199 protein-coding genes and 6 tRNA genes (2 of these 205 only partly in view) are annotated in these 230,686 nt (G+C 73.8%); 87 read left to right on the top strand and 118 right to left on the bottom strand.

What is annotated here, in order from left to right:
• The 5 genes from TK50_RS11100 to TK50_RS11080 form a co-directional block, all read left to right on the top strand.
• Positions 1-750: the 3' portion of a carbohydrate ABC transporter permease gene (locus tag TK50_RS11100; protein ID WP_043962662.1), read on the top strand. Its footprint begins 93 nt before the window's first position; only the last 750 of its 843 coding nucleotides appear in the window; the start codon falls outside the window, past its left edge; the stop codon is at positions 748-750.
• Positions 751-782: 32 nt separating this feature from the next.
• Positions 783-1,646, top strand: coding sequence for a ketose-bisphosphate aldolase (locus TK50_RS11095; protein ID WP_043962661.1), 864 nt, complete (start codon positions 783-785; stop codon positions 1,644-1,646).
• Position 1,647: 1 nt separating this feature from the next.
• Positions 1,648-2,853, top strand: coding sequence for an ADP-dependent glucokinase/phosphofructokinase (locus tag TK50_RS11090; RefSeq protein WP_043962660.1), 1,206 nt, complete (start codon positions 1,648-1,650; stop codon positions 2,851-2,853).
• On the top strand, positions 2,850-3,815 hold the full coding sequence (locus tag TK50_RS11085; protein WP_043962659.1) for a class I mannose-6-phosphate isomerase: 966 nt from the start codon (positions 2,850-2,852) through the stop codon (positions 3,813-3,815). The genes TK50_RS11090 and TK50_RS11085 overlap by 4 nt, the downstream gene beginning before the upstream one ends.
• Positions 3,816-4,206: 391 nt before the next feature.
• Positions 4,207-5,757, top strand: coding sequence for a TROVE domain-containing protein (locus tag TK50_RS11080; RefSeq protein ID WP_043962658.1), 1,551 nt, complete (start codon positions 4,207-4,209; stop codon positions 5,755-5,757).
• Between the two features lie 73 nt (positions 5,758-5,830).
• On the opposite strand, the gene katG is transcribed toward TK50_RS11080, so the two are convergent.
• The 13 genes from katG to TK50_RS11020 all read right to left on the bottom strand — a co-directional run bounded on the left by katG (position 5,831) and on the right by TK50_RS11020 (position 25,250).
• On the bottom strand, positions 5,831-8,107 hold the full coding sequence (gene katG / locus TK50_RS11075) for a catalase/peroxidase HPI (protein ID WP_043962657.1): 2,277 nt from the start codon (positions 8,105-8,107) through the stop codon (positions 5,831-5,833).
• A gap of 23 nt (positions 8,108-8,130) precedes the next feature.
• On the bottom strand, positions 8,131-8,580 hold the full coding sequence (locus tag TK50_RS11070) for a Fur family transcriptional regulator (RefSeq protein ID WP_043962656.1): 450 nt from the start codon (positions 8,578-8,580) through the stop codon (positions 8,131-8,133).
• Between the two features lie 163 nt (positions 8,581-8,743).
• Positions 8,744-9,031 (bottom strand): YkvA family protein, encoded by a 288-nt coding sequence (locus tag TK50_RS11065; protein ID WP_144082590.1) that lies wholly within the window; start codon positions 9,029-9,031, stop codon positions 8,744-8,746.
• Positions 9,032-9,213: 182 nt separating this feature from the next.
• Positions 9,214-12,621, bottom strand: coding sequence for a CHAT domain-containing protein (locus TK50_RS35405; protein ID WP_052503687.1), 3,408 nt, complete (start codon positions 12,619-12,621; stop codon positions 9,214-9,216).
• Positions 12,618-12,770, bottom strand: coding sequence for a hypothetical protein (locus TK50_RS34125; RefSeq protein ID WP_158499163.1), 153 nt, complete (start codon positions 12,768-12,770; stop codon positions 12,618-12,620). Before TK50_RS34125 ends, TK50_RS35405 begins: the two co-directional genes overlap by 4 nt.
• A gap of 66 nt (positions 12,771-12,836) precedes the next feature.
• Positions 12,837-14,456, bottom strand: coding sequence for a TRAFAC clade GTPase domain-containing protein (locus tag TK50_RS11055; protein ID WP_043962654.1), 1,620 nt, complete (start codon positions 14,454-14,456; stop codon positions 12,837-12,839).
• Between the two features lie 3 nt (positions 14,457-14,459).
• Positions 14,460-16,904 carry a GTPase-associated protein 1-related protein gene (locus TK50_RS32115; protein ID WP_052503686.1) on the bottom strand — a complete coding sequence of 815 codons (2,445 nt, stop codon included), beginning with the start codon at positions 16,902-16,904 and terminating at the stop codon, positions 14,460-14,462.
• Positions 16,901-18,121, bottom strand: a complete 1,221-nt coding sequence (locus TK50_RS11045; protein ID WP_043964285.1) for a hypothetical protein — start codon at positions 18,119-18,121, stop codon at positions 16,901-16,903. The genes TK50_RS32115 and TK50_RS11045 overlap by 4 nt, the downstream gene beginning before the upstream one ends.
• Before the next feature lie 4 nt (positions 18,122-18,125).
• Positions 18,126-20,822 carry a SaeA-related protein gene (locus TK50_RS11040; protein WP_043962653.1) on the bottom strand — a complete coding sequence of 899 codons (2,697 nt, stop codon included), beginning with the start codon at positions 20,820-20,822 and terminating at the stop codon, positions 18,126-18,128.
• Between the two features lie 4 nt (positions 20,823-20,826).
• Entirely contained in the window at positions 20,827-22,500 is a 1,674-nt protein-coding gene (locus TK50_RS11035; RefSeq protein ID WP_043962652.1) for an Hsp70 family protein, read from the bottom strand.
• A 52-nt stretch (positions 22,501-22,552) separates the two neighbouring features.
• Positions 22,553-23,239 carry a nucleotide exchange factor GrpE gene (gene grpE, locus TK50_RS11030; RefSeq protein ID WP_052503685.1) on the bottom strand — a complete coding sequence of 229 codons (687 nt, stop codon included), beginning with the start codon at positions 23,237-23,239 and terminating at the stop codon, positions 22,553-22,555.
• A gap of 60 nt (positions 23,240-23,299) precedes the next feature.
• On the bottom strand, positions 23,300-24,874 hold the full coding sequence (locus TK50_RS11025; protein ID WP_043962651.1) for a CATRA conflict system CASPASE/TPR repeat-associated protein: 1,575 nt from the start codon (positions 24,872-24,874) through the stop codon (positions 23,300-23,302).
• The gene (locus TK50_RS11020; protein WP_043962650.1) at positions 24,852-25,250 is read right to left on the bottom strand and encodes a CATRA system-associated protein; all 399 of its coding nucleotides are present in this window, start codon (positions 25,248-25,250) and stop codon (positions 24,852-24,854) included. The genes TK50_RS11025 and TK50_RS11020 overlap by 23 nt, the downstream gene beginning before the upstream one ends.
• Positions 25,251-25,385: 135 nt before the next feature.
• On the opposite strand from TK50_RS11020, the gene TK50_RS11015 reads away from it, so the two are divergent.
• Complete coding sequence (locus TK50_RS11015) at positions 25,386-26,696, top strand: AfsR/SARP family transcriptional regulator (RefSeq protein ID WP_043962649.1); 1,311 nt, start codon at positions 25,386-25,388, stop codon at positions 26,694-26,696.
• 85 nt (positions 26,697-26,781) lie between these two features.
• Here TK50_RS11015 and TK50_RS32110 read toward each other — a convergent pair whose 3' ends face one another.
• The 5 genes from TK50_RS32110 to TK50_RS10995 all read right to left on the bottom strand — a co-directional run bounded on the left by TK50_RS32110 (position 26,782) and on the right by TK50_RS10995 (position 32,706).
• A complete protein-coding gene (locus TK50_RS32110; protein WP_052503684.1) occupies positions 26,782-28,641 on the bottom strand; it encodes a CATRA conflict system CASPASE/TPR repeat-associated protein in 1,860 nt (619 codons plus the stop codon).
• Positions 28,619-28,981 (bottom strand): CATRA system-associated protein, encoded by a 363-nt coding sequence (locus tag TK50_RS33640; RefSeq protein WP_144420210.1) that lies wholly within the window; start codon positions 28,979-28,981, stop codon positions 28,619-28,621. The genes TK50_RS32110 and TK50_RS33640 overlap by 23 nt, the downstream gene beginning before the upstream one ends.
• Before the next feature lie 203 nt (positions 28,982-29,184).
• Positions 29,185-30,300: a ricin-type beta-trefoil lectin domain protein gene (locus TK50_RS11005; RefSeq protein WP_043962648.1), complete on the bottom strand. Its 1,116-nt coding sequence runs from the start codon at positions 30,298-30,300 to the stop codon at positions 29,185-29,187.
• A gap of 80 nt (positions 30,301-30,380) precedes the next feature.
• Positions 30,381-31,661, bottom strand: coding sequence for a poly(ethylene terephthalate) hydrolase family protein (locus tag TK50_RS11000; protein ID WP_043964279.1), 1,281 nt, complete (start codon positions 31,659-31,661; stop codon positions 30,381-30,383).
• A gap of 178 nt (positions 31,662-31,839) precedes the next feature.
• Entirely contained in the window at positions 31,840-32,706 is an 867-nt protein-coding gene (locus tag TK50_RS10995) for a helix-turn-helix transcriptional regulator (protein WP_043962647.1), read from the bottom strand.
• Between the two features lie 124 nt (positions 32,707-32,830).
• Between TK50_RS10995 and TK50_RS10990 the strand changes: the two genes are divergently transcribed.
• Positions 32,831-33,742 (top strand): oxidoreductase, encoded by a 912-nt coding sequence (locus TK50_RS10990; RefSeq protein WP_043962646.1) that lies wholly within the window; start codon positions 32,831-32,833, stop codon positions 33,740-33,742.
• Here the strand turns inward: TK50_RS10990 and TK50_RS10985 are convergent.
• Entirely contained in the window at positions 33,723-34,424 is a 702-nt protein-coding gene (locus TK50_RS10985; protein ID WP_241773970.1) for a TetR/AcrR family transcriptional regulator C-terminal domain-containing protein, read from the bottom strand. The two genes, TK50_RS10990 and TK50_RS10985, sit on opposite strands and share 20 nt — an antisense overlap.
• A gap of 51 nt (positions 34,425-34,475) precedes the next feature.
• On the opposite strand from TK50_RS10985, the gene TK50_RS10980 reads away from it, so the two are divergent.
• Positions 34,476-35,600 carry an FAD-dependent oxidoreductase gene (locus TK50_RS10980; protein WP_043962643.1) on the top strand — a complete coding sequence of 375 codons (1,125 nt, stop codon included), beginning with the start codon at positions 34,476-34,478 and terminating at the stop codon, positions 35,598-35,600.
• A 157-nt stretch (positions 35,601-35,757) separates the two neighbouring features.
• On the opposite strand, the gene TK50_RS32105 is transcribed toward TK50_RS10980, so the two are convergent.
• A complete protein-coding gene (locus TK50_RS32105; RefSeq protein WP_052503683.1) occupies positions 35,758-36,405 on the bottom strand; it encodes a ferredoxin--NADP reductase in 648 nt (215 codons plus the stop codon).
• 150 nt (positions 36,406-36,555) lie between these two features.
• On the opposite strand from TK50_RS32105, the gene TK50_RS10970 reads away from it, so the two are divergent.
• The 6 genes from TK50_RS10970 to TK50_RS10945 all read left to right on the top strand — a co-directional run bounded on the left by TK50_RS10970 (position 36,556) and on the right by TK50_RS10945 (position 41,221).
• Positions 36,556-36,981 (top strand): MarR family winged helix-turn-helix transcriptional regulator, encoded by a 426-nt coding sequence (locus tag TK50_RS10970; RefSeq protein ID WP_052503682.1) that lies wholly within the window; start codon positions 36,556-36,558, stop codon positions 36,979-36,981.
• Between the two features lie 75 nt (positions 36,982-37,056).
• Positions 37,057-37,653, top strand: a complete 597-nt coding sequence (locus tag TK50_RS10965; protein WP_043962641.1) for a TetR family transcriptional regulator — start codon at positions 37,057-37,059, stop codon at positions 37,651-37,653.
• A 32-nt stretch (positions 37,654-37,685) separates the two neighbouring features.
• A complete protein-coding gene (locus tag TK50_RS10960) occupies positions 37,686-39,296 on the top strand; it encodes an MDR family MFS transporter (protein ID WP_082106249.1) in 1,611 nt (536 codons plus the stop codon).
• A 43-nt stretch (positions 39,297-39,339) separates the two neighbouring features.
• Positions 39,340-39,843, top strand: coding sequence for a MarR family winged helix-turn-helix transcriptional regulator (locus TK50_RS10955; RefSeq protein ID WP_043962640.1), 504 nt, complete (start codon positions 39,340-39,342; stop codon positions 39,841-39,843).
• A 108-nt stretch (positions 39,844-39,951) separates the two neighbouring features.
• Positions 39,952-40,818, top strand: coding sequence for a pirin family protein (locus tag TK50_RS10950; protein ID WP_082106248.1), 867 nt, complete (start codon positions 39,952-39,954; stop codon positions 40,816-40,818).
• A 10-nt stretch (positions 40,819-40,828) separates the two neighbouring features.
• Positions 40,829-41,221: a nuclear transport factor 2 family protein gene (locus tag TK50_RS10945; RefSeq protein WP_043962639.1), complete on the top strand. Its 393-nt coding sequence runs from the start codon at positions 40,829-40,831 to the stop codon at positions 41,219-41,221.
• 18 nt (positions 41,222-41,239) lie between these two features.
• Here TK50_RS10945 and TK50_RS10940 read toward each other — a convergent pair whose 3' ends face one another.
• Positions 41,240-42,109, bottom strand: coding sequence for an NAD(P)H-binding protein (locus TK50_RS10940; RefSeq protein ID WP_241773969.1), 870 nt, complete (start codon positions 42,107-42,109; stop codon positions 41,240-41,242).
• An 80-nt stretch (positions 42,110-42,189) separates the two neighbouring features.
• On the opposite strand from TK50_RS10940, the gene TK50_RS10935 reads away from it, so the two are divergent.
• On the top strand, positions 42,190-42,804 hold the full coding sequence (locus TK50_RS10935; RefSeq protein ID WP_043962637.1) for a TetR/AcrR family transcriptional regulator: 615 nt from the start codon (positions 42,190-42,192) through the stop codon (positions 42,802-42,804).
• A gap of 71 nt (positions 42,805-42,875) precedes the next feature.
• Here TK50_RS10935 and TK50_RS10930 read toward each other — a convergent pair whose 3' ends face one another.
• The 7 genes from TK50_RS10930 to TK50_RS10905 all read right to left on the bottom strand — a co-directional run bounded on the left by TK50_RS10930 (position 42,876) and on the right by TK50_RS10905 (position 48,229).
• On the bottom strand, positions 42,876-43,715 hold the full coding sequence (locus TK50_RS10930) for an SDR family NAD(P)-dependent oxidoreductase (protein WP_043962636.1): 840 nt from the start codon (positions 43,713-43,715) through the stop codon (positions 42,876-42,878).
• 145 nt (positions 43,716-43,860) lie between these two features.
• Positions 43,861-44,673 carry a MerR family transcriptional regulator gene (locus TK50_RS10925; protein WP_043964274.1) on the bottom strand — a complete coding sequence of 271 codons (813 nt, stop codon included), beginning with the start codon at positions 44,671-44,673 and terminating at the stop codon, positions 43,861-43,863.
• Positions 44,674-44,754: 81 nt separating this feature from the next.
• Positions 44,755-45,120, bottom strand: coding sequence for a hypothetical protein (locus TK50_RS10920; protein ID WP_043962635.1), 366 nt, complete (start codon positions 45,118-45,120; stop codon positions 44,755-44,757).
• 74 nt (positions 45,121-45,194) lie between these two features.
• Entirely contained in the window at positions 45,195-45,434 is a 240-nt protein-coding gene (locus TK50_RS10915) for a hypothetical protein (protein WP_043962634.1), read from the bottom strand.
• A 2-nt stretch (positions 45,435-45,436) separates the two neighbouring features.
• The gene (locus tag TK50_RS10910; protein WP_043962633.1) at positions 45,437-46,639 is read right to left on the bottom strand and encodes a helix-turn-helix domain-containing protein; all 1,203 of its coding nucleotides are present in this window, start codon (positions 46,637-46,639) and stop codon (positions 45,437-45,439) included.
• Entirely contained in the window at positions 46,626-46,796 is a 171-nt protein-coding gene (locus tag TK50_RS34370) for a hypothetical protein (protein ID WP_199485996.1), read from the bottom strand. Before TK50_RS34370 ends, TK50_RS10910 begins: the two co-directional genes overlap by 14 nt.
• Positions 46,797-46,990: 194 nt before the next feature.
• Positions 46,991-48,229 (bottom strand): helix-turn-helix domain-containing protein, encoded by a 1,239-nt coding sequence (locus TK50_RS10905; RefSeq protein WP_043962632.1) that lies wholly within the window; start codon positions 48,227-48,229, stop codon positions 46,991-46,993.
• Between the two features lie 332 nt (positions 48,230-48,561).
• Here TK50_RS10905 and TK50_RS10900 point away from each other — a divergent pair, with 332 nt between their 5' ends.
• The gene (locus TK50_RS10900; RefSeq protein ID WP_043962631.1) at positions 48,562-48,777 is read left to right on the top strand and encodes a winged helix-turn-helix domain-containing protein; all 216 of its coding nucleotides are present in this window, start codon (positions 48,562-48,564) and stop codon (positions 48,775-48,777) included.
• A gap of 276 nt (positions 48,778-49,053) precedes the next feature.
• Here TK50_RS10900 and TK50_RS10895 read toward each other — a convergent pair whose 3' ends face one another.
• The 4 genes from TK50_RS10895 to TK50_RS10885 all read right to left on the bottom strand — a co-directional run bounded on the left by TK50_RS10895 (position 49,054) and on the right by TK50_RS10885 (position 53,415).
• The gene (locus TK50_RS10895) at positions 49,054-50,220 is read right to left on the bottom strand and encodes a helix-turn-helix domain-containing protein (RefSeq protein ID WP_422119923.1); all 1,167 of its coding nucleotides are present in this window, start codon (positions 50,218-50,220) and stop codon (positions 49,054-49,056) included.
• Positions 50,221-50,450: 230 nt separating this feature from the next.
• Positions 50,451-51,974 (bottom strand): hypothetical protein, encoded by a 1,524-nt coding sequence (locus TK50_RS33625; RefSeq protein ID WP_144420208.1) that lies wholly within the window; start codon positions 51,972-51,974, stop codon positions 50,451-50,453.
• A 761-nt stretch (positions 51,975-52,735) separates the two neighbouring features.
• Positions 52,736-52,810 (bottom strand) — tRNA-Val (locus tag TK50_RS10890).
• Positions 52,811-52,860: 50 nt separating this feature from the next.
• The gene (locus tag TK50_RS10885; protein WP_043962629.1) at positions 52,861-53,415 is read right to left on the bottom strand and encodes a TIGR02611 family protein; all 555 of its coding nucleotides are present in this window, start codon (positions 53,413-53,415) and stop codon (positions 52,861-52,863) included.
• 296 nt (positions 53,416-53,711) lie between these two features.
• On the opposite strand from TK50_RS10885, the gene TK50_RS10880 reads away from it, so the two are divergent.
• The gene (locus tag TK50_RS10880) at positions 53,712-54,143 is read left to right on the top strand and encodes an SsgA family sporulation/cell division regulator (RefSeq protein WP_007075525.1); all 432 of its coding nucleotides are present in this window, start codon (positions 53,712-53,714) and stop codon (positions 54,141-54,143) included.
• A gap of 83 nt (positions 54,144-54,226) precedes the next feature.
• On the opposite strand, the gene TK50_RS10875 is transcribed toward TK50_RS10880, so the two are convergent.
• Positions 54,227-55,003, bottom strand: coding sequence for a RhlG family 3-oxoacyl-ACP reductase (locus tag TK50_RS10875; protein ID WP_043962628.1), 777 nt, complete (start codon positions 55,001-55,003; stop codon positions 54,227-54,229).
• A 151-nt stretch (positions 55,004-55,154) separates the two neighbouring features.
• Between TK50_RS10875 and TK50_RS10870 the strand changes: the two genes are divergently transcribed.
• The gene (locus tag TK50_RS10870) at positions 55,155-56,057 is read left to right on the top strand and encodes a helix-turn-helix transcriptional regulator (protein ID WP_043962627.1); all 903 of its coding nucleotides are present in this window, start codon (positions 55,155-55,157) and stop codon (positions 56,055-56,057) included.
• Positions 56,058-56,078: 21 nt separating this feature from the next.
• Complete coding sequence (locus TK50_RS10865) at positions 56,079-56,534, top strand: RrF2 family transcriptional regulator (RefSeq protein WP_043962626.1); 456 nt, start codon at positions 56,079-56,081, stop codon at positions 56,532-56,534.
• A 64-nt stretch (positions 56,535-56,598) separates the two neighbouring features.
• On the opposite strand, the gene TK50_RS10860 is transcribed toward TK50_RS10865, so the two are convergent.
• A complete protein-coding gene (locus TK50_RS10860; RefSeq protein ID WP_043962625.1) occupies positions 56,599-57,126 on the bottom strand; it encodes a flavin reductase family protein in 528 nt (175 codons plus the stop codon).
• Positions 57,127-57,444: 318 nt separating this feature from the next.
• Here TK50_RS10860 and TK50_RS10855 point away from each other — a divergent pair, with 318 nt between their 5' ends.
• Together TK50_RS10855 and TK50_RS10850 are read left to right on the top strand one after the other, a co-directional pair.
• The gene (locus TK50_RS10855; protein ID WP_007075522.1) at positions 57,445-57,624 is read left to right on the top strand and encodes a DUF4236 domain-containing protein; all 180 of its coding nucleotides are present in this window, start codon (positions 57,445-57,447) and stop codon (positions 57,622-57,624) included.
• A gap of 201 nt (positions 57,625-57,825) precedes the next feature.
• The gene (locus tag TK50_RS10850; protein ID WP_241773968.1) at positions 57,826-58,311 is read left to right on the top strand and encodes a potassium channel family protein; all 486 of its coding nucleotides are present in this window, start codon (positions 57,826-57,828) and stop codon (positions 58,309-58,311) included.
• On the opposite strand, the gene TK50_RS10845 is transcribed toward TK50_RS10850, so the two are convergent.
• Together TK50_RS10845 and TK50_RS10840 are read right to left on the bottom strand one after the other, a co-directional pair.
• Positions 58,277-59,197, bottom strand: coding sequence for a hypothetical protein (locus TK50_RS10845; RefSeq protein WP_043962623.1), 921 nt, complete (start codon positions 59,195-59,197; stop codon positions 58,277-58,279). The genes TK50_RS10850 and TK50_RS10845 overlap by 35 nt on opposite strands.
• Positions 59,198-59,258: 61 nt before the next feature.
• Positions 59,259-59,780, bottom strand: coding sequence for a VOC family protein (locus TK50_RS10840; RefSeq protein WP_043962622.1), 522 nt, complete (start codon positions 59,778-59,780; stop codon positions 59,259-59,261).
• Between the two features lie 49 nt (positions 59,781-59,829).
• Here TK50_RS10840 and TK50_RS10835 point away from each other — a divergent pair, with 49 nt between their 5' ends.
• Both TK50_RS10835 and TK50_RS10830 read left to right on the top strand, forming a co-directional pair.
• Positions 59,830-60,291, top strand: coding sequence for a MarR family winged helix-turn-helix transcriptional regulator (locus TK50_RS10835; protein ID WP_043964272.1), 462 nt, complete (start codon positions 59,830-59,832; stop codon positions 60,289-60,291).
• A gap of 57 nt (positions 60,292-60,348) precedes the next feature.
• Positions 60,349-62,172 carry a tetratricopeptide repeat protein gene (locus TK50_RS10830; protein WP_043962621.1) on the top strand — a complete coding sequence of 608 codons (1,824 nt, stop codon included), beginning with the start codon at positions 60,349-60,351 and terminating at the stop codon, positions 62,170-62,172.
• A gap of 46 nt (positions 62,173-62,218) precedes the next feature.
• On the opposite strand, the gene TK50_RS10825 is transcribed toward TK50_RS10830, so the two are convergent.
• Positions 62,219-62,845, bottom strand: a complete 627-nt coding sequence (locus TK50_RS10825) for an SGNH/GDSL hydrolase family protein (RefSeq protein ID WP_043962620.1) — start codon at positions 62,843-62,845, stop codon at positions 62,219-62,221.
• A gap of 262 nt (positions 62,846-63,107) precedes the next feature.
• Between TK50_RS10825 and TK50_RS10820 the strand changes: the two genes are divergently transcribed.
• On the top strand, positions 63,108-65,324 hold the full coding sequence (locus tag TK50_RS10820; protein WP_144420295.1) for a HelD family protein: 2,217 nt from the start codon (positions 63,108-63,110) through the stop codon (positions 65,322-65,324).
• Positions 65,325-65,407: 83 nt separating this feature from the next.
• Here the strand turns inward: TK50_RS10820 and TK50_RS10815 are convergent, their stop codons facing one another.
• A complete protein-coding gene (locus TK50_RS10815; RefSeq protein WP_043964269.1) occupies positions 65,408-65,815 on the bottom strand; it encodes a hypothetical protein in 408 nt (135 codons plus the stop codon).
• A gap of 249 nt (positions 65,816-66,064) precedes the next feature.
• Between TK50_RS10815 and TK50_RS10810 the strand changes: the two genes are divergently transcribed.
• Entirely contained in the window at positions 66,065-66,460 is a 396-nt protein-coding gene (locus TK50_RS10810; protein WP_043962619.1) for a hypothetical protein, read from the top strand.
• 82 nt (positions 66,461-66,542) lie between these two features.
• Here the strand turns inward: TK50_RS10810 and TK50_RS10805 are convergent, their stop codons facing one another.
• The 3 genes from TK50_RS10805 to TK50_RS10795 form a co-directional block, all read right to left on the bottom strand.
• The gene (locus tag TK50_RS10805; RefSeq protein ID WP_043964267.1) at positions 66,543-67,556 is read right to left on the bottom strand and encodes a sporulation protein; all 1,014 of its coding nucleotides are present in this window, start codon (positions 67,554-67,556) and stop codon (positions 66,543-66,545) included.
• Between the two features lie 101 nt (positions 67,557-67,657).
• Positions 67,658-68,431 (bottom strand): DeoR/GlpR family DNA-binding transcription regulator, encoded by a 774-nt coding sequence (locus TK50_RS10800; protein ID WP_043962618.1) that lies wholly within the window; start codon positions 68,429-68,431, stop codon positions 67,658-67,660.
• The gene (locus TK50_RS10795; protein ID WP_043962617.1) at positions 68,397-70,433 is read right to left on the bottom strand and encodes a beta-galactosidase; all 2,037 of its coding nucleotides are present in this window, start codon (positions 70,431-70,433) and stop codon (positions 68,397-68,399) included. Before TK50_RS10795 ends, TK50_RS10800 begins: the two co-directional genes overlap by 35 nt.
• A 286-nt stretch (positions 70,434-70,719) precedes the next feature.
• Here TK50_RS10795 and TK50_RS10790 point away from each other — a divergent pair, with 286 nt between their 5' ends.
• From TK50_RS10790 to TK50_RS10770, 5 genes are all read left to right on the top strand, one after another.
• Positions 70,720-72,051: an ABC transporter substrate-binding protein gene (locus tag TK50_RS10790; protein WP_043962616.1), complete on the top strand. Its 1,332-nt coding sequence runs from the start codon at positions 70,720-70,722 to the stop codon at positions 72,049-72,051.
• A 22-nt stretch (positions 72,052-72,073) separates the two neighbouring features.
• Positions 72,074-73,030 (top strand): carbohydrate ABC transporter permease, encoded by a 957-nt coding sequence (locus TK50_RS10785; RefSeq protein ID WP_043962615.1) that lies wholly within the window; start codon positions 72,074-72,076, stop codon positions 73,028-73,030.
• Entirely contained in the window at positions 73,027-73,938 is a 912-nt protein-coding gene (locus TK50_RS10780; protein ID WP_043962614.1) for a carbohydrate ABC transporter permease, read from the top strand. The genes TK50_RS10785 and TK50_RS10780 overlap by 4 nt, the downstream gene beginning before the upstream one ends.
• Positions 73,935-76,067 (top strand): alpha-galactosidase, encoded by a 2,133-nt coding sequence (locus TK50_RS10775; protein WP_043962613.1) that lies wholly within the window; start codon positions 73,935-73,937, stop codon positions 76,065-76,067. The genes TK50_RS10780 and TK50_RS10775 overlap by 4 nt, the downstream gene beginning before the upstream one ends.
• Before the next feature lie 82 nt (positions 76,068-76,149).
• The gene (locus TK50_RS10770) at positions 76,150-77,211 is read left to right on the top strand and encodes a MerR family transcriptional regulator (protein ID WP_043962612.1); all 1,062 of its coding nucleotides are present in this window, start codon (positions 76,150-76,152) and stop codon (positions 77,209-77,211) included.
• A 60-nt stretch (positions 77,212-77,271) separates the two neighbouring features.
• Here the strand turns inward: TK50_RS10770 and TK50_RS10765 are convergent, their stop codons facing one another.
• Positions 77,272-78,657: a cellulase family glycosylhydrolase gene (locus TK50_RS10765; protein WP_043962611.1), complete on the bottom strand. Its 1,386-nt coding sequence runs from the start codon at positions 78,655-78,657 to the stop codon at positions 77,272-77,274.
• Positions 78,658-79,028: 371 nt separating this feature from the next.
• Here TK50_RS10765 and TK50_RS10760 point away from each other — a divergent pair, with 371 nt between their 5' ends.
• On the top strand, positions 79,029-79,991 hold the full coding sequence (locus tag TK50_RS10760) for a TIGR03557 family F420-dependent LLM class oxidoreductase (protein WP_043962610.1): 963 nt from the start codon (positions 79,029-79,031) through the stop codon (positions 79,989-79,991).
• Between the two features lie 515 nt (positions 79,992-80,506).
• Here the strand turns inward: TK50_RS10760 and TK50_RS10755 are convergent.
• From TK50_RS10755 to TK50_RS10725, 7 genes are all read right to left on the bottom strand, one after another.
• A complete protein-coding gene (locus TK50_RS10755; protein WP_052503680.1) occupies positions 80,507-81,193 on the bottom strand; it encodes a hypothetical protein in 687 nt (228 codons plus the stop codon).
• Between the two features lie 93 nt (positions 81,194-81,286).
• Positions 81,287-82,093, bottom strand: a complete 807-nt coding sequence (locus tag TK50_RS10750; protein WP_422119922.1) for an endonuclease/exonuclease/phosphatase family protein — start codon at positions 82,091-82,093, stop codon at positions 81,287-81,289.
• A gap of 16 nt (positions 82,094-82,109) precedes the next feature.
• Complete coding sequence (locus TK50_RS10745; protein ID WP_043962607.1) at positions 82,110-83,600, bottom strand: phosphatase PAP2 family protein; 1,491 nt, start codon at positions 83,598-83,600, stop codon at positions 82,110-82,112.
• Positions 83,601-83,694: 94 nt separating this feature from the next.
• Positions 83,695-84,696, bottom strand: a complete 1,002-nt coding sequence (locus TK50_RS10740) for a YihY/virulence factor BrkB family protein (RefSeq protein ID WP_043962606.1) — start codon at positions 84,694-84,696, stop codon at positions 83,695-83,697.
• On the bottom strand, positions 84,689-85,648 hold the full coding sequence (locus TK50_RS10735) for a diacylglycerol/lipid kinase family protein (RefSeq protein ID WP_043964263.1): 960 nt from the start codon (positions 85,646-85,648) through the stop codon (positions 84,689-84,691). The genes TK50_RS10740 and TK50_RS10735 overlap by 8 nt, the downstream gene beginning before the upstream one ends.
• 682 nt (positions 85,649-86,330) lie before the next feature.
• Entirely contained in the window at positions 86,331-86,915 is a 585-nt protein-coding gene (locus TK50_RS10730) for a Clp protease N-terminal domain-containing protein (RefSeq protein ID WP_043962605.1), read from the bottom strand.
• On the bottom strand, positions 86,915-87,151 hold the full coding sequence (locus TK50_RS10725) for an HTH domain-containing protein (RefSeq protein WP_043962604.1): 237 nt from the start codon (positions 87,149-87,151) through the stop codon (positions 86,915-86,917). Before TK50_RS10725 ends, TK50_RS10730 begins: the two co-directional genes overlap by 1 nt.
• Before the next feature lie 158 nt (positions 87,152-87,309).
• On the opposite strand from TK50_RS10725, the gene TK50_RS10720 reads away from it, so the two are divergent.
• From TK50_RS10720 to TK50_RS10710, 3 genes are all read left to right on the top strand, one after another.
• Complete coding sequence (locus tag TK50_RS10720; RefSeq protein ID WP_043962603.1) at positions 87,310-88,155, top strand: universal stress protein; 846 nt, start codon at positions 87,310-87,312, stop codon at positions 88,153-88,155.
• Positions 88,156-88,279: 124 nt separating this feature from the next.
• Positions 88,280-90,682, top strand: a complete 2,403-nt coding sequence (locus tag TK50_RS10715) for a phosphoketolase family protein (protein ID WP_043962602.1) — start codon at positions 88,280-88,282, stop codon at positions 90,680-90,682.
• Complete coding sequence (locus TK50_RS10710) at positions 90,679-91,539, top strand: universal stress protein (protein WP_043962601.1); 861 nt, start codon at positions 90,679-90,681, stop codon at positions 91,537-91,539. Before TK50_RS10715 ends, TK50_RS10710 begins: the two co-directional genes overlap by 4 nt.
• Before the next feature lie 10 nt (positions 91,540-91,549).
• Here TK50_RS10710 and TK50_RS10705 read toward each other — a convergent pair whose 3' ends face one another.
• Complete coding sequence (locus tag TK50_RS10705; protein ID WP_043962600.1) at positions 91,550-93,871, bottom strand: heavy metal translocating P-type ATPase; 2,322 nt, start codon at positions 93,869-93,871, stop codon at positions 91,550-91,552.
• A 210-nt stretch (positions 93,872-94,081) separates the two neighbouring features.
• Here TK50_RS10705 and TK50_RS10700 point away from each other — a divergent pair, with 210 nt between their 5' ends.
• Positions 94,082-95,104, top strand: coding sequence for an Acg family FMN-binding oxidoreductase (locus TK50_RS10700; protein ID WP_043962599.1), 1,023 nt, complete (start codon positions 94,082-94,084; stop codon positions 95,102-95,104).
• A gap of 44 nt (positions 95,105-95,148) precedes the next feature.
• The gene (locus tag TK50_RS10695; RefSeq protein ID WP_043962598.1) at positions 95,149-96,855 is read left to right on the top strand and encodes a sensor histidine kinase; all 1,707 of its coding nucleotides are present in this window, start codon (positions 95,149-95,151) and stop codon (positions 96,853-96,855) included.
• A gap of 97 nt (positions 96,856-96,952) precedes the next feature.
• Here TK50_RS10695 and TK50_RS10690 read toward each other — a convergent pair whose 3' ends face one another.
• On the bottom strand, positions 96,953-97,591 hold the full coding sequence (locus TK50_RS10690) for a response regulator (protein WP_043962597.1): 639 nt from the start codon (positions 97,589-97,591) through the stop codon (positions 96,953-96,955).
• Between the two features lie 186 nt (positions 97,592-97,777).
• Between TK50_RS10690 and TK50_RS10685 the strand changes: the two genes are divergently transcribed.
• From TK50_RS10685 to TK50_RS10675, 3 genes are all read left to right on the top strand, one after another.
• On the top strand, positions 97,778-98,752 hold the full coding sequence (locus tag TK50_RS10685) for an Acg family FMN-binding oxidoreductase (protein WP_043964261.1): 975 nt from the start codon (positions 97,778-97,780) through the stop codon (positions 98,750-98,752).
• Between the two features lie 79 nt (positions 98,753-98,831).
• Positions 98,832-101,765 carry an AfsR/SARP family transcriptional regulator gene (locus TK50_RS10680; RefSeq protein WP_052503679.1) on the top strand — a complete coding sequence of 978 codons (2,934 nt, stop codon included), beginning with the start codon at positions 98,832-98,834 and terminating at the stop codon, positions 101,763-101,765.
• 133 nt (positions 101,766-101,898) lie between these two features.
• The gene (locus TK50_RS10675; protein WP_043962596.1) at positions 101,899-102,897 is read left to right on the top strand and encodes a twin-arginine translocation signal domain-containing protein; all 999 of its coding nucleotides are present in this window, start codon (positions 101,899-101,901) and stop codon (positions 102,895-102,897) included.
• A gap of 622 nt (positions 102,898-103,519) precedes the next feature.
• On the opposite strand, the gene TK50_RS10665 is transcribed toward TK50_RS10675, so the two are convergent.
• From TK50_RS10665 to TK50_RS10655, 3 genes are all read right to left on the bottom strand, one after another.
• On the bottom strand, positions 103,520-104,017 hold the full coding sequence (locus TK50_RS10665; protein ID WP_043962595.1) for a DinB family protein: 498 nt from the start codon (positions 104,015-104,017) through the stop codon (positions 103,520-103,522).
• Positions 104,018-104,084: 67 nt separating this feature from the next.
• Positions 104,085-104,432 (bottom strand): hypothetical protein, encoded by a 348-nt coding sequence (locus TK50_RS10660; RefSeq protein WP_043962594.1) that lies wholly within the window; start codon positions 104,430-104,432, stop codon positions 104,085-104,087.
• Between the two features lie 70 nt (positions 104,433-104,502).
• Positions 104,503-105,315, bottom strand: coding sequence for a helix-turn-helix domain-containing protein (locus tag TK50_RS10655; protein WP_043964255.1), 813 nt, complete (start codon positions 105,313-105,315; stop codon positions 104,503-104,505).
• Between the two features lie 86 nt (positions 105,316-105,401).
• On the opposite strand from TK50_RS10655, the gene TK50_RS10650 reads away from it, so the two are divergent.
• Positions 105,402-105,806, top strand: coding sequence for a nuclear transport factor 2 family protein (locus TK50_RS10650; protein WP_043964253.1), 405 nt, complete (start codon positions 105,402-105,404; stop codon positions 105,804-105,806).
• Between the two features lie 61 nt (positions 105,807-105,867).
• On the opposite strand, the gene TK50_RS10645 is transcribed toward TK50_RS10650, so the two are convergent.
• Both TK50_RS10645 and TK50_RS10640 read right to left on the bottom strand, forming a co-directional pair.
• A complete protein-coding gene (locus tag TK50_RS10645; protein ID WP_043962593.1) occupies positions 105,868-106,866 on the bottom strand; it encodes an NAD-dependent epimerase/dehydratase family protein in 999 nt (332 codons plus the stop codon).
• 88 nt (positions 106,867-106,954) lie between these two features.
• A complete protein-coding gene (locus tag TK50_RS10640; protein ID WP_043962592.1) occupies positions 106,955-107,878 on the bottom strand; it encodes an NmrA/HSCARG family protein in 924 nt (307 codons plus the stop codon).
• A 99-nt stretch (positions 107,879-107,977) separates the two neighbouring features.
• Here TK50_RS10640 and TK50_RS10635 point away from each other — a divergent pair, with 99 nt between their 5' ends.
• Positions 107,978-108,568 carry a TetR/AcrR family transcriptional regulator gene (locus TK50_RS10635; protein WP_043962591.1) on the top strand — a complete coding sequence of 197 codons (591 nt, stop codon included), beginning with the start codon at positions 107,978-107,980 and terminating at the stop codon, positions 108,566-108,568.
• A 45-nt stretch (positions 108,569-108,613) separates the two neighbouring features.
• On the opposite strand, the gene recQ is transcribed toward TK50_RS10635, so the two are convergent.
• The 6 genes from recQ to TK50_RS10605 form a co-directional block, all read right to left on the bottom strand.
• Complete coding sequence (recQ, locus tag TK50_RS10630) at positions 108,614-110,452, bottom strand: DNA helicase RecQ (RefSeq protein ID WP_043962590.1); 1,839 nt, start codon at positions 110,450-110,452, stop codon at positions 108,614-108,616.
• A 189-nt stretch (positions 110,453-110,641) separates the two neighbouring features.
• Positions 110,642-113,956 (bottom strand): glycoside hydrolase family 3 C-terminal domain-containing protein, encoded by a 3,315-nt coding sequence (locus TK50_RS10625; protein WP_158499162.1) that lies wholly within the window; start codon positions 113,954-113,956, stop codon positions 110,642-110,644.
• A gap of 294 nt (positions 113,957-114,250) precedes the next feature.
• Complete coding sequence (locus TK50_RS10620; RefSeq protein ID WP_199485994.1) at positions 114,251-115,297, bottom strand: LacI family DNA-binding transcriptional regulator; 1,047 nt, start codon at positions 115,295-115,297, stop codon at positions 114,251-114,253.
• Between the two features lie 117 nt (positions 115,298-115,414).
• Entirely contained in the window at positions 115,415-117,895 is a 2,481-nt protein-coding gene (locus TK50_RS10615) for an alpha/beta hydrolase-fold protein (protein WP_158499161.1), read from the bottom strand.
• Positions 117,896-118,809: 914 nt separating this feature from the next.
• A tRNA-Val gene (locus TK50_RS10610) sits at positions 118,810-118,884 on the bottom strand.
• A gap of 64 nt (positions 118,885-118,948) precedes the next feature.
• A tRNA-Gly gene (locus tag TK50_RS10605) sits at positions 118,949-119,021 on the bottom strand.
• Between the two features lie 161 nt (positions 119,022-119,182).
• Between TK50_RS10605 and TK50_RS10600 the strand changes: the two genes are divergently transcribed.
• Positions 119,183-119,422 (top strand): DUF6458 family protein, encoded by a 240-nt coding sequence (locus TK50_RS10600; protein WP_043962588.1) that lies wholly within the window; start codon positions 119,183-119,185, stop codon positions 119,420-119,422.
• A 90-nt stretch (positions 119,423-119,512) separates the two neighbouring features.
• Here the strand turns inward: TK50_RS10600 and TK50_RS10595 are convergent.
• The 3 genes from TK50_RS10595 to TK50_RS10585 form a co-directional block, all read right to left on the bottom strand.
• Positions 119,513-119,587: transfer RNA gene (locus TK50_RS10595), tRNA-Val, on the bottom strand.
• Between the two features lie 13 nt (positions 119,588-119,600).
• Positions 119,601-119,671: transfer RNA gene (locus tag TK50_RS10590), tRNA-Cys, on the bottom strand.
• 34 nt (positions 119,672-119,705) lie between these two features.
• A tRNA-Gly gene (locus tag TK50_RS10585) sits at positions 119,706-119,778 on the bottom strand.
• A 466-nt stretch (positions 119,779-120,244) separates the two neighbouring features.
• Here TK50_RS10585 and TK50_RS10580 point away from each other — a divergent pair.
• On the top strand, positions 120,245-120,916 hold the full coding sequence (locus TK50_RS10580; RefSeq protein WP_043962587.1) for a TetR/AcrR family transcriptional regulator: 672 nt from the start codon (positions 120,245-120,247) through the stop codon (positions 120,914-120,916).
• Positions 120,917-121,041: 125 nt separating this feature from the next.
• Here TK50_RS10580 and TK50_RS10575 read toward each other — a convergent pair whose 3' ends face one another.
• Together TK50_RS10575 and TK50_RS10570 are read right to left on the bottom strand one after the other, a co-directional pair.
• Positions 121,042-122,202 (bottom strand): alkane 1-monooxygenase, encoded by a 1,161-nt coding sequence (locus tag TK50_RS10575; protein WP_043962586.1) that lies wholly within the window; start codon positions 122,200-122,202, stop codon positions 121,042-121,044.
• A 96-nt stretch (positions 122,203-122,298) separates the two neighbouring features.
• Positions 122,299-123,156 carry a hypothetical protein gene (locus TK50_RS10570; protein ID WP_229404226.1) on the bottom strand — a complete coding sequence of 286 codons (858 nt, stop codon included), beginning with the start codon at positions 123,154-123,156 and terminating at the stop codon, positions 122,299-122,301.
• 180 nt (positions 123,157-123,336) lie between these two features.
• Here TK50_RS10570 and TK50_RS10565 point away from each other — a divergent pair, with 180 nt between their 5' ends.
• Positions 123,337-124,005 (top strand): class I SAM-dependent methyltransferase, encoded by a 669-nt coding sequence (locus tag TK50_RS10565; protein ID WP_043962585.1) that lies wholly within the window; start codon positions 123,337-123,339, stop codon positions 124,003-124,005.
• A gap of 9 nt (positions 124,006-124,014) precedes the next feature.
• The gene (locus TK50_RS10560) at positions 124,015-125,178 is read left to right on the top strand and encodes a cytochrome P450 (RefSeq protein WP_043962584.1); all 1,164 of its coding nucleotides are present in this window, start codon (positions 124,015-124,017) and stop codon (positions 125,176-125,178) included.
• 53 nt (positions 125,179-125,231) lie between these two features.
• Here TK50_RS10560 and bioD read toward each other — a convergent pair whose 3' ends face one another.
• Positions 125,232-125,936, bottom strand: coding sequence for a dethiobiotin synthase (gene bioD / locus TK50_RS10555; RefSeq protein WP_043964245.1), 705 nt, complete (start codon positions 125,934-125,936; stop codon positions 125,232-125,234).
• 61 nt (positions 125,937-125,997) lie between these two features.
• Positions 125,998-127,134 (bottom strand): 8-amino-7-oxononanoate synthase, encoded by a 1,137-nt coding sequence (locus tag TK50_RS10550; protein ID WP_043964242.1) that lies wholly within the window; start codon positions 127,132-127,134, stop codon positions 125,998-126,000.
• A gap of 229 nt (positions 127,135-127,363) precedes the next feature.
• On the opposite strand from TK50_RS10550, the gene bioB reads away from it, so the two are divergent.
• The 3 genes from bioB to TK50_RS10535 are packed head-to-tail and all read left to right on the top strand — an operon-like array spanning position 127,364 to position 129,074.
• Complete coding sequence (gene bioB / locus TK50_RS10545) at positions 127,364-128,359, top strand: biotin synthase BioB (protein ID WP_043962583.1); 996 nt, start codon at positions 127,364-127,366, stop codon at positions 128,357-128,359.
• A 14-nt stretch (positions 128,360-128,373) separates the two neighbouring features.
• Positions 128,374-128,556, top strand: a complete 183-nt coding sequence (gene bsaP / locus TK50_RS10540) for a biotin synthase auxiliary protein BsaP (RefSeq protein WP_043962582.1) — start codon at positions 128,374-128,376, stop codon at positions 128,554-128,556.
• 11 nt (positions 128,557-128,567) lie between these two features.
• A complete protein-coding gene (locus tag TK50_RS10535) occupies positions 128,568-129,074 on the top strand; it encodes a GNAT family N-acetyltransferase (RefSeq protein ID WP_043964240.1) in 507 nt (168 codons plus the stop codon).
• 112 nt (positions 129,075-129,186) lie between these two features.
• Here the strand turns inward: TK50_RS10535 and TK50_RS10530 are convergent, their stop codons facing one another.
• Together TK50_RS10530 and TK50_RS10525 are read right to left on the bottom strand one after the other, a co-directional pair.
• A complete protein-coding gene (locus TK50_RS10530) occupies positions 129,187-131,658 on the bottom strand; it encodes a non-reducing end alpha-L-arabinofuranosidase family hydrolase (RefSeq protein WP_043964238.1) in 2,472 nt (823 codons plus the stop codon).
• 208 nt (positions 131,659-131,866) lie between these two features.
• A complete protein-coding gene (locus TK50_RS10525) occupies positions 131,867-134,797 on the bottom strand; it encodes a glycoside hydrolase family 9 protein (RefSeq protein WP_043962581.1) in 2,931 nt (976 codons plus the stop codon).
• 430 nt (positions 134,798-135,227) lie between these two features.
• Between TK50_RS10525 and TK50_RS10520 the strand changes: the two genes are divergently transcribed.
• Complete coding sequence (locus TK50_RS10520; protein ID WP_043962580.1) at positions 135,228-136,025, top strand: LPXTG cell wall anchor domain-containing protein; 798 nt, start codon at positions 135,228-135,230, stop codon at positions 136,023-136,025.
• A 231-nt stretch (positions 136,026-136,256) separates the two neighbouring features.
• Here TK50_RS10520 and TK50_RS10515 read toward each other — a convergent pair whose 3' ends face one another.
• Together TK50_RS10515 and TK50_RS10510 are read right to left on the bottom strand one after the other, a co-directional pair.
• On the bottom strand, positions 136,257-137,321 hold the full coding sequence (locus TK50_RS10515; protein WP_043962579.1) for a GNAT family N-acetyltransferase: 1,065 nt from the start codon (positions 137,319-137,321) through the stop codon (positions 136,257-136,259).
• Between the two features lie 300 nt (positions 137,322-137,621).
• On the bottom strand, positions 137,622-138,329 hold the full coding sequence (locus tag TK50_RS10510) for an ACT domain-containing protein (RefSeq protein ID WP_043962578.1): 708 nt from the start codon (positions 138,327-138,329) through the stop codon (positions 137,622-137,624).
• A 149-nt stretch (positions 138,330-138,478) separates the two neighbouring features.
• Between TK50_RS10510 and TK50_RS10505 the strand changes: the two genes are divergently transcribed.
• Together TK50_RS10505 and TK50_RS10500 are read left to right on the top strand one after the other, a co-directional pair.
• Entirely contained in the window at positions 138,479-139,615 is a 1,137-nt protein-coding gene (locus tag TK50_RS10505; RefSeq protein ID WP_043962577.1) for a phosphotransferase family protein, read from the top strand.
• On the top strand, positions 139,615-140,826 hold the full coding sequence (locus TK50_RS10500) for an acyl-CoA dehydrogenase family protein (RefSeq protein ID WP_043962576.1): 1,212 nt from the start codon (positions 139,615-139,617) through the stop codon (positions 140,824-140,826). Before TK50_RS10505 ends, TK50_RS10500 begins: the two co-directional genes overlap by 1 nt.
• A 44-nt stretch (positions 140,827-140,870) precedes the next feature.
• On the opposite strand, the gene TK50_RS10495 is transcribed toward TK50_RS10500, so the two are convergent.
• From TK50_RS10495 to TK50_RS10470, 6 genes are all read right to left on the bottom strand, one after another.
• On the bottom strand, positions 140,871-141,497 hold the full coding sequence (locus TK50_RS10495) for a hypothetical protein (protein ID WP_052503676.1): 627 nt from the start codon (positions 141,495-141,497) through the stop codon (positions 140,871-140,873).
• A 177-nt stretch (positions 141,498-141,674) separates the two neighbouring features.
• Complete coding sequence (locus TK50_RS10490; RefSeq protein ID WP_043962575.1) at positions 141,675-142,721, bottom strand: LacI family DNA-binding transcriptional regulator; 1,047 nt, start codon at positions 142,719-142,721, stop codon at positions 141,675-141,677.
• A gap of 90 nt (positions 142,722-142,811) precedes the next feature.
• Positions 142,812-144,245 carry a GH1 family beta-glucosidase gene (locus TK50_RS10485; RefSeq protein WP_043962574.1) on the bottom strand — a complete coding sequence of 478 codons (1,434 nt, stop codon included), beginning with the start codon at positions 144,243-144,245 and terminating at the stop codon, positions 142,812-142,814.
• Positions 144,242-145,141, bottom strand: a complete 900-nt coding sequence (locus TK50_RS10480; protein WP_043962572.1) for a carbohydrate ABC transporter permease — start codon at positions 145,139-145,141, stop codon at positions 144,242-144,244. Before TK50_RS10480 ends, TK50_RS10485 begins: the two co-directional genes overlap by 4 nt.
• A 12-nt stretch (positions 145,142-145,153) precedes the next feature.
• Positions 145,154-146,140: a carbohydrate ABC transporter permease gene (locus TK50_RS10475; RefSeq protein ID WP_043962571.1), complete on the bottom strand. Its 987-nt coding sequence runs from the start codon at positions 146,138-146,140 to the stop codon at positions 145,154-145,156.
• A 218-nt stretch (positions 146,141-146,358) separates the two neighbouring features.
• Positions 146,359-147,672, bottom strand: coding sequence for an ABC transporter substrate-binding protein (locus tag TK50_RS10470; RefSeq protein WP_043962570.1), 1,314 nt, complete (start codon positions 147,670-147,672; stop codon positions 146,359-146,361).
• Positions 147,673-148,698: 1,026 nt separating this feature from the next.
• On the opposite strand from TK50_RS10470, the gene TK50_RS10465 reads away from it, so the two are divergent.
• Positions 148,699-149,313: a hypothetical protein gene (locus tag TK50_RS10465; RefSeq protein WP_043962569.1), complete on the top strand. Its 615-nt coding sequence runs from the start codon at positions 148,699-148,701 to the stop codon at positions 149,311-149,313.
• A gap of 116 nt (positions 149,314-149,429) precedes the next feature.
• Here the strand turns inward: TK50_RS10465 and TK50_RS10460 are convergent, their stop codons facing one another.
• Complete coding sequence (locus TK50_RS10460; protein WP_043962568.1) at positions 149,430-149,975, bottom strand: plasmid pRiA4b ORF-3 family protein; 546 nt, start codon at positions 149,973-149,975, stop codon at positions 149,430-149,432.
• A gap of 152 nt (positions 149,976-150,127) precedes the next feature.
• On the opposite strand from TK50_RS10460, the gene TK50_RS10455 reads away from it, so the two are divergent.
• Positions 150,128-150,949: a pyrimidine reductase family protein gene (locus TK50_RS10455; protein ID WP_082106241.1), complete on the top strand. Its 822-nt coding sequence runs from the start codon at positions 150,128-150,130 to the stop codon at positions 150,947-150,949.
• 82 nt (positions 150,950-151,031) lie between these two features.
• Here the strand turns inward: TK50_RS10455 and TK50_RS10450 are convergent, their stop codons facing one another.
• The gene (locus TK50_RS10450) at positions 151,032-152,576 is read right to left on the bottom strand and encodes a M4 family metallopeptidase (RefSeq protein WP_043962567.1); all 1,545 of its coding nucleotides are present in this window, start codon (positions 152,574-152,576) and stop codon (positions 151,032-151,034) included.
• Positions 152,577-152,959: 383 nt separating this feature from the next.
• On the opposite strand from TK50_RS10450, the gene TK50_RS10445 reads away from it, so the two are divergent.
• The 9 genes from TK50_RS10445 to TK50_RS10405 all read left to right on the top strand — a co-directional run bounded on the left by TK50_RS10445 (position 152,960) and on the right by TK50_RS10405 (position 163,961).
• A complete protein-coding gene (locus TK50_RS10445) occupies positions 152,960-154,714 on the top strand; it encodes an ATP-binding protein (RefSeq protein WP_043964232.1) in 1,755 nt (584 codons plus the stop codon).
• A gap of 9 nt (positions 154,715-154,723) precedes the next feature.
• Positions 154,724-155,872: an exonuclease SbcCD subunit D gene (locus TK50_RS10440; RefSeq protein WP_043962566.1), complete on the top strand. Its 1,149-nt coding sequence runs from the start codon at positions 154,724-154,726 to the stop codon at positions 155,870-155,872.
• Positions 155,872-158,346 carry an AAA family ATPase gene (locus tag TK50_RS10435; protein ID WP_043962565.1) on the top strand — a complete coding sequence of 825 codons (2,475 nt, stop codon included), beginning with the start codon at positions 155,872-155,874 and terminating at the stop codon, positions 158,344-158,346. The genes TK50_RS10440 and TK50_RS10435 overlap by 1 nt, the downstream gene beginning before the upstream one ends.
• Before the next feature lie 68 nt (positions 158,347-158,414).
• Positions 158,415-159,386, top strand: coding sequence for a hypothetical protein (locus tag TK50_RS10430; RefSeq protein ID WP_043962564.1), 972 nt, complete (start codon positions 158,415-158,417; stop codon positions 159,384-159,386).
• Positions 159,386-160,243 carry a spermidine synthase gene (locus TK50_RS10425; RefSeq protein WP_043962563.1) on the top strand — a complete coding sequence of 286 codons (858 nt, stop codon included), beginning with the start codon at positions 159,386-159,388 and terminating at the stop codon, positions 160,241-160,243. The genes TK50_RS10430 and TK50_RS10425 overlap by 1 nt, the downstream gene beginning before the upstream one ends.
• Before the next feature lie 84 nt (positions 160,244-160,327).
• The gene (locus TK50_RS10420) at positions 160,328-161,026 is read left to right on the top strand and encodes a sigma-70 family RNA polymerase sigma factor (protein ID WP_043962562.1); all 699 of its coding nucleotides are present in this window, start codon (positions 160,328-160,330) and stop codon (positions 161,024-161,026) included.
• A complete protein-coding gene (locus TK50_RS10415) occupies positions 161,023-161,808 on the top strand; it encodes an anti-sigma factor family protein (protein ID WP_043962561.1) in 786 nt (261 codons plus the stop codon). The genes TK50_RS10420 and TK50_RS10415 overlap by 4 nt, the downstream gene beginning before the upstream one ends.
• 206 nt (positions 161,809-162,014) lie before the next feature.
• Positions 162,015-162,674: a COG4315 family predicted lipoprotein gene (locus TK50_RS10410; protein WP_043962560.1), complete on the top strand. Its 660-nt coding sequence runs from the start codon at positions 162,015-162,017 to the stop codon at positions 162,672-162,674.
• Between the two features lie 369 nt (positions 162,675-163,043).
• Positions 163,044-163,961 (top strand): DNA-3-methyladenine glycosylase family protein, encoded by a 918-nt coding sequence (locus tag TK50_RS10405; protein ID WP_043962559.1) that lies wholly within the window; start codon positions 163,044-163,046, stop codon positions 163,959-163,961.
• Positions 163,962-163,991: 30 nt separating this feature from the next.
• On the opposite strand, the gene TK50_RS10400 is transcribed toward TK50_RS10405, so the two are convergent.
• Complete coding sequence (locus TK50_RS10400) at positions 163,992-164,507, bottom strand: DUF1990 family protein (protein WP_043962558.1); 516 nt, start codon at positions 164,505-164,507, stop codon at positions 163,992-163,994.
• Positions 164,508-164,578: 71 nt separating this feature from the next.
• On the opposite strand from TK50_RS10400, the gene TK50_RS10395 reads away from it, so the two are divergent.
• Positions 164,579-165,076, top strand: a complete 498-nt coding sequence (locus tag TK50_RS10395; RefSeq protein ID WP_043962557.1) for a GNAT family N-acetyltransferase — start codon at positions 164,579-164,581, stop codon at positions 165,074-165,076.
• Here the strand turns inward: TK50_RS10395 and TK50_RS10390 are convergent.
• A complete protein-coding gene (locus TK50_RS10390) occupies positions 165,051-165,473 on the bottom strand; it encodes an SRPBCC family protein (RefSeq protein WP_043962556.1) in 423 nt (140 codons plus the stop codon). The two genes, TK50_RS10395 and TK50_RS10390, sit on opposite strands and share 26 nt — an antisense overlap.
• A gap of 224 nt (positions 165,474-165,697) precedes the next feature.
• Positions 165,698-165,910, bottom strand: a complete 213-nt coding sequence (locus tag TK50_RS10385; RefSeq protein ID WP_043962555.1) for a hypothetical protein — start codon at positions 165,908-165,910, stop codon at positions 165,698-165,700.
• Positions 165,911-166,045: 135 nt separating this feature from the next.
• Between TK50_RS10385 and TK50_RS10380 the strand changes: the two genes are divergently transcribed.
• Positions 166,046-167,158 (top strand): ATP-dependent DNA ligase, encoded by a 1,113-nt coding sequence (locus tag TK50_RS10380; RefSeq protein ID WP_043962554.1) that lies wholly within the window; start codon positions 166,046-166,048, stop codon positions 167,156-167,158.
• 69 nt (positions 167,159-167,227) lie between these two features.
• Entirely contained in the window at positions 167,228-168,790 is a 1,563-nt protein-coding gene (locus TK50_RS10375) for an alpha/beta hydrolase (protein WP_422119941.1), read from the top strand.
• A 45-nt stretch (positions 168,791-168,835) separates the two neighbouring features.
• On the opposite strand, the gene TK50_RS35400 is transcribed toward TK50_RS10375, so the two are convergent.
• Positions 168,836-169,312 carry a potassium channel family protein gene (locus tag TK50_RS35400; RefSeq protein WP_043962552.1) on the bottom strand — a complete coding sequence of 159 codons (477 nt, stop codon included), beginning with the start codon at positions 169,310-169,312 and terminating at the stop codon, positions 168,836-168,838.
• A 74-nt stretch (positions 169,313-169,386) separates the two neighbouring features.
• Here TK50_RS35400 and TK50_RS10365 point away from each other — a divergent pair, with 74 nt between their 5' ends.
• On the top strand, positions 169,387-169,839 hold the full coding sequence (locus tag TK50_RS10365) for a GNAT family N-acetyltransferase (protein ID WP_043962551.1): 453 nt from the start codon (positions 169,387-169,389) through the stop codon (positions 169,837-169,839).
• Between the two features lie 11 nt (positions 169,840-169,850).
• Here TK50_RS10365 and TK50_RS10360 read toward each other — a convergent pair whose 3' ends face one another.
• Genes TK50_RS10360 through TK50_RS10345 form a run of 4 tightly spaced genes read right to left on the bottom strand, consistent with a single transcriptional unit; the run spans position 169,851 to position 177,633 of the window.
• Positions 169,851-170,597 carry an ABC transporter ATP-binding protein gene (locus tag TK50_RS10360; RefSeq protein WP_082106240.1) on the bottom strand — a complete coding sequence of 249 codons (747 nt, stop codon included), beginning with the start codon at positions 170,595-170,597 and terminating at the stop codon, positions 169,851-169,853.
• Positions 170,594-171,586: an ABC transporter ATP-binding protein gene (locus TK50_RS10355; RefSeq protein WP_043962550.1), complete on the bottom strand. Its 993-nt coding sequence runs from the start codon at positions 171,584-171,586 to the stop codon at positions 170,594-170,596. Before TK50_RS10355 ends, TK50_RS10360 begins: the two co-directional genes overlap by 4 nt.
• A 45-nt stretch (positions 171,587-171,631) precedes the next feature.
• Positions 171,632-174,445: an FtsX-like permease family protein gene (locus TK50_RS10350; RefSeq protein ID WP_043962549.1), complete on the bottom strand. Its 2,814-nt coding sequence runs from the start codon at positions 174,443-174,445 to the stop codon at positions 171,632-171,634.
• Complete coding sequence (locus TK50_RS10345; RefSeq protein ID WP_043962548.1) at positions 174,442-177,633, bottom strand: FtsX-like permease family protein; 3,192 nt, start codon at positions 177,631-177,633, stop codon at positions 174,442-174,444. The genes TK50_RS10350 and TK50_RS10345 overlap by 4 nt, the downstream gene beginning before the upstream one ends.
• A gap of 164 nt (positions 177,634-177,797) precedes the next feature.
• Here TK50_RS10345 and TK50_RS10340 point away from each other — a divergent pair, with 164 nt between their 5' ends.
• A complete protein-coding gene (locus TK50_RS10340) occupies positions 177,798-178,094 on the top strand; it encodes a hypothetical protein (protein ID WP_043962547.1) in 297 nt (98 codons plus the stop codon).
• Positions 178,095-178,130: 36 nt separating this feature from the next.
• Here the strand turns inward: TK50_RS10340 and TK50_RS10335 are convergent, their stop codons facing one another.
• Complete coding sequence (locus TK50_RS10335; protein ID WP_229404201.1) at positions 178,131-178,322, bottom strand: hypothetical protein; 192 nt, start codon at positions 178,320-178,322, stop codon at positions 178,131-178,133.
• A 226-nt stretch (positions 178,323-178,548) separates the two neighbouring features.
• On the opposite strand from TK50_RS10335, the gene TK50_RS35615 reads away from it, so the two are divergent.
• Both TK50_RS35615 and TK50_RS33615 read left to right on the top strand, forming a co-directional pair.
• On the top strand, positions 178,549-178,758 hold the full coding sequence (locus TK50_RS35615; RefSeq protein ID WP_308102541.1) for a hypothetical protein: 210 nt from the start codon (positions 178,549-178,551) through the stop codon (positions 178,756-178,758).
• A complete protein-coding gene (locus tag TK50_RS33615; protein WP_144420204.1) occupies positions 178,755-179,015 on the top strand; it encodes a hypothetical protein in 261 nt (86 codons plus the stop codon). The genes TK50_RS35615 and TK50_RS33615 overlap by 4 nt, the downstream gene beginning before the upstream one ends.
• 50 nt (positions 179,016-179,065) lie before the next feature.
• Here TK50_RS33615 and ligD read toward each other — a convergent pair whose 3' ends face one another.
• Complete coding sequence (gene ligD, locus TK50_RS10325; RefSeq protein WP_043962546.1) at positions 179,066-180,094, bottom strand: non-homologous end-joining DNA ligase; 1,029 nt, start codon at positions 180,092-180,094, stop codon at positions 179,066-179,068.
• A gap of 47 nt (positions 180,095-180,141) precedes the next feature.
• Between ligD and msrB the strand changes: the two genes are divergently transcribed.
• Positions 180,142-180,552 (top strand): peptide-methionine (R)-S-oxide reductase MsrB, encoded by a 411-nt coding sequence (gene msrB, locus TK50_RS10320; RefSeq protein WP_043962545.1) that lies wholly within the window; start codon positions 180,142-180,144, stop codon positions 180,550-180,552.
• Between the two features lie 39 nt (positions 180,553-180,591).
• On the opposite strand, the gene TK50_RS10315 is transcribed toward msrB, so the two are convergent.
• Positions 180,592-180,867 carry an isoamylase early set domain-containing protein gene (locus tag TK50_RS10315; RefSeq protein WP_043962544.1) on the bottom strand — a complete coding sequence of 92 codons (276 nt, stop codon included), beginning with the start codon at positions 180,865-180,867 and terminating at the stop codon, positions 180,592-180,594.
• Between the two features lie 161 nt (positions 180,868-181,028).
• Between TK50_RS10315 and TK50_RS10310 the strand changes: the two genes are divergently transcribed.
• The 3 genes from TK50_RS10310 to TK50_RS10300 all read left to right on the top strand — a co-directional run bounded on the left by TK50_RS10310 (position 181,029) and on the right by TK50_RS10300 (position 183,117).
• A complete protein-coding gene (locus TK50_RS10310) occupies positions 181,029-181,289 on the top strand; it encodes a hypothetical protein (protein WP_043962543.1) in 261 nt (86 codons plus the stop codon).
• A 35-nt stretch (positions 181,290-181,324) separates the two neighbouring features.
• A complete protein-coding gene (locus TK50_RS10305; RefSeq protein WP_043962542.1) occupies positions 181,325-181,891 on the top strand; it encodes a GNAT family N-acetyltransferase in 567 nt (188 codons plus the stop codon).
• A 200-nt stretch (positions 181,892-182,091) separates the two neighbouring features.
• On the top strand, positions 182,092-183,117 hold the full coding sequence (locus TK50_RS10300) for a lytic polysaccharide monooxygenase auxiliary activity family 9 protein (protein ID WP_422119940.1): 1,026 nt from the start codon (positions 182,092-182,094) through the stop codon (positions 183,115-183,117).
• A gap of 154 nt (positions 183,118-183,271) precedes the next feature.
• Here the strand turns inward: TK50_RS10300 and hemQ are convergent, their stop codons facing one another.
• Genes hemQ through hemE form a run of 3 tightly spaced genes read right to left on the bottom strand, consistent with a single transcriptional unit; the run spans position 183,272 to position 186,491 of the window.
• Entirely contained in the window at positions 183,272-183,973 is a 702-nt protein-coding gene (gene hemQ, locus TK50_RS10295) for a hydrogen peroxide-dependent heme synthase (protein WP_043962540.1), read from the bottom strand.
• Positions 183,970-185,385 (bottom strand): protoporphyrinogen oxidase, encoded by a 1,416-nt coding sequence (gene hemG, locus TK50_RS10290; protein WP_043962539.1) that lies wholly within the window; start codon positions 185,383-185,385, stop codon positions 183,970-183,972. The genes hemQ and hemG overlap by 4 nt, the downstream gene beginning before the upstream one ends.
• Before the next feature lie 14 nt (positions 185,386-185,399).
• The gene (gene hemE / locus TK50_RS10285) at positions 185,400-186,491 is read right to left on the bottom strand and encodes a uroporphyrinogen decarboxylase (protein ID WP_043962538.1); all 1,092 of its coding nucleotides are present in this window, start codon (positions 186,489-186,491) and stop codon (positions 185,400-185,402) included.
• A 206-nt stretch (positions 186,492-186,697) separates the two neighbouring features.
• On the opposite strand from hemE, the gene TK50_RS10280 reads away from it, so the two are divergent.
• Positions 186,698-187,270 (top strand): DUF3000 domain-containing protein, encoded by a 573-nt coding sequence (locus TK50_RS10280; RefSeq protein ID WP_043962537.1) that lies wholly within the window; start codon positions 186,698-186,700, stop codon positions 187,268-187,270.
• A gap of 169 nt (positions 187,271-187,439) precedes the next feature.
• Here the strand turns inward: TK50_RS10280 and TK50_RS34805 are convergent, their stop codons facing one another.
• Both TK50_RS34805 and TK50_RS10270 read right to left on the bottom strand, forming a co-directional pair.
• Complete coding sequence (locus tag TK50_RS34805; protein WP_043962536.1) at positions 187,440-188,459, bottom strand: hypothetical protein; 1,020 nt, start codon at positions 188,457-188,459, stop codon at positions 187,440-187,442.
• An 86-nt stretch (positions 188,460-188,545) separates the two neighbouring features.
• A complete protein-coding gene (locus TK50_RS10270) occupies positions 188,546-189,736 on the bottom strand; it encodes a S1C family serine protease (RefSeq protein ID WP_082106395.1) in 1,191 nt (396 codons plus the stop codon).
• A gap of 385 nt (positions 189,737-190,121) precedes the next feature.
• On the opposite strand from TK50_RS10270, the gene TK50_RS10265 reads away from it, so the two are divergent.
• From TK50_RS10265 to TK50_RS10250, 4 genes are all read left to right on the top strand, one after another.
• Positions 190,122-191,450, top strand: coding sequence for a ribonuclease D (locus tag TK50_RS10265; protein WP_043962534.1), 1,329 nt, complete (start codon positions 190,122-190,124; stop codon positions 191,448-191,450).
• A gap of 259 nt (positions 191,451-191,709) precedes the next feature.
• Complete coding sequence (locus TK50_RS10260) at positions 191,710-192,903, top strand: thiolase family protein (RefSeq protein ID WP_043962533.1); 1,194 nt, start codon at positions 191,710-191,712, stop codon at positions 192,901-192,903.
• Positions 192,900-194,969, top strand: a complete 2,070-nt coding sequence (locus tag TK50_RS10255; RefSeq protein WP_043962532.1) for a 3-hydroxyacyl-CoA dehydrogenase NAD-binding domain-containing protein — start codon at positions 192,900-192,902, stop codon at positions 194,967-194,969. Before TK50_RS10260 ends, TK50_RS10255 begins: the two co-directional genes overlap by 4 nt.
• A 164-nt stretch (positions 194,970-195,133) precedes the next feature.
• Positions 195,134-195,847: a hypothetical protein gene (locus TK50_RS10250; RefSeq protein WP_043962531.1), complete on the top strand. Its 714-nt coding sequence runs from the start codon at positions 195,134-195,136 to the stop codon at positions 195,845-195,847.
• A 93-nt stretch (positions 195,848-195,940) separates the two neighbouring features.
• Here TK50_RS10250 and TK50_RS10245 read toward each other — a convergent pair whose 3' ends face one another.
• The 5 genes from TK50_RS10245 to TK50_RS10225 form a co-directional block, all read right to left on the bottom strand.
• Positions 195,941-196,324 (bottom strand): VOC family protein, encoded by a 384-nt coding sequence (locus tag TK50_RS10245; RefSeq protein WP_043962530.1) that lies wholly within the window; start codon positions 196,322-196,324, stop codon positions 195,941-195,943.
• A 277-nt stretch (positions 196,325-196,601) separates the two neighbouring features.
• A complete protein-coding gene (locus TK50_RS10240) occupies positions 196,602-199,142 on the bottom strand; it encodes a malectin domain-containing carbohydrate-binding protein (RefSeq protein WP_043962529.1) in 2,541 nt (846 codons plus the stop codon).
• A gap of 311 nt (positions 199,143-199,453) precedes the next feature.
• The gene (locus TK50_RS10235) at positions 199,454-200,635 is read right to left on the bottom strand and encodes a sensor histidine kinase (RefSeq protein ID WP_229404189.1); all 1,182 of its coding nucleotides are present in this window, start codon (positions 200,633-200,635) and stop codon (positions 199,454-199,456) included.
• Positions 200,632-201,300 (bottom strand): response regulator transcription factor, encoded by a 669-nt coding sequence (locus TK50_RS10230; RefSeq protein ID WP_043962528.1) that lies wholly within the window; start codon positions 201,298-201,300, stop codon positions 200,632-200,634. Before TK50_RS10230 ends, TK50_RS10235 begins: the two co-directional genes overlap by 4 nt.
• Positions 201,301-201,428: 128 nt before the next feature.
• Positions 201,429-202,742 (bottom strand): outer membrane protein assembly factor BamB family protein, encoded by a 1,314-nt coding sequence (locus TK50_RS10225; protein WP_043962527.1) that lies wholly within the window; start codon positions 202,740-202,742, stop codon positions 201,429-201,431.
• A gap of 112 nt (positions 202,743-202,854) precedes the next feature.
• Between TK50_RS10225 and TK50_RS10220 the strand changes: the two genes are divergently transcribed.
• A complete protein-coding gene (locus tag TK50_RS10220) occupies positions 202,855-204,729 on the top strand; it encodes a hypothetical protein (RefSeq protein WP_043962526.1) in 1,875 nt (624 codons plus the stop codon).
• A 10-nt stretch (positions 204,730-204,739) separates the two neighbouring features.
• On the opposite strand, the gene TK50_RS10215 is transcribed toward TK50_RS10220, so the two are convergent.
• Positions 204,740-206,554: a DUF6311 domain-containing protein gene (locus TK50_RS10215; RefSeq protein ID WP_043962525.1), complete on the bottom strand. Its 1,815-nt coding sequence runs from the start codon at positions 206,552-206,554 to the stop codon at positions 204,740-204,742.
• Positions 206,554-208,473: a DUF6311 domain-containing protein gene (locus TK50_RS10210; RefSeq protein ID WP_043962524.1), complete on the bottom strand. Its 1,920-nt coding sequence runs from the start codon at positions 208,471-208,473 to the stop codon at positions 206,554-206,556. The genes TK50_RS10215 and TK50_RS10210 overlap by 1 nt, the downstream gene beginning before the upstream one ends.
• Positions 208,474-208,646: 173 nt before the next feature.
• On the opposite strand from TK50_RS10210, the gene TK50_RS10205 reads away from it, so the two are divergent.
• Positions 208,647-209,837: a hypothetical protein gene (locus TK50_RS10205; protein ID WP_043962523.1), complete on the top strand. Its 1,191-nt coding sequence runs from the start codon at positions 208,647-208,649 to the stop codon at positions 209,835-209,837.
• Positions 209,838-209,955: 118 nt separating this feature from the next.
• Here the strand turns inward: TK50_RS10205 and dxs are convergent, their stop codons facing one another.
• The 4 genes from dxs to TK50_RS10185 form a co-directional block, all read right to left on the bottom strand.
• Entirely contained in the window at positions 209,956-211,890 is a 1,935-nt protein-coding gene (gene dxs, locus TK50_RS10200) for a 1-deoxy-D-xylulose-5-phosphate synthase (RefSeq protein ID WP_043962522.1), read from the bottom strand.
• Between the two features lie 73 nt (positions 211,891-211,963).
• A complete protein-coding gene (locus TK50_RS10195) occupies positions 211,964-213,127 on the bottom strand; it encodes an anhydro-N-acetylmuramic acid kinase (protein WP_043962521.1) in 1,164 nt (387 codons plus the stop codon).
• Between the two features lie 79 nt (positions 213,128-213,206).
• Positions 213,207-214,487, bottom strand: coding sequence for a class I SAM-dependent RNA methyltransferase (locus TK50_RS10190; protein ID WP_082106239.1), 1,281 nt, complete (start codon positions 214,485-214,487; stop codon positions 213,207-213,209).
• Positions 214,484-216,556, bottom strand: a complete 2,073-nt coding sequence (locus TK50_RS10185; protein ID WP_043962520.1) for an APC family permease — start codon at positions 216,554-216,556, stop codon at positions 214,484-214,486. Before TK50_RS10185 ends, TK50_RS10190 begins: the two co-directional genes overlap by 4 nt.
• Before the next feature lie 162 nt (positions 216,557-216,718).
• On the opposite strand from TK50_RS10185, the gene TK50_RS10180 reads away from it, so the two are divergent.
• Both TK50_RS10180 and TK50_RS10175 read left to right on the top strand, forming a co-directional pair.
• The gene (locus TK50_RS10180; RefSeq protein WP_043962519.1) at positions 216,719-217,384 is read left to right on the top strand and encodes a potassium channel family protein; all 666 of its coding nucleotides are present in this window, start codon (positions 216,719-216,721) and stop codon (positions 217,382-217,384) included.
• 2 nt (positions 217,385-217,386) lie between these two features.
• Positions 217,387-218,076, top strand: coding sequence for a potassium channel family protein (locus TK50_RS10175; RefSeq protein ID WP_043962518.1), 690 nt, complete (start codon positions 217,387-217,389; stop codon positions 218,074-218,076).
• 67 nt (positions 218,077-218,143) lie between these two features.
• Here TK50_RS10175 and TK50_RS10170 read toward each other — a convergent pair whose 3' ends face one another.
• The 4 genes from TK50_RS10170 to dut all read right to left on the bottom strand — a co-directional run bounded on the left by TK50_RS10170 (position 218,144) and on the right by dut (position 220,615).
• Complete coding sequence (locus TK50_RS10170; RefSeq protein ID WP_043962517.1) at positions 218,144-218,851, bottom strand: DUF3159 domain-containing protein; 708 nt, start codon at positions 218,849-218,851, stop codon at positions 218,144-218,146.
• A gap of 31 nt (positions 218,852-218,882) precedes the next feature.
• A complete protein-coding gene (locus tag TK50_RS10165) occupies positions 218,883-219,266 on the bottom strand; it encodes an OB-fold nucleic acid binding domain-containing protein (protein WP_043962516.1) in 384 nt (127 codons plus the stop codon).
• Positions 219,267-219,447: 181 nt separating this feature from the next.
• Positions 219,448-220,083 (bottom strand): DUF3710 domain-containing protein, encoded by a 636-nt coding sequence (locus TK50_RS10160; RefSeq protein WP_043962515.1) that lies wholly within the window; start codon positions 220,081-220,083, stop codon positions 219,448-219,450.
• Positions 220,084-220,108: 25 nt separating this feature from the next.
• Positions 220,109-220,615, bottom strand: coding sequence for a dUTP diphosphatase (gene dut, locus TK50_RS10155; RefSeq protein WP_043962514.1), 507 nt, complete (start codon positions 220,613-220,615; stop codon positions 220,109-220,111).
• An 83-nt stretch (positions 220,616-220,698) separates the two neighbouring features.
• Here dut and TK50_RS10150 point away from each other — a divergent pair, with 83 nt between their 5' ends.
• Complete coding sequence (locus TK50_RS10150) at positions 220,699-221,202, top strand: DUF3093 domain-containing protein (RefSeq protein ID WP_043962513.1); 504 nt, start codon at positions 220,699-220,701, stop codon at positions 221,200-221,202.
• A gap of 49 nt (positions 221,203-221,251) precedes the next feature.
• Here TK50_RS10150 and TK50_RS10145 read toward each other — a convergent pair whose 3' ends face one another.
• Together TK50_RS10145 and TK50_RS10140 are read right to left on the bottom strand one after the other, a co-directional pair.
• The gene (locus TK50_RS10145) at positions 221,252-222,187 is read right to left on the bottom strand and encodes a hypothetical protein (protein WP_241773966.1); all 936 of its coding nucleotides are present in this window, start codon (positions 222,185-222,187) and stop codon (positions 221,252-221,254) included.
• A 229-nt stretch (positions 222,188-222,416) separates the two neighbouring features.
• A complete protein-coding gene (locus TK50_RS10140; protein WP_007075406.1) occupies positions 222,417-222,713 on the bottom strand; it encodes a DUF4193 domain-containing protein in 297 nt (98 codons plus the stop codon).
• A 434-nt stretch (positions 222,714-223,147) separates the two neighbouring features.
• Between TK50_RS10140 and TK50_RS10135 the strand changes: the two genes are divergently transcribed.
• Positions 223,148-223,663 carry a LytR C-terminal domain-containing protein gene (locus TK50_RS10135; protein ID WP_176734137.1) on the top strand — a complete coding sequence of 172 codons (516 nt, stop codon included), beginning with the start codon at positions 223,148-223,150 and terminating at the stop codon, positions 223,661-223,663.
• Between the two features lie 32 nt (positions 223,664-223,695).
• Here the strand turns inward: TK50_RS10135 and TK50_RS10130 are convergent, their stop codons facing one another.
• Positions 223,696-224,511 carry an inositol monophosphatase family protein gene (locus TK50_RS10130; protein ID WP_043962511.1) on the bottom strand — a complete coding sequence of 272 codons (816 nt, stop codon included), beginning with the start codon at positions 224,509-224,511 and terminating at the stop codon, positions 223,696-223,698.
• A 287-nt stretch (positions 224,512-224,798) separates the two neighbouring features.
• On the opposite strand from TK50_RS10130, the gene TK50_RS10125 reads away from it, so the two are divergent.
• Both TK50_RS10125 and TK50_RS10120 read left to right on the top strand, forming a co-directional pair.
• On the top strand, positions 224,799-226,400 hold the full coding sequence (locus TK50_RS10125; protein WP_043964218.1) for an RNA polymerase sigma factor: 1,602 nt from the start codon (positions 224,799-224,801) through the stop codon (positions 226,398-226,400).
• 245 nt (positions 226,401-226,645) lie between these two features.
• Positions 226,646-226,879 carry a DUF7455 domain-containing protein gene (locus tag TK50_RS10120; RefSeq protein ID WP_036374862.1) on the top strand — a complete coding sequence of 78 codons (234 nt, stop codon included), beginning with the start codon at positions 226,646-226,648 and terminating at the stop codon, positions 226,877-226,879.
• Between the two features lie 83 nt (positions 226,880-226,962).
• Here TK50_RS10120 and TK50_RS10115 read toward each other — a convergent pair whose 3' ends face one another.
• The 3 genes from TK50_RS10115 to TK50_RS10105 form a co-directional block, all read right to left on the bottom strand.
• Positions 226,963-228,696: a DEAD/DEAH box helicase gene (locus TK50_RS10115; protein ID WP_043962510.1), complete on the bottom strand. Its 1,734-nt coding sequence runs from the start codon at positions 228,694-228,696 to the stop codon at positions 226,963-226,965.
• Positions 228,697-228,901: 205 nt separating this feature from the next.
• Positions 228,902-229,552, bottom strand: coding sequence for a trimeric intracellular cation channel family protein (locus TK50_RS10110; protein WP_043962509.1), 651 nt, complete (start codon positions 229,550-229,552; stop codon positions 228,902-228,904).
• A 40-nt stretch (positions 229,553-229,592) separates the two neighbouring features.
• Complete coding sequence (locus TK50_RS10105; RefSeq protein ID WP_043962508.1) at positions 229,593-229,811, bottom strand: DUF3039 domain-containing protein; 219 nt, start codon at positions 229,809-229,811, stop codon at positions 229,593-229,595.
• Between the two features lie 87 nt (positions 229,812-229,898).
• On the opposite strand from TK50_RS10105, the gene TK50_RS10100 reads away from it, so the two are divergent.
• A protein-coding gene (locus TK50_RS10100; protein ID WP_043962507.1) for a pseudouridine-5'-phosphate glycosidase crosses the window boundary here: on the top strand, positions 229,899-230,686 show its 5' portion. It continues 139 nt past the right edge of the window; the window shows 788 of its 927 coding nt (coding positions 1-788); it begins with the start codon at positions 229,899-229,901; its stop codon lies off the right edge, out of view.

Below are 230,686 nucleotides of genomic sequence, written 5' to 3'. Positions count from 1 at the left end.
TGGATGCTCTCCACCTCGTTCAAGAGCAACGGGGAGGTCTTCGGAAACCCGCCGCAGTTGATCACCGATGGCTTCTCGTTCGACGCGTACCGGGAGATCCTGGGCAACGGCGAGCAGCTGCGGTTCTTCCTCAACAGCTACATCGTCGCGGGTGCGGTGACCGTCCTGACGCTGCTGGTGGCCGTCCTGGCGGGGTTCGCGTTCAGCCGCTTCACGTTCCCGTTCCAGCGGACCATCAACGCCGTGATCGTCAGCGTCCAGGCGGTGCCGCCGATCACGCTGGTCATCCCCTACTTCGGGCTCGTCGTCGCGCTCGGCCTCTACAACACCTACGCCGGGCTGATCCTCACCCACATGGTGTTCACCCTGCCGTACGCGATCATCATGACCACCGCGTACCTGAACACCCTGCCCAAGGAGCTGGACGAGTCGGTCAAGGTCGACGGCGGCACCGGCTGGACGGCGCTGTGGCGCATCCTCGTGCCGATCTCGGTGCCCGGCCTCATCGCGGTCGGGGTCTACACGTTCATGATCTCGTGGAACGAGTACCTGTTCGCGCTGACGCTGACCCGCACCAACGACATGCGCACGGTGCCCATCGGCATCCAGCTGCTCATGGGCCAGCACTCGTACGAGTGGAACCAGATGATGGCGATGAGCATCCTCGGCTCCATCCCGGTCCTCGTGCTCTTCCTCCTCTTCCAGCGGCGCTTCATCGGCGGGCTCACCGCCGGTGCCGTGAAGGCCTGACCACACCCTCTGCACTAAGGAGTAACACCGACATGCTGACGACCGGCAAGGCGATCCTGGACGTCGCCAACGAGCACAGCTTCGCCGTGCCCGCGTTCAACATCAGCGACTGGGCCATGTTCCGGGGCATCGTGGAGATCAGCGAGGAGAAGAACGCTCCCCTGATCGTCGGGATCCACCCGGACGAGGTGCGGCACATCGGCCGCGAGATGATCACCGGCATCATCGAGCGCGCGCACAGCTCGACCGTCCCGATCGCGATCCACTGGGACCACGGCGCGACCTACGAGCAGATGCTCCAGGCGTTCCAGTACGGCTTCACGTCCGTGATGATCGACGGCTCGCTGAAGCCGTTCGACGAGAACCTCGCCATCACCAAGAAGGTCACCGACTCCGCGCACGTCCTGGGCGTGTCGGTGGAGGGCGAGCTGGGCACGATCGGCGGCAACGACAGCTACGCCGAGGCCGGCGCGGCCGAGATCATCTACACCGACCCGGACGACGCGGTCACCTTCGTGAAGACCACGGGCGTCGACAGCCTCGCCATCGCGATCGGCACCTTCCACGGCTTCTACCCGGCGCACCTCAAGCCGGAGCTGAAGCTCGACCTGCTCAAGGAGATCAAGAGCCGGGTGGGCATCCCGCTGGTGCTGCACGGCGGCTCCGGCAACCCGGACGACGAGATCCGCGAGGCCGCCCGGATCGGCATCAACAAGATCAACATCTCGACGGACATCAAGGTCGCCTACCACGACAAGATGCGGGAGGTCCTGGGCAGCGACTCGAAGGTGCGCGAGCCCAACGCCATCCAGCCCGCCTGCCTCGACGCCATGAAGGAGGTCGCCGCGCACAAGATCGACCTGTTCGGCGCCACCGGCAAGGGCGCGCTCTACTGACATGGCCGACGCCTCCCGGGTGGTCCTCGGCCTCGGCGGCTGCGTCGACCAGGAGTTGACGCTCACCGCCGACGTCCTGGAGCGGTTGGTCACCGACTACGGCATCGCCGCCGCCGAACTGGCGGCACCGCCCAGCGCGGTGCACGGCGAGCGGGACCTCGTGGTGTCCATCCTCGGCTACGTGGCCCAGGGCCGGGGCGGCGAGCACTTCGTCGCCGCCGCCCCGGCCCTGGAGACCTTCGCCGGCCGGTTCCCGCACCGCACGACCCTGGGCGGCACCTCCGTGCGGGCCGGGATCCTGCTCAGCCGGCTGGGCGTGCCGTCGACGCTGCACCTGGTCAGCGTCAACGACACCGTCCGGCGGCTGCTGCCGGCCGGCACCGCGTACGTCTCCAGCGGCGTCGCGGACACCTACCATCCCCACCTGATCGTCCAATACCACCAGGGCCTGCGGATCCGGGCCGGCGACATCGACGTCACCGCGCCGTTCCCCAACCGGCTGATCTACGTCAACGACCCGGCCAACAGCGCGCTGCTGCTCACCGGCGACCTCGGCGACCGGCTCGGCCACGCCGACGTCTTCCTGATCTCCGGCTTCAACGCCATGCGCGACGCGGCCGAACTCGACCGGCGGCTCGCCGAGCTGCGCGCCCACATGCGGCGGCTGCCGCCTGCGGCGGTGACCTACTTCGAGGACGCCGCCTACCACGAGCCCGGCTTCAGCCGCCGGGTCCGCGACGCGCTGCTCGACGCGATCGACGTGTACGGGCTCAACGAGGACGAGCTGCAGTCCTACCTCGGGCGGTCGGTGGACCTGCTTTCGGCCGACCAGGTCGCCGACGCGCTCACCGCCGTGCACGCCCTCATCCCCGCGCCGACGCTGGTGCTGCACACGAAGTACTGGGCGGCTGCCTTCGGCACGAACGCCCGGCGCTACGCCGATGCCCTCGACACCGGCACCCTGCTGGCCGCGACCCGCTACGCCCACGGCGACGACTTCACCGACGCCGACGTCGACCGGCTGCGCCGCCAGCCCCGCCGGCCCGAGTCCGTCGCCTTCGCCGCCGCGCTGCACGAGCGGCTCGGCGACCGGGTCCACTGCGTCCCCGGGTTCGCCCTCGACGTCGCCAGCCCCACCACCATCGGCCTGGGCGACACCTTCGTCGGCGGCTTCCTCGCCGCGCTCGTCCGCCAGGAGGAACGATGACCATCGAGGCGCTGCCCGCCAACCAGCCCGAGGCGTTCTACCGGGGCGCCGGCCGGATCGCGCGGTTCCGCGACGCGCCCGCGCTGCCCGACCGCCCCGAGGACTGGGTGGGCTCGGTGACCAGCCGGTTCGGGCTCGCCCCGGCCGGGCTGTCCACCCTGCCCGACGGGCGGGTGCTCGCCGACGCCGTCGCCGCCGACCCGCGCTGGTGGCTCGGCCCGCAGCGCACCGACACCGGCGTGCTGGTGAAGCTGCTCGACGCCGGCCAGCGGCTGCCGCTGCACGTGCACCCCGACCGCCGGTTCGCCACCGCGCACCTCGCCTCCCCGTACGGGAAGACCGAGGCCTGGGTGATCGTCTCCGCGCGCCCCGACGCGTACGTCCACCTGGGTTTCGCCCGCGACGTCGCCGCCGACGAGCTGGCCGGCTGGGTCGCCGGCCAGCGGGTCGACCGGATGCTCGCCGCCACCAACCGGATCCCGGTCGCGGCCGGCGACGCGATCCTCTGCCCGGCCGGGCTGCCGCACGCGATCGGCGACGGCATCCTGCTGGTCGAGGTCCAGGAGCCGACCGACTACTCGGTGCTGCTGGAATACGAGGGCTTCGGCCTGACCGAGGGGCACCTCGGCCTCGGCTACGACCTGGCCCTGGACTGCGTCGACCGGGGCGCGTGGACGCCGGAGCGCCTCGCCGGGCTGCGGGGCGACGGGGCGCGGCTGCTGCCCGAGGCCGCCGACGAGTTCTTCGCCGCCCACCGGGTGCGCGGCGGCGACCGCCTGGCGCAGGGCTTCGCCGTCCTGGTCGTGGTGGCCGGCGCGGGGCGGCTCACCGGCGAACGCGACGATGTGCCGGTGCGCCGGGGGGACACGCTGCTGGTCCCGTACGCCGCCGGCCCGCTGCGCCTCGACGGCGCGGTCGAGGCGATCCGCCTGGCGGCACCCGCCGGCCACGGCGGCCCCTGAACCCGCTTGCCGGCCCCACCGGGCTCCCCTACTCTTCCCTTCGGCACCTCCCGGTGCGCAGGCAACGGCTACTTCCGCTTCCAACGGGGAGACGCGGGTTCGAATCCCGCCACCGCCTCTCGGCGGTGTCGACCAGCGGCCCAGGTCACCTTGGCCCGCGAGGGCCGGTCGCCGTCGCCGCTCTGATCTCGGGAGGCGTCGTCACGCCGCACACCCGGTGCGCAGGCAACGGTTACTTCTCGGATCCGCGGGTTGGGGGTTCGAGTCCCCCGCACGCCCCGGCGTGCTAGCTCAACCGGACAGAGCAGCGGACACAAGTCCGTCGCCGACTTCGACCTCGGGTGTGCGGTGTGCCGGCGTCTCCCCACCTTCGACCGACACGGGGGACGTGATGGCCAGGTTCAACCTCAAGCTGCGCCGGCGCCGGCACGGGGCCGATCGCCCGGCCGCCGAGGCCATGACCGCCGAGGGCGGCCCGGGGTTCCTTCGCGGGCAGCGGGCCGAGCTGTTCCTGCTCGCGGTGTCCAACATGGTCGGTGCCGACACCTTCTACGAGGCCGCCGCCGACCGGGACGCCCGGTTCCGTGAGCTGGTCGCCGCCGTCGCGGTCGCCGACCCCGACTGGTTCGCGCGGTTCGTGCCGTGGCTGCGCACCGGCGCGCTGCTGCGCTCGGCGTCCGTGGTGGCCGCGCTGGAGGGCTCCCGGGCGCAGGTCGCGGCCGGGGTGCCCGGCTCCCGGGCGGTCGTGGGGGCGGCGTTGCAGCGCGCCGACGAGCCGGGCGAGGCGCTGGCGTACTGGCTGGGCCGGCACGGCCGGGCCCTGCCGAAGCCGGTCAAGCGGGGCGTCGCCGACGCCGTCGTGCGGCTCTACCACGAGCGCAGCCTGCTCAAGTACGACTCCGACGGCGACGCCGTGCGGTTCGGCGACGTCATCGAGCTGACCCACCCGGTCGCCCGGGACGCGCGGCAGGGCGACCTGTTCCGGCACGCCCTCGACCGGCGGCACAAGCGCGACAACCCGCTGCCGGAGTCGCTGACCGTGCTGGCGGCCCGGGCCGAGCTGATGGCCCTGCCCGTGCAGCGGCGGCGGGAGGTCACCGACCCGGCGGTGCTCGGCGCGGCCGGCATGAGCTGGGAGGCGCTCGCCGGCTGGCGGCAGGCCCCCATGGACGCCGCCGCCTGGGAGTCGATCATCCCGACCATGGGCTACCTGGCGCTGCTGCGCAACCTGCGCAACTTCGACCAGGCCGGCGTCGGCGACGCCGTCGCCGAGGCGGTGGCGGCGAAGCTGACCGACCCGGGCGAGGTCGCGCGCTCGCGCGTGCTGCCGATGCGCTTCCTGTCGGCCTACAACGCCGCGCCGAGCCTGCGGTGGGCGTACCCGCTGGAGCGGGCGTTGCAGCAGGCGTTGGCGAACGTGCCCGCCCTGGACGGCCGCACCCTGATCCTGATCGACACGTCGGGGTCGATGAACAGCACGTTCAGCCGGGACGGCACGCTGCGCTGCTGGGACGCGGCCACCGTGTTCGGTCTCGCGCTGGCCGCGCGCGCCCGGGACGCGACGGTGGTGTCGTTCTCCCACGCCAGCCGGGTGTTCCCGGCCGTGGCGGGCGAGTCGGTGCTGGCGGCGGTGCGCCGGTTCCGCGAGGGCGGCTACTTCTACGGCGGCGGCACCCAGACCGAGCAGGCCATCCGGCGGCACTACGCCGGGCACGACCGGGTGGTCGTCCTCACCGACGAGCAGGCGCACTGGCACGCCGCCCCCGACGTCGCGCACGCGGTGCCGGCCCACGTGCCGACGTACACCTGGAACCTGGTCGGCTACCGGGTCGGGCACGCGCCGACGGTCGGCAACCGGCACACGTTCGGCGGCCTGTCCGACGCCGCGTTCGCGATGATCCCCCTCGTCGAGGCCGGGTCCCGCGACCGGTGGCCGTTCTGAGCGGCGCGAAACGAGGGGCGGGCCCCGGTCGATCGTCAGCGATCGACCGGGGCCCGTCGGTTGGAGCGGCGGATCAGGCCAGGTCGAACCGGTCGAGCTCCATGACCTTGGTCCAGGCCGCGACGAAGTCGGCGACGAACTTCTCGCGCGCGTCCTCGCTGGCGTAGACCTCCGCGAGGGCCCGCAGCTGGGAGTTGGAGCCGAAGATGAGGTCGACCGCCGTCGCGGTCCACTTCACCTGGTCGGTGGCCAGGTCCCGGATCTCGTAGACGTGCTCCTCGGACTCCGACGCCTTCCACCGGGTGCCCGGGGAGAGCAGGTTGGTGAAGAAGTCGTTGGTGAGCACGCCCGGCCGGTCGGTGAGCACGCCGTGCGCGGTGCCGCCGACGTTGTTGCCGAGGGCGCGCAGGCCGCCGACGAGGACGGTCATCTCCGGCGCGGTCAGGTCGAGCATGTAGGCGCGGTCGACGAGCAGCACCTCCGGCTGGGTCTTCTCGCCCGGGCGCAGGTAGTTGCGGAACCCGTCGGCGCGCGGCTCCATGACCCGGAACGACTCGACGTCGGTCTGCTCCTGCGAGGCGTCGGTGCGGCCCGGCCGGAACGGCACGGTCACCTCGACGCCGGCGTCGCGCGCCGCCTTCTCGACGGCGGCCGAGCCGGCCAGCACGATCAGGTCGGCCAGCGAGATCTTCGCGCCACCGGCGGCGTTGAACTCCTGCTGGATGCCCTCCAGGGTCGCCAGGACCGTCGCGAGCTGCTCGGGCTGGTTGACCTCCCAGCTGCGCTGCGGTTCGAGGCGGATCCGCGCGCCGTTCGCGCCGCCGCGCTTGTCGGTGGAGCGGAAGCTCGCGGCCGACGCCCAGGCGGTGGAGACGAGCTGGGCGGTGGTGAGGCCGGAGGCCAGGACCTTCGCCTTGAGGGCGGCCACGTCGGCGTCGCCCACGAGGTCGTGGTCGACGGCCGGCACCGGGTCCTGCCAGAGCTGGGCCTCCGGCACCCACGGCCCGAGGAAGCGGCTGACCGGGCCCATGTCGCGGTGGAGCAGCTTGTACCACGCCTTGGCGAAGGCCAGCGCGAACTCGTCGGGGTGCTCCAGGAAGCGGCGCGAGATCTTCTCGTACGCAGGGTCGACGCGCAGCGACAGGTCGGTCGTCAGCATCGTCGGCTTGTGCTTCTTCGCCGGGTCGTGGGCGTCCGGGATGATCGCCTCGGCGTCCTTCGCGACCCACTGCTTCGCCCCGCCGGGGCTGGTGGTCAGCTCCCACTCGTAGCCGAAGAGGATCTCGAAGAAGCGGTTGCTCCACTCCGTCGGCCGGTCGGTCCACGTCACCTCGAGGCCGCTGGTGATCGTGTCGCCGCCCTTGCCGCTGCCGTGGGTGCTCAGCCAGCCCAGGCCCTGCGCCTCCAGCGGGGCGCCCTCGGGCTCGGGGCCCACGTGGTCGTCGGCGACGCCCGCGCCGTGCGTCTTGCCGAAGGTGTGGCCGCCGGCGATGAGGGCGACGGTCTCCTCGTCGTCCATCGCCATCCGGCGGAAGGTCTCGCGGATGAAGTGCGCCGCAGCGGCCGGGTCCGCGTTGCCGCGGGGGCCCTCCGGGTTGACGTAGATGAGGCCCATCTCGGTCGCGCCGACGCCGGGCGTCATGTCCTTCTCGGAGGCGTAGCGCTCGTCACCGAGCCAGGTGTCCTCCGGGCCCCAGAAGATCTCCTCGGGCTCCCACACGTCCTCGCGGCCGAAGCCGAAGCCGAAGGTCTTGAAGCCCATCGACTCCAGGGCCACGTTGCCGGCGAGCACGAGCAGGTCGGCCCACGAGATCTTCTGGCCGTACTTCTGCTTGACCGGCCAGAGCAGCCGGCGGGCCTTGTCGAGGTTGGCGTTGTCCGGCCAGCTGTTGAGCGGGGCGAACCGCTGGCCCCCGTCGCCGGCGCCGCCACGGCCGTCCTCGATGCGGTAGGTGCCCGCCGCGTGCCAGCTCATCCGGATCATCAGGCCGCCGTAGTGGCCGAAGTCGGCCGGCCACCAGTCCTGCGAGGTGGTGAGGGTCTCGACGATGTCCCGCTTGAGGGCCTCGACGTCGAGCTTGGCGAACTCCCTGGCGTAGCTGAAGTCGGCCCCCAGCGGGTTGCCCTTGGGCGACTGGGCGTGCAGGACCGACAGGTCGAGCTGGTTGGGCCACCAGTCGCGGTTGGTGCGGGGACGACCGCCCGTCTTCGGCTTCGGCGAGTCGATCGCCGGGTTCTCGCTCTCGCTGCCCTGCGCGGTCACGGAGTCGTGCGCGACCGGGCAGCCGGCCGCCTCCTTCTTGTCCACGCCCTGGGCGCTGACGGGCGCGTTGTCCTGGGTGTCGCTCATCGGTTTCCTTCCGGACTGGCTGGTCACTGGGCGGTGCGTTGGGTTGGCTGGGCGGTGCGTGCGGTCGCGCAGCCGGGGCAGGTGCCCCAGTAGACGACCTCTGCCTCGTCGACGTCGAAACCGTGATCGTCGGAGGCGGTGAGGCAGGGTGCATGGCCGACGGCGCAGTCGACGTCGGCGATCGCGCCGCAGGAGCGGCACACGACGTGGTGGTGGTTGTCCCCCACCCGGCACTCGTACCGGGCGGTCGCGCCGGCGGGCTGGATGCGCCGCACCAGACCGGCGTCGGTGAGCGCCCGGAGCACGTCGTAGACCGCCTGGTGGGAGACCGTGGGCTGGTCCGCCCGGACCAGGGCGATCACCGTGTCGGTGTCGACGTGCGGGTGGTCGCGCAGCGCGGCGAGCACCGCCAACCGGGGCCGGGTCACGCGCAACGAGACCGCCCGGAGCTGGGTCTCGAAGTCGGGCGTCACCCCCCGAACCTAGCCCACTCTTCTGGAATCAATCAAGTTTTCCGTCGACTCAACCCGCATATTTCGCCGCAGATCCATCCGCCGGCCACCCGCCCCGCCACGACGGTGGCCCCCGCAGCGGCGCCGCTGCGGGGGCCACCGTCGTGGCTGCCGGGGCCCCGGCTCACCGATCGGCGATGCCGTACTGGTTGGCCAGGTGCCGGACGTAGACGAGCACCCCGACCAGGAGCCCGATGTCGTCCAGGTAGATCGGATCCGGCAGCAGGTCCAGCGGGCTGAGGGCATAGACCACGCCGGTCCAGAAGGCGATCTTTCCCTTGACCGGCATCAGGTCGCTCCGGATCAGCGATCCGACCCGGACCAGCTTCACGAACAGCACTATCGACACGACCAGCAAGGTGATCAACGTGATCGCCAGCGCGACCAGCAGCAGCACCATCGACGTCCGCACAGTCCCTCTCCCTCCGTGGGCTCCTACGGCCATCCGATCCGACGCCCGGCTTCCCGCGAAAGGCGCGCCATGCTGCGATTCCGCTTCCGGGCCGCTTCCGGTGGCCGGCGTGTCGGGCACCCGGGAGCCACCGCCCCCGGCCGCCACGCGGTCCTGCGCCGACCGGCCCGGTGCCGCCGGGCTCAGCCCGACGTCGCGCCCAGGTGGATGAAGCCCGACCAGGCGAACGGCTTGGCCCAGCGCGGTCGCATGCTCAGCTCGCGCAGCTTCGGAGGCATGGTGCTGGGGGCGAGACGGTCAGGGTCCAGCATCCACAGCTGGGTGGCCCGCAGCGCGGCGGCCGGGGGCAGTCCCCGGTCGCGGAGGAAGTGATGGATCATGAACATGGCGAGCGAGGTGGCGTCGTCGTAGACGGCCCAAAGGCTGCCGACCACCGACCGTGCGCCGGCCACCAGGAAGGCGGTGGCCAGGCTGAACACCTCGTCGTAGTCGGCGCCGGTGAGGCCGGTCTCGCAGGCGGCGAGCAGCACCAGGTCGACCAGAGCCGCCCGCTCCCGGCCCAGGTCGAGCAGTTGCCCCGCGGTGAGGTGCTCACCGCCGGCCAGCTCAAGCCGCGACTCCCACGGCCGTTCCACCTCGACCGTGCCGTGACAGCCCAGGTGCAGCAGACGGCGCTGACCGCCCGCCGGTCGGACCAGCCAGTCCCGCAGGCGGGCGACGGAGGCGTCCGGCCCCACGTGCAGCGGCAGACCCGGGTAGAAGGCGTTCCGGACCGCCCTTGCCTCCCCGCCGACGCCCTGATCTCCGCCCGGATCGCCGATCATCAGGGCATCGGTGACCCGACGTTGGCGACCACCGGCGACCGTCTCCGCGCCCTGGCACAGCAGGCGGGCCGACGGGACGTAGGAGATCTCCAGATCCTGCACCGCGTAGTGGGGCACGCCCCGTTCGAAGCGGCGGGCGGCGTGCCAGGGCACCACCCCGAGCGGGCCCATCGGCACCAGACCGATCCGGGGCACCGGTCCCCCTCGCTGCCGGCGCAGGTGTCGCATCAGTGGGTCCATGGCGGCCCGCCACCCCCAGTCGCAGAGCGACTCCAGGTGGTCCCGCCAACGGACGGCCGCCTCGGCGCTTCGCTCCTCCGGCGCGTTCTGGCGTTCGCGCAGCGCCCGCAGATAGTCCCGCAGTTCCCCGGCCCCGCTGCGCAGTTCCGCGCTGCCCAGTTCCGCGCTGCGCAGCACCGTGACCGCACCGTCCGCCGGCACCAGCACCAGCAGCCCGTCCTGCCGGCCCGGGCCGGGGACGAGATAGGCCAACAGGTCGAGCCGCTGCGCGCGCAGGGCGGCGCGGATCTCCGTCAGGGACGGCGGGTCGAGCAGGGCCACGGCGGCGCCGGTCGGGAGGCCCGACCGGCGGGACCTGGCCACAGCCTCGCTCCCCACCGGCTGCCGACCCGGCTCGATCCCGGTCAACACCCGTAGCACCTGGTGCCGCAGGTCGTCCGGAACGATCCCCGCGTCCAGCGCGCCCGCACCCACGACAGCGGCTGCCGCCTCGGCCGCCCGGTCCGCCTCGCCCCATCGCCGGGCCAGGTCGCTCCGGCCGGCCGCCCGCAGCATCGCCGGCACCGACCGCGCGGCGGTGCTGGCGTAGAGCACCAGACCCCGCCCGGCGTCCAGGGCCCGGACCGCTTCGTCGAGGGCGCCGTCGTGGACGCACTGCGCCGCCGTGTACACCGCCTCCGCGGCGGCCCGCGCCGCGGCGGTGACGGCGTGCTCGGTACGCGACTGCAACAGGGTCTGCCAGGCGTACCCGCGCAGCACGGCCAGTCCCAGTTCCCGGGCCCGACGGTGGTCCGCGCCGAAACCCCCGGAACGCAGGCGGAGCGCCTCGGCCAGCCGCCGGACGGCACCGGGCCATCGGGCGGCGTAGGGCCCGCCGATGACGCCGAGCGCCCGCTCGCCCTGGCGCACCGCTTCGGCGGCGTCGGCGCGACGTCGGGTGAGCCGGGCGAGGTCCAGCCGTATCTCGGCGAGCAGCTCCACGGCCGGTTCGATCACCAGGGTGCCGGCAGCGGGATCGCCGAGCAGCCGCTCCACCTCGACGGCCGCCTGCCGCAACACGGCGGGATCGCCCCGGTTGGCCCTCCAGCGGCCGGTCACCGATGACAGGACCATCATCTGGCCGAGAGCCGGCACGTCGAGCGTCGGGCCCGGGCCGGTGGCCGCCGCAGGTCCGGCCGGCCGGGTCGCGCCGCGATGGGCCGCCGGCCCGCCCGGTCCCGGAGCGGGGCGGGCCGGCGCGCCCCGGACCCCGAGAAACGACTCCATCATGTCGACCAGCAGCCGGCTCTGCTCGTCGCCGGGATCCTGCTCGGCCATCCGCCGGGCTTCGTCCAGGAGCCGGCGTTCCAGTTCGGGGCCCTGGCCGGGCCGGCGCAGGTCCGTCATCATCGCGGCCAGTCGACCGACGAACGGGTCGGCGCTGGCGGCCAGCGCCGCCTCGGCCCGGTGCTGGGCCGCCAGGTCACCGGAGCGGTGGGCGTCCAGCAGGACCAGAACCGGCAGCAGCTCCCCCGCCAGGCGGGAGAAATTCCGCCCTAGTTCGCCGGATTCGTCGGTGAGGCCCGCCTTCAGCAGCCGGTCCAGATCGTCCGCGCCGGCGTACGGGTCAGGCTCGCCCGGGACGACGCCCGACGCGTCGAGCAACCGCTGCCCCACCGCCAGGCCGAGCCGGACGGTCGCCGGCAGGTCCTTCGCCCGCCGGCCCTGCTCGTGGAGCTGCCGCCACACCGACGGCGGGAACAGTGGACGCCGCTGCAACCAGAACGGGAGGGCCGCCAGCGCCAGCACGGCGGCCAGCCAGTCGCGCGGATCGGACGGCTCGGCCGCCCGCCACGCCTGGTACGCCTCGGTGACCGCGGCCGGCCGGGACCCCACCACCGTCTGCCAGTCGGGGCCCGAGAGCATGAGAGTCAATCGCCGGAAGTGCAGCTCCAGGACGACCTGCGGGTCGACCCCGGCGGCCTCGGCCAGCCCGGCCTCGGCCAACCGGATGCCGGCCTCCCGCAGCTCCGGCCGGCCAGTCTTGCTGTGCAGCTCGCCGCAGAGCCGGGCCAGCGCCCCGGCGAACCACGACCGTTCGGCCGGCTCGATCAGCGTCATCGCCCGGTCGACCGCGGCCACCAGCGTGGGGCCCTGCGGCGGAGCGCCGGTCAGCACCAGCGCCCAGGCCAGCCGCGCGGCGCCGAGGGCGACCACCGGCTCCGGGGGCAGGGACCAGACCGGGCCGGCCAGCAGCTCCACCGCCGAGCGCAGGTCCTCCGGCCGGTCACCGTCGGCCAGGACGAGCCCGAGATGGAGGGCGACCATGTCCCGCTCGGGTCCGGCGGGCAGCGCGGCGCAGGCGCTGCGGTGCCCGAGCAGTTCCGCGCGGAGTTCTGCGGCCTCGGGGACGTCGTCGTCGGCCAGGGCGACGTAGCGGTGGAACAGCTCGACCACGTCGGCCAGGAGGGTAGACCCGGCCTGGGCCGGGCCGGTCGCGCCCGGCCCCGTGGTGCCGAGCGGGACGCCGGGGTCGCATCCGGTCACGGCGTGCCGGCCGACGTGTCGGCGGACTGCACCACCTCGACGGCGAGCCAGACGGTGAGCGCCACCAAGGCGAGCAGGGTGAGGATCTGGACGACGATGAGCACGGCCCGGCCGCCGCGGTAGCCGGGTGGGATCGGTTCGGTGGACATGTCAGCTCCTGTGGTCGGTGCGGGCCGGCCCTTGGTCGACGGGGGTCCGGCCCGCGAGGGTCTCCGTCAGGTCAGCGCGATCCGTTCCCGGCGCAGCAGCCAGCCGATCGGGGCCAGGGCTCCCTGCCGGCCGGTGTCCTTCGCGTTGATGCAGAAGTAGCGGACCTCGGCGAAGTCGCGTTCGGCGGTCAGCAGCAGGTTCTCCATCTGCCGGTCGACCAGCCAGCGGCGCACCGCAGCCGGGTCGTCGTGGCCCGGTTCGATGCCGACGCCGACCGGCAGCTTGGTCAACAGGTCGCCCTTGGTGAGCACGAACGCGATCCGCTGCCGCTCGGTGGCCACCCCGTAACGACGCAGCCGGTTGACCGTGCCGTTGTAGGAGTCCTCGGCATCATGCTGGGACGCGTTGGCCTGCCGCTCGATCTCCGGGAACGAGGACAGCTGCTCGCCGACCTCCGGGATGGCGAACGGGTCGAGGACGAAGACCAGCGTGCGGGCGAAGTCCAGGTATCCGTACCCGGCGTTGCGATTCGGGTCGGTCAGGTTCTCGCCCGCCGCGTCGAAGAGGTGCAGCAGCGCGTCCCGTCCCCGGTGCCGCAGGAGCAGGGTGGTGGCGAAGGGCACCCAGTCGGTGCTGGTCTTGTGCACTGCGGCGGTCCCGTCGACGATCTGGACGCTCTGCCGGTAGGTCCGCTCGCTGTCGCGGTCGGCCAGTTCGACCACGGTGTCCCGGGTGCCGGAGAGCGCGGTGAGCCCGACCAGGGCGCTCGTCAACAGTTGGGTCTTGCCCGAGGAGGTCGCGCCGAAGACCGGGATCCGGACGTCGGTGATCGCCGCCGCCCCCCGGTGCAGCGGATGGCCGCAGAGCTGGCACAGGGCCGTCAGCTGCTGGCTGGCCCGTCCCCGGGTGACCGGCAGCGCGGTGCCGCAGGCGCAGGTGCGCCGGAGCAGGCCGAGCCGGCCGGGTCGCAGCGCCCGGTGCAGGTTGCCGCCCTGCGGGTGCGTGCCGGGGCAGCGGTAGGCCGGCAGCCGGGAGACGTGGTAGCAGGCCGGGCAACTGGCGGCGGCGCGCAGCCGAAGCTGCCGGAGCCGCTCGTAGAGCCGCAGCAGCCCGGCGGTCACCACGCCGAGCAGCAGCATCACCATGGTGGCGAGGAGGTTGGCCGCCACGGCCAGCACGACCCCGAGCGTCATGCCGACCCCGATCCCGATCGCGCCGAAGATCGCGAAGAGGGGCCAGAGCATCAACAGCTTCTTGCGGTTGCTGACGTCGAGGCGTCGCCCGGTGAAGCGCATCAGCGGCAGCAGGTCCCGCACGACCCAGCGGACCGCCTCCCACTGGTCGATGAACACCTGGCCGACCCAGTAGCTGGGCCAGGCCGGGTCGACGGTGAGGTACGGCCTGCGCTGCCGACGCCGGGCGGAGCGGGCCGCCTCCCGGTCCGGGGTGAACAGCGGCACCGGGCGTCGTCCCGCGAGCAACATGATCGTGCGGATGATCGCCCAGCCGGCCCCGCCGGCCATCAGCACGGGCACGGCCACGGCGGTGAACTGGAACAGCGCGAGGAAGAGCAACGGGAGGCAGAAGAACAGGTAGACGCCGACCGCCGCGAGGACCAGCAGCCACTTGACGGTCTCCCCGTCGAGAAGCGGGCGGCGGTAGAAGGGGTCGTAGTAGTAGCCCATCGGTCACCCTTTCCGATGCCAGAGTCGGGACAGCAGGCCCGGTTTGCGGGCGTCGGCGACCAGCTGCTGCCACCAGGCGGTCAGCCGTTGGCGGCGCAGCCCCGTCACGAGTTCCTCGGCGGCGGCCACCGGTCGCTCCTCCGCCCTGCCCAGCCAGCGCCGGACGCCCTGGGCCAGCTGACGCCGGAGGTCGGGCTCCAGCTCCGGCGGCGCGCCGGGGTCGGCAGCCAGGGCGAAGGCGACCGCCACGTGCCACGGCTCCCCGGGCCGGCGGACCAGGGCGAGCAGGCGCTGCGCGTAGGCCGCCGTCAGTTCCGGCAGCGCCGTCAGGTGCTCCAGCACCCCGGCCGGGTGGCGGTTCACCAGCAGCGCGGAGAGCAGCTCGGTGTCGTGGGTGCGGACCACGGCGCGGGGCAACGCGGTCAGCCGGGACCGCAACCGCGCGTCGGCTCCCCGTGCCCGGGTCAGGGCGGCCGCCAGTTCCTCGACGGCCTGGTCGGCCTTCAGCAGCCCGGCCAGCTCCGGATCCGGCGGCAACAGCCGCTGGCGCAGCAGCCGCCGCCCCAGCGTCAGATCCTCGGTCGGCAGCCGGTGGGCGGTCAGCAGGCTCTCGCGCAGCCCGGCGACCGCCTCGGCCGGCAGCACGGTGCCCGGCGGCGCCTTCCGGGCCAGCAGCCCCAGCTCGTGCGGGTCCGCCGTCGCCCGTCGGAACAGGATCCGGGCCAGCCGTTCGACGGTCTCCGGCCGCCCCCGCTGCGCCGCGCCGACGAGGAAGTGGTCGACCAGCTCGTGCCGCTGCGCCACCGGCAGGTGCCGGACGGCGGCGGCCACCACCGCCTCGTCCAGTCGGCTGTCGATCGCCGTCAGCCCGGGCTCCAGCACCTGCCACCAGGCGTCGGCGATCGCGTCGGCCTGGTCCGGGTCGCGCTGCACCCGCTCGCGCAACACGTCGTTGCGGAGGTCGACCAGGGCCTCCCCGTCCGGCCAGCCGCCCGGGTCGTACCCGTGTTCGGGGTGCTCGGCCCAGTCGACGGCGAAGGCGTGGGCCGCCGGGCGAACGGCCGGCAGCGGCACCGCGAGGCGGCAGCGGCGGGCGGCGCGCAACAGCGCCTCGAAGGCCGCCGGCTCGGCCCGGCCCAGCTCCTCGGTCAGCAGTCGCTGCGCCGTGTGCTGGTGCGCGCCGGTCCAGATCCGCGGCGGCAGCGGGTCGAGCTGGGCGCTGGGCACCTGCCCGGTGTCGACGGCCCGGCGCAGCTCGGCGGCGATCAGGGCCTGCCGGACGGCGGCGACCCGGTCGGCGGCCCACAACGGGCTGCCCGGGTCGGCCCGGTTGCCGGTGTGGGCGATCTCGTCGAGCAGGGCCAGCGCCTCCGCCGGCCAGCGGGTCACCTCGGCGACGAGGGTGTCCAGCACCGGGCCGCCGTAGTCGCGTACCTGCCGGGTCGGGCCGCTGCGCAGCCAGCGGACCAGCGCTTCGGCCTCCTGCGGGGTCGGCGGCTGTCCCAGCACCGCCACGGCGGCCAGCGCGACGGCCTGCTCGGACGGCAGCCCGGAGTCGGCGGCGACCTCGACGGCGTCGACCACGTCGTACGGGTCCGCGGTGAGGAAGAGGTCGGCCCAGCGGCGGGCCGTCGGGGTCGCCTCGACCGGGGTACGGGTGTCGCGGATCAGGTCCACCACCACGAAGCCCTGGTCGTTGTCGACGGCGGGGTGGGGGGTCTCCCACTCCGGATGCACGGCGAGCACCGGTTGGTTGGCGTGCATCGGGCGGGTGGTGAAGACCTTGAAGCCGATCGTCAGCGCCACCCGCTGCGGCAGCAGCAGGGTGGCGGCCGTGATCCAGCCCAGCACCACCGCCGGGTCGGGGCAGACGAAGAGCACCCGGGCGGCGTCGGGTCGGTCGAGCCGGCTCAGCACGGTGACCAGGTCGGCGAGCAGGTCGCGCCCGCCGGGGGTGGCGCGGACCAGGTCCCGGACCCGGGCGGCGTCCAGCGGCCCCGGTTCCCAGTCGTCGCCGGGTGGCGGGCAGCTCGTGCTGGGGGCCGGCTGCCGGGTCCAGCAGGACGCGCCGAACAGCTGGGCGGGACGCACCGGCCCGTAGGCGTCCGGGTCGGTGGTGAGCAGGGCGTGGGTGAGCTGGTTACCCTCCCGGTTCCCGTTGGCCTCCCGGCCGAGATAGCACCCGGCCGCCGTGGCGTAGCGGCGGCCGTCGTGCACGTGGGACAGGGACAGCGGGTACCGGTCGGCGGGGCGGCGCTCCCCCATCCAGTTCGTCGGGGGCTCGTAGAGCAGGTTCCCCTCGACCAGGGCCATGTCCTGCTGGTCGGCCCCGGGGGAGCGGGCCTGGAACTGGAGTCCGGCGGTGCCCTGCAACCCCTGGCCGGGACGGCAGTCGGTGTAGACGAGGGCCTCGAAGCCGCTCTCCGGCGGCGGACGGTCGGGGGTCATCGACGCCTCGTTTCACGACGGACCACGCCGAAGCGGCTCAGCAGCCACAGCAGCGGCTCGGCCACCCGGAAGGGGCGCACCCCGCCCGGGTCCACCTTCTGGTTGGCGTAGTCCGGCGGGGCGCCCAGCGCCGAGACCACGAAGTAGCGGAAGTTGGTGTAGTTGGTGCTCAGGTGGCTGTCGATCTCGTCCCCGCCGAACTCGTGCAGCAGCGCCCGGACCTGTTCGTGGGTGTCCCGGCCGGCGGTCTCGTCGTAGTGGGCGGTGGACTCGTCGGGCACCTCGAAGAGCGGGTTGTCGCTGCCGAGCGCGTCGAAGAACGCGTCGATCTTGGCGAACGCCACCGCCACCGGGAGTCGGATCGGCTTGTCGCCGGGGATGCTCCGGCTCTCCCGCAGCGTGTCGGTCACATTACCGAGCACGGTTTTGGCCGATTCCCGCGTCCCTTCCTTGTCGTCGTCGGGCGTGACGATCCGGTCTGCCGCCTGCGGCAGGGTGAACGGGTCCAGGAGCACGATCAGCGCGTCGGCGGCGTCGAGGTACCTCAGGTCCCGGGACCGGCCCTGGCTGCTCAGGTCCTCGCCGGCAGTGTCGTAGAAGGAAAGGTAGGTGGTGCGGAAGCGCAGCCCGGTCAGGGTCCGCCGGCCGGCCTGCCGCCACTCGAAGACCAACGCCTCCTGCCGGCCGGCGCTGCCCGCCGAGGCGGTCTGCGCGAACAACTGCCCCCGCTGGTAGACCCGGTCGACGTTCCTCTCCAGCCACCGCAGCGGGGACTCGGCGCCGCCCTGGGCATCACCGGTGAACCGCACGTCGGCGTGGAAACGGCGGCGCAGCGTGGTGCGTAGCTCGTTGGCGAGCACGGTCAGGTACACCGTCTTGCCGGTGTTCTTCGCCCCGATCATGGCGATCAGCGGGCTACGGGACCGGTCGAAGCCGACCGGGAGCGGGGTGTGGCAGCGGGGGCAGACCCGGATGCCGGTCAGCGATCCGCACCCCGGGCAGCTGGCCTGGCGGGGGAAGACCGGCCGCACCCGGTGCCAGCCGGGTCGGAAGGAGGGGCGGACGATGCCCTTGAACCCGGTCCCGGTCTCCCGCGCCTCGTCCCGGGTGGCCGGGCAGCCGGGGCGGTTCACCGAGCCACGGCCGTTGCACTGGTACCAGAGTCGTTTGGCGGGGATCCGGTGGTAGCAGTAGGGGCAGGAGGTCTTCCGGCGCATCACGTCACACCTTCAACTGGTCGACCGGCGGATCCCGCAGGACCGCGCCGGAGGGGGGATCGACGAAACACCTGATCCAGTACGGCCGGGGCAGCTCCCCGGGCAGGTCGAACTCGAACCGCCGGGTCTGCCCGGCCCCGAACTCCACGTCGGAGACGCGCAGCAGCTCGCGGCCCTGGTCGGGCCGTACCGGCAGCACCGGCCCGGCCCGCGCCACCACGATCAGGTGCGCGACGGCGCAGTCCCGCTCGGCGGTGACCGCGAGCGCCCGGCGCGGGGAGAACCGGTTGCGCAGCCCCGCGAGCCGCTCGACGGTGTACGCGAGGCGGCCGGGGCGGCCCGGCACGTCGCACCAGACCGCCGGGGACCGGGCCCGGCCCGCCGGTCCGATCGCGATGCCGACCACGCCGACCCGCGCGGGCCGGTCGTCGGCGGTCAGCCGGCAACCCTTCTCGTGCAGGTAGCGGCTCCTGCTGACCTGGAACACCTCGTCCGGGCAGCCGTCGCGGGCGTGGGTCACCTCGGCGAGGCTCACCGTGTCCGGCCACACCCAGGAGATGTCCACCTGGTCGCCGGCGCGCTGCGCGCGCAGCCGCTCCACCGGCGCGGCCGTGCCCTGGGTGACCGGCCGCCCGACGATCGTCCCCTCGCCGCCGACGGCAAGCGGCAGGTAGACGTGGAAGCCCTGGGGCACGTCGGCCTCCAGCACGCGCCGGCCGTCGGCGTCGGCGGGAGCCCCGGTGACCTCGACGCCGTATCCGTCGAGCGCCGGCTCGTGGATCGTGGCACCGACCGGCCACGGCGGCGGAGTATCGGCCCGACGGATGCGGACCCGGACGCCGGGCTGGGGCAGCCAGGAGAGCCGGACCCGGACCCGGCTCCCCACCGCCCGGACCGGTTCGACGGTGAGCGACTCGACCGGGCGGGCCCGGGGCCGCGGTGCTGCGGTGACCACCACCATCGCCGAGGTGACCTGCCGGCCGGCCGGGTCCCGGTAGACCGCGACCAGGCTGTAGTGGTAGTCGTGCCCCTGCTGGACCGTGGTGTCGGTCAGCCCGGTCAGCTCGGCGCGCAGCGGCACGCCGTCGTCGGGGGAGCCGGGCCGTCGGGACTCGGTCCGGCGCACCCGCACCGCGACCGTCGCCGGGTGCGGACGCCAGGCGAGGGTGACCTCGTGCGGGGTCGCCAGCACGGTCACCTCCCCCACCGGCGGGGTGAGCAGAGCGGTCGCGGTCACCGCCCGGGACCAGGCACCCGACTCGCCCGCGGCGAAGACCGCGTAGCCGCAGTGGGCGCCGACCGGCGGCTCCGGGTCCGCCGCCGTCGGCTCGGTGGTCTCGGCGACCAGCGTTCCCGCCTGCGGGGTGGCGGGCGGATCCCCGTCGCCGCGGACCACCCGGTAGCGCAGGTCGGTGCGTTCGGTGGCCGGCCGCGCCCAGCTCAGCACCGTCGGCGCGCCGGGATGCACCCGCAGGTCCTGCGGTGGCGGGGGGCGCAGCCGGCGCAGCCGGGCGGCGAGGGCGGCGTCGTCGGCGGCGACGGCCAGCGCCTGCCGCAGGAGTTGCTCCGCCGCCTCCTCCCGGTCGGCGGCCAGCGCCTGGTCGACCTGGTCCAGCAGTTCGGCGACCCGCTGCTCGGCGGCGGCGATCTCCCGCCGCAGCGTCTCCCGGTCGGCGTGCTCGGCCGGTACGGCGGCCAGCCGCTGCGCGGCGGTGCGCAGCTCGCCCTGGCCGAGCAGCTCCCGTACCTGGTCGGCCGGGGTGGTCGTGGCGGAGACGGTGGCCGGCATGCTGAGCACCAGCAGCTCGGCGTCCTCCGGGGTCAGACCGAGATCGACGGCGGTGCGGACCAGCAGCCGGTCCGCCAGCCCGGCTGCCCGGCCCTGCCGCACCTGCTCGGCCACCTGGAACAGCGCGATGCCGGCCAGCGCGACGCCACGGTCGGCGGCGGTACGCAGCGCGACCAGCGCCGCCTTGCGGGCCCGCACCACGGGCGAGTCGGCGGCGGCGTTCTCGGCGGCGCTGCGCGCCCGCACCACCTCGGCGGTCAGCGTCAGTTCGGGTCGGCCGGGCACGGCGAAGCCGGTGCAGAGCCGGAACGGTTCCCGCAGGTCGGGGTGGAGCAGGTGCACGATGGTCGATGCCCCGGCGATGCCCAGGTTCTCGGTGAGGGTGCGGTAGGCGGTCCGCTCCATCCCGCTGTCGGCGGGCAGCTCCACCGGCTCGACCACGACCAGCTTGGCCTGGCGGACCGCCTGGTCGAGCTGGTCGTGGTCGAAGGTGGCCTGGTGGTGGGCGACGATGGCGGCGAGCTGCCCCGGGGTGACCCGGCCCGAGCCGCCGTAGGAATCGCGCAGGTCACGGACCAGCCCGTCGAGGGCGCCCCGGGCGCGCTGGCGGTACGCCGTCGCCTGCTGTTCCCACCAGGCCGGGTCGAGCATGGCGCTGCCGGCGGTGCGCTTGAGCTCCTCGTCGGCGGCGAGCAGCCGCTTGCACACCCCGGTCGCCGCCTGCGCGGCCGGCCCGCTGGCCTTCTGGTTCCAGTAGGTGCGCACCTTCCGCAGCCGCTGTTCGAGGGCCGCCCGGTCCATCCCGGGCTCGACGGCGTAGCGCACCCGGAGGTCACCGTCGGGCAGCCGGCCCCGACGCCCGCGCAACGGGCCGATCACCTCCCGGTCGTACCGGGCCGGGTCGAATTCCATCGGCTCAGGACCTCACCGAGATCGCCGACACCTTCGCCCGCAGTTGGGGGATCTCCTCCTCGGACAGGACGCTGACCCGGACGGCGATGGTCAGGTCCTTGCCGGAGGTGGGTTCGACGGCGTGCACGGTGAGCAGGCCGTTGTCGTCCACGGTCATGCTGATGTTGATCGGGGAGCCCTGCGGCAACGGCGGCAACCCGGTGATGGTGCCCGCGCCACGGTCGACCGCCTTGTTGGCGAACAGCTCGGCGCTCTCCACCGTGCCGGCCTGTTCGTAGACCTCGATCTTCAGTTCCTGCTGGTTGTCCACCACAGTGCCGCCCACCAGGGGGTGCGGCCCGGAGGGCAGCGGGTCGTCGGCGTGCACCAGGTGCGCGACGTAGGAGGCGGCCTCGGTGTCCTCCTCCCAGCCGGGCTTGTCGGTGTCGACCAGCTTCACCCCGAACGCCTTGGGCAGCACGGTGGTGATCCGCTTGTGGGAGACCGCCGCGATGGACTCGGCGCTGAGCCCGGTCAGGTTGGCCAGTTCGTTGACCCGCTCGGCCCGCTCCTCGGCGGTCGGGGCGGACTCGGCCGCCGGGTCGGCCGCCTGCCAGACCGCCCGGCTGAGCGCGTAGCGGGCCGCGCCCTTGGCCACCGCCAGGTCCGGGTCGTGCAGTTGCGGACGCCAGCCGTACGTCTCTGCGAGCCGGGCCGTCACGGCGGGCATCTTGGTCGAGCCACCGACCAGCAGCACCTCGTCGACGAGCTGCCGCGGATCGCCGCCGAGCTTGTCGCGGAGCTTGTCCAGCGTGCGGTCGGTGATGGCGATGGTGTTGTCCAGCAGGTCCCGGGTGATCTCCTCGAAGGTCTGCCGGGTGATGGTGATCATCGCGGAGGCGCCGGCGAAGCGCAGCGGGACGGTGCGCGAGGTGGCCTGGGAAAGCTGCCGCTTGACCTGCTCGGCGGTGAGGTAGAGGTCCTGCATGAACTGGGCGTCCTCGGCCGGTTCCTCGGCCGGCGCGGCCGCCGCGACGAACTCCTGGAGCAGGTGCTGGGCCAGGCGGTCGTCCCAGTCGGCGCCGCCGAGCTCCTGGTCGCCGTCGGTGCAGATCACTTCCACGGCGTCCGCGCCGACCCGGATCACGGTGGTGTCGAAGGTGCCGCCGCCCAGGTCGTAGACGAGCACGGTCCGCTCGGCGGCCCCGTCCATCAGGTCGTACTGCAACGCGGCGGCCACCGGTTCCGGCACGATGCCGAGGACGTCCAGCCCGGCCAGCACCCCGGCGTTGCGGGTGGCGTCGCGTTCCAGCATCCCGAAGTACGCCGGCACGGTGATCACCGCCTGCCTCACCTCGCGCTGGGTGTACTCCTGGGCGTACTCGGTGAGCCGGCGCAGGATCAACGCGGAGATCGACTCGGGGGTGTGCGTCTCGCCGAAGAACTCCCACTGCCGTTCCCGGCCCATCTGACGCTTGACCCGTTCGACGACGTGCTCGGGGTCGACCCGGGCCATGTTGCGCGCGTTCGCCCCGACCACCACGTTGTCGGCGCTCTCGAAGTAGACCACCGAGGGCATGGTGTCGCTCTCGGCGATGAGGTCCCGGATCACGGTCGGGCGGCCCGTCTCGTCGATGTAGGAGATCGCCGAGTAGGTGGTGCCCAGGTCAATGCCGAAGTAGGTGAGCTGCTCAGTCATCTCTGTCCCCTTGTCCTCGAAGCCGTCGTGCGGGGTGGTTCGCTGGTCGACATCAGTGCGCCGGGTCCGCCGGGCCGTCCGCCGCCGACGGCGTCGGGGTGCGCACCGGCATCGGGGTGGCGGACCGGCGGCACACGACGACCGAGGCGGGCAGCAGCACCCGGTCGGAGACGACGTCCCGGTAGCCGTCGGCGAGCGGCTCGGCCACCGTGCCGTCCCGTGCCGGGTCGTCCGTGCAGATCACCCGGGCCACCCGGTGAGATCCCGGTTCGAACGGGGTCCCGGCCGTCGCCCGCAGCACCTGGACGCCGGCGCGTTCCAGGGTCAGCTCGATGCTGTAGGCGAAGCTGCCGAGCAGTTCCGCCACGGTCGGCACCGTCACGGGGTCACTCAGGGTGGCCGCCTGCCGCAGCAGGTCGTTGCGGAGGCTCTGCAGGTCGGTGACGAGCGGCCGGGTCACCGACCGGTACTCGCCGGACCGTAGCCGCAGGTTCTCCTCGTGCAGCCGGTCGATGACCCGCTCCCGGGCCGCCGCCCGTTCGTTCTGTCGGGCGAGCTCGTGCTGGATCGCGGCGAGCGCCGCGCTGATCTCCCACAACCGGTCGGCGGTGGCCTCGGCCGGCCCCCCGCCGGGCCGTTCCTCCTGCACCGACCGGGTCTCCTCGTCGCCGTCGGCGGTCGGCCCACCGTCGGCCGGTCCGTCGGCCGGGTCGCTGCTGTCGTACAGGGCTTGCGTCATGGTCTCCCCATCCGTCTCGGAGGTCTCGTGTGCTGGGCTGGGCTGGCGGCGGGTCGTCGATCACACCGCCGTGGACCGACGGCCGGGTTCGGCCCGTCGGCGGCGGTAGGCGCGGCGGGTCGTCAGGGCGAGCCAGGTCGTCAGGAATGCGCCGGGCACCAGCACGGCGGCCCATGCCCAGCCCGTCGGGACAACGTCGGCGAGCCAGGCCAGCCCGGCCCACAGGACGGTGGCGACCAACGCGGCCAGGGCCAGGTGCTCGACGAGCGTGGTGCCGCCCCGGCGCGCCGAGGCCAGTCGGATGACGGCCAGGGGCAGATAGAAGGCGACCGCGCCGAGGCCGATGACCACCGCCGGTTGGACCCGGGTCGGCAGCGGCACCTGATAGCGCAGGGCCTGGATCGCGGTCAGCACCATCAGGACCGCGCCGACGAGTGCGGTCTGCGCCAGGGTGTAGCGCTCCCGCCGGGCGGCCTCCCAACGCCGCACGGATCGGTCGAGCAGCACGCCGACGCTGGTGGTGCGCGCCAGCGTCGCCCGCAGGTAGGTGAGGTCATCGTCGAGCTGCTGGTCGAACCAGGTGGTCAGCGCGTGGTCGTCGGCGAACGGGCCGTCCCGGTGCGCGCCGGCCGGTGACGGCACGAGCGTGGCCATGTTGGTGGCGGCGATCTGCACCGTGCGACGCAGGCCGCTCAGCTCGGCGACCGCGTCCAGCAGTCCCGCCTCGTCCGCGACCAGCCGGCCGAGCCGGCGGGCGTACCGGTCCCACTGCGCCGGGTCGGGCTGGTCCTCCTCGGCGGCCTCGTCCAGCAGCGGCAGCAGCCGGGCCAGCCGGGCGTCGACCTGGTGGGGCAACGACCGGGTCTGCCCGGCGGACCAGACCCGCAGCTCGTAGCGGGCCATCGCCGCGTACAGCAGGTACCGGGTCAGCGTCGCCGGTTCGGCCCGGCCGCTGCTCCAGACCCACTCGCTGAGCTGCTCATCGGCACCTTTCGGCGCGACGACCACGAGCCGACGCAGCCGGCGGTCGTCCGGCAGCCCCGACGCCTCCCAGACCACGAACCCGCCGGGCGTCACGGCCACCCCCGGCGACGGCCGGTCTGCCCCGGGCGGCAGCCGCCGGCCCGACGCGCCCTGCGCCGGCCCGGGCCGGTCGGGTCCGTCCAGTGCGGCGCGCAGCGACGCGTACGCCTGGGCGGTCGCGCTTGCGGAACCCCACCGGGAACGCCGGTGTCGGGCCAGGCGGAGCCGCACCTCGCCCAGCACCGCCGGGTGCTCCCCGCCCCGGGCGCGCGCCCAGTCGGCCTCCAGCGCCGGCCAGCTCGTCGCCTGTCCGGGGGCCAGCACGACCGACAGGCAGAGCATGTCGTGCCGGCGGTAGGCGAACATCTCATGGACGCCGCCGCCGTTGCGCCGGGCCGCCGCGACCGGGCCGTCCCGCGCAGGCAGGTCGTCGACATCGCCCGGCAGGTCGGTCGGCAGGCCGAGCGGGGTGGGCTCCACGATGGCCAGCAGCTCCCGGCAGCGCCGCCACACCTGGGCGAGATGGGCGTGACCGTGCGGGTGGTGCGGCCCGGTGAGCGGAACGAAGACGTGCGCCACCAGTTCGCGATCAGTCAGCGGTGCGGCGCGCATCCACCCGCCCCCCGTCGTCATTCCCCCGGCCGCGCCACTGGTCCGCCCGGTGGATGAGGATGGCGACCCGTTCGCGCAGCTGGTACGGTGCGGGCTGGCTCGGCTGGGTGCCCAACGGGGTGGCCCGCACGGCAAACGACGCTTCGATGAGGGCGGACTGCCGAGCGAGTTCGATCAGATCGCCGCAGGACAACGCCCGATCGGCAGCGATTACCAGCAACTCGATCCGCTGCCAACTGGCCATTGGCAGGAATTGCTCCAGCAGATCGGTCAGCACCCCCTGGAGTTCGCATAGAATGTGCTCCTCGTCGACCTCTCGACCCGCCACCACCACGCACCTTTCGGACCCGCCAAAACAGCCTTTCATCAGCAACATCAGCTGATCAGCGGCATCGCTTCCGCAACAAGTCCCGGAGTGCTGAATGTCGGCTTACCGACCGCTTCCGGTTTGCTTCCGGTGAACGTGTTCTCTACCGTGGTGGCCTGTCGAAAATGGCCGGGGAGGGCGCGGATGGCAGTTCGGGTGCGACTGTTCGGGCGCACGACCATCGAACTCGACGGCGTCGCCACGCCGCTTCCACCCACCACCGCGACCGTATTGATCCGGCTGTTGCTGGCGGCCGGCGAGCCGTTGACGGTCGACGAGTTGTTTCGCGATGTCTGGGCGCCCCGGAGCGGGCCGGTCGACAGACCGGGCAAGATTTTCGTCCAGAAACGGATCCTCGAACTACGGAAGCTCCTCGACCCGCTCCGCCCCGGCGAACGGTCCGAGATCCTGCGCACGGAGCGTGGCCGGACGTCGGCCTACCGCCTGGTCATCGACCCGGACCAGGTCGACGTCTTCCGGTTCCGCCGGCTCGTCCACGGCTCGCACCACGCCGACCCGGCGACCGCGATCGACACCCTCACCGACGCGCTCGCGCTCTGGTCCGGACGCCCGCTCTTCGACGCGGAGAGCTTCCCCTTCGCGCGGCGGACGATCGAGCAGCTCAGGGAGGCCAGGGAGGCCGCCGAACGAGCCCTGCTGCACGCCTACCGCGACGTCGGGATGTGGGACCGGGCGTTCGAGTTCGGGCAGGGCCTCCTGGCCGAGCGGCCCGACGACGCCGCGCTCGCCGAGCTGATGGACCGCATCCGGCGCGAGGCTCAGGCGCTGCCCCGCAACGTCGTCCAACGGGTCTTCACCTCGCCGCGCACCACCGTACGGATCCTGACCGGCGACCTGTTCGGGCAGGAGGACGCGCATCTCGTGGTCGGGTTCAGCGACACCTTCGACACCTCGACCACCGGCGACATCGTGATCAACAGCGACAGCGTGCAGGGGCAGTTGCTGCGACGCGAATACGGTGGCGACCGCGCCTGGCTGGATCGGGAGCTTCGGCGGGCGCTCGCCGACGCGCCGAAGGTGGACACGGAGACCCGGGCGGCCAAACGCCGGGGGAAGCTGATCCGCTATCCCGTCGGGACGGTGGCCGTGCTCCGTCAGCCCCGCCGACGGATCTTCGGCGTCGCGTACAGCCGGATGGGCAACGACCTTGTCGCCGAGTCCAGCCTCGCGGAGCTGCGGGTCAGCCTGGACCGGGTCTGGGACGCCGCCGAGCGGCACGGGCAGCTCGGCGTTCTCGCCATGCCACTGATCGGCTCGGGTCTGTCCCGGCTCCCACCGGTCGGCCGGGAGGAGCTAATCAAGATCATTCTACGGTCCTACGTCGACCGGTCCCGGCAACGGTTGTTCTGCCCGGAGTTACGGATCGTGCTCCGGCCGGCCGACGTCAGCCAGGTCGACATCCTCGACGTGGCGGCCTTCCTCCGCCAGCTGTGAGCCCGCGCCGGGCCGGGACGCCGGGCGTCGTCGCGCGCCCGCCCGGCACGGGCCCGCCGGCCGGACCGTGCCGGGCGGCCGCGGGTCACGACCGGGCGTGCCGGTGGTACGCCTCCAGCCCGGCGAAGCGCCCGGGGGCCAGCCAGTCCGATCCCGTGTCGTCCACCGCGCAGCCCGCCTGCCGCAGCCTGGAGGCGATCTTGCGCTGGCAGTCGGGGCTGTCGGTGAGCCGAATGAAGTTGAGCCCCCCGAGGTCGGCCACCGGCCGGGTCTCCCCCACCTGGATCACCAGGGTCCGATCCGGATAGGTCGCCAACGCCATGCCCAGTTCCAGCAGCACGTTGGGGCGGGCCTGCAGGCCGGGCTGGGCCTCGGCGCTGGTGTCGGCGGGCAGCCTCAGATCCGGATGAAGGCTCACCTGGTCCTCGGGGGTCAGCAACACGACGGCCGCCTGCGCGTGGGTGACCCCCCAGCCCACCACGTCCCGCAGGTAGGGTGCGGTGCTGCCGGTCGCGGTGACCAGCGGCTCCCACTCCATCGGACGCAGGTCCAGCGCGCGGAGAAAGTCGAACATCCGGTCGCGGACCTGGTGGTCGCGGCCGTGCACGACGAAGACGCGGCGGGCCACCTCGGGGTGGGTGGCGGGGCCGCGCCTCGTCGCGGGGCCGGCCTCCCGGCCGGCGTCGGCGTGCCGACCGAGCGCGCCGCTGCCCGCCGCCCCGGTTGCCGCGGCCGGGGAGACGGAGGCCGCGACGACCGGTGCCGTCGGCGGCCCGGCTCCGGCCTGCAGCCCGAGGCCGATCTCGCCGACCCGGCGCGCCCGCTCGGCGTCCACGGTCAGATAGGCGTCGTCGTCGGCGAGCTGCTCCGCGAACCACCCCGCCAGCGCGAGATCGTCGGCGAACGGGCCGTGCCCGTCGGCCCGTCCTGCGCCGAGCCCGGGCACCCTGGTCATGTTCGCCGTCGCCACCTCCACCGTCCGGCGCATCTGCCGGAGCGCGGTGCTGGTCAACACCGCCGCCAACTCCTCGGACCGGACCGCCGCCAGCTCGGAGCCGGCCAGCGGGCCGACCGACGCCGCGCCGCCCGCGGTCTCCGGGGCGCCCAGCACCCGCCGCAGCTCGCCGGCTGCGGCGGCCGCCCCGTCCGCCTGGCCATGCGGGTCACGGTCCCGCCGCCACACCCGGAGCTGATAGTGGATCTTGCCCGCGTGCAACAGATAGCGGGCCAGCGGCGGGAGCCACACCCCGCCGTCCGACCAGAGCCAGGCGCTGAGCGAGCCCTGGGCCCGCTCTCCCCCGACGATCAGGAAGCGCCGCCGGACGCGCCCGTCCTGCCTCGGTGTCGTCTCCCAGACCACCAGCCCATCGTCGACCGGCACACCGCTCGACGGCCAGCCGTCGTCCTCCTGCTCGGGGGGAAGGAACGGCGCCAACTGGCGGCCGAGCCGCTCGATGCCGGCCCCGTCCACCGGGACGGAGCCCGCGACGACCGCCACGCAGAGCACCGCCTCACCCAGCGCCGCCCCGGACCGGCCCGCGGTTGCCAGTTGCCAGCGCCGGTCCAGGTCGGCCCACCAGAGCGCCGGCTCACCCGCCGCCGGATCGACGACGACCCGCCCATCGGCGTCGACCACCCGCGGCGCCAGCGCCACCGACAGGTCGAGCACGTCGTGGCAACGCCGCAGGATCGCCTGATATCCGCTGTCGGGCCGTTCCTGCGCGGCGAGAGCGGCCTCCTCGGGCCCGCCCCGCCCGGCGGCCAGCACCTCGGGCAGGTGGGCCGGCAGGTTGGTGCCGTGGATCGGGCCGGTCATTCCGAAGGAGCGTCGGCAGGCGGCCCACAGCTCGCGCAACTCCTCGCCGGCGGCCTCGGCCTGTGGTCCGTCGGCCGGGAGGAAGCGGTGCACGACGAGCTGTTGCTCAACGACGGGATGGTCGGTCACCAGCGGCCCCTCCGGCGCGGCCGCCGGACGGCGGCGACAACTGGTGCACGAGACGATTGAGTCGATCACGTAACCGCGGCGGGACGGGTTGCGGCGTCGACGCGCCTATCCGCGTGATGCGCACTTCCCCGGCCACTTCCAGAGTGTCGATCACCCGACGCAGAGCGGCGTCGTCCCCGCCAGCGAGGGCCTTCTCCACGTCCTCGACCAGGCGGCCCACTTCCTGCCACTTCCCGTCGGTGAGCCGCCAACCCTGCGCTTCCCGCAGCATCGAGATCAAATCTCTGATCATTCGTGGGTCGAGGCGCGCGGCGGACGCCTCCCGCTCTGGGCGATCCATCACAGCCCGATCCTAGTTCCGCTCCGCTCAGTCCAAGAAGGGCAGTCCGGATCGGGACATCGGATCGATCGGCCCGGAGGAAACGCCGTTGGACCGGCGCTCGACGCACGCACCGGCGAACGGTTCGCGGGCACGGGACCGACCGACGTCGTCCGGCCCGCCGGGCGGGCGGCCCTCCCCCGAAGGCCGCCCGCCCCGTCACGCTATCGGCGGCTCCACTGCTGGTTGGTCTGGCCGGTGCACGTCCACAGCACGAGCTTCGTGCCGTTGGCGGTGCCCAGGTTGTACGGGTCCAGACAGAGGCCGGACTGCACACCGGTGATGGTGCCGTTGGAGTTGACGTTCCACTGCTGGTTCGCCCCGCCGTGGCAGTCGTAGATCGTGACCAGGGTGCCCGGCGAGGTGCCGTAGCCGGCCGCGTCGAGACACTTGTTGCCATAGACGGTCAGCGCCTTGCCGGACGTGTACGTCCACTGCTGGTTGGCGCCGCCGTGGCAGTCCCACAACTGCACCTGGGTGCCGTTGGTGGTGGTGGAGCCGGGGACGTCGACGCACCGCCCGGACAGGGTGCCGACGAGGGCGGTGCCCTGGCCGGTGCCGGTGCCCGGGTCACCGATGCTGCCCGGCACCGACTGCAGTGCGGCGTACCAGCGGGCGGCCATCTTGTCGTAGCCGCCTGCGGTGGGGTGGACACCGTCGATCAGGTCGGCGGTGGTGAGGGCGCTCTGCATGTCGACCAGGCGCACCCGCTTGCCGGCGTTCACCTTGCTCTGCACGATGCCGGGGATCGCCGCGTTGAAGGTACGCGCAGCCGCCGCCTGGTTGCTGTTGGACAGCGTGATGATCTGCGCGACGAACACCTCGGCCGTGGGCACCGTGTTGGTGATCTTGTCGATCAGGCTGGAAAGCCGGTTCGGCGCGGTGCTCACGTTGTAGTTCTGCAGGATGTCGTTGGTGCCGATGTGCAGCAGGACGCTCTTCGGCCGCTGGGTGTTCAGCCAGCCGACGATGTTCGCGTCGATCTGGTCGATGCGCCAGCCGGGATGCCCCTGGTGGTCGTGGTCACCGAGGCTGGCCGGCCCGTTGAACTGCGACCCGACGAAGTCGACCGTGTAGCGGCCGGCGGCGAGGCGCTGCCACAGGCCGATGCGGTAGCCGCCCGGCACCTGGGTGCCCTCGGTGATGGAGTCGCCCAGCGGCATCACGCGCACCCCGCCGTTGGACTCGGCGCTGGCCGGGCCGGCCGGCGCCGCCAGCACTCCGGCGACCGCCACCCCGAACGCGGCGAGCGCCGCGAGCCACCTTGCCCTCGTTCGCATGGATTCCTCTCCCTGGATCAATCTCTGTCGTCGGTCACGGGCTGGTGCACGTCGCCGTCACGGACCGGTGCACGTCGCCGTCACGGGCTGGTGCAGGTCGGCGTCGGCACGGGTGGCGTGCCGGAGCCGAGGAAGCCGAAGGTCGTCGAGCCGGCGGCGGCGAGCGACCCGTTGTAGGAGACGTTGCGCACGGTCGCGGTCGAGCCGCTGGTGCTCAGGGTGCCGTTCCAGACCTGGCTGATGCTCTGCCCGCCGCTGAGGTCCAGGCGGACGGTCCACCCGCTGATGGCGGCGCTGCCGGCGGTCACGGTGACCTCGCCCTGGAAGCCGCCGGACCACGAGCCGACGGTGCGGTAGGTCGCCGTGCAGGCGGCGCCCGAGGGCGGCGGGGTGGTCGTCGGCGGCGGCGGGGTGCTCGTCGGCGGGCCCGTGGGCGGCGGCGTGCTGGTGGGCGGGGTGGTGGGCGGCGACGTCGGCCCGCCCGGCGGCACCAGCGGGCAGGTGGAGTTGTAGCGCGAGACGCCGGTGCTGTCCGCCAGCGGGCAGAGGAACTGGGTGTACCGCGTGTCGTTGTCCAGGAAGATCTTGAGCCAGGGGATCAGGATCCGCATCTCGGTGGGGTTCGGCCGGGTGAAGGAGAGGTGGTCGTTGCCGGCCAGCTCCGCCCAGGCGTGCTCCACCGAGGCCGGCAGCGTGTTGTAGATGCCCTGCACGTACGACGGCGTGACCGTGCCGTCGTTCTGCCCCGAGATGAGCATGGTGGGCACCTGGGTGGTGGACATGTTCAGGCTGTTGCCGGGTGCACCGGGCGCGAGGCCGACGGCGGTCTTCAGCGACGGCCGGCGCAGCGCGGCGAGGAGGGTTCCGGCCCCGCCCGCGGAGTGGCCCATGACGCTGAGCCGGTTGGGGTCGACGCGGTCCCGCACCGGGCTGGACCGGGTGAGATAGTCCAGCCCCGCGAGCAGCTGGGTGGCGCGGGCGTCGGCCCCGTCGGTGCGGCTGTTGGTCTCGATGCCGAGCACCACGAACCCGAAGGACGCCAGCCAGGGTCCCATCCAGGCTTCCTCGTTGGCGAACAGCGCGGAGTAGCCGGGGACGATCGCCACCGCGCCCCAGGTGCCCAGGCTGGTGTCGGTCGGGTAGTAGACGTACCCGCCGTTGAAGCCGTTGCCCGGCGGCACGGTCGCCTGCGTCGTGGCGAACGGGCCCCGGCTGGCGGCCACGCTGGCCAGGGTCGGGTCCGGGCCCCGCTGGTACGGGTTGTCGGCGGCCGCCGCGGGCGGTGTGGTCATCGCCATCGTCAGGCCGAGGACCGCCGCGAGCCCGACCGCGAGCCAGGTGACGATGCCCGACCGGGGCAGGGAACGCGCACGGGCCCCGCGCCCCTGCGGCGAGGGCGTGTCTGTCGGCAGCTTCACCGGCTCCTCCTTCGATCAGGCAAGGCCCGCACGCGAGCTCGCGATGTTATCGCTCACATTACGTCCGTGATTCATGTCGGTCAATTAATCCGCACGGTTTCGGCCGCTCGGGACCGTGCCGTCAGCGCGACGACGGCTCCGGGCGGGTCGCGCGCAGCGACGCCAGCAGCCGCAGCCGGTCCGCGTCGGCGCTGCCCGGCTCGGCGGTGAAGACCAGCAGGACCGGGCCGGGGTTGCCCGGCAGCGGGTACGTGTCCCAGTCCAGGACGATGTCGCCGACCTCCGGCACACGGAAGGTCTTGGTGCCGCTGACCGACTCGCGCACGTCGTGCCGGGCCCACAGCCGGCGGAACTCGGCGCTGCGGATGCTCAGCTCGCCGACGACCGCGGTGGCACGCGGGTGGGTGGGGTCGGCGGCGACGGCGACGCGCATCATGCCGATGTAGTCGAGGGCCTGGCGCTCCCAGTCCGGGCAGCTCCGTTGCCCGGTCAGCGCGTCGTCGAACATCAGCAGCAGCATGTTGAGCCGCTCGGGCGGATAGCCGTCCGGGTCGCCGAGCAGCGCCTGGGCCATCGGGTTCCAGGCGAGCAGGTCGAGGTGCCGGCCGAGCACCACCGCCGGGGTGTCCAGCACCCGCAGCAGCCGCCGGGTGCCCTCCGGCACCCGCTCCGGGCCGTGGTCGACGCGGGCGGGCACCGGCCGGCGGGCGGCGCGGGCCAGCGTGAACAGGTGCCGGCGTTCCCGCTCGTCGAGGCCGAGCGCACCGGCGATCGCGGCCAGCACGTCGTCGGACGGGCGCACCTCCCGGCCCTGCTCCATCCGCTGGTAGTAGTCGGTGCTCAGCCCCGCCAGCAGGGCCACCTCCTCGCGGCGCAGCCCGGTCACCTTGCGCCGTCCGCCCGGCTCCAGGCCGACGTCGCGCGGGCGCAGCCGGCCCCGCCGGGCGCGCAGGAAGTCGCCCAGCTCACGCGCGTACGGATGGCTCATGCCGCCAGTGTGGCGCGGCCCGGACCGCCGACGGTAGGTCCGGCGAACCTAGGCAACCGGGAACGCCGGAGCCGCGCCGCGCCGCGCCTAGCGTCTGCCGCACCGACGCTTCAAGGAGCCGCAGATGACCGCATGGACCGCCGACCACATTCCCGACCAGCGCGGCCGGGTCGCCGTCGTGACCGGCGCGAACTCGGGCCTCGGCCTGGTCACCGCCACCGAGCTGGCCCGCCACGGCGCGCGCGTCGTGCTCGCCGTCCGCGACACCGCCGCCGGCCGGGAGGCCGCCCGCCGCATCGGCGGCGAGACCGAGGTACGCGAGCTGGACCTGGCCTCCCTCGCCTCCGTACGCGCCTTCGCGGCGAAGCTGGTCGCCGACCACCCGCGCATCGACCTGCTGGTCAACAACGCCGGTGCGGTGCTGCTCGGCCCCCGCCGCACCTCCGCCGACGGTTTCGAGCTGCACCTCGCCACCAACCTGCTGGGGCACTTCGCGCTGACCGGCCTGCTGCTGGAGAGCCTGGCGGCGGCGCGGCAGGCCCGGGTGGTCAGCCTCAGCTCGCTCACCCACCGCACCGCGCGCCTCGACTTCGCCGACCTGATGTACGAGCGCAACTACCGGGGGTCCGCCGCCTACGGCCGGTCCAAGCTCGCCGCCACGGTCTTCGGCGTGGAGCTGGACCGCCGGCTGCGCGCCGCCGGGTCGCCGGTCGTCAGCGTGCTGGCGCATCCCGGGCTCACCCGCACCAACCTGACCCCGCGCGCCTGGGCCCACCGGGGCCGGGCCGGGCGGGCGGTCGCGTGGCTCGGCCTGCTGACCACCCAGTCGGTGCAGCAGGGCGCGCTGCCGCAGTTGCACGCGGCGACGGCACCCGGCGTGCGGGGCGGCCAGTTCTTCGGGCCGGCCCGGCTGTGGGAGACGTGGGGGCCGGTCGCCGAGGCCCGGCTCGGTCGCGGGGCCGCCGACCCGGCGACCGGGAAGCGGCTCTGGGCGGCGGCCGAGGAGCTGACCGGCGTCAGCTACCCGGGTCGGTGATGCCGTCCAGGATGGCGGCCAGGTTGCGGTGGAAGGTCTCCTCGGCGTCGAGGTGCGCCCCGTCGACGACGAGCCGGGCGACGGTGGGATAGCGGCCGGTGGCGAGCATCCGGGTCAGGTAGGGCCCGTGGGCTGCCTGCCAGGCGGACACGTCGGTGCCGGTGGAACGGGCGGTGCGGCGCTCGGTGATCTCCCGGCGGAGCGCCCCGACGAGGAACGCGTTGAGGACGCCCAGGGCCCGCTGGAGATCGTCGACGCCGCGCACGCCGGGGGCCTGGCTGAGCGCCGCCGCGTTCGCCTCGCCCACGGCGAGCGCGTGCGGGCCCAGGTGCGGTCGCGCGCCGAGCAGGTCGACGAACCACTCGTGCTCCAGGGCGGCGGCGCGGGTCCGGTGGGCGACAGCCAGCACCGTGTCGCGCCACCCGGGGTGGTGGCCGAACTCGGCGATCTGGGAATACACGGTGTCGACCATCAGGTCGAGCAGCTCGGATCTGTTGATCACATAGTCGTAGAGGCGCATCGGGCCGACACCGAGTTCCTTGGCGATCTTGCGCACCGACAGCCCGTCCAGGCCGTCCGCGTCGGCGATCCGGATGGCCGCGTCGGCGATCTTCGCGCGGCTCAGCGCCACCGAGGCCGCCCGGGGTTGAGGCTCGGGCCGTTCCCAAACGGGCAACGGCACGCTACCGTACGGTGTATCCATAAGATACAGCGTACGGTAAGGGAGCTGGCGATGCGAGTGGCGATCGTGGGTGGCGGTATGGGCGGCCTGACGTTGGCCCGGATCCTGCACCGGCACGGCATCGACGCGGTGGTCTACGAACGCGACGCCAGCCGATCCGCGCGCCCGCAGGGCGGCTCGCTCGACCTGCACCCGGAGTCCGGGCAACGGGCGCTGGCCGAAGCGGGTCTCGCCGGAGGCTTCCGGTCGGCGGCGCGGCCGGAGGGCGAGGAACACCGCATCCTCGACCCGGCCGGGCGCACCCTCGTCCACCACCGGCCGTCGCCCGGCTCGTTCTCCGGACGCCCCGAGATCGACCGCAGCGTGCTGCGTGACCTGCTGCTCGACTCGCTCCCCGGCGGCACGGTGGCCTGGCAGCGCCAACTCGTCGCGGCGACGCCACGATCCGTCGGAGGGTTCGAGCTGACCTTCGCCGACGGCCACCGCGCCGGCTGCGACGTCCTCGTCGGCGCGGACGGCGCACGCTCGGTCGTCCGGCCGCTGCTGACCGACGCGCGGCTGTCCCACGTGGCCACCGTGGTGGAGCTGGGCATCAGCGACGCCGAGCGCCGCCACCCCGACATCGCCGAGCTGGTCGGCCCCGGCAACTTCTGGTGCATCGGCGTTAACCGGGTCCTGTCGGCACAACGCCTCGGCGACGGCAGCATCCGGGTCGGCATCTCCCTGCGCGCGGACGACCGCCCCCTGGCCCACTACCGCAGCAGGCGCGCGCTGTTGGACCTGTTCGACGGTTGGCACCCCCGGCTCACCGCGCTCGTCGAGGCCAGCGACAGCCCACCGCTGCCGCGCCGCATCGAGACGATGCCCACCGACGCCCGCTGGGCCCACCGGCCGGGCCTCACCCTCGTCGGTGACGCCGCGCACCTCATGCCGCCGGTCGGCGAGGGCGCCAACCAGGCCATGCTGGACGCGGCCGAACTCGCCGCCGCGCTGGCCGCCGACCCCACCGACCCCGACGCGGCGATCCGGGCGTACGAGGAGGCGATGTTCGCCAGGATCCAACCGATCGCCGAGATGTGCGCCCGGGTCCAGGCGATGATGCTGTCCCCCACCGCAGCCGACGACATCGTCCGCTTCTTCACCCCACGGCCCGCCGAGCCCGCATCCGCGGGCTGACCGGCCGCGCCGAGCGCACCCGGCGCGTGGATGCTCGGGCGCGGGTGGCGTCGAGCAGGCGCGCGGCCCGGTGCGCGGCGGGCAGCCCTCGAACGAAGGTCGTGGTGCCGCGCCGGCCGCCCGGCCGCTTCACCTGGCCGGGGTGCCGGCGGGGCCGTCAGTAGCCGCGGAAGTTGTCCTTGCGGATCTGCTTGCGCCCGATGCCGAGGTCCTTGAGCGCGGCGCTCGTCTCGGCGATGAACTGCGGCACTCCGGAGACGTAGTAGGTGGCGGCGGGGGCGTTCGTGGCGACCTGCTTGAGGTCGACCGCGAAGCCCTCGCGGTCCCGGTGGTAGCGGGCGTCGCTGGCGAGTTGCTCCGTCTCGGTCTTGAACGCGTGCCCGTCCCCGACGTGCAGCAGCGTGCTGCGGACGCCGAGCCCGGCGGCGGAGATGTGGCGCAGCAGGGAGCGGAACGGCGTGATCCCCACCCCCTGGGCGAGGAAGACGACGTCGTCGCCGGCCCCGTCCAGGGTGAACTTCATGATCGGGCCCCGCATCGTGACCCGGTCGCCGGGTCGCAGCGCCGCGAGCGCCTTCTTGAACCGACTGCCGGAGTCGAGCCTGGTGGCGAGCACGACCTGGTCGTCCTCCGGCGCCGAGGCCAGGGAGAACGGCTTGGCTCCCCCGCCCTTGACGGCGAAGAGGCCGTGCTGTCCGGCGATGTGCCGGAAGGGCCTGGTGGGGGTGAACGCGAAGACCGCCACGCCGTCGTCCTCCGTCCAGCGGTCGGCGAACTTGAGCGGGGTGGACGAGAGAAGACCCATGACTCCTCCTGGGGTGCGGCAGGACGCCTTTCGTTCAACGTAGCAGATCATTGAGGTTTCACAACTATCCAACCACGCCGATGGTCAGCGGAATGGTATTTTCGTGGCGTGACCTCCGCCTCGAACCCAGAGCCAGGGATCCCCCTGCCGGTGCTGCTCTCGCAGGCCGGCGAACGAGCCCGGGAGCTCCTGCAACGCCAGCTCGCGTCGTCGCGGCTGCGACCCCGGCACGCGAACGTCCTGCTGTTCCTGGAACGCAGGGGCGCCGCCGGGCAGCAGGAGTTGCTGGAGCAGCTCAACGTCGATGCCAGCGTGCTGGTGGGCCTGCTCAACGACCTGGAGGGCGACGGCATGGTCGAGCGCCGCCGCGATCCCGCCGACCGCCGCCGGCACATCGTCACCATCTCCGCGCACGGCAGGGCGGCGGTCGCGGAGGTCCACGCGTCGATCGACCGGATGAGCGAGGCGCTGTTCGGATCCCTGACCGACACGGACCGCGACCACCTGCGGCGGATCCTGACGGCGATGTCGGCCGGCAACCCGCTCACGGAGTCGGCCTGCCCCGACCATCCGTGAGGTCGGCCAGCCCGATGCGTGACGCGCACAACATGCAGTTGGTGAAGTCTTTGCACTGAGTGCAGCATTGGCTGCATGACCAGGACCGAGGGACTACGCGAGCGACGCCGCCGTCAGACGCACCGCGAGATCCAGGAGGCCGCGCTGCGGCTCGCCGGCGAGCGGGGCTTCGCCAAGGTGACCGTGGAGATGATCAGCGCCGAGGCGGGCGTCTCCACCCGGACCTTCTTCAACTACTTCCCCAGCAAGGAAGCGGCGGTCATCGCGATGCCGCCGATGCCGCCCGACGAGGACGTCACGGCGTTCGCCGCCGCCGGGCCCGCGGACCCGGGCGACGTGCTCCTGGACCTGATCGCCCTGCTCCTGCGCGACATGGCCCGCCATCCGCCCGAGCGCGGTGCGCTGCACGCGATGTTCGCCCTGGGCCAGGAACATCCCGCGGTCCTCGCCGCCATGCTCGCCGGTTTCGAGGGATTCCAACGGCAGTTGGCCGTGACCGTCGCCGCGCGCACCGGCGAGCAGCCACACGACGAGATGCCCCGCCTGATCGCCAGCCTCGCGATGGCCGCCATCAGGACCGGCATGGAGAACTTCACCAGCGGCGAGGACGACGACCCCGTCCCGTACGTCGAGCGCGCCGTGACCACCCTGCGCACCCTGCTCGGCCGCTGACCTCACCCCTACCCGGAGACCCGGAGACCCCGATGACCGACACCGAAGCGCCCACCGCGGCCCGGGAGCGTGATTCCTTCACCCTCCCGCCGCACTTCGCCCTGATCTTCACCGGCCTCATGGCCACCATGCTGCTCTCCTCGCTCGACCAGACCATCGTGTCGACCGCGCTGCCCACGATCGTCGGCGAACTCAACGGGGTCAGCCACATGGCGTGGGTGACCACCGCGTACATCCTCGCCGCCACCATCGGCATGCCGCTCTACGGTCGCTTCGGCGACCTGATCGGCCGCAAGGCCCTGTTCCTCGGCGGCATCGGCATCTTCCTCGCCGGCTCCCTGATCGCCGGCGCCGCCTCCAGCATGACCATGCTCATCATCGGCCGGGCGGTGCAGGGGCTCGGCGGCGGCGGCCTGATGATCACCTCCCAGGCGATCATCGCCGACCTCGTCCCGCCCCGGCAGCGCGCCCGCTACATGGCCCCGATCGGCGCGGTCTTCGGCCTCTCCTCCGTGGTCGGGCCCCTGCTCGGCGGCTACTTCACCGACCACGCCGACTGGCGCTGGGCGTTCTGGATCAACCTGCCCGTCGGTGCCGTCGCCCTGGCGATCTGCGCGTTCGCCCTGCGCCTGCCGCGCCGGAGCAACCGGGTCTCCATCGACTACGTCGGCATCACCCTGATGGCCGCCTCGGTCAGCGCCACCGTCCTGGTCGCCGTCTGGGGTGGCACGCAGTACGCCTGGACCGATCCGCTGATCCTGGGCCTCGCCGCCGGCGCCGCGCTCGGCTGGGTGCTGTTCTTCCTGTCGCAGCGCCGGGCCGCCGAGCCGATCATCCCGCTGTGGCTGTTCCGCAGCCGGATCTTCAACCTGGCCACCCTGCTCAGCCTGATCACCGTCGGCGTCGGCATGTTCGCCGTCATCGTCTACCTGCCGACCTACCTGCAGATGGTCTACGCGGTGAGCGCCACCGAATCCGGCCTACTGCTCATCCCGATGGTCGTCGGCATCATGGGCACCGCCCTGCCCTCCGGGCAGCTCATCAGCCGGACCGGTCGCTACAAGATCTACCCGATCATCGGCACCGTCCTGCTGGGCGTGGCGGCCCTGCTGCTGTCCACCCTCGACGTGCACACCTCGCTCTGGGTGGTCTGCGGCTACGTCCTCCTGCTCGGCGCCGGACTCGGCCTGATCATGCAGAACCTCGTGCTCGCCGTGCAGAACGACTTCCCCGCCGCCGCCGTCGGCACCGCCACCTCGGCGAACAACTTCTTCCGCGAGATCGGGGCCACCCTCGGCAGCGCCGCCGTCGGGGCGATCTTCACCAGCCGGCTCAGTGACCAGCTCGCCCTCCGGCTCTCCGGCGACGCGGCCGGCGCGGTCGGCAACACCGACTCGCTCACCCCGGCGGCCGTGCACTCGCTGCCGCCCGCGGTGCAGGACGCCGTGGTGGCCGCCTACCAGCACGCGCTGACGCCGGTGTTCGGCTACCTGATCCCCCTGTTCGCCGCCGGTCTGGTGCTGGCGCTGCTGCTGCCCGAGAAGAAGCTCGCCGCCACCCACGCCGAGACGGGCGCGGACACCACGACCGGCCCGGACCACGCCGCACGGCCCGTGGCGCCCGCGCCGGCCCTCCCGGCCTGAGCGGGCGGCCAGGGGACATGTCAACAAACGCTACGCTGGCCGCATGGAGCACAACTGGCTGGACGAGCGCGAGAGCCGCGCGTGGCGTGGTTTCCATCACCTGCGCGCCGCGTTGACCGCCCGGCTGGCCCGGCAGCTCAACCAGGAGTGCGGGCTCACCGAGGCCGACTACGCGGTCCTGGTGAACGTGTCCGAGGCACCCGGCCAGCGGATCCGGTCCCGTGACCTGTGCCGCGCCCTGGACTGGGAGCGCAGCCGGTTGTCCCACCAGATCGCCCGCATGCAGGCACGCGGGACCGTCGAGCGGGCCCCGTGCCCGGACGACGCCCGGGGATTCGACGTGGTGCTTACCGCAGCCGGCGCCGCCGCCATCACGGCGGCGGCGCCGATCCACCTGGCCGCGGTGCGGCACTGCTTCGTGGACCTGTTGACCCCGGAGCAACTGGATGTCCTCGGGGACATCGCCGACGTCGTCACGCAGCACCTGGCCGCCGAGCACGGCGAGGCGGCGGGCAACGACAACGACACCTGCCCGACCAACCGCTGAGCCGTCTCCTCACACCGTGGGTGGCGGCAGGAGCCGCCACCCACGGTGTGTCGTTCGTCAACACCAATTTTGTTGACGCATCACGGTGGCACCCCTAGCTTTGTTGACATGACAACATCACAAATCGAGCTCTCCCCGGTCGTGGCGGCCGAGCAGCGGCGCATACCCGGCTTCACCTCGCTGCTCTCGGTCGACCTGGAGAAGCTGGGCGTCGCCGCTTCACCGGTCGCCGTGCTGGACGACTTCCGGGTCGACGGCCTTCCGTTCTCCCCGCACCCGCACGCCGGGTTCGCGGCCGTGACCTACGTGTTCGAGGACTCGCCGGGGGACGTGCGCAGCCGCGCCTCCTCCGGCGTGGACCTGCGCGTCGGCCCCGGCGGCATCGTCTGGACCGACGCCGGCAGCGGCGTGATCCACGAGGAGGTTCCGGCGACACCCGGCCGGGAACTGCACGGGCTGCAGATCTTCGTCAACCTGAGCGCCCGCAACAAGCTCTCCCCGCCCCGGGTCCACCACCTGCAGGGTGCCGACGTCCCGCAGTGGGTCGGGGACGACGGCAGCCGGGTCCGGGTCGTGGTCGGCGCGTACGCCGGCGTCGCCTCGCCGCTGTCCCCCACCGAGCCGTTCACCCTGCTCGACATCCACCTGCGCGGCGAGATCCCGTTCGACCTGCCGGCCGCCCACCACGCGGTCGTCTACGTGCTGGACGGGACCGTGACCGCCCGCACCGGCGACCGGGTGGTGCCGGTCGGGGGCACGCACGCCGTGGCGCTGACGGGCGGCGCGGGCCGGGTGACGCTGGCCGCCCCCGAGCCGGCGCACCTGCTCGTCATGGCCGGCGCAGAGGTGCGCGACCCCGTGGTCACCGCCGGCCCGTTCATCATGAACGACCACGCCCAGATCCAGGCCGCCGCAGCCCGCCACCGGGCCGGCGAGATGGGCCGCCTCGCACCGATCGCCGACACCGACTACTGAGGAGAACGACATGACCAGCTCGGCCAACATCGACCTCGTCCGGGAGCTCTACGCGAACTCCGGCTCACCGGACGTCGCCGCGAAGCTCATGGATCCCAACATCGTCGTCGACATCACCCCGGGCTACCCGTACGGTGGCGTCTTCCACGGCTACGAGAGCCTGATGGGCGACTTCTTCGGCCCGCTCTTCCAACTGTTCGGCTCGATGCGCGCCGAGGCCGACGAGATCTACGCGGACGATCAGGGCCACGTGTTCGTGCTCGGCCACTACCACGCCGTGACGAAGGAGGGCGTCGAGGTGGCGTCGCGGTTCGCCCACGTCTGGACGGTGGAGAACGGCCGCCTCGTCCGGGAGTGGCAGACCGCGGACACCGCCGTGCTCACCCAGGCACTCAAGAACTGAGCCGGCGGCGGGCCGGCGTCAGCCGGTGAACGCGGGGGCGTGGTCGGTGGCCCACTGGCGGAAGGTGCGCGCCGGCCTGCCGAGCAGGTCGGTCACGGTGGAGGTGACGTACGCCGGGCGTCCCGTCGCGGCGTCCCACGCGGCCAGGAGCATGTCCACGGCCGGGCGCGCGGCCTCCGGGACCGCGTTCCGGAACTCGTCGGGCGTCATCTCCTCGAACGTGAGCCTGCGGCCCAGCGCGTCGCCGACGATGCGCACCTGTTCGGCCTGGGTCAGCGACTCGGGGCCGGTCAGGACGTGGTCGCCGCCGACGTGTCCGCCCTCGCGCAGGATCCGCGCGACGACCTCGGCCACGTCGCGGTCGTCGACCGGGGCGGTCTCGGCCGCGCCGTGCGGCCACCGGACCACGCCGTCGCCCCGGATCGCGGCGGCCCACCAGGACAGGGCGTTGGACGCGAACATGCCCGGCCGGACGATCGTCGCGTCGAGCCCGGTGGCCGCGATGAGCCGCTCGTTCCCGGCGTGCAGCGCCGCCATCGGGTTGGGCTGCTGGAAGAACGGGTGCGGGGTCCGGTGCGGCGCGGACAGGTAGACGACCCGCCGCGCGTGGGCGGCCAGCCGGTCGACGACGGCCGGCGCGGTCTGCGGCGGGGCCGTCCAGACCAGGAAGACCGCGCCGACGCCGTGCAGCGCGGCGTCGAGCGACCCGGGCGCGGTGAGATCGCCGGTGACGACCTCGACGCCGGCGGGCAGCGTCGCCGCCGATTCCGCGCGCCGCACGAGGGCGCGGACCGGCACGCCCGCCCCGGTCAGCAGGTCGACCACGGCTCGGCCGATGCGCCCGGTCGCCCCGGTGACGAGCACCGGCGGCCCTCCTGCGGGTCTCACGTCATCAAACTGTCCCATGCCCCCATTCAATCGTTACCAAGTAACAAAAGCAACCCGGTAACAAAGGTTACGCTGGCGCGGTGAGCGAGCCGGTCGGCCTGCGGGCCCGCAAGAAGGCACGAACCCGGGACGCGATCGCCGACGCGGCGATCTCGCTGTTCCTGGCGCGCGGGTTCGACCAGGTGTCCGTGTCCGACATCGCCGCGACGGCCGAGGTGTCGAAACCCACCCTGTTCCGCTACTTCCCCACCAAGGAAGACCTCGTCCTGCACCGCTTCGCCGACCACAACGGCGAGGCCGCGCGCGTGGTCGGCGAGCGCCGCCCCGGCACCGCGCCGATCGCGGCCCTGCACCAGCACTTCCGCGCCGGCCTCGACCGCTTCGATCCCGTCACCGGCCTCAACGACCACCCCGAGGTGGTGGCGTTCCACCGGCTGGTGTTCGGCACCCCGAGCCTGGCGGGACGACTCCTGCAATACCTGCGCGACGACGAGGACGCCCTGGCCGCCGCCCTCGACCCGGGCGTCCGGGGCCGGCTGCTGGCCGCCCAGGTGATCGCGGTGCAACGCGTGCTCGCCCGCACCAACTGGCAGAAGATCGCCGCCGGGCGGACCGCACGCGACGTACACCCCGAGGCGGTCGCCGACGCGGACCTGGCCTTCGCCCAACTGGGCCGCGCCACGAGCCACCTCTAGCCGAGCAGCGCCCGATGAAGGAGGGCGGGCCACGGGCGGGCCCGGTGGCGGTCACCCGTGCCGGTGGCGCATCAGGTGACGGGGAAGTCGGCTCCTCGGGAGAGCGCGGCGGAGCCGCGGATGTCGTCGAGGGCGCCCTCGAGCGTGGTGACGACCGCGTCGAATCCGGCACTGCCCAGGACGAGTCGGCGCGGCGGGGTTTCCTGGCCCATCGCGGCGATCACCGCGCGGGCTCCGCGACGCGGGTCACCGGGCTGCTTCCCGTCCTGATCGATCATGGCGGTGCGGACCTTCTCCAGCATCGGCAGGTACGTCGGGATGGTCTCCTCGACGGCTTCGTCGGCGAAGCCCGCGTAGGCGCGGGTGCGGAAGGCACCCGGCTCCACCGCCATCACCTGGATGCCCAGCGGGGCGACCTCCGCGCGGAGCACCTCGGTGACGGCTTCGAGCGCGGACTTGGCGGCGCTGTAATACCCGAATCCCTCGACACCGCGTAGCCCGGCCACCGAGGACATGTTGACGATCCACCCGCCGCCTCTGGCACGCATGCCGGGAAGGACGGCACGGATCACGGTGAGGACGGCGAAGAAGTTCAGCTCGAAGATGCGTCGGACCTCGGCGTCGGCCATGCCCTCGATGGAGCCGTACCAGCCGCGGCCCGCGTTGTTGACCAGCACGTCGATGGAGCCGAAGTGTTCCTCGGTGGCACGCACAGCCTGCTCGACGGCCTTCCGGTCGGTGACGTCGGCGGGCAGGATCAGGACGCGGTCGCCGTACTGCCGCGCCCACGGCTCCAGTTCTTCGGGCCGTCTCGTCGTCAACGCCACCCGGTCGCCGTCGTCCAGCGCGGCCTCGGCGTACGCCATGCCGAAGCCACCCGGGGTGCCTCCGGTGATGAACCAGGTCTTCATGCTCGTTCCGTCCCTCGTCCGGTGCCTGCCCGTCTTCGTCCCACCCTCGGCCCTCTCCTCGGGAGAGGGTCCAGGGGCGGCGGCTGTGATCACGGTCGCCCCAGGTTCGGATCCGGTCAGGATCGCCAGCCGGGTGCCCGGACCGTCAGGCGGCGGCCAGGCGGAACACCGGCCACCCGAGTTCGGTCCGCCACCGCTCGGAGCGCCCCGTGTCGCGCGGTCCGACCAGGTACGTCTCGTGGACGGGCCCGTCGACGCCCAGGGCGTGGGAGGCGACCCAGGCGCCCAGGCGGCCGTAGGTGACGTCGATGTCGTCGTGTGGCCCCCGGTGGACCGCGACGGCGAGGTCGGCGGACGGCAACTCGACAACCTCGATCCGGCCACTCCCGCGCGGGTGGCGAACCGGGCGGAAGACCGTCATGAGGCCGACGCCGTCGGTGAACAGTTCGTTGGCGTACCGCCCACCGGGGGGCCCGGTGCGCTCGGTCGGCGGGAAGGCCTCGTCCAGCTCGGTCATCGCCGTGTCGAACCAGGCGAGCGCGTGCTCGTGCCGGACCTGGGCGCGGATGGCGACCACGGTCCGGGTGGGAACGGAACGCAGTTCGATCTTGGGCGCGGCGGCGTCCGGACGCAGTAGCTGGCGGAGCGACACGACGGCGGCTCGCGTGCGGTCCAGCTCGGCCTCAAGTCGCCGCAGGTGGCCCGCGACGAGCTCGGTGCGCCGTTGCGGGTCGTCGGTGGCGAGGATCGACTTGACCTCGGCCAGGGGCACGTCGAGCTGCCGGAGCCGGTGGATGACCTGCGCGGTCGCGATCTGCTCGGGTTGGTAGTACCGGTAACCCGTGTGCGGGTCGACCACGGCCGGCGCCAACAGCCCGGCCTCGTGGTAGCGGCGCAGGGTTCGCACGCTCAGGTGGCTCATGGTGGCGAACTCGCCGATGGTCAAGCCTTTCCGCATCGTCACAGCATCCATCTCACACGACGTTCTGAATCTCCTGGTCAGTGGCGCTCCTGGGGTTGCTTCCTTCCGATGTGGGGCTCACGGTTCGATCGTGAGCCGGGTGATCAAGGAGCCGTCCAGGACGAACCGGTAGTGCAGGTCCGCAGAGCCACCCGGAAAGTCACCTTCCAGATGCTGCACCACATCGAAGCGTGCCTCACCCACCCGGTGAGCACCGACGAATTCCGTGGTGTACGTGTACCCACTGCCCCCATTGACCAGCCAGTTCCGGACCTCCTCCGCCCCCCGGTAGCTACGGCCCTCATCCGTCACCACCGCGTCCGCAGCGAACGCGCCGGCCGTGGTCTCCGTCTCCCGGGCCTCATGCGCGGGGAGAAAGCCCCTGATCACCGCCGGCAGCTCCGGCCAGTTGATCGCGGTTCCTCGCTTCGAGTTCAGTTCCATGCCCCAACGATCAGGTCTCCCGCAGGGGGAGGGTCAACTCTCGGCGAGCCGGTCGGATCGGGTGTCATCCCAGGTCATCCGGTCTGCCCAGGGATGTCCAGGTCCGGCTTGGCTGGCTGGGTTGCTGTGCTTCGCTGCTGCACTTCCTCAGCGGCGTCGATGACGTTGCGGGCGGCGGTGGCCACGGTGCATCCCGATCGCCGGCAGATCGGGCAACGTCCGTCGGGTCCGGGTCGGTGCTCGCGCAGGACCCAGCGGGCGGTGAGGATCAGCCGGTTGCGGATCTGCGCCAGGGACAGGAACGGCGCGGTCATGCTCAGGTCACCCCGAGGGCGGCGGCGAGCTGAACGATCGTGGCCGGGGCGTGCGGGTCGCGGGCGACCTGGGCCACGATGTCGCGGGCGGCGGGGCGGTGGCGTACCTCCGCTGGTGCGGTGCGGTCGGCCTCGACCAGCGCGCGGGCGGCGCTGGCCGGGTCGTCGGCGTGCAGGTAGGCGCGGGCGGCGTCGAGCAGGTGCGCGGCCCGGTGCTCGGCGGGCAGCCACCGCCACCCGTCGCGCGCGACCGTCTTCTCGTGCCAGGTGACGGCGTCGTGGGCGTGGCCGAGGTCGAGAGCGGCGGCAACCCGGGCCAGGTCCACGGCGGTCGGCCCGAACGCGGTGCGATGGTGGTCGTGGCCGTCGCCGACGCGGGCGGCCATCGCGGCGGCCTCGTCGAGCAGGTCGGCGACCGTGCGGTCGTCGCCGTGCCGGGCGGCGGCCAGGGCCCCCTGCACCAGCAGCGTCCCGCACAACGACAACTCCGCCGGTCGCGCGTCGTCGGGGTCGGGCGGGGCGATCCGGTACGCGGCGGCCAGCGCCGTCGACAACGCCGCCCGCACCCGACCGCAGGCGCGCATGACCTGACCGAGCTGCACCGTGGCGGCAGCCACCAGCACCGGGTCGCCGGTCGCGGTGAGCATCGCCCGGTCGGCGGCCAGCCACGCAAGCTCGGCCTCGCCCAGCTTTACCAGCAGCGACGCGGTCAGCCGGTACGCCTCCACCACCGTCGCCCGACCCCGCCCCGGATCGTCGGCATGCGCGCGCTGCGCGCCGGCCAGCAGCTCCGGCAGCAGCTCGGCCACCCGCGGATACCGGGCGTACTGGAACGTGATCCAGGCATGCCCGACATCCCGCGCCACCCGGTCCGCCGGCACCCCCGGGCAGCCGACCACCGGGCGTCCCACCGCCATGTCGTACGTCGACAGCGCCTCCCGGATCCGCTCCACGCCCTCGATCCGCCCGGTCACCTCCGCGGGCCGGGCGTCGCGGCCCAGCAGCACCGCCGCGTCGATCCGCAGCACGGCGGCGACGTCGTGCAGGGTCGACACCCTGTCCAGGGACCGGACGCCCCGCTCGACCTTGTCCACCCAGCTCTTGGACTTGCCGAGCCGATCGGCGAACACCTGCTGCGACAACCTCCGCCGACCCCGCCAGTACGCGACCCGCCGGCCCACCGGCAGCGACTCAAGGCTGTCCACGACGCCACCGCCGGTCCGGTACGGCCTTGGTGGTCTCCTCGGCAGGTATCCGCTCGGCCTCGGCCTGCGCGAGCAGGCGTTGCTTGGCGGCTTCGTGCTCGTCCGCCTGGATCTGCTCACCCCGACTCTGCGTCGGCTTATCGTCCTGATTCCGCATCCCCACCTCCGTTGGTAGGGGCGCGACGGCAAGCTCTTGAAGGACCGTCGCCGCCGCGCCCGGCGTCGGTGACAGCCATCAAGCAACAGCTGGTCACCTCGCCGTCACAGAATGGCGTGGCCGGTGGTGAGCACACAGGTGCGATTGGTGCGAGCCGGAGATCGCGAACTATCGACTCGGACGCGCCGTACCAGTCAGCGCGCACAGCCCATCAGGTCGACCAGGTCCGTCAACTCGTCCGTCATCGCCCGACGGCGACCCGTTGCGATCGACTCCACGATGTCCCGGGCGTACCGCTGTTGCCGTAGCCAGGTAGGCGCTGTGCCCCGCAACTGCGTCAGCACCGCTGTCGCCTTCCCGTACCGTCGCAGCTCCGCATACGCCCATGCCAGATCCAGCCGATGCCGCCGCCACGCCGACTTGCTGATGGTCGGCACGGGCGGAACCAGCGCAGACAACTTCAACACTCGCCCCGCATCGCCGGCCACGGCCGCCGCCTCCGCCCGCTGCATCTGCACCTTGGCGGTGTCGAACCCACCCACCAGCATCAACTGCTTTTCCGCCGGCACTCGCTCGCCGATCCGAACCGCAGCGGCGGCGGCGACGCTGATGAGGTCGGCCGCCTCATCAGGCCGGTTGTCCCTGGACCGCGCTGCAGCGGCACTCAGTAGTAGCCACCCCCACGCGGCCAGGTCAGCCGGAGTCGCCCGAGACAGTCGGGGCTCAACCTCGTCAGCGGTGACCACCGCCAACTCCGCAGCCTCACGGATACGGCCCTGACGCATCAACAGCCAACACATCGTCCGGATGACAGTGGCTGCCACCACCCGATCCCCCGACCGCTGCGCGGTGTCAAGTGCTTCCGAGAGCGCAGTCTGCGCCAAGTCGTCGGAGCGCAGCTGGATCAGCAGACCGCCCGCCAAATGCTGGGCACGAGCGAGCAAGTCGTACGCCTCAGCCCGCCTCTCATCACCAGCGAGATCGACTGCAGCGCGCATGTCCATCAACAACGGCGGCACGACCCGCAACGCGACGGCGTAGTCACCAGCGCTGTAGACCCGATCGGCAGCGTGCAGATTCCCCCGCAGCGTGTCAAGACTGGGCGGCTCACCTGCCGGCACCATGAGCGGAACACCATCGATCCCCCGCACAGGCGCGATCACCCGGCGAATCTCCGCCAACGACAACTGCCGATGACCCGGTTCCCCCTGGGCAGCAGCCTGCGACGCATCACCCAGCAGCGCGGACGTAGGCACCCCGAGGGCACGAGCGAGCGCATGCAGGGTGTCGAGTCGAGCAGTACCCCGGCTGCCCTGCTCCAGCTTCCGGATCACCTCGACGCTGACGCCGGACCGCTCGGCAAGCTGCTCCTGCGTCAGCCGCGACTCACGACGAATCTCCGCGAGACGATCCCCGACGGTTGGCCTGGTCATGCCATCTCCCGCTAGCGCATCCAGCGACCGCCCACCGGCCCATCCCGATGAGCTGCCACTTCGGACGGTACACCGGCCGACCGCAAGCAGTGTCCCGACGCCTACACAGCGATCACATCGGTATAGGATCACGCCCTTCGTCTATGAGTCTTTATAGGCAACCCGGTCACCGTGATCTTCCGCTCCGACGGCTCCCACGAGCTGTACGCCGTCGACCGCATCCGCATTGGAAGGTAAGTGGCCCACGGCCTCCTCGATAACGACCTGTAGGTGCCGTTTGTCCCAAGGGCTGACGTAGGCGGTCTACTCGTGATGCAACGGAGGGGAACACCGTGCCACCGCGTTACCGCTACGAACAGATCGCCGACGACCTCGCCGAACGCATCACATCCGGCGAGTTCCCACCGGGCTCCAGGCTGCCCAGCCGCCGAGAGCTGATCGAGCACTACGGCGTTACGGAGCCCGTGGTCGACCGGGCCATGCAGGTGCTACGGATCAAGGGGATGACCGAGACGCTGCCGGGCGTGGGCGTCTTCGTCGCCGAATAATGCCCTCTGGGGCACACGGGATGCCGGGAGGCACCCGCTTCTGCCCGGTTCTACCCACCCTTCCCCTCGACTGGACCGGTGTCGCCCATTCCCCACCTCCGCTGGTAGGGGCGCGACGGCGTGCTCGTGGAAGGACCAACACCGCCGCGCCCGGCTCCGGGCGGGTCTCGGCGCTCTGGCGTGTTCGCGTCGATCCCGCCCTCGCTCACAGCATTGAGTGATCGGGCGGTTGCTCAAAGGTGTCGGGTGTCCGCTGGGCGGGTCGGCTGTCCTCTGTCAGCCGGCGGGCCGGTATGCCTCGTACACCTCGCGCAGCGCCGACGCCTCTGCCGTGTCGGTCTGCTCGACCCTTCGCAGCACCTCGCGCGCCCGCCACCAGTTCGACGGTGCCACCCGCCCGGAACGGATCGCCTCGGCGGCGACCGCGCTTGCCTCATCGGGCTGATCGGCAGCGACCAAGGCCAGGGCCAGGTCGAGGCGGGCAGACGCGGACCGCCGTGGCCTGTCGCCCCCGTCACCGCGCGGGTCCAACTCCGCCAACGCCACCCGGGCCACCTGCTCGGCAGCCGGGTCACCCGCCCACGACAACGTCGTCGCCGTGTACGCCAGCGCCTTCGTCGGGTCGTACCGGTAGTGGTGCTCGGCTCGCTCCGGCACGGGCAGGTTCGCGGTCAACCGCTCCAGGCGGTCCAGCGCGTCACGGGTCCGCCGCACGTCACCCACCCGGGCCAACCCCCGCGCCTCCTGCGCCGTCGCCTGGATGTGCGCCGAGCTGCCCCGAGGTGCCAGCTGTTGGGCCTGCTGAGACAGGTCGATAGCCTGCCGATGTTCACCCTGGGTGAGCCGGTCCCACGCCCGGGTCTCCAGACACCACGCCTGAATCTCCGCATGCTCGGCATGTTCGGCGAGCGCCGCAGCAGCGACCAGGTGCGCGCCGGCTGCGGAACGCTGCCGAAGGTCGATGTGCACCGTCGCACGCAGCACGGTCAACCACCCGCCGGCAACGACCAGCCGCCGCCGCTGCACCAGGGTTCCCCGGCCATCCAGCAGCCGGCCCACGTACGCCAGGTGCCGGCGCACCATCGGCAGCAGGTCTGCCGGCGGGGTCGTCGCGTACGCGCTCGCCAGGCCGTCGACGCTGGCCTCGATCCGGGCGAGCGTCTCGGCGCTCACATCGCTGGCCCGCACCCGGGCAAGCAACTCGTCGGCCTCAGCATCATGGTCGACAGGCTGACCAACCAGCCGCGCGAGCGCACCGCCAGCCTGAAGAACCTCATCGAGATGCCGGGCCGTCTCGGGCGTCGGAGCCTTGGCACCCGTCTCCAGATCATGGAGGTGGCTCTTGCCCCGGTGCGCGAGCTGCCCGAGCGCCCGCAGCGACAGGCCCCGGTCGGCACGCAGAGCCCGCATCCGAGCCCCGAAACGCGGATCGACGTGCGACACAACGGCGCTCCCAGCCGGAATGACGAACCCGCTCAGCTTTAGTCAGCGGACAACCACTACTGACGGTACATGGGAGCCGACAGAATCGGCATAGTCGCCACTAACGGACCGAGCAGAGTGCATCCCCCGACGAGGACCGGAACTCTACTGCCGAAGGTGCCTACGTAGCAGCAAGTGCGATCGACTGCCGTACCGCGCGCTCAGACCCGCCGAGGCAGATCATGCCTCGCTTAGCGATCGATTGGAGCACCGCCCTCTGGCAGCGGTCCCGTGTCCGGACCCGTCCGCCTGCGTCGATGCAGTCGCCTTACGTTGTATATATCTTCAACCTCTACATCTATATCAACCTCTACACCTTCAGGAAATGGGAGGTTGAAGTTTAGTCGGCCAACAACCTCACCAATGTGGTCGAATCTAAATTTCTTCCAGACATTTTGGACCGCCTGCACCATTATTTCGCCACCCAGCACCCGATAGTTGATGAAGTCAACTTCAAGCGTGCCCGGCACGCCCTTATCGGGACGAATTCGCAGGTCACCGCCAGAAATTTCTCCAGGCCCGACCGCAATCGCCGTCGGGCCCATCGCTTTGACATCCAAGTTGATATAGACGTGGCCTTCCAGCGTCCCAGGGAGCGACATATTGAAATGGTCGGTCACCGCATCATCAAAAACTAGTCGACCAGCCCTCAGCGTATAACTATGCATAGGAATCGAGACGTCAGTAAGCACAGACCTCGAAAAGTCAACCTCTCCAGCAATAACCGAATGTCTCGCCTGAGACATGTAAGCGAGCAAGTGATCGGCATCGAACTTGAAGTTCGACTTCGACACCTCGGCATCCGTCACACTAATGGATGCTTCACGCGCAAGACTTACGGCTACGGGATGGAACTCCGATTCCGAAATCTTGGTGCGATCCAGATATATGTCAGATTTTCCATCAATCTTCATCCCGCCCATAAAAACTGCCATGTTAGTAAATGATGAACCCGTAAAGTCAATATGCCCGTTCATTATATTGACGTTTCTAAGACGCAGTTCGCCGTCCCGGAAAACGCAATCCCTAAAGAGAACTTTAGTTCCTTGCAGATTCGCGTCATCTAAGTCAACAGATTGGTACGTGCCTCCAGAGAAGTCCAACTCCTCACGGTGCCACGAGTTGGGCGCGGAGGGGTCCATCAGGCGATCGCGCACGGACTTCCACGCGGTACGCCTAACTTCACGCTCGCCCGGTTCATCAGGCGGCGGCAAACGGAGATACGAAGCTATAGCCGAGGCACACGACTGACGTCCCTGATGCCAGTCGTCGGCCAAACTCGTAAGTGAATGGAGTCCAGCAAGCCGCGCCGACGGCCTTTCGTGCGCAAGCAACTCAGCCGCCTTCACAAATCTTTCTGAATAAACCTGCTGCTCCGCCCGCACCCCTTCCATTTCAGCAAGGAGTTGTTTGCGGAACGCATAAACGGCACCCAGGGAAGCGCCTATCAGCGCCGTCATGCTAATGGCTGAAGTTAGAAGGCGAGACACCGCTTGCGGGTCTGGCATCTTGAACCCGGACAAGATCGTGACGACGACCCAAAGAAATATGATAAGAGTGATCACCAGCAAGATGGCCACTCCAGCCGCAACCGGCAGGATGCGAGATAGATTGCTACGGGAATCTGGACGAGAAACCTCGGCAATCTCACGCGCAACCCCATTGATCCACCTAGTCACCCGCTGGATATGTGGCCTTCTAGGGACGCCAGCCATTACACCCACCTTCAAGTAGCCGCAGGACCACAAGGGTAACTTAAGCGCTCAAGCCCTACAGGGTTGCCGGTCCACTTTAGGCAGTCCTAGTTGATCTGCCTCTCCCGTGCCCTTCGCCCGCGCTTCGGTATCGCCGTTTCCCCGCGCTCGGTGTGCTCAAGTGTCAACAACCTAGGGAAGAAGAAGGAACTGCAGCCCCTCACCTAGGCATGTCGACCTGGACAGCCATCCCGACGATGATCCCGCCGCCGCCGTCCGTCACGGGGATGACACTCGGTCCGGGCCTGTGGCGACACCAAGACCAGAAAGCCGCGGGGCGATCTCGCACTACCGCTCCGATGTGTGGGCGCACTGCGGCGGCCCCGGGCGCCACAGCACCAAGACCGGGGAGAATGCAGCTATGACTGGCAGTCTCGGGACCTCGTGCGCGCCAGTCCGGCCGACGCCCCGAACGTTCGGCGAGTGTTCGGTGCATCGCCGCTGGGCCGGGCTGATCGCCGCCGGCTGAACGACCCCGGGAGCTGCAAGGCAGCTTCGTGTCGGTGTTGTCGAGTAGCGACGTCTGCCTGGAAGACATCAGCCGACCTGCATGGGCAGGCCGGCACCACCGTGACGGACAAGGTAACCCGCACCAACTCGGGTCCGCAGTGCTCAGCGGGCACGGTCATCGTGGACCCGCCATCCCCGGACCGTTAGTCACTCAGCTAGGTACTCAGGACGCGAAAGAGGGCACATCCATCGATTGGATGTGCCCTCTGACCTGGTGGGCGATACTGGGATCGAACCAGTGACCTCTTCGGTGTGAACGAAGCGCTCTCCCGCTGAGCTAATCGCCCTCAGCGACGATGACTCTACCTGATCGAGGGACCGGACCGCGAATCCGGGGTCAGTGCGTCGCGAGGTAGTGCAGCGCCCGGGCCACCAGGTCGATGCCGAGGCTGTACTTGAGCGACAGCCAGACCACCGTGGCGACGAAGACGAGGCCCACGGACCCGAGGACGAGGCGCACGGGCAGTGACCGGCTGGTGGCCCAGCGGGTCCAGGCGTGCACGTGCCGGCGGGTGAAGGCGAGCAGCCGGCGGGCCCAGTGGAACTCGACGGCCCAGACGCCCAGCCCGGCGATGACGAGCAGCCAGCCGGGGCCGGGCAGCGGGATGAGCGCGATGCCGACGGTGACGACGATCGCACCGGCGACGGCGATGAATATCTTGAGGGCGACGCGGCCGGTGGGGTTGGCGCGGATCAGGTCGAGGGTGGTGGCGATGCGTTGCCGCAGGCGTCCGCCGCGCCGTTCGGCGACGGCTGTCCCACCCCCGGTCGTCGCGTCGCCGGGTGCTCCCGGGTCGCGCCGGCCACGCTGCTGCTTCGGCACTGCGTACCCCCGCCTTTCGGCTGTCCGGACCCCGCCGTTCGGGTTTCCGGACCGGGCCGCGACCTCCATTGAGGATCGGTTCGTGGTCATTTCGTCCCCCAGTGTCGCTGCGGCCCGTCACTCCATCGGACCACTGGACGTTACCGGAGTAAGTCGACGTCTGAACCAACCCCGACGCCGGGCGGGATCAAGCATTGGGCAAAACCGGATATCGTACAAGAATTTTCACATTCTAGCGGCGTTTCCGACCCTCTTCCCACCACAGGGTGAAGTCAGCGTATGGCGGAGCGTAGCCAGAGGTAGCACCTGAGTATGGGGAAAGCGGGACACGCGCGTTCCGCAGCGGTGCCGGGGGGAGAACGTCCATGAGTGTCATCCGACCGACGACCGTAGAGGTCGAGACGTCGCTAAGGCTCGTCGCGCCTGACGCCACCGCCTTGCCGGTGCGTGCCAGCCTGCGTTACGACCCTGCTGACCCGTATGCGGTCCATGTCCTGTTCCATGCCGAATCGGCCGGTGGCGAGGCGGTGAGCTGGTCGTTCGCCCGCGAACTGCTGGTCACCGGCCTCGACGAGCCGGCCGGCATCGGCGACGTGCGGGTCTGGCCGTGGGCCACCCCGCGCGGGGACTTCGTCGCGCTGGCGCTGTCGTCCCCGGACGGCAACGCCCTGTTCGAGGTGCCGCGCAGCGTCCTGGTGCGCTTCCTGCGGCGCACCTACGTCGTCGTCCCGCGCGGCCGGGAGGCCGACCACCTGGACGTCGACACGGCGGTGACCCGGCTGCTCGCCGGTCGCTGACCACGCCACACCCGGGGCCGCGCGGATCTGCCGAGTCCGCGCGGCCCCGGGCTTTCACCAACCATGGGGTACGCGCTGCGCGTTCAGCCGTGCGTCGTGACCCCGCCGTCGACGGGGATGACCGCGCCGGTCAGGTAGGCCCCGGCCCGCGACGACAGGTAGATGGCCGCGCCCGCCATGTCGTCGGGGCGACCGATGCGCCCGAGCGGCACCTGCTTCTCGATGGCCGACCGCGCCTCCGGGTCGTCCAGCGCGAACGCCATCATCTTGCTCTCGAACGGGCCGGGCGCGATCGCGTTGACGGTGATGTGCTCGCCGGCGAGCTGGTGGGCGAGGCTGCGGGTGAGCATGTGCACGGCGGCCTTCGTCGCCGAGTACGCGTAGACCTCCAGCCACGGCACCCGGATCCCGTCGATCGAGCCGATGTTGATCACGCGGGCGGGGTCGTCGGCGCTCGCCGCCGCCCGCAGCTCGGGCAGCAGGGCGGTGGTGAGCCGGAAGACGGCCTTGACGTTGACGGCCCACAGCTTGTCGAAGGCGCTCTCCGGGTACGCCTCCAGCGGCGCACCCCAGGTCGCCCCGGCGTTGTTCACCAGCACGTCGAGCCGGTCCACCCGCTCGCGTACCGCTTCGGCCAGCCCGAGCGCGCCCTCGTCGCGGCTGAGGTCGGCGGGGATCGCCTCGCAGCGGCCCTCGGCGGAGAGTTCCTTGGCGACGGCCTCGCACACGTCGGCCTTGCGGGACGAGATGACCACGTGCGCGCCGGCCCGCACGAAGCCCCGGGCGATCATCAGGCCGATCCCCCGCGATCCGCCCGTGACCAGGACCGTCTTGCCTTCGACCGAGAACAGATCCGTCATGCCATCCCCTTGCTGTTCGGCGGGCCGCCGGGCACCCGCCGGACCCGGGCACTACTGATCGGTAACGTAGCCCGCCGGCCGCACCCCGACAAGCGGCCGGGCAGTCTCGCCGGGATGCGACCGTCCCGCGCGCGGGATACCGTCGCAGGCGATGATCCCCTCCGGTCAGCCTTCCCCGGCAACCCGCGTCAACGCTTCCCCACCCCGACCCGACGACATCACGACGCTCGCCCTCGACGACCTCGCCGGGGGCGCGGACTGGCGACGCCCGGTGCTGCTCGACGCGGACCTGGTCGTCCTCGTCACCGGCGGCCACGGCACCGTCGAGCTGGACTTCCGGCCGCTGCCCTGCCGCCCCGGCACCCTGCTGCGGGCCCGCCCCGGCCAGGCGCTGCGGTGCGAGGGCACCCGGCTCGACGCCGTGGTGGTGCGCTGGGCGGCCACGGCCCTGCGGGGCCTCGACGTCGACGCCGCCGCCGACGTGCCCGCATACCGGCAGCTCGCGGGCGAGGACGCCGACGTGCTGCGCAACGAGGTCACCCAGCTGGTGGTGGACTGCCGGCGGCAGCCGGACGTGCCCGCCGCCCGCGCGCTGGTGCGGCACCGGCTCGCCGTGCTGCTGCTGCGGCTGGCGCTGCTGCCGCCGGCCCCGGCGGGCGGGGACGCGGCCGGGGCCGAGGCGGGGCCGCGCACCGAGAATGCCACGTTCCGCCGGCTCCGCCAGGAGGTCGAGCGCGGCTACCAGCACACCCGGCGGGTGGAGGACTACGCGGCCCGGATCGGCTGCTCGGTGCGTACCCTCACCCGGGCCTGCCTGGCGGCGACCGGGCGCAGCGCGAAGCAGGTGATCGACGACCGGGTGGCGCTGGAGGCCAGCCGGCTGCTCGCCGCGACCGACGAGCCGATCGCCCGGATCGGTCGCCGGCTCGGCTTCCCGGAGCCGACGAACTTCGGCCGGTTCTTCACCCGGGAGGTGGGCCTGAGCCCGGGCGCGTTCCGGTCGGCGCGGGGCGGGCCGGCCGGTAACGGCCGCCCACCGGCCCGGCGGGGATGACAGGGCGGGCATGATGAGTGGGTGCAGATCTCCGCGCGAGGCGACTACGCGGTACGGGCGGCCCTGAGTCTGGCCACCGCGTACCCTTCCCTGCTGTCGACCCAGGCCATCGCGGCGGAGCAGGACATGCCCCGCAAGTTCCTGGAGGCGGTCCTGGCGGACCTGCGCCGGGCCGGGCTGGTCCGGGCCCAGCGGGGCGCCGAGGGCGGCTACACGCTGGCCCGGCCGCCGAAGGAGATCACGATAGGGGCGATCCTGCGCGCGGTCGACGGCCCCCTCGCGGGGGTGCGGGGCATGCGCCCCGAGGAGACCAGCTACGACGGGGCGGCGGAGAACCTGCCCCGGCTCTGGGTGGCCGTGCGGGCGGCGGTGCGGCAGGTGGTCGACGAGGTGAGCCTGGCGGAGATGGCCAGCGGGCGGCTGCCGGGCCACGTGCGGCGGCTGATCGCCCGCCCCGACGCGTGGGAGCCCCGCTGACCCCCGGCGGCGTCGGACCGCGCTGAACTCGCCTGGCTGGCGCACCCCCGGCGCACCGCCGGGGTCAGACCGCGCTGAACGCGCCCCGGTGGTGCACCGGCGGGGCACCGTCCCGCCCCGCGCCGAGGGCGATCGGCGTGGCGATGACGAGGGCGTGGTCGCCCGCCGGCACCCGGTGCGCGACGCGGCAGAGCAGCACCGCGAGCGCGCCGTCGACCAGCGGCACCCCGAACGGGCCGGGTGACCAGCCGGGGCGGGCGGCGAACCGGTCGGGGCTGCCGACGGCGAGGGCGCGGGCCACGCCCTGCTGACCGGCGGCGAGCAGGTGCACGGCCACGTGCTCGGCGCGGGCGACGGCGGGCCAGCTCGACGACGCCGTGCCCAGGCAGAACGAGACCAGCGGCGGCTCCAGCGACACGGCGGTGAACGAGGTCGCCGTGAACGCGGCCGGGGGCAGCGCGGGCCGGCCCCGGCGGGCGGGGCGGCCGGGCGTGGTGACCACGGCGACCGTGGCCGCCTGCGGGTGCAGGAGGGCCTGGAGCAGGTCGGTGTCGACCGGCCGCAGCTCGGCGGGCCCGTCCATGGTGGTCATGCCGGCCGCCGCGCGGGGCGCCGCCGGTCGGCGTGCCCGCCGAAGAGCCCGTCCCGCTGCGCCATGACCCCATGGTGCCGCCGCCTCCGACGGCCGGTCAACGCCCTTCCACCAAATGAGATTATCGCCGCATCAGACTCATGAATCCGTTTCATGCAGCCCAAACAAGATCCGAACGCCCATCTGTTGAGTATGAATTACCGGTCGGACGGTGTCCTGCGGCGGTGTCCAGTGCGGACGGACGTGGGTTTCCCGGATCGGCGTTCCGGGCATGTTCGAGTCCGACACGGCAGGGAATGGTCACGAAGGGAGCCCGCGATGGGTCTGATGTTCCGCAAGCGCAAGAAGTACGGCCCGATCATCCTCAACTTCACCGAGAACGGGTTCTCCTCCTGGAGCATCAAGATCGGCCGCTGGTCGTGGAACTCCCGCGCCAAGGCGCACCGCGTCGACCTGCCCGGCCCGCTGTCGTGGAAGCAGGACAAGTCCCGGGCGTGACGTCCCGGGGTGCAACGGGGTGCCGGTGGTCCACCGGCACCCCGTTCCGCGTCTCCGCCCCGTGCCCCTGCCGACCGGGGCGGACGGGCCAGGTTGGCCGAATCGCCGCCGGGGCCAGGCAAGGCGGCGGAGAATCGCCGCATGACGGGGGACGGGGCACCGGAACGCACGGGCGAAGGGTCGCCGAGACACCAGCGCCGGGTGGCGACGCTGGCGTCTTTCCTGCTGCTGGGGGCCTACTTCCTGGTGCCGGTCGAGCAGGACCCGAACGGGTTGCGGCTGGCCGCGCGCAGCGTCGCCACGGTCGCGTTGGTGGCCGCCGACGCGTGGCTGGTCACCCGCCTGGTGCGCCGGCAGCTCGCCGTGGCCGACGACCCCGAGCAGGTGCAGATCCGCTCGCTGCTGCAACTCGCGGTCGCCCTGATCGGGGGCCTGCTCGCGTTCGCCCTGGCCGACTACGTGATCGCCCGCAGCGCCCCGGGCGAGTTCGTCAACCTGACCACCCGGATCGACGCGCTCTATTTCACGCTGGCCACCCTCACCACCGTCGGCTACGGCGACGTGCACGCGCAGGGCCAGTTCGCCCGGGTCGCCGTCTGCGTGCAGATGGTCTTCACCATCGGCGTGGTCACCACGGGGGCGTCCATCGTGGTCAGGCAGCTGGCCCGCCAGGCCGGGCGGCGCTGATCAGCACGTCCCCGCCGAGCTTGCCGTGCTCCGGGTCGCGGGCCACCGCGCCCGCGTCGAGCAGGCCGGTCAGCGCACGGTTGGCGTCCGCCGCCCGGTAGACGGTCGAGGTGAGGGCGAACCGGCGCAGCTCGGTCACCGTGCGGGGGCCCCGGCGGGCCAGCTCGGCCAGGAGTTCCCCGCCCAGCGGCCCCGGGTCCGCCTCCGGCCCGACGTCGACGGCCCGCCCCGGCGGGTCGGCCGGGTCGCGGTAGCGGACCCCGGCGTGCTCGTCGACCGCCCACAGGGCGTCCTTGAACGCCTGGAGGCTGCGGTCCGACCCGGTCGCGAACGCCAGCCGCAGCCCCTCGTCGTCACCGGAGCCCGGCGGGGTCGGTGCGGTGAGCAGGTCGACCTCGGCCACCAGCGGGAAGCCGGCGGCGTCCAGCGCCGGCCGTAGGGGCGCGTCGGGCGCGGTGACCAGCAGCAGGTCGGCCGGGCGGCCGGACCGGGCCGCGGCCAGCAGCGCCGGCGTCGGTGCCGCGCCGTGGGCCAGGGTCAGCAGCGGCGCGCCGGCCGCGCCGGCCGCCTTCAGGGCCACGGGCAGCCGCGCCGGGTCGCCGGGCACCACGTGCACGGTGACCTCGGCGGGCAGCGTCGACTCGACCGCGCCGAGGCGGGCCGGGAGGGTCTCGTCGCCTGCGGCGAGCACGAGGACGGTCAGGCGGAACCCGCGCAGCCGGTCGGCGTGCTCCCCCACCACCCGCAGCGCGGCGTCCGCGCCACCGGCGTCGGTCTTGGCGTACGCCAGGGCGAGGGTGGCCCGCCGCGCGCGGTGCAGCGCTGCGGGCAACCAGGCGTCGAGCTGTCGGACGAGCAGCTCGCGGAGGACGGCGTCGGTCGGCATCCTGCCGTTCTACCGCACCGCCCGCCGCGCGGGTGCGGCGATCCCGGTGTCGGCGCGGCGGTCAGGCCGGGACGGAGATCCCGACGCCGCCCCGGGTCTGCCCGCCGTAGCGCTGCCGCTCGCGGTCGAGGTCGAGGCGGCCGATCCGCTTGCGGGCGGTGAGCGCGGCGTCGTCGAGCAGGTCGGCCGGCACCAGCCAGACGATCTCGAACTCCAGCCCGTCGGGGTCCTTGCCGTAGAGGCTCTTGGTGGTGCCGTGGTCGGAGCTGCCGGCCAGGGCACCGGCGGCGGCGAGCCGCTGGGCGGTGACGGCCAGCTCGTCGAGGGTGTCGACCTCCCAGGCCAGGTGGTAGAGGCCGACGGTGGCCCGGCCGGCGGTGGAGCGCCCGGCGGCCCGGCCGATCTCGAACAGGCCGAGGTCGTGGTCGTTGGTGGAGCCGGGGGCCTGGAGGAAGGCGGCGCCCCGGAACCCGTCCGGGGTCATCGGGATGGCCCGGAAGCCGAGGACGTCGCGGTAGAAGGCGACGCTGCGCTCCAGGTCGCTGACGTAGAGGACGGCGTGGTTGAGGCGGTGGATTCCCATGGCCCCACCCTAGCGCGATTTAGTTGAGCGCTCAACAATAGCCCGTATGATGGTGGTCATGACCCGCTGGCTGAACCCCGACGAGCAGCGCACCTGGCGGGCGTACGTCGCCGCCTCGCGGGCGCTGATGGAGAAGCTCGACCGCGAGCTGCAGCGCGACGCCGGCATGCCGCACGCCTACTACGAGATCCTGGTCCGGCTCTCCGAGGCCCCCGACCGGCGGCTGCGGATGAGCGACCTGGCCGACGCCACCGGCTCCTCACGCAGCCGGCTCTCGCACGCCGCCGCCCGGCTGGAGGCGTCCGGCTGGATCCGGCGCGAGGACTGCCCCACCGACCGGCGCGGGCAGATCGCCGTGCTCACCGACGCCGGATTCGCCACGCTGGCCGCCGCCGCGCCCGGCCACGTCGAGGGGGTGCGCCGGCACCTCTTCGACGCGCTCAGCCCCGCCCAGGTCGACCAGTTGCACCGGATCAGCGAGACGATGCTGGACCACCTGACCGAAGGATGACCGAATCGCGATCGTCGGGGGGTTGTACTTATTGTCGCGGTGCGGCCACGATGGGGCGTGTCCCCCGCCTTCGGTGAATTGACCGGCCAGGCGCACCAGCTGGTGTCCGCCGGCGACCTGGCCGGCGCGCAACAGCTGCTCTCCGATGCGCTGAGCGACGCCGACCCCCGCCCCGACCACGCCTCGCCCGAGCTGGCCGAGGCCGCCGGCCTCCAGGCCCGCGTGCTGGTAGCGCTGGGCGAGCCGCACTCCGCGCGCGGCTGGGCCGCCTTCGCGTACGCGGCGGCGACCCGGCTGCACGGCCGCGACGATCCGCGCGCCGTGGCGGCGGCGGCCACCCTCGCGGCGGTGCTGCACCGGGTCGGCAGCTACGCCCGCGCCGCCCGGCTCTACTCCGACGTCATCATCGAGCTGACCGCGTCCGACGGGCCCGAGTCGCTGCGGGTGCTGGCCGCCCACGCCGACCTGGCCACCGTGGAATACGCGCGGGGCCAGTGCGAGGTGGCCCGCGAGCGCCTCCAGGACGCCTGGGAGCTGCACCGCGAGGTCTACGGCGACGGGCACCCCAGCGGCATCAAGATGCTGGCCCGGCTCGGGTCGATGCAGCGCGACTGCGGGGAGTTCGCCGACTCCCACGACACCCTGACCCTGGCCCGGGAGCTGTGCCGGCAGCACCTCGCCGCCGACGACCCGCTCGCCGGGCAGGTGGCGGCCCTGGCCCGCGCCGCCGCCAACCCAAACCACGTCTGCGGGCGCGCGCCCGCCGCCGAGCGGGAGGAACCGGCCCCCGAGCCCGAGGTGCCCGTCGCGCCCACGGTGCCGGCGGCCCGCGAGGCGACGGCCGCCGAGGGCCCCCCGACGTACGAGCCGGCGTGGCCGCCCCGGGAGGAGCCCCGCCCCACCACCACGTGGCCGTCCTACGAGGAGCCCCACCCGGCCGACGACGACGCCCCGGCGTACCGGTCGGCGTGGCCGGCGCAGGAGTCGTGGCCGGCGCAGGAGCAGCCCGCCCCGCCCGTGGTGCCCGCCCCCCGGCTCCCCCCGGACGACGACCGCTGGGCGGGCGGGGAGGCCGGGCCCTGGGTCGACGACGACCCGTGGATCCGGCAGCACGCCCGCCCCGACCCGGCGTACGCCGATCCGGGGCCGACCCACGCCGAGCGGGACGACCGGTGGCCGCAGGAGACGGCCCGGCCTGCGGAGGGCCCGGTGCCGCCCGCGGTGCTCGGCCTCGCGGGCACGGGCGCGGACGCCCCCGCCGGGGTACGCGCCGTGGGCCCGCCCCCGCCCGCGCAGGACCGCTCCCGGCTGCTCCCGGTGCTGGTCCCCCGCCCGCCCGCGCCCCCGCCGCGGCGGCTCACCCCGCTCGTGGTGCTCGCCGGGGTGACCGTGGTGGTGCTGGGCACGGCGGCGGTGGTCGCCGGGGTGGCCCGCGTCGGCGGCACGGAGCCGGAGCCCGGCCCGTCGCCCTCGGCGACCGCCCCGCCGCAGCCCGACCCGTCCGGCGCGGGGCCCTCGGGCCGGTCCCCCGGCGCGAAGCCGTCCGGCAAATCCCCCGGCGCGAAGTCGTCGGGCAGCCGGTCGGCCAGCCCCCGGGCCGCCGCCTCCCCCGGCAGCCCGCCGGACGGGGTGAGCCTGCGGGACAACCGGGAGAACATCGCGCTGCGCTGGACGTACCCGGACGGGGCCAGCGGGCCCGTCGTGCTCGCCGGGGCACCGTCCGGGCGGCAGCCGAACGCGTTCGAGACCCTGCCGGCGGGCACCACGAGCTTCCTGGTGCACGGGCTGGACCGCACCAACGACTACTGCTTCACCGTCGCGGTGGTGTGGTCGGCGGACACGGTCGGCCGCAGCCGCCAGGTCTGCACCCGCCGCCGCTGACCGCCCGGCCGGGCCGGAGCCGGGCGGGGGGCCGGAGCCGGAGGGGTCAGGCGCCGATGGCGGCCAGGAAGGCGTCCGCGATCACCGCGTGGCCCGGCAGTCCCGGATGGACCCGGTCGTCGGCCCAGCGGCTCGACGGGCTGTGCGCCAGCACCCGGTCGAAGGCCGCCTGGGTGGCGACGTGCACCGCGTCGAAGTCCTTGGCGACGGCGGCCACCACCGCCGCGTACCGGTCGGTCTCGGCGCGCTGCGGCTCGTCGACGTCCGCCTCGATGAGGAACGGGTCGGCCAGCACCAGGCGGCAGCCGGTGGTGGTCACGGCCCGGCGCAGCAGGGCGCGCAGGGTGCGCTCGTATTCGTCGATCGGCACGGCCTCGGCCTCCCGGCCGGGGCTGAACCCGCGCCAGATGTCGTTGATGCCGACCATCACGCAGAGCCAGTCGGGGCGCTCGGCGACGGCGTCGGCCTCCCAGCGGGCGGCGAGGTCGCGCACCGTGTCGCCGCCGATGCCCCGGTTGACCCAGGTCAGCCCGAGCTGCGGGTGCCGGGCGTCGACGAACGCGCGGACGAGGCTCATGTAACCGTCGCCGTAGGGGGCGGCGTGGTCGCGCCGGCCGCAGTCGGTGATGCTGTCCCCGATGAACACGATCCGTTGACCGGCACCCAGCAGCATGCGCGCGACTCCGTCCCGACCCGTGGCGCGGCCCTGCCCCGATCGCTTGGCCGGGGGGTCGCCGCGCGGTATCTTTGACAATTCAGGCATAAAAAAGGAACGGCGTGCGAAATGCCGTTCCGGACGCAATTTTAATTATTAGGGAGAAGGCTTGTCAAGGCACTCCGCGGGTCCCGACGAGCTGCGCAACGACGACGAAAACGGCCATGCTGACGAAACCGGCCACGCCGACGAGATCGGCCATGAGCAGGAGTACGTCTCCATGCTCTACGACCGGCTGGACGGCCTGCGGGAGCAGTCCGCCCGCCGGCTCGCCGAACAGCTACGCGACGGCGGCGGCACCCAGCAGGCCCGGTCCCAGCGCGACAGCGCCGTGAAGATGTACGCCGAGCAGGTCGAGCAGTACTCCGCCGTGGAGAACGGGCTCTGCTTCGGCCGGCTGGACACCGACGACGGCGCCCGCCACTACATCGGCCGGATCGGGATCTTCGACACCAGCGGCGACTACGACCCGCTGCTGATGGACTGGCGGGCCCCCGCCGCCCGCGCCTTCTACCTGGCCACCGCCGCCAACCCGCAGGGCGTGCGGCGACGCCGGCACCTGCGTACCCGGCAGCGGAAGGTGGTCGCCCTCAACGACGAGGTGCTCGACCTGGCCACCGCCTCACCCACCGCCCACGAGGAGCTGACCGGCGAGGCGTCGCTGCTCGCCGCGCTCAACGCCGGCCGCACCGGCCGGATGCGCGACATCGTCGAGACCATCCAGGCCGAGCAGGACCGGATCATCCGCGCCGACCTGCCGGGGACCCTGGTCGTGCAGGGCGGCCCCGGCACCGGCAAGACCGCCGTCGCCCTGCACCGGGCGGCGTACCTGCTCTACACCCACCGGCGGGAGCTGGCCACCCGGGGCGTGCTGCTGGTCGGCCCGAACGAGACGTTCCTGCGCTACATCTCCCAGGTGCTGCCGGCGCTGGCCGAGACGGGCGTGCTGCTGCGTACCCCCGGGGACCTCTTCCCCGGCGTCAGTGCCCGGCGGGCGGAGCCGGCGGCCACGGCGGCGCTCAAGGGCCGGGCGGAGATGGTGGAGGTGCTGGCCGCGGCCGTGCGGGACCGGCAGTGGGTGCCCGACGAGCCGCTGGAGATCGAGGTCGAGCGCGAGGTGCTGCCGCTGGCCCCGGAGACCGTGCGGGCCGCCCGGGACCGGGCCCGCCGCTCCGGACGGCCGCACAACCTGGCCCGGGCGGTCTTCGACGTCGAGGTCGTGCACGCCCTCGCCGCCCAGGTCGCCGAGCGCATCGGCGCGGACCCGCTCGGCGGGGCCAACCTCCTGGAGGAGGCCGACGTCGCGGAGATCCGCCGGGAGCTGCGCGAGGAGCCCGGGGTACGCGCCGCCCTGGACCAGCTCTGGCCGGTGCTCACCCCGCAGCGCCTGCTCGCCGACCTGTACGCCGACCCGGACCGCATCGCCGCCGCCACCCCCGGCTGGAGCGACGCCGACCGGGCGGCGCTGCGCCGCGAGCCGGGCGGCTGGACCCCGGCCGACGTGCCGCTGCTCGACGAGGCCGCCGAGCTGCTCGGCGAGGACGACCGGGCCGCCGAGGCCCGCCGGGCCCGCCTGCGCGCCCTGCAACGCGAGTACGCCGAGGGCGTGCTGGAGATCGCCCGGGGCTCCCGGTCGATCGACGTGGAGGACGAGGCGGAGGGCGGCGAGATCCTCGGGGTGGCCGACCTGCTGGACGCCGACCGGCTGCTGGAGCGGCAGCAGTCCACCGACGGGCTGACCACCGCCCAGCGGGCCGCCGCCGACCGAAGCTGGGCGTTCGGGCACGTCATCGTCGACGAGGCGCAGGAGCTGTCGCCGATGGCCTGGCGGCTGCTGATGCGCCGCTGCCCCAGCCGGTCGATGACGATCGTCGGGGACGTGGCGCAGACCGGCGCGCTCGCCGGCACCCCGTCGTGGGGCGAGGCACTGGAGCCGTACGTGGCGCAGCGGTGGCGGCTGGAGGAGCTGACGGTCAGCTACCGCACCCCCGCCGAGATCATGGCGGTGGCGGCCGGGGTGCTGGCCGAGATCGACCCGCACCTGCGTCCGCCCCGCTCGGTGCGCCGCAGCGGGGTGCCGCCGTGGGAGCGTACGGTCGCCACCGACCGGCTGGCCGGCGAGCTGGCCGACGCCGCGGTCGCCGAGGCGGCCGACCTGACCGACGGGCGGCTCGGGGTGATCGTGCCCGCCGGCCGGGTCGACGCGCTGGGCGCGGCGCTGCTGGCGGCCCTGCCCGAGGCGGCCGTCGGCGACCACCCGGAGCTGGAGAGCCGGGTGGTGCTGCTGACGGTGGCCCAGGCCAAGGGGCTGGAGTTCGACACCGTCCTGGTGGTCGACCCGGACGGGATCGTCGCCGAGTCGCCGCGCGGGCACAGCGACCTGTACGTCGCGCTGACCCGCGCCACCCAGCGCCTCGGCATCCTCCGCCCCGCCTGACCCGGCCCTGCCTACCGGAATCTTGGACAGTTGCCGTCTGCTGTGGACGGCAACTGTCCAAGGTCTGGTCGCCCGGAGGCCGGTCAGTCGTCGGTGAAGTTGCCGACCTGGCTGGCGCTGCTGGACTGGTCGCTGGTCGCGCCGCCCGCCGGGGTGCTCAGCCCACCCGTGGTCGCGTCGCCCGTGGTGGTCGGGGCGACCTTCCCCGGGTGCCGCTCCGGCTGCCGGGCCACCCGGCGGGTGCTCGCCGGCCCGGCCGTGCCGCCGGTCGTGGTGATCGCGCCCTGGCCCCGGGTGGGGCCGCCGTCGCGCAGCACCGCCGGGTCGATCCGCACGTGCGCCGGGTCGTCCGGGTCCTCGTCCTGGATGACCCGCTGCACGTCGGTCTGCGGCACGGTGACCTCGTCGAGGGCCCCCTCGCCGTAGACGCCGCCGGTGATCCGTTCCTCGGCCTCGCGGGCGGACTCCCGCATCCTGTCGTCCTCACGCACGTCCATCACCTCGCAGAAGTGTCGGAATCTTCCTGCGTGCCCGGCCCGGGGGCGACCAAACGTTCCCGCGCCGCGCGCACCGCCCGCTCCGCGAGCTGCTGCTATCCGGCGACGGGAGGGTGTTACCTCGCCCGGCCGCCGGGTAGTCGGGGGGTGCCCCCGCCACGAACGTCAACCGTGCCGTGGCCGAAACGCGGTAGCGGGGCGAGGGAGCGCAGTAAGGACTCATCGCATCCTGAGGAGGACAAGATGAGCACGCAGGCTGCATCCACCAGGCCGATGAACCGCACGCAGGAAGCCCCGAACCGGGCGATGAACGACGTGCCGAACCGCGCGATGCAGGAGGCACCCACCCGGCCGATGCCGATGATGCACGACGGGCACCGGGAGCCGATGATGGCGCCGGGCACGGAGACCAAGCAGGCCTTCGCGACCACGGAGTTCTGGGTCTACGTCGCCTCCGTCATCGGCGTGCTCGCCGCGTCGTACCTGGTCGGCAAGAACTCGGTCGGCGTGGACATCTTCCGCGCGCCGCAGGCCTGGTTCTTCATCACGCTGCTGACCATCGGTTACCTCGGTAGCCGGGGCCTGGCCAAGGCCGGCAGCAACTTCCGCAGCGGCGCGGAGCGCAAGGCCCGGCACTGACGCCGGACCAGCTCCGAGCAGCACGGTGGCCCGCCGGGATTCCCGGCGGGCCACCGTCGCGTTTCTTCGCGTACGTGCGGAACTACTCCTCGCCGAAGCCCCAGTCCTCGGCGAAGTCGCCCTCGACGGCGTCCTCGATCATTTCGCCGGCGACCATCCCGCCGACCGCGCCGAGCGCCGCCCCGGCGACGATCCCGCCCATCCCCGGCCCCCGGCTGTGGCCGTGACCGTGGCCGTGCTGCATCGGGTAGCCGTGCGTGGGGTAGCCGTGCTGCGGCGGGTAGCCCTGCGGGGCCCCGAAGCCCTGGGCGCGCAGGCCGCCGTAGCGGGACGTGGTCTCCTGCAGCCAGCCGTCGACCACCTGCGCCCAGTCGACGCGGTCGGCGTCGGCGTGCGAGACGGTGTAGCGGCCGAAGACGTCGTGGCCGGCGCTGAGGAAGCCGCCCCGCTTGTCGCACTCCAGGATCACGTCGATGCCCTGCTGGCTGGTGACGAACGTCAGCTCGACCTCGTTGATGACCTGCGCGTACTGCGGGGCCGCGAAGTATTCGATCTCCTGGTAGAAGGGCAGCGTCTGGTGCACCCCCCGGATGTGGCCGCGCTCCAGGTCGGCGCCCTTGAAGCGGAAGCCGAGCCGGGCGAACGCCTCCAGGATGCGCTCCTGCACCGGCAGCGGGTGCACGGCGACCTGGTCGAGGTCGCTCTTGTCGACGGCCCGGGCCACCGCCACCTCGGTGCGCAGCCCCATCGTCATGCCGTGCAGGCGCTGGCCGTACACGTCGGTGATCGGGGTCTCCCACGGCACCGGGAGCTGGAACGGGATCGACAGCTGCTGCTTCGGGGCGAGCTCGAAGGCCCCGCTGACCGGCATCCGGTGGAACTCCATGATGCCCGCGTACTCGCTGTCGCCGCTCTCGATCTCGACGCGGGTGACCAGGCCGACGGCGATCTGCTCGATGGCGGCCGGGGCCTCCCCGCCGACCAGGTTGACCCGGCCGTCGAGGGCCAGACCGGGCCGGGTGTTCGGGTTCGCCAGGACGGTGTCCACGGTCGGACCGCCCACCCCGAACGCGCTCAACATCTTCTTGAAGACCATCGCCACTCCCGCAGGTGCGCGCTCCACCCTGGAGCGTCGCAGCTCACCGGACCGACCCTAGCCTGCACCGCTGTGAGATGCCTGGGAACACCCCGCGCGCCTCACACCTCCACCACGACCAGCTCGCCCACCTGCTCGGCGAGCGGGGCGCGGGCGGCCGGGTCGAGCCCCGCGTCGGTGATCAGCACGTCCGCGTCGGCGAGCGGGGCGATGGTGGCGATGCCGATGGTCTCCCACTTGGTGTGGTCGGCCAGCACCACCAGCCGCCGGGCGGCGTGCACCAGCCGCCGGTTGATGCCGGCCTCCAGCAGGTTGGGGGTGGTGAAGCCGGTGCGCGGGCTCATCCCGTGCACCCCGAGGAAGAGCACGTCGACGTTGAGCGTGCTGACGGCGGCCTCGGCCACCGGCCCGGTCAGCGCGTCCGACGGGGTGCGGATGCCGCCGGTGAGCACGACCGTGCGGTCGGCGCGCGGGTCGGCGTAGAGCGCGTCGGCGACCGGGATCGAGTTGGTCACCACGGTCAGCCCCCGCACGTCGGCGAGCAGGGTCGCCAGGGCGGCCGTGGTGGTGCCGGCGGAGAGCGCGATCGCCATGCCGGGCTCCACGAGGGTGGCGGCCCGCTCGGCGATGGCCCGCTTCTCGTCGCGCTGGCGGATCGACTTGGCGGCGAAGCCGGGCTCCTCGGCCGAGCCGGGCCCGGCCAGGGTCGCCCCGCCGTGCACCTTGTCGATCAGCCCGCGCTCGGCGAGCGCCTCCAGGTCGCGGCGGATGGTCATGTCGGAGACGCCGAAGCGGGTCACCAGGTGGCTGACCCGCACCCCGCCACGCTGCCGGATCAGCTCAAGGATGGCGCTCTGCCGTTGCTGGGCGAGCATCGGAGTCCTCCTCCCGGACCACGGCCACCTCGCCCGGGGCGACCTCCAGTTCCCCGGCGCACCGGGCACCCGCGAGCAGCTCGGTGCCGGTGGCGGCGATCCGGGCCGGGCGGTCGGTGTGGTTGACGACGAACAGCCAGCTCCGCCCGTCACCCCGGCGGCGGACCACCTCCACCCCGGGCGGGGCGTCGGCGGCCGGCCGGACCCCGGCCTCGGCCAGCAGCCGGGCCACCAGGCGGTCGGTGGCGGCGTCGTCGAGCCGGGTGCCCGCGTACCAGGCCGCGCCCGCGCCGACGGCGTGCCGGGTCAGCGCCGGGACCCCGGGCAGCGGCCCGTCGGCGTACGCGGCGACGACCTGCGCGCCGGCCGGGTGCAGCCACTCGGTCCACACGTCGGCGGCGGAGCCGTCGTCGAGGGTGACCCGCTCGCCCTCGCGCAGCGGGAAGAACTCCTCGGTGCGGATGCCGAGCAGCTCCCGGAACGCGCCGGGGTAGCCGCCGAGCCGGACGTGGTCGTGCTCGTCGACGATGCCGCTGAAGTAGGTCACCAGGGCGGTGCCGCCGGCGGCGACCCAGCCGTGCAGGGCCTCGGCGTCGGCGTCGCGGACGAGGTAGAGCGTCGGCACCAGGACGAGGCGGTAGCGGGACAGGTCGGTGGACGGGTGCACCAGGTCGGCGGTGACGCCGGCCCGCCAGAGCGCGCCGTGCAGGGCGGCGAGCCGGTCGGCGTACGTGACGTCGACGCTGGGGTGGGAGTCCAGCTCGACGCCCCACCACGCCTCGTAGTCGAACAGGATCGCCACGTCGGCGTCGACGTGGCTGCCGCGTACCTCGGCGAGGGCCTTCAGGTCGGCGCCGAGCCGGCACACCTCGCGGAAGACCTTGGTGTCCGCCCCGGCGTGCGGGACGAGCGCCGAGTGGTATTTCTCCGCCCCGGCCCGGGACGCCCGCCACTGGAAGAACAGCACCCCGTCGGCGCCCCGGGCGACGTGGGCGAGGCTGTTGCGGCGCAGCTGCCCGGGTGCCTTCGCCACGTTGCGGGGCTGCCAGTTGACCGCGCTGGTGGAGTGCTCCATGAGCAGCCACGGCGCGCCGCCGGCGACGCCCCGGGTGTGGTCGGCCGCCAGCGCCAGCCCGACGTGCGACTGCGGGTCGGCGGCGGTGAGGTAGTGGTCGGTGGCGACCAGGTCCACGTCGGCGGCCCAGGAGTGGTAGTCCATGTGCTTACTCATGCCCACCATGAAGTTGGTGGTGACGGGCTGGGCGACGAGCCGCTTGAGCAGGTCGCGTTCGGCGCGCAGCTGGGCGCGCTGTTCGTCGGAGGAGAAGCGCAGGAAGTCGAGCTGCTGGGTGGGGTTGGCGAAGGTCGGCGCGGCGCGCGGTGGGTTGATCTCGGCCCAGTCGCCGTAGCGCTGGCTCCAGAAGAGGGTGCCCCACGCCTCGTTGAGGGCGGCGAGGTCGCCGTAGCGCTCGCGCAGCCAGCCCCGGAACGCCGCCGCGCTCACGTCGCAGTAGCAGTGCACGTTGTGGCAGCCCAGCTCGTTGGAGACGTGCCACATCACCACGGCGGGGTGGTCGGCGTAGCGGGTGGCGACGGCCTCGACGAGGGCGAGCGAGCGCTCGCGGAACACCGGCGAGCTGGGGCAGTACGCCTGCCGGCCGCCCGGCCACAGCACGGTGCCGTCGGCGCGGCGGGGCAGCGTCTCGGGGTGGGCGTGGGCCAGCCACGGCGGCGGGCTGGCGGTGGCGGTGGCGAGGTCGACCGAGATGCCCCCGGCGTGCAGCGTGTCGAGGGCGCGGTCGAGCCAGCCGAAGTCGTACCTGCCGGGGGTGGGCTCCAGCAGGGCCCAGGAGAAGATGCCGACGGAGACCAGGTTGACCCCGGCCCGGCGCATGAGCTCCACGTCCTCGGCCCAGGTCTGCTCGGGCCACTGCTCGGGGTTGTAGTCGGCGCCGTAGTAGATGCCGTCGCCCTGCCAGCCGGTGTCGTGTCGATCCCGCATGAGGGCACAGCGTGCCCGCGCGGCACACCCAAGTCAACACTTTTCAACATCGCGGTTCTTTACAACGTTTACCGCGCCGATCCCCTTGTCACAGCGCGGTTTCGATCGACAGATCGACCCTTGACAGCGCCCGACGGACGAGTAGCTTGAGGCGCCTATGGCCGTTCGTGTTCGCTGATGTGGGTTCACGGTGGATCCGCTGTGGCATTCCCGAACGCCGACCGCCCCACCACCCCCACCACCCCTCCCCCGGGTGCCGCACCCCTTCTCAGCCGCAGGAGGCACCATGTCCCGTCCCCGCACCCAGGCCGAGTACCTCGCCCGGCTCGTACCCCCGTCCGTCGCCGGCCTGCGCCGGCGCTCCCTGCTGGCCGGCGCGGCCGGCACGGGCGCCCTGCTCGGCACCGGCCTGCTCGCCGGCTGCGGCTCGGACTCCGAGTCCGGCGGGGCGGAGTCGAAGACGGTGTCGCTCGGCTCGAACCAGTCCGACCCCAAGCCCAAGGACGTGATCGCCAAGGTCATGGCCGGGTTCCAGACCGCCTCCGGCGTCGAGGTCGCGATCAACACGGTCGACCACAACACGTTCCAGGAGAACATCAACAACTACCTGCAGGGCAAGCCGGACGACGTCTACACCTGGTTCGCCGGCTACCGCATGCGGTTCTTCGCGGCGAAGGGCCTGGCCGGCGACGTCAGCGACGTGTGGGGCAAGCTCTCCGGCTACTCCGACGCGTTCAAGAAGGCGTCGACCGGCGACGACGGCAAGCAGTACTTCGTGCCCGCGTCGTACTACCCGTGGGCGATGTTCTACCGCAAGTCGGTGTGGCAGCAGCGCGGCTACCAGGTGCCGAAGACCCTCGACGAGCTGAACGCCCTCGGCGCGCAGATGAAGAAGGACGGCCTCAACCCGATCGCCTTCGGCGACAAGGACGGCTGGCCGGCGATGGGCACCTTCGACATCCTCAACCTGCGGATCAACGGCTACCAGTTCCACGTCGACCTGATGGCCGGCAAGGAGGCGTGGACCTCCGACAAGGTGAAGAAGGTCTTCGACACCTGGGCGGGGCTGCTGCCGCTGCACCAGGCCGACAGCCTCGGCCGGACGTGGCAGGAGGCGGCCCAGTCGCTGCAGCAGAAGAAGTCCGGCATGTACCTCCTCGGCCTCTTCGTCGGGCAACAGTTCAGCAACGACGAGCAGGACGACCTCGACTTCTTCACCTTCCCCGAGGTCGACCCGGCGATCGGGGCCAAGGCCCTGGACGCGCCGATCGACGGCTACATGATGGCCCGCAAGCCGAAGTCCGAGGCCAACGCCAAGAAGCTGCTGGAATACCTCGGCTCGAAGGACGCGGCCGACGTCACCGTCAAGAACGACCCGAGCACGCTCGTCGCCAACAGCGGCGCCGACATCAGCGGCTACACCGCGCTGCAGAAGAAGGCCGCCGAGCTGGTCGGCTCGGCCACCGAGATCGCCCAGTTCCTCGACCGGGACACCCGGCCCGACTTCGCCTCCACCGTGATGATCCCGGCGCTCCAGCAGTTCATCAAGGACCCGAAGGACATCGGCGGGCTGCTCACCAGCATCGAGAACCAGAAGAAGTCGATCTTCACCGACTGACGACGGCGAGAGGCGAGGACACGTGTCCGACCTGCCCCTGATCCAAGCGGATCCCGCCGTGTCGTCGCCGGCCGCGACCGCCCGCAAGGGTGGTCGCGGCCGCGGGCCACGGCTCCTGTCCCGCACCGACCGCGTGGTGATCACGCTGATGGTGCTCGTACCGCTGCTGCTGGTCGTCGGCCTGGTGTGGTTCCCGGCCGTGGCCACGGTGGCGCTGTCCGGCACGAACTGGGACGGCATCGGCCCCATCAGCGAGATCGAATGGGTCGGTGGCCGCAACTACTCCGACGTGATCAACATCTATCCGCCGTTCGTGCCGGCCGTGCAGAACAACCTGCTCTGGCTCGCGGCGCTGTTCGTGGTCGCCACCCCGTTCGGCATGTTCCTCGCCGTGCTGCTGGACAAGGAGATCCGGGGCAGCCGGTTCTACCAGACCGCGCTCTACCTGCCGGTGGTGCTCTCGCTGGCGCTGATCGGCTTCGTCTGGCAGCTCATCTACTCCCGCGACCAGGGCCTGCTCAACGCGGCGCTGGGCACCAGCACCGACTGGTACGGCGACCCGGACGTCAACATCTGGGCGGTGCTCGTCGCCGCCGGCTGGCGGCACGTCGGCTACATCATGCTGCTCTACCTCGCCGGGCTGAAGGGCGTCGACCCGTCGCTGCGGGAGGCCGCCGCCGTCGACGGCGCGTCCGAGGCCACCACCTTCTTCAAGGTGGTCTTCCCGGTGCTGCGGCCGATCAACATCATCGTGCTGGTGGTGACGGTCATCGAGTCGTTGCGCGCGTTCGACCTGGTCTGGGTCGTCAACAAGGGCCGCAACGGGCTGGAGCTGATCTCCGCGCTGGTCACTCAGAACGTGGTCGGCGAGGCCAGCCGCATCGGCTTCGGCTCGGCGCTGGCGACGCTCATGCTGGTCGTCTCGCTGGTCTTCATCACCGTCTACCTGGCGACCGTCATGAGGGAGAACCGGAAGTGACCGCCGCTGCCCCGACCCGCGTACCGGCCGCCGCCGCGTCCACCGGCCGCCGCCGGCCGCCCCGACCCGCCCGGATCGTCCTGCACCTCTTCCTGGGTGCGGTCGCCGTCGGCTGGCTGTTCCCGATCCTCTGGGCGGTGCTGACCTCGCTGCGCTCCTACGAGTACACCGCCGCCAACGGCTACGTCTCCCTCGGCGGCTGGACCCTCGACAACTACGTCACCGCGTGGCGCACCGCCGAGTTCGGCAAGCACTTCCTCAACTCCGTCTACATCACCGTCCCGGCGGTGCTGCTGACGCTGTTCCTGGCCTCCTGTGTCGCGTTCGTCATCGCCCGGTTCAGCTGGAAACTCAACATCGTCCTGCTCGGCCTGTTCACCGCCGCGAACCTGCTGCCCCAGCAGGCCCTGCTGATCCCGCTGTTCCGGCTGTTCACCGAGGTGCCGCTGCCGCTGTTCATGAGCGACTCGGAGCTGCTCTACGACAGCTACTGGGGGCTGATCCTGGTCAACGTCGCCTTCCAGTGCGGCTTCTGCGTCTTCGTGCTGAGCAACTACATGAAGGCCCTCCCGCACGAGCTGTACGAGGCGGCCATGGTCGACGGGGCCAGCGTGTGGCGGCAGTACTGGCAGGTGACCATGCCGCTGTGCCGGCCCGCGCTGGCGGCGCTGGCCACGCTGGAGGTGACCTGGATCTACAACGAGTTCTTCTGGGCCACCGTGCTCATGCGCACCGGCGACAAGTTCCCGGTGACCAGCTCGCTGAACAACCTGCGCGGCGAGTTCTTCACCGACAACAACCTCGTCTCGGCCGGCTCCGTGCTGGTCGCGATCCCGACCCTGGTGATCTTCTTCCTGTTGCAGAAGCAGTTCGTCCGGGGCCTGACGCTGGGAGCCTCCAAAGGATGACGATCGTCCACCTGCGCCGGGCCGCGACCAGCCTGGTGCTCGACGCGCGCGGCCCCGGGCTGCCCCGAGTCGCGCACTGGGGCGCCGACCTCGGCCCGCTCGCCGCCGACGACCTGACCGCGCTGGTCGCCGCGACCGTGCCGCCGGTGGTGCCGAGCAGCTTCGACGCCCCGACCGTGCTGTCGCTGCTGCCCGAGGCGAGCGCCGGCTGGAGCGGGCGGCCCGGGCTGGCCGGGCACCGCGCCGGCACCGCCTGGTCCACGGCGTTCCGCCTCGACGCCCTCGACGTCACCAACGAGCCCGACGGGACCGCTCGGGTCGCGGTGACAGCCAGCGACCCCGACGCGGCGCTGACGCTCACCGTCGAGGTCGAGCTGGACCCGGCCGGGCTGGTGCTGCTGCGGCACCGGCTGCGCAACGACGGCGACACCCCGTACGAGCTGCGGGAGCTGACCGGCGTGCTGCCGGTACCGGCGGTCGCCACCGAGCTGCTCGACCTGACCGGCCGGTGGTGCCGGGAACGGTCGCCGCAGCGGCACCCGTGGCCGATGGGCGCGTGGGTGCGGGAGGGCCGGCACGGGCGCACCGGGCACGACGCGACGCTGCTGCTGGTGGCCGGCACGGCCGGGTTCGGCTTCCGGCACGGCGAGGTGTGGGCGGTGCACACCGCGTGGAGCGGCGACCACGTCACGTTCGCCGAGCGGCGGCCCACCGGGGAGGCCACGCTGGGCGGCGGCGAGCTGCTGGGCAGCGGCGAGATCACGCTCGGCCCCGGCGAGTCCTACGCCACCCCCCTGCTCTACGCGGCGCACTCGACCGCCGGCCTCGACGGGCTCAGCGACGCCCTGCACGCCCACCTGCGCGCCCGGCCGGGGCACCCGCGTACGGCGCGGCCCGTCACCCTCAACGTGTGGGAGGCCGTCTACTTCGACCACGACCTGGACCGGCTGCGCGCCCTCGCCGACCACGCCGCCGCCGTCGGGGTGGAACGGTTCGTGCTCGACGACGGCTGGTTCGTCGGCCGCCGGCACGACCGGGCCGGGCTCGGCGACTGGTACGTCGACGAGACGGTCTGGCCGGGCGGGCTGCAACCGCTGATCGACCACGTGCGCGGGCACGGCATGCAGTTCGGCCTCTGGGTCGAGCCGGAGATGGTCAACCCCGACTCCGACCTGTTCCGCGCCCGCCCGGAGTGGGTGCTCGCCGTGCCCGGTCGGCTGCCGCCGCCGTGGCGGCACCAGCAGGTGCTGGACCTGGCCAACCCGGGCGCGTACGCGTACGTGCTGGGGCGGCTCGACGCGCTGCTGCGCGACCACGACGGCATCGCGTACCTGAAATGGGACCACAACCGGGACCTGACCGAGGCCGGCCACGCCGGGCGGCCCGGGGTGCACGCGCAGACCGCCGCCGCCTACCGGCTGCTCGACGAGCTGCGCGCCCGCCACCCGGGGCTGGAGATCGAGAGCTGCTCCTCCGGCGGCGCGCGGGTGGACCTGGAGATCCTGCGCCGCACCGACCGGGTCTGGGCCAGCGACTGCAACGACGCCCTGGAGCGGCTGGCCATCCAGCGGTGGACCGGGCTGCTGCTCCCGCCGGAGCTGGTCGGCAGCCACGTCGGGCCCGACCGGTCGCACACCACGCACCGGGTGCACGACCTGGGCTTCCGGGCCGCCACCGCGCTGTTCGGGCACTTCGGCGTCGAGTGGGACATCGGCTCGGCGAGCGCCGCCGACCGGGTCGAGCTGGCGGCCTGGGTGGCGCTGCACAAGCGGCTGCGACCGCTGCTGCACGCCGGCCGGGTGGTCCGGGTCGACCACCCCGACCCGGCCGTCTGGGCGCACGGCGTGGTCGCCGCAGACCACACCCACGCGGTGTACGCCGTGGCGCGCGTCGCCACCTCGGTCGCCCAGGTGCCGGGCGCGCTGCGGCTACCGGGGCTCGACCCGGCCCGCCGGTACGCGGTCCGGCCGACGGCCGGCGTGCCGGAGCCGGCGGTGCTGGAGCTGACGGAGCCGGGCTGGCTGCCCGGGGTGACCCTGCCGGGCGCGGTGCTCGCCTCGGTCGGCCTGCACCTGCCGGCCCTGCACCCCGAGCAGACGCTGCTGCTGGAGGTCGACGCGGTCGACTGATCCCCCGTCTTGACCTTCCCCCTCGGGCAAGCCACAGGCTGGTGCCTGCCGGTCGCGGTGACCGGCACGAGGAGGACGTGACGTGGGGCTGCTGACCATCGGGGGGTTCGCCAGGGCCGCGCGGCTGACGCCGAAGGCGCTGCGCCTGTACGACGAGGTGGGCCTGCTCCGGCCTGCGGCGGTCGATCCCGAGTCGGGCTACCGGCTCTACGACCCGGCCCAGCTGGAGCGGGCCCGGCTGATCGCCTCGCTACGGCGCATCGGCATGCCGCTGGCCGAGATCCGTGCCGTCTGCGGGCTGCGGCCCGAGGCGGCGGCCGAGGCCGTCGACGCGTACTGGCGGCGGGTAGCCGCCGACACCGCGGAACGCGGTCGCCTCGCCACCCTCCTCGTCGGCAACCTGTCCGGAAGGGGAACCACCATGAAGCAAACCCTCACCGTCCGCCACGCCACCCGGTGCGACGCCGGGGCCACGCGGGACAGCAACGAGGACGCCGCGTACGCGGACGAGCGGCTGCTGGCCGTCGCCGACGGCATGCGCGGGCCCGGCGGCGCGGCGGCCAGCACCGCCGCGATCGACGTCCTCCGGGCGCTGGAGCCCGCCGACGTGCCGGCCGCCGAGCTGCTCGCGCTGCTGGCCGACGGGGTCGACGAGGCCCACCGCGCCGTGCGCGGGCTGGCAGTGGACCCGCACCAGCCGGTCACCACACTGACCGCGCTGCTGCGCTCCGGCTCCCGGGTGGCGCTGGTGCACGTCGGCGACAGCCGGGCGTACCTGCTGCGCGAGGGCGAGCTGCACCGGCTCACCCGGGACCACACGTACGTGCAGTCGCTGGTCGACGCCGGCCGGCTGGCCCCGGAGGCGGTCGCCGCCCACCCGCAGCGGGCCGTGCTGGTGCGCGCCCTCGGGGCCGGCGGCGAGCACGTCGAGGCGGACCTGGCGCTGCGCGCCGCCCGCGCCGGTGACCGGTACCTGCTCTGCTCCGACGGGCTCTCGGCGGTGGTCGACCCGGCGGCGGTGCGTGAGGCGCTGGGCGGGGCCGGCGGGCCGGACGAGGCCGTGGACCGGCTGGTCGCCCTCGCGTACGCCGCCGGCGCGCCCGACAACGTCGCCTGCGTGGTCGCCGACGTCGTCGCGGTGTAGCCCACGCGATGCGGTGGCCGGGCCCGTGCGGGCCCGGCCACCGCCGGTGGTGCGGAGGATTCAGCTCGCCGTGCAGGTCACCGTGGGGGCGGCGGGGGTGCCGGTGGAGCTGCCGATGAAGCCGAAGCTGGTGCTGGCCCCGGCGCCGAGCTTGCCGTTGTAGCTGACGTTGGTGGCGGTGACGCTCGACCCGCTGCTGGTCAGCGTCGCGTTCCACGCCTGGCTGATGGACTGGCCGCTGCCGAGCGTCCACTTCGCCGTCCAGCCGTTGATGGCGGCGGAGCCGGCGGTCACCTTGACCTCACCCTGGAAGCCGCCCTGCCACTGGCCGATGATCGTGTACGTCGCCGTGCAGCCGCCGGTGGCCGGCGGGGTGGTCGGCGGGGGCGTCGTAGGCGGGGGCGTGGTCGGCGGAGGGGTCGTCGGCGGGGCCGTGGTCGGCGGGGTGGTCGGGGTGACCCCCGAGTAGACCGACGCCTCCTTCGAGGTCGCCTTGATGCCGTTGGCGCCGTTGAAGATGCGCTGGCCCCACGTGGTCAGGGCGTTCGGGTTGAAGTTGGTGGTCATGTCGAGGTATTCGACGCCGCCGCCGTTGCCGCTCCACGACCAGCCCAGGTAGCCGATGCCGTTGGCCTGCGTGTACGACAGGATGGTGTCCTCGTCGGGGTTGCCGTCGGAGTGGTCGAAGCCGAACTCGCCCACCACGATCGGCAGCTTCGCGGTGCGGAACCGGCCGAGGTAGTCGGAGATCTCCGCGGCGGTGTCGAAGACGCCGTACATGTGGATGGAGAAGACGGTGTTCTTCTGCGGGTCGGCCGCGAACACCGACGCCGCGTTGTCGCGCATGGTGAACGACCAGTCCTGGCCCCAGTTGGGGGCGTCGACCATGATGGTGTGCGCGAGGCCGGCGGCGCGCAGCCGCTTGATCGCGTTGGCCGAGTCGGTGGCCCAGGTGCCGTAGCCCTGGTTGCCGTACGGCTCGTTGCCGATGTTGACGATCACGTACTTCTCCTGGCCGGCGAGGGCGCTGGAGATGCTCAGCCAGTAGTCGACCGCCCGGTCCAGGGTGATCGCGCCGCTCTGCTCGCCGTAGCCGGTGGTGTCGTGCACCTCCAGGACGCAGATCAGCTTGTTCGCCTTGCACAGGGAGATGACGTTGGCGACGTCGGCCGTGTCGTTCTTGGCCCAGCGGTCGCCGCTGGCCAGCACCACCCGCACCGTGTTCGCGCCGAGCGCCTTGATGTTGGCGAAGGAACTGGTCTGCTGCTGGTACCAGGTGTGGGCGTGGTTGACGCCGCGCATGATGAACTCGTTGCCGTTGGCGTCGTACAGCTTGCCGTTGGAGACGGAGAAGCCGGCGGCGGCGTGCGCGGGCTGCCCGAAGGCGAACACGGCGGCGAGGACCGTCAGCAGGGCGACGCCCGCGACGGAGAGACGTTTTCTCATGGCCTTCCTCAGGGAGGGTCAAACCCCGTGCCCGGCGGGGGTGCGGTGGTGGTGACGAAGAAGGCGGCTGGCCCGTCAGCCGCCGTCCGGCTCCGAGACGGCGCAGGCATCAGCGTAGGCCGATCGCTGGTGTGGGGCAACCGGTTCAGTGAGTCGCGGCTCAGCGGGGATGTCCTGTGGCGGCTCGCGGGGCAGCGAGCCGCCACAGGTGCGGTCATCCCCACCACAGGATGCGACGCCCCCAGCCTGAACCGGTTAAGGCCGGACCTTACCACCCAGGGCCGCCCCGTCAAGGCCACGACGGCCGTCGAGGGTTGACCGACTCCCACGGGGGTATGCGGAGTGGATCGGGAGAGCAAAGGAGATGCGCCATGGTCAACATCGGCTACACCCTGATGTGCGAGCAGGCCGGGCCGAAGGAACTGGTCGACTACGCGGTGCGCGCCGAGGCCGCCGGCTTCGACCAGTTGGTGATCTCCGATCACTACTATCCCTGGCTCGACTCCCAGGGCCACTCCCCGTACGCCTGGTCGGTGCTCGGCGCGGTCGCCCACGCCACCAGCCGGGCCGAGCTGATGTCCTTCGTGACCTGCCCGATCCGCCGCTACCACCCCGCCGTGGTGGCGCAGAAGGCCAGCACGATCGGGGCGCTGTCGGACGGCCGGTTCACCCTCGGCCTGGGCGCCGGGGAGAACCTCAACGAGCACGTCGTCGGCGGCTGGCCGCACGTGCAGCAGCGGCACGAGATGTTCGAGGAGGCGCTGCAGATCATCCGGCCCCTGCTGAACGGGGAGACGCTGACCTTCTCCGGCAACCACTTCGACGTGCCCGACGCGTACGTCTGGGACCGGCCGGAGCGTCCGGTGCCGATGGCCGTGGCCGCGTCCGGCCGGCAGTCGGCGACGCTCGCCGCCGACTACGGCGACGGCCTCGTCGCCACCGAGCCCGACGCCCACCTGATCCAGATGTACGACGACGCGGGCGGCGCCGGGCAGCCCCGGTTCGGCCAGGTCGCCATCTGCTACGGCCCCGACGAGGCGGAGTGCCGCAAGATCGCACACGACCAGTTCCGCTGGTTCGGCATGGGCTGGAAGGTCAACGCCGAACTGCCCGGCCCGGAGTCGTTCGCCGCCGCGACGCAGTACGTCCGCGAGGACGACGTCGCCGAGGGGATCTCCTGCGGCCCGGACACCGACCGGCACGTCGCGGCGTTCAAGAAGTTCGTCGACGCCGGCTTCACCCACGTGGCGCTGGTGCAGGTCGGCGGCGACACCCAGCCCATGTTCCTCGACTGGGCCCGGGAGGAGCTGCTCCCCCGGCTCCGCGAGCTGTGAGGCGGCTGCGGCTCGCCCTGGCCCGTCGAAAGGTGCCCTGATGCGCATCGGCAACACGGAGATCCGCCCGGCGGGCGGGGGCCTCGGCTGCCTGCTGATGATCCTGTTCTCGGTCGTCGCCTCGATCGTGCTGACCGTCCTGCTCAACCTGGTCCGGTAGCCCGCCCGCCGCGCGCGGCGACGGCCGGGCCTGGTGGTGTGGCCGGAGAAGGACCGGTCACCCAGTGCCACCCGAGCGGCCGGCGACACCGATCCCGCCGCCCCCTTTGCTCTGCACCCGCATACGCATCACTCACGCAGCGCAACCGGAGCGGTTCACCCCAGGCCGCCCGCAGCCTTGCCTCCTGGGCAGCTCGCAGGGGGTGGTGCGCCGATGGGTGCAGAGCAAAGGGAGCGAGGGCACTTCGGTGACCTCAGCGGAGCATCACGGAGAGTAACGACTGCGCCCCCGCAGCCCCACGCCACCAACCACACGTAAAGTGACAACGCCGCGACGACGGCGACGGCGAGGGGTGTCAGGGGCGCAGGTTCAGGGCGCTCAGGAGGGCCCGGGTGGCCTCGCGGACCGGGGTCAGGACCGACGCGTTCAGCCAGCGGGCCGCCGGGGTGACCGTGACCCGCCAGGCGGCGCGCAGGGCGCGGCCGATTGGGGCGACGGTGTGCCGCCAGGCCCAGCGCAGGGCCAGCCCGGCGGGGCGCAGCAGCAGCCGGTGCAGGGCGCGCAGGATGCGCCCGGCAAGCCGCCAGGCGTAGGACAGGGCCGTCCAGGCCAGCCGCAGCAGCCACCACAGGCCGCGCCCGAGGGCCGTCAACGCCGGGCCGAACAGCCGCCCCACCAGGCGTACCAGCGGCACCAGCAGGTGGCGGATCAGCCAGTCGACCGCCACCACGACCAGTCGCGCCGCAGGCCGGACGAGGGTGCGGAACACCCAGCCCAGCGGACGCCGCACCAGATGCCGCGCCAGCCACGCCAGGGGCACCCAGACCAGGTGGTACGCGAGCCAGGCGAGCGGGCGCAGCACCCAGGCACGCAGGGCCCTGCCCAGCGGGCTGAGCAGCCACCGGTGCAGCAGCCGCCCGGCCCCGACGAGCAGCTCCCACAGCAGCCGGACGGGCAGCACCACGACGAGGGCGACGCCCCGGGCGAACGCGGCGACCAGCGGGGGCGGCGGCTCTGGGCGGGTGCTGGGGCGACCGGTCACGGCGGCGAGCGTAGTGGCCTGCGGCAACCGCCCGGCGGCCCGGGCGGCACGGCCGGCCCGGGCGGCACGGCGGCACGGCCGCGCGGGCGGCGGTCAGGCCGGGCGCAGGTCGAGGTCGGCCAGCACCGGGTAGTGGTCGGAGGCGTGCTCGGTGTCGCCGCCGCGCACGACGACGCAGGACCGGGCCAGCCCGGCCAGGGCCGCCGTGCCGAGGAGATAGTCCAGCCGCATGCCGGAGAACTCCACGCCGCCGCCGTGCCGCGTCGGCGCGGTCGGCCCCTCGTCGTCGCCGGGGGCGAGTGCGGCGTACAGGTCGACCAGGCCGGCGGCGGCGAGCCGGGCCACTGCCCGGGTCTCCACCGTCCGCCCGTCCCGACGCAGGTGCCGACGCCGGTACGCGGCCGGCAGCCGGGCGACGCGGTCGGTGTGGTCGACGCCCGGGGCGAGGGTGTTCAGGTCCCCGGCCAGCAGCGCCAGCGCGCCCCGCCCCACGCCGGGGGCCCGGCCGACCGCCCCCGCCAGCCAGCCCGCCTCGACCCGCCGCCGCAGCCCCGAGTACGGGTCGAGGTGCGCGCCGATCACGGTCAGCGGCCCGGCGTCGGTGGCCACGGTGACGCGTACCGCGGCGTGGTGGAACGGGCGGCGGACCGGACCGGCCGCGACGACCCGCAGCGGCGGGCGGACCAGCACCGCCACGGGCTGGCCGAAGCACGACCGGGCCAGGTGCGGCTCCATGCCCACGGCGGCGGCGAAGCCGGCCAGCACGCCGCCGGAGTCGAAGCCGCGCAGCTCCTGCGCGGCCAGCAGGTCCGGCCGGTGCGCGGCGACGACCCGGGCCACCCGGTCCAGGCGGCCGGGACCCGTCCGGTCCCGACCGCCGGTCTTGATGTTCCAGGTCATCACCCGCAGCATCGGGTCAGTCGGGGCGGCCGGCGGAGGCCAGCTCGTCGTCCAGCTCGTCGACCTGTTCGGACTCGATCGCCGGCCGGTTGCCCTCGGCGAGGTCGGCGTTGGGGCGGATCACCCAGTAGAGCAGGCCGATCCACAGGGCGCTGAGCAGGATCGCGCCCATGAAGTCGGTCGGGTGGTGCATGCCCCGGTACATCCGGGAGACCGCCACCCCCACCGGCATGACCACCGCGGTGGCCACGAAGATCCAGCGCCACCAGCGGTCGGTGCGGGGGAACACGATGAGGGCGATGGCGAGCCAGAGGCAGATGGTGGCGGCGATGTGCCCGGACGGGAACGACGAGGTGGGCATCTGCCCGTCGAGGTTCTCCACGGGCGGGCGGGGCCGGTCGACGGCGCGGGCGGAGGCGAGGAAGAGGGTCAGCTCGCCGAACATCGCCAGCGCCACGAAGAGCACCGGCCGCCAGCGCCGCCACACGGCGAGCACCAGCGGGCAGAAGACCAGCGACACCAGCAGGATCGCGTGGGTGTCGCCGAACTTGCTCCACCACCAGCTCAGGTCGGTCAACGCGTCGGTGTGCCGGTCGGCGAACCAGCGCGGGACCCCGGTGTCGAGGGTGCCGAGGAACGTGTCCTTGGCGTGGTAGCTGACGAACATGCCGAAGGCGTACAGCGCGCCGAACACCAGCACCCAGCCGACCAGCAGCTCGGCGACGGCCGAGCGGGGGTGCTCCAGCACGTGCTCCTCGGCGGGGGCCGGGGCGATGTCCCGGCCCGCCTCCGGCTCCAGGCCCTCGGTCAGCGGCGGCACCGGCCGGCCGCGCTCGCGCCGCCACAGCCGGAAGGCGTACGCGGTGACGCCCAGCCAGGCCGCGCCGAGCAGCCAGCCGCCGAGCACGTCGGAGACGAAGTGCACGCCCAGCGCGATCCGGGTCAGCCCGATCAGGGCCACCAGCACGGCGGCGACGGCGATGGCGGGCTTGCGCCAGCGGGGCGCCATGGCGGGGAGGAAGACCAGCAGGATCGCCCCGTACGCGACGAACGAGCCGAGGGCGTGGCCGCTGGGGAAGCTGTTGCCGGGGGCGCTGGCCAGCGGCACGTCCACCACGGGGCGCAGGCGGCCGACCAGGGTCTTCAGCGACGGGTCGAGGATCAGCCCGCCGACCCCGGTGATGATCAGATAGACGGCGAGCCGGGCCTGCCTGCGGATCAGCAGCCCGAGCACGGCGACGCTGACCAGCCAGATCAGCACGGGCCGCCCGCCGAGGTCGGTGATCGCCTGCAACACGGTGACCAGGGCGTGGTGCGGGGCGACGAGCCCGTTGAACCACTCGGCGGCCTCGTGGTCGGCGTGCTGGAGCGGGCTCCACCGGAAACGCACCAGCATCAGCAGCAGGCCGAAGGCGACCCCCGCGCCGACGACGGCCACCAGCCCGGCGATGCTCCGCTCGGCGAAATGGCCGAGTGGTCGCCGCACCACCTCTTTGACCGCGGTCACCCCGCACCTCCCTTGTCTGCTCTGGCGAGGCGCTTTACCCGATCCGGGCCTCCCGTACACCGGGGGGTGTCGCGCCGGGGTGTCGCGGCCAGCTCTACAGGGCGGTCATCTCGCCGGTGTCGTGGATCTCCTCGCGCTCGGTCTCGGGCTGCCACAGGTCCGGCTGGGCGGGCTCGGGCACACCGATGCGCATCGCTTCGAGCTGTGCGGCGAAGGCCAGCCCGCCGAAGAGCGCCATCCCGGTGAGGTTGGCCCAGAGCAGCAGCGCCATCATGCCGGTCAGCGCCCCGTAGGTCTGCCCGAACCCGTCACTGAACCGCACGTACGCGGCGAGCAGCAGGCTGGCCAGCCACCACAGGGCGGTGGCGATGCCGGCGCCGAGGAACAGCCAGGACAGGCCGGGCTGCTTGCGGCGGGGGGCGTGCCGGAACAGCAGGGCCACGGCGAGCACGGTCAGGCCGAGGCTCAGCGGCCAGCGGACCACGTCCCACGCGAAGGTGGCGACGTCGCCCCAGGCGTAGTTGCGGCGTACCGAATCGCCCATCGACCCGCCGCCGACCAGGATGAGGAACCCGGCGAGCGCCGGGACGCCCGCGACGAGCGCGAGGACGGCGGCCCGCAGGTACTTCCACAGGGCCGGGCGGTCCCGCTCTACGCCGTAGATCCGGTTGGCGCCGCGCTCGATCTGGGCCATCGTGGTGGTGAGCGCGACGAGGCCGGTCAGCAGGCCGAGGGTCAGCGCCAGCTCGCCGGCGTCCTCGGTGCGCTCGCCGGAGTCGAGCAGCTCACCGACCACCTGCTCGCTCTGCCCGGGGGTGAGGGCGAGCACGGTGTCGGCGACGACCCGGCCGCCCTCGTCGGCGCCGAGGTCGGTGATCAGGCCGGTGAGGGCGATCAGGAACGGCACCACGGCGAGGCAGAGCTGCAGCGCGAGGGCGCGGGAGTGACTGAACCCGTCGCCGTAGCGGAACCGGACGAACGCGTCCCGCAGCAGGCGCCAGCCGCCGTGGCGGCGCAGTGTGTGCCAGGCGTCGTCGGCGGAGAGCTCCTCGTCGGCCATGAGCCGGGTCTCGGGCACCATCCTGGTGCTACTCACGGCGGGCCTCCTCGACCAGCTCCTCGCCCCGCTCCCCGGCTGCCTCGGCGTCGGCGGCCAGGTCGGGTGCCTCCTGCGGCTGCGGCACGCAGAGCCAGAGGGCGCGGGGGCGGATCTCGGCCGCCAGCCGCCGCCCCGGTGCGATGAGGTCCCCGTCGAGCTCGCGCGGCTGGGCCCGGTTGCTGGTGACCTCCACCCGACGGGCGCGGTAGACCTCCATCCGGGGGACGCTGCCCCGGCGGCGCACCAGCGCCCAGCCCATGGCCAGCCAGTGGCGCAGGGTGCGCGGGGTGAGCACGGCGACGTCGAGCCAGCCGTCGTCCGGTTCGGCGTCGGTGAGCAGGGTGACGCCGCCCTGGAGGCGGCCGACGTTGGCCACCAGCACCGAACGGGCCCGGCGGCGCAGCGGCGGCCGGTCGTCGATGCGGATGGTGACCCGCATCGGCCGGTCGCGCAGGTGCCGGGCGGCCCCCATCACGTACGCCGGCCAGCCGATGCGGGCCTTGGTCGTCTCCGAGGTGGCGTCGAGCATCTGGGCGTCGAAGCCCATCCCGGCCATGACGGTGAAGTAGGCGTCGTCGACCGCGCCGACGTCGAGCTGGCGGCGGCCCTGCTCGACGGCCACCTCCAGCCCGGCGGCCAGGTCGGTGGAGAGGCCGAGGTTGGCGGCGAGCAGGTTGCCGGTGCCCTGGGGCAGGACCGCGAGGGCCACGTCGGTGCCGACCAGCGCGCTGACGCAGGACATCACGGTGCCGTCGCCGCCGCAGGCGAAGACGACGTCGACCCCGGCGGAGACGGCCTTCTCGGTCTGCCCCCGGCCCGGGTCCTCCGGGGTGGTCTCGAACCACAGCGGTGCCGGCCAGCCGGCGGCGCCGAGCGCCCCGTCGACCGTCTCGCGCAGCTCGTCGAGGTCGGCGACCTTCACCGGGTTGACCACCACGGCGGAGCGCAGCCCGCCGTGGTGGTCGGCCGCGCGCGCGTCCGGCGTCGAACGCGTGTTCTGCTCAGCATCCACGGCGCCAGTGTGCGCCAAATCGGTGCGGGCGGCGAGCCGGCGACCGGTGAGGTTGCGCGCACCGAAAACAGGTTTACGGGGCCGGGGTGCCCGGAACCGGCCGCGCCGCCGGCCACGTTGCGTGAGGTACGCGTCGCTGGCGCAGGGGGACCGAGGCTCGTCACCCTGCGTTGCTTCGAGCCCGCACCGCCCGACGCCGCCCGCCCCCTTTGCTCTGCACCCACGGGCGCAGCACAGCGCACGAGCTGTGGTTTCGCGGGACCGCGCAGAGTCACGCGACAACACGGCCGATTACTGTCCGCATACCGTTGCGTGGATGGGTGCAGAGCAAAGGAGGGCGGGCGGCAACGCCGCCGCCGGAGAGGCAATCACCCTGAGCCACATGGAGTCGACAGGGTGGGCCGTCGGCGAGCGGGCGAGGAAGGAGAGCCGTGGGAGGGAGTCGGGCCGCGGGCCGCGGGCCGCGGGCGGCGGGCCGCGGGCGGCGGGCGGCGGGCGGCGGGCGGGAGAAGTGAGAGGGGAGGGGGCGAGGGGAGGCGAGGGGGAAGGGAAGGGGAAGGGTGAGGGGAACCGCGAAGCGAGGGAAGGCCCGGAGAACCGGGTGGACCGGGCGGTGCGGCTAGGCCGCGGCCCGCAGGGCCAGCTCGACCCGGCGGCGCAGGTCGTCCAGGTCGAGCCCGGCCTCGGTGAGCACCAGCGCGGCCGGGCCGCCGCCCTCGCGCAGCAGCCCGAGCAGGATGTGCTCGGTGCCGATGTGCCGGTGCCGCAGCCGCAGCGCCTCGCGCAGCGAGAGCTCCAACACCTTCTTCGACCGGGGCGAGAACGGGCCGCCGGGCCGCTGCCGCTGCCGCCACCCCCACCGGCGGCGCGAGGCGGGCGCCGCCGCACGCAGCGCGTCGGGGCCGAAGGACTCCTCGATCCGGGCGACGATCGCGGCCAGGTCGATGCCGATCTCGCGCAGCGCGGCGGCGTCGGCCTCGGCGAGCCCCGCGTCGCCCTCGGCGGTGTGCCGGGCCACGGCGGCGCGCAGGTCGGCGGTGCGGACGCCCGCGGCGGACAGCACCCGGCTCGCGAGGTTGTCGGGGTCGGCGAGGACGGCGAGGAGCAGGTGCTCGGTGCCGATGGGGCGCCGCCCGGCGGCCCGCGCCTCGTGGGCGGCCTGCTTGACCACCTCGCGGGCCCGGTCGGTGAACCGTTCGAACACTATTCCTCCCAGGTGCTCGGGACCGCCGGTCGCCCGGCGTGCTTCTTGTGGACCGCCTGCCGGCTGACCTCCAACGCGTCGGCGATCTCCTGCCAGGACCAGCCCTGCCGTCGGGCGTTGTCCACCTGGACCACCTCCAGCCGTTCGAGCAGCCGGCGCAGGGCGCGCACGGCACGCAGGCCGACCCGGGGATCGGTGCTGCCGGCCGCCGCCGCGAGTTCCGTCGCGTGACTCATGGTGTCAACATACGTTGACAACCGGGCTGCGTCAACCAGAGTTGACAGCAGCGCCGGGCGGGCCGGCGCGATACCGGCCCCCGCCGGGCCGTCGGCCACTACGCTCGGTCACAGGGATCGGACCCGCCGTGCACGCCTGTCGGGGGAGGTGAGGCCGGATGACCCCACCCGCCGACGCGCCCGTGGTGGCCGCACTCGGCTCGCCGGAGTCCGCCGGGCAGGTCGTCCGGCTGGCCGCGCGGGAGGCCGCCGGCCACCGCCGCCCGCTGCGCCTGCTGCACGCCTTCAACTGGTCGGCGGCGCTGGAGGCCCCGTCGGTGACCGGCCCCCGCGCCCGGGCCGAGGAGCTGCTCGAACAGGCCGCCGCAGCCGCCGGCGAGGCGGAGCCGGCGGTGCCGGTCAGCGGCGAGATCGTCGAGGGCGCGCCGGTCGCCGCGCTGGTCCGCCGCTCCGAGTCGGCGTTCCTCGTCGTCATCGGCGACGGCGGGATGTCGCGCTGCGGCGCGTGCATCCCCGCCGACGCACCGGCGGTGCAACTCGCCGCCCGGGCCGGCTGTCCGGTGCTGGTGGTCCGCCCCGAGCCGCCACCGCAGGGCCCCGTCCTCGTCGGCGTCGACGGTTCGGCCAGCTCCCGCACGGCGCTGGCGTTCGCCTTCGGCTGCGCCGCCCGCCGGTCCGCCCGGCTGCTCGCCGTGCGGGTCGTCGAGCCGCCGCCCGAGGACCGGAACGTTCTGGGGACCGCGCGCGCCGAGCTGGCCGAAGTGGTGGCCCGGTGCGGACGCCGGCACCCGGAGGTGTCGACCGAGTGCCACGTCGTCGTCGGCGACCCCGGCGCGGTCATGGTCGAACAGTCCCGCTCCGCGCAGCTGACCGTGGTGGCCGCCCGGGGTGACGAGCCGTTGCGCGGGATGCTCGGCGCGGTCAGCCAGTCGCTGCTCTACCACTCCCCCGCCCCGGTCATCGTCGTGCGTGGACTGGTTTCCACCGCGCCGGGCGGGGCATGACGTCCCCACGGTCCGGGACCAACGGCCCTGATCGATCTCCGCCCGCACCGCGAAGCTGGACGTGGCCGGGAAGACCCGGCACCCCGGATGCGAACGTCCCCGATCCGCGAGAGGCTAACGCAGCATGGACACCGCTGTAGACCTGCACAGCCCCCTGACCGAAGACGAGCTGCGCCGGCTGGACGCGTACTGGCGGGCCGCTAACTACCTGACCGTCGGGCAGATCTACCTGCTGGACAACCCGCTGCTGCGGGAGCCGCTGCGGCCCGAGCACGTCAAGCCCCGGCTGCTGGGGCACTGGGGCACCAGCCCGGGCCTCAACCTGCTCTACGCGCACCTCAACCGGATCATCGTCAACCGGAAGCTGCCGACGATCTTCATCACCGGCCCCGGTCACGGCGGCCCCGCGCTGGTGGCCAACACCTGGCTGGAGGGCACCTACAGCGAGCTCTACCACTCGGTGAGCCGCGACGAGACCGGCATGCAACGGCTGTTCCGCCAGTTCTCCTTCCCCGGCGGCATCCCGAGCCACGTGGCACCGGAGGTGCCGGGTTCGATCCACGAGGGCGGCGAGCTGGGGTACGCGCTGAGCCACGCCTACGGCGCGGCGTTCGACAACCCCGACCTGCTGGTCGCCTGCGTCATCGGCGACGGGGAGGCCGAGACCGGCCCGCTGGCCGGTAGCTGGCTGTCCAACGTCTTCCTCAACCCGGCCCGCGACGGGGCGGTGCTGCCCATCCTGCACCTCAACGGCTACAAGATCGCCAACCCGACGGTGCTGGACCGCATCCCCACCGACGACCTGCTGGACATGATGCGCGGCTTCGGCTACCAGCCGTACGTCGTCGCGGGCGACGACCCGGCCACGGTGCACCAGACCCTCGCCGCCACCCTGGACCGGGCGGTCGACGAGATCGCCGAGATCCAGCGCCGGGCCCGCTCCGGCGGCCCCGTCGAGCGCCCCCGCTGGCCGATGATCATCCTGCGTACGCCGAAGGGCTGGACCGGCCCGGCCGTCGTCGACGGCAAGCAGGTGGAGGGCACCTACCGCGCCCACCAGGTGCCCATCGCCGAGGTGCGCGACAACCCGGAGCACCTGGCCGAGCTGGAGCGTTGGCTGCGCAGCTACCGGCCGGAGGAGCTGTTCGACCCGACCGGCGCGCCCGTCGCCGAGCTGGCCGCGCTGCCGCCGACCGGTGACCTGCGGATGAGCGCCAACCCGGTCACCAACGGCGGACGGGTGCTGCGCGACCTGGAGCTGCCGGACTTCCGCCGGTACGCCGTCGACGTCCAGCAGCACGGCGAGCCCGCGGTCGGCGCGACCGGCGTGCTCGGCGCGTGGGTCCGCGACATCATCACCGCCAACCCGCACACCTTCCGCCTCTTCGGCCCCGACGAGGTCGCCTCCAACCGGCTCGGCGCGGCCTTCGAGGTCACCGACCGGGCGTTCGTCGCCAACCGGGTCGACGGCGACGACCACCTCTCCCCCGACGGCCGGGTGATGGAGGTGCTGTCGGAGCACCTGTGCGAGGGCTGGCTGGAGGGCTACCTGCTGACCGGCCGGCACGGCATCTTCACCAGCTACGAGGCGTTCATCCACATCGTCGACTCGATGGTGAACCAGCACGCCAAGTGGCTGAAGGTGACCCGGGGCATCCCCTGGCGGGAGCCGATCGCCTCGCTGAACTACCTGCTGTCGAGCCACGTGTGGCGGCAGGACCACAACGGCTTCTCGCACCAGGACCCGGGCTTCATCGACCACGTGGTCAACAAGAAGGCCGAGGTGGTGCGGGTCTACCTGCCGCCGGACGGCAACACCCTGCTCTCCACCATGGACCACTGCCTGCGCAGCCGGCACTACATCAACGTGGTGGTGGCCGGCAAGCAGCCCGCCCCGAACTGGCTGACCATGGACGAGGCGATCCAGCACTGCCGGCGCGGCCTGGGCATCTGGGACTGGGCCAGCACCGACGGCGGCGAGGAGCCGGACGTGGTGCTCGCCTGCGCCGGTGACGTGCCGACGCTGGAGACCCTCGCCGCCGCCGACCTGCTGCGCCAGCGGCTGCCCGAGCTGAGGGTGCGGGTGGTCAACGTGGTCGACCTGATGCGCCTCCAGCCGCCGTCGGAGCACCCGCACGGCCTGCCCGACAACGAGTTCGACACCATCTTCACCCGCGACAAGCCGGTCATCTTCGCCTACCACGGCTACCCGTGGCTGATCCACCGGCTCACCTACCGGCGCGCCAACCACGACAACCTGCACGTGCGCGGGTACAAGGAGGAGGGCACCACCACCACGCCGTTCGACATGGTGATGCTCAACGACCTGGACCGGTTCCACCTGGTCATCGACGTGATCGACCGGGTGCCGGGGCTGGCCGCGCGCGCCGCGCACCTGCGCCAGGAGATGGTCGACGCCCGGCAGGCGTGCCGCGACCACACCCGCGAGTACGGCGAGGACGACCCCCGGGTCGCCGAGTGGCGGTGGATCCGGGAGACCGACGCCGAGCTGAGGAGCGGACAGTGAACGGTGACGAGATCCTCGTCGGCTACGACGGTTCCGCCGACGCCACCCTCGCCCTGAACTGGGCGCTCGACGAGGCGGAGCACAGCGGCCGGCCGATCCGCCTGGCGTACGTCTTCGAGTGGGTGACCGTGGCCGGCTGGGTCGGCCCCGGCGTGGCCCCCGGGATCTGGCCCGACGACACCGCCCGCCGGCAGGTCGAGGAGCTGGTCGCGAAGGCCGCCGCCGACGCCGCCGCCGCGCGGCCCACGGTCACCGTGCACGGGGAGGTGTTCGACGGGCCGCCGGCCCTGGTGCTGGAGGAACGCTCCGCCGAGGCGGGCCTGCTGGTGCTCGGCAGCCGCGGCCACGGCGGGTTCGGTGGCCTGCTCGCCGGCTCCACGGCCGTGTCGGTGACCGCCCACGCGCACTGCCCGGTGGTGGTGGTCCGCGACGGCGACACCCCCGCCGGGCGCACGGGCCGGGTGGTGGTGGGCGTCGACGGGTCCGACACCTCGCTGCTGGCCCTCGGGTTCGCCGTCGAGCGGGCGGCCCAGCGGGGCGTCCCGCTGCACGTGGTGCGGGCCTGGGAGCCGTCGGCCGACCGGGACCTGGGCGCCGACGACGCGGCGGCAGCGGAACGGGCGGCGCTGGACGGGCCGCTGGCCGGCTGGCGGGAGACGTTCCCCGACGTCGCGGTGACCGTCGACGTGGTGGCCGGCCGCCCGGCCGGCGCGCTGGTCGAGGCGAGCCGGGACGCCCAGCTCGTGGTGGTCGGCAGCCGGGGCCGGGGCGGGCTGCGCGGCATGCTGCTCGGCTCGGTCGGCCAGCAGCTCCTGCACCACGCCCACTGCCCGGTGGCGGTGGTCCGCGAACGCTGACGCGCAGGCGTCAGTCGGGGAGGGAGAAGTAGTCCTCCTCTTCCTGGGCCAGGTGCAGGCGCAGGACGGCGTCGAGGCCGTACAGCGCGGCGAGCAGGTCGGTGACCTGGTCGCCGCGCAGCGGCCCGTCGCCGGCCTGGGCGAGGTGCCCGCCGATCCGGTCGACCAGCCGACGGATCTCCACGTGTCCCCGGCTCATCGGCGAGGTCGCCTCGTCGCTGCCGAGCGGCCCGGCCAGCGCCGGGTAGAGCTGCCGCTCCTCGGCGGCCTCGTGCGGCAGCACCCTCCCGGTGAGCCGCCCGTGCACCGCGCGCAGGGCGGGCAGGCAGTCGGGCGAGTCGGGGTGCGTGGCGACCAGGTCGGCGGTGTCGCGCAGGGCGGCGAGCACGTCGCGGACCGCGGCGTGCTCGCCGGCGTACCGGCCGAGCAGTTCCCGGGTGTCCGGCGGGACGTCCCGGCGGCGCAGCCCGCCGCCGAGGGCCCGCAGCGCGTTGAGGATCACCACGACGTCGATGCCCTCCTGGAGGAACGCCCCGGCCACCGGCGGCAGCCTCCCGGCGGCGGCGACCAGCATCGCCGCCACGGCCAGCGCCATCCCGACGACGGCGCTCTGGGTGGCGATGCGGCGGGCGTACCGGGCGATCTCCACGGCGTCGGCGAGCCGGTCGAGCCGGTCGACGGTAAGCACCGCGTCGGCGACGTCGGCGGAGGCGGTCGCCCCGGTGGCGCCCATCGCCACCCCGACGTCGGCCTCGGCCAGGGCGGGGGCGTCGTTCACCCCGTCGCCGACCATCACGGTGACGGCCCGGCGGGACTCCTCGCGTACCCGGGCGGTCTTCTCCTGCGGCGTGCACCGGGCCAGCACGTCGTCGACGCCGACGGCCTGCGCGACCTGGTCGGCGGTGCCGGGCCGGTCGCCGGTGACCATGATCAGCCGGGTCAGCCCGGCCTCGCGCAGCCGCCGCACGGTGCGGCGGGCGTCGGGGCGCACCGGGTCCTCCAGCAGGATCGCACCGAGCGGCTCCCGCTCGTCGCTGACCCAGACGGCCGACCGGCCGGCCAGTTCGGCGCGCTCGGCGGCCCGGGCCGCCCACTGCGGCAGTTCCCCGCCGAGCTGGCCGACCCGCACCAGCCGCCCGTCGACCCGGCCGGTGACCCCGCGCCCCGGCTCCTCGGTGACGTCGGTCGGGTCGGTCAGCCGCAGGCCCCGCTCCCGGGCCTGCCGGACCAGGGCCGCGGCCAGCACGTGCGGGGAGAGCTGCTCCACGGAGGCGGCCAGCCGCAGCACCTCGTCCCGGTCGCCGCCGGGGGCGACCACCGTCTCGGCGGCCCGGGGCCGGCCGGCGGTGAGCGTGCCGGTCTTGTCGACCAGCAGGGTCCGGGCCCGACCCAGCAGCTCCAGCGAGCCGCCGTCGCGGACCAGCACCCCGCGGCGGGCCACCCGGGACAGCCCGGAGACGATCGCGATGGGGGTGGCCAGCAGCAGCGGGCAGGGGGTGGCCACCACCAGCACCGCGACGGCCCGCACGAACTCGCCGGAGAGCCACCAGCCCAGCCCGGCCAGGACCAGCGTGAACGGCACGAACGCCGCCGCGTACCGGTCGGCCATCCGCACCATCGGGGCCTTGCGCGCGGTGGCCTCCTCGGCGAGCCGGACGATCCCCGCGTACGTGCTGGCCGCCGCGCTCTTCGTCGCCCGCAGCCCGAACCCGGCCCCGGCGTTGGCCACGCCGCTGGCCACCTGCTCGCCGGCCGCCCGCTGCACGAGCCGGGACTCGCCAGTGACGACCGACTCGTCGAGGGTGGCGGCCTCCTCGACGGTCCCGTCGACCGGCACCACGTCGCCGGGGCCGACCACCAGCCGGTCGCCGACCGCGACCCGGTCCAGCGGGACCGTCTCGATGCCGCCGCCGGGGACCCGCCGCCGCGCCGTGCGCGGGGCCCGTTCCAGCAGGGCACGCAGGTCGCGGGTCGCTCTGCGCTGGGCGTACGCCTCCAGCGCGCGGCCGGTGGCGAGCATCAGCGCGATCACCGCGCCCGCCAGGTACTCCCCGACGACGAGCGCGCCGGCCAGCGCGAGGACGGCGATGACGTCCACCCCGAACTGCCGCCGCCACAGCTGGCGCAGCATGGACCAGGCCGCCGGGGCCAGCGCCGTCACGGTCGCCGCCGCCCACAGCCAGTCCGCCCAGGTGCGCCGGCCGGCGAGCCACAGCCCCGCCCCGGCCAGCACGGCCAGCGTCAGCGCGGCCAGCGGCGCCCACTGCAGCCCGCGCGCCCAGCGCTGCCGCACCGGCCGCTCCGGTACGCACTCCCGCGCCTCGGTGCCCACCTGCGGATCCTCTCAACGGGCGGGCCGGCGAGGAGGTCAACCACCGAATCGCGCCCGCCGCCTGTCATGATCGGCGGAGGCGAAGTACCCGGGCGGGACGGGACCTGCGTACCGTGCGTCCGGGGGTGCCGGTGCCGCAGGATGGAGCGGCAACCCCGCCCGGGGCACCGCGCGGTGGGGCACGATGGGCTGAGACGAAAGGTCGTGACGATGAGCCACGAGACGCCGGCGACGGACCGCCCGCTGACCACCGCGCTCGCGGAGGCCGCCGCGACGGCCGGCCACGCGCCCTCGGTGCACAACACCCAGCCGTGGCGCTGGCGGGTGCTGCCCGACGCGCTGGAGCTGCGCGTGGTGCGGGACCGTCAGCTCGCCGCCACCGATCCGGAGGGCCGGCTGTCGGCGCTGAGCTGCGGCGCGGCGTTGCACCACGCCCGGGTGGCCCTCGCCGCCGAGGGCTGGGCGTTCGTGGTGGAACGGCTGCCCGACCCGGGCGATGCGGAGCTGCTGGCGCGGGTCGGCGACCTCAAGCGCGTCGAGGCCGACCCCGACGCCATGCGGTTGGTGCAGTGCATGCAGGTGCGGCACACCGACCGCCGCCCGGTCGGCGACGAGCCGGTGCCGACGGCCGCGCTCGGCGACATCGCCGCGGCGGTCGCCGCCGAGGGCGCGCGGCTCCAGGTGCTCAACTTCGACCAGGTGATGGAGCTGGCCGCCGCGGCCTCGCACGCCGCGACGGTGGAGGCGGAGGACTCGGGGCAGCGCGAGGAACTGGAGTACTGGACGAGCCGGGCGGGCACCGGCACGGGCCTGCCGCCGGAGGTGCTGCCCGAGCAGGCGCAGCAGACCACCGTGCCGGGGCGGGACTTCGGCCGCCCGGGCACCCTGCCGATCGGGCCGGGCCACGACCGGGCGGCGGCGTACGGGGTGCTCTTCGGCGACGAGGACGAGCCGGACAGCTGGCTGCGGGCCGGGGAGGCGCTGTCGGCGGGGTGGCTGACGGCGACCCGGCTGGGCGTGTCGATGGTGCCGCTGTCGGGCGTCGTCGAGGTGGAGGGCACCCGGCAGACCCTGCGGCAGGTCCTCGCCGGCCTCGGGTACCCGTACCTGGTGCTGCGGATGGGGATCGCGGACCCGGCGCACGCCGGCCCGCCGCACACCCCCCGGCTGCCCACGGAGCAGATCGTCGACACGTCCGCGGTGCGTTCGCCGGGCGATACCATCGCCGGGTGAACGCACCGAACCCGAGGCATGAGCCGGTCGCGCCGTCGCTGGGGTTGAGCCCGCTGTCGCGGGTCCGCCTCGACGAGTTGCTCCAAGAGATGCTGGACCGGGTCGGCGAGGTGGTCACCAGCCGGGAGCGGCTGCGGGCCCTGCTCGACGCGGTGGTCGGCATCGGCACCGATCTCGACCTGCGCAGCACGCTGCAACGGATCGTCGCGGCGGCGTGCGAGCTGGTCGGCGCGAAGTACGGCGCGCTCGGGGTGATCGGCCCCGACCGGCTGCTGCACGACTTCATCACCCACGGCATCGACGCCGAGCTGCACGCGAAGATCGGCGACCTGCCGCACGGGCGGGGCGTGCTCGGCCTGCTCATCGACGAGCCCCGCCCGGTGCGGATGCCCGACATCACCAAGCATCCCAAGTCCTACGGTTTCCCGCCGCACCACCCGCCGATGCACAGCTTCCTCGGGGTGCCGGTGCGCATCCGCGAGCAGGTCTTCGGCAACCTCTACCTGGCCGAGAAGCAGGGCGCGGCCGAGTTCACCGAGGACGACGAGGAGATCGTGGTGGCGCTGGCCGCCGCCGCCGGCGTGGCGATCGAGAACGCCCGGCTGTACGCGCTGGCCCACCGCCGGGAGCGCTGGCTGGCGGCCACCGCCGAGATCACCTCGGTGCTGCTGGGCGAGGTGCGGCGCACCGACGCGCTGGCGCTGGTGGCCCGGCGGGCCCGGGAGGTCGCCGAGGCGGAACTGGCCGTCGTGCTGCTCTACGACGAGGACGCCGGCCAGTTCACCGTCGAGGTGGTCGACGCCGCCGACAAGCCGGCCCGGGGGCCGGCCGACGGGGCCGGCGAGCCGGTCCGGGGGCTGGTGGGCGCGGTGCTGCCGGCCGGCGAGACCAGCTTCGCCGAGTCGGTCACCGAGCGGCGGCACACGCTGGTGGAGAACCTGGCCGAGGCCGCGCCCTGGCCGACACCGGTGACCGCCGGGCCGGCGGTGGTCTCCCCGCTGGCCGCCGCCGACACGCTGCACGGCGTCCTGGTGATCGCCTACCCGCCCGACCGGGGCGGGGCCACCGACGACGACGTGGCGCTGCTCGGCAGCTTCGCCGGGCAGGCGGCGCTGGCCATGGAGCGGGCCCGGGGGCAGGAGGAGCGGGAGCTGCTGGTGGTCCTGGAGGACCGCGAGCGCATCGCCCGGGACCTGCACGACGTGGTCATCCAGCGGCTGTTCGCCACCGGCCTGCAGTTGCAGAGCGGCGCGATGAACGCCCGCCCCGAGGTGGCCAAGCGGATCAACGCGGCCGTCGACGACCTCGACGCCACGATCCGGGACATCCGCCGCACGATCTTCGAGCTGCGCACCCCGATGAGCGCGGCGCTGCGCACCGAGATCCGCGAGGCGGTCGACGTGGCCGCCGGGTCGCTGGGCTTCCGGCCGTCGCTGGAGCTGACCGGCCCGATCGACAGCGCCGTCCCCGAGCCGGTCCGCCCCGACCTCACGGCCGTGCTCCGCGAGGCGCTGTCCAACGCCGTACGCCACGCCGAGGCGAGCCGGGTCGCGGTGGGCGTGCGGGTGGAGGGCGGCTGGGTGACGGTCACGGTCGCCGACGACGGCAAGGGCTGCGACCCGGCCGCCGCGCGGGGCGGCCTGGTCAACCTGCGCGAGCGCGCCGAACGCCACGGCGGCGAGTTCGAGGTGCGCCCGGTGACGCCCCACGGCACCGAGCTGCGCTGGACGGCCCCGCTGCGCGACGACTGACCCGGCGCGACGGCCCCGCTGAGCGTCGGCTGGCCCGAGCTGCGCTGCCGGGCGGCCCCGCTGCGCGACGGCTGGCCCGGCAGGTGCCGGCGGCCGGTCAGTGCGCCTTGCCGAGGAGGCGGGTCGCCAGGACGGCCGCCTGGGTGCGCCGCTCCAGGCCCAGCTTGGCCAGCACGCTGGAGACGTAGTTCTTCACCGTCTTCTCGGCCAGGAACATCTTGCCGGCGATCTCCCGGTTGGTCAGGCCCTCGGCGACGTATTCCAGGATGCGCCGCTCCTGCTCGGTGAGGGTCTTCAGCTCCCGGGGCTGCTCCACGCCGCTGCGGATGCGCTCCAGCACCCGGGTGGTGATCGCCGGGTCGAGCAGGGACTGGCCGGCGGCGACCCGGCGCACCGCGTCGACCAGGTCGGTGCCGCGGATCTGCTTGAGCACGTAACCCGACGCGCCGGCCATGATGGCCGCGAACAGCGCCTCGTCGTCCTCGTACGAGGTGAGGATCAGGCCCTTGATCGACGAGTCGACGGCGCGGATGTCGCGGCACACGTCGATGCCGTTGCCGTCGGGCAGCCGGGCGTCGAGGATCGCCACGTCGGGCCGCAGCGCGGGGATGCGGCGGGCCGCCTCCTGGGCGGAGCCCGACTCCCCCACCACCTCGATGTCGCCGCTGTTGGTGAGCAGGTCGGCAAGGCCACGACGGACGACCTCGTGGTCGTCGAGCAGGAACACCCGGATCATCCCTCGTTTCTACCCCCTCGGGCCGGGTGCCCGCACGGGCCGAAGGTCCCTACCGCCGCCGCACGGCGGGTGGGCTGGGGGTCCCGGCGCAGACGGGACGTCCGGCCCTGCCCGGCGACCGCCCTGGTCACGCACCGTGGAGGTGGACCAGACGGGGCGGCACGACTGCCACGGGAGGGGATCATGATGGAGACCGGCTTCACCGTCGAGCAGCTCAGGGCCGCCGCCGCCGACGCCGTGCGGGCGCCGTCGCTGCACAACAGCCAGCCGTGGCGGTTCCGGCTGCGCGACGGCGGGATCGAGGTGCTGCTGGACCGCGGTCGCCGGCTACCGGCGACCGACCCGAGCGGCTGGGGGGCCCGGATCGCCTGCGGGGCGGCCCTGTTCAACCTGCGGCTGGCGCTGGCCGTCGCGGGCACCCCGGCGACGGTGCGGCTGCGCCCGTACCCGACGGAGCCCGACGTGCTGGCCCGGCTGGTCCCGGACGTGCCGCGCCGCCCCACCCCGACCGAGCAGATGCTGTACGGCGTCATCCCGCACCGGTTCAGCAACCGGGCCCCGTTCTGGCCCGATCCGGTGCCGGCCGACGTGCGGTGGCGGCTCGGCGAGGCGGCCCGCGCCGAGCAGGGCTGGCTGGAGATGGTGATCGGGGTGAGCGCGGTGAACGCGTTCGCCGAGGTCGCCCGCAGCGCCAACCGGGTGTTGGAGCGCGACCCCGCCTACCGGGCCGAGTTGGCCGAGTGGGTGCGCAGCGCGCCCGCGCCCGACGGGGTGCCGGCCGCCGCGGGCGGCCCGCTGGGCGAGCCGCAGGACCTGCTGCCCAGCCGGGGCTTCGGCGGGCGCAGCCGCGCCCCGGGCCGGGACTTCGAGCCGGAGCCGCTGGTGGCGGTGCTCGGCACGGCCGGCAACACCACCACCGACCAGGTGGTGGCCGGGCAGGCCCTGCAGCGGGTGCTGCTCACCGCCACCGACGCCGGGCTGGGCGTGTCGATGATGTCCCAGCCGATCGAGGTGCCGGGGGCGCGGGAGGCGCTGCGGCTGTCCCTGGGCCGGTTCGGCACCCCGCAGATGGTGATGCGGATCGGGTACGGCCAGCCCGGCTCGCCGACCCCCCGCCGCAGCGTCGACGAGGTGCTGGACGTGCCGGTCGGCCAAGCGTGAGGCGACGGTCGCCGGGGTGCGCGCCGCACGCCGGCGACCCCCGCCCCGGCCTGTGCGCACGGTGGTACGGTGCCGGCCGATGGCCAGCTTCGCGATACTCGGGCCGCTCGAGGTGGCCGTGGCCGGGCGGACGGTCACCCCGCGCAGCGGCAAGCAGCGGGCGCTGCTGGCCGTCCTGCTGGTCAACGCCGGCCGGGACACCGGGCTGGACCAGCTCCTCGGCGCGCTGTGGGGCGACGCGCCGCCGGACACGGCCGTCGGGCAGGTGCAGACGCTGATCTGGCGGCTGCGCGGGGTGCTCGGCGACACCATCGCCACCCGCCCCGGCGGGTACCGGCTCACCGTCGCCGACGCCGACCTCGACGCGCGCGTGTTCACCGCCCGCGCCACCGAGGCCGCCGCGCTGGCCCGGTCGGGCCGGGCGGCCGAGGCGGCCCGCCGCTACGGCGAGGCGCTGGCGCTGTGGCGCGGCCCGGTCCTGGCCGACGTGCGCCTGCCGGGCGACCCGCACGCCGCCGGGTTCCCCGCCGCCGTGGCGGAGCTGACCGAGCTGCGTCTGGCCGTGGAGCGGGACCGGGTGGACGTCGAGTTCGCCCTCGGCCGGCACGCCGAGCTGATCCCCGCCCTGCACCGGATGGTCGACGCCGAGCCGCTGCGAGAGGAGCTGCGGGAGCGGCTGATGCTCGCGCTGCACCGCACCGGCCGGCGGGCCGAGGCGCTGGAGACGTACCGGCGGGGCCGGGCGGCGACCGTGGCGGAGCTGGGCCTGGAGCCCGGTCGGGGGCTGCGGGAGCTGCACCGGCGCATCCTCGACGGCGACCCCCTGCTGGACGCCGCCGAGCCCGCCCCGGCGCCGCCGCCCGCGCCCCCGGCGGCCCAGTTGCCGATGGACGCCGCCGACTTCGTCGGCCGGCACGACCTCGCGGCCCGGCTGGCCGCACTGCTGGCCCCGCCGGCAGGCGACGGCCCGGCCACGGACGCCGGGCAGCCCGCCGCGCCGCCCGTCGTGGTCGTGTCCGGCGCGGCCGGCAGCGGCAAGACCACCCTCGCGGTACGCGTCGCGCACCTGGTGCGGGACCGGTTCGGCGACGGTCAGCTCTTCGTGGACCTGCGCGGCGGCGGCGAGCCGCACGACCCGTCGACGGTGCTGGGCCGGTTCCTGCACGCCCTCGGCGAGGACCCCCGGGCGGTGCCGGCCGACACCGACGAACGGGCGGCGCTGTTCCGGGCCCGCACGGCCGGGCGACGGCTGCTCGTGGTGCTGGACAACGCCGCCGGGGAGAACCAGCTCCGGCCGCTGCTGCCGGCCGAGCCCGGCTGCGCGGTGCTGGTGACCGCCCGCCGCCGGCTCACCGCCCTGCCCGGCGCGCACCACGTCGACCTGGGCGTGTTCGCCGCCGACGAGGCGGTGGACCTGCTGCGGCACGCGATCGGCCCCGACCGGGTGGCCGCCGAGCACGCCGACTGCGTGCGGGTGGCCGAACGCTGCGGGTACCTGCCGCTGGCCATCCGGATCGCCGGGGCGCGGCTGGCCGCCCGGCCGCACTGGCCGGTGGCGAAGCTGGCCGGGCAGCTCGCCGACGAGCGGGCCCGCCTCGACGTGCTGCGCACCGGCGACCTGGCGGTGCGCTCCAGCCTCGCCACCAGCTACCACGAGCTGGACCCGACCGAGCGGCGGCTGCTGCGGCTGCTCGGCGGGGTGGACCTGCCCCGGGTGCCGGGCTGGGCAGCCGCCGCGCTGCTGGACCGGTCGCCGGCCGAGGGCGAGGAGCTGACCGAGCGGCTGGTCGAGGCCCGCCTGGTGGACGCCGACGGCGGCGGCTACCGGCTGCACGACCTGGTCCGGGCGTACGCGCGGGAACTGCTGGACGCCGACGGCGCGCCCGGTGAGCGGACGGCCGCGCTGGGGCGGCTCACCGGCGGGTGGCTGACGCTGGCCGACGAGGCGTACCGGCGTACCGGCGGGGGTTTCCGGCGGGGCGTGGCCGGCGCCGCCCCGCGCTGGTCGCGGTGGACGGCCGCCGAACGCGACGCGGTGCTCGGCGACCCGGTGGCCTGGTTCGAGGCGTCCCGGCGGATGCTGGTGGCGACGGTGCGGCGGGCGGCGGCGGCCGGTCTGGTCGAGCCGGCGTGGAACCTCGCCAACACCCTGGGCCGGCTGTTCGAGCTGCGCGAACACCTCGACGACTGGGCGGGCGCGACGACGGCGGCCCTGGACGCCTGCGTGGCCGCCGACGCCGACGCGGGCCGGGCCTGGCTGCTGCGGTCCCTCGGCGAACGGCACCTCAACCTGGACCGCCTCGACGACGCGCTGGCCTGCTTCGACGCGGCGCTGGCCGGGTTCGACCGGCTCGGCGAGCGCAGGGGGCAGGCGCTGGCGCTGCGTGCGGCGGGCACCGCCTACCGGCTGCAGGGGCGCGACGCCGAGGCGATGGCCGCGCTGAGCCGGGCGAAGGCGATCACGGTGGAGCTCGGCGACCGCGCCGGCCAGGCGCAGGTGCTGTTCGGTGTCGGCGCGGCGCACCGGGTGGCCGGGCGGCCCGGGCCGGCGGAGGCGGCGTTCCGGCAGGCGCTGGCCATCTTCGGGGAGCTGGGCGACCGGTTCGGGGAGGCGTACACGTCGACGAGCCTGGCCCTGGTGCTCGGCGGGCGCGGCGCGGACGCCGACGCCGAGGCGCTGCTGGGGCGGGCCCTCGGGCTGTGCCGGGAGCTGGGCTACCGGCGGGGCGAGGCGATCTCCCTGGGGCACCTGGGGGAGCTGCACCTGCGCACGGGCGCGCACGAGCGGGCGGTGGCCGAGCTGACGGAGGCGGTCGCGGGGGCCCGGGAGGTCGGCGACGGCATCGGCGAGCTGATCGCGCTGCGCCGCCTCGGCGCGGCGTACCTGGCGCTGGGCCGGTTGCCGGCCGCCCGGTCGGCGCTGCGCTACTGCCTCGCCCTGTGCCGCGAGCACGGCGAGGACGGCGAACGGGAGCGGGCGCTGCGCCTGCTCGGCGAGGTGCGAGCGGGCTGAGGTGGGGGCTCTCGTGCGGGCGGGGGCTCGTGCGAGCGGGGTGAGAGCGGGCTGAGAGGGCCGGGGAGGCGTCCACCGGGGAGGGTGGACGGCGGGCGCGTGCCGTGCCCACCGGACCTGGGGAGGCTCCACCATGACCGACCGTTCCATCCCCGCCGGGGACCGCCCGGGGCTGTCCCGGCGCGGCTTCCTCGGTGGCGTCGGGGCGTCCGCCGCCGCGCTGACCGTCGGCGGCGTCCTCGGCGACGCCCGGCCCGCCTCGGCCGCCTACTACATGAAGTGGGGGGCCGTCGTCTCGCCGGGCGACGCCAGCAACAACATCGACTTCAGCCGCAAGGTCGACATCCTGCGCCGGATGCGCCCGCAGACCGCCCGGATCTCGATGTTCTGGGGCGACCCGTACAACCGGCGGTTCAGCGACGCGCAGCTCGACTCGCTGCGCGGCACCGGGCTCACCGAGATGATCATCCAGTCGTCGGAGGACCCGGACCCGAACCTGGCCCGCCACCAGCTCAGCCTGATGCTGCCGTACATCGACGCGCACCCGAACACGCTGTTCGTCTGGGAGATCGGCAACGAGCCGGACTGGCACCAGCCGAACAACCCGTGGCTGGCCCGGTGGAACCGGCTCGCGACGATCCGCGACAACAAGCCGTCGCAGGACCGGGGCAACCTGCTCTGGGCGGTCAACATGCCGGCCGGCCGGTGGGCCGGTGACGGCAGCGGCTTCACCTTCGGCAGCTCCGGCAGCTGGTTCGACGCGTTCGTCCGGGACACCGGCGACGGGCTGGGCGGGATGCTCTCCGGCCCGTACCAGCCGGACGTGGTGACGGTGCACTGCTACAGCTCGACGTACCTGAAGCGGGGCGCGGACGGCGGGGGCGAGCGCAACCCGTACAAGATGGTCGACTACGTGCGGGGCTGGAACAACCGGATCAGCATGAAGGTCACCGAGGCCGGGATCGACGGCTACAAGTCCGACCGGGGCTACCGCTATGTCAGCTTCGGCTCGTCGGTGGCCAACGAGACCGCCGGGCAGATCGACAGCGTCTGCTTCTACGGCATCCCGCCCGCCGAGCGGGAGTACGGCATCGGCGAGGGCGAGGCCGACCAGATCGGCACCCACCCCTGACCGCCCGGACCGGGGCCCCGCCGCCGGCGGCTGACGTTGCGGAGTCGGCCTGCGGCGGGCCCCGGTCCGTGGCGCAACAGCACCCGTGGCGGGGTCACCGGGACCAGCCCCGCCACGGGTGCGGCGGGTCGCGGCCGTCGGTGTGGGACGGCCGCGACCCGCCGACCACCGTTGCCGTGTACGCCGCCGGCGGGCGTCCAGGAGCGGCTACGCCGTCGGCGGGGCGCGGCGGGACCGCGTCGTCCAGCCGAGGAAGCGGGCGTGCAGCGCCGCCGGGTCGGGCAGGCCGCCCAGGCGCAGCGTGTCGTCCATCGCCTCGTACATCGACGAGGCCAGGTAGAACGCCAGCGCGACCGAATGCCCCTCGAACTCGATCGTCAGCGCGAGGCGGGCCCCGTCGCCTGACCCGTCCCGCGCAAGCGCCCCGGCGCCGGCCGACGCTCGCGAGCTCAGAGATCTTGGTACGAAACGGCCCCTAGAGGGGCCGTTTCGTACCAAGATCTGCCCCGGCCTCCGCTCTGCGGCGTTGTGTGGGGTCTCGTGGCCGCCCGGGGACACGCGCTGCGCTTGTCCCCGCTCACACTGACACCGGCTCGAGGCGGCGGAGGCGGACTTCCGCGCGCTACTCGTCGAGGATCTGCTCCCGGAGGATGTCGGCGTGCCCGCAGTGCTGGGCGAGTTCGCGCAGCACGTGCAGATAGACCCACCGCAACGGCAGCGGGCCCCGCCGGTTGCCACGCAGGACGTCGTCCAGGTCCAGGGACGACGTCGCCCGGCGGGCCGCCTCGCAGGCTTCGCGGTGCGCCTGCTGGACGCTGGCGATCGTGTCACCGTCGTCGAGGAGGAACGAGTCCTCCGAGGCCGCGGGGAGGCCGAGCTCGACGCGCGGCCGGCACGTGATGGCCTCGTCGAACCAGACCCTCTCGACGAAGGTCGCGTGCTTTACCAGGCCCAGCAGCGTGGTCCGGGAGGGCACCAGCGTTCGGCGCGCCTGTTCCTCCGTCAGCCCGTCCAGGCAGTGGTTGAGTGCACTGCGGTGCTCGTCGATGAACGCCTCGAACTGGGCACGGGCCGGCTGTGCGATGACCTGGTCGGCGAAGGTGGGCGGCAGGGAAGGCATGGCCGAAGCATTCCAGATCGTCGCGCCGCAGAGGACCACCGGGACGAACGACCACCGGAAGCACCGGTCAGCCGGCCCGGTACGAGAGGTAGCGCCCCTTCGGCCAACTGTGGAAGTTGTTCAGCTCGGACGCCTGGCCGCTGCAGTCGGGGGTCTGGTAGCCGGGGACACTGCCGAAGCCGCCGCTCCAGGCGAGCATCCAGGTCGCGTCGGCCGGGACCGGACGGCAGACGCCGTCAGGGGCGGCCTGCCTGCCGACGATCTCGGTCGGGTAGCTCGAATAGAAGACCAGGCCCGTGTCGGGGCTCTGGAACGGCTCACCGGCGGCTGCGGGCGACGCCGGCAGCGCCACGGCCAGCGTGGCGACCAGGGCTGCGGCGAGACCTGCGGCGGCGGGCTTGACGGATCTGCGCATGGCGTCCTCCCGGTACGGCGTTCGGGGAAGGGCCGGAGTTCGGTGTAACCCGAACACAAAACGACCCTCATCAATGCAACGATTGACCGGGGAAGGCCCGCGTGTCAACCACGGGGCGGCGCTGATCCGCAAAGTAGGCGGCGCTTTCCGCATCCGCCGGATAGTAGGACTCGATCGCGATCTCGTCGATCGTGACGTCCATCGGCGTGCCGAATGTGGTGATGGTCGAGAACAGCCGCAGCTCCCGTCCGCCGATGCGCAGGATCATCGGAATCACGACGTCGGTGTCGATCCGTTGGCTCGACGCGTCCTCGGGTGCGGCTGCCAGCAGCTCCTCGTAGAGTGCGGCGACTTCAGGGTCGGGGGCGACGGCGAGCTGGCGGGAGATCCGGGCACGGAACACCGCGCGCACATCGGCGAGGTTCACGACCATGCGGGCGAAGCCGCGCGGGTCCAGCCCCAGCCGCACCAGGTTGACCGGCGGTCGCAGCAGGTCGGGGTCCACCTGCGCGAAGAACGGGTCGACGGCGCGGTTGGCCATCACGATGTTCCACCGGCGGTCGAAGACCACCGCCGGATACGGCTCGTGCGCGCGGAGCACCCGCCGGACCGCGTCGCGGGCCGCCGACAGCGCGCCGTCGTCGAGGGGACGCTCGGCGTACCGGGGCGCGAAGCCCCCGGCGAGCAGGAGCCGGTTGCGATCGCGCAGCGGCACGTGGAGCTGGTCCGCGAGTCGGAGGATCATGCCGGCGCTCGGCTTGGACCTGCCCGTCTCGACGAGGCTGACGTGGCGAGCCGAGACGTCGGCAGCGATCGCGAGATCCAGTTGGCTCAGTCCCCGGCGTCGCCGCCACTGCCGCAGGAGATCCCCGACCGTGTGCACGATCGCCAAGCGTACGCGTCGTCGCACCGGGCGCCATGAAGTCCGATTTCATCGACAACCGGAGCGACCACGGAAACACTGCGTCCATGACCACACAGAACGACAGTGCGCAGAACAAGAGCATCGTCCAGCGGGCGCTCGCCGGGCTGGTCGAGACGGGCGACGTCGATGCGCTCGCCCAGTTCCTGAGCGACGACTTCGTCCACCACAGACCGGGCTCCGTCCCGTCGACCAGGAGGGAATGGCTCGCCGCCGTCCGCGCCGCGCTGGTGCCGCTCGTCGGCATGCAGGTCGAGATTCACCAGGTGCTCGCCGACGGTGATCATGTCGTGGTGTACTCACGGCGGTGGCTTCCCGATGCGGGGCCGGAGATCGCGGTCGTCGACATCTGGCGGATCGACGACGGGCTGATCGCCGAGGGGTGGGAGATCATCGAGCCGACGGCCCAGGCCGCCGCCAATCTGGCGTGGTGGGAACCCGCTCGGCGGTAGACGGCGCACGGACCGCCTCCGGCGCGCCGCCGGACGGCGATCCGTCCGGCGGCCTCCGGGGTCAGCCGGCGGCGGCGAGCAGGGCGGCCTCCCGCTGCGGGTCCAGGCCCACCGGCGGGCGGGCCGGGCGGCCGGCGCGCGGCGGCACGCCACCCACCGCGCGCAGCCAGGCCCAGGTGTCGGCGACGGTCTCGGCCACCGGCCGGCAGGTCAGCCCCGTCGCGTGCGCCCGCTGCACGCCGCGCTCCTGCAACCAGCGGTACTCGTGCCCGAGGGGGACCCAGATCGGCAGGTCGTTCCACGGTTCCACCCCGGCGGCGAGGATCGTGTCCGGGTCGGTCCAGCGCAGCCGGGCGGCCGAGCCGGTGGCGGCGACGCAGGCGTCGAGCAGCTCACCCATCGTCGCGTGCCCGGTCCGCGACAGCACGTTGTACGCCCCGCCGTCGCCCGCCACGCCTCGGTCCAGCAGCCACGCCGCCAGGTCGCGGACGTCGACGTACTGCAGGGGCAGGTCGACCGGGCCGGGGGCGAGCACGTCGCCGCCCCGGGCGACCCGGTGCAGCCACCAGGGCAGCCGGCCGATGTCCTCCCCGGGGCCGAGGATCAGCCCCGCGCGGGCCAGCAGCGCCCGGTCGCCGAACACCGCCGCGGCGGCCCGTTCCCCGCCGGCCTTGAACTGCGCGTAGGAGCCGTCGACGGCGTCGGGCTCGGCGGCGACGGTGGGCGCGTCCTCGCCGACGCCGGCCGGGACCGGCCGGGTGTAGACGGACCCGCTGGAGACGTACCCGAACCAGCCGGCCCTGTCGCGCAGGGCGCGGGCGGCGTCGCGGACCGCGCGGGGCGCGCCGTCCCAGGTGTCGACGACGAGGTCCCACTCGCCGTCGGCCAGCGCGGCGAGCCCGCCGGGCGCGTCCCGGTCACCCCGCAACTGGTGTACGCCCGCCGGCAGCGCGCCGCTCACCCCCCGGTTGAACACCGTCACCGACCAGCCGCGGCGCACCGCCTCGGCTACCGTCGCCCCACCCACGAAGCCTGTCCCGCCCAGCACCAGGAGTCTCATCGTCCCACCCTGCCCCGGGCGGCGGCCCGGCCGCGACGGGTGTTCACCCCCAGCGGATCTGCCGACAGCAGAACCCGGGCCGCCCAGGTCACACGTGGGAGCCCAGGTGCTCCCGCGCCCAGGCGGCGAAGCTGGTGAGCGGGATACCGAGGTCCCTCGCGTACTCCGGTCGACCCGGCTGGCCGACCGCGTTCATCCACTCGTGCGTGACGCCCATCGGCGGCATGCCGGCGGCGATGGCCTCCTCCTCGGTCATGTCCGGCGCGGCGAGCGGCGTGCCCAGCACGCGGGAGAGGGTCTGCGCGATCTCCGTCATCGACAGGTGGTCGCTGGCCAGCTCCAGCTCGACCCCGTCGAAGCGCTCCGGGTCGGCGATGGCCGCCGCGGCGGCCCGGCCGATGTCGTCCACCGCGACCAGGGACAGCCGGGTCTCGGGGCGCAGGACGCTGACCAGGCCGCCCGCGATGCCGCGCGGGAACAGGTACGCCATGGACGGCAGGAAGTTCTCCATGAAGAAGCCCGGCTTGAGCAGCGTCCAGTGGGGGAAGCCGGCCTCGCGTACCCGATCCTGGATCTCGCTCTTGGCTCCCAGGACGGGTTCCATCATGGCCCAGCGGCCCTCGGCCCAGCCGGGGGCCTCGGTGTGCTGGCCGGCGCCGGTGACGGAGGTGTGCACGAACTGCGGCACCCCGGCGGCCCTCGCGCCCTCGACGAGGTTGACGCCCTGGACGACCTCCCCCGCGAAGTCGGGGACCCCGGTGCTCATGTCGGGCATCTGCACGGAGAAGACGGCGCGGGCGCCCTGCGCGGCGCGGGTCACGGAGTCGCGGTCGCGCAGGTCACCGGTGACCAGTTCGACGCCGAGCGCCTCGACGGCCGTGGCCCGGTCGGTGTGCGGGTCACGCACCAGGGCCCGGACGGGCACGCCTGCCGCGCGCAGGGCACGGACGGTCGCGCCGCCCTGCCGGCCGGTGGCGCCGGTGACCAGGACGGGTGCGGAATCTGCGGACATGTCGCTCCTGAGCGCTCGGCCTTAAACGGCGGGGCCCGCCGTTTATAGGCCGGTACGATACGGCGGGGCCCGCCACTTAGCAAGCTCGGAGCTGACGCCATGCCCGACCACCAGCCCGCCGACCGCCAGCGCGCCGACGCCCGGCGCAACTACGCGCGCATCCTCGCCGTGGCCGAGCAGGAGGTCGCCGCCCACGGCGGCGGCGCATCCCTGGAGCAGATCGCCCGCACCGCCGGCGTCGGCTCGGCGACCGTGCGCCGGCACTTCCCCACCCGCCGCGCGCTGCTGGAAGCCGTCTCCAGCAGGCGGATCGACACCCTGAGCGCCCGCGCCCGCGACCTGGCCGACAGGGGCGACAGCCGGGACGCCCTCCTGGACTGGCTGTCCGACGTCGTCACCTACTGCGTCACCGCCCGAGGGCTGGCGGCCACGCTGGCCTACGGCGACGTCCCGCCGGACCCGGTGCACGGAAACACGTGTGCGGCGGCGATCCAGGAGGCGGCGGACCCGCTGCTGCGCCGCGCCGCGCAGGACGGCGCGGTGGCGCCCGACGTCACCGCCGCCGACCTGATCGCGCTCGTCGTCGGCATCGCCCTGGGCACCGAGCACCACCCCGACCCCGCCGCCCGGGCGGACCGGCTGTTCCGCCTCGCGGTGGCGGGGCTGAGCCCAGCTAGGAGCGAGCGCTAATAAGGGGCCCCTGCTCTACGGAATGCGTCAACAGGGTGCCCTTGCCTACTCGCCCAGGGCGGCGAGGAGGTGCTCGCCGTAGCGGGCGAGCTTGGCCTCGCCGACGCCGTTGACCCGGGCCAGCTCGTCCAGCGTCGACGGCGGGTCGGCGGCGATCTGGCGCAGCGTGGCATCGTGGAACACCACGTACGCGGGGACGCCCTGCTCCTTGGCGGTGGCCGCCCGCCAGGCGCGCAGCCGCTCGAACACGGGCTCGGCCCCGGCGGGCAGCTCGACGACGGCCGCCGCCCCGGGGCGGGCCTTCGCCGCCGACCGCGCCTTCGGCGGCCGGACGGTCTCGCGGCGCATCGGCACCTGCCGGCGGCGGCCCAGCACCTCGGCGCTGGCGTCGGTGAGCACGAGGGTGCCGTAGTCGCCCTCGACGGCGAGCAGGCCCTGGGCGAGCAGCTGCCGCACGACGCCCCGCCACTCGGCCTCGCTCAGCTCCTCGCCGATGCCGAACACGGACAGCGTGTCGTGGCGGTGCTGGACGACCTTCTCGGTGCGCCGGCCGAGCAGGATGTCGATGCACTGGCCCGCGCCGAACTTCTGGTTGCGTTCGCGGTGCAGCCGCAGCACCGTCGACAGCAGCTTCTGGGCGGCGATCGTGCCGTCCCACGACTCCGGCGGCTCCAGGCAGGTGTCGCAGTTGCCGCACGGCCCGCTGTCCTGCCCGAAGTAGCTGAGCAGCCGCACCCGCCGGCACTCGACGGTCTCGCAGAGGGCGAGCATGGCGTCGAGGTGGGCGGCGAGCACCCGCCGGTGCGCCGCGTCGCCCTCCGAGGAGTCGATCATCTTGCGCTGCTGCACGACGTCCTGCAACCCGTACGCCAGCCAGGCCGTCGACGGCAGGCCGTCGCGGCCGGCGCGGCCGGTCTCCTGGTAGTAGCCCTCCACGGAGCGGGGCAGGTCGAGGTGGGCGACGAACCGCACGTCGGGCTTGTCGATGCCCATGCCGAAGGCGATGGTGGCCACCATGACCAGGCCGTCCTCACGCAGGAACCGCTTCTGGTTCGTGGCGCGGGTGGCCGCGTCCAGCCCCGCGTGGTAGGGCAACGCGGCGACGCCGTTGGCGACGAGGAACTCGGCGGTCTTGTCGACGGAGGCCCGGGAGAGGCAGTAGACGATGCCGGCGTCGCCGGGGTGCTCGGCGCGGATCAGGTCGAGCAGTTGCTTGCGGGGTTCCCGCTTGGCCACGATCCGGTACTGGATGTTGGGCCGGTCGAAGCTGGCCACGAAGTGCCGGGCCGCCGTGAGGTCCAGCCGGGTGGCGATCTCCCTGGCGGTCTCGGCGGTGGCCGTGGCGGTCAGCGCGATGCGCGGCACGTCGGGCCAGCGCTCGTGCAGCATCGACAGCGCGAGATAGTCGGGGCGGAAGTCGTGACCCCACTGCGCCACGCAGTGCGCCTCGTCGATGGCGAACAGCGCGATGCGACCCCGGTCGAGCAGCCGCAGCGTGCCCCCGCTGCCCAGGGCCTCGGGGGCGAGGTAGAGCAGGTCCAGCTCACCGGCGAGGAACTGGGCCTCGACGAGGCGGCGGGCGTCGGGGTCGAGGGTGGAGTTGAGGAAGCCGGCCCGCGCCCCGACGGCGGTGAGCGCGTCCACCTGGTCCTGCATGAGGGCGATCAGCGGGGAGACGACCACCGCGACGCCGTCGCGCACCAGCGCGGGGATCTGGTAGCACAGCGACTTGCCACCGCCGGTGGGCATGAGGACCAGGGCGTCGCCGCCGCCGACCACGTGGTCGATGATCTCCTGCTGCTCGCCCCGGAAGGCGTCGTAGCCGAAGACCCGCCGGAGCACGCCCAGCGGAGTCTCGGCGAGCGTGTCGCTGGGGGAAGTCATCCGGCGAGTCTACGAGGGCGCCCCGACACCGTCGCCGGACCCGGCCGGCCCGGCGGCGAAGTAGCCCGCCAGATCCCAGCCGCCACAGGTGCACCCTGCCCTCGTGGTCGCCGGTCACCGCCCGGCTCCCGTCGGCCGGCCCGCCCGGTCCGGGGCGGGCCGGCCGCGTGACGCGAGGTCAGTCGATGGTCAGGGCGATGGCGTGAACGGAGCCGTCGCCCAGGTCGATCTCCAATCGTGGGGGCCCGGGACGAGCCCGGTGGTGTCCCACCGACGCCCGGGTGTGATCGTCATCAGGGCGGACTCCGACGTCTGTACGCCGGCACTGGTTGCCGTGACGGTTACCCGCACGTGCCCGGTCCTCGCCGCGGTCAGGACTCCCGCCGGGGTGACGCTCGCACCGGCGGTGTTGGTGTCCATCGGGGCGATCTGGTAACCGTACGTCGCTGTCGGGTCCGCCGGGAACACACGCGCGGACAGCTGCGTCCCCGAGGATGCCTGGTCGAGCCTGACTGCCCGATCCCCGAAGTTGACCCGCGACGGGTAAGCGTTCGGGAACGCCGAGCCGGTGGCGTCCGGTGCGCCGGAGGTCACCACGACCGGGAACGTGGTCGACCTGCTCTCCCCGTTGGCGGTGGCCCTGGCCGTGATCAGGACGGCACCGGTGGACACCGGTTTGACCGAGCCGCGGGCGTCGACCGTCGCGACCGACGGGTCGGAGGAGGTGTACGTCACCTTGAGCGCCCGATCGGACAGCTTCCAGAACGTCATGTCGTGCTTGGTGACCGACAGTCGCGCGTTGATCCGGTTGTCGGGGGTGTCCAGGCTCAACTCGGTGGCGTCCGGCTGGGCCGAGACCACCTCGACTCCGGGCGTCCGGCGTCCGGTCACCCGCAGCTTCACCGACTTCAGGTCCGCGTCGGCCGAGCTCGGCCCGGCCAGGATGGTCCAGTCGCCCGTGGGAAACACCTTCTTGTGCTTCACGTCGTCCCAGAACCACAGGTCACCGGCGTCGATGGTGACCTTCACCGTCTTGGTCTTCGCAGCGATCAGGCCGCTCTTGACGAAACCCTTCAGCTGCTTGAGCGGGCGTTGGCTACCGTCGGCGCCCTGCGGAGCTCTGGCGTAGACCTCCACGACAGCCTTGCCCGGGCGATTGGCGGCCCGGTTCGACACGGGCACCGAGACCGTCACCGATTCGTCGGGAGTGATCTTCGAGGACGACAGTCTCGGGGTGCCGTAGCCGAAGGGCGAGTATGACAGGCCCTGACCGAACACATAGTGGGGAGCCGCGCAATCAGGACCGACCTGGTAGTAGAGGTAGGTCCGGCCGCACCTGGCACCTTCCGCCCTGGTCATCCGGTAGTCCTCGATCGCGCGGTCCGGAGCGGCCGCCGGCCCGAGTTGTGCGTCGACGTCGGAGTACCAGGTCAGCGGCAGCTTGCCGGAGAAGTTGGCCACCGCGGTACGCCCGTCCTCCAGCGCCACCGCGTCGTTGAACAGCAACTCGGCCATCGCCTTGCCCTGGTACATGCCGTTGAAGGACGACCAGACGATCGCCCCCACGCTCGGCAGGTCCTTGAACGCGCTGACGTCGACCATGGTCTTGGCCTGGATCCACACCGCGATCTTCTTGCCGTACTTCTGTGCGAGCGGGGCGATCGAGTCCCGGATCAGCTCGGCCTGCATGCGCGGCATGACGACTGTTGAGCGGTCCGTGCCCTCTCCGCCGTCGTTGTTCCGGTGACCGACGACGACCACGACATTGTCAGCCTGTGAGATCTGGTATTCGGCGGTCGCCGCGTCCGCTACGGGATCGCAGGGGCTGCTGGCGCACACAGAGGTGGTGATCGCGGTGCCGTTGGCGTCGAGGACGTCGGGGAACACCGCAAGGTGGCTGGACAGGAACGGCGTAGTGGAGCCCGCGGTCACGGCCGAGGGAGCCGACCCCGTCCGCTCGGCCAACGCCTGGGCGAAGGTGGTGTCGACCGCCGTGGGCCCGGAGTAGGAGCCCGACTGGAAGTTGTTGAGGGTGTCCACGTGCCCGAGGGCGACGGTCTTGCCGGACGCCGCGCCCGCGAACGGGAGCGCTCCGCCGGCGTTCTTGAGCAGCACGGGTGCCTCGAGGGCAGACTCGTGCGCGACCGCACGGTGCGCCGGCGAAGCCAGCTTCACATCGGGATCGCCGGCCTCCGACAGCGAGTAGGAATCGCTGTTCCACGGGACCGAGGCGACGGGATCGAACTCACCCAGCTGGAACCGCGCGGTGAAGGCGCGCACGAGCGCGATGTCGACGTCGGCCTCGCTGACGAAGCCTTGGCTCTGAGCTGCCGGGAGTCCGCTCGCCGTCGGGTAGTCGCCGCCCGAGCAGTCAAGATCGGTGCCGGCCTTGAGCGCCCAGGCGTTGCCGAGGGTCTTGCTGATCTGCGTCTGCCCGCCGAGTTGGACGGGCTGCCACGAGTGTCCTGACGTCCCGGTTCCGTGCACGCGGGTGATCGCATCGCAGTCGGAGACGACGAAGCCGTCGAAGCCGTACGACCTGCGCAGCATGGTCTCGATGGCGTACCGGCTCGCCGCGGCCGGCGTCCCGGGCGTGCCGCCGGGTGTGACATTGTCGCGGGGGCTCCACAGGGTGGGGTAGCTCGATGCGGACGGGTAGTCCGTGGTGTAGTCCTCCACCACGGAAAAGGCGTTGTAGGCGGCCATCAGCGACCGCGCGCCCGCCTCGCCGGCCGAGGCCGCGAAGGGCGGCAGGAAGTACTCGTGCATCGAACGCTCGGTGATGTTCGACGTGCCGAAGTCACGGTTCGCCTCGGAGTTGTTCGCCAGGTAGTGCTTGGGCGTGGCGACCGCCTGGATGTAGTCGGCCGCTCCGGTGGGAACCGTGTCGGGACGTGACGCGGTGTCGCCCTGTAGACCGGTCACAAAGGCGCCGGCCACCTGGCCTGCCAGGAAGGGATCCTCGGTGTAGGACTCGTCCGCCCGCCCCCACCGGGGGTCGCGGTTGAGGTTCTGGTTCGGCGACCAGTAGGTCAGGCCGTGACAGGCGCCACCGGCGGGGTCGGGGTTCGTCACACCCGGCGGGCAGGACGTGTTGTAGGTCACGCGGGCCTCGTCAGCGATACCGCCGGCGATCTCCCGGGTGATGCCCGGATTCCACGTCGATGCGATCGAGGTGCTCTGTGGGTACTGCGTGTAGTTGCCGTTGCCGGGGACGGTCGGGAAGTAGATCCCGTGGTTCGCCTCTCCCCAGTATCCGTACGACTTCACGCCGAGCCGGTCGATCGCCTTCGGCTTCGGACGCCAGGTCGCATGCGGCTGCATCGCTATGAGCTGGTCGTACTTCTCCTCCAGCGTCATGCGCGAAACCAGGTCCGCCGCACGGACACTGAATGGCAGCGAGGTGTTCCGGTACGCCGGCGTGTCCTCGGCGGAGGCCGAAGCCGGCCGCGCGAACGCGGCGAGCCCGCTCGCCGCCACAGCCCACGCCAGCCCGAACGCCAAGGACCTGCGTCCTGGACTCCTGGCGCCTCTGCCGCGCCCCCTTGCTCGCGAGGGCGCAGAACTGGTCTTCACCATCGAGGATCCCCTCCCCTTCGCGTTGAAGAACTCAAATTTATCGATGGTTTTGCAGTGTCGATGCCCCATACCGTCACGGCAGGGAGTGTGGTCGGTTGCTGGCTGGGGTTGTCTTGTCGGTGGGGTGGTCGGGGTTTCGGGTGACAAGGGTCGGTTCGTAGGATCGGGTGCGGGGTAGCGGTTCGCCCTCGATTGCGCAACCGGTGTGGCAGGACGGCCTCAGCGCAGCGTCGACTGCCTCTGGATCAGTTCGAAGTCGATGACTATCCGTCGGGGCGCCGGCCGCTCCTCTCGCGGCACGCCGTCGAACTGAAGCTGGATCCGCTCTTCCAACAGCGCGACCGCCCGGTGTGCGATCACGTCGCGTCCGGGATCGATGGTGCTCAGTGGAGGTCGGGAGTAGTTCGCCTCGTCGATGTTGTCGAAGCCGATCAGCAGGACGTCCTCGGGAACCCGTAGACCGCGGTCCTGAAGGGCAGCAAGCGCGCCCAGCGCGAGGGTGTCGGTGAACGCCACAACCGCGTCGGGTTCGACGCCGCTGTCAAGGATACGAGCGATCGTCGTGGCGCCGGTGGCGTGGAAGTAGTCGGGTACACCGATGATCGCGCGTGGGTCGACGTCCAACCCTCGCGACCGGAGGGCGTCCCGGAAGCCCTGGAACCGCAGCGTCCCGCTGCTCGGCGACGGGTCGTCCTTGACTCCCAGGGGAACCACCGTGGTCGCTCCGCGGTCCAGGACGTGCTCGGTCGCCGCACGTGCTCCCTCGACGTTGCTCATCGTGACGTGGTCGACGCCGCCATCGAACACCCGCTCACCCAGGAGCACGAGGGGGAAGTCGACGTCGAACAGCGGGAGGTCGTTCTGGCCCAGCGCGAGCGGGGAGTACAGCACGCCGTCGAAGCGTGACCGGTAGCTGCCGTCCAGGACCCGCAACTCGCGGTCGCGCTCGGCGTTGGTCTGCTCGATGAAGACGGTCAGGCCCCGCCTGGACGCCTCACGCATGACGGCGTCCGCAAGTTCGGCGAAGTAGACACCGCGCAGCGCCGGCAGCACCAGAGCGATCGCCCCCGTGCGGCCTCGGCTCAGGTTCCGCGCCGACACGTTCACGTGGTAGCCCAGCTCACGGATCGCGTCGTCCACCCGCTCGCGGGTCTCCGGACGCACGTACTGATAGCCGTTGAGGATGTTGGACACCGTCTTGATCGACACACCGGCGAGTCGCGCGACGTCGCGCATCGTCGCCGACCCGTTGGTCTTGCGTGCCACAGCCCCTCCCGCCGCTCGTGAAAAGGTCGGCCAGCGCATAAGTCTGCCCCCTTCACGACCCCCGGCAGCAGCGGCCGGCCCGCCCGGTCCGGGGCGGGCCGGCCGCGTGACGCGAGGTCAGCTGATGGTCAGGGCGATGGTGTGCACGGAGCCGCGGACCAGGTCGATCTGCAGCTCGTAGGCGCCCCGGGCGAGCCCGGTGGTGTCCCAGTGGAAGACGTACTCGTCTCTTGCGGCGCTGTAGCGTGCGGTGTTGTCCGCCCCCTTCCGGACAGGTGCGGCCGGAACGCGGTTGCCGGCCACGCCGTCGGTCTTCTTCACGAGGTAGATGCGCGGCTCCGCGTCGGTTACCGTCTCGCCGTCTGCGTCGGTCAAGGCGAACTTGACCGGCACGGGGCGTCCGGCTTCGACGACGTCGGAGCCGTCGCCGGCCAGCGGTGGCCGCACCCCGCCGAACCGGTACTCAGGCGCGAAAAGCCGCGGCACGAAGTCGATCAGATTCGCCATCCAGATGTCGAAGCCATGCGGTCCGACCCAGGTGCCGGCGTACTCGTACTCGATGCCCTGGGAGGTCAGCCACTGCATTGCCTCCTGCGTGAACGAGTACGTGAAGTCGACGTCACCGGAGTACAGCCTTGCCAGCTTGGTGCTTTCGTTGACCGCCTGGGCGTCGACGGTGGGGTAGGAGAGCAGGCCCCCGGAAAAGGCACCGATGTAGGCGAACTCGCCCGGGTGGTTGAGCCACGTGCCGAGGGTGTTCATGGCTCCCCACGACAGACCGGCGAGCGCCTGCTCATCCGAATCAGTCGAGATGTTGTACTTCTCCGCCGCGGTTGGCATCACGTGTTGGCTGAGGTCGGTCCAGAAGTCGACGCCATTCTGGTCGGGCATGACCACGACCATCGGCACCATTGTCCCGTTGAGGTAATGGTTGTCGAGGATCTGTCTGGCACGCCCGGTCTCGATCCAGCTGCCGTAGTTCTGGCCCCCGCCGTGGTACAGGTACAGCACCGGGTAGGCAGCTGCGCGGTCGGCATCGTAGCCGGGCGGCGTCCAGACGTACGCGTAGCGCTCTGCGCCCTGGCCTCCGTCGTAGGTCATCAGCGAGACCGTGCCGCCCCTGCCTTCGGGGACGTCGGCCAGCATCGCGTCGGACTCGCCCGGCACGAAGAGCTGCGACTCCATCACATGGGTGTTGACGGTGTCGGCGGGGTCCTTCTTGTCAACGCCGTCGACCACGTACCGGTAGTAGTGGTAGCCGTCGAGCGGTCCGATCGTGCTGCGCCAGCGACCGTCGGGCTGCTTGTCCATCGGGATCCGGAACCACTGGCCGTTCGGGGCCCAGTTGCCCCAGATCGTGACGTCCTTGGCGCCAGCCCACTGGGTGCCGGTCTCGAACGTGACGATGCCATGGGGGTCGATGTGCGGGGTCGTGATCGACCCGGCCGCAGGGGGCGCGTACGGCCGGGTCAGCGCACGGTGCCCCTTGCTGGCGCCGTGGGAGACGACCTTCTGTCCGAAGAGCCGAGCGGCGAAGTCTCGCAGGTTCTCCCGCCAGGCGTCCCAGGTGGCGCCGTCGTCGGGGTTGACGCCATCGAACTCGAACTTCACTCCGGACTTCTTCAGGTCCGCCAGCAGGTGGTAGTTGTCGTTGTAGGACGGGTCGAGCGTGTTGCCGACGTATACCCGGAGTAGCTCGGTGCCCTTGTTGATCGCTTTGGCCTCCGCCTTGGTGATCGGGCCGTCGACGGAGCCAGAGAAGGAGCCGACGTAGGCGAACGCGCCGGGATCGCTGCGGAGGATGCTCATCGCCTGCTCGGCACCCGTGGCGACACCGGCCAGCGCCTGGCTCTGGGGCCGAGACGAGACGTTGTAGCCGGCCCGCGCTGCGGGGACGATGGCGTTGAGCAGCTCGGCGCGGGGGTCGGCGGAGTTGGCGTCGGCCATCACGACCACCATCGGCTTGGCGTCCCTGCCTGCGACCAGGTTGTCGAGGATCTGCTTCGCCCGGCCAAGTTCCAGCCACTCACGAGCGGTCTGGCCCTCGCTGCTCAGCAGGTACAGGACCGGGTACGCCTCGGCCCGGGCGGCGTCGTAGCCGGGCGGCGTCCACACCAGGGCGGTGCGGCGCTGCGCCGCCGTCGCGCTCGGGTAGGACAGTTCCTCCACCGTCCCGCCCGCGGCGATGTCGTCCATCCACTCGACCGACTCACCCGGCACGAAGAAGGTGTTCCAGTTCGGCTTCGACGTCACCGCCACCGGGCTGCCAGGCTGGCGGAAGGACACCTTCGACCTGTCCTGCATGGTCGCGGTGTACTGGTAGTAGTACAGCCCGGGCTCGAGCGGACCGACGTTCGCGGCGTAGTCCGAGCCACTCGGGTCGAGCGCGAGCGCCGACCAGGTGCCGCTCGGGCCAATGTTCGCCTCCAGCTCGAGCGCCGCCGGCGTGCCACCGACGATGCTGATGACCTGCGACTGCGGCACCTTGAAGTAGTGATAGACGTCGTCGTGCGAATGCCACGTGTCGGTCGCGGCAGCCGCCGGGGCGGCCGCGATGGCTGACACCACCAAAGCCGCGGCTGCGACAAGGCTGGTCATTCGGGGGCCACTGCTGTGTGACATCGCGTTGCTGCTCCTCTCAGAGCGTCAAGGCCTGCCGCATCGAAGGCACGCGCCTCACCATCGAGATCGACTACCGAGACCTTCCCGACAGCCACGACGGCCCACATCCACACCAGCGGCACTACATTTCCTACACCGGTGTAGAACGAATGGCAAGAGACCTCTTCACGCCTCCATGACCTCGTGGTGAACCCTGCACTCGACACCACCCGGGCTTCTCCGACGACAAAGAGGCCATCCAGCAAAGCCACCATGGCAGGCCGCCACTTCAAGGCAGTTGACGCCTGTTGAACTGCAGTTTCATGCCGTTCGACGCTATTGACGTCCGTACATCGACCTACTCTGCGGGAATACGGCCCACACCAATCCCACCGAACTACGGGAGCGACAATTTCAGCAGGTCAGCGGCTTGTCTATTGAGGAAGGTCGATGCTGGTTCGACGCCGTGGACGCCGTTGGCGACCCCGGTAGTCGGCCAGAATCCGCCGCACACGCCGTGAGCTGGGAGTTCTCGGTCCAGGCTGATGATCACCGGCACGGTCGCGGTTGCTGCACCTGAGGTGCGGCGACCCGACCGTCGTCCTCCCGTCGCACGCGGCCGTACAACGCCGACGAGGGCTCGACGGGTACCGTCGAGCAGCCTGAGCCGATCGTCAGAACACCAGGCCACGGCCATCGAATGTGTCCTGGCACCGGACAGACGCCCATCCCCCGCGCCGCCCGCCCGCCGTTCAACGACCCTGGGGCCCGACCCCCGCCCACACCGCGAACCAGCCCGCGCGGAAAGCTGAACGATCACGTGCTCCCAACCCGCTCGCAACGTAAGGAGCAGAAACACCAAAGTCCGTTACCGGAGGCCGGTAACGGACCTTCTGCGCAGCACACATGGATGGTGGGCGATACTGGGTTTGAACCAGTGACCTCTTCCGTGTCAAGGAAGCGCGCTCCCACTGCGCCAATCGCCCGCGCTCGCCGGCCCGGCGTGAGAAGCCGGCCCCGGCTGCGGTCGGCCCCACGGGGCGGATCGCGAGCGGACGACGGGATTCGAACCCGCGACCCTCACCTTGGCAAGGTGATGCGCTACCAGCTGCGCTACGTCCGCGTGCCGCCAGCGTTCGCCGGCGACGGGGTGAACTGTACCCGATGGCAAGATCGCCGAACAAACTCCCCTCGGGTGCGCGGCGCGCGCCGCCGATTACCCAGGTCACCGACGGGGTACTTGTCCACCTCGACAGCACACTGCATCCCCCGAAGGAGGCTGTCGTGGGTATCGGTACGAGCATCTTCCTGATCGCGGTCGGCGCGATCCTCACGTTCGCCATGGACGCCACCGTCGGCGGTGTCGACCTGGACGTCGTCGGCTGGATCCTGATGGCCGCCGGGGCGCTCGGCCTCGTCATGACCACGCTGGTCTGGGGCCGCCGTCGCGAGGTGGTCACCACCACCGAGCCGGTCGAGTACCGCCGCGTCGAGGAGCGTCGGGACGTCGCGCCGCCGCTGTAGGCGGCCCGTCGTCGAGATCCTGCCCCTCGACGCGTTCCCCCCTGGACGGCGAAACGGCCCGGCACCTGTGTGGTGCCGGGCCGTTACCCGTGGTGGGCGATACTGGGTTTGAACCAGTGACCTCTTCCGTGTCAAGGAAGCGCGCTCCCACTGCGCCAATCGCCCTCGTCAACTGCCGAGGTGGAGACGGGATTTGAACCCGTGTACACGGCTTTGCAGGCCGTTGCCTCGCCTCTCGGCCACTCCACCGAGGTTGCCCCCGACATGCGTGGCGGCAGATCCGAGCGGACGACGGGATTCGAACCCGCGACCCTCACCTTGGCAAGGTGATGCGCTACCAGCTGCGCTACGTCCGCATGCCCCCGGCGTTTTCCGGTGACGGATGAGAACTTTAGCCGAGCCCGCGAGCGGTTGCCAAATCGGGGGGCCGCCGGGCGCGTCCGCCCAGGCCGCCGCCCCGCCCGACGGGCCGCCCGCCTCCCCCGCCCGACGGGCCCGCTCGGGCCCGCTCGGGCCAGGCGAGGGATGACCGCGTCGCCATGTCGCCGACATGGCGGTATCCCCGTGCGGCGGAAGGCCCCATGTCGGCGACACGGAGCTTTCCGCCGCGTCCCCGGCACCGCCGAGGCCAGCCCGCGTGGTCGCGGACATGGCGGCGCGCCACACACCCCGTAGGCTTCCTAGGAGACTGGACAGGACGCCCCACGACAGGAGCGGACATGGCCGACAAGGACTAGGAAAGTGTCCTACTTCCGACTCGGGGGATCGAATCCGCCGGGGCGGTCACTGTTTGTGCACGAACGGATAGGTTACGGTAGCGACGTGACGAGACGTGCCGCCGAGATCCGCCTGGATGCCCTCTTGCGCACGGCCTGTGACGTGATCGCGGAACGGGGCTTGGCCAACACCCGCACGGCCGACGTGGCCCAGGCGGCGGGGGTCAGCCAGGCGCTGGTCTTCTACCACTTCGCCACCAAGGAGCGACTCCTCTCCCAGGCCTTCGCCTACGCGGTGGAGCAGGATCTCGCCCGGCTCGACGCCGTGGTCCGGTCCGCCGCCTCGCCCCTGGTCAAGCTCCGGCGGATGCTCAAGCTCTACGCCCCGACCGGCCGGCCGACCTCGTGGTCCATGTGGATCGACGGGTGGTCGGAGTCGCTGCGCGTCCCGGAGCTGGAGAAGGTGTCCCGCCGGCTCGACCTGCGCTGGCGGGAGGATCTCGCCGCGGTGATCGCCGACGGGGTGCGCGAGGGCGTGTTCGAGTGCGCCGACCCGGCGGGCGCGGCGTGGCGGATCAACGCCATGATGGACGGCCTCGCCGTGCAGTTCGCCGTGCACGACCGGGTGATCTCGCGCCGGCAGTTCGCCGAGTGGATCCGCCTGGCCGCCGCCCGCGAACTCGGCCTGGAGCCGGCCCAGCTCGACTGGTCCGCCCCCGCGCAGGATCGCTCCCGCCGGGCCGCGCAGCCCCAACCCCAGCCCGACGCCGTGAGCTGACCGGCCCGGCCCGGCCCGACGCCACGAGCCGACCGACCTGCCCGACGCCACGACCCGACCGACCCGGCCTCGCCCGACGCCGTGAGCCGGATCAGCCTGCCAGCCTGACCAGCCGGCCCGCCGAGTCAGCCGGCCAGCCGGCGCAGGCGGGCCCGCGCCGGCGGGTGGACGTTGGCCAGCTCCAGGTCCCCGCCGTAGTGGGCGAGCACCCGGTGGTCCATCACCCGCCGCCACACGGGCGGCACGAGGGCGGCCACGACCATCGTGGCGTACCCGGCGGGCAGTTGCGGCGAACAGTCGAAGCTGCGCAGCGTCTGGTAGCGGCGCAGCGGGTTGGCGTGGTGGTCGCTGTGCCGCTGGAGCTGGAACAGGAAGACGTTGGTGACGGTCCGGTCGCTGTTCCAGCTGTGCCGCGCGTCCACCTTCTCGTAGCGGCCGGCGGGGTTGCGCCGCCGGGCCAGTCCGTAGTGCTCCAGGTAGTTGACCACCTCCAGCAGGGAGAAGCCGAACACGGCCTGGAGCAGCAGGAACGGCAGCACCTGCGGCCCGTACGCGGCGGCCAGGGCGGCGAACAGCACCAGCGTCATGGCCCACGCGGTGAGGATCTCGTTGCGGTACGTCCACGGGCTGCGCCCCCGGGCGCGGAACCGGCCCGCCTCCAGCCGCCACGCCGAGCGCAGGCTGCCGGCGACGGTGCGCGGCCAGAAGGCGTAGAAGCTCTCCCCGAGCCGGGAGCTGGCCGGGTCGGCCGGGGTGGCGACCCGGACGTGGTGGCCCCGGTTGTGTTCGACGTGGAAGTGCCCGTAGCCGGTCGGCGCGAGGGCCACCTTCGACAGCCAGCGTTCCAGCTTCTCCCGCTTGTGCCCCAGCTCGTGTGCCGTGTTGATGGCGATGCCGTCGACCACGGCGAGCGTGGCGACCAGCCCGGCCGCGCCGAGCGGGCGCAGCCCGCCCGAGGCCCACACGGCGCAGCCGAGCACCAGGCCGGCGTACTGGGCGGGCAGGTAGAGGTAGGTCAGCCAGCGGTAGTAGCCGTCGCGGGCCAGGCGCGGCACCGCCTCCTCCGGCGGGTTGCGCCGGTCGTCGCCGACGAGCAGGTCGACGACCGGGATCACCCCGAAGACCACCACCGGCGCGAGCCACCACGCCCACGAGCCGGCGCCGCCCCGCCAGGCCAGCCACGAGGCGAAGGGCAGCGCCGGCACCAGCAGGGCGAGCGGCCAGAGCGGCCGGCGCGGGTCGCGCCAGGCGGTGGGCGGTGCGGTCGCGGGCGCGCCAGCGGTCATCGCCGGTCTCCGATCTCTCGGGTACGCCCTGACTGTGGCACGCGTCACGACGTTTTACAAGAGTCGGAGTTTTGTAAAGCACGCGCCGGTGCGGCGTCAGCGGCGGAGCAGCCCCCACCCCCGCTGCGGCGGGGCGGCCCGCTCGAAGTCCAGCCCGACGGCCGGCTCGCCGGCCTCGGCCGTCTTCGTCAGCTGCCGCAGGCGCAGCAGCAGCCCCACCCCGAGCGACAGCAGCAGCGCGCCGAGCAGGAACGCCGCCTGCACCACCCCGAAGCCGCCCGACGACGACACGGGACGCCCGCCCGACGCGGCCGGGGGCACCTCGGCCACCACCTCCTCGCTCGGCTCGACCTCGTCGTCCACCCCGGCCGGCTCCAGCGGCTCGTCCGTCGGGTCCGCCGACGGCTCGTCCGTCGGGGCCGCCGCGGTCGGGGTCGCCTCGACCTCCGCCCCGATCACCTCCCGGGTCGCCGCCTGCCGCGCCAGCAGCCGCGACTGCGCGTCGTACGCCTCGGCGGCCAGCGTCACCCGTCCCCGGGTGACGTCCTCGGCGAAGGCCACCCGGTAGCGGGCGGTCACCGTGCGGCCCGGGCAGAGCGTGCCCGGGTCGAGCTGCCGGTCGGTCAGCCGGGCCGTGCTGCCCTGCGTCCGGATCTCCAGGGGGAACAGCCCGGTCTCCTCGATCCGGTCCATCTTCACCTGGTCCAGCCGCAGCCCCTGCACGGTGAGCACCATCGACCAGCGGACCTTCACGCAGCCGCCGTCGCGGCGCGACACCACCGCCGAGACCGTCTGCACCCCGTCGCCCGCCGTGAACTCCGTCGGCAGGCCGCTCAGCTCGGTGGCGAACCCGGCCGCCGCCGCCCGAGCCGGCGCGGCGACGCCGACCCCCGCTCCGGACAGGCAGGCCAGCACCACCCCGACCCTTAGCGCGTACCGCACCACCGTCACCACCGCCCTCGCCTCCCGTCGGATCCATCCATCCGGCAACGCTATGGGCGAACCGGACAACCGGGTAGACGGGCGTGTTCGCACGTACCGCGAAGCCCGGGGGGTCATCTCACCGACAGTGGTGAACCGGTGACCGTCCACCCGCGACACGCCCGGGATCGCCGGGCAGGGACAATCGGTGGCGTGTCCGATCTCTCCGCGGCCTTCGTGAGGCTGCACGCGCGGCTCGCCCCGGTGGCCTTCGTCCCCGAGGTCCGCCTGCACCAGGCCGACGAGCCGATCGGGTTGTGGGAACTCACCGAGGGCGAGTTCCGCAGCTCGCAGCCGCCGCCGTTCTGGGCGTTCGCCTGGGCCGGCGGGCAGGCGCTCGCCCGGTACGTCACCGACCACCCCGAGGTCGTCGCCGGCCGCCGGGTGCTCGACCTGGCCTCCGGCTCCGGCCTGGTCGCCATCGCCGCCGCCCGCGCGGGCGCGGCGGCCGTGCGCGCCGCCGAGGTCGACGAACGCGCGGTGGCGGCGGTCGCGCTCAACGCCGAGGCCAACGGGGTACGCGTCGACGCCGCGCTCGGCGACGTCCTCGACGGCGACGCCGGCGACGCCGAGGTGGTGCTCGCCGGGGACGTCTTCTACAGCGAGGCGATGGCCCGGCGGATGCTGCGCTTCCTGCTGCGGGCCGCCCGGTCCGGCGCGCGGGTGCTGGTCGGCGACCCGGGCCGGGCGTTCCTGCCCCGCGAGCGGTTCCGCGAGCTGGCCGGCTACGACGTGCCGGTGCCCGAGGCCCTGGAGAGCGTCCGGGTGAAGCACACCACCGTGTGGGAACTGGACCCCGCGCCGCCGGGGGCCGCCCGCTAGGTTGACCCGGTGCTGTTCCGGGGCTGGGGCGACGCCGTCGACGGGCCGTGGCCCGACATCGCGACCGTGACCGACCACGTGGGCGCGGCGCACCTGGTGGTGACCCGGCACGCGCTGGTGCGACGGGTGCTCGCCGACCCGGTGACCTTCCGGCCCGACAACGCCCTCGACGCGGTCACCCCGATCCCGGTGGCCGCCCTGCGGGTGCTCGCCGGGCACCGGTTCCGGCTGCCGCCGACCCTGGCCAACAACGGCGGGGCCAGCCACCCGCAGATCCGGGGCATCGTCGCCGACGCCCTGCACCCGAGCCGGGTCGCCGCCCAGCGGCCCTGGCTCACCGACCTCGTCCACGACCGGGTCGCCCGGCTGCGGGCGGAGCTGGACGCGGGCGTACCCGTCGATCTGTATGCCGGCCTGGCCGCGGACCTGCCGCTGCTCGCGCTGGCCCGGCTCGTCGAGCTGCCCGACGCGCCGGTCGGCGCGGTGAAGGAGTTCGCCCGCGCGGCCCTGGAGCTGTTCTGGGCCCCGCTCGACGCCGACCGGCAGGCCGCCCTCGCCGCCGAGGTGGGCCGGTTCCACCGGGTGCTGCGGGCGTTCGCCGCCACCGGCGGCGGGCTCGCCGCCCGGCTGCGCGCCGCCGGCCACCGCACCGACGTGGTCGTCGGCGCGCTGTTCTTCCTGCTCGTCGCCGGCCAGGAGACCACCTCGCAGTTCCTCACCCTGCTGCTGCACCGGCTCACCGCCGAGCCGGCGGTACGCGCCGGGCTGCGCGCCGGCAGCATCGACGTCGCCGACGTGGTCGAGGAGGGGCTGCGGCTGGAACCGCCGATCGTCACCTGGCGGCGGGTCGCCGCCGTCGACACCACGCTCGGCGGCACGCCCGTCGCGGCGGGCACCAGCGTCGTGCTGTGGCTGGCCCGCGCCGGCCGCGACCCGCAGGTGGTGGCCGCCCCCGACGAGTTCCGCCCCGGGCAGCCCGGCTCGCGCCGGCACCTCGCGTTCGGGGCGGGCGCGCACCGCTGCGTCGGCGCGCAGCTCGCCCGGCTGGAGGCCGCCGTGGTCGTCGCCGAGGCCGTGCCGCTGCTCGACGGCGTACGCGTGCTCCGGCCGCCGTGGTGCCCGGACAACCTCACCTTCCGGATGCCCGACGCCTTCGTGGTCGCCCGCCGCTGACCGCCTGTGCCGACCGCCGCCGCCCGCTGCCGCCAGCCGCTACCGCCGGCCGGTCAGCCGGCGTCCTCGGCCCAGGCCCGCCAGTCGTCGAGCACCCCGTACAGGGCGGGGGTGAGCCAGCCCGACGCGGACCGGCGGAAGACCCCCGGGTCCATCGCCCCGGCGCCCGCCGGCAACGCGCCGATCAGGTGCGGCACCAGCTCGGTCAGGTTCGCCCAGTGCACCAGCTCCGGCTCCGCCGGCCACGCGCCGATCACCACGCCGGCCGGCACCGCGCGCCGGTCGAGGGCCTCCAGGGTCAGCGCGGTGTGGTTGAGGGTGCCGAGGCCGGCACGGGCCACCACCACGGCGGGAGCGCCGAGCGACACCGCCAGGTCGGCCAGCGTCCACGCCTCGCCGGAGGGGCGCAGCCCCATCGGCACGAGCAGCCCGCCGGCCCCCTCGACCAGCACGAGGTCGTGCTTGTCGGCCTCCTCGCGGATCGCGTCGACGGCGGCGTACAGCTCCAGCGGCTCCAACTGGGCCACCCGGGCCGCCGCCAGCGGGGCGAGCGGGTCGGGATAGCTGGCCAGGGTGCGGCCGGTGAGCGGGGCGGCCAACCGGGTCACCGTGTCGACGTCGCCCGGGTCGCCGGTGGCCGTGCCGGTCTGGCCGGGTTTGACCACGGCGACCCGCAGCCCGGCCGCCTGGGCCGCGGCCGTCACCGCCGCGGTCACCACCGTCTTGCCGACCCCCGTGTCGGTGCCGGTGATCAGCACCGGCCCGGTCCACGCCGCGCTCACGGCGTCACCTCCGCCCGTCCGCCCGCGCCCGCGCCGGTCACGGGGTGCATTCCACGATCACGTCGAGGGCCCGCCCGAAGTCCGCCCGGGCCACCCCGGCGTTGACGGTCACCCGCAGCCGGGACCGGCTGTCCGGCGTCGACGGCGGGCGGAAGCAGCCCACGGCCACCCCCCGGTCGGCGCAGTCGGCGGCCCAGGCGGTGGCCGCCTCGGGGCCCGGCGCGGTCACCGAGACCACGGCGGCGTCCGGCGCGGAGACCTCCAGCCCGGCGGCGCGCAGCCGGCGTACGGCCAGCGCGGTCCGCTCGGCCAGCTCGGCGCGCAGGTCGTCGCCGGCGCGGGCCAGGTCGAGCGCGGCGCGCACCCCGGCGGCGACGGCGGGCGGCAGGGCGGTGTCGAAGATGAAGGTCCGGCCGGTCTCGACCAGGTGCCGGACGAACTCGGCCGGGCCGGCGACCACGCCCCCCGCGCCGCCGAGCGCCTTGGAGAGGGTGGCGGTGACCACCACGTCCGGCTCGCCGGTCAGCCCGGCGGCGGCCACCCCGCCCGCCCCGGCGGGGCCCAGCACGCCGAGCGCGTGCGCGTCGTCGACGAGCAGCAGCGCGCCGTGCCGGCGGGCCACGGCGTGCAGCTCGGCCAGCGGCGCGAGGTCGCCGTCGACGGAGAAGACCGACTCGGTGACCACCACCGCCGGCCGGCCCGGCGCGGCGGCCAGCGCGGCGGCGACCGCCGCCGGGTCGGCGTGCGGGGTCACCACGGTCTCCGCGCCGGAGATGCGGCAGCCGTCGATCAGCGAGGCGTGGTTGTGCGCGTCGGAGACGAGCAGGGTACGCGGCTGCGTCAGCGCCCGGATCGCGCCGAGGTTGGCCAGGTAGCCGGAGGAGAAGACGAGGCTGCCATCGACGCCGAGCCAGTCGGCGAGGGCCGCCTCCAGCCCGTGGTGGGCGTCGGTGGAGCCGCGCACCAGCCGGGAACCGGTCGCGCCCAGCCCGTACGCCGCAAGGGCCCGCCCGGCCGCGGCCGTGACCTCGGGGTGGGCGGCCAGGCCGAGGTAGTCGTTGCCGGCCAGGTCGACCACGACGTCGCCGGCGGCGCGGGGGCGCAGCCGGCGGGTCAGCCCCGCCTTCGCCCGCAGCTCGGCACGGCGGTGCAGCGCCGCCAGCCAGTCCGCCACCGCCACGCTCCCCTCCCCGCCGTCTCCGCCGGGCGAAGTTACCACCAGTCGGCCGCGCCGCGGCGTGGCGCGGGCCGGCGCGCGGTGCCGCCACCGCTCGGGCGCGGGGGGCCGGGCCACGCTCGGGCGCAGCGCTCGGGTGCGGGAGGCTCGGGCCGGGCTCCGGTGCGGGGGCTCGGGCCGCGCTCGGGCGTTTCTTCGCCGCCGGGCGCCTTGTAGGGTACGAGCCATGCCAGAGATCCTCGACCAGGCCCGCAACCAGGTGCTGGAGAACGGCGTCGGCCTCGACCAGGCCGGCGTCCTCGCGGTGCTGAACCTGCCCGACGAGCACCTCCCGGCCGCCCTCCAGCTGGCCCACGAGGTGCGGATGCGCTGGTGCGGGCCGGAGGTCGAAGTCGAGGGCATCGTGTCGCTGAAGACCGGCGGCTGCCCGGAGGACTGCCACTTCTGCTCGCAGTCCGGGCTGTTCGCCTCGCCGGTCCGCTCGGTCTGGCTGGACATCCCCTCCCTGGTGGAGGCGGCGAAGCAGACGGCGGCGACCGGGGCGACCGAGTTCTGCATCGTGGCCGCCGTGCGCGGCCCCGACGCCCGGCTGATGAAGCAGATGCGCGAGGGCGTCGCCGCGATCCGGGCCGAGGTCGACATCCAGGTCGCCGCGTCGCTCGGCATGCTCAGCCAGGAGCAGGTCGACGAGCTGGTCGACATGGGCGTGCACCGCTACAACCACAACCTGGAAACCTGCCGCTCCTACTTCCCCAACGTGGTCACCACGCACTCGTGGGAGGAGCGCTGGGAGACGCTGCGGATGGTCCGCGAGTCCGGCATGGAGGTCTGCTGCGGCGGCATCCTCGGCCTCGGCGAGACCGTGGAGCAGCGGGCCGAGTTCGCGGCGCAACTGGCCGAGCTGGACCCGCACGAGGTGCCGCTGAACTTCCTCAACCCCCGGCCGGGCACCCCGCTGGGCGACCGCCCGGTCGTCGAGGGCAAGGACGCGCTGCGGGCCATCGCCGCGTTCCGGCTGGCCATGCCGCGCACCATCCTCCGGTACGCAGGCGGCCGGGAGATCACCCTCGGCGACCTGGGCACCCGCGACGGCCTGCTCGGCGGCATCAACGCGGTCATCGTCGGCAACTACCTGACCACGCTGGGCCGCCCGGCGACCGACGACCTGGCGCTGCTGACCGAGTTGAAGATGCCGGTCAAGGCGCTCTCCGCGACGCTGTGACAGGGACCTCGACGATGGCCGTGTGGTGCGACCGGTGCGGGGAGCCGGCCGACGGTGGTGGCCACGCGGCGTGCCGGGCGGCGCGCGAGCTGGAGCCGCCCCGGTTCTGCGCGCGCTGCCGCCGCCGGATGAAGGTGCAGGTGCTGCCGGTGGGCTGGGCGGCGGTCTGCGTCGAGCACGGCGAGCTGCGGGGCTGAGGCCGGTGCGGGTGCTGCGGGGCAGGGCGGTCACGCTGCGACCGGTGATGGCCGACGACGTGCCGGCCCTCGCGGCGATCCGGGCCACGCCGGAGGTGCGCCGCTGGTGGCGCGGCGGCGACGACCTGACCGAGGCCGTCCGCGCCGACCTCGGCGACGACGACCTCACGGTGTACGCCGTCGAGCACGACGGCCGGGTCGTCGGGGCCATCCAGTGGTACGCCGAGACCGACCCGGACTACCGCCACGCCAGCCTGGACGTCTTCCTCGACCCGGCGGTACGCGGCGTCGGGCTGGGCGGGGACGCGATCCGCACGCTGGCCCGGCACCTGATCGACGAGTACGGCCATCACCGGTTCACCATCGACCCGGCGGCGGCGAACACGGCGGCCATCCGGGCGTACGCGAAGGTGGGGTTCCGTCCGGTGGGCATCATGCGCCGCTACGAGCGTGGCGCGGACGGGAGCTGGCACGACGCGCTGCTGATGGACCTGCTCGCGGAGGACCTGTCCGGCTGAGTCAGCCGGCCTCCAGCAGGTTGTTGCCGGGATCGGGCAGGGTCCGCCGACAGGCGTGCCCGGCACCGTGCGGTGCCGGGCACGCTTCGGTTCTGCGCGAGTGCGGTGCTGCCTAGCGCTGGAGGGTCAGCACACCCGGCCGCCACGGCAGCAGGTTGTAGTCGCCGCCCGCGTTGGGGTCCTTGCCCTGGTACAGCAACTGCAGGTTGCAGGCGTCGACGGTCTTGGTCTGGTCGGGGTTGGTGCGGACCAGGTCACCGTGGCTGATGTCGTTGGTCCACGTCGCGCCGCTGTTGGCCTTGCCGGCGAAGGGGTTGCTCTCGCTGGCGGCCTGCGGGGTCCACGAGCCGCTCAGGCTGTTGGACGTGAACGACCGGAAGTAGCGCTGCCCCTGGCTCCCGATCGCCTCGACGATCATGAGGTACTGGTTCTGTCCGGCCACCTTGTAGACCTCGACGCCCTCGAACAGGTTGTTCGTCGAGTCGGTCATGATCGTCGTGTAGCTCGAGCCGAAGCTGCCCGGGAAGTTCCCGATCGGCATGCTCGACCGGTAGATCTTGCCGTTGTCCCCGGCGAAGAACAGGTACATGTTCTGGTCGTCGCCGATGAGGGTCTGGTCGATCACGCCGTACGGGGCGTCCGGGAGGGTGGCGGTGGACAGCGTCTGCGCCGAGGACCAGCCGTTGGCGTTCGTCGGGTCGCTCGACGTCTTGTAGCTGAACGAGGTCGGTCCCCACTGGTACGCCAGCACCCAGACGTTCTTCGGGGCGAAGTACAGCAGCGTGGGCGCCACGGTGCCCTGGCTCATCCCGTTCTGGCTGGCCGAGGCCATGTCGGACCAGTTGGTGAACGTGCTGAAGTTCATCGAGCTGTACTGGCCGCTGCTGTTGACGTACGAGCCGTAGACCAGGTGCTTGCCGTTGTAGACGACGTTGGTGAAGTCCTTGAGCGAGACCCAGCCATTCTTCGGGCTCGTCAGCGCGCCGGTCGACGACCACCGGTAGGTCGACGGGAGCGCGCAGCCGCCCGGCGGCGGCGTGGTCGGCGGCGGCGTGGTCGGCGGCGTTGACGTCGGCGGCGTGGTGCCACCACCGAAGTCGGTCCGCCACTGCTGGTTGGCCTGCCCGTGGCAGTCGTACAACTGGATCTGCTGGCCGTTGCCGGTGCCCCAGACGTCCAGGCACCTTCCGGACTGCACGCCGCTGATGGTGCCGTTGGAGTTGACGTTCCACTGCTGGTTCGACTGGCCGTTGCAGTCCCAGATGATGATCCCGGTGCCGTTAGCGGTGGCCGCGCCGTTCGCGTCGAGGCACTTGCTGCCGTAGACCATCAACTGCTTGCCGGCGGTGTACGTCCACTGCTGGTTCGACTGGCCGTTGCAGTCGTAGAGCTGGACCCGGGTGCCGTTGGTCTGCGTGGCGTTCGGTACGTCGACGCACCGGCCCGACTGCACTCCGACGATCCGGCCGGCGCCGCCGCTCGGCGGCGGGGTCGTGGTGGGCGGGGGCGTGGTGGGCGGGCCCGTGGTCGGCCCGGAGGTCGGGGGCGCCGCGTTGAGGGCGTTGAGGACCGAGGTGTACGCGGCCTTCTTGTTGCCCCCGCCGTCGAAGAGCAGCGGGTTCTCGTTGGAACGCCAGGAGTCGCTGTCGCGGACGCCCCAGACGGTGATGCCGATGCAGCGGGGCACGTTCAGGCAGGCCTGGGTGAGCCCGGCGTACTGGGTGGTGGAGGCGTTGGTGACGTCGACCTCGGTCAGCGCCACGTCGACGCCGAGCGCGGCGAAGCTGGACAGCGTGGTCTGGAAGTTGCTCGGCAGGGAGCTGCCGCCGGTGAAGTGGGTCTGCAGGCCGACGCAGTCGATCGGCACGCCACGGGACTTGAAGTCCTGGATCATCCGGTAGACGCCCTGCGTCTTGCCGTAGCTCCAGTTCTCGATGTTGTAGTCGTTGTAGCAGAGCTTGACCGACGGGTCGGCCGCCCGGGCGGTGCGGAACGCCACCTCGATCCAGTCGTTGCCGGTGCCCTGGAGGTTCGACTGGCGGCGGCTGCCGTCCTCGTTGAACGCCTCGTTGACCACGTCCCACGCGGCGAGCTTGCCCTTGTAGTGGGCCATCACGCCGTTGATGTGGTTGATCATGGCGCTGCGCAGCGCGCTGCCGCTCATGCGCTCCATCCAGGGCGGCTGCTGGGCGTGCCAGGCCAGGGTGTGCCCCCGGACCTTCAGGCCACGCTGGGTGGCCCAGTTGTAGATCTGGTCCCCGGCGGAGAAGTTGAACTGGTTCTGGTTCGGCTCCGTCGCGTCCGGCTTCATCTCGTTCTCGGCCGTGATCATGTTGAACTCACGCCCGGCGATGGTGCTGTACGTGGAGTCGTTCAACCGACCCCCGGCGATGGCGGTGCCGAAGTAGCGGCCCGACTGCGCGGCGGCCGCACCCAGCGTGGACGCGGCGGCGTTCGCCGACGGCATCATCACCACGACGGCGGCCACCGTCACGGCGCTGACCGCGCCGGCGAGCAGCGCGCGGACGGCGGGCGATCGCCGTCGCCGGCGCCCGCCGCGATGAAGGGATGGGCTCATTGCCATCTTGGCCTCCTTGCTGGCCAACACCCAGGACGTCGGGGCGGGACGACTGGACGTCTAAGTTGGGGAATCTACCTTCATCGATGTTTCCATCACCCGTCGATCCGGACAATGGTGTTTCGGAAAAGTTTCTGAAAAGGTCTGGCCGAGCGGGGCGTGGCGTGGCCGGTCGCCCGGGTGCGGCACCGGCCACGCCACGCCGCATCGACGGTCAGGAGACGGTGCAGGCGGAGCCGTTCAGGGTGAAGGCGGTGGGCTTCGGGTTGGCGCCGGTGTGGGTGCCGTTGAAGCCCAGCGTCGTCGATGCGCCCGGCGCGAGCGCCGCGTTGTAGGCGGCGTTCGACGCGGTCACGGCGGTGCCGGTCTGGGTGAAGTTGGCCGACCAGCCCTGGGTGACCTTCTGCCCGGCGTTCGGGAAGGTGAACGCGAGGCTCCAGCCGTTGAGCGCCGTCGCGCCGGTGTTGGTGATGGTGATGTTCGCGCTGAAGCCGGTGCTCCAGTCGCTGGTCGTGTACGCGACCTTGCACGCCCCGGCCGGGGTCGTCGGGGTCGGCGTGGGCGTCGGGGTGGGCGTGGGCGTCGGGTCGGTGCCCGGGAGCGTGCGCACCGAGATGCTGGGCGACACCACCGACGGGTTCCCGGCGGCGTCCACCGCGACGATGTAGAACGGGTACGACGTGTCCGGGGTCAGCCCCGTCACCGTGTGGCTGGTGCCGGTGACCGTGGCGACGACGGAGTGCAGCGGCCAGGTGACCTTCCAGACCTGGTAGCCGGCGACGCCGACGTTGTCGGTCGACGGCGACCAGGACAGGGTCACCCCGGTCGAGGTGATGTTGGACGCGGTCGGGGTGCCGGGCGCGCTCGGCCCGGTGGTGTCCGACCCCGTCCCGGCGGGCGTGGCCACCGGCAGCACCGGCGAGGACAGCGAGTTGTTGCCGGCCCCGTCGCGGGCGCGTACCCAGAACCGGTAGTTGCGGGCGGCCGTGAGGTTGGCCACGGTCACGCTGTTGGTGGTGGTGCGGTGCAGCATGAGCGCGTCGCTGCCGATCGTCTCCTGGGTGACGTCGTAGCCGGCCAGGCCGCTGCCCCCGGTGTCGGTGGACGCGGGCCAGGTCAGCGTGACCGAGGTGGGGCTGATCGCGGAGACCGTCGGGGCGCCGGGGACGGTGGGCGGGGTGGTGTCGGTGGGCGTCGAGGTGGGCTCCGCGCCCCACACGAGGGTGCTGCCGGCGTAGAGCGGGACCTTCTTGTTCGGCCCGGCCGTGGCCTGGTACGACGGGTCGTTGGTCGGGTCCCAGGTGCCGCCCTCCGGCACGCCGATCTTGAACTGCACCTCCATCCGGTGCTGCGACTGCCCGGCGGGGGCGATGGTGTACCCGGTGCAGTCGACCTCGACGTACCAGATGTCGCCGCTGAGCTGCTTGGCCGCCGACGGCGACGGGCAGCCCTGGGTGTAGCCGGGGGTGACCTGGACGGCGGTGCTGCCCTCGGGGCGGAAGTAGTAGCGGAACTTTCCGTTGGTCAGCGCGCGGGCCGGGAACGCGGACTTGTTGTAGACGATCGCCTTGAGGCCGGTGGCGCGGGGCTCGGCCTGCATCACCGTGGTCTCGACGGTCAGCTCGTCGATGTCCGGCGTCTCGGCGGTGGGGAAGCCGGCGAGCGGGGTGCCGCCGTACTCGGAGGCGAGCCGGGCCAGGGCGGAGGTGAAGCCGGCGTTGTAGTCGGTGGCGACCTCGTTCATCACGTAGTCGGACCGGCTGTCGGTGTAGGCGTCGTTGGCCGACGACGGGCCGCCGACGAGGGCGCCGTAGAGCACGTGCCGGGTCTCGGTGGGCACGGTCTGGCTGTCCCACCAGGAGCCGTGCGCCGTGCGGTGGTGCGGATTCTTCGGCGCGTTGGCCCCGAAGCCGATCTGGTAGCTGGACTTGCGCGGGTTGTCACCGAGCGCGTAGTTGATCTGGCGGACGGCGAAGTCGTGGTACCGCGTCTTGCGGGTGGCGTCGGTGGTCTTGTCGCTGTAGACCAGCGCGGCGAACGCGGTGTTGGACGCGTAGCGCAGCGCGCCCCACGAGTCGAGCACCGCCATCCCGCCGGGCGAGTAGTTCACCTTCGCGCCGTTGACGCCCACGGTCCAGTAGTCGAGCCACCGGTTGGCGTCGTCGACGTACTTCTGCTTGCCGGTCAGGTTGGCCAGCAGCACGTACGCGCCGAACTGCTTGTTGTCCCAGGCGATCGTCCACTTGTAGGACCGGGTGGTGGACTGCGGCTCGGTGCCGAGCTTGTCGTACTCGTTCTCGGCCTTGGTGAGGTAGGCGGCGTCGCCGGTGGCCCGGTAGAGCCAGATCGCGCCCCAGACCAGCTCGTCCTGCCACCCGCTCCACGACTTGTAGAAGCTCGTCGCGTCGGTGATGCACTCGTGGTAGCTCTTGCGCACCGTGTCGGCGAACGTGTAGAGCTGCTTGGCGTGGGTCAGCAGCTTGTCGGCGTAGGCGGCGTCGGTGGGCCGGAAGACCATCGACGACGCGGCCATCGCCGCCGCCGTCTCCCCCGCAAGGTCCGCGCCGCCACAGCTTGAGTCGATCTTGTACGCGGGACGCGCCATCGGCATCACCTCGGCCGGGCCCCACCACTTGTGGTCGTCGTCGCCCTTGCCGACCTGTCCGTAGAGGACGTTCGGGGCGGGGTGCGCCTTGACGAAGTAGTCGTTGACGAAGCGCAGGTTGTTGAGCAGGTGGGTGAGCTGCCCGGAGGCGACGTACCCGTCGCGGTACTCGACCGCGCCCCAGGCGAGCATGGTGGCGCTGAACGCCATCGGGAAGCCGAACTTGACGTGGTCGCCGGCGTCGTACCAGCCGCCGGTGAGGTCCACTCCGACGTCGGAGCCGTCGGTGAGCGCCGAGTCGCCGCGCCAGGAGACCCGGTTCCAGGCCGGCTTCTTGCCGGACTGCTGCGCCTCGTAGAAGAACAGCGACTTCTGCAACGCCTCGGCGTAGTTGAAGGCGGGCGCGGCGGCGACGGGCGCGGCCTGCGGCGCGACGACGCCCATCGCGAGGCCGCTGGCCAGGGCGGCGCCGGCGGCGAGCAGGCGGCGCAGCCAGGGTCGGCCGCGCGACGGCCGGGACGGCCGGTTCGGGTGACGCATCTGCGAGCTCCTGACGGATGGCGCCCGACGGCCCCGACCGGACGCGGGACGGCGTCTGAGGGGTCGGGGCCGGCGGAGGCGGGTGGTGGGGGTCTCCGAGGAGGCGCGGGAGCGCTCCCATGGATGCTCGACAATGTATCCAGCGGATTGCACACTTGGGAAGACCTCGCCGCCACGAGCCTGCGCCGCCGCGCCACCCGCCCCCGGCGCCGCTCCACCGAGGAACGGGGCGTCGCGCCACCCGGAACGGGGCGTCGCGCCACCCGAAAGCGTTACGCCGACACGCCGCCCCGCGCGGGTAATCCCCTCCGGGAAGGGGGGATTGGGTCCGCCGTCCGCCCAGCTCAGGCCATTCATCCGATGCCCCGCCGAAACGCGCCGAGGCGATCATGTGGCGTCCCCTCGACTCCCCTTTCGGAGGAATACCTTCATGTCACAGCGTCGGCGCGTGGCGCGCGCGGCCTTCTCCGCGACCGCCGCCACGGCCTGCCTCGCCCTCGCCACCCCGGCGTGGGCATCGGCCACCATCGGCCTCAAGTCGGCCCACCAGGGCAAGAAGGCTGGCTACTTCACCCAGCAGTGCGACGACGAGCGCTTCGCGAACCTGCCGGACGACCACGACGGCTGGCACTTCGTCCTGCCCGGCAAGAACAGCGGCAGCTTCGAGACCCTGACGCTGACCTTCTCCGACGGCACGAACGACGTCACGGTGAACATCCCGGACGGCTCGGACGCGTACCCGGACTTCTTCTACTCCACCGGCGGCAAGGACCCCCGGCAGATCCACGCCTACCTGTTCACCCCGGCCGGGTGGAAGCTGGTCGACGGGTCCGCCACGATCAGCGGGACCGGCGACGACTTCAACGTGAGCCACACCTGCAAGGGCACGGTCCCCAAGCCCACGCCCACGCCCACGCCCACCCCGACCCCCACGCCGTCGGTCTCGGAGTCGCCGGAGCCGTCGGAGTCCCCGTCGGCGTCGGAGTCCCCCGAGCCCTCCGAGTCGCCGTCGGCGTCGGAGTCCCCGTCGGCCTCCGAGTCGCCCACCCCGTCGGACTCGGCGTCGCCGACGACCTCCCCGTCGGGCGGGACCGGCGGCGGCAGTGACCTGCCGCTGACCGGCGTGGCCGTCACCGGCATGGCGCTCACCGGCGTCGCGCTGGTCGGCGGCGGCGTCGCCCTGATGACGCTGCGCCGTCGCCGGGACCGCATCACCTTCACGGGCTGACCCCGAGCGCGCCCGCCCGCCCCCCCCTCGGGCAGGCGCCCCGCGACCGGCCGCCGGACCTCCGTCCGGCGGCCGGTCCGCGGCTGCGCGGTGAGGAAGGGCTCCCGTTAACGCATTCGGTAGAGCAGGCCCCCGGTCAACACCCCGGCACGGCGGTACGGCCAGCGGCCGCGCAGCCGGGCCGCGCGCGGCCGAGCCCACGGGGCCGGGCCCACGCGGCCGGGCGCGGGGTCAGCTGCGGCGCACCTGGGCCGGCACCACCCCGGCCGGGGCGGCGGTCACCGGCACGCTGACGGTGACCAGGCAGCCGTCCCGCTCCGTCACCGTCGGCCGGGCGAGCCGGCGCAGGGTACGCAGCATCGCCGTGTTCTCCGCCTGGACGTGCAGCACCAGGCCCGCGAGGCCGGCCCGCTCGGCGTGCCGGACCAGCCGGCGCAGCAGGGCGGTGCCGACCCCCCGCCGCTGCCAGTCGTCGCGCACCAACAGCGCCACCTCGGCCTCGTCGCCCTCGACGAGCAGGTTCGCCATCGCGACGACCGGCTCCGCCGCCCCGCCGGAGCCGGTCGCCGTCGCGACGAGGGTGAGGCCCTGGGCCGGCTCCAGCAGCCGCCCCAACCGGGCCGGCGCGGGCAGCGCCGCCCCGCCCAGGTAGCGGCGGTGCAGGGTGCCCGCCGAGCAGGCCCCGTGTAGCTCCAGTACGCCGGTCAGGTCGCCGGCCGTCGCCGGGCGGACGACCGCCTCCGCGCCGTCGGGCAGGACGAGGGTCACCTGGTCGGCGTCCCGCCGACCCACGGCCGCCGCCAGCTCGGCGAGCGCCTGGGCGCGGGCGTACTCGGCCGGGGTGAAGCTCGGCGCGGCCCGGCGCAGCTCGTACGACCCGCCGGTGGGGTCGGGCAGGACCATCGTCGTGCCGGCGATGCCCCCGGCGACGACCGCGGGCCGCCAGGTGACCTCGTCGGCGCCGAGCAGCGTCCGCAGCGCCTCGCCCGCAGCGTCGGGGTCGCGGACCAGCCGGGTGGCCAGGCCGAGCACCCGGGTGGGCTGGTCGGCGAGGCCGCGCGCCTCGCTGCGCGCCACCCAGCAGTCCCGGCCCCGGCCCCGCTCCACGGCGGCGATCAGCCCCGCCTCGTCGAGCGTGTCCGGCGCGTCGACGAGGAAGTCGTCGACCGCGCCGACCTCGGTGGTGTGCACCTGCACGGTGAGGATGTTGACCCCGCGCAACGCGAGGCTCGCCGTGAGGACCGACAGGTAGCCGGGCCGGTCGTCCACGGTGGCTCGGATCCGCCACAGCGCCATGGTTGTCTCCCTTCACCCGCCTACGACGATGCCGGCCGGCTGTTGCGGGCCCGTTGCCCGGTGGTGACGGCGCGGGAACCGCATGCATGACCATCACCACAGGTGGTGACCTCGGCCACGCCGGGCGCAGGAGCAAGGCCGGGCGGGAGAACGACAGTGCGGACCCGGCCGCATCGGCCGGGCCCGCACTGGTGCCGCCGGACGGGCCCCGCACCGGGGCCCGGCTCCGGCCGACGGGCCCCGCACCGGGGCCCGACAGACTTCGGGGGCCGACGGGCCCCGCACCGGGGCCCGACAGTCTCAGCCGCCGGCCACCACCGGGGGTGCGCCCACCAGGTCCAGCCGGTCGCCGAGGATCACCGCGCTGGCCCGGACCAGCTGGGCGAGCCGGTCCACCTCGGTGGAGTGGAACGCGGCGGGGCTCAGCGCCTCGGTGTGGTCGCGGGACACCACCAGGACCAGCCCGGCCCGGCCGAACGGCGCGATCGCGTAGTGGGTGCCGTCGGCCCCGGTCATCGCGCGGGCCCGCAGCGGGGTGATCTCGGGCAGCAGGGGCGGGACCGGCACCCGCCAGCTCGCGTGGGCCACCGTGGCGTCGCCGCCCCCGCCGCCGGTGCGCGAGGCCCAGTCCAGCGGGACGACCGCCGCCACCGACCAGTCCGCGGCGAGCAGCCCCGGCACCGCGTCGACCAGCGTGGCCAGGCCGTCGGCCGGGTTGCCGGCCACCTGGGCCAGCAGCTCGGCGTCCTGCCCCGTGGTGGTCGGCGCGCCGATCGCCCGCCAGACGCCGTCGACCCGCACGCCGGGGATCGCGGCGAGGCCGGCCAGCAACCGCTCGACCCGGGAGGCGCCCGGCCACACCACGGTGAAGTCGTCGACCGCCCGCCCGCCGAGCCGTTCCAGGACCACGACCTGGACGATGTCGGCACCGGAGACGCCGAGTGTGCGGGCCACCTGGCCGAGGGTGCCGGGGCGGTCCGGCAGGGTCACCCGAACTCTCAGCAACATGATCGTCCCTCCGCTCGGCAGGCCGGCGCAGGGCGGCCGGCAGGCTGGGCACCAGCCTGCCGGTTGACCATTTCGCCCCTGTTGCCGGGCCGTGTCCCCGGGGAAAATCCCACCTTGACAAGGTGCGTGAGCTGCCATCAACTAGTCGGATGACCGATCCGGCCGTCGTCGACCCGCGCACCGGCCCCGGTGCGGACGCGGGCGCCCCGAAGGGTCTCGACCTCGACCGGCTCGCCACCTACCTGGCCGCGCACCGGCCCGAGCTGGCCGCCCTGCCGCTGCGGGCCCGGCTCATCGCCGGCGGCAAGTCCAACCTGACGTACGCCCTGCGGGTCGGCGAGGGCGCGACCGGGCGGGAGGTGGTGCTGCGCCGGCCGCCGCTGGGCCACGTGCTCGCCACCGCGCACGACATGGCCCGGGAGCACCGGATCATCTCGGCGCTCGCCCCGACCGCCGTGCCGGTGCCGGCGGCGCTGCTGCTCTGCCCGGACCCCGCCGTGCTCGGCGCGCCGTTCTACCTGATGGAGAAGGTCGACGGCGAGGTGTTCCGCAGCCGGTCGCAGACCGACGCGCTGACCGCCGGGCAGCGCCGCGACCTCGCCATGGCGATGATGGACACCCTCGCCGACCTGCACGCGGTCGACCCGGCCGCCGTCGGGCTGGCCGACTTCGGCCGCCCCGAGGGTTTCCTCGGCCGGCAGGTGCGGCGCTGGGCCGCCCAGCTCGACCAGTCCCGCAGCCGCCCGCTGCCCGGCATCGACGAGCTGCGCGCCGCGCTCGCCGGCTCGGTGCCCGAGGGCGCGAACGCCGGGCGGATCGTGCACGGCGACTACCGGCTGGACAACCTGCTCGCCACGGTCGGCGCCGACCCCTCCGCCGACGGGACCGGCGGCACCGCGGGCGCGGTGTCGGTGCGGGCGGTGCTCGACTGGGAGATGGCCACCCTCGGCGACCCGCTGGCCGACCTCGGGCTCCTGTTGACGTACTGGGACGTGCTCGGCGACAGCGACGCCGCCGCCGGCAACCCGGTCGCCGACGGGCTCGGGCCGCGCGCCGGCTTCCCCGCCGGGGCCGAGCTGATCGAGCGGTACGCCGGGCGCGCCGACGTCGACGTCGGGCCGCTGCACTGGCACGTCGCCCTGGGCTGCTTCAAGCTCGCGGTGATCTGCGAGGGGATCCACTACCGGCACACCCTCGGGCAGACGCTCGGCGGGGGCTTCGACCGGATCGGCGACATGGTCGCGCCGCTGGTCGAGCACGGTCTGCGCGCAGTCAGGGAGCAGTGATGGACTTCCAGTTCGACGCCCGCACCGAGAAGCTGCGCGCGCGGCTCGGCACGTTCCTCGAAGAGTGCGTCCACCCGGCGGAGGCGGTGCACGCCGAGCAGGTCGCGGCGGCCGGCGACCCGTGGGCCCGCTCCCCCGTGCTGGAGGAGCTGAAGGCCGAGGCGCGCCGGCGCGGCCTGTGGAACCTCTTCCTCCCCGACCCCCGCTACGGCGCGGGGCTGACCAACCTCCAGTACGCGCCGCTGGCGGAGCTGACCGGCCGCAGCCCGCACCTGGCCCCGGAGGCGGTCAACTGCGCCGCACCGGACACCGGCAACATGGAACTGCTCGCCGAGTTCGGCTCCGAGGCGCAGCGGGACCGCTGGCTCAAGCCGCTGCTGGAGGGGGAGATCCGCTCGGCGTTCTGCATGACCGAGCCGGACGTCGCCTCCTCCGACGCCACCAACATCGCCACCCGGATCGTCCGCGACGGCGACTCCTACGTGATCGACGGGCGCAAGTGGTGGTCGTCCGGGGCGATGGACCCGCGCTGCGAGATCTTCATCGTGATGGGCAAGACCGACCCCGGTGCCGACCGGCACCGCCAGCAGAGCATGATCCTGGTCCCCCGGGACACCCCGGGCGTGACGGTGCGGCGCGGGATGACGGTCTTCGGCTACAGCGACGCCCCGCACGGCGGCCACGCGGAGATCGACTTCACGGGCGTCCGGGTGCCGGCGGAGAACCTGGTCGGCGCGGAGGGGGCGGGCTTCGCCATCGCCCAGGCCCGCCTCGGCCCGGGGCGCATCCATCACTGCATGCGGCTGGTGGGCATGGCCGAGCGAGCCCTGGAGCTGCTCTGCCGCCGGGCCAACCAGCGGATCGCGTTCGGCCGTCCCCTGGCCGAGCAGGGCGTGGTGCGGGAGTGGATCGCCGAGTCCCGGGTCCGCATCGAGCAGGCCCGGCTGCTGGTGCTCAAGACCGCCTGGCTGATGGACACCGTCGGCAACAAGGGCGCGCACACCGAGATCCAGGCCATCAAGATCGCCACCCCGGCGATGGCGGAGTGGGTGATCGACAAGGCCATCCAGGGGTACGGCGGTGCGGGCGTCAGCCAGGACACCCCGCTCGCCGGGCTCTGGGCCCAGGCCCGCACCCTGCGCCTCGCCGACGGCCCGGACGAGGTCCACCGGTCGTCGCTGGCCAAGCGGGAGCTGCGCCGCTGGGCCTGACCGGGCCGCGCCGGGCCGCCGGCGGGACCGCCGCCGCGCGGGGGTCAGACCGACACCAGGTCGAGCCAGGCGATGTTGTTGTTGTAGCGGACGTTGGTCCCGATGTCGGTGCTCATGAACAGCAACGGGTCGGTCAGCGAATCCCAGATGGCCAGCAGGGAGAAGTGCCCCGGGCCGGGCACCGCGGGCCACTCGGCCCGCACCGTCGTCACGCCCGCAGGGACGATGAGGACCCGCGAGGTGACCGGCACCCAGGCCAGCGGCCAGGACAGGCTGCCACCCGGGGTCGTCCGGTAGAACCGCAGCGTCCCGCTGTCGGTGCCCGACCCGTACGGCCCGGGGTTGCGCAGCTTGACGAAGATGTAGCTGGTCGAGCCGGCGACCGGGAACGTGCTGGTCGCGCACTCCACCGACGTCGGGCAGACCTTGATGTCCGGGCTGGCCCAGAGGGGGCTCGTCGCGTGCGGCTGGATGCCGGTGTCGGAGACGTTGTCCCGCATCCACACGTCGGTGACCGTCATGCTCCGGGCGGGCTTCGCGGCCGATGTGGCGACTGCCGCCGGGCCGGCGGCAGCGGCCGGGGTCGTGGCGGTGGCCAGCAGGCCGGCGAGGACCGGGCCGGCGCACATGGCCAGGGCCAGGCGGCGGGCGCGGCTTCCGAGGATTGTCACGACAGCGGTCTCCCATCGACGATGACGCGGGCCGGGAGACACCCCGCGCCCGCGTGGTCCTGACGTCAGGAGCCGGCGCACGGGCGCGCTGATACCGGCCGGCGGCCCGGGACTTCCCAGATGACGCCAGGCCGGATCAATCAGACAGCGCGCCCTTCCGTCCGCTCGCGGGACCGCTCAGGCGGAGGCGCGGCGGACCATGTGGGTGTCGAGGAGGATGTGGTTGGTCGGGATGTCCTCGCCGCGGATGCGGGACACCAGCAGGTGGGCCATCTGCCGGCCCATCTCCTCGACCGGCTGGAAGACCGTGGTCAGCGGCGGCTCGGCCTGCCGGGCCACCGGCGCGTCGTCGAAGCCGATCACCGCCACGTCGTCCGGCACCCGCCGGCCGGCCTCGCGCAGCGTCCGCAGCGCGCCGAAGGCCATCAGGTCGGAGGCGACGAAGACCGCGTCGAGATCCGGGCAGACCTCCAGCAGCCGGCGCATGCAGGCCGCCCCGCTGCCCTCGCTGAAGTCGCCGTACGCGATGAGGTCGGGGTTGAGGCCGGCCCCGGTGGCATGGACGGCCTCCCGGTAGCCGGTCAACCGGGCCAGGCCGGCGCCCATGTCCTGGGTGCCGGCGATGGTGGCGATGCGCCGCCGCCCCCGGGCGAACAGGTATTCCACCGCGTGCCGGGCGCCACCGACGTTGTCGACGTCGACGTAGTAGGCGGGCTGCGCGCCCGGCTGGAGCATCCGGGCCGGCCGGCCGCCCAGCACCGTCGGCAAGCCCCGCTCCTCCAGCAGGGTGGGCAGCGGGTCGGAGTCGTGCAGCGACAGCAGCAGGACGCCGTCGACGTGCTGGTTGGTGAGGTGGTGCTCGACGCGTTCCCGCTCCACCGGCGACTGGGCCATGGCCAGCCAGAGCTGCATCGGGGTCTCCAGCAGGCCCGAGCTGATCCCCCGGACGATGCCGGCGAAGAACGGCTCGGTGAAGACCCGGTCCCCGGACTCGGAGACGACCAGCGCCACCGAGTCGGTCCGCTGGGTCACCAGGGCCCGGGCGGCGCGGTTCGGCACGTACCCCAGCTCGGCGATGGCCTGTTGCACGGCGGCCCGGGCCTCCGGGCTCACCTGGGGTGAGCCGTTGACCACCCGGGAGACCGTGCCGCGCCCGACGCCGGCGCGCGCGGCGACCGCGTCAAGGGTCGGGCGCCCGAGCGACCGGGTGCGCTGCGTTGTCATCGTCTGCTCCTCCGACATGGGCGGCCCGGTGCGCCCCCCGGGTTGGGGGGACGGGCACCGGGACCGCCCGTCACTCGCTGGCCGTGTGCCCTATTGTGCGGCCAGACCGTTGCGTCGGATCACCTCGGCGTACCACCTGGCGCTGGACTTGGGGATGCGGACCTGGCTGTCGTAGTCGACGTACACCATGCCGAAACGCTTGGTGTAACCCCAGGCCCACTCGAAATTATCCATCAGCGACCACGCGAAGTAGCCCCGTAGGGGCACCCCTGCACCGATCGCCGCGTGTGCCGCCCGCAGGTGCGAGTCGAAGTAGGCCAACCGGTCGGTGTCGTCGACCTGACCGTCGACCACGGTATCAACAAAAGCGGAACCGTTTTCGGTCACGTAGAGCGGAAGGTCGGTGTAGTCGCGGTGGACCCGTTCCAGGGTCTCGACCAGCCCGGGGGCGTCGATCTCCCAGTCCATGTCGGTCACCGGGACACCCCGGGTGACGAACCGGACGTCCTCGCTGCCCGGCCAGCACGTGGGCGCCCGCCAGTATGCCTGCGGCTGCTCCCCCTCGACGGGGGCGGCGACCACGTGCCGGCTGTAGTAGTTGATCCCGACCAGGTCCAACGGCGTCGAGATGGTCGCCAGGTCGCCGTCGAGCACGTGCCCGAAGTCCGTCACCGACGCCAGGTCCGCCTGGAGGTCCGCCGGGTACGACCCGCGCAGCACCGGGTCGAGGAAGAACCGGTTGGCCAGCGCGTCGATCCGCCGGGCGGCGTCCGCGTCGGCCGGCGAGTCGGTGGCCGGGGTCACCGGGTACAGGTTGACGGTGATGCCGAGCTGGGCGTCCGGCCGCGACGCCCGCAGCGCCTGGACCGCCAGGCCGTGCCCGAGCATCAGGTGGTGCCCGGCCCGGACCGCGTCCGCCCCGTCGGTACGCCCCGGCGCGTGCGCGCCCGAGCCGTACCCGAGGAACGCCGAGCACCACGGCTCGTTGAGCGTGGTCCAGTAGCGCACCCGGTCGCCGAGCGCGTCCGCGACGAGCTGGGCGTAGTCGGCGAACCGGCCGGCGGTGTCCCGGGCTGGCCAGCCGCCCGCGTCCTCGAGCGGCTGCGGCAGGTCCCAGTGGTAGAGGGTCAGCCACGGCTCGATGCCGTGCCCCAGCAGCTCGTCGACCAGCCGCTGGTAGAAGTCCAGGCCCTCGGCGTTGGCCGCGCCCGAGCCGCCCGGCTGCACCCGCGGCCAGGACACCGAGAACCGGTAGGACTTCAGGCCCAGCTCCGCCATGAGCCGCACGTCGTCGGGCATCCGGTGGAAGTGGTCGCAGGCCACGTCGCCGGTGTGCCCGCCGACTGTCCGCCCCTCGGTGTGGCTGAAGGTGTCCCAGATCGAGGGGGTACGGCCGCCCGCCGTGGCCGCGCCCTCGATCTGGTACGCCGCGGTCGCGGCACCCCACAGGAAGCCGGGCGGGAAGGTGATGGCCGGGCCCTGGTCGAGGACGCCGACGGCGGGCGGACGGGTCGGATCGCTCACGACTTGACGGCACCTTCCATGATCCCGCCGATGATCTGGCGGCCGAACAGGACGAACACGACGAACAGCGGCAGCGTGGCGACCAGGGTGCCCGCGAAGATCTGCGAGTTGTCGGCGAAGTAGGCCGTGTTGAGGCTGCGCAGCGAGATCTGCACGGTCGGGTTGGCCGGGTCGGCGAGCACCACGAAGGGCCAGAAGAACTGGTTCCACTGCTCCATGAAGGTGAGCAGGCCCAGCACCGCCGCCGCCGGCCGCAGCGCGGGGACGACGACGTGCCAGTAGACGCGCCAGGTGGAGCAGCCGTCCACCCGGGCGGCCTCGATCAGCTCGTTGGGCACGGCCTGCTCGGCGTACTGGCGCATCATGAAGATGCCGAAGCCGCCGATGAGGAACGGCACGGTGACCGACGGCATGGTGTTCAGCCACTCGAGCTTGGCCATCAGGATGTAGAGCGGCAGCACGCCGAGCTGGATCGGGACCATCATCGAGGCGAGGATGATCAGCAGCATCGCGTTCTTGCCGCGGAAGCGCAGCTTGGCGAACGCGAAACCGGCCAGCGAGCCGAAGAAGACGGTGGCGACGGTGATCGTCCCGGAGACCAGGAACGAGTTCATCAGCCCCTTGACGATGTTGGCGTCACCGTTCTCCAGCACCCGCTGGATGTTCTCGCCGAGCTTGCCGCCGGGCAGGAACGGCGGCGGCCAGGAGTTGGCCGCGTCGTTCGTCCGGGACGCGATGACGATCATCCAGTAGAACGGGAACAGCGAGAGGATCACGCCGAAGACCAGGCCGACCCAGGTCAGCGGGGTCGCCTTCCAGATCCGGTCGGCCTTGTGCGCATCGCGCGGCGGCCTGCCGGCCGGGCGCGCGGGTGGGCGGAGCGTCGTGGTCGTCATCTGGCGCAACCCTCACTTGTCGGAACTGATGCGGCGGGCGAGCAGGTAGTTCACCAACGACACCAGCGCGATGAGCAGGAACAGCACGAGGGCGACCGCGCCGGCGTACCCCCAGCGGAACCGCGTGTTCATCACGTCGAGCAGGTACATGGTGATGGTCTGGAACTGCCCCTCCGAACCGCCGGAGAGCGCCCCCGCGCCGCTGGTGAACATCAGCGGCTCGGTGAAGAGCTGGAGCCCGCCGATGGTCGAGACGATCAGCGTGAAGATGATCGTCGGGCGGAGCTGCGGGATGGTGATCGACCAGAACTGCCGGCGCCGCGACGCGCCGTCCAGCGCCGCCGCCTCGTACATGTCCTTGCTGATCGACTGCATGGCGGCCAGGTAGATCAGGGCGTTGTAGCCCACCCAGCGCCAGTCGACCATGGTGGAGATGGCGAACCAGGAGGCGAAGCGGTTCGCCCGCCAGTCGATCGGGTCCATGCCGACCATGTCGAGCAGCCAGTTGGCGAGGCCGAACTCCTTGGCGTAGATCATCGAGAAGATCAGCGCCACCACGGCGGTGGAGGTGATGATCGGCATCGCGATGGCCATCCGGAAGAAGGTCTGCGCCCGCAGCTTCCGGTTCAGCGCGTTGGCCAGCACCAGCGCCAGCATCAGCTGCGGCACGGTGGAGAGCAGGAAGATGCCGAACGTGTTGACGACCGCGTTCCAGAACTGTGGGTCGTTGGTCAGCAGCTCGACGAAGTTGTCCAGGCCGACGAAGCTGATCGTGGCGTTCAGCGGCGACCGGTCGGTGAGCGCGATCCAGACCGTGTAGACGATCGGGTACGCGCTGAAGACCGCGAAGATCACGAAGAACGGCAGGACGTACAGGTACGGGGAGAACTTCAGGTCCAGCCGGGTGAAAGAGGCCGGGCGACGGTGCGCGGCACGGGCGGGGCGGGCGGGTTCACCGCCCCCGCCGGGGGGCGCTGCGGTGTGGAGGTCCAGGCTCATCGACGGTCCTTCTCGTCGGTCGGCGCGACCCGTCCGCGCGGGCGGCGCCGGGGGATTACCGGCCTTCCGCGCGGGCGGTGCCGGGGGGTTGCCGGCCCGGCCGCGTGGGCGGCGCCGGGGATTGCCGGCCCGGCCACGCGGGCGCACCGGGGCTTACCGGGCACCGCGGGTGGCGCCGACAGTCGCCTGTCGACGCCACCCGTGCTCGGTTCGGCCGGTCACTTACCGGCGGCCTCGCCGTTCTTCAGCGCTGCTTCCCACTGCTCGGCGGCGGGCTTGCCCTGCTCGACGGCGCGCAGGGTGTTCTCCACGGCGGTACGGACAGCCTGGTTCTTCGGGCCGAGGTAGACCGGCTTCAGCTCGCTCGCACCGGCGGCGAAGATCTTGCCGACGGGGGCGTTGGTGAAGTACTCGTTGGTCGAGTCGGCGACGGCCGGGTCGGCCAGGGCCTGCGGCGACGACGGCAGGTTGCCGACCTTCTTGAACGCCTCGATCTGGCCCTTGGCGCTGGTCAGGAACTTCACCAGCTCGGCGGCCTCCTTGGGGTGCTTGCTGGACTTCGGCACGGCCAGGAAGGAACCGCCCCAGTTGCCGCCGTTGCCGGGGGCCTTCGCGACGTCCCACTTGCCGGCGGCGGAGTCACCGGCCTGGCCCTTGATGACACCGGTCATCCAGGCGGGGCAGGCGATGGTGGCGAAGGTGCCGTTCTTGAAGCCGGCGTTCCACTCGTTCGAGAACGACTGGAGGTTGTTCGACAGGCCGGCGGCGATCATCTTGGTGGAGAGGTCGTACGCGGTCCGCACGTCCGGGTTCTCGCCGATGACCAGCTTGTTGCTCTTGTCGTAGTAGGTGTAGCCGGAGCCGTTGCCCGCGGTCTGCATCAGCACGACGTTGTAGAAGTTGGTCGCCGAGTCGACGAACTTGTGCTTCTTGTCGGCGGCGGCGAACTTCTGGCCGGCGGCGATGAACTGGTCCCACGTCGGCCAGAGCGCGCCGACCTCTTCGCGGTCGGTCGGCAGGCCGGCCGCCTTGAACAGGTCGCTGCGGTAGCACAGCGCCATCGAGCCGACGTCGGTGCCGAGACCGAGGACGGTGCCGTCCGGGGTGGTGCCCTGCTCCCACTTCCACGGCAGGAAGTTGGCCTTGAGGTCGTTCGCGCCGTGGTCGGCCAGGTTCACGAACTTGCCGGCCTGGGCGTAGAACTGGACGATCGTGCCCTCTTCGAGGGCCACCACGTCGCCGGCGCCGGCGCCGGCGGTGATCTGCTGGGTGAGGCGGGTGTTGTAGTCACCGAGGCCGAGGCCCTTGCCCCGCTGCTCGATCTTGATGTTCGGGTGCTCCGACTCGAACTGCTTGTAGAGCTCGTCGTAGCCGAAGCCCTGGTCGCCGAAGACGTCGACGACGAGCTTGATCGGGTCGTCGCTGCTGCCCGAGCCCTCGTCGTCGCTGCCGCAGGCGGAAGTGGTGGCGATCATCGCGACGGACGCGAGCGCGATGGCCGCGAGCCGCCGGCGACGGATTGGGACGCTCATCCGAGACCCCTCTTTCGGTGGTGAGGCTGTGTCATGTGGTGGGGGGTGCTGTGCAGGCGCTCGCGGCCGGCGGCCGGAGCCCACGGTCGACGCCCGGCGCCGTAGCGGAGAGATCCGCAACACAGCCCCGGGAGCGCTCCCATGAGACTGGAGGAGAGTCCCCGAGGTGTCAATAAGCCGTTGGGAGCGTTCCCAGATCGTTACCGCCGTGTGTCGGAACTATCGCTGCGGCGCGTCTGAGCGACGCGACCCGCCGGCGCACCGGCAGCTGCCCCGGAGCGTCATGTCGGGCAGATGGCGGCATCACCGCGCCGGGATACCACCACCTGCCCGACATCACGCCACGCGACCACCGGGTTGGGCGGTTTGTCCGACCGGGCGCGGTGGCGTGGGGCGGGTCCGGCGTGGGGCGACGTGGGGCAGCTTCGGCGTGGGCGCGACTGGGGCGGGGCGGGCCGGGATGACCGGCGGACCCCGGGGCGGGCGAGCCGGGCCGGGGCAGGGCAGCACGGGGCGGGGCAGCACGGGGCGGAGCGGGCCGGGGCTGGGCGTGGCTGGGTTGATCGACTTCATGTCGGTGACATGGCGGCATCAACGCGCCGGGATACCCCCACCTGCCCGACATCCCGTCACCCCTCCACCGGAATGGGCGGATTGTCCGACCCGGCGGGGCGCGTGTGGGGCGGGGTGGGTCGAGGTGGGCGGGGCCGGGGTCGGGCTGGTGACGGGCGGCACCTCCGGGCCGGAATCCTGGCCGGGGCGGGGGCGTTACACCTGATGGACGACCGCAGCAGCATCCCGGATCCCCCCGGATCCAGCAGGACCCGCCCCCGCCACCCGGGTTGTCACCCCCGGGGAATGGGGGCCGGTCGCCGGTCGTTACACCTGGACCCGGCGCCGCAAGGCAGCCGAACCCCTCCTCCTTCTTCTTTCCCCCTTTTGTTCGTTGTTCGGGCGCCTCGACGTGGTGCTCACACCCGCCCACCCCTACGGGCCGGTGTCGACCCCCCGATAGGAGTCACCCCCATGAACACGACCATCCTGCGTAAGAGCGTCCTCGGCATCGCCGGACTCGCGTTCGCCGGTGGCCTCGCCGCCGGCCCCCTGAACCACCACACCACCACCGACACCGGCACCGGCACTGTTGACGCGCGGCCCGTCGCCGCCGTGCAGGCCGACAAGACCGCCGCCGTGGACACGGCCAAGCTGATCCCGCACGGCGTGCAGGGCACGCAGTCGCGCATCGGCCTCGACGCCGAGCAGACCGCCAACGCCAAGGCCATCATCGCCGCCACCAAGAAGACCGGCCTCGACGAACGCGCCGCGGTCATCTCCATCGGCACCGCCCTGCAGGAATCGAAGCTGCAGAACCTGGGTCACCTCGGCGACCGCAACGACCACGACTCCCTCGGCCTGTTCCAGCAACGCCCCTCCAGCGGCTGGGGTTCGCCGGAGCAGATCACCGACCCGGAGTACGCGACCACCGCGTTCCTCAAGGGCCTGCGACAGGTCGACGGCTGGCAGGACATGCCGCTGACCGACGCCGCCCAGACGGTGCAGGTCTCGGCCTACCCCGACGCGTACGCGCAGTGGGAGCAGCAGGCCGCCGACCTCGTCACCCAGCACTGGAACAACAGCTGACCCAGCGAACACACGCCGCCGGCCGGGCCCCGATCACCGGGGCCCGGCCGGCGGCGTCTCCACCTCGCCCAGCCGAGTGTCAGGTAGGAGCCCTCCGCTGCCGAAGCGTTCGCGCCTCAGCAGAGGTGGCGCAGGAGGGTGGCGGCGCGGCCCGGGTCGAAGGCGTCCGGGTCGTACGCGTCGCCGGCCCAGTCCCGCAGCCGTTCGTGCTCGGGGTGTGCGGGGTCGACGAGCGCGGCCAGCAGCACCTGGTGTCCGGCCGGACCGCCGACGTCCTCCGGCGGGCAGGCCCGCTCGCCGGCCAGGCAGGTCGGGTACCGCTCGTCCGGGTCGGCGGTGACGGCGTCCTCGACGAGGATGTCGTGCTCCCACCAGTCGCCGAAGTCGTAGGTGTAGTGGAAGCGGCTGCCCTTGCCGACGACCGCGTCCAGCCGGACGTCCAGCTCGTCGCGCACGGCCAGTTCCCCGTCCGGGTCGGGCTCGGCGTACTGCGTGCCGTCGATCTCGAACGAGTGCAGGTGGCAGTCGCGCCAGCCCATCGCGTGCTGCACGACCCGGTGCAGCCGGTCCAGCGTGTAGCCGGCGGGGACCAGCACCCGCCGCCAGACGAGGGGGTGGACTCCGACGAGGGACACCTTCAGCTGGAATATCTGACGTGGCATGTGCTGCCCCCTTCCATCACGACATAGGCTGCCGGCATGATCTGCCGAGCCTGCCGGGAACGGCGGCACGACGAATGCCCGGGCCGGAAGTGGTGCGACTGCCAGCACCGTACCCCCGAACCCACCCCTCCGGTCACGGGTCCGGCCGGCGAATGAGCGCCGAAGCCGCGATTTCCCGTCTCTGGCCGGCCCCGTCGGCGACCCCGTTGGACGACGCGGAGCTGACCGCGCTGTACGGCCGGACGGACCGGCCCCACCTGCGGGTGAACTTCGTGACGAGCGTCGACGGCGCGGTCTCGCTCGACGGCTACTCTGCGGGGCTGTCCGGCGTGCCGGACAAGCGGGTCTTCGGCCTGCTGCGGATGCTCTGCGACGGGCTGCTGGTGGCCGCCGGGACGCTGCGCCACGAGGGGTACGGCGCGGTGCGGCTCGACGCGGCGCGGCGGGCCTGGCGGCGCGCCCACGGGCTGGCCGAGTATCCGACCCTGGTGGTGGTCTCCGGCTCGCTGGACCTGGACCCGGCACAGGCCGCCTTCGCCGACGCGCCGGTGCGCCCGGTGGTGCTCACCCACGCCGCCGCCGAGGCGCCGCCGGGCCTGACCGAGGTGGCCGACCTGGTGCGCTGCGGGGCCGACCGGGTGGATCTCGCCGCCGGCCTGGCCGAGTTGCGCCGGCGCGGCCTCTCGCAGGTGCTCTGCGAGGGCGGCCCGCACCTGTTCGGCGCGCTCACCGCCGCCGACCTGGTAGACGAGGTCTGCCTCACGGTCGCGCCGCTGCTCGCCGGGGCCGGGCCGGGGCGGATCGCCGCCGGGCCCGCCGGCGGGCACCGGGAGTTGCCGCTGCGACACGTGCTGGCCGCCGCCGACGGCGTGCTGATGCTCCGCTACGCCCGCGAAGCCCGAGCCGAAGCCAACGCCAACGCCAACGCCGAAGCCGACGCCGACGCAGCCCCGGCCCCGGCCGCCGCTTCGTAGGCGGGGCGGGGGCGCGGGGCCGGGGCCGCGGGCGGTTCCGGCACGGCGGGGACGTCGCCGCCCCCGCCGTACTCCGATCGGGTCAGGCGACCTTGACCGCCGTCCAGGCGGCGGCGACGGTCCGGTACTCGACGCTGCTGGCGCCGTACAGGTCGGCGGCGGCCGACAGGGTGGCGGTGCGGGCCCCCGCGTAGTTGGTCCGCGAGGTCATGTAGGTGGTCAGCGCGCGGTACCAGATCGCGCCGGCCTTGGCGTTGCCGATGCCGGTGATGGTGCTGCCGTCACAGGTGGGGCTGTTGCCGTACGCGGACGCGCCGCTGCCGACGGCGAGCAGGTAGAAGAAGTGGTTGGCCACGCCGGAGGAGTAGTGCACGTCCTTGAAGCGCAGGGTGGTGGACCAGCAGTCGGCCGAGGAGCCGTCCTTCGAGGGCTTGTCCATGTAGCGCAGCGGCGTGCTGCGCAGCTTCTCGCCGATGAGGTAGTCGCCGGGGTCGCTGGCGTTGGCGGCGGAGAACTCCACGAGGGTGCCGAAGATGTCGCTGGTGGCCTCGTTGAGGCCGCCGGACTCACCGCTGTAGACCAGGCCGGCGGTGTTGCTGGTGACGCCGTGGGTCATCTCGTGGCCGGCGACGTCGAGGGAGGTCAGCGGGGCGAAGCCGGAGCCGCCGTCGCCGTAGGTCATGCAGAAGCAGGAGTCGCTCCAGAACGCGTTGGCGTAGTTGGTGCTGTAGTGCACCCGGCTGTAGGCGGCGACGCCGTCGTTGCGGATGCCGTTGCGGCCGAACGTGTTCTTGTAGTAGTCCCAGGTGACGGCCGCACCGTAGTGGGCGTCGGCGGCGGCGGTCTGCCGGTTGGCCGTGGTGCCGTCGCCGAAGACGTTGGTGGCGCTGGCGACGAGGGTGCCGGTGCCGCTGGTGGAACCGTTCAGGTCGTACGTCTTGTGGCCGCCGCGGGCGCCGTCGGTGAGCTGGTACGTGCTGCCGGAGGCGGTGGTGCCCAGCGGCACGGTGCCGGAGTGGAGGGTGTTGCCGGTGCCCTCGCGCTGCACGCCCTCCCAGGAGCTGCGGACCCCGCCGGTGGCGGCGTCGACGAGCACGTGCAGCTCGCTGGGGGTGCCGTCGGCGTACACGCCGCCGACGACCACCTCGTAGGCGAGGGCCGTGCGCGCGCCGTCGGCGTCGTACACGAGCTGGGTGCCGTCGACGCGGCGGGCGGTGGCGGTGGAGGCGGCGAGGGCGGCGCGGCCGGCGGCGGCCTCGCCGACGGCGGGCCGCGCGGAGCGGTCGGCGCGGCGCGGGGCGGCCGTCAGGGTCTGGCTGGCGCCGCGCCAGGCGCCGCCCTTGCCGAGGTGCACGACCAGGTCGCCGCCGAGCACGGGCAGCCCGTCGAGGTAACGGTGCAGCCGGACGTGCTCGGTGCCGTCGGCGTCGGTCGCGACGTTCTTCAGCGTGAAGCTCTGCCCGTCGCCGGCGAGGGCGTCGCCGGCGTGGGACTTCAGCTGGGTGACGGCGCGGGTGAACGCGTCGGCGGAGGGGGCGGCGGCCGGGGCGGCGACGGCCGCGCCGGGCACGGCGGTGGCCAGCAGCGCGGCCGAGGCCAGGCCCGCCAGGACAGTGGTACGACGCATGAGGCTCCTGCCTTCGATCGACGGCCGGTCGGAAGGGGGTGCCGACCGGCGGTGACCCGGCGGTGGTGGCCGCCGGGCCGGCCCACGGCCCGCAGGTGGCGGGCCGCAGGGGCACACCCCGAAACATCGACGTAACGAAGATCCTCGATGAGTGCCGGTGTCATTGTTGCGCCGAGCAACCGGTTCGTGTCACCTCTGCGACGAGAAATTTTGCGACACCGTGCGCGTTCGGAGGAATGCGACGAGTGATCGCGTACCGGGCGGAGGGTGGCGTCCGCCGCGTCGCGTGGCAACCTGTCACATCCCTGCGGCAGGATGCTCCTCGTGTGCCGTGACCGAGACGACCAGCTGACGGGAGCGGGCCGATGACCGAGAGCCTGCCGATCACCGACGACGGGTCCACCGGCCCCGGCGAGGGGGTCGGCCGCGTGCTCGGCACCGCCGACGCCACCCCGCTGACGTTCTGGACGGCCGTGGCCCCCGGCAGCTACCTCCAGCTCGACGACGTGGTGGTGACCCGCCGCGAGATGCCCGACCGCGAGCCGGTGACCATCGCCGGGGTGGTGACCCAGGTGCGGGCGCGGCACGAGGGCGCCCAGTTCGACTCGGACGTGTTCGCCATCGCCGACGGCACCCTGCCGGCGATGGTGCAGGAGGCCGCCGAGATCACCACCACCCGGGTCGACCCGGAGGTCTACGTCCCGCCGACGCCGGGGGCGGTGGTGCACCGGGCCGAGGGCGACGCGCGGGCCCGCGCGCTGCACTTCGACCGGATGGAGCGGCGCATCCCGATGGGCATGGGCCGCGACGGGGTGCCCGTCTACCTCAACGCCGACTTCCTCGACGGCACCCGGGGCGCGCACGTCTCCATCTCCGGCATCTCCGGGGTCGCCACCAAGACCAGCTTCGCCACGTTCCTGCTCTACTCGGTCTTCCGTTCCGGGGTGCTCGGCGGCGACGCGGTCAACGCCAAGGCGCTGATCTTCAACGTCAAGGGCGAGGACCTGCTGTTCCTCGACCACCCCAACACCCGCCTCGACGACGCCACCCGCGCCGGCTACGCCAGGCTCGGGCTCAGCGCCGGGGCATTCCCCGATGTGCGGGTCTACGCCCCGCCCCGGGTCGGCGACTCCTCCGGCACCCCCGACGTGAGCAGCCGGCTGACCGGGGTGGACAGCTTCTACTGGACGCTGAGCGAGTTCTGCGCCGACCGCCTCCTGCCCTACGTCTTCGCCGACGCCGACGACGAGCGCCAGCAGTACACGATGGTCGTCCACTCGGTCGCCGCCCACCTGGCCCGCTACGCGCAGCCCGCCGACGGCGGGGTGAGCGTCGACGGGGTGCGCCTCGGGTCCTACACCGACCTGGTCGACCACATCGTCGAGCAGCTCAACGACGACGAGACCCGGGGCGACTGGGCCGGCAGCGCCGTCGGGCTGGGCACGGTCAACGCGTTCGCCCGACGGCTCATCGGCAGCAAGAAGGACCTGGGGCGGCTGATCCGGGGCGACCTCGCCACCCGCCGCCCGCACAGCATCAACACCAGCGAGTCCGCGCAGGTGACCGTGGTCGACCTGCACAACCTGCCCGACCGGGCGCAGCGGTTCGTCGTCGGCGTGACCCTCAAGAGCGAGTTCGAGCGCAAGGAGAAGGCGGGCACGGCCAAGCCGCTGCTCTTCGTCGTCCTCGACGAGCTCAACAAGTACGCGCCCCGGGAGGGCTCCTCCCCCATCAAGGAGGTGCTGCTCGACATCGCCGAGCGGGGTCGCTCGCTCGGGGTGATCCTGGTCGGCGCGCAGCAGACCGCGAGCGAGGTGGAGCGGCGCATCGTCACCAACTCGGCGATCCGGGTGGTCGGCCGGCTCGACCCGGCCGAGGCGTCCCGCCCGGAATACGGCTTCCTGCCGCCGGCCCAGCGGCAGCGGGCGCTGCTGGCCAAGCCGGGCACGATGTTCGTCAACCAGCCCGACATCCCGGTCCCGCTCTGCCTGGAGTTCCCCTTCCCGGCGTGGGCCACCCGGGTCTCCGAGGCCGGTCGCGCGCCCTCGGAGACGCTACGGTCGATCACGGGGGCGGCCGACCCGTTCGCGGTGGTCGGCTCCGGCGGCGGCACGAGCGACGACGACATCCCGTTCTAGGGGGCAGTCATGAAGATCCTGCACACCTCGGACTGGCACGTCGGCAAGGTGCTCAAGGGGCAGTCCCGGGCCGAGGAGCACAAGCAGGTCCTCGCCGGGGTGATCGAGGTCGCCCGCGCCGAGCGCCCCGACCTGGTGATCGTCGCCGGTGACCTCTACGACACGGCCGCGCCCACTCCGGAGGCGACCCGGCTGGTCACCCGGGCGCTGACCGCGCTGCGCCGCACCGGCGCCGACGTGGTGGCCATCGGCGGCAACCACGACAACGGCCAGGCCCTCGACGCGCTGCGGCCGTGGGCCGAGGCCGCCGGCATCACCCTGCGCGGCGGGGTGCGGGAGAACCCCGACGAGCACGTCATCGACGGCACGACGGCCGGCGGGGAGCGCTGGCGGGTGGCCGCGCTGCCGTTCTTGTCCCAGCGCTACGCGGTGCGGGCCGTGGAGATGTACGAGCTGACCGCCGCCGAGGCCACCCAGACGTACGCCGACCACCTGGGCCGGGTGCTCGGCCGGCTCACCGAGGGCTTCGACGAGCCCGACCGGGTGCACCTGGTCACCGCCCACCTCACCGTGGTCGGGGCGACCACCGGCGGCGGCGAGCGCGACGCGCACACCGTCCTGGGCTACGCGGTGCCGGCGACGGTGTTCCCGGGCACCGCCCACTACGTGGCGCTGGGCCACCTGCACCGGTCGCAGCGGGTGTCGGGGCCCTGCCCGATCCGCTACAGCGGCAGCCCGCTCGCCGTCGACTTCGGCGAGCAGGAGAACGTCCCGTCGGTGACGGTCGTCGAGGTGACCGCGACCAGCGCGGCGCGCATCCGGGAGGTGCCGGTGCCGGCGGCGGTGCCGCTGCGCACGGTGCGGGGCACCCTCGCCCAGCTCGCCGAGATCGCCCCGCCGGAGGGCTGGCTGCGGGTGTTCGTCCGCGAGCAGCCCCGGGCCGGGCTGCGGGAGGAGGTGCAGGAGCTGCTGCCCCGGGCCCTGGAGATCCGGATCGACCCGGAGCTGGTGCCGGCCCCCGGCAGCGGCGCCCGCACCGCCCAGCGGGCCGGCCGGTCGCCCCGGGAGCTGTTCGCCGACTACCTCGACAGCCGGGGGCACGACGACGCCGACGTCCGGGAGCTGTTCGACGAGCTGTTCGAGGAGGTGGACCGCTGATGCGCCCGATGCGACTGGACATGGCGGGCTTCACCGTCTTCCGCGACGAGACCACCGTCGACTTCACCGACGCCGACTTCTTCGCCCTCGTCGGCCCGACCGGCTCCGGCAAGTCCACGGTGCTCGACGCCATCTGCTTCGCCCTCTATGGCACGGTGCCCCGCTGGGGCGGGACGCGGGGGCTGGGCAACGCGCTCGCCCCGTCCGCCACCGAGGCGCGGGTGCGGCTGGTCTTCGAGTCCGCCGGGGACCGCTACGTGGCGACCCGCGTGGTGCGCCGCGACGGCCGGGGCAACGTCAAGACCGCCAACGCCGGGTTGCAGCTCATGCCGGCCGGGTTCGACGTGACCAAACTGGACACCGGGCTCAGCCCGGAGGACCTGGGCGAGGTGGTGGCCGGCACCCCGGCCGAGATGGACCGGGCGGTGCTGGAGGCGGTGGGGCTGCCGTACGAGCAGTTCACCAGCTGCGTGGTGCTGCCGCAGGGGCAGTTCGCCGACTTCCTGCACGCCAGGCCGGCGACCCGGCAGCAGATCCTGGTGAACCTGCTCGGCCTCGGCGTCTACGAGGAGGTGCAGCGGCGGGCCACCGAGCGGGCCGGGCGGGCCGAGGCGCGGCTGGAGGCGGTCGACCGGGTCCTCGGCGGGCTCGCCGACGTCGATGACGCGGCGCTGACCGGGGCGCGGGAGCAGATCGGGCGGGCGCACGAGCTGGCCGGGGCGGTCGCGGCGGCCGTACCGGAGCGGGATGCGGCCCGCGCGGCGGCGCGGGACGCCCACGCGGCGCTGGCGGCTCTCGACGCCGAGCTGGCCGTGCTCGACGGGGTGCGCGCGCCCGGCGGGGTGGCCGAGGTGGCGCGGGCGGTGGCCGACGCGCGGGCCGGCGTGGGCGAGGCCGCGGGCGCGGTGGCGCTGGCCGAGGAGCGCGAGGAGAAGCTGCGCGGCGAGCTGGCCGGCGCGGGCGACGAGAGCGCGCTGCGGCTGCTGCTGAAGGCGCACGCCGACCGGGACCGGCTCGCCGGGCAGGCCGGGTCGGTGGCCACGGCGGTGACGGCCGCGCAGGCCGAGCACGACGCGGCGGTCGCCGCGCTGGAGGAGGCGCGGGCGGCGGCGCAGCGGGCCGAGGCGGAGCTGGAGGCGGCGTTCCGGGCGCACGAGGAGGCCAAGGCCACCGACCAGGCGGTGGCGCTGCGGGCGCACCTGGTCGACGGGGCCGCCTGCCCCGTCTGCGAGCAGGTGGTGGCCCGGGTGCCGGCGGTGCCGGCGGGTTCGGCGGTGGCGCGGGCCACCGCCGCCGGGAAGGCGGCGCGGGCGGCGGCGCAGGCGGCCCAGCGGGTGGTGCAGGAGCGCGACGCGGCGGCCCGGGACGTGGAGCGGGTGCTGCTGCGGGCCCGCGCCGAGCACGACCAGCTGCGGGACCGGCTGGCCGAGCTGGACGACCAGCTCGCCGGTGCCGCCGCCCCGGCGGCGCTGCGGCACGACCTGGCCGAGCACGCCCGGCTGCGCAGGGCCCTCGACGACGCGGCGGGCGCGGTGCGGGCGGGGCGCGACGCCGCCCGGCGGGCCCGGGGGGCCCTCGACGCGGCCGAGGAGCGGCTGCGCGGCGCGTGGCGGGACTTCGACGCGACCCGCGACGGGCTGGCCCGGTTCGGCCCGCCGGCCGCCGACCGGGACGACGTCGCCGCGGCCTGGGCGACGCTGACGGGGTGGGCCGGCGGGGAGGCGGCGCGGCGGCGCGCGGACCGGCCGGGGCTGGCCGAGGCGGTCGCCGGGGCGGAGGCCGCCGTGGCGGCCGTGCAGGACCGGATCGCGGAGATCTTCGCCGCCGCCGGGCTGGCCGCCACCGACGACCCGGTGCGGGCGGCCACCGTCGCCGTGGAGCGCGCCGAGGCCGCCCACCGGCGGCTGGTGGAGCGCCGCGAGCAGGCCGCCGAGCTGCGCGAGCAGCGGGCCGGGCACGAGCGGCAGGCCCGGGTGGCCCGGGCGCTGGCCGGGCACCTGCGGGCCAACAACTTCGAGCGCTGGCTGCTGGCCGAGGCGCTGGACCTGCTGGTCGACGGCGCGTCGGGGATCCTGCGCGAGCTGTCGGGCGGCCAGTACGACCTGGTGCACGACAAGGGCGAGTTCTTCGTCGTCGACCACCACGACGCGGGGCTGCGGCGCGGGGTGCGCACGCTCAGCGGCGGGGAGACGTTCCAGGCGTCGCTGGCCCTGGCGCTGGCGCTGTCGGAGCAGCTCGCGGGGTTGTCCACCACGGCGGCGAGCCTGGAGTCGATCGTGCTGGACGAGGGGTTCGGCACCCTGGACGCGGCGACCCTGGACACGGTGGCGGCCACCCTGGAGAGCCTGGCCGCCCGGGGTGACCGGATGGTCGGCGTGGTCACCCACGTGCCGGCGCTGGCCGAACGCATCCCGGTCCGGTTCGAGGTCCGCAAGGACGCCCGCACCGCCCGGGTGGAACGGACGGGCCTGTGACGGGGCCGGGCGGGGGCGCTCCGACCGGTCGGGGGCCGGGCGGGGCGGGGCCGGGCGGCGCCGATCCGGTGGGCGAGGCGCCGGAGCTGTTCGTCGACGCCTGGGACCCGGGCTACGGCGCGTCCTTCGAGGCGGTGCCGGGCGGGCCGGCCACGCCGAGCCGCCAGCAGGTCGACGCGGAGGTGGAGCTGCCGGCGGTGGACTGGCGGGCCATCGACGTCCGGCCCGGCGTCCGCGCCCCGGACGTGGTGCTGCTCGTCGACGGCGTACGCCGGATCGACGCGAGCGTGTGGACGGCCGAGGCCGACGGGGCGTCGTTCCCGGGCGTGGCCGCCTCGTACGCCGCCGGGGTGGTCCGCTGCGACCTGGAGCGGGGCGCGGCGCGGCTCGCCGGCACCCAGGTGCGGCGGGGGCTGTTCACGGCCAGCCCGTCGGCCCGGGAGGTGCGCGCCGGCACGGTGCGCTACCCGGTGCACCGGGTCGGCGGCACCGGCGAGCTCAACAAGCTCCAGGCGGCCGTGCAGGGGCCGCTGACCGCGCTGGAGGTGGAGGTCTCCGGTGCGGCCCGGGTCGACGGGGACCTGCTGGTCGTCGACGGCCCGCTGCGCAGCCGCCGGCAGTTGCCCCGCACCCTCGGGTACGTCAAGACCCAGCACAGCCAGTATCTCGACGCCCGGCTGACGGCCGTGGTGACCGGGCTGCGTGCCGGCCAGCGGTCCCCGGTGTTCCGGCTCGTCACCGCCTGGGGCGGCTACTCCTGGTATCTGCGGCTGCCCGTCTCCGGGGGCGCGCCGTGGGCCGGCATCGTGCGGGTGGAGTGCTCGGCCGAGCTGGCCGAGTCCGAGGCGTTCGCGCTGGCCGACCTGTCGCTGGTCACGCTGCCCCGATTCGCGTCCACCCCGTACAAGGACCCGCGCGCACCGCAGAACCTCGTCCCGATCGCCGGCCTGGAGCGCCGCCTGCGGGCGCTGCTGGGCGACGCCCGCCTGCTGCACCGGGCGCTGACCGCCGCGGCCCGGGGCCGCGGCCCCCGCGTCTGATGGGCCGCCGCCGGGACACGGGCCGGGTGACCGCGCGGGTCGACACCGGCGAGGCCGAGCTGGTCCCGGACGCCGACCGGCCGCGGTCGTTCACCCTGCTGCTCGACGGCGCGCCGCAGTCGCACGTGGATCTCGCCGACCCCACCCACCTGGAGTTCGAGTACGTCCGGCGGCTCGCCGCCGCCCTCGACCTGGTCGCCCCGGCGGGCGCTCCGCTGCGGGTGCTGCACCTCGGCGGCGGGGCGCTGACCCTGCCCCGGTACGTGCAGGCCACCCGCCCCGGCTCCACCCAGCGGGTGTCCGAGGTGGACGCCGCCCTCGTGGAGCTGGTCCGTCGGGAGCTGCCCTGGCCGGCCGACCCCCGGCTGCGGGTGCGGGTCGCCGACGCGCGGGCCACCCTGGGGTCCACCCGCGACGCCAGCTACGACGTGGTGGTCGCCGATGTCTTCGCGGGCGCCCGCACCCCGGCGCACCTGACCAGCGTGGAGTACGCGGCCGAGGTGGCCCGGGTGCTGACCCCCGGCGGCTGGTACCTGGCCAACGTCGCGGACGGGCCGCCGCTGCGGCACGCCCGCGCGCAGGTCGCCACGGTCCGGGCGGTGCTGCCCCGGGCCTGCGTGGTGAGCGACGCGGCGGTGCTGCGCGGCCGGCGCTACGGCAACCTGGTGCTGGTCGCCGGCCGGGTGGACCCGCCGGTGCCGGAGCTGACCCGGAGGGCGGCCGGGGACTGGTTCCCGGGCCGGGTGCTGGCCGGCGACGAGCTGGACCGGTTCGCCGGCGGGGCGGCCGTGGTGCGCGACGCCGACGCCACCGACTCCACTCCGCCCCCGCCGGGAATTTTCTCGGTGCGCCGTTGATCCGCTGGGCTCCCCGGTGCGTATCACCGGGCGGCCATGCCCGGTGGGGGTCGGGCTGATGTCATCGGACACCCGGAGGTCTGCATGCATGCGGTGGCGGCCGGCTGGCACGGCGACGCGGTGAGGGTGGACTGGATGTCCGCCCGCGCGCAGCCGCAGTCCCGCGCGTCGAGGTCGACCCGGGGGGTCGACGTACGCCCCGCCGATGGCCAGAATGGCCCGGTGTCTCCGAGATCAGCACCCGGGCGGCACCAGGCCGTGTCCACTGAGACCAGTCACTCCGACCAGTTGATCCGGCTGCTCTACGCCGAGCACGCGGGGCCGCTGCTGGCGTTCGTGATGCGGCTCACCGGCGGGGACCGGCAACGCGCCGAGGACATCGTGCAGGAGACGCTGCTGCGGGCCTGGCGCAACGCCCACCGCCTCGGCGCGCAGGGGCAGGGGTCGCTGCGGCCCTGGCTGGTGACGGTGGCCCGGCGGATCGCCATCGACGAGCACCGCAGCGAACAGGCCCGCCCGGCGGAGACGTACGACCGGGACCTGACGGCCTTCGCCGAGTCGGACAGCACCGACCGGGTGCTGCGCACCATGACGGTGGCCGACGCGCTGCGTACGCTGAGTCAGTCGCACCGGGAGATCCTGGTGGCGACGTACTTCCGGGGCCGGACGGTGCCGGAGGCGGCCGAGGAGCTGGGCCTGCCGCTCGGCACCGCCAAGTCGCGGGTCTACTACGCCCTGCGCGCGCTGCGCACGGCCCTGCAGGAGAGGGGGGTGACGGAATGAGCCGGGCAGATCACATGGACGTCGCCGCGTACGCGCTGGGCGTGCTGGACGAGCACGACACCGAGCGGTTCGAGGAGCACCTCGCCACGTGCTGGGCGTGCGCCGCGGAGCTGGAGACGATGGTTCCCGTGGTGGGGCTGCTCTCCGACATCGACGGCGAGACGATGACGGCCCTGGAGCAGACCGCCACCGACCCGGCCCTGCTGGACCGGACGCTGGTCGCGGTGCGGGCGCACCGGCGGCGGACCCGGTTCCGGCAGATGCTGGCCAGCGCCGCCGCCGTGGTGGTGTTCGGCGGGCTCACGGGCGTCGGCATCGCCAGCGTCGCCGGCGGCGGTGAGACGCCGCGGATCGGCGCGCAGCCGACGGCGCCCACGACGCTCGACGGCACGCCGAGCCCGGGGAAGAGCACCGGCCCGAACGACCCGGGCACCGGCGGCAACGAGCAGGAGGGCGAGCCGTTCACGGCCGTCGACGCGTCCACCGGCGTGCAGCTCAACATGTGGCTGATCTCGAAGGACTTCGGCACCCGGATCGACTTCCAGCTCAAGCGGCTGCCGGGGCCGCGCACCTGCCGGCTGATGGTGGTCCGCAAGAACGACACGACCGAGGTCCTGTCGACCTGGTCGGTGCCCGGGGGCGGCTACGGCACCACCACCAATCCGCTGCCGCTGGAGCTGAGCGGGGCCACGTCCGTGCCGAAGGACGACATCGCCAAGCTGGTGGTGCAGTCGGTGGACGTCAACGGGGTGGCCAGCCCGCTCGTGCAGGTGCCGATGTAACACGCGTACCCGGATCGGCGTCGGTCGCTGTCGCGGCCGGCGCCGTTTCGGCGTTTCCGCAGGCCGCCGAGGGGTTGTCCGGCGGTACGCGCGGCGGCCGGGAATGGTTCAACCGAGATAAGTGAAATTGACCACTGTTATTCCTTCAACCTTGACAGCCAGCCGATCCGTACTAACCGGCGAACTGCAAAGAATGAGGAGGGCACGTGGCACAGCTGAAGCGGACCGTCATCGTCGCAAGCGCCATGGTCGCACTTACGGCCTGCGCTCCCGCGGGCTACAACGGGGCGAACTCGGGCGCGGCCGAGCCGGTCGCCGTGGCCGCGGCCGAGCCCACTGCGGCAGTGGAACCGGAGGCCTCGGCCTCCCCCGACGCGGCGGCCACCACCGCGGCCCCGGACGCCGCGCCGCCGGCCGACGTCGAGCTGACCGACCAGCTCGTCGGCAAGAAGGTGGCCCGGATGGGCAAGGTGGTCACCGACGAGGAGGGCTGGGTCCTCTACCGGTTCGACAAGGACTCCGACGACCCGCCCGCGTCGAACTGCGTGGACAAGTGCGCCGAGGTGTGGCCGCCCGCGCTGACCGACGGCAGCCCGCAGCTCAGCGGCGTCTCCGACGACAAGGTCGGCACCATCACCCGGCAGGACGGCACCCGGCAGATCACGCTGGGCGGCTGGCCGCTGTACCGCTACATCGGCGACAAGAAGCCGGGCCAGTGGAAGGGCCAGGGCGTCGGCGGCACCTGGTTCGTCGCCCAGCCCGACGGCAAGAAGAACCTCGAGTGCCTGCCGACCGGCACCCCGAAGGCGGTCGCCCCGCCGTCGGCGGACGACTCGGGCTCCGGCGACTCCAGCTACTCGTACTGACGGACCCGGTGGTCGGTCGCGGCCGGGGAGGGCACGACCGACCACCGCCGTGAACCGGACCGGCGTACCGGCAACGCCGCGTCCCGGCCGCGGCGCCGGCCCCCGACAGGGCGGCCGGCGCCGCGATCGCCGGACCTCCCGGAGCGGAGGAGGGCGGCGGGCGCGCTGACGCCAGCAACCGCGCCCGCCGAGGTCCCCCCACCCCGCACCCCACGGCCGGCTCCGGCCGCTCCGCTCCGGCAAGGAGGCACCGCCGACGTTCCCCACGTCGGCGGTGCCGCTCTTTGCGCGCCGTCCACTCCCCGCGCGCCCCGCTCGACGCGGCGGGGCCGTGCCCTCGCGCGGCGGGGGCCGTGGCAGAGTGACGGCGTGAGCGAACCCTCCGCCCGCCGGGCGCTGCGCCCGCCCGCCGGCTACCGGCTGGCCGCGTCGGTCCGGCCGCTCACCTTCAGCACGTACGACCCGTGCGCCCGGATCGCCGCCGGCACGTTCTGGTGGGCGGCCCGCACCCCCGCCGGCCCCGCCACCCTCGCGCTCCGCCCGGCCGCCGCCGGGGAGTTGCTCGCCGAGGGGTACGGCCCGGGGGCCGACTGGGTCGTCGAGCGGGCCGACGCCGTCGCCGGGCTCCGCGACGACCTCACCGGGTTCGCCGAGCGGGCCGCCGCGCACCCGGTGGTGGCCCGGCTGGCCGCGCGCCACCCCGGGCTGCGGATGCCGGCCACCGGCCAGGTCTTCGCCCGGGTGCTGCGGGCGATCCTGGAGCAGAAGGTCACCGGCACGGAGGCCTACCGGGCGTACGCGGCGACCGTGCGCCACTTCGGCGAGCCCGCGCCCGGGCCGATGCAGCCGCTGCTGCTGCCGCCCGACCCGGCGGCGGTGGCCGCCGCGCCGTACTGGGTGTTCCACCCGTTCGGGGTGGAGCAGAAGCGCGCCGACACGCTGCGCCGGGCCGCCGCCGAGGCCGGGCGGCTGGAACGCTGCGCCGACGCAGCCGAGGCGACCCGCCGGCTGACCGCCGTGCCCGGCATCGGGGCGTGGACGGCCGCCGAGGTGGTGCGGATCGCGTACGGCGACCCGGACGCGGTCAGCGTCGGCGACTACCACGTGCCGAACACGGTGGCCTGGTCCCTGGCCGGCGAGCCGCGCGGCGACGACGCCCGGATGCTGGCGCTGCTGGAGCCGTTCCGGGGGCACCGGGGGCGGGTCTGCGTGCTGCTCGCCGCCGAGGGCGTGCAGGCCCCGAGGTACGGCCCGAGGATGCCGATCCGCTCCTTCGCCCGCTACTGACCCGACTGCCAGCTGGAGGCGGCGGGACGGTCAGGCGGGCGCGGCGGGGCGGGCGCACAGGCGGCGCAGGGTGCGGCCCAGCCACCAGGCGTACCCCCGCTGGAAGGCCCGGCCGGCGGGCCCGGCGGCGCGCATGAACCAGCGGTCCGGCCGGCTGAACGCGCGCACCTCGAACCAGACGGCGCCGGAGTCGTCGCGCTCCACCACGAACGCCTCCTCGCCCCGCGCCGGGTGGCCGGGCAGCGTGCCGTACCCGAAGCCGGCCCGGCGGTCGTCGTCGACGGCCCAGACCACCTGGCACGGCGCGGCCAGCCGCAGCGGGCCGACGCCCAGCCGGGAGACGACGGTGACCCCGGGTGCGGCGCGGGGCGCGGTCGCGTCGATCCGGATGCCGGCGGCCCGGTGCAGCCGCCAGCCCAGCACCGCCGCGCCGGCCGCGTCGAAGGACCCGGCGGGCAGCGGCACCCGGTGCCGGACGTGCCGCCACCCGGCCGGCAGCTCACCGGCGCGGGTCGCGCCGGGGTGCGGGTAGGTCAGCTCGGGCACGGCGGCGGCCTCCTCGCGTGGGACACCCGCCAGGGTACGGCCGCCCGGGCCGGCTGTGGTGAGCTGGCCCGGTGACCGATCACCTGACCATCGCCCCGGCCGGCTTCGCGGACGCCGGGGAGATCCTGACCGTGCAGCGGGCCGCCTACGTCACCGAGGCCCAGCACTACGGCGACCCGTTCCTGCCGCCGCTGGCGGAGACGCTCGACGAGATCCTGGCCATGCTGGCCGGTCCCGCCACGGTGCTGGTCGCCCGCGCCGGGCACCGCCTGGTCGGGTCGGTCCGGGCCCTGGTCGACGACGCCGGCACCGCCCACGTGGGGCGACTCGCGGTGGCCCCCGACCAGCAGGGCCGGGGCGTCGGCGCCCGGCTGCTGGCCGAGGTGGAGGCGGCCTGCGCCGGCCGGGCGTCCCGGTTCGCCCTGTTCACCGGGGCGGCCAGCGAGCGGAACCTGCGGCTGTACCGCCGGCACGGCTACGAGATCGTCGGGCACCGCCCGGACGCCAACGGCATCTCCCTCGCGGTGCTGGAGAAGCGGCTGGTCAGCCCGGCTGGCAGCGACGCCTGAGCCCCTCGGCCTCAAGCCGCAGGTAGCGCCGGATGAGGCCGCCGTAACGCCAGCCCACCGGGACGGCCAGCGGGCCGGACTGGTCGAGGCTCAACTCGACCCGGACCCCGCCGCCGGGCAGCGGGACGATCCGGTGGTCGCCACGGCTGCGCACGCCGGGCAGCGCGGAGACCCAGGCGAAGCGGTACGGTGCCTCGACCTCGACGACCCGCCACACGGCGGGGCGCAGTCCGGGCTGTTCCAGCCGGGCGGTGGAGCCGACCGTCAACGGTCCGGGCTCCAGCCGGCACGCCCGCCGCACCGAGGCGGTCCACTCCGGCCAGCGGTCGACGTCGGACTGCACCTCCCAGACCCGCTCGGCGTCGGCGTCGATCTCCGTGACCGCCTCGAACCTCATCGTCCCCGCCCCTTCCGTCGTCGCTGCCACCCGACCGGCCAGCGTCCCGGCCGCTGCCGTCCACGACGACGGGACCGGGCGCGACATCGTGACGGCGCGGCCGCCACGCCGCCTCTGCCCGGTCTCCGCGCTCCCTCCGCGCGGCTGATCCCGGGATCTTGGACATCTACTGTTCCGCGGACACCAACTGTCCAACATCGGAACACAGGGGGACACGCAGGCGGTCAGGCGGCCTCGCGGAGGTCGGCCAGGGTGAGCGGGGTACGGCGGCGCAGCAGCTCCTCCAGCTCGGCGACCGTGCCCACCTCGCCGAGCACGTCCTTGCCGCCGCCGAAGCGGGCCGGGTAGCGGCGCACCAGGCGGTACCGGTAGCGCCCGTGGATCAGCTCGACGCTGACCCGCCAGCGCCCGCAGCATCCGCAGACCCACTCCCGCACCCGGCGAAGGTAGCTCCGAGCTGGCCGAACGCCATCCGGTCGCGCGGGCGGGGACGGGACGCGCGGGGACACGCCGTACCCTCACCGCCGGTGATCCGCCTCACGACTGTCGGTGGTGTCTGGTTGACTGTCGCCGTGGACCTGCCGATCAACCCGCCGGTCGAACCGATGCTGGCCAAGGCCGTCTCGCGGCTGCCCACCGACCCCGGCACGACGTACGAGCCGAAGTGGGACGGTTTCCGTTGCATCGTCTTCCGCGACGGCGACGAGGTGGAGCTGGCCAGCCGGGGCGGCAAGACGATGACGCGTTACTTCCCCGAGGTGGTCGAGCAGGCGCTGCGGCAGCTCCCCGAGCGCTGCGCCGTCGACGGCGAGCTGATCGTGATCCGCCGGGACGGCCCGGACGGGCAGCCCCGGCTCGACTTCGAGCTGCTCGCCCAGCGCATCCACCCCGCCGCGTCGCGGGTGAAGCTGCTGGCCGAGACGACCCCGGCCGACTTCGTCGCCTTCGACCTGCTCGCCATCGACGACGAGCTGCTGACCGCCCAGCCCTACCCGCAGCGCCGGGCCCGGCTGGAGCGGGCCCTGGCCGGGGTGCGCCCGCCAGTGCACGTCACCCAGGTCACCACCGATCCCGAGACGGCCCGCCGCTGGTTCGACGTGTTCGAGGGCGCCGGGCTCGACGGGCTGATCGCCAAGCCGGCCGACCTGCCCTACGAGCCGGGCAAGCGGCTGATGGCAAAGGTCAAGCACGCCCGCACCGCCGACGTGGTGGTCGCCGGCTTCCGCTGGCACAAGACCGGCCCGGTGGTCGGCTCGCTGCTGCTCGGCCTCTACGACGACGACGGCGTGCTGCACCACATCGGGGTCAGCTCCTCGTTCACCGCCGCCCGCCGCAGGGAGCTGCTGGACGAGCTGGCCCCCTACCGGGAGGTCGGCCCCGACCACCCGTGGGTGCACGGCGACCACGAGCGCGGCCAGCGCATCCCCGGCGGAGTGAGCCGGTGGACGGGCACGAAGAACCTGGAGTGGGAGCCGCTGCGCCCGGAGCTGGTGGCCGAGGTGGGCTACGACGCGATGGAGGGCGACCGGCTGCGGCACACCGCCCGGTTCGTCCGCTGGCGGCCCGACCGGGATCCCCGGTCCTGCGGCTACGACCAGCTCGACCGCCCGATCCGCTACGACGTCGACCAGGTCCTGCGCGGCGATCCGGCGGCGACGGCCGAGCCCACGCCGGGGCGGGCGTAGCCTGAGGCGTCGACACGACCGGTCGACACGAGCACGAGAGGCGCGCCGGTGACCCGTACACCCGACCGGATCCGCCGGGCCCGGCTGACCCTCGCCGGGCTCGTCGCCGCGGCCGTGGTCGCCGCCGGCTGCACGCTGCCCGCGTTCGCCCCGCGCACCGAGGGCGCGGGCGAGGCCGCCCCGCCGGGCACCGCCCCGACCTGGCGGGCCTGCCCCGAGGTGGCCGACGAGTTGGTCGGCCGGCGTGCGCCCGACATGCGCTACGAGTGCGCCCGCATCGCCGTGCCGCGCAACTGGGGCACCGGCGGCGGCGCGACGGCCGGGCCGGGCACCGGGGAGACCTTCGAGATCGCCCTGCTGCGGGCCCGCTCGACGAAGCAACGCGACCGGATCGGCTCCCTGGTGATCAATCCGGGCGGCCCGGGCGGCTCCGGCGTGGACACCGCCGTCTACCTCTCCTTCGGCCCGACGTTCGGCGGCCTGCCCCCGTCGGTCACCGAACGCTTCGACATCGTCGGCTTCGACCCGCGCGGGGTGGCCCGGTCCAGCCCCGTGAAGTGCATCTCCGACGCCGACCTCGACGCCAGCTTCGGCTACGACCCCGACCCGCGGTCCGCGGCGTCCTTCGACGGTTTCGTGGCGCTCAACGAGCGGATCGGGCGCGGCTGCGGCGACAAGTACGGCGACCAGCTCCCGCTCTACGGCACCGAGCAGGCCGCCCGCGACATGGACGCGGTGCGCGCGGCGGTCGGCGACGAGAAGCTGACCTACCTCGGCTACTCCTACGGCACCCTGCTCGGCGCGACGTACGCCCAGCTCTACCCGCAGCGGGTGCGGGCCCTGGTGCTCGACGGCGCGGTCGACCCGACGCAGGACCTGGTGGCCGGCTCGGAGGGCCAGGCGAAGGGCTTCGAGCGGGCGTTCGACAACTTCACCCGGTGGTGCGCGGCCAACGCCGGGCGCTGCCCGCTCGCCCCCGACGCCCGGGCGGCGGTGACCTCGGCGATCGACAAGGCGAAGGTCTCCCCCGTGAAGGCGGCCGACGGCCGGGAGGCCACCGCCGGCTGGGTCTTCTACGCGGTCATCTCCTCGCTCTACACGGAGTCGGGCTGGCAGGAGCTGGCCCACGCCATCGAGCGGCTGGACGGCGGCGACCCGGGCGAGGTGTTCCGGCTGGCCGACGCGTACGCCGGCCGCGACGCCGACGGGAAATACTCGAACCTCTTCGACGCCAACCTCGCGGTCAACTGCACCGACGAGACCGCGAAGCCCAGCGTGCAGCGCATCCGCGAGCTCCAGTCGCAGTGGCGGCAGACCTACCCGCTGTTCGGGCCGGCCCTGGCCGTCGGCATGCTCGGCTGCGCCGAGTGGCCCGGCGCGCGGGACCCGTACCCGACGGGGAAGGCGGTCGGCGCGCCGCCGATCGTGGTGGTGGGCACCACCGGCGACCCGGCGACCCCTTACGAGCAGACGGCGACGCTGGCCTCGATGCTGGGCGTGGGCCGCGTGCTGACCTGGGAGGGCGAGGGGCACACGGCGTACCCGCAGACGAGCTGCGTGACCGACGCGGTGGACGCGTACCTGATCTCGCTGACGGTGCCCCGGGAGGGGCTGCGCTGCCCGGCCCGGTGACGGCGCGCCGGGTCGGCCGCCGGTCGGCCCGCAGGGCGGGACGGCTCACCTGCGGGATCTGCGGGCGCGGCGGGTGGCCGGCGGCGGGGGCAGCGGCGGCTCCGGCGGCAGCGTGATCCCCTGTCGGGCCGCCAGCTCCTCCAGCAGGGCCCGCATCCGCCGCACGTCGGCCTTCAGCTCCTCCTGCTCGTCGTGCTCGAAGGCGTCGTCGTCCACGATCAACTGGCTGGCGAAGTGCGCGGTGATCAGCGGGATGACCAGCAGCACCATGGTCGAGATGAGCAGCGCCGCCAGGGCCCGGCCCGCCCCCGTGGTCGGGGAGATGTCGCCGTAGCCGACGGTGGAGGCCGTGACCACCGCCCACCAGACCGAGTCGGTGGCGCTCTTGTGCTCCACGTGGCTGTAGATCACCCCGGCCACCACGATCATCAGCAGGTACGACGTGATCAGCGTCCGGGGCGAGTTGGCGAACCACACCAGGCCCCGGTAGACCCAGCGGAACGGCTGCAGCAGGACGTCCATGCCGCATCATGCTGCCCGGTCCCGGCAACCCGCGGCCGGGACATCGCCGGCTGCCGTTGTGTCAGGCTGACGCCATGCGCACAGTGATCTTCCGGGAGGCGGTCCGGGCCGACCTGCCGGCCATCCTCGCCCTGCTCGCCGACGACGTGCTGGGGCGGGCCCGCGACGTCGGCGAGGTGGACGACGCGTACGAGCGGGCCTTCGCGGACATCTCCGCCGACCCGCGCAACCATCTCGTGGTGGCCGACGACGGCGGGGTGGTCGTGGGCTGCCTGCAGATCACCTACATTCCCGGGCTCGGCCGGCACGGCGCCCAGCGGTCCCTCATCGAGGCGGTGCGGGTGCGCTCCGACCGTCGGGGACAGGGGCTGGGCGGGGAGATGATCCGCTGGGCGATCGACCAGGCTAGGCAGCGCGGCTGCGCCCTGGTGCAGCTCACCACGGACAAGTCCCGCACCGAAGCCCACCGCTTCTATCTCAAGCTGGGCTTCGTGGCCTCCCACGAGGGCATGAAACTCCCTCTCTGATCCCCATCCCGTCAGGGGGCGGGGACCAGGTGGCCGTCGCGGAGGGTCAGGGTGCGGTCGGCCAGGTCGATGAGGGCCGGGTCGTGCGTGGCGACCAGGGCGGTCATGCCGCGCGCGTGCACCACCGCGCGGAGCAGGTCCATGATGGACCGACCCGTCTCCGAGTCGAGCTGGCCGGTGGGCTCGTCGGCGATCAGCAGGTCCGGCTCGTTGGCCAGGGCCCGGGCCAGCGCCACCCGCTGCTGCTGACCGCCGGACAGCTCGTACGGCCGCTGCGCGGCGTGCCCGCCCAGCCCCACCAGCTCCAGCAGCACCGCCACCCGTTCCTCCCGCTCGGCTGCGGGCACCTTCGCCAGCCGCAGCGGCACCCCGACGTTCTCGGCGGCGGAGAGGATCGGGATCAGCCCGAAGGTCTGGAAGACGAACCCGACGGTCCCCCGGCGCAGCCGCAGCAGCTCCCGCTCGCCGGCCGCCCCGAGGTCGTGCCCGGCCACCCGCACCTGGCCGGAGTCGGGCCGGTCCAGGCCGCCGACCAGGTTCAGCAGGGTGGTCTTGCCGGCGCCCGACCGGCCCCGGACGGCGACCAGCTCCCCCCGTCCGGCGACGAACGAGACGTCCCGGACGGCGTGCACCGCGCGTTCGCCCCGGCCGAAGGTGCGACTCACCCGGTCCACCCGCACCACCTCGTCCACCGTCGCGGTGGGACCGCAGGCGGCGGCCGTGGCGACGGGGGGACCGGGCTGCTGCTGCTCGCTCATGCGTCACTCCGTTCGGCGTCGGCCCGGTCGCCCGGCCGCACCTCGACGTGGTCGGGTTCCAGGGTGAGCCGGACCCGGTCGCGCAGGGCCAGGGCGTCGACGAACGACTCTGGCAGTTGCATCCGGCCGGCGCGGTCCAGCACGGCGTACTCCTCGCTGACCAGTTCCGTGCTGCCGTCCGCGCCGATCCGCGCGGTCCGGCGTACCTCGGAGGCGGTCCGGCCGTCGCGGATGGCGACGGTCCGGCGGACCTGGGTGGCCACGGCGTGGTCGTGGGTGACCACCACGACCGTCACCCCCAGTTCCGCGTTGATCTGCCGCAGCGCGGCGAAGACCTCCGCGCCGGTGGCCTCGTCCAGCTCGCCGGTCGGCTCGTCGGCGAAGAGCACCTCCGGGTCGTTGGCCACGGCCACCGCGACCGCGCAGCGCTGCTGCTCCCCGCCGCTGAGCTGCGCCGGCCGCCGGTCGGCGCAGTGGCCCACGCCGACCAGGTCGAGCAGCTCGCGGGCCCGCTCGCGGCGGCCCCGCCGGGAGCGTCGCCCGGCCAGCCGCATCGGCAGCTCGACGTTCTCCAGCGCGGTCAGGTACGGCAGCAGGTTGCGGCCGGTCTGCTGCCAGACGAACCCGGCCATCCGACGGCGGTAGCTCAACCGGCGGCGGGCGGACATGGCGAGCAGGTCGTACTCGGCGACCCGGGCGATGCCGGCCGTCGGGGCGTCCAGCCCCGAGAGGATATTCAGCAGGGTGGACTTGCCCGAGCCGGACGCGCCCACGATCGCGACCAGCTCCCCCCGGTCGATGACCAGGTCGAGCCCCTGCAACGCGACCACCTCGACCCCGTCGGTCTTGAAGATCCGCACCAGGCCGTCGCAGACGATGTGCCCGCGCAGCCGGTCGTGCCCGCCGGCCCGCTCGGCCGCCCGCTGCGCGGCCCGCCGTTGCAGGGTGGCCAGGTCCGGCGCGGCGGGCGCCGGCACAGTGGCTGTCATCTCAGCTTCCCTCTCCCCGCATCCCGATCGTCTTCCACGAACACGTCAGCTCCCCTCGCCGAGCCGGAGCACCTCGCCGAGGCGCATGCGGCGGTTGTTCACCGTCTCCACGGTCACCGCGAGGGCCAGCGCCACCGCGCCGGCCGCCAGGACGGCCCCGACCAGCCCGGGCGAGAACGCGACCCGGACCGGCTCGCCCCCGGTGAACGCGGCCAGCCCGAGCGCCGGGGTGAGCAGCAGGGGCAGCAGCGCCCCCATGAGCGCGCCGGTGAGCAGCGCGGCGGCGACCAGGGGCGTCAGCTCCACCAGCAGCAGCCCCCGCCACTGTCGGCGGGACAGGCCGAGGGTGCGCAGCCGGGACAGCACCTGCGCCCGCGTCCGCGCACCGGCCAGCACCGCGAAGGCGACCGCCAGCAGACCGAACGCGGCACCCCCGGCCGCGCCGGCGGCGAACCCGAAGACGAGCAGCCCGTTCGCGCCGCCGCCGCCGAGCTGCTGGCGGGCGCCCCGCCAGGTGGTCACCTCGGCGCCGCGCGGGCGCTCCCCCGCCGCGAAGCTGCCGCCGGTCTGGTAGCGGCGCTGGCCCTCGTCGCCCGCCCGCCGCAGCGCCTCGACGTCGAACCCGTCGCCGGCGACCAGGAACGCCGTCGGCACCGGGCCGGACACGCCCGAACCGGGGGTGCCCGGCCCGGACGACACCGGACCAGGCGTGTCCAGGCCAGCCGACACCGGCTCGGGCAGCGCCTGCCAGGGCAGCACCACGAACCGGTCGACGTCGGGCGGGACCAGCGGGAAGCCCTCGGCCGTGTCGGCCACCCGGAACGGCTGGGCGTACCCCTGCAGGGTCACCAGGGCCGTCCCGTCGAGGCCCGCTCGGGCCAGCTCGGCGGCGAGCCCCGGGGAGACGAGCGCGGGTGCCGGCCCCGGCGACCGGCCCGCCCGCAGCACCGGCGGCACCGACACGTCCACCCCGGCGTCGCGCGCCGTCTCGGCCAGGCCCGGCCCGTCGACCAGCAGCACGGTGACGGCGGCGAGACCCGCGTCGACGCCCCGGGCGTCGGCGACGCGCAGCGCGCCCTCCCGCAGCACCGGAGTGCTGCGCCGCACACCGGGCAGCCGTTGCAGGGCCGCACCCGTGTCCGGGGCGAGCCGTTCCCCGTCGACCAGCGCCGACGCCGGCACGGCCGTGGTGGCCGTCCGGTCCCGGCCGGCCTCGATGCCGCCCGCCACGACCCCGCAGAACGCGGCCGTGGCGACCGCGACCACGACGACCACCACCGGCCCGGTGGCGGCCGACCGGCTCGCCCCGGCCACCCCGAGGAACGTCACGCTGCCGCGCATGCGGGCCGCGACGCGGCCGAGCAGCCGCAGCGGCCAGGGGTAGAGCCGCAGCACCAGCACCGCGGCGGCGACGGCCAGCAGCACCGGCACCGAGACCAGCAGCGGATCGACCGAGCCGGGGCTGAGGCCCCGGCGGCGGATCAGGAACGTGGCCAGCACGGCGAGGGCGACGACGAGGAGTTCGAGGGTCAGCCGGCGGCCACCGGCGCGGCGGCCGGACAGGTCGCGTCGGCCGCCCGGCAGGGCCGAGGAGCCCAGCGTCGCCAGGGGCAGGGCCAGGGTGGCCAGCACCGCCGCGACGAGGACCAGCCAGTCGGTCCCCGCCGTCCCCGCCGTGGAGCCGGGCAGCAACCGGCCGAGCAGCCAGCCGAGCGCCGCGGCCGGCGGCACCACCAGCACCGACTCGGCGAGGCTGCGCCGCGCCCCGCTGGTCGGTGCGCCGCCCCGGGCCACCAGCAGGGCGAACTCGGCCTCCCGGCGGCGGGCAGCCAGCCGGGCCGCGAGCACGATCAGCCCCGCCACGGTGGCGAACATCCCGGCGGCGATCACCGCGAGCAGCGTCCGGGCGGCGGAGACCGCGTCGAGGAACTGCCGCAGCGGGACGTCCACGGCCTGGGTGACGCTCAGCCCACCCGGGGGCGTGCGCTCCAGCCGCCGCACGCCGTCGATGACGGCACCCAGGTCGGCCACGTCCAGGTCGCCGAGGCGGTAGCGCCAGGAGAACCGGACCGGCACGCCGGTCGCGATCGCCGCGTCCAGGCCCGCGTCGCTGGTCAGCGCCACCATCTCGTACGGCTCCGCGTCGCCGGCCGGCTCGGTCACCCGCAGCGCCGACGGCAGGGTGTTCCAGATACCGTCGCCGGTGCGCACGGGCTCGAAGACGCCCACCACGAGCACCGGCACCGGCTCCCCTCCGGCACCGCTGAACCGCAGCCGGCTGCCCGCGCGGAGGTTCAGCTTGCGGGCCGTGTCGTCGGCCAGCGCGACCTCGACGGGCTGCCCCGCGCCGACCACCTCCGCCGGCCAGCGTCCCTCGGTCAGGGTGGCCGCCCCGGTGACGCCGGGTGCCGCGCGGAGCCGGGTGACGACGAGATAGTTCTTCGCCGCGAGGTCGGGGCCGGTCAGCCGGCCGAAGGCGGTCTCCGCGAGGAACCACCGGCTCTGCACCGCCTCCCGGACGGCCCCGGGCAGGCCCGCCTGGAGCGTGTCGAGTTCCCGGCCCCGGGTCGCGGTGACCGGCGCGACGACCCCGCCCCCACCGGCCGGCAGCTCGGCGGCGGTGAGGGTGAGGTCCCGCTCGGCGGCCGGCCGCTCGGCGACGTGTTCCCGCAGCCCCTGTTCGGCGAGCCGGTCGGCGGTACGCGGAACGCCGGTCACCAGCAGCGCGGCCACCAGCGCCAGCACCCCCAGCAGGAGGAACTGCCCGGCGAACGCCCGCACCCGGCGGACGACCCCGGCCAGCGCGGCCACGCCGCCGAACACCGCTGGCCGAGGCCCCTCGGTCCCACCCCTGGTCATCGCTCTCCGCCGATCCGTAGTTGGGCCGCCGCGACGCGTTGACGGACGCCGGAGGCGATCGCCGTGCTGAACGCGAGCGCCGCGAGCAGCAGGCCGAGGGCGGTGCCGGCGACGGGCAGCCAGGGCAGTGCGAAGGCCGCCTCCGGCACCGGCCGGTCCGCCGACCGGGTGAGCACCACCAGCGGGGCCATGGTGGCGCCCACGCCGGCACCGACCAGCAACCCGACGCCGACGCCGATGCCGGCCAGGAAGGTCTGCTCGGTGAGCAGGGCGCGGGCGAGCAGCCGCACCGGGGCGCCCAGGGTGTGCAGGACCGCGAGCTCGCCGATCCGTCGGCGCGCGGTGGCCCAGACGTCCACGCCCAGCCCGACCAGGGCGAGCAGGACGGAACCCGCCGCCGCCGCGAGCAGGCCCGTGCGCGTGCCGAGCCAGTACGGGTCCCGGCCGGCCTCCTCCGCCGCCGCCCGCCGGTCCAGCACGGTCACCCCCGGCAGGTCGGCCGCCGCCCGCGCCGCCTCCGCCGACCCGCCGGTCCCGGTGCGGATCCACCACTCCGAGACCGGCCGGACCGTGCCCGTGGCCCGCAGCAGCCAGTCCGTGGCCGCCGGCAGGTCCAGCAGCATGCCGCCGGCCGCCCCGCCGCTGGCCGGCACGGCGTCGACCTCCCCGACCACCTCGACCGTGAGCGTCACCCCGGAGAGGACGACGTCCATCGTGTCGCCCCGGCCGACGCTCAGCGCCCGGGCCACCTGCGGCGTGACCAGCGCCGGGACCGGTGCGCCCGCGCCGGCCGGCACCACCGCGAAGCGGCTGGTCGGCTGCGTCGCGAACCGGCCGCCCGCGACACGCGTCACCTTCCGGCCGGCGCGCAGCACGCCGTCCGCGAACCGGGCCGGCTCCGCGCTCTCCGGGTCGTCCAGCCGGGGCACCCAGTCGCCGGCCAGCGGCACCGGGCTGGTCGCGCCGCCCGCGTCCACCGTGCGCAGACCGGTCACCTCCAGCCCGTAGCCGGAGCCGAGCGCCGGCCCGGCGTCGACGTCGAAGCCGGCCAGCCGGTAGGCCCGGCCGCCGTTGTCCGGCAGGTCCACGGCCACCGGCACGGGCCGGCCGTCGCTGCCCGCGCTGGCCAGGGGCAGCTTCCACGCGCCGCCGTCGGCGGTGGTGAGCAGGGCGGACACCCGGACCGGGTGCGGCCTGGCGGCATCGGTCACCGGGGTGGCGACCGTGCCGGCGAGCCGGCGGGCGGCGGCGGGCAGCTCGACGCCGAGGGGGGCGGCCCGACCACGTACCTGCCGGTCGAAGAGCGCCCGGGGCGGCTCGCCGGCGAGCCGCTCGTCGAACCGGACCACGTCGGGCGCCGCCGCCGCGTCGAGGCTCAGCACGCTGACCGGCAGGTCCTCGCGGCCCACCCGGATGTCGTCGCGCCAGGCCGGCACCGCCCGGTCCACGCCGGGCACGGCGGCGAGGCGGCCGGCCCGCTCGGCCGGCGCGGCCCCGGACCGCTCGACCAGCCGCAGGTCGGCCCCGACGGTGAAGTCCGCCTGGTCGAGGTGCGACCGTTCCCCCGTGGTCACCAGCGACCAGGCCAGGGTGCTGCCGCCAACGGCGAGCGCGAGCAGCAGCACCGGGCCGGCGTGCGGCCGGCGGCCCGCCTGCCACATGCCCAGCGTCGCGGCCAGCCACGGCCGGCGGTCGATGAACCGTTCGGCGAGCCGGGCCGCCGGCGGCAGCAGGCGCAGCGCGACGACGGCACCGGCGAGCACCCCCAGCGTGGGCGCCGCCACCAGCAACGGGTCGACGCCGAGCCGGCCGCCGGCGCCGGCCAGCGGCGACGAGTACCGCCGCAGCTGCGTCCAGGCCAGCAGGGCCAGGCCGACCAGGGCCAGGTCGACGCCGATCCGCTGGGCCGCCGCGCCCCGGCCCGGCCGGGACCGGGCCGCCAGGTCGGCGACGTACGTGCCGGCGCGGCGCAGCGCCGGCAGCGCCATGGCCACCAGGCAGCCGGCCGCCGCGGCGGCGGCGACCGCCCAGGTGAGGGTCGTGCCGCCGCGGGCGGTCAGCTCCGACCAGCCCTGGTCGCGGCCGATCCGGCGCAGGGCCTCGGCGGCGATCGGGGGCCCGAGCAGCGCGGCCGGCAGGACCACCAGGGCGGCCTCCCGCACGGCCAGCCCGGCGATCTGCCCCCTCGCCGCGCCCCGGGCGCGCAGCAGCGCCGTCTGCCCCCGACGGTCCTCGTTGAGCAGGGCCGCCACCAGGACCAGCGCGTACCCGCCGAGGACCAGGACGAGCAGCAGCGGGGTGAGCAGCGACGACCGGCCCACCAGGTCGGCGCGGGTCAGCCGGTCGATCAGCCGGTCCATGGTGGTGACGGTCTGGGCGGAGGAGCCGAGGCCCGTCGCCCCGGGCAGGTCGGCGACCTCCGTGGCGACGGCGCGTCGCACGGCGTCCAGCCGGCCCGGCCCGACCGCCGCCAGGTCGGGCTCGACCAGCCAGGCCGCCGAGGTGGTGCCGGGGAACGTCCGGTCGAAGTCGGCCGGGTCGAGCAGGAACGGCCCGTACGACGTCTCGGAGCCGGCGGCGACGGCGCCCGGCGCGAGCCGCCAGTACGACCCGGTGGGGTCCCGGGGCCGGAACAGGCCGACCACCTCGACCTCGCCGGTGCGCTCGGTGGCCCGGTCGCGCAGCGGCACCCGCTCGCCGACGGCGAGGCCGAGCACCGCGGCGACCCGCTCCGGCAGGAGCACCTGCGTCGGCACGGCCCCACCCGTGGGCTGCCGCCCCGCCACCAGCTCGGCGTGCCCGGCCAGGTCCTCCAGGGTGGTCAGCTCGGCGAACACCGGGTCGTCGCCGGCCCGGGCGGCGCCGAGGTCACCGGTCAGCTCCCGCCCGGTGCCGTAGCGGGCCCCGCGCACCGCCACCGACGCCCCGCCGAGCCCGGCGGCGAAGCGGTCGCGGACCGCCCGGTCCCGGGCGGCGAAGGCGGCCCGGTCGGGGCCACCCGAGCCGCTGACCAGCAGGCTGCGTTCCTGGGCGGGCGACGCGGCGAGCACCGCCCGCGCTCCCGCGTCGACGGCCCGCCGGCTGTAGTCGGCCAGCCCGGTGACGAGGGCGACCGCCACCAGGGCCGCCACCAACGCGGCGGACAACAGCCCTCGGGCGGCCCACGCCCGCCTCCACACCAGCACCATCGCGCTGCCTCCCCGGGCCCCCCGCGGAGCCGACGGACACAGAGACCCACTGCGGGTACGGAAAGGTTCGCGCCCGTTATCCGACCGTTATGGCCCGGCGCTCACCAGCCGCCCGGTCCTGCCCTGGGGAGGGGGCCTGGCGGCGGCCTGCTTGGATGGCGGGCATGGAGATCGCCCTCATCGTGCTGACGATCGGCGTCGTGCTGCTGCTGGCCGGCCAGCTAGCCGGCCCCCGGCGGGACCGGGTCACGGAGGCCCGGCTGGCCGAGATCGATCGCCGCCTCCAGCTCGTGATGGACCACCTCGGGGTGGTCGACCGGCGGCCGGAGCCGCCCGGGGTCCGCGAGTATCTGGCCCGGGGCCAGAAGATCCAGGCGATCAAGGCGTACCGGGAGGCGACGGGCGCGGACCTGCGCACGGCGAAGGAGGCCGTCGAGGCGATGATGGGCCCGATCAGCTGATTCCGCACAGCAGAAGGACCCCGACCGAGCGCTTCTTCACTCTGCGGCGAGGTCCGGCCGGTACTCCCTGATCCACTCCTCGACGTCGGTCTTCCGCCAGATCTGCCCCATGGTCAGCACCTGGTAGGGGGCGGGGAAGTCGCGGCGAGACGCGATCACGGACGCCCGAGCCCGCGACACGCCGCCGAGCATCACTCGTATCTCGGCGATCCCCACGAACTCGACCATGAGTTGACGGTAGGTACTGCCGATTGCCCGGCGATCGTTAACAGCGATCGGGGTTGACGATCGCTAACAGCGTAGGCACGATATGGGGATGCCTCCGCCGAACATCTCCCCCATGCACGGCCGGCAGGCCCGAGCCGTCCGCCCACACGCACCGATGCGGCCCCTGTGGCGGTGCCGGGTCTGCGCCGCCGCCTGGCCGTGTCCGCCAGCGCGGCTGCTGCTGACGATGAACTACTGCCGGGATCGCGCCGGCCTGCCCGTGTACATGGCCGGCATGCTGTTCGACGCCGCCGGGGATCTGATGAAGCTCACTCCGAGCCAACCGCCGACCCCGGAGGAACTGTTCGACCGGTTCCTGGCCTGGACGGCCCGAGCGTTCGGACGCCTCGACCCGCCACCCGCCCAGGGACTTGGTCAGTTGAATCCTGAACTATGAACGACCTACCGTTCGCCCTGCCCGGGTGCGGAGCGGCTGCCACCGTACGCATAGAGGTCGTCACCCCCGCCCGAATAGGTCGACCCGCCTCCCTCGACGCGTCGGTGTACGTGTGCGGTCACCACGTCATGGATGCCGCCGTCGCCGTCTGGTCCGCCGACCTGAGCGCCCACCGGGCCTGCACCGATTCCGGCATCGCCCGGGCGTGCGGCGACTCGTACGTCTTTCCCACCGGCGGTCTGGCCGGCAACCAGTGAGCTCCACAGCCTCGCCTTCGGACGGCTGAGAAGGCTCGATGTTGGCCACGCTAGCTGGTGGAAGGCCGTGCGCGGCTCGGCTGGACCCGCTTGGGCTCGCCGGGCATCTTGGGGTGGTCCGGCGGGTACGGCAGGTCGCCCTGCCCCGCCGCCGCGTCCCGGTCGCCCCACTCCAGCAGCGGGGTGATGTCCCACGCCGCGTCGTCGATGCCGGCGTGCGGGTCGCCCCGCTGCGCCAACCGGGCCGGGACGCTGCCCAGGTGCAGGTCGTCGGGGTCGACGTCGGGCAGCTCGTCCCAGGTGACCGGGGTGGACACGGTGGCCCGGGCGTTGGCCCGCAGCGAGTAGGCGCAGGCGATCGTGCGGTCCCGGGCCATCTGGTTGTAGTCGACGAAGACCCGCTCGCCCCGCTCCTCCTTCCACCAGGCGGTGGTGACCAGGTCGGGGCGGCGGCGCTCCAGCTCCCGGGCCAGCGCGATGGTGGCCCGGCGCACCTCGGTGAACGTCCACCGGGGCGCGATGCGCAGGTAGACGTGCACGCCCCGGCCGCCGGACGTCTTCGGCCAGCCGGTCGCGCCCAGCTCGGCGAGCAGGGCCCGCAGCTCGACGGCGGCGGCGACCGCGTCGGCGAAGGCGGTGCCGGGCTGCGGGTCGAGGTCGACGCGCAGCTCGTCGGGATGGTCGACGTGGCCGGCGCGGACCGGCCAGGGGTGGAACACGACGGTGCCCATCTGGGCCGCCCACGCCACGTGGGCGAGGTCGGCCGGGCACAGCTCGTCGGCCGTCCGGCCGCTGGGGAAGCTGATCCGGGCGGTGGTCAGCCACGGGGGCACGCCCCGGGCCGGCACCCGCTTCTGGAAGAACGCCTCCCCACCGATGCCGTCGGGAAAGCGTTGCAGCGTGGTCGGGCGGTCCCGCAGGGCGCGCATGAGGCCGTCGCCGACCGCCAGGTAGTAGCCGAAGACGTCCGCCTTGGTGAAGCCCCGCTCCGGGAAGATCACCCGGTCCGGGCTGCTCAGCCGTACGGTATGTCCGGCCACCTCGACCTCGGCGGCCGGTGCCTTCGCGGTGCCTGCCATCTGGCGACCATATGCCACGGCACCGACAGCCGACGTACCGTTGCGGGGTGAGTCTTGACGAGAACGAACTGCCCCGCACCGAGGACGAGTGGCGGGTCCGGCTCAGCCCGGAGGAGTTCCGGGTGCTGCGCGAGGCGGGCACCGAGCGCCCGTGGACCGGCGAGTACGTGGACACGAAGACCCCCGGCGTCTACCGCTGCCGCGCCTGCGGGGCGCAGCTCTATCCCAGCGACACCAAGTTCGACTCGCACTGCGGCTGGCCCAGCTTCGACGACGCGATCCCGGGCGCGGTGAAGGAGATCGAGGACAACAGCCACGGCATGCGGCGTACGGAGATCCGCTGCGCCCGCTGCGACAGCCACCTCGGGCACGTCTTCCGGGGCGAGGGCTTCACCCCGAAGGACACCCGGCACTGCGTCAACTCGATCTCGATCCGGCTGGAGCCGGCCCAGGGCTGACGGGCGGCGGCCCGGTTCCGCCCGGGGCACGGGCCGACGTCAGACGAGCAGCACGCTGCCCTGCTCGTCGACCCCGTCGGCCGACTCGTCGTCGAGCCAGATCCCGCCGGCGGCGAGATAGCGGAACCGGTACGCCCCGGGCCGGAGCCGGACGGTCACCGTACGGGTGCCGTCTCGCCGGGCGACCAGCTCGTGGCGGCCCGGCTCCCAGTCGTTGAAGGAGCCGACCACGCTCACCGGGCCGGCCGGCGCCTCGCGGGGCAGGCAGAAGGTGACCCGGGTCTGGTTGCCGAAGAGCCTGCTGCGCTTGATCACGTCGTCCTCCGGGGGTCGAGGCTTTCACCAGGCACAACGCTCGACACGCCGGCCCCGACACGCCGCCTGGGCGGCCCGGTTTCGGTCGTTTCGGCCGCCCGGTTCGGGCCGTTGTCGCACGCTGGGGGGACATCTGTCCTTTCGGCTACGGGGGTTCGGCGATGGCGACGTGCGAGGTCTGCGGCAACGACTACTGGATGGCGTTCGAGGTGCGCACGGTCAGCGGCGACGTGCACACCTTCGACTGCTTCGAGTGCGCGGCGCACCGGCTGGCCCCGATCTGCGAACACTGCCAGGTCAAGATCGTGGGCCACGGGGTCGAGGTGTCGGGGCGCTTCTTCTGCTGCGGCCACTGCGCCCGCCAGGAGGAGGGCGACCGGGGCGCGGAGATCCGCGACGCCGTCGGCGCCCGCCCCCGCTGAATCGCAAGCAAGGGCGGGCGGCCTAGCATCGGCGGGTGTCGCCGCAGACGGTCGAGGCCCGGATCGCCTCCTTCGCCGAGTTGGACGCCCGCACCCTCCACGACCTGCTACGACTGCGCATCGACGTGTTCGTGGTGGAGCAGCGGTGCCCGTACCCGGAACTCGACGGCCGGGACGTCGAGCCGGGCACCCGGCACGTGTGGCTGACCCGTGCCGCTGACGGTGGCCGGCGGGCCGGGGGCGACGCCGAGAACGAGGGCGACGGCACGGGAGACGGGAACGACGGCGGGGCCGACAGCTACGGCGGCGTCGTGGCGTACCTGCGGATCCTGGCCGACCCCGGCGGCCTGGCGCGGATCGGCCGGGTCGTGGTGGCGCCGGGGGCCCGGGGCGGCGGCCACGCTGGGCGGCTGATGACCGAGGCGCTGGCCGCGGTGGGCGACCGGCCGTGCGTGCTGGAGGCGCAGTCCCACCTGGTCGGCTTCTACGCGCGGCACGGCTTCGCCGTCAGCGGGCCGGAGTACGTCGAGGACGGCATCCCGCACACCCCGATGCGCCGGCACCCCGCCCGCCCCGACGCCCCGGAGGGCGCCGCAAATTGACACATCCCTATGGGTGTGGGAATCTCGCAGCAGAGCCGCCACGGGAGCAACTCGAACCGGCACGGGAGGGGCAACTCCCGAGATCCGGGCGTCGTCACAGTCGACCCCTCAACCCGGAGGCTCCATTGTCCACCCTCGCGCGTCGGCGTTCCACGCCGCGCCTGGCAGCCTGGCTGCTCGCCATCGGCACCGCCGCCGCCATGCTGCTCACCACCGCCCTGGCGAACCCCGCGTCCGCCCACGGTTCCGTCGTCGACCCGGCCTCCCGCAACTACGGCTGCTGGCAGCGCTGGGGCGCCGACCACATGAACCCCGCCATGGCCACCCAGGACCCGATGTGCTGGCAGGCCTTCCAGGCCGACCCGCAGGCCATGTGGAACTGGATGGGCCTGTTCCGGGAGGGCGTCGCCGGCAACCACCAGGCCGCCATCCCCGACGGCCAGCTGTGCAGCGCCGGCCACACCCAGAGCGGCCAGTACAACTCGCTGGACACGATCGGCGCGTGGAAGACCACCTCGATCTCCAACAGCTTCCGCATCCAGCTCAACGACCAGGCCAGTCACGGCGCGGACTACATCCGGGTGTACGTGACCAAGCAGGGCTTCGACGCGCTGACCAAGCCGCTGGGCTGGAGCGACCTGGAACTGGCCGGCCAGATCGGCAACACGCCGGCGTCCCAGTGGAAGAAGGAGGCGTCGGGCGTGTCGATCCAGGTGCCGGCCAACGCGCCGGGGCGCACCGGGCGGCACATCGTCTACACGATCTGGCAGGCCAGCCACCTCGACCAGTCGTACTACCTGTGCAGCGACGTGGACTTCGGCGGTGGCGGCCCGACCACGCCGCCCACCACGACCCCGCCCACCACGACCCCGCCGACCACCACTCCCCCCACGACCACCCCGCCGACGACCCCGCCGGCGACCGGGGGCTGCACGGCGACCTACCGCCCCGTCTCCTCCTGGAACGGTGGGTTCCAGGGCGAGATCGAGGTGACCGCCGGCTCGTCGGCGATCAAGGGCTGGACGGTGACCTGGACCTGGGCCAACGGCCAGCAGGTCAGCTCCTACTGGAGCTCGACGGTGACCACCAGCGGGTCCACGGTGACCGCACGCAACGTGGCCTACAACGGGTCGCTGGCCGCCGGGGGGAAGACCTCGTTCGGGTTCGTCGCCTCGTCGACCGGCACCAACACCGCGCCGACCCCGACCTGCACGCCGACCGTCTGACGGCCGGCCGCACGACGCCCACCCTGCAGGCCGGCGGCACGACGCTAGCCGGACGCGGCGGCACGACGCCCGCCCGACGCGGCGGCGCGCGTTGAGAAGGGCCCCCTGTACGGCGTTCTGCGTCAACAGGGGGCCCTTCCTTGCGCCTAGCCCCTCACGGCAGGCAGGTGACGATGTCGGCGATCGCGCGGCGGCGGCCCGTGTAGAACGGGACCTCCTCCCGGACGTGCCGGCGGGCCCCCGACGCCCGCAGGTCGCGCATCAGGTCCACGATGCGGTGCAGCTCGTCGGCCTCGAAGGCGAGCATCCACTCGTAGTCGCCGAGGGCGAACGACGCGACCGTGTTGGCCCGCACGTCCGGGTACCCCCGGGCCATCTTCCCGTGCTCGGCCAGCAGCTCCCGCCGCTCGGCGTCGGGCAGCAGGTACCACTCGTAGGAGCGGACGAACGGGTAGACGCACAGGTAGGCCCGCGCCTCCTCACCGGCCAGGAACGCCGGGATGTGGCTCTTGTTGAACTCCGCCGGCCGGTGCAGCGCGAGCTGCGACCACACCGGGGTCAGCGCCCGGCCCAGGGTGGTGCGGCGGAACCGCAGGTACGCGTCCTGGAGCGCGTCGCTGGTCGCGGCGTGCCACCAGATCATCAGGTCGGCGTCGGCGCGCAGCCCGGCGACGTCGTACGTGCCGCGCACCGTCACGTCCTTGCCGGCCAACTCGGCGAAGAGCGCCTCGACCTCGCCGGTGACGTTCTCCCGCAGCGACGGCAGCGGGCTGGTCGCCCGGTACACCGACCACATCGTGTAGCGGATGCTCTCGTTGAGCTCCCGCAGCCGCGCCGCGTTGGTCTGCTCGGTCATGCCGATCCTCCCAGTGCCGTGATGATCTCCTCGGCCGCCGTCTCGCCGGAGCGGACGCAGACCGGGATGCCGACGCCGTCGTAGCCGGCGCCGGCCAGGGCCAGCGTGGGGTGCGCGCCGCGCAGCGCCGCCCGCACGGCGGCCACCCGGTCCAGGTGCCCCGGGGTGTACTGCGGCAGCGCCCCGCCCCACCGCTGCACGTGGCTGGCCACCGGAGCGGGCAGCGGCGTGCCGAGCACCTTCGACAGCTCCCGGTGCACCGCCTCCACCAGGTCATCGTCGGTGACCTGGAGGGACGCCTCCTCGCCGTAGCGGCCCACGGAGGCGCGCACCAGGGCCAGCCCGTCCGGCCGGGTTAGGTGCCCCCACTTGGTGGTGAAGAACGTCGACGCCTTGACCAGCAGCCCCTCGGTGGCCGGCACCAGGAACCCGGACAGCGCCGGCAGCTCCGGGCGGGGCAGCGCGAGGGTGACCAGCGCGACGCTCGCGTAGTCCAGGGCGCCGACGGTCGCGACAGCCTCGGGGGCCAGGTCGGCGACGCCGGCCAGCAGGCGGGCCGCCGGGCGGGCCGGGACGGCGAGGAGCACCGCGTCCGCGTCGACCAGCTCCGGGTCGCGGGTGGGGCCGACGGTCAGCCGCCAGCCGGTCGCCGTCCGGGTCAGCTCCCGCACGGCCGCGTGGCGGCGGATCGTCGCCCCGCCGGCCGCCGCGGCGGCCTCGACGAGCCGGCTCAGCCCGCCGGCCAGGGTGCCGAAGACCGGTTCGCCGGGGGCGCGCGGCGCGGCGGCCTGCGCCGCCCGGACCGCGCCGACGAGGGTGTGCTCCACCCGGGCCGCGCGGGCCAGCGCCGGCATCGTGGTGGCCAGGGACAGGTCGTCGGCCCGGCCGGCGTAGACGCCGCCGAGCATCGGGTCCACCAGCCGGTCGGCCACCGCGTCGCCGAACCGGGCCCGCACCAGCGCCCCGACGGAGACGTCCGCGCCGGGGGCCAGCAGCGGCCGGCCCTCGTCGCGGTCGGCGTCCGCGGCGGGCTCGGCCACCGCCGCCACCTTCGCCAGATCCCCGGGTACGCCCACCAGCGTCCCGCCCGGGATCGGGCGCAGCCCCCCGTCGACGGCCAGGGCGGCCTGCCCGACGCTCGGGTGCACGATGTCGCCGGCCAGTCCGAGCCGGCGGACCAGGGCCACCGCGGCGGACTCGCCGCCGGCCGGGTCCCGCATCAGGAACGACTCCGCGCCGAACTCCACCGGCCCGCCGGCCAGCTCGCCCGTGCGCAGCTTCCCGCCGAGCACGCCGGACTGCTCGTACACGGTGACCTCGGTGCCGGCCGGGGCCCGGTCGGCCAGCCGGACGGCGGCGGCCAGCCCGGTGATCCCGCCCCCGACGATCGCCACCCGCCACGGCTGCCGCACGGTCGCCCCCTCTGCTACTCGCCCGGGCGCGCGGACACCTCGTGCACCAGCGCGACCACCCGGGTCAGCACGTCCGGATCGGTCTCCGGCAGGACGCCGTGACCGAGGTTGAACACGTGGCCGGGGGTCGCCCGCCCCTCGGCGAGGATCCGCTGCACCTCCGCCTCGACCACCGGCCACGGGGCGAACAGCACACACGGGTCGAGGTTGCCCTGCACGGCCTTGTCGGCGCCGATCCGGCGGGACGCGACGTCCAGCGGCGTACGCCAGTCGACGCCGACCACGTCCGCGCCGGCCTCGCCCATCGCGGGCAGCAGCTCGGCGGTGCCCACCCCGAAGTGGATCCGGGGCACCCCCGCGTCGACCAGCCCGGCCAGCACCTTCGTCGAGTGCGGCAGCACGTAGCGCCGGTAGTCGGCCTCGGACAGCGCCCCGGCCCACGAGTCGAACAGCTGCACCGCCGACACCCCGGCCTCGACCTGCACCCGCAGGAACGCCAGCGTCACCTCGGCCAGCCGGGCGCACAGGGCGTGCCACAGCTCCGGCTCGCCGTACATCAGGGCCTTGGTCTTGGCGTGGGTCCGCGACGGCCCGCCCTCGACCAGGTAGCTGGCCAGCGTGAACGGGGCACCGGCGAAGCCGATCAGCGGGGTGTCGCCCAGCTCGGCGACGAGCAGCCGCACCGCCTCGTCGACGTAGGAGACGTCGGCGCGGGTGATGGGCCGGATCCGCTCGACGTCGGCGAGGGTGCGCACCGGCTCGGCGACCACCGGCCCGGTGCCCGCGACGATGTCCAGCTCCACCCCGGCGGCGGCCACGGGCACCACGATGTCGCTGAACAGGATCGCCGCGTCGACCCCGTGCCGGCGTACCGGCTGGAGGGTGATCTCGGCGACCAGCTCGGGCCGGCGGCAGGACTCCAGCATCCCCACGTTCTTGCGGATCTCGCGGTATTCGGGGAGGGAGCGGCCGGCCTGGCGCATGAACCAGACCGGGGTGTGCGGGCCGGGCTCGCGCCGGCAGGCCCGGACGAACGGCGACCCGCCCGTCCCGCTGCGGCGGGGTTCTCCGTCTCGGGCGGCGGTGCCCGTCGTCTCGGTGCTCATCGCGGCTATCGTGCCACGCCCCCGGACCCCCTCCCCCACCCCCGCCGCCTTTTGTGACGTGTAAGGAAGGGCCCCCTGTCAACGCATCCGGTAGCGAGGGGTTCCCCGCTCACCATCCACCGTTCGCGGCACCCGCGAGGGCCGCCGCCGCAGGCCGTCGGCGTGCCGTTCCGGCGGCCGGGCGGCGGGCGGCATAGGCTGCCGGCATGGCCCCCCCGATCGCGCTCCCGGAGACCTTTGCCCGCGCGGTCGCCGGGCTGCGGTCGGCCGCGCCCCGATCGGAGATCGTCCTGGAGGAGGTCGGCGCGCCGCAACGCCTCGCGCCGTACGCCTTCGCGCTCTCCGCGACGGTGCTGCGCGACGACGACGAGGTGGCCACGGGGCGGCTGATCCTGTTGCACGACCCCGCCGGGCACGAGGCGTGGCAGGGCACCCTGCGGCTGGTCACCTACGTCACGGCGGAGCTGGAGATCGACCTTGCCGCCGACCCGCTGCTGCCCGGCGTGGGCTGGACCTGGCTGACCGACGCGCTGGACGCGCAGGACGCCCCGCACCGGGCCATCGGGGGCACGATCACCCAGACCATGTCGACCCGGTTCGGCGACCTAGCCGGGCCGCCGGCGGCCGGCGACATCGAGATCCGGGCCTCGTGGACCCCGCTCGGCGAGGACCTGACCCCGCACCTGATGGCCTGGTGCACCCTGCTCGCCTCGACGGCGGGCCTCCCCCCGCCCGGGGTGACCGCCCTGCCGGACCGCCGCCCGGCCGGCGCCGCCTGACCCACCGCCCAACACTCGCCGCACGACGCCCGCCGCAGATCTTGGAAGATTTCGGCCCCTGGAGGGGCCGTTTCGCTCCAAGATCCCCGGGTGCCGGGCCCGGCGCAGCCCCGCCCCGCCCGTCGTGGCGTGGGCGGGGCGGGGTCGGGGACTTCCTACCTGCGCGACGTCAGAGGTAGTTCTCGGCCTCGTCGCAGACCTTGTTCATGCCCTCGGTGGCCTTGTCGTACGCGGCCTTGTTGTTCGCCGCCGCGGCCGTCAACGCGCTGGTGAGCTTGTCGAGGCAGGTGGCGATGACCTTCTTCTGCCGGGCCTGCTCGTCCCGGTCGTTCCGCGTGCCGGTGAGGTCCTGCTCGGTGTTGGAGAGCTTGTCTCGCACGGCCTGCAGGTCGGTCTTGAGCTTCTCGATCTCGGTCTTGTTCGCCGCGATCGTGCCGTCCCGCTCGCTGACCTGGCCGGTCAGCCGCTTCTCGGTGCGGTCCAACTCGCTGCTCTTGGTCACGTAGAGGCCGGTCATCACGCCGCCGAGGACGAAGAGCAGCCCGGCCACCACGGCCAGGACCAGCACCTTGCGCCCGCCCCGGTTGGCGGCCGGCGCCGGGGCGCCGTAGGGCGGCGTCGTGCCGGGCGGGCCGTAGGACGGCGTCGCGCCCGGCTGGCCGTAGGGCGGCATCGCGCCCGGCGGACCGGACATCGGCTGGCCGAAGGCCGGGCCCGAGGCGGGCGGCACCGACATCGGCTGGCCGAACGCTGGCGACGGCTGCCCCGGCCCGGAAACCGGCGGATGCCCGGCACCGGAAACCGGCGGGTATCCGGCACCGGAGACCGGTGGCGTCGACACCGGCGCGGCGAACGGCTGCGTCGGCTGCGGCTGCGGCGCGCTCTGCTGGACCGGGGCGAACTGCTGGGTCGGCTCCGCCGCCGGCTGCGGCGTCCCGTACTGACCCGGGGCGAACGGCTGCGTCGGCTGGGTCGGCTGTGTTGGCTGCGGCGCGCTCTGCTGGACCGGGGCGAACTGTTGGGTCGGCTCCGCCGCCGGCTGCGGCGTCCCGTACTGACCCGGGGCGAACTGCCGGGTGGGCTCCGCCGGCTGGCCCGTCGGGTCGTACTGCGGAGGCACGGGCTGGCCGGGGCCGCCCGGCGGCGGATACGGCGGCTGGCTCCCCGGCCCGGTCGGTGGCTGCGACATTCTTCTCTTCCTCCAGGTGGGGCGGCCCGTGGCCGGGGCCGCGACGAACCGGCTGGTACGGGACGGACGGCGCGGAGCGGCCGAAGTCAGCAGATCCGGAAGCCGTCGCAGGCGACCTTGATGGGTACGGCGAGGCCGATGCCCTCGGCGTCGCGGGCCTTGGCGGTGGCGATGCCCACCACCTGCTTCTGGCCGTTGATGACCGGGCCACCGGAGTTGCCGGGGTTGATCGGCGCGTCGAACTGGATGACCGGGCCCGAGCCCTGGCCTGCCTCGCGGAAGGCGCTGACCACGCCGGTGGTGACGCTGTCCTGCAGGCCGAGCGGGGCGCCGACGACGACGATCTGCTGGCCGGGCTTGACCGCGGCGGGCGCCGTCACCAGCCCGGTGAACTTGCTGGTGGTGCGCAGCTGGGCGATGTCGTTGACCTCGTCGACCTTGACGATGGTGGCCGGGTAGCGCTGGTCGGTGCGTTCGAGGAAGACCTCCCGGCCGCCGCCGACCCAGACCGACTCGACCACGTGGAAGTTGGTGAACAGGTTGGTGCCGCCGCCGGTGTCGGGCTTGCCGACCGCGAAGGCGGTGCCGGTGAACTGCCCGGCCCGGACCCGGAAGACGCTGGGCAGGACGGCGGTGGCCACCGCCTCCGGGTTGAACTGCGCCCCGGCCTGCTTCTCCAGGGCCTGCGCCCGCTGCTCCAGGCCGTCGAGCCGGGCGCCGTCGCCGCTCTGCGCGGTGGCCAGCCGCTGGTCGGTGTCGGCCAGCCGGTCGGAGAGCCGACTGATCTGGTACGCCTGCACGCCGCTCACCACGGCCAGGACCAGGGCGAGCCCGAACGCGACGAACGTCAGCGCCCTGCCCCGGGGACGCGGGGTGGCCCCGCCGGCCGGGGCGGACGCGGGCCAGGCCGGCCCGGGGGCCGGGGACGCCCCGCCGTGCGGGTACGCCGGGCCGGGGACCACGGGCGACGGCGGCGCGGCGGCGTACCCGGCCGGGGGCTGCTGGCCGGCGGCGGACGACTGCTGCGGGGCGGCGGCGGGTGACTGCTGCGGGACGGCCGGCTGCTGCTGCGGGGCGGGCCAGCCGGCGGGCGCGGGACCGGACCACTGGCCGGGCGCGGCGGGCTGGGCGGGCGGGGGCGACGAGCCGGGCCAGTGACCGGGCGACGCGGCCTGACCGGCGGGCGGGTGGCCGCCTCCGGCCGGCGGGTAGGAGCCTGCGGCCTGCGGATAGACGGCGGCGCTGCCGCGGTGCGGGTCGAGCCGGGGCGGGTCCATGCGGGGCGGCAGCGGGCCGGGACGGGTGTCGCCGGCCGGGGTCGCGGCGGCGGGCGGCTCGCCCACCGGCGGCTCGGCGGGTCGCGCCGGGGCGGCCCAACTCCCGCCCGAGCCGTCGCCGGGCCCCTGCCCCGGGCCCGTCGCACCGTACCCAGCCGTCGTCATCGTCACGTCCTCCCCGTCGCCGCCCTGGTGCCCGCCGACGTCGGTTCCGTCCCGGGCGGCGGCCCGAAGGAACGTACCCGCGCCGCCGCGCTTTGTCTTCCCCGATGTCCGACCCTGGCATGCCGGGTCAAGTAGCCGACGCCGACCCACACCGCGCGACGCCGACACACACCGCACCCGGCTGCGCGCGCCGGATCGCCGCGCGCACTAGGGTTGTCAGGTGACCGACGAACCACCCCTGCGCCGTCGGGCCGCCGAAAGCCGTACGGGAAACGAGCCGCACCAACCGCCGTCGGCCGCGCCGGAGCCGGTGGACGCGGGGCCCGAACCGACCGTCGACGGGCCCGTGCCCCTGACCGCCCCCCGCGAGGGGACACCCGAGCCGGTGACGACCGAGGCCGGGCTGGCCGAGGTCGTGGCCCGCTTCGCCGCCGGCACCGGCCCGGTCGCCCTGGACGCCGAACGCGCCTCCGGCTACCGCTACAGCCAGCGGGCATATCTGGTGCAGTTGCGCCGGGCGGGGGCCGGCACCGCGCTGATCGACCCGCTGCCGCTGCCCGACCTGAGCAGCCTGGACCTGGCCATCGCCGACGCCGAGTGGGTGCTGCACGCCGCCAGCCAGGACCTGACCTGCCTGGCCGAGGTGGGGCTGCGCCCGCGCCGGCTGTTCGACACGGAACTGGCCGCCCGGCTGGCGGGATTCGAGCGGGTCGGGCTGGCCGCGCTGACCGAGCAGCTACTCGGCTTCAGCCTGGAGAAGCACCACTCGGCGGCGGACTGGTCGAGCCGGCCGCTGCCGGAGTCGTGGCTCACGTACGCCGCGCTGGACGTGGAGATGCTGACCGACCTGCGTGACGTGCTCGACGCGGAGCTGGCCCGCCAGGGCAAGTCGGCGTGGGCGGCGGAGGAGTTCGCCGCGCTGGTGCGCAGCGTCGACCGCCCGCCCCGGGTCCGGGCGGAGCCGTGGCGGCGCACCTCCGGCATCCACCGGGTGCGCGGGGCGCGCGCCCAGGCGCGGATCCGGGCCCTCTGGTACGCCCGCGACCAGATCGCCGCCCGCCGGGACGCCGCGCCGGGCCGGGTCCTGCCGGACTCGGCGATCGTGGCGGCCGCCGAGTTGGACCCGAAGGACGAGAAGACGCTGCTGACCCTGCCGGGCTTCGGCGGCCGGTCGGTGCGCCGGTTGGCCCGCACCTGGCTGGCGGCGCTGGACGACGCCCGGGGGCTGCCCGACGACGCGTTGCCGGTGACCCCGGTGGTGGAGGGGCCGCCCCCGCCGCACCGCTGGGCGGAGCGGGACCCGGTGGCGGCGGGCCGGCTGGCCCGGTGCCGGGAGGTGGTGGTCCGGATCGCGGGCGAGCACGCCCTGCCGCCGGAGAACCTGATCGCCCCGGATTCGATCCGCCGGCTCGCCTGGACCCCGCCGGAGGAGGTGACCGAGGCGACGGTCGCCGAGACGCTGCGCGGCTTCGGGGCGCGCGAGTGGCAGCTCTCGCTGCTGGTGCCCGACCTGACCGCCGCGCTGGCGGGTCCGGCCCCGGCGGCCTGACGCGGCGACCTGACCCGGCAGCCGGGACCGGCGGCCGCCTGACGCGTGGCCCCGGGGCCGGCGGCGGTCGCGGGTCGGCGCTGCCGCCGCCCCGCGCCGGACGCCGCGCCGGTGTGGGGTGGGCCACACGGGGGGTGGTGTCGACGATGGTTACTGGCGAGTAGCATCCGAGGGACCACGCCCGTGCCGCGATCCTCGTTCGGTCCGTGGTGCCGCTGGTCGGCGACGTGGCCGAGTCAGGGTCGAAAAGGAGGCTCAAGTGCCCCGTGAAGTCCGCGATGTCGTCTTCGTCGACGGCGTCCGCACCCCGTTCGGCAAGGCGGGTGGCATGTACGCCAACACCCGCGCCGACGACCTGGTGATCCGCTGCATCCGCGAGCTGCTGCGCCGCAACCCGCAGCTGCCACCGGAGCGGGTCGAGGAGGTCGCCATCGCCGCCACCACCCAGATCGGCGACCAGGGCCTCACCATCGGCCGCACCGCCGCCCTGCTGGCCGGCCTGCCGAAGACCGTCCCGGGCTTCGCCATCGACCGGATGTGCGCCGGGGCGATGACCGCCGTCACCACCGTGGCCGGCGGCATCGCCATGGGCGCGTACGACGTGGCGATCGCCGGCGGCGTCGAGCACATGGGCCGGCACCCGATGGGCGAGGGCGTCGACCCCAACCCGCGGATCGTCGCGGAGAAGCTGGTCGACCCGTCCGCCCTGGTCATGGGGGCCACGGCGGAGAACCTGCACGACCGGGTGCCGCACATCACCAAGGAGCGCACGGACGCGTTCGCGCTCGCCTCGCAGCAGAAGACCGCGAAGGCGTACGCCAACGGCAAGCTCCAGGGCGACCTGGTGCCGATGGCGATCCGCGACGACGAGGGCGGCTGGGGCCTGGCCACGGTCGACGAGGCGCCCCGCGACACCTCGCTGGAGAAGCTCGCCACCCTCAAGACCCCGTTCCGCCCGCACGGCAAGGTCACCGCGGGCAACGCGGCCGGCCTGAACGACGGCGCCACCGCGAGCCTGCTCGCCGCCGAGGACACCGCCCGCGAGCTGGGTCTCCCGGTCGCCATGCGGCTGGTGTCGTACGGGTTCGTCGGCGTCGAGCCCGAGGTGATGGGCGTCGGGCCGATCCCGTCGACGGAGAAGGCGCTGCGCATCGCCGGCCTGAGCATCGACGACATCGACCTGTTCGAGCTGAACGAGGCGTTCGCCGTGCAGGTGCTCGCCTTCCTCGACCACTTCGGCATCGCCGACGACGACCCCCGGGTCAACCCGTGGGGTGGCGCGATCGCCATCGGTCACCCGCTCGCGTCCTCCGGGGTGCGGCTGATGACGCAGCTCGCCCGGCAGTTCGCCGAGCACCCCGAGGTCCGCTACGGCCTCACCGCCATGTGCATCGGCATCGGCATGGGCGGCACGGTCATCTGGGAGAACCCGCACTGGGAGGGCAACAAGTGAGCGCGCTCGCCGCACCGAACGAGGTGGTCACCCGGGCGCTGCTGCGCCAGGTGAACGTGCCGGGGCTGGCCCGCCCGGCCGCCCTGATCACCCTCGACAACGGATTCGACCACACCAAGCCGAACAGCTTCGGCCCGGGCGGCCTGACCAGCCTCGACGAGGCGATCACCGCCGCCCTCGCGGCGGACCCGGCGTTCGTCGCGGTCACCGGCAAGCCGTACATCTTCTGTGTCGGCGCCGACATCACCAGCCTGCCGCAGCTCGCCGACCGGGAGCAGGCCCTGGAGATCGGCCGGCTCGGCCACCGGGTCTTCGCCCGGCTGAAGGACAGCACGGTCCCGACGTTCGCGTTCGTCAACGGCGCGGCGATGGGCGGCGGCCTGGAGCTGGCGCTGCACTGCCACTACCGGACGCTGTCCGGCGGGGCGTCGGCCCTGGCGCTGCCGGAGGTCTCGCTCGGCCTGATCCCCGGCTGGGGCGGCACCCAGCTCCTGCCGCACCTGATCGGCATCCCGGCCGCCACCCAGGTGATCCTGCAGAACCCGCTGATGCAGAACAAGATGCTCAAGCCGAAGCAGGCCGCCGAGCTGGGCATCGCCGACGTGCTGCTGGAGCCGGCCGACTTCCTGGAGCGGTCCCTGCAGTGGGCGGCCGGCGTGGTGCGCGGCGAGATCACCGTGACCCGGCCCGAGGTCGACAGGGACATGTGGGCGGGCGTGCTCTACTTCGCCCGGCAGACCCTCGATGCGCGGCTGCACGGCGCGGTCCCCGCCGCGTACAAGGCGCTGGACCTGCTGGAGACGGCGAAGGACGCCGACTTCGCGGCCGGCACCGCCGCCGAGGACGAGGCCCTCGCCGACCTGATCTTCTCCGAGGAGCTGCGCAGCGGGCTCTACGCGTTCGACCTGGTGCAGCGGCGGGCCAAGCGGCCGGCCGGCGCGCCCGACAGGGGCCTGGCCCGGCCGGTGAACAAGGTGGGCATCGTCGGCGCCGGCCTGATGGCCAGCCAGCTCGCGCTGCTGTTCGCCCGCCGCCTCCAGGTGCCGGTCGTCATGACCGACCTCGACCAGGGCCGCGTCGACAAGGGCGTGGGCTACGTGCACACCCAGATCGAGAAGGCCGTCAGCAAGGGCCGGATGGACAAGGGCACGGCCGCCAAGCTGTACGGGCTGGTCAGCGGCTCGGTCGACAAGGCCGCGTTCGCCGACGCCGACTTCGTCATCGAGGCCGTGTTCGAGGACCTGGACGTCAAGAAGCAGGTCTGGGCCGAGCTGGAGAAGATCGTCTCCCCGGAGGCGGTGCTCGCCACGAACACGTCCAGCCTGTCGGTCACCGCGATGGCCGCCGAGCTGGAGCACCCGGAGCGGGTGGTCGGCTTCCACTTCTTCAACCCGGTCGCGGTGCTGCCGCTGCTGGAGATCGTCCGGGGCGAGCGCACCGACGACGCCACCCTGGCCACCGCGTTCGCGGTCGGCAAGCAGCTGAAGAAGTCGAGCGTGCTGGTGTCCGACGCCCCGGCGTTCGTGGTGAACAGGCTGCTCACCCGCTTCCTCGGCACCGTCTTCGCCGCCGTCGACGCCGGCACCCCGCTGGACGTGGCGAACGCCGCGCTGGACCCGCTGGGCCTGCCGATGCGCCCGCTCGCCCTGCTCCAGCTCGTCGGCCCGGCCGTGGCGTACCACGTGGGCGGCACCCTGCACGGCGCGTTCCCGGACCGGTTCGCCGTCAGCGAGAACCTGCGCCGGATCGCCGAGTCGGGTCAGCCGATCGTGGTCGACGACGAGATCAACGCCGACGTCGCCAAGCTGCTGGTCGTCGGCGACGAGCCGCTGACCGCCGAGCAGGTGCGGCGCAACGCGCTCGACGCGCTGGCGCAGGAGGTGCGGCTGATGCTCGACGAGGGCGTCGTCGCCGAGGCGCAGGACATCGACCTGTGCCTGATCCTCGGCGCGGGGTGGCCGTTCCACCTGGGCGGCGTCACGCCGTACCTGGACCGGACGGGCACCAGCGAGCGGGTGACCGGCCGGCGGTTCCTGCCGCCCGGCGTGGCCAGCCTGCCCGCCTGATCCTCCCCGCTCCCCCGCGATCGCGGCGGCCGGGCGTCCCTTTCGTGGGCGTCCCGGCCGCCGCGATCGTCGTTCACCTCACCTTCGCCCCGGCGGGGTCGGCGGCTGTCGGTGGGTCTGGCTACGATCACCGCTCCTGATCAACTAACTGGAGCTGAATCGACATGTCCCAGCCGTCGGGCAACCCCTATCCGCAGCAGCCCTACGGGGAGCAGCCCGCCCCGCAGCAGCCGGGCGGCTACCCGCCGCCGGCCGGCCAGCCCTACGGCGAGCCGTCCGCCGCGCCGCTGCCGCCGAAGAAGTCCAAGGCCGGCAAGATCGTGCTCATCGTCCTGGCCGTGGTGCTCGTGCTCTGCCTCGGCGGCGCGGCGATCACCTGGTTCGCCGTCAAGGACGAGGTCGGCGACGTGGTCGACGCCACCAACACCCGGGTCACCGCCCCGGCCACCCTCGCCGGCCGCAAGCAGGTCACCGACCCGGAGCTGACGAAGCTGTCGGACGAGCTGGTCGCCGACATGAAGTCGACCGTGCAGAACGAGACCAGCACCGCCGGGGCGTTCTACGGCGACGCAACGAAGCAGGACCTCGTGATGGTCGCGGCGGCGTCGGGCGTGCTGGCGGACCCGAAGAAGGAGCTGGACGACGCGATCGCCGGCCTCAAGACCCAGCTGACCGTCCAGGAGATGACCGCGACCGAGCCGGGCCCGCTCGGCGGCGAGGCGCGCTGCGGCGACGGCAAGACCGCGGGCATGCCGCTGGGCGTCTGCGTCTGGGCCGACCGGGGCAGCCTCGGCATGATCGTGGTGTTCTTCAAGTCCGCCAAGGAGGCGGAGGCAGAGTTCGTCACGATGCGCGGCCAGATCGAGCAGCGCTCCTGACCATCAGGCGACCGGGCCCCTCACGCGAGGCGGCCCAGGCGTGACCGGGCCGGGCCCCCGCGCGGTGCGCGGGGGCCCGGCCCGTTACCGGGGCTAGGCCGACGCGGCCCGCTCGGCGGCGCTGCGCAGCACGCAGAACTCGTTGCCCTCCGGGTCGGCGAGCACCACCCAGCCGGTGCCGTCCGGCCGCCGCTGGTCGTCGACCTGGGTCGCGCCGAGGGCGAGCAGCCGCTCGACCTCGGCGTCGCGGGACCGGTCGGCCGGCTCCAGGCACAGGTGGACCCGGTTCTTCACCGTCTTGCCCTCCGGCACCTGGAGGAACAGCACGGTCTCCCCGTCGGCGGTGAGCACCATCGCCTCCGGGTCGCCGGGGTGGTCGTCGGGCTGCCGCCCGGTGCCGAACACCTGCGCCCAGAACCCGGCCAGGGCGTAGGTGTCGTGACAGTCGATGCTGATGTTCCTGATCCGTGCGCTCACGGTCGCCTCCGTGGTGGAGTGGGCGCCCCGCGGGATCGACAGAGGTCAGCGGCGGGTGGAGCGGGGCGCGGGACTGGTCGTGGTGGACATCAACCGCACCTCCCTCCGGCCGTCGGGCTGACGGGGACGATCCTGGCACGCCACCGGCCGCCCCGCAACGCCGTTTCCGCCGGGACGCGCGGCGGGGCCCGGTCGACGCGTACCCCGGAAAGGGCACCGGCCCGGCGCCGCGCGAACGCGGAGCCGGGCCGGGGTGCCCCCGTGGTGCGGCGGGGGTCTACGGGCCGACGAAGACGGCCTTGGCGCGCCAGTTGACCCCGTCGACGGCGGGGCCGCTGACGGTGGTGAACGCGCCGGTGGGCACGCCGCCGGCCCACGCGGTGGAGGCCAGCGCGCCGGTCGAGCGGCTGACCCGGTAGAGGGTGCCGCCGGCGAGGAAGATCGACCCGGTGTCGGCGAACCCGGTCACCCCCGCGACGGTGAACTTGTCGGCGCCGACCGCGCCGCTGTCCGGGGTGAACCAGCGCCAGAACAGACCGTTCTGGCCGGCGAGGGTGTAGTAGAGCCGGCCGTTGGTGTAGAGCATGCCGGTGACGTTGGCGATCTCCGGGTAGAAGTTGGTGGTGACCCCGGCGTACGTCTGCCCGGCCGGGCCGGAGTCGGTCTCCACCGTGTCCCAGTAGGCGTCGTGGTACGGGTCGACGAGGCTCGGCGTGCCGAAGGTCGTCCCGTCGAAGGTGCGCCGCTGGAGCGCGCCGCCCATCCCGTAGAACAGGGTGCCGCCGACCCAGAACGCGCCCTTCGCCTCCGACCAGTCCGTGTCGTCGGGGTTGGCGACCGGGGTGGCCGCGCCGACCGTGGTCGCCCCGTCGTACGAGCGGGCCTGCACCTCGTCGCCGGTGCCGGCGGGCGGCGGGCCGGTCTTGACGATCTCGATGGCGTTGACGAGCGGGTTCTCCACCACGTGCCCGAAGTCGATGTCGACGTTGCCGTCGCTGACGATCGTGAACGCCCGCATGGTCCCGGTGTCGTGTCCCGGCGTGACCGCGAGGTCGAGGTCGTTCAGGACGAGCGTGCCGTCCAGGGTCACGTCGAAGACCCGCTTGCCGGGGGTGCCGGTGCCGGCGTACCGGTTGGCCAGGTAGAGCCGGACGGTGACCTCGGTGCCGGCGGGCACCGGGAAGTCCCACTGCATCTCCGGGGCGCCGGTGCCGTCCCACCGCTCGGTGCTGTAGAGCGCGGCCGGGGTGCCGGCCGGGACGGTCCCGTCGAGGTTGGGCACGACCCCGTAGCTCGCGGCGCTGCTGCCGGTGTTGTGGTACGGGCTGGGCGCGTCGGCGGTGTCGGCGCTCCAGTCCGGCCCGTTGTCGGTCGACGCGACGGCGGGGCCGGCGGCGTTGACCCGGTACAGCACGTTCGTCGGCACCGGCACGCCGGCCTGGTAGACCGTGCCGGGCAGGCCGGCCGTGGTGGTCGGGTGCGGGGCCTTGCCGCCGGTCAGCGGGAAGAACGCGATCCGCTCCCGCCGGTACTGGAAGTTGCCGATCCAGGACTGGTCGGAGCCCAGCCAGATGCCCTGCGGGGTGACCAGCATCTCGGCCACGCCGTAACCGCGCGGGTGCCGGCCCGGGTTCCACGACAGCGGCAGCCCGTTGCGCGGGTCGAGGGCGGCGATGCTGGCCCGGCCGATGGCCCCGGCCTGCGCGCTGTCGCCGCCGAAGGTGTTGTTGAGCCAGCGCAGGTGCCCGCCGACGTAGACGGCCTGCTCGCTGATGCCGACCGAGAGGAAGGTGTCGCCGCCGGAGTAGTTCACCCAGGTGGGCTGCTGGGCGTCGCCGGTCGCGGCGGCCTCCCAGCGGGCGGCGGTGTCGCAGAGCGACCCGCTGTACTGGCCGCCGGTGGTGACCACCACGAAGTAGCTGCCGTCCGGGGCGAAGGCCACGTCCCGCATGTACGAGTCGAACGCCTTCCACGAGCAGCGCGGGGTGTACCGGCTGGTGTTCCAGTCGGCGACGGTCGCGGCGGTCGCACCGAGGTCCAGCCGCACGATCTGGTCGTGCAGCACCCCGTCGGCCTTCTTGAAGTTGCCGATCACGACGAGCTGGGTGCCGTCCGGGGAGAGCGCGAGCTTCTCCGCGCCGACGCCGGCCTTGGACCCGCTCACCCCGTCGTAGTTGTGGTTCTCGGTGAGCGTGGTGGTCAGGTAGCTGTCCAGCGCGCCGGTGGTGGCGTTGAGCGAGGCGAGGCCGCCGCGCGGGTTGGCGTTGCCGGCGGTGGTGAAGATGCCGCCGACGAGCAGCCGGTCGCCGACCAGGGCGACGTCGTCGACGAGGCCGTTGAACGCCGGCCCGGCGAAGCTGGTCACGGTGGCCCCGGTGGCGACGTTGACCAGCGCCAGCTTGCGCCGGGTCACCCCGTTGACCGTGTTGAACTTGCCGGCCAGGTAGACCGTGCCGGCGGTCGGGCCGGCCGCCACCGCGTTCACCTCGTTGTCGACGACCGGCACGAAGGCGGTGTCCACCGCGCCGGTGGCCTTGTCGAAGGCGAGCACGTAGTTGCGGGTGATGTCCACGTCCGAGTTGCGGTTCTGCACCGTGGTGAACGAGCCCGCCGCGATGATCTTCGTGCCGGCGTCGTGGATGGCGAACACGGTGCCGTCCACGATGTCCGGCGACGCCGTGGACGGGACGGCGGAGACCACCTTGTCGTGGTCGGGCGCGGCGCTCGCCGGGCTGCCGGCGACGAGACCGGCGGCGGTCAGCGCGATCGCGGCGAGGACCGCCGGGGCGCGGCGGGTCAGGGACGAGGAACGAATCACGGGCAACTCCCGGAGCACGTGCGGACGGAGGTGCGGCTCACAGCCGGGCCGCCGGGGACGGCCGGCTCGGCGGCGCGCACCACGTGAGGCATGGCGCCATCACACCTTCACGCACCCGAGCCCGCCGAGTCCAGCGGCGCCGTCCGATTCTGCCCCAACCGCGCGACGGCTCCACCCGAGCACCCGACGTCGGGCTGCCCGCCGGAGGCGGACCCCGCCGGGTCAGCCGGGCGGGGCACACGAACAGCCGATCACGACCGGCCCCGGGGCCAGGTCAGGGCCGCCCGGCGGGCCGCCGGCCAGGCCGACCGTCAGGACCGCCCGGCGGGGGAAGGGCCGGCGACGGCGGGCACGGCGTCCGCGGCCGGCAGGGTCACCGTCACCTCCAGGCCACCGCCGGGCTGCGCGAACACCCGCACCGTGCCGCCGTGCGCGTCGCAGACCGCCCGGACGATGGACAGGCCCAACCCGGAGCCCCGCGCCCCGGTGCGTTCCTGCCCGCCCCGGCGGAACGGCTCGAACAGGCCCGGCACGTCGCCCGGGCTGACCTCGAAGCCGGTGTTGGCGACCACCAGCCAGGACGTGCAGCCGTCCGTGCCGGTGCGCACCGTGATCCGGCCGTGCAGGTGGTTGTAGCGCACCGCGTTCTCGATCAGGTTGCCGGCCAGCCGGTCCAGCAGACCGGGATCGCCCACCACCGGCGCGGGCTCCAGCGACGTCTGCACCCGCAGCCCGATCCGCTCCACCTCCCGGCGCACGGCCGACAACGCGTTGGCGGTGCCGGCGGCCAGGTCGCACTCGGTGCGCCGGCCCAGCCGCCGCCCCGCCTGGGCCTCGCTGCGGGCCAGCACCAGCAGGGCGTCGACCAGACCGTTGGCCCGTTCCGAGGCGTCGCGGACCACGGTGGCCATCCGGCGGTACTCGGCGGCGTCCGCCTCGTCGTCGCTGAGCGTCACGTCGATCTCGGTCCGCATCACCGCGAGGGGGGTACGCAGCTCGTGCGAGGCGTTGGCGACGAACCGCTTCTGCGCCTCGAACGCGGCGGCGATCCGGTCCAGCATCGCGTCGAACGTCTTGGCCAGCTCCGCCACCTCGTCGTCCGCCCCGGACCAGCCGATCCGCTGGTCGAGGGTGGCCTCGCCGAGGCGCTGGGCGGTCGCGGTGACCTGGTGCAGCGGGCGCAGCGCCCGGCCCGCCACCGCGTACGCGCCGGCCACCCCGACCACGCTGATCGCCAGCAGCGCCAGCAGGCCCTTGACCAGCAGCTCCCGGGACGCGGCGTCGACGAGCTGCCGCTGCCACTCCCCCGCGTCGAGGGACCGGCCGTCGGCCAGCAGCACGGTGGTGCCGGGCAGCAGCTCGTCGGTGGGGCGCAGCGCGTCGCGGACCAGCAGCCAGGCCAGCAGCACCAGGATCGTCCCGGCGCCCACCAGCAGCACCCCGTTGAGCAGCGTGAGGCGCAGCCGCAGGGTCGGCCGCAGGCGGACGCTCACGACAGCCCCTCGGCGGTGCGGTAGCCGGCGCCGACCACCGTCTCGATCAGCGGCGGGTCGCCGAGCTTGCGGCGCAGCGTCATCACGGTCACCCGGACGATGGTGGTGAACGGGTCGGTGTTGGCGTCCCAGACCCGCTCCAGCAGCTCCTCGCTGGAGACGACGGCGCCGCGCGCCTTGAGCAGCTCGGCCAGCACCCCGAACTCCTTGTTGGTCAGGTCGACCGCCGCACCGCCCCGCGTCACCACCCGGCGGGCCGGGTCGAGCACCAGGTCGGCGACGGCCAGCACGGGCGGGGCGGCCGGGGTGGCCCGCCGGCCCAGCGCCTGCACCCGGGCGACGAGTTCGTCGAAGGCGAACGGCTTGGGCAGGTAGTCGTCCGCGCCGAGCTGCAGCCCCTCGACCCGGTCGGCGACGGTGCCGCTGGCGGTGAGCATGAGCACCCGGGTCAACGTGCCGGAGGCGGCCAGCTCGGCGCAGATCTGGTCGCCGTGGATGCCGGGCAGGTCCCGATCCAGCACCACCACGTCGTACCGGGTGACGAACGCCATCTCGTGGCCGCTGTCGCCGTCGTAGGCGACGTCGACGGCCATGCCGCGCTTGCGCAGCCCGCGCGCGATCGCGTCGGCGAGGTTGCGCTCGTCCTCGACCACCAACACCCGCATACCCGCCTCCTCGCCGGCCGACCTCCCGACAACCTAGTGCCGGCCACCAAACCAGCGTGGCACCCGGCCCGGCCGGGCGTTCGGGCGGGCAGCCGCCGGGCGGGGAGGACCGTGGGGCGGGGCCGCCGTCAGGCGGGCAGCCGCCACCAGCCGTACGTGCCGGACTGCCGGCGGCAGACGATGTCGCGGCCGTCGGCGGCGCAGTCCCCCGCCGCGCCGGGCAGCACGTCGCGCAGCCGGACCGCCGCCCCCGCCAGGTCCAGCTCGGCGACGACCAGGCCGCCGCCGTCGCGGTCGGGCCGGGTGCCGTAGTACGGCCCGTCCGGGGTGCGGCTGAACGCCAGGTCCCAGCGCCCCAGGTCGGCGACCTCCCGCCCGGTCGCGGCGTCCAGCACGCCGAGGTGGCTGGTCGTGCCGCCCGCCTGGTCGTCGGCGATCGCCAGGAGCCGGTCGCCGCGCACCGCGACGACGGTCTGCCAGCGGGGGTTCGTCCACCGGACCCCACCGGTCGCCGGGTCCAGCCCGGACAGTCCGGAGCCCCGGTACGCGACGGCGCAGAGCACCGCTCCGCACGCCCCCGCGTAGCCGAAGCTCGGCCGCTCCACCGCCCAGCGCCGGTCCAGCCCAGCGAGCCCGTACGCGGTCACCCGCCGGACCTCGCCCTCCTCCTCGTCCTGTTCGGAGGCCAGCAGCAGGTCACCGGCGACCTCGACCTGCAGGCTCCCCTGCCAGCCGCCGGGCGGCGCGGCGAGGCCCGCCCGCACCGCCCCGGAGACCGCGTCGCGCAGCTCGATCCCGCCGGCGGCGGTGACCAGCGCCACCTGCTCGGCCGCCCCGTCCGCGTCGCGGTCGTCGAAGGCCGCCCAACCCAGGTGACCCGGCACCGACCACCGGACGCGGCCCGACGTCGGGTCCACCGACCGCAGCTCGCCCCGCTCGACGTCGTCGCCGAGGAGCAGCAGCCCCCCGCCGGCCGCGAGCGCCGGGTAGCCGGCCTGCTGCCAGCGCCGCTCGCCGGTCGCCGCGTCCACGGCGATGGTCTCCACCCCGTCCGGCTGGTAGTCGACGAGCAGGGCGACGCCGTCCCGCTCCTGCACGCCGACCAGTCGACCGGTGCTCGCCACGGCCATGTGCCACAGCGTCCGGATGCCGGCCCCCGCCCCGGCGGGCGTCCCGTGGGCGGTCACCTCGCGGGACCCGCCGCTGCCCACCTCCGGGGCCAGCACGTAGACCCGGCCGCCGAGGACGACGACCTGGGAGCCCAGCTGGCCGCCGAGCACCGCCGACGCGGGGCGCGCCACGGGCGCCGACGAGGCCAGGACGAACAGCGCGAGCACGCCGGCCAGCGCCACCCGTAACGGCCGGCCCACCGCCCGGGGCGGCCGGGGCGCGGGCTCCGGCTCCCGGTCGCCGCGCACCTCGCCGAGGTCGATCAGCGTCACCCTCGCTCCTTCCCGGGCCGTGGCCGGCGCTCCGGCGGCGCGTCCTCCCGGGCCGCCGCGGGGCGCACCGGCCGACCGGGACCGCGCGCACGCGCCTGTACGATGGCGCGTCGTGGCCGTGCCGGTGGTAGACCCCTCGCTGAACTCCGACTCCGCACCCGTCGACTCCGCACCCGTCGAAACGCGGGCCGAGTCGACCGGGCCCGGGGCGGCGGGCACAGGCACACCCCGCCGGCCCCGCTGGCGGCCGGCCCGCGCCGACCTGCTGGCCATCGGAGCGTACGTGCTCCTCGGCGTCCTCGTGTGCCTCAACTACTGGGGCGACGTCGAGCACCGCGTGTCGTCGCACCTGCCGACCGACCACAGCTGGTTCGAGTGGCTCTTCGCCCACGGCGCGTACTCCGTGCAGCACCTGGAGAACCCGTTGTTCTCCACCCGCCAGAACGCCCCGGACGGGGTGAACATGATGGCGAACACGTCGCTGCTCGGCGCGACCCTGCCGCTGGCGCCGGTGACGCTGCTGTTCGGCCCGCAGGTGACGTACGCCCTCTACCTGGGCGGGGCGCTCGCGGCGACGGCGGCCACCTCGTACTGGATGCTGTCGCGGCACCTGGTGCGTTCGCGCGCGGCGGCGTTCCTCGGCGGCGCGTTCCTCGGTTTCGCGCCCGGCATCGTGCACCACGCCAACGGGCAGCCGAACTTCGTCTCCAACTACCTGCTGCCGCTGATCGTGGCGCGGGTGCTGCTGCTGGGCGCGGCGGGGCGCAGCTGGCGGCGAGACGGGGTGGTGCTGGGGCTGCTGGTGGCATACCAGATCTTCATCAACGAGGAGATGCTGCTGCTCACGGCGCTGGCCTGCCTGGTGGTCGTGCTGGCGTACGCGGCGCAGCGACCCCGGGCGGCGTGGGCCCGCGCCCGCGGTTTCGGATCCGCGCTCGGCCTCGGCGGCGCGCTGGCGCTGCTACTCACGGCGTACCCGATCTGGTTCCAGTTCAACGGCCCGCAGTCCTACCGGGGGTTGCAGGGCGGGGTGTTCCACAACTGGGGCGAGGACCTGGTGGCCTTCGTCACGTTCGCCCGGGACACCGTGGCCGGCGACGAGGCGGTGGAGAAGACCATCGGCCTCACCGAGCAGAACACCTGGTTCGGCTGGCCGCTGGTGCTGGTGGCGCTGGTCGCGCTGGCGCTGCTGGTGCGCCGGTCGCTGGCCGCCCGGATCGTCGCCGTGCTGGTGGTCGTGTTCACCGTCGCCTCGATCGGCCCGGTGGTGCGCTTCGACGGGGCGGAGACCACGATCGACGGGCCGTGGGCGTACATCCCGGACGACCTGCCGCTGGTGGAGATGATGATGCCCACCCGGCTGGCCCTGGTGGTGGCCGCCGCCGTCGGCGTGCTGCTCGCCCTGGCCTGGGACGCGCTGGCCCGCACCGCGCCGGCCGGGACCGGGACCGGAGCCGGGACCGCCGGCCGGGCGGGCCGCTGGCTGCGCCCCGTCGGGTACGCGGCGCTCGCGCTCGCCGTGCTGCCGCTGGTCCCCCGCCCGCTGCCCGCCGAGCGGATCGACCCGCCGCCGCACTTCATCACCTCCGGCGGCTGGCGGCCGTACGTCCCGGCGGGCCGGACCCTGGTGCCGGTGCCGATCCCGAGCAACGTGCACGGCCTGCCCACGCTGCGCTGGAGCGCGCTGACCGGGCACGAGTTCCCGATCCCCGGCGGCTACTTCATCGGGCCGAACCCCGACGGCGAGGGCGTCTTCGGCGCCCCGAACCGGCCGACCAGCACCCTCATCTACTCCACGATGGACGCCGGCGTCGTGCCGCCGCTGACCGAGGAGAACCGCCGGCAGGCCGCCGAGGACCTGCGCTACTGGAAGGCGTCCGTGGTGGTCCTCGGCGCGCATCCCCGCGAGGCGGTCCTGCGCGAGCTGATGACCGCCCTGCTCGGCCCGCCGCAGCGCGTCGACGACGTCTGGCTCTGGCAGGTGTGAGGGAGCGGCGTCAGCCGACCAGGGGGCGTACGTCCCACACCCACGCGCCGTCGACCTCGCGCCCCGGGCCGACGAGCGCGTCGACGGTGCGGCGGACCGCCTCGCCCCGGTGCAGCCCGCCCTGCACCAGCACCGCCGCCCGCCAGTGCCGCAGGTCGGCCACCGCCTGCCGGCGGTCCGCGTCGGTCACCACCGGCACCTCGCCGGTCTCGGCCGCCCGGCGCAGCAGCGCCGCCGTCGGGCGGTCGGGCGCGCCCCAGTGTGCGGTCGGGTCGGCGGCGGCGCTCGGGCCGATGAAGTAGCCGCCCGGCGCGGTGAAGGCCAGCCCGGTGCGGGCCGACCAGAACGTCGCCGGGCTCACCCCCGCGCCGGTCACCGGCGGCACCGGCACGAGGGTCCGCCCGGCCGGCACGTACGCCCGCCAGCCGCCGTCGGCCACGAACGCCGGCACCGGCCACGTCGGCACGGTCCGGATCGGCGTGGGGGCCAGCGGGAGCAGCGCGGCGGCCACGGCCCCGCCCCAGAGCAGCCGCACCGGCACCCCCGGCCGGTCGCCGGCCGTTGCCGCCCCGGAGCCCAGGGCGAGCGCCCGGTCCAGCGAGAGGGCGACCAGCACCCCCAGCACCGGCACGCAGATCAGGGCGAACCGGGCCGGCACCACGAGGTCGAGCAGCGGCACCCCGGCCAGCAGCCGGTACGGCCCGGGCAGCCCGGTCGACGCGCCGTCGACCCGCACGGTGTCGCCGAGGGAGAACAGCGCGGCGAGCAGCCCGACGGCGGCGAGGGCCCGCACCAGCGGCCGACGCCACAGCCAGACCACGACCACCACGGCGAGCACCAGCAGGCCCGGCCCGAAGAACGAGTTCTCCTCGGTGGGGTTCGGCGAGAGCAGTCCGGGCACGTACCCGTCGCCGAGGACCGTCTGCCGGGCCGACGCGGTGAACGAGGCCGCGTCGAGCTGAAAGCCCCGCGCGTGGAAGGGCATCCCCCGGTAGTGCTGCGGGCCGAGGAACTGGAACCACAGCGGATACGCCAGCAGCGCCCCCGCCACCAGCGCGCCCACGCCGAGCCGGCCGAGGAGGGCGGGTGCCAGCCGGCGGGCCGCCGCCCGGTCGGCGAGGGCGTACGCCACGGCGAACACCCCGGCGGCGAGCGCCAGGAAGACGAGCAGTTCCTCGCCGACGAAGACCTGATACGCCACGAGCAGCCCGAGCGCCACCCCGTGCCGGCGGACCCGGTCGGTGCCGGGCCGGAACACCAGCGCCAGGATCGGCGGCACCAGGAACTGGGCGGCCATGTGCAGGTGCGCCCCGGCCTGGGCCACCATGCCGGGGGCGAAGCCGCAGACGAGGCCGCCGACGGCGGCGGCGACGCGGGAGCCGACCAGCCGGCGGGCCAGCAGGACGTACCAGGCGGTGGCGGTGCCGGCCAGGCTGACCACGACCGCCACGAGGAAGGCCGCCTGCGTGCCGAACAGCAGCGTCACCGGGGCCAGCGGCACACCCAGCCCGAGCACCGACGTGTTGGCCATCAGGTTCACCCCGTCCGGGGCGTTCAGGGCCGCGCTGTGCAGCGGGTTCTCCCCGGCGGTGACCGCGCGGGCCGCCCGGGCGAGCATCCACTCGAACAACATCTGGTCGTTGTCCTGGTGGAACAGCCGGTCGGGCCGGCCCCACTGGCGGCTGGTGAGCAGCACCGCCAGGCCGAGGTAGCCGGCGGCGACGGCGGCGTCGACGCTGCGTACCCGCCGGGGCCGGACGGCGACCGGCGGCGGGCCCGGCTGCCGCCGCCCGCCCGGCGCGACGTCGGCGGCGGGCGCGGCCATCAGGCCGACGGGCCGGTCAGGGTCCGCACGTCCCAGACCCAGACGTCCAGCTCGCGGCGCGCCGGGCCGACCAGGTCCTCGACGGTACGCCGCAGCGGCTCGGCGTTGTGCTGGCCGACCGGGAGCACCAGGATCGCGGCCCGCCAGTGCCGCAGCTCGTCCAGCGAGCGGCGGCGCTGGCGGTCGTCGAGCTTCGGGGTGCGGCCGGTGCTGGCCACGTCCTCCAGCAGCTCGCCGACGCCGCTGGGCCGCCCGCCGAACCGGCCCGGGTCGCCGGTGTTGCCGTTGCGCGGGGCGAGGAAGTAGCCGCCCGGGATCTTGAAGTCGAGGTTGGTGGTGGCGGCCCACCGCATCCCGTGCGTGTTGCCCATGCTCGGCACCGGGATCGGCACGAGGGTCTGGTCGGGGCCGACGTAGTCACGCCACCGGTCGGCGGTGATGAACTTCGGCACCGGCGGGCGGGAGGTGACCTTCAGCGGCATCGGCGCGATCGGCAGCAGCGCCATGACCAGCGCGGCCACCCCGAGGGTACGCATGGTGCGGGCCTCGGCCGTGCGCAGCGCCCAGACCCGCTCGACGGCCACGGCGAGCAGCACCCCCACCACCACGGTGGTGATCATGCCGAACCGGGTGGGCACGACGGCGTCGAGCAGCGGCAGCCGCACCAGGAACTCCCAGGGGCCGGTGAACAGCTCCCGGTCCCACCAGGACACCCGCTCGCCGAGGGAGAGCAGCGCGAAGAACGCGCCGGTCGCGGCGAGGGCGCGGACGATCGGCTCGCGGCGCAGCCAGAGCACGATGCCGACGGCGATGAGGGCGAGGCTCCAGCCGAGGAAGGCGTTCTCCTCCGAGTAGTTCGGCGCGAGGTTGACGTTGGCGCGTTCGTTGCCGCCGAGGGTGGGCGAGCCGGGGGCGAAGAACGCGGCGATGTCGTTGCCGTAGTCGCGGACGGCGTCGCTGAGCCCGTGGTATGCCATCGGCCCGGCGAACTGCACGTAGAGCGGGTACGCCAGCAGCGACCCGGCCAGCACGGTGCACACCGCCACGGCGACGCCCAGGGGCCGCCACGCGGACGACCACAGCCCCGGCCGCTGCACCAGCACGGCGATCAGGAACACCCCGCAGGCCATCGCCGTGAAGAGCAGGATCTCCTCGTTGATGAACGCCTGCACGGTGACCAGCAGCGCCAGCAGCGCCCCGTCGCGGACCGGCCGCTTCGAGCGGGTGATCACCAGCACCCGCCAGACGATGAACGGCAGCAGGAACTGGCTGATGATGTTCGGGTGCCAGTTGGCGTGCGAGAGCATCGCCGGGGAGAACCCGCAGAACCAGCCGCCCACGGCGGCGGCGAGCGGGTTGCGCACGACGTGCCGGGACAGCACCCGGTACCAGGCGGCGGCGGTGCCGGCGAGGCCGCAGGTGACCAGCACCACAAAGGAGACGGCGGGCCCGAACAGCAGGGTCACCGGCACCATCGGGATGCCCAGCGCCAGGACGGCCGTGTTGGCCATCAGGTTGACCCCGTCGGGGTAGTTGAACTGGTCGGTGTAGAACGGGAACTCGCCGTGCAGCACCACCCGCACGGAATGGGCGAGGAAGAACTGCACCTGGGCGGGGTCGCTGCTGTAGAGCGAGGCGACCCGGCCGGCGGGGTCGACCCAGATCTGGCTGGTCACCCAGAGCGCGGCGAGCAGGAAGAGGCCGTAGACGGCGAGGTCGCGCCGCCGGGGCGTCCACCGCCAGCGCCGCCGGCTGCGGGACCCGGCGGATCCGGCCGGGGCCACGGCGGTCGCGGTCGAGGAGGGGGCTGCGGCGGCGGGCTGCGGGGCTCCGGCGGGCGGCGGGGCGGCTGCGGGCTCCGCGCCGGCCGGGGGCTCGACGGTCGGAGGCTCGACGGTCAGGGGCTCGGCAGGAGTCACAGTCGGCGGAGTCTACCGGAGGCGGGGCCGCGCCCGACAATCACCGTTGCGTCCCTTGTGGGCGGTCGGCGCGCGGCTCGCGGCCGGGGATCGAGGTGCCGGTTCGCGGCCGGCCGCCGTCTCGTACCATGTGGGGCGCAACACGACCGGCGACGCGATCGGGGGCGTAACAGGTGGCTTCAGCGCGCCGGCACGGCGGGACGGCCACCGCGCTGCTCGCCCTCCTGCTGACCGCGACGGCCTGCGGACCGGTCGCCGACCGCAAGCCCGACGCCCTCCCGGTGGGCTACGACAGCCTGGACGGCACGCTGCGGGTGTGGCCGGCACGGGGCAGCCTGGCCGGCGACGCGGCGGCGACGGCGGCGGTGACCGACGCGGTCCGGGCCTGGCGGACGCCGGTCGACGACCGGGCGCACCTGCCCTCCTCGGGGATCCTGTGGTCCGGCGAGGCCGACGGCACGCCGCTGGCCCTGGTGGCCGCCGACGTCCCCGGCGAGAGCGCCTCCTGGCTGCTGCAGCTGAAGCGCGACGGCAACCGCTACGTGGTCGACCGGGCCAGCGAATACACCGACCCCGGCTACCTCGTCTACTCCGACGTGCTGCCCGTGCAGACCAGCGCCGGGCGTCGCTACCTGCTCTCGGAGCGGGTGGAGCGGCTGCTCGGCCCGAAGGGCCGGGCCCTGGTCACCCGCGACGGGCTGACCGACCTGGTGGACGTGCCGGCCTGCCAGGCGGTGCCGCTGACCGCGACGCTGCGGGCCACCAGCTCGCTGCCGCGCGGCCGGGCCGCCGACCGCCTGCTCGACCTGGGTACGGCCACCACGGACCCCCGCTACCCCCTGGTGCGGGACGAGACGGGCTCGGGCCGGCGGGCGCTGGACGACCTGGACACCTGCGAGCTGGCCGACGAGCGGGGCCCGTTCGGCAGCATCCCGCGCCGCATCGGCGACCGGGACGCGCCCCGCGCCGTGCCGGAGTCGTGGCCAAGGGGCAAGGTGAGCGTGCGCGCGCTCGGCGAGGTGGCCCTCGGCGGGGGCGACCCGGCCGACCTGGAGCAGCTGAGCTGGGAGACCGGCACGGGGACGATGACGGCCGTCGTCTACCGCCCGGCGGCCGGCGACCCGGTGTTCTCGCCGGCCGACCGGGCCAACACGCTGCAGGCGTACGTGCTGCCGGTGCCGGGGCAGCCGCTGGTGGTGCTGAGCTGGCGGGCCAACCGCTACACGTCGCTGTCGGTGCCCCCGGGCACGCCCCGGCTGGTCGACCGGCCGGGGCTGGTGGTGGTGCCGCAGCCGACGAGCAAGGCGACGTTCAGCCTGGCCGGCGCGGAGAAGACCTACTACCGCTCGGTCGGCGGCCGCTAACCCGCCCCCGGCCGGGGCCGGTTGGCGACGCGGCCCCGCCGCGACACGCGGCCCCACGGCGGGCAGAGGAGAAGGGGCCCCTTCTCGACGCCTGGCGTCGAGAAGGGGCCCCTTGCACTCAGTTGGGCAGGCGGACCGGCTCGGCCTGCTGCTCGTCGAGGCGGGAGATCCAGCCGGTGACGTCGCGGGCCACGTCCTGGGCGGTGAGGCCCAGGTCGGCGAGGATCTGCGCGCGGGTGCCGTGCGGGTGCCAGTCGGCCGGCACCCCCAGGTCCCGCAGCGGCACCCGGACGTCGGCGTCCCGCATCGCCTGGGCGAGGGCGTCGCCGACGCCGCCGACGCGCACGCCGTCCTCGACGGTGACGACGAGCCGGTGGCCGGCGGCCAGCTCGACCAGCTCGGCGGGGACCGGGCGCACCCAGCGCGGGTCGACCACGGTCACCCCGTAGCCCTGCTCGGCGACCCGGGCGGCGACCTCCATGCCGAGGTGGCCGAACGAGCCGACCGCGACCAGCAGCACGTCGGCGCGGTCCGCCTCGGCCAGCACGTCGACCGGGCCGACCCGGCGCACGGCCGGCAGGTCGGCGGCGACGGTGCCGGTCGGGAACCGCACCACGGTGGGGCCGTCGTCCACGGCGATCGCCTCGCGCAGCTCCTCGCGCAGCGTCGCGGCGTCCCGGGGGGCGGCGATGCGCAGGCCCGGCACCACCCCGAAGACGGACATGTCCCAGATGCCGTAGTGACTCGGCCCGTCCGGGCCGGTGATCCCGGCCCGGTCCAGCACGAACGTCACCGGCAGCCGGTGCATCGCCACGTCCAGCAGGACCTGGTCGAACGCCCGGTTGAGGAACGTCGCGTAGACCGCCACCACGGGGTGCAGCCCACCGAGGGCCAGCCCGGCCGCCGAGGTGGCGGCGTGCTGCTCGGCGATGCCGACGTCGTAGACCCGGTCGGGGTGCTTGCGGGCCAGCTTGGCGATCCCGGTCGGCTCGGCCATCGCGGCGGTGATGCCCACCACGTCGGGCCGGGCGTCGGCGATCGCGACCAGCTCGTCGGCGAAGACGTGCGTCCACTTCACCGACGGCGCGGCGACCAGCTTGCCGGTCTCCACGTCGAACGCGCCGCCGGGGCCGTGCAGGCAGTCGGCCTCGTCCTCCTCCGCCGGCCGGTAGCCGTAGCCCTTGCGGGTCACCGCGTGCACGATCACCGGGCCGCCGAAGTGCTTCGCCGCCCGCAGCGCCGACTCGACCGCCGCCAGGTCGTGGCCGTCGACCGGGCCGACGTACTTGATGCCCAGGTCCTCGAACATGGCCTGCGGGGCGACCGCGTCCTTGATGCCCTTCTTGACGGCGTGCAGCACCTCGTACATGGGGCGGCCGACCAGCGGCGTCGAGCCGAGGGCGTCCTTGACGGTGTCGAGGACCTTCTCGTAGCCGGGGTTGAGCCGCAGCGACGACAGGTGGTCGGCGAGGCCGCCGATGGTCGGCGCGTACGACCGGCCGTTGTCGTTGACCACGATCACCAGGGGGTTGCCGGAGGTGGCGATGTTGTTCAGCGCCTCCCAGCACATGCCGCCGGTCAGCGCCCCGTCGCCGACGACGGCCACCACCGACCGCGACTCGCCGCGCAGCGCGTACGCCTTGGCCAGCCCGTCGGCGTAGGACAGGGCGGTGGAGGCGTGCGAGTTCTCGATCAGGTCGTGCTCGCTCTCGGCCTGGCTCGGGTAGCCCGAGAGGCCGCCGCGCTGGCGCAGCTTGTCGAAGCCGTCCTGCCGGCCGGTGAGGATCTTGTGTACGTACGCCTGGTGGCCGGTGTCGAACAGGAGCCGGTCCCGGGGGGAGTCGAAGACCCGGTGCATCGCCAGTGTCAGCTCCACCACACCCAGGTTGGGGCCGACGTGCCCGCCGGTGCGGGAGACCTTGGCGATCAGGAAGTCACGGATCTCGGCGGCGAGGATGTCCAGCTGCTCGGCGGTCATCCGCTTCACGTCCTGCGGACCCCGCACCGTGGCCAGCAGCCGGCCGTGGTTGGCCGTGTCCTCTTCAGCACTCATGAGCGAAGAGTCTATCGGCCGCCCGGTAGTCCGCAGCCTGGCCGGTGAACGACCCCGCTGACCGGGTGCGCAGTCAGGAGACGATCACCAACCGTCGCGGCGGGGCGACCGGCGGGGCGTGCCGGTCCGGCCCGGCCGGCGTCCAGGAGCCCAGCACGGCCGCCTCGCGGGCCCCGGTCACCGACGGGACCGCCCCCGGCAGGCCGTGCCAGGACAGCCAGCCGAGCAGGGCGAACGCGTACGCCTCCTTGGCCTGGGCCGGCACCCCCAGCTCGTCGCTGGTCCGCAGCCGCCACCGGCCCGCGCCCAGGGCGGCCAGCCGGCCCCACAGGGTCCGGTTGCGCACCCCGCCCCCGGCGGCGACCACCTCGGCCACCTGATGCCGGTCGCAGGCGGCGGCCACCGTCCGGGCGGTCAGCTCCGTCAGCGTGGCCAGCACGTCGTCGGCGGCCACGGGCTCGCCGAGCGCGGCGAGCCGGTCGTCGAGGTACCCGGCGTGGAACAGCTCCTTGCCGGTGGACTTGGGCGGCGGCGCGGCGTAGTAGGGCTCGGCGAGCAGCAGCTCCAGCAGCCCGGGGTGCACCCGGCCGGCCGCCGCCCGGGCCCCGTCGAGGTCGCAGGGGCGGCCGAGGAACCGCCGGGCCGCCGCGTCGAGCAGCGCGTTGGCCGGGCCCACGTCGTACCCGAGGGTCGGCGCGCCCGGGGCGACGACGGTGAGGTTGGCGATGCCGCCCAGGTTGAGCGCCGCCCGGGGCGGGCCGGACCGGCCGCCCAGCAGCAGCGCGTCGAACGCCGGCACCAGGGGCGCGCCCTGCCCGCCCGCGGCGACGTCGGCGGCGCGCAGGTCCGACAGCACCGGTACGCCCACCCGCGCGGCCACCCGGGCCGGCGCGCCGAGCTGGAGGGTGCCGCGCACGGTGCCGCCGTCGACCCAGTGGAAGACGGTCTGCCCCGGCGAGACGACCGCGTCGACCCGCCCGCCGGCCAGCTCCACGCCGCGCGCCGCCGCGTCGGCGAACACCTCGCCGAGCCGGTTGTCCAGCCGGCAGACCGCCTCGATGGTGGTCGGGTGCGGCGGCAGCACGGCCTGGATCTGCGCCCGCAGCCCCTCGTCGTGATCGAGGCCGACGTGGCCGAGCGGCCGCAGCCGCAGGTCGTCCCCGTCGACGGCGAACTCGGCGGCGACGACGTCCACCCCGTCGTACGACGTCCCCGACATCAACCCCACGATCCGCATGTAGGAAGGGCCCCCTGTCAACGCTTTCGGTAAAGGAAGGGCCCCCTGCAATCACCCGGCGCCGAGCGCCGGGCGCCGGTCACCGACCGGGTCGCAGGAGGCCGACCAGCTCGACGTGCTGGGTCATCGGGAACAGGTCGAAGCCGCGCAGCGCCGCCAGCTCCCAGCCGGCCTCGGCGAAGGTGCGCACGTCCCGGGCGAAGGCGGCCGGGTCGCAGGCCACGTACGCCACGGCGCGCGGGCCGGCCGCGACCACGTCCCGCACCACCCGCGCGCCCGCCCCGCTGCGCGGCGGGTCCAGCACCACCAGGTCCACCGGGCCGGTGATCCGGCGGCGGGCCAGGGCGGTCTCCACCCGGGCCGCCACCACCTCGACCCCGGGCAGGTCCCGCAGGTTGTCCCGGGCGGCGGCGACGCCCTCGCCGGCGGACTCGACGACGGTGACCCGGGCGGCCGGGCCGACCCGGGCGGCCACGGCGGCGGCGAACAGCCCCGCCCCGCCGTAGAGGTCCCAGGCCGACTCGCCCGGCTGCGGGTCGAGCAGGTCGAGCACCGCGCCGACCAGGGTGTCGGCCGCCGCCGGGTGCACCTGCCAGAAGCCGGACGCCGGCAGCGTCCACTCCCGGCCGGCGGCCACCTCCCGGACGGTCTGCGGGCCGTCGATGGACGGGACGGCCACGGAGCCGTCGGGGGGCAGGGCGGTGACGGTGACGTCGCCGCCGGTGGAGGCGACCGCCTCCACCGCCTCGGCGGCCGGCCAGGGCCGCCCCAGCACCGGCAACGCCTGGATCGCCGGGTGGGCGATGAGGCAGCGGTCGACCGGCACCACCTCGTGCGAGCGGTGCTTGAGCAGCCCGGCCCGGCCGGCGGCGTCGACCGCGTACCGGACCCGGGAGCGCCAGCCGAGCGGCCCGCCGGGCAGCGCCGCGACCCGGACCCCGAGCCGGTCGATCTCCGCGTCGGCGAGACCGGCGAGGCGGCGCAGCTGCTCGCGGACCACCGCGGCCTTCCAGTCGAGCTGGGCCGCAGGCGCGACGTGCTGCAGGTCGCAGCCGCCGCACAGACCCGGTTTCGCGTACGGGCAGGGCGGCGCGACCCGCTGCGGCGCGGCGTCGAGCACCGTCACCGCGTCGGCGCGGACGAACCCGCGGTGCACCTCGGTGACCTCGGCCACCACCCGCTCGCCGGGCAGCGCGTGCCGGACGAAGACCACCTGCCCGTCGACCCGGGCCACGCAGTGCCCGCCGGGGGCGACGGCGTCGACGGTCAGCTCGACCCGCTCGGCCTCCTCCAGCCCGCGCCGCTCGCCGTCGGCCGGTCCGGCACCCGCGCGGGAGGCGTCCACGCTTGGCCGGGTCATCGCCGGTCCCCCTCGGTCGGGCCGTGCTCGCCGGGCGGGGCGGAGACCACCGGCGGCACCGGTGGGGGCAGGGTGCTGCGCGGGGCGACCCGGGGGCCGCGTGCCGGTCCCCGGCTCAGCGTCGCGTCGAGCCGGTCGAGGTTCTTGCCGGCGGTGGAGGCGAGCTGCCACGGCACGCTGGTGACCATGACACCCGGCTCGAACAGCAGCCGCCCCTTGAGGCGCAGCGCGCTCTGGTTGTGCAACAGGTTCTCCCACCAGCGTCCGACGACGTACTCGGGAATGAAGACCGTGACCACGTCGCGCGGCGACTCCCGGCGGGTGTTGGCCACGAAGTCGAGGATCGGCCGGGTGATCTCCCGGTACGGCGAGTCGACCACGGTCAGCGGCACCGGCAGCTCCCGCCGCTCCCATTCGGCCTGGAGGTCCCGGGTGTCCTTCTCGTCCACGTTCACCGTCACCGCGGTGAGCGTGTCCGGCCGGGTGGCGCGGGCGTACGCGATGGCCCGCAGCGTCGGCTGGTGCAGCTTGCTGACCAGCACGATGGCGTGGTTGCGGGCGGGCAGCACGCCCCGGACCTCGGTCGGCTCCAGCTCGGCGGCGACCCGGTCGTAGTGCCGCCGGATGGCCAGCATCAGCACGTAGAGCACCGCCATCGCGGCGATGGCGATCCACGCGCCGAGCAGGAACTTGGTGATCAGCACGATGACCAGCACCGCGGCGGTCATCACCATGCCGAAGGCGTTGATGGCCCGGGACCGGATCATCCGGCGGCGGGCCTGCGGGTCCCGCTCGGTGCGCAGGTGCCGGTTCCAGTGCCGGATCATGCCGGCCTGGGAGAGGGTGAACGAGACGAAGACGCCGACGATGTAGAGCTGGATGAGCCGCGTCACCTCGGCCTGGAAGCCGACGATGAGCACGATCGCGGCCACGGCGAGGAAGACGATGCCGTTGGAGAACGCCAGCCGGTCGCCCCGGGTGTGCAGCTGCCGGGGCAGGTAGCGGTCCTGGGCGAGGATGCTGCCGAGCACCGGGAAGCCGTTGAACGCGGTGTTGGCGGCGAGGAAGAGGATCAGCGCGGTCATCCCGGCGACCACGTAGAGCAGCACCGACCCGGAGCCGAAGACCGTCTCGCCGAGCTGGGCGGTGACGGTCTTCTGCACGTACCCGTCGGGGCCGGAGAGGATCTGCAGCTCGGGGTCCTCGACGAACTGGAGGCCGGTGAGCCGGGCCAGCCAGATGATGCCGACGAGCATGCTCACCGCGATGGTGCCGAGCAGCAGCAGGGTGGTGGCGGCGTTGCGGCTCTTCGGGGCCTTGAACGCGGGCACCCCGTTGGAGATCGCCTCCACGCCGGTGAGCGCGGCGCAGCCGGAGGAGAAGGTCCGCAGCAGCAGGAAGACCAGGGCGAACCCGGTGACGCTGTGCTCGGCCTGGATCTCCAGGCCGGCGCTGGGCGCGCGCAGGTCGTGGCCGAGCACGAAGTACCGGACCAGGCCGGTGACGATCATGCCGCCGATGACGATCACGAAGCCGTACGTCGGGATGGCGAACGCGGTGCCGGACTCGCGCAGGCCGCGCAGGTTCATCGCGGTGAGCAGCACCACCGCGCTGACGGCGATGAGCACCTTGTGGGTGGCCACGAACGGCACCACCGACCCCAGGTTGGCCACGCCGGAGGAGACCGACACGGCCACGGTGAGCACGTAGTCGACCAGCAGCGCGCTGGCCACCGCGAGGCCGGCCCGGGGGCCGAGGTTGACGGTCGCCACCTCGTAGTCGCCGCCCCCGGAGGGGTAGGCGTGCACGTTCTGCCGGTAGCTGGCCACCACCGTGAGCATCACCACCACCACGGCGAGGGCGATCCACGGCGAGAAGAGAAACGCCGACGCGCCCGCGATGGAGAGCGTCAGCAGGATCTCGTCGGGGGCGTACGCGACGCTGGAGAGGGCGTCGGAGGCGAAGACCGGCAGCGCGATGCGCTTCGGCAGGAGGGTGTGCTGGAGCCGGTCGGACCGGAACGGTCGACCGACGAGCAGCCGCTTCAGCAGCGAGGTGGGACTGGCCACAAGCGCTAAGGGTACGACCACGGTTCCGTGGTCGCCCGGGGGTGGCGGAGCGGGAGGTTCGACCGGGCGGGGTACCGTCGTCCCCCGCTGGTAACCCCGACGTGGCAGGCTCGCAGTCGAGGGGTCGACGGCGGACGGGTGCGCGCACCTTGGGAGGGACACGTGCATGTCGTGATCATGGGCTGCGGCCGGGTCGGGTCGACCCTGGCCCAGAGCCTGGAGTCCCGGGGGCACTCGGTGGCGGTGATCGACCAGGACGCCGACGCGTTCCGCCGGCTCAGCCCGGACTTCGCGGGCATCACGGTGACCGGCGCGGGCTTCGACGGCGAGGTGCTCCGGCAGGCCGGAATCGAGCGGGCCGACGCCTTCGCGGCGGTCTCCAGCGGCGACAACTCCAACATCATCTCGGCCCGGCTGGCCCGCGAGACGTTCGGCGTCTCCCGGGTCGCCGCGCGCATCTACGACCAGCGCCGGGCCCAGGTCTACGAGCGGCTGGGCATCCCGACCGTGGCCACCGTGCGGTGGACGGCCGACCGGATGCTGCGCCACCTGGTGCCCGAGGGCAACGTGGAGATCTTCCGCGATCCGACCAGCACCGTCTCGATCGTCGAGGTGCCGGTGCACAAGGACTGGATCGGCCGGCCGCTGCGGGCGCTGGAGGAGGCGAGCGGGGCGCGGGTGGCGTACCTGATCCGCTTCGGCATCGGCACCCTGCCCACCGGCTCCACCGCCGTGCAGGAGGGCGACCAGGTCTTCATGCTGGTCACCGACGACATCGTGGCGTCGGCGACCTCGGTGGCGGGCAGCCCGCCGGAAGGAGCGCACTGAGCATGCGGATCGCCATCGCCGGCGCCGGCAACGTGGGCCGCTCGATCGCGCAGGAGCTGATCGACAACGGCCACCAGGTGATGCTGATCGAGCGCCAGCCCCGGATGCTGCGGCCCGACCGGGTGCCGGCGGCCGAGTGGGTGCTCGCCGACGCCTGCGAGCTGGCCAGCCTGGAGGAGGCCAACGTCGCCGGCTGCGACGTGGTGGTCGCGGCGACCGGGGACGACAAGGTCAACCTGGTGGTGTCGCTGCTGGCCAAGACCGAGTTCGCGGTGCCCCGGGTGGTGGCCCGGGTCAACCGGGCCGAGAACGAGTGGCTGTTCACCGAGCAGTGGGGCGTCGACGTCGCGGTGAGCAAGCCGCGGGTGATGGCGGCCCTGGTCGAGGAGGCAGTGACCGTCGGCGACCTGGTGCGGCTGATGACGTTCCGGCAGGGCGAGGCGAACCTGGTGGAGATCACCCTGCCGCCGACCGCGCCGTACGTGGGGCAGCCGATCCACGCCGTGCCGATCCCCCGCGACGCCGCCCTGGTGGCCATCCTGCGCGGCAAGCGGGTGCTGGTGCCCAGCCCGGACGACCCGATCGAGGCCGGCGACGAGCTGATCTTCGTGTGCACGGCGGAGGTGGAGGACGACGTCCGCGCGGTGATCCTCGGCACGGACAGCATCGAGCGGACCCGCGGCGCGGGCTGAGCCTGGTGGCCGGGCGACGCCGCCGGTGCGGGCGGGCGCAGGTGCCCGGTGCCGCCGCCCGGCAGGATCAGCCGCCGGGCAGGGGCTCCGGGGCCGCCGTCGGGTCCTGCCCCGCCGCCCGCTCGCGCGTCACCCGGCGCACCGTCCAGACCGTGATCAGCAGCAGCAGCGCGTACGGCGGGTAGCCCAGCGCCAGCCGGGCCACGCCGAGCGCGGTGTCCTGGTGGGCGAGGTAGAGCCCGGCCTGCACGCCGACCTTGGCCAGCCACACCACGCCCCACAGGACGGTGAGCTGGGTGAAGGTCCGCACGAGGCGCGGGTCGTCCCGCCACTCGGAGCGCCCCTTGGCCACCAGCACCGACCAGATCCAGCCCACGAGAGGCTGCTTGACCGCGGCCGAGACCAGCAGGGCCAGCCCGTAGCCGATGCCGTAGAGGATGCCGGGGAGGTAGAAGTCACGCTCGTCGCCGGTGCGCCAGGCGATGGCCGCGCCGATGCCGATGCCGAACAGGCCGTTGACCGCGTGCCGCACCGGCCGGCGCTGGACCAGCCGCAGCGCGGCGATGAGCAGCGCCACGGACACCGAGGCGATGACGGCGGGGCGCAGCTCGCCGACGACGTTGGCGACGACGAAGACGACCACCGGGATGCTCGACTCGACCAGCCCGCGCCAGCCGCCGAGCTGGTCGGCCATCTGCTCGGCGAGGGTCGGCAGCGGCGCCTCGTCCTCCGGCCCGGTGCCGGGCTCGGCCGCCCGCTGGGCTCCGGTGGTCATCGCGGCCCTCCCGTCGGGGGCGTGCGGGTCGTCACTTCGGCGGCTCCAACTCGTAGTACGGGTTGTAGATGACCTTGCGGTCGTCGCGCACCGCCACCCGGCCCCTGGCCGTCAGGTGCCGGCCCGGCTCGATGCCGGCGATGTGCCGCCGCCCGAGCCAGACCAGGGTCACCACGTCGCTGCCATCATATAGATCGGCTTCGAGGGTGGGGAGGTTCGTCCGGGGGGTGTAGACGACCGTGCGCAGCCGGCCGTTGACGCAGACGACCTGGCCCCGCGCGCACTGCCGGGCCGGCACGCCGCCGGACTCGGCGCTCTCCCGGCGCAGCTCCTGCGCCTCGATCTCGGCCTCGCTCGCGGTGAGCCGGTGCAGCAGCCGCCGGAACGAGACCCGGCCGCCCTCCTCGGTCGTCATGACCGCGTCAACCTCTCCTCCGCCGGCAGGCCGCGCCGGCACCGGTGCGGCCTGCGTGGGCGAGGCCGTCCTGCCAGCGTACGCCGGCCGGCGCGGGGTCGGGACCGGCGGCCCGCCCCGGGCCGGCCCGGCGACGGTACGCCGACGGCGGGCCGGCCCGGTGGGCCGGTCGGTGCCCCGCTCAGGCCTCGACGGGCGGGGCGGCCTGATCGGCGACCTCGCGCGGCAGGCGCAGCGGCAGCGGCTCGCGCACCGGCTTGGCCTCCTGACCGCGGTCGACGACCAGCCCGTCCAGGCACTCGCGCAGCGGGCCGGCGGCGGCCGGGTCGGTCGCGGCGGCGCCCTGGTAGACGCCGCGCACCATCCAGCGCGGGCCGTCGATCCCGACGAACCGCAGGTCGGTCAGGCCGTCCGGGGTGCGCACCCGGGCGTGCAGCTCCGGGCCGTACTCGCCCTGCACCTCCTGGGCCGCCGCGCCGTCGTTGAACAGCGACTGCCGGATCTCCTCGCGCACCTCGTCCCAGATGCCCTCGGAGCGGGGCGCGGCGAAGACGCCGAGCTGCAGGGCGCTCTGCCCGTGCACCAGCACGACCTGCTGGATCACGCCCTCCGGGTCGGCCTGCACCCGCACCTCCACGTCGGCCACCGCCGGGATGTGCAGGCTGCCCAGGTCGAGCCGCTGCACCCCGTCGGGGGCCTCGGAGACGTCGTACGGGCCGCGCGCCGGCGCCTCGGCGGTCGCGCCGTCGACGGCCTCGGCGGGCCGCTCGTCACGGGCCTGCCGACCGTCACCGGCCCGCTTTCGGGAGAAGATCACTGCACCCACCCTCCGCTGTTCGCACTCACCCTGCCACCTCTTCCGGCTGCCCGCCGGCCCGGTCCGCCGGCGGCGGGACGAGCCCGGCGTGCCCGCCGGTCGAGCCGTGCCCGCCGACGCCCCGCCGGGACGGCGGCAGCTCGGCCACCGGCCGGAAATCGGCCCGCGCCACCCGCTGGACAACGAGTTGCGCGATCCGATCGCCACGGGCGATCTTCGCCGGTGTCTCCCGATCATGATTGATCAGGTTGACGAGGATCTCACCCCGGTAGCCGGCGTCGACCGTACCGGGCGCGTTGAGCACCGTCACGCCGAGCCTGGCCGCCAGGCCCGACCGGGGGTGCACCAGACCCACGTACCCCTCCGGGAGGGCGATCGCCAGGCCGGTCGGGACCAGGGCCCGGCCGCCGGGGGGCAGTTCCACGTCCGCGGCGGCCACCAGGTCCGCCCCGGCGTCGCCGGGATGGGAGTACGCCGGCAGCGGCAGCTGCGGGTCGAGCCGCCGCACGGGCACGGGTACGTCGTCGGTCACGGTCTGCCTCTTCCGTCCGGTTCACGGGGTGCCCTGTCATCCTGCCGGGTCGACGGGCCGTCGCGCGCCGTACCCTGGCAGGAGTGAGCCGATCGCCCGCCCCCACGCCCGCCACGACCGCCACCACGTACACGGAGCGGCTCAGCCTGCCGTGGTGGCTCTGGCTGGCCGGGCCGGCCCTCGGCGGCTTCCTCGCGCTGGAGCTGTGGCTGGGCGCGGGCGGCCTGCGCGCCTGGCTGCCGTTCGTGGTGCTGCTGCCGGCGACGGTGGCCGCCCTGTGGTGGCTGGGCCGCGTCCGGGTCGCCGTGGCCGACGGCGAGCTGCGGGTGGACGACGCCCGCCTGCCCGTGCGCTTCGTGGCCGACGCCGTCCCGTTGGACGCCGCCGGCCGCCGCGAGGTGCTCGGCGTCGGGGCGGACCCGCTCGCGTTCGTGGTGCAACGCCCCTGGATCGCCGGGGCGGTGCAGGTGGTGTTGGACGACCCGGCCGACCCCACCCCGTTCTGGGTGGTCAGCACCCGCGACCCGGTACGCCTGGCCGCCGCGCTCCTCGCCGCCCGCGATGCCGGCCCGTCGTCGCCGGCCTGAACCCGCCCGCGACGCCCGCTGAGGCGCCCGCGCGCACCCGCCTCGGCGGTCAGGGCAGGGCGGGCGGCGGGCCGGGCAGCTCGCGCCGCTGCCGCCCGAGGTCCTTGCGGAGCTGCTCGCCGAGGGACCGGGTGGCCCGCCGGTTGAGATAGCTGGCGACCGCCGCCCCGGTGAGGAACGGGCCGAGCGTGGTCAGGTTGCGGCCGAAGCGCTTGAGCAGGGTGTCCCGCAGCTCCTTGCGGGCCGCCGTGCCGAGCACCGCGCCGACGCCCACCCCGGGCATCATCGGGTTGATCCCCCGCTGGCTGGCCCAGGACTGCACCACGGCCACCGTCCGCTGGGTGCCGGCGGTGGGCAGCGGGGCACCGTACACCTCGTGCAGCTCGCCGATCAGCTTCAGCTCGACGGCCACCACGGCGACCGTCTCGGCGGCCAGCAGCACCGGCGCGGAGAGCAGCGTCGGCGCGACCGCCCACTCGACGGCCGCGACTCCCCCGCCGGCCGCGCCGATCGCGGCGGTCGTCCGGGCGGCGTTGCGGACCAGCCGGTCGGCGAGGGCCTCGTCGTCCAGGCCGGGAAAGTGCCGGCGCAGGGTGGCCAGGTCCCGGATCGGCACGTGCGGGGCGACGTCGGCGACCGCGTCGGTCATCCAGCGGACGGCGGCGCGCGGCTTGAACAGGTCGGCGAGGCCCCGGCCACGGACCTGGCCGACCAGCCGGGTCAGCAGCTGCCGCCGGCGGGCCGGCTCGACGTCGTCGGCGGTCAGCGCGGCGACCGTCGCGCCCAGTTCCTCCCCCGCGCCGGTGCCGCCCGGCCGGGCGGCCTCGGACCCGGTGCGGGCGCTGCCCGGCTGCGCAGGCTCGGTGCGGGCGCTGCCCGCCTGCGCGGGCTCGGACCCGGTGCGGCTGTCGCCCGGCGGGGCGGGCTCCGGCCCGCCGGTGCCGTCGGTGGCGGGCCGCCCGCCGTCGTCGCTGCGCTCGACCATGCGTCGACCTCCCGGGTGCTTCGGCGGGTGGGGAACCGTCCCGACGAGTCAAGCAGTTCCCCGCCACCGGCGCACGGCGGTGCCGTGGGCCGGTGGCGCACCGGCGGGCGCGGACGTGCCCGGGATCGGCGGCTCCCACAGCGGCGGCCTCACCGATGAGGCCGCCGCTGATGTCGCCGGATGGAGGCGCTGGTGTCCCCCGTCGAGGTGCTGGTGTGCCCTGTCGCGGTCAGACGCACTCGCGGCAGATCAGCTCGCCGTTGCGCTCGACCGCCAGCTGGCTGCGGTGGTGGACCAGGAAGCAGCGGGCGCATCGGAACTCGTCCTGCTGCATCGGTAGCACCTTGACCGTGAGCTCCTCGTCGGCCAGGTCAGCACCGGGGAGCTCGAAGCTCTCGGCCACCTCGGCCTCGTCGACGTCCACGGCGCCCGACTGTGAGTCGACCCGCCGGGCCTTGAGCTCTTCCAGGCTGTCCTCGCCGAGGTCGACCTCGTCGCGACGCGGGGCGTCGTAGTCGGTGGCCATCGGTTTCACTCTCCCATATCGATATGGTCGCTCCCGGTTGTAACGCCGGAAGGCGCTGTTTCGGTTCCACTGCCGGCCACCAACTTTTGTCGGTCACCCGACCCGGCCACCGGCCGGACCGGGTCCGCCAGAGAAACTCCCCCAGCGAGCGCGGTACCTTACCCCCCTCGGGCGAGGCATGTATACCGCCCTCGCGGCTCAGATGTACGCCCCAGACCTCGAAGTTGTTCCCAATGTGACTCAGGCGACACGAAGATAGGGGTAGTACTACCCGCTTCCCGGTTGGCGCGCCGGCATGTCGGACTGTTTCCACGCGACCGCCGGACAACCGTTAGCCTCAGCGGCGTACTCGACGGCCGGCGGGGCGGCCCACCCGCCCCCGGCCGCCGCCACCCAATCACCGTCCGGGGAGCGCCAGGATGAGCTTTGCGCGAGTGCGAGCACTCGTAGTCGTCGGTCTGCTGGCGGTCGTCGCCCTGGTCTTCGTGGTCGTGGCCGTGGTCCGCGACACCCAGGGCAAGGGCGGGGCCGCAGCCGGCTGCCCCGAGGGCGCGCCGCTGGCGGACGTGACCCTGCACGAGAACAAGGACGTGAAGATCAACGTCTACAACGCCACCGACGAGGCGGGTCTCGCCAAGAAGGTGGCGGACGACTTCCGCAACCGCAAGTTCCAGGTGAAGAAGGAGGGCAACGCCAAGCAGCAGCTCGACGGCGTCGCCGTCCTGCAGTACGGCCCGAAGGGCGTCGGCTCCGCCCACCTGCTGCGCGCGTACTTCCTCAACAACGCCGAGCCGAAGTTCGACATCAAGCGCAAGGACGACACGGTCGACGTGGTCCTGGGCAACAGCTTCGCCCAGCTCGCCACCACCACGGAGGTCAACCAGTCCCTCGGCGACCTGGGCGCCCCGGTCGCCCCGGCCGGCACCTGCCCGATGCCCGTCGACAAGTGACCGGGCCGGCCGGCCCGGTCACCTCCGGGCGGTCAGGGGCCGCCCGAGGCGTCCAGGTCGGCCAGCCGGTCGTGCAGCGGCGCGAACAGCGCCGGCGGGGCCGCGATCACCAGGTCCGGGCCCGCCGGCCGCCCGCCGAGCCCGCCGACCAGCAGCCCGGCCTCGGTGCCGACCAGCGCGCCGGCCGCGTGGTCCCAGAGGTTCAGGCCCTTCTCGTAGTACGCGTCCAGCCGCCCCTCGGCGGCCAGGCAGAGGTCCACCGAGGCGGCGCCCTGCCGGCGGACGTCCCGCACGTGGCCGATCAGCCCGGCGAGCACCCGGGCCTGGTGGGCCCGGCGGGCCGGGTCGTAGCCGAAGCCGGTGGCGACCAGCGCCTGCCCGAGGTCGGTCTCGGCCGAGCAGCGCAGCCGCTCCCCGGCCCGGTACGCGCCACCCCCGGCGGTGGCCGTCCACTCGTCGCCGGTGAACACGTTGCGCACCACGCCCGCGACCACCTGGCCGTCGACCTCGGCGGCCAGCGACACCGCGCAGCACGGCAGCCCGTAGAGGTAGTTGACCGTCCCGTCGATCGGGTCGAGGATCCAGCGCACCCGGGCGGCCGGGGCGGCGTCGCCCGCGCCGTACTCCTCCCCCAGGACCGCGTCGTGCGGCCGGATCCGGCGCAGCGCGTCGAGCACCTGCCGCTCCACGGCCCGGTCGGCGGCGGTGACCACGTCGGTGACGGTGGACTTGGTGGCGGCCACCGACACCCCCTCGGCCCACATCCGGTGCGCGGTCGCCGCCGCGGCCCGGGCGACATCGACGGCGATCTCCAGCAGTTCCCCGGGTGGCGGCACCGCGCGGTCCATAGGTTCGTCCCCTTCCCGCACGACCGGACCCGTCCGGGTCGCGCGCGAGTATCATCCTTACAAAGTCCACATCTGCGTCGAATCGGCGGTCCCGCCAGTCGGTCCGCCGTGCGGCGCAGGATGATCGCGGCAGACGGCGTTACAATTCACCCTGCCCACGCGCCACGGACCGCCAGCCACCGGCCGGCCCGGGACACGGGGGTCCCTCAACGACATCGCCCGGCACCGTGTTCCGCGCCGCGTCGGGCAACCCGGCCGTGCTCGCTCTTCGCCTCCGGAAGGTCTTCGTGACAGAACCCCGCCAGACCGGCGCCGACGTTCGCTCGCTCACCGACACCCTGATCGCCCACGCGCAGAGCGCCGGCGGCCAGCTCACGTCGGCCCAGCTCGCGCGCACCGTCGAGTCCGCCGAGGTGACTCCGGCCCAGGCCAAGAAGATCCTGCGTGCGCTCGCGGAAGCGGGGGTGACCGTGGTCGTCGACGGCTCGGCCAGCCCGCGCCGCCGGGTCGCCGCCGCCCGGTCCGCCACCCCGGCGTCCCGGGCCACCACCGCCAAGACCACGAAGAAGGTGGCCGCGCCCGCCCCGAAGCAGGCGCCCGCCGCCGACGACGCCCCCGCGCCGGCTCCCCGGAAGGTCGCCGCGCGCAAGGCGACGACCGAGGCGGTGGCGAAGGCCGCCGTCCCGGCGAAGGTCGCGCGGCCCACCCGGGCCACCAAGGCGACGGTGGCCGCCGCCGCGGGCAAGCCGGCCAAGGCGGCCGCCAAGCCCAAGGGCGAGGGCGCCGAGGGCGACATCGATCCGGAGGAACTCGCCGCCGAAATCGAGGACGTAGTGGTCGAGGAGCCGGCCGAGCTGGCCCAGGCCGCCGCGGCCGACGCCGCCAGCTCCGCCACCGACAACGACTTCGAGTGGGACGACGAGGAGTCCGAGGCGCTCAAGCAGGCGCGTCGCGACGCCGAGCTGACCGCCTCCGCCGACTCCGTGCGGGCCTACCTCAAGCAGATCGGCAAGGTGCCCCTGCTCAACGCCGAGCAGGAGGTGGAGCTCGCCAAGCGGATCGAGGCGGGCCTCTACGCCGCCGAGCGGCTGCGCGCCGCCGAGGAGGGCGAGGAGAAGCTGGTCCGGGAGATGGTCCGCGACCTCGGCTGGATCTCCCGCGACGGCGAGCGGGCCAAGAACCACCTGCTGGAGGCCAACCTCCGGCTGGTGGTGTCGCTGGCCAAGCGCTACACCGGCCGGGGCATGGCGTTCCTCGACCTCATCCAGGAGGGCAACCTCGGCCTGATCCGGGCGGTCGAGAAGTTCGACTACACCAAGGGCTACAAGTTCTCCACGTACGCGACCTGGTGGATCCGGCAGGCGATCACCCGGGCGATGGCCGACCAGGCCCGCACCATCCGCATCCCGGTGCACATGGTCGAGGTGATCAACAAGCTCGGCCGGATCCAGCGCGAGCTGCTCCAGGACCTGGGCCGCGAGCCCACCCCGGAGGAGCTGGCCAAGGAGATGGACATCACACCCGAGAAGGTGCTGGAGATCCAGCAGTACGCTCGGGAGCCCATCTCGCTCGACCAGACCATCGGTGACGAGGGCGACAGTCAGCTCGGCGACTTCATCGAGGACTCGGAGGCCGTCGTCGCGGTCGACGCCGTCTCCTTCTCCCTGCTGCAGGACCAGCTCCAGCAGGTGCTCCAGACGCTTTCCGAGCGCGAGGCGGGCGTGGTCCGGCTCCGCTTCGGCCTGACCGACGGCCAGCCGCGCACGCTGGACGAGATCGGCCAGGTCTACGGCGTGACCCGGGAGCGGATCCGGCAGATCGAGTCGAAGACGATGTCGAAACTGCGCCACCCGTCGCGGTCACAGGTTCTCCGTGACTACCTGGACTGACCCGCGTTCGTCAACTGCCCGTGTCGCTTTGATCACCAGCCGTACAACACCCGATGGTGATCGGTCGGTTGCACGATTGTGATCGTTGACGTGGCACCCTTGGTGCACGGCACACTGTTGCCGCCAGGTGTGACCTCGGTCCCCCGCGGGCACACAGGGAAGGCAAGACCCTCGTCGGGTGTTGCACGATAGGTGAGCAACGACCGACGAGATTGTTCATCGGTGACGACCAGAGGAGGAAGGCGATGACCCCGACCCTCACGCCGCCGCCCGAGACGGTGGCTCCCCCAGCCGCCGATGAACGGTGCGACCGCTGCAACGCTGCCGGCAAGCTCCGTATCACTCTGGCGGGCGGGAGCGAGCTGGTGTTCTGTGGGCACCACGCGAACAAGTACGCGGAGGATCTCGTGAAGATCACCGTGCGGTACGCGACGGACCCCGAGTTCAGCTGGCGTGGCGCCGATCTGATGGCGAACTGACCCCAACAGACCGCATACCGACATAAGCCGGCCGGAGGTGCCCAACGGGCGCCTCCGGCCGGCTTATCCGTTTCCGCCCCCGGTCACAGGGTCTGGACCGTGGCTATCCGTTCCTCCAGCTGTTCGATCGTGGCCTGGGCGCTGGGCGGGCCGCCGCACAGCCGGCGCAGCTCGGCGTGGATCTTGCCGTGCGGGAGGCCGGTGCGGTGGTGCCGCGCGGCCACGAGGGCGTTCAGCTGCCGCCGTAGCGCCACCCGGCGCTGGGCGGCGCTCATGGGCTGGGGTGGGGCCGCCGTGGCGGCAGGGGCCGGCTCAGCGGCCCGCTCGGCGGCCCGGCGGCGCTGGGCGGCCAGTTGCTCGGCCTGCCGCTTGGTGAGCAGCAGGGAGACCTGGTCGGCGGTGAGCAGCCCGGGCAGCCCCAGGTATTCCTCCTCCTCGGGGGTGCCGGCCTGGGCAGCCGTGCCGAAGGACGCGCCGTCGAAGATCACCTGGTCCAGCTCGGCCGTGGCGGACAGGGCCGCGAACCGCTTCTCCAGCTCCCCGCTGGCCTGGTCGTCGCGCTGGGCGCGCTCCAGCAGATCGTCGTCGAACCCCTCGCGGTCCTTCGGCTTGCCGAGCACGTGGTCCCGCTCGGCCTCCATCTCGCTGGCCAGCCCCAGCAGGTGCGGGACGCTGGGCAGGAACACCGACGCGGTCTCCCCCGGGCGGCGGGCCCGGACGAACCGGCCGATGGCCTGGGCGAAGTAGAGCGGGGTGCTGGCGCTGGTCGCGTAGACGCCGACCGCCAGCCGGGGGATGTCGACGCCCTCGGAGACCATCCGGACCGCCACCAACCAGCGCTGCTCGGACGCCGCGAACGTCGCGATCCGGGCGGACGCGCCCTGGTCGTCGGAGAGGACCACCGCGGCCTTCTCGCCCGTGAGCCGCTCGATCAGCTTCGCGTACGAGCGGGCGGTCTGCTGGTCGCTGGCGATGATCAGCCCGCCGGCGTCGGGCATCCCCGCGTTGCGCAGCACGGTCAGCCGGGCGTCGGCGGCCCGCAGCACCTGCGGCATCCAGTCGCCGGCCGGGTCCAGGGCGGTACGCCACGCCTGGGCGACGAGATCCTGGGTCATCGGCTCGCCCAGCCGGGCGGCCAGCTCGTCCCCGGCGTTCGTCCGCCACCGGGTCTCCCCCGAGTACGCCAGGAACAGCACCGGCCGGACCACGTTGTCGCGCAGCGCGTCGGCGTAGCCGTAGACGGCGTCGGCGCGGGACCGCAGCAGGCCGTCGCCGCCCCGCTCGTAGGTGACGAACGGGATCGGGTTGTCGTCGGAGCGGAACGGGGTGCCGGTGAGCATCAGCCGGCGCACGGCGGGCTCGAACGCCGCCTTCACCCCGTCGCCCCAGGTGCGGGAGTCGCCCGCGTGGTGGATCTCGTCGAGGATGACCAGGGTGCGCCGGGTCATGGTGCGCCGTCGGTGCACCTGGGGCGCCATCCCCACCTGGGCATAGGTGACCACCGCGCCGTGGAAGTCGGCGGAGGAGTGCAGGTCGGCGTTGCGGAACGCGGCGTCGAGCTGGATGCCGACCCGGGCCGCCGACTGCGCCCACTGGGTCTTCAGGTGCTCGGTGGGGGCGACCACGGTGACCGCCTCGACGGTGCCGTCGGCGAGCAGCTCGGCGGCGATCCGCAGGGCGAAGGTGGTCTTGCCGGCCCCCGGGGTGGCGACCGCCGTGAAGTCCTCGGTGCGTCGCCGCAGGTACTCCACCAGCGCCTTGCGCTGCCACGCACGCAGGGGCGGGAACGTCTCGAGCGCCGGCGTCCGGGCTGCCACGCGTCAGGCTCCTCTCCGACCGCGCGACGGCGGGCCCCGGTCGAGGGCCACGGGTGCCGCCGCCCATGAAAAGGCCCTCGCGCATCGGGTGCCGCGAAGGCCGGATCAGCATAACCAGCGCGGGCCGGTGGGCCCAGGCGACGCCACGCTGGTCACATCAGCACCCTTCGCACCACACGAACAGGCGGCACCCGGTCACGCTCGGTCAGGAGCCGGGGCCCCGGGCGCCGGTGCGGGGCGGGCGCAGCGTGGCCACCGGGGCGGACCAGCGCCGCCGCAGCGACACCAGGCGCAGCGCGAAGACGAACACCGCAGCGGCGGTCAGCCCGGCGGCGTCGGCCCGCCCGAACGCGTCGAGCAGCGCCACGGCGACCGCCCCGGCGAGGGCCGCCACCGCGTAGATCTCCCGGCGCAGCACGACGGGGATCTCGCCGGTGAGCAGGTCCCGGCCGAGCCCGCCGCCGATGGCGGTGAGCATGCCGAGCAGGCACGCGCCGACCGCCGGGACGCCGGCGTCGAGCGCCTTGAGGGTGCCGGTGACGGTGAACAGGCCGAGGCCGGCGGCGTCGAGCACCAGCACGGTGGTGCGCAGCCGGGCCAGCCTGGGGTGCAGCCAGAAGGTGGCGCCGGCGGTGAGCGCGGCCGTCGCCGCGTAGCGCCAGTCGGCGAAGGCCAGCGGTGGCACCTCGTCGATCACCAGATCGCGGAGGATCCCGCCGCCGAGCGCGGCGACGAAACCGACGAAGACGACGCCGAACAGGTCGAGGCGCTTGGCCACCGCCGCGGAGGCCCCGGAGGCGGCGAAGACGGCCACCCCGGTCAGGTCGGCGAGGAGCAGGGCGGTGGAGGTGGTCACCGCCGAAGGTTACGTGGGCGGCCGGAGGGGCCGCCCGTGGTCACTCGCCCCAGGATTCGTAGATCTCCTTGCACTTCGGGCAGACCGGAGAGCCCGGCTTGGCGGCCTTGGTCACCGGGAACTTCTCCCCGCACAGCGCGACGACGAAGGTGCCCATGACGGCACTCTCGGCGATCTTGTCCTTGCGGACGTAGTGGAACATCTCGGGACCGGTGTCGGCATCCTTCAGGTCCGGACGTTCGAGAACCTGTGTGTTCACTTCTGCACCTCCAACTTTCCAGTCTGGCAGGCCGACCTGGCCGGGTCCACCGCAGGCCACCCTTTCCCGGCCCGTACCGTAACGGACGTGAACAGCTTCCACACCCGCCTCGGCGCCGAGGTGGCCGCCGCCCTACGCGACCGGCGTCCGGTCGTCGCCCTGGAGAGCACCATCGTCTCGCACGGCCTCCCCCGGCCCGACAACCTGCGGGTGGCCCGCGAGATCGAACAGGCCGTCCGCGCCGCCGGGGCGGTCCCGGCGACCATCGGCATGGTCGGCGGTCAGCTCGTGGTGGGCCTCGACGACGCGGAGCTGACCCGGCTCGCAAGCGTCGACGGAGTGAGCAAGCTCTCGGTGCGCGACCTCGCGATCGCCGCCGCGGACGGCGCGGACGGAGCCACCACGGTCGCCGCCACCAGCGCGGTGGCCGCCGCCGCCGGGATCGGGGTCTTCGCCACCGGCGGGCTGGGCGGGGTGCACCGGGAGGCCGCGACGACCTTCGACGAGTCGGCCGACCTGGGCACCCTGGCCCGCACGCCGATCGCCGTGGTCTGCGCCGGGGTCAAGTCGATCCTCGACGTCGGGGCGACCCTGGAGCGGCTGGAGACCCTCGGCGTCGCCGTGGTCGGCTACCGCACCCGCCGGTTCCCCGGCTTCTATCTCACCGATGCCGGCTTCGACCTGGACTGGTCGGTCGACTCGCCGGAGCAGGTCGCCGACGTGCTGGCCGCGCGGGACGCCCACGGGGTGCACGGCGGGGGGCTGATCGTGGCCAACCCGCTGCCGGCCGACGAGCAGCTCGACCCCGCCCTGCACGACCGGACGCTCGCCGAGGGCCTCGCCCTGCTGGAGCGCGACGGGGTGACCGGCAAGGC

The sequence above is a fragment of the Micromonospora haikouensis genome (genome assembly GCF_000876225.1).
GTDB lineage: Bacteria > Actinomycetota > Actinomycetes > Mycobacteriales > Micromonosporaceae > Micromonospora > Micromonospora haikouensis.
Note: the sequence above shows the minus strand (reverse complement) of the source record. Positions and strands in the feature narration are given on the sequence as shown.

Coding starts and splice junctions, on each gene's coding strand:
- TK50_RS10465 (WP_043962569.1), top strand. CDS start 148,699: ATGAACACGACCATCCTGCGTAAGAGCGTCCTCGGCATCGCCGGACTC.
- TK50_RS10920 (WP_043962635.1), bottom strand. CDS start 45,120: ATGGAACTGAACTCGAAGCGAGGAACCGCGATCAACTGGCCGGAGCTG.
- TK50_RS33615 (WP_144420204.1), top strand. CDS start 178,755: ATGAACGACCTACCGTTCGCCCTGCCCGGGTGCGGAGCGGCTGCCACC.
- bsaP (WP_043962582.1), top strand. CDS start 128,374: ATGGCCGTGTGGTGCGACCGGTGCGGGGAGCCGGCCGACGGTGGTGGC.
- TK50_RS11095 (WP_043962661.1), top strand. CDS start 783: ATGCTGACGACCGGCAAGGCGATCCTGGACGTCGCCAACGAGCACAGC.
- TK50_RS10950 (WP_082106248.1), top strand. CDS start 39,952: ATGACAACATCACAAATCGAGCTCTCCCCGGTCGTGGCGGCCGAGCAG.
- TK50_RS11080 (WP_043962658.1), top strand. CDS start 4,207: ATGGCCAGGTTCAACCTCAAGCTGCGCCGGCGCCGGCACGGGGCCGAT.
- TK50_RS10645 (WP_043962593.1), bottom strand. CDS start 106,866: ATGAGACTCCTGGTGCTGGGCGGGACAGGCTTCGTGGGTGGGGCGACG.
- TK50_RS10635 (WP_043962591.1), top strand. CDS start 107,978: ATGCCCGACCACCAGCCCGCCGACCGCCAGCGCGCCGACGCCCGGCGC.
- TK50_RS10175 (WP_043962518.1), top strand. CDS start 217,387: ATGCGGATCGCCATCGCCGGCGCCGGCAACGTGGGCCGCTCGATCGCG.
- TK50_RS10120 (WP_036374862.1), top strand. CDS start 226,646: ATGACCCCGACCCTCACGCCGCCGCCCGAGACGGTGGCTCCCCCAGCC.
- TK50_RS10915 (WP_043962634.1), bottom strand. CDS start 45,434: ATGACCGCGCCGTTCCTGTCCCTGGCGCAGATCCGCAACCGGCTGATC.
- TK50_RS34805 (WP_043962536.1), bottom strand. CDS start 188,459: ATGTCGCAGCCACCGACCGGGCCGGGGAGCCAGCCGCCGTATCCGCCG.
- hemQ (WP_043962540.1), bottom strand. CDS start 183,973: ATGACCGAGCAGACCAACGCGGCGCGGCTGCGGGAGCTCAACGAGAGC.
- TK50_RS11035 (WP_043962652.1), bottom strand. CDS start 22,500: ATGACTGAGCAGCTCACCTACTTCGGCATTGACCTGGGCACCACCTAC.
- TK50_RS10855 (WP_007075522.1), top strand. CDS start 57,445: ATGGGTCTGATGTTCCGCAAGCGCAAGAAGTACGGCCCGATCATCCTC.
- TK50_RS10760 (WP_043962610.1), top strand. CDS start 79,029: ATGGTCAACATCGGCTACACCCTGATGTGCGAGCAGGCCGGGCCGAAG.
- TK50_RS33640 (WP_144420210.1), bottom strand. CDS start 28,981: ATGGATCGCCCAGAGCGGGAGGCGTCCGCCGCGCGCCTCGACCCACGA.
- TK50_RS10870 (WP_043962627.1), top strand. CDS start 55,155: ATGATCCCCTCCGGTCAGCCTTCCCCGGCAACCCGCGTCAACGCTTCC.
- TK50_RS11005 (WP_043962648.1), bottom strand. CDS start 30,300: ATGCGAACGAGGGCAAGGTGGCTCGCGGCGCTCGCCGCGTTCGGGGTG.
- TK50_RS10215 (WP_043962525.1), bottom strand. CDS start 206,554: ATGGCCGCGCCCGCCGCCGACGTCGCGCCGGGCGGGCGGCGGCAGCCG.
- TK50_RS10190 (WP_082106239.1), bottom strand. CDS start 214,487: ATGACCCGGCCAAGCGTGGACGCCTCCCGCGCGGGTGCCGGACCGGCC.
- TK50_RS10350 (WP_043962549.1), bottom strand. CDS start 174,445: ATGACCAGGGGTGGGACCGAGGGGCCTCGGCCAGCGGTGTTCGGCGGC.
- TK50_RS10415 (WP_043962561.1), top strand. CDS start 161,023: ATGAGCCGGGCAGATCACATGGACGTCGCCGCGTACGCGCTGGGCGTG.
- TK50_RS10860 (WP_043962625.1), bottom strand. CDS start 57,126: ATGACCACCATGGACGGGCCCGCCGAGCTGCGGCCGGTCGACACCGAC.
- TK50_RS10270 (WP_082106395.1), bottom strand. CDS start 189,736: ATGGACCCGCCCCGGCTCGACCCGCACCGCGGCAGCGCCGCCGTCTAT.
- TK50_RS10615 (WP_158499161.1), bottom strand. CDS start 117,895: ATGACCAGCCTTGTCGCAGCCGCGGCTTTGGTGGTGTCAGCCATCGCG.
- TK50_RS10880 (WP_007075525.1), top strand. CDS start 53,712: ATGAGTGTCATCCGACCGACGACCGTAGAGGTCGAGACGTCGCTAAGG.
- TK50_RS10725 (WP_043962604.1), bottom strand. CDS start 87,151: ATGAGTCACGCGACGGAACTCGCGGCGGCGGCCGGCAGCACCGATCCC.
- TK50_RS10525 (WP_043962581.1), bottom strand. CDS start 134,797: ATGCGTCACCCGAACCGGCCGTCCCGGCCGTCGCGCGGCCGACCCTGG.
- TK50_RS10905 (WP_043962632.1), bottom strand. CDS start 48,229: ATGACCAGGCCAACCGTCGGGGATCGTCTCGCGGAGATTCGTCGTGAG.
- katG (WP_043962657.1), bottom strand. CDS start 8,107: ATGAGCGACACCCAGGACAACGCGCCCGTCAGCGCCCAGGGCGTGGAC.
- TK50_RS10805 (WP_043964267.1), bottom strand. CDS start 67,556: ATGGTCTTCAAGAAGATGTTGAGCGCGTTCGGGGTGGGCGGTCCGACC.
- TK50_RS10300 (WP_422119940.1), top strand. CDS start 182,092: ATGCTGCTCACCACCGCCCTGGCGAACCCCGCGTCCGCCCACGGTTCC.
- TK50_RS10435 (WP_043962565.1), top strand. CDS start 155,872: ATGCGCCCGATGCGACTGGACATGGCGGGCTTCACCGTCTTCCGCGAC.
- TK50_RS11015 (WP_043962649.1), top strand. CDS start 25,386: ATGGCAGTTCGGGTGCGACTGTTCGGGCGCACGACCATCGAACTCGAC.
- TK50_RS10990 (WP_043962646.1), top strand. CDS start 32,831: ATGACCGCATGGACCGCCGACCACATTCCCGACCAGCGCGGCCGGGTC.
- TK50_RS10360 (WP_082106240.1), bottom strand. CDS start 170,597: ATGAGCGAGCAGCAGCAGCCCGGTCCCCCCGTCGCCACGGCCGCCGCC.
- TK50_RS35400 (WP_043962552.1), bottom strand. CDS start 169,312: ATGGACGTCCTGCTGCAGCCGTTCCGCTGGGTCTACCGGGGCCTGGTG.
- TK50_RS33625 (WP_144420208.1), bottom strand. CDS start 51,974: ATGGCTGGCGTCCCTAGAAGGCCACATATCCAGCGGGTGACTAGGTGG.
- TK50_RS10440 (WP_043962566.1), top strand. CDS start 154,724: ATGAAGATCCTGCACACCTCGGACTGGCACGTCGGCAAGGTGCTCAAG.
- TK50_RS10515 (WP_043962579.1), bottom strand. CDS start 137,321: ATGGCGCTGTGGCGGATCCGAGCCACCGTGGACGACCGGCCCGGCTAC.
- TK50_RS11040 (WP_043962653.1), bottom strand. CDS start 20,822: ATGGAATTCGACCCGGCCCGGTACGACCGGGAGGTGATCGGCCCGTTG.
- TK50_RS10365 (WP_043962551.1), top strand. CDS start 169,387: ATGCGCACAGTGATCTTCCGGGAGGCGGTCCGGGCCGACCTGCCGGCC.
- TK50_RS10720 (WP_043962603.1), top strand. CDS start 87,310: ATGACCCCACCCGCCGACGCGCCCGTGGTGGCCGCACTCGGCTCGCCG.
- TK50_RS10310 (WP_043962543.1), top strand. CDS start 181,029: ATGGCGACGTGCGAGGTCTGCGGCAACGACTACTGGATGGCGTTCGAG.
- TK50_RS10195 (WP_043962521.1), bottom strand. CDS start 213,127: ATGCGGATCGTGGGGTTGATGTCGGGGACGTCGTACGACGGGGTGGAC.
- TK50_RS10490 (WP_043962575.1), bottom strand. CDS start 142,721: ATGACAACGCAGCGCACCCGGTCGCTCGGGCGCCCGACCCTTGACGCG.
- TK50_RS10825 (WP_043962620.1), bottom strand. CDS start 62,845: ATGCTGCTGGGTGCCGGTCAACGGATCGTGTTCATCGGGGACAGCATC.
- recQ (WP_043962590.1), bottom strand. CDS start 110,452: ATGACTTCCCCCAGCGACACGCTCGCCGAGACTCCGCTGGGCGTGCTC.
- TK50_RS10800 (WP_043962618.1), bottom strand. CDS start 68,431: ATGCTCGCCCAGCAACGGCAGAGCGCCATCCTTGAGCTGATCCGGCAG.
- TK50_RS10995 (WP_043962647.1), bottom strand. CDS start 32,706: ATGAGCCATCCGTACGCGCGTGAGCTGGGCGACTTCCTGCGCGCCCGG.
- TK50_RS11055 (WP_043962654.1), bottom strand. CDS start 14,456: ATGGGCTACTACTACGACCCCTTCTACCGCCGCCCGCTTCTCGACGGG.
- TK50_RS10530 (WP_043964238.1), bottom strand. CDS start 131,658: ATGGCAATGAGCCCATCCCTTCATCGCGGCGGGCGCCGGCGACGGCGA.
- TK50_RS10500 (WP_043962576.1), top strand. CDS start 139,615: ATGGACTTCCAGTTCGACGCCCGCACCGAGAAGCTGCGCGCGCGGCTC.
- TK50_RS10875 (WP_043962628.1), bottom strand. CDS start 55,003: ATGACGGATCTGTTCTCGGTCGAAGGCAAGACGGTCCTGGTCACGGGC.
- TK50_RS10960 (WP_082106249.1), top strand. CDS start 37,686: ATGACCGACACCGAAGCGCCCACCGCGGCCCGGGAGCGTGATTCCTTC.
- TK50_RS10340 (WP_043962547.1), top strand. CDS start 177,798: ATGGAGATCGCCCTCATCGTGCTGACGATCGGCGTCGTGCTGCTGCTG.
- TK50_RS10810 (WP_043962619.1), top strand. CDS start 66,065: ATGAGCACGCAGGCTGCATCCACCAGGCCGATGAACCGCACGCAGGAA.
- TK50_RS10945 (WP_043962639.1), top strand. CDS start 40,829: ATGACCAGCTCGGCCAACATCGACCTCGTCCGGGAGCTCTACGCGAAC.
- TK50_RS10335 (WP_229404201.1), bottom strand. CDS start 178,322: ATGGTCGAGTTCGTGGGGATCGCCGAGATACGAGTGATGCTCGGCGGC.
- TK50_RS10450 (WP_043962567.1), bottom strand. CDS start 152,576: ATGCGTCGTACCACTGTCCTGGCGGGCCTGGCCTCGGCCGCGCTGCTG.
- TK50_RS10170 (WP_043962517.1), bottom strand. CDS start 218,851: ATGACCACCGGAGCCCAGCGGGCGGCCGAGCCCGGCACCGGGCCGGAG.
- TK50_RS10520 (WP_043962580.1), top strand. CDS start 135,228: ATGTCACAGCGTCGGCGCGTGGCGCGCGCGGCCTTCTCCGCGACCGCC.
- TK50_RS10685 (WP_043964261.1), top strand. CDS start 97,778: ATGGAGACCGGCTTCACCGTCGAGCAGCTCAGGGCCGCCGCCGCCGAC.
- TK50_RS10480 (WP_043962572.1), bottom strand. CDS start 145,141: ATGACGACCACGACGCTCCGCCCACCCGCGCGCCCGGCCGGCAGGCCG.
- TK50_RS10925 (WP_043964274.1), bottom strand. CDS start 44,673: ATGCGGAAAGGCTTGACCATCGGCGAGTTCGCCACCATGAGCCACCTG.
- TK50_RS10390 (WP_043962556.1), bottom strand. CDS start 165,473: ATGAGGTTCGAGGCGGTCACGGAGATCGACGCCGACGCCGAGCGGGTC.
- TK50_RS34370 (WP_199485996.1), bottom strand. CDS start 46,796: ATGCGGAATCAGGACGATAAGCCGACGCAGAGTCGGGGTGAGCAGATC.
- TK50_RS10165 (WP_043962516.1), bottom strand. CDS start 219,266: ATGACGACCGAGGAGGGCGGCCGGGTCTCGTTCCGGCGGCTGCTGCAC.
- TK50_RS10130 (WP_043962511.1), bottom strand. CDS start 224,511: ATGGACCGCGCGGTGCCGCCACCCGGGGAACTGCTGGAGATCGCCGTC.
- TK50_RS35615 (WP_308102541.1), top strand. CDS start 178,549: ATGAACTACTGCCGGGATCGCGCCGGCCTGCCCGTGTACATGGCCGGC.
- TK50_RS10575 (WP_043962586.1), bottom strand. CDS start 122,202: ATGACCGCTGGCGCGCCCGCGACCGCACCGCCCACCGCCTGGCGCGAC.
- TK50_RS10715 (WP_043962602.1), top strand. CDS start 88,280: ATGGACACCGCTGTAGACCTGCACAGCCCCCTGACCGAAGACGAGCTG.
- TK50_RS10750 (WP_422119922.1), bottom strand. CDS start 82,093: ATGACCTGGAACATCAAGACCGGCGGTCGGGACCGGACGGGTCCCGGC.
- TK50_RS10140 (WP_007075406.1), bottom strand. CDS start 222,713: ATGGCCACCGACTACGACGCCCCGCGTCGCGACGAGGTCGACCTCGGC.
- TK50_RS10885 (WP_043962629.1), bottom strand. CDS start 53,415: ATGGAGGTCGCGGCCCGGTCCGGAAACCCGAACGGCGGGGTCCGGACA.
- TK50_RS10980 (WP_043962643.1), top strand. CDS start 34,476: ATGCGAGTGGCGATCGTGGGTGGCGGTATGGGCGGCCTGACGTTGGCC.
- TK50_RS10650 (WP_043964253.1), top strand. CDS start 105,402: ATGACCACACAGAACGACAGTGCGCAGAACAAGAGCATCGTCCAGCGG.
- TK50_RS10820 (WP_144420295.1), top strand. CDS start 63,108: ATGCTCTACGACCGGCTGGACGGCCTGCGGGAGCAGTCCGCCCGCCGG.
- hemE (WP_043962538.1), bottom strand. CDS start 186,491: ATGAGCACCGAGACGACGGGCACCGCCGCCCGAGACGGAGAACCCCGC.
- TK50_RS10765 (WP_043962611.1), bottom strand. CDS start 78,657: ATGAGAAAACGTCTCTCCGTCGCGGGCGTCGCCCTGCTGACGGTCCTC.
- TK50_RS11090 (WP_043962660.1), top strand. CDS start 1,648: ATGGCCGACGCCTCCCGGGTGGTCCTCGGCCTCGGCGGCTGCGTCGAC.
- TK50_RS10505 (WP_043962577.1), top strand. CDS start 138,479: ATGACCGATCCGGCCGTCGTCGACCCGCGCACCGGCCCCGGTGCGGAC.
- TK50_RS10455 (WP_082106241.1), top strand. CDS start 150,128: ATGAGCGCCGAAGCCGCGATTTCCCGTCTCTGGCCGGCCCCGTCGGCG.
- TK50_RS10930 (WP_043962636.1), bottom strand. CDS start 43,715: ATGAAGACCTGGTTCATCACCGGAGGCACCCCGGGTGGCTTCGGCATG.
- TK50_RS10280 (WP_043962537.1), top strand. CDS start 186,698: ATGGCCCCCCCGATCGCGCTCCCGGAGACCTTTGCCCGCGCGGTCGCC.
- TK50_RS10230 (WP_043962528.1), bottom strand. CDS start 201,300: ATGCGGGTGTTGGTGGTCGAGGACGAGCGCAACCTCGCCGACGCGATC.
- TK50_RS10425 (WP_043962563.1), top strand. CDS start 159,386: ATGGGCCGCCGCCGGGACACGGGCCGGGTGACCGCGCGGGTCGACACC.
- TK50_RS10660 (WP_043962594.1), bottom strand. CDS start 104,432: ATGCGCAGATCCGTCAAGCCCGCCGCCGCAGGTCTCGCCGCAGCCCTG.
- TK50_RS10965 (WP_043962641.1), top strand. CDS start 37,057: ATGACCAGGACCGAGGGACTACGCGAGCGACGCCGCCGTCAGACGCAC.
- TK50_RS10680 (WP_052503679.1), top strand. CDS start 98,832: ATGGCCAGCTTCGCGATACTCGGGCCGCTCGAGGTGGCCGTGGCCGGG.
- TK50_RS10700 (WP_043962599.1), top strand. CDS start 94,082: ATGAGCCACGAGACGCCGGCGACGGACCGCCCGCTGACCACCGCGCTC.
- TK50_RS10475 (WP_043962571.1), bottom strand. CDS start 146,140: ATGAGCCTGGACCTCCACACCGCAGCGCCCCCCGGCGGGGGCGGTGAA.
- TK50_RS32105 (WP_052503683.1), bottom strand. CDS start 36,405: ATGGGTCTTCTCTCGTCCACCCCGCTCAAGTTCGCCGACCGCTGGACG.
- dxs (WP_043962522.1), bottom strand. CDS start 211,890: ATGAGTGCTGAAGAGGACACGGCCAACCACGGCCGGCTGCTGGCCACG.
- TK50_RS11045 (WP_043964285.1), bottom strand. CDS start 18,121: ATGCGCCGGAAGACCTCCTGCCCCTACTGCTACCACCGGATCCCCGCC.
- TK50_RS10345 (WP_043962548.1), bottom strand. CDS start 177,633: ATGGTGCTGGTGTGGAGGCGGGCGTGGGCCGCCCGAGGGCTGTTGTCC.
- TK50_RS11025 (WP_043962651.1), bottom strand. CDS start 24,874: ATGCGCGCCGCACCGCTGACTGATCGCGAACTGGTGGCGCACGTCTTC.
- TK50_RS10795 (WP_043962617.1), bottom strand. CDS start 70,433: ATGCGGGATCGACACGACACCGGCTGGCAGGGCGACGGCATCTACTAC.
- TK50_RS10775 (WP_043962613.1), top strand. CDS start 73,935: ATGACGATCGTCCACCTGCGCCGGGCCGCGACCAGCCTGGTGCTCGAC.
- bioB (WP_043962583.1), top strand. CDS start 127,364: ATGCCAGAGATCCTCGACCAGGCCCGCAACCAGGTGCTGGAGAACGGC.
- TK50_RS10420 (WP_043962562.1), top strand. CDS start 160,328: ATGCATGCGGTGGCGGCCGGCTGGCACGGCGACGCGGTGAGGGTGGAC.
- TK50_RS10470 (WP_043962570.1), bottom strand. CDS start 147,672: ATGAGCGTCCCAATCCGTCGCCGGCGGCTCGCGGCCATCGCGCTCGCG.
- TK50_RS34125 (WP_158499163.1), bottom strand. CDS start 12,770: ATGTCCACCGAACCGATCCCACCCGGCTACCGCGGCGGCCGGGCCGTG.
- TK50_RS10840 (WP_043962622.1), bottom strand. CDS start 59,780: ATGGGAATCCACCGCCTCAACCACGCCGTCCTCTACGTCAGCGACCTG.
- TK50_RS11020 (WP_043962650.1), bottom strand. CDS start 25,250: ATGTTGCTGATGAAAGGCTGTTTTGGCGGGTCCGAAAGGTGCGTGGTG.
- TK50_RS10460 (WP_043962568.1), bottom strand. CDS start 149,975: ATGCCACGTCAGATATTCCAGCTGAAGGTGTCCCTCGTCGGAGTCCAC.
- TK50_RS10835 (WP_043964272.1), top strand. CDS start 59,830: ATGGTGGTCATGACCCGCTGGCTGAACCCCGACGAGCAGCGCACCTGG.
- TK50_RS10690 (WP_043962597.1), bottom strand. CDS start 97,591: ATGATCCGGGTGTTCCTGCTCGACGACCACGAGGTCGTCCGTCGTGGC.
- TK50_RS10845 (WP_043962623.1), bottom strand. CDS start 59,197: ATGCCGACCGACGCCGTCCTCCGCGAGCTGCTCGTCCGACAGCTCGAC.
- TK50_RS10510 (WP_043962578.1), bottom strand. CDS start 138,329: ATGTTGCTGAGAGTTCGGGTGACCCTGCCGGACCGCCCCGGCACCCTC.
- TK50_RS11085 (WP_043962659.1), top strand. CDS start 2,850: ATGACCATCGAGGCGCTGCCCGCCAACCAGCCCGAGGCGTTCTACCGG.
- TK50_RS10145 (WP_241773966.1), bottom strand. CDS start 222,187: ATGGTCGAGCGCAGCGACGACGGCGGGCGGCCCGCCACCGACGGCACC.
- grpE (WP_052503685.1), bottom strand. CDS start 23,239: ATGACGCAAGCCCTGTACGACAGCAGCGACCCGGCCGACGGACCGGCC.
- TK50_RS32115 (WP_052503686.1), bottom strand. CDS start 16,904: ATGACCCCCGACCGTCCGCCGCCGGAGAGCGGCTTCGAGGCCCTCGTC.
- ligD (WP_043962546.1), bottom strand. CDS start 180,094: ATGGCAGGCACCGCGAAGGCACCGGCCGCCGAGGTCGAGGTGGCCGGA.
- TK50_RS10675 (WP_043962596.1), top strand. CDS start 101,899: ATGACCGACCGTTCCATCCCCGCCGGGGACCGCCCGGGGCTGTCCCGG.
- TK50_RS10790 (WP_043962616.1), top strand. CDS start 70,720: ATGTCCCGTCCCCGCACCCAGGCCGAGTACCTCGCCCGGCTCGTACCC.
- TK50_RS10665 (WP_043962595.1), bottom strand. CDS start 104,017: ATGCCTTCCCTGCCGCCCACCTTCGCCGACCAGGTCATCGCACAGCCG.
- TK50_RS10640 (WP_043962592.1), bottom strand. CDS start 107,878: ATGTCCGCAGATTCCGCACCCGTCCTGGTCACCGGCGCCACCGGCCGG.
- TK50_RS10250 (WP_043962531.1), top strand. CDS start 195,134: ATGTCCCAGCCGTCGGGCAACCCCTATCCGCAGCAGCCCTACGGGGAG.
- TK50_RS10955 (WP_043962640.1), top strand. CDS start 39,340: ATGGAGCACAACTGGCTGGACGAGCGCGAGAGCCGCGCGTGGCGTGGT.
- TK50_RS10355 (WP_043962550.1), bottom strand. CDS start 171,586: ATGACAGCCACTGTGCCGGCGCCCGCCGCGCCGGACCTGGCCACCCTG.